213 protein-coding genes, 6 tRNA genes, 3 rRNA genes, 2 pseudogenes and 3 riboswitches (2 of these 227 only partly in view) are annotated in these 216,397 nt (G+C 62.3%); of the genes and pseudogenes, 141 read left to right on the top strand and 83 right to left on the bottom strand.

Translation table 11 applies throughout. The annotated features are described in order from the left end of the window. The 55 genes from HS968_RS22295 to bfr form a co-directional block, all read left to right on the top strand. A 16S ribosomal RNA gene (locus tag HS968_RS22295) occupies nt 1–124 on the top strand; it begins 1,413 nt to the left of the window's first position. Between the two features lie 85 nt (nt 125–209). Then, nucleotides 210–286 (top strand) — tRNA-Ile (locus HS968_RS22290). A gap of 20 nt (nt 287–306) precedes the next feature. Continuing rightward, a tRNA-Ala gene (locus HS968_RS22285) sits at nt 307–382 on the top strand. 253 nt (nt 383–635) lie between these two features. Beyond that, nucleotides 636–3,530 (top strand): 23S ribosomal RNA (locus HS968_RS22280). Nucleotides 3,531–3,671: 141 nt separating this feature from the next. Beyond that, a 5S ribosomal RNA gene (gene rrf, locus HS968_RS22275) occupies nt 3,672–3,787 on the top strand. Together the 16S, 23S and 5S rRNA genes with 2 tRNA genes alongside form the textbook arrangement of a ribosomal RNA operon. 457 nt (nt 3,788–4,244) lie before the next feature. Further along, nucleotides 4,245–5,210, top strand: a complete 966-nt coding sequence (birA, locus tag HS968_RS22270) for a bifunctional biotin--[acetyl-CoA-carboxylase] ligase/biotin operon repressor BirA (protein WP_179622718.1) — start codon at nt 4,245–4,247, stop codon at nt 5,208–5,210. Next, nucleotides 5,200–5,949 carry a pantothenate kinase gene (locus tag HS968_RS22265; protein ID WP_179622717.1) on the top strand — a complete coding sequence of 250 codons (750 nt, stop codon included), beginning with the start codon at nt 5,200–5,202 and terminating at the stop codon, nt 5,947–5,949. Before birA ends, HS968_RS22265 begins: the two co-directional genes overlap by 11 nt. 7 nt (nt 5,950–5,956) lie before the next feature. Then, a complete protein-coding gene (locus HS968_RS22260; protein WP_182368695.1) occupies nt 5,957–6,640 on the top strand; it encodes an SPOR domain-containing protein in 684 nt (227 codons plus the stop codon). Between the two features lie 145 nt (nt 6,641–6,785). Beyond that, nucleotides 6,786–6,870: transfer RNA gene (locus tag HS968_RS22255), tRNA-Tyr, on the top strand. A 24-nt stretch (nt 6,871–6,894) separates the two neighbouring features. Continuing rightward, nucleotides 6,895–6,968, top strand: a tRNA-Gly gene (locus HS968_RS22250). A gap of 26 nt (nt 6,969–6,994) precedes the next feature. Continuing rightward, nucleotides 6,995–7,070 (top strand) — tRNA-Thr (locus tag HS968_RS22245). 84 nt (nt 7,071–7,154) lie between these two features. Beyond that, the gene (gene tuf / locus HS968_RS22240) at nt 7,155–8,348 is read left to right on the top strand and encodes an elongation factor Tu (RefSeq protein WP_182368693.1); all 1,194 of its coding nucleotides are present in this window, start codon (nt 7,155–7,157) and stop codon (nt 8,346–8,348) included. A gap of 53 nt (nt 8,349–8,401) precedes the next feature. Next, nucleotides 8,402–8,477, top strand: a tRNA-Trp gene (locus HS968_RS22235). Nucleotides 8,478–8,519: 42 nt separating this feature from the next. After that, nucleotides 8,520–8,888, top strand: coding sequence for a preprotein translocase subunit SecE (gene secE, locus HS968_RS22230; protein ID WP_106738634.1), 369 nt, complete (start codon nt 8,520–8,522; stop codon nt 8,886–8,888). Nucleotides 8,889–8,897: 9 nt separating this feature from the next. Beyond that, on the top strand, nt 8,898–9,431 hold the full coding sequence (gene nusG / locus HS968_RS22225; protein WP_004373446.1) for a transcription termination/antitermination protein NusG: 534 nt from the start codon (nt 8,898–8,900) through the stop codon (nt 9,429–9,431). 118 nt (nt 9,432–9,549) lie between these two features. Beyond that, on the top strand, nt 9,550–9,981 hold the full coding sequence (rplK, locus tag HS968_RS22220; RefSeq protein WP_004373444.1) for a 50S ribosomal protein L11: 432 nt from the start codon (nt 9,550–9,552) through the stop codon (nt 9,979–9,981). Beyond that, the gene (gene rplA / locus HS968_RS22215; RefSeq protein ID WP_106738635.1) at nt 9,981–10,676 is read left to right on the top strand and encodes a 50S ribosomal protein L1; all 696 of its coding nucleotides are present in this window, start codon (nt 9,981–9,983) and stop codon (nt 10,674–10,676) included. The genes rplK and rplA overlap by 1 nt, the downstream gene beginning before the upstream one ends. Nucleotides 10,677–10,887: 211 nt before the next feature. Then, nucleotides 10,888–11,388 carry a 50S ribosomal protein L10 gene (gene rplJ, locus HS968_RS22210; protein WP_106738636.1) on the top strand — a complete coding sequence of 167 codons (501 nt, stop codon included), beginning with the start codon at nt 10,888–10,890 and terminating at the stop codon, nt 11,386–11,388. Between the two features lie 80 nt (nt 11,389–11,468). Then, nucleotides 11,469–11,837 carry a 50S ribosomal protein L7/L12 gene (rplL, locus tag HS968_RS22205; protein WP_106738637.1) on the top strand — a complete coding sequence of 123 codons (369 nt, stop codon included), beginning with the start codon at nt 11,469–11,471 and terminating at the stop codon, nt 11,835–11,837. A 221-nt stretch (nt 11,838–12,058) separates the two neighbouring features. Continuing rightward, nucleotides 12,059–16,132 carry a DNA-directed RNA polymerase subunit beta gene (gene rpoB, locus HS968_RS22200; RefSeq protein WP_179622714.1) on the top strand — a complete coding sequence of 1,358 codons (4,074 nt, stop codon included), beginning with the start codon at nt 12,059–12,061 and terminating at the stop codon, nt 16,130–16,132. 63 nt (nt 16,133–16,195) lie between these two features. Further along, nucleotides 16,196–20,395 (top strand): DNA-directed RNA polymerase subunit beta', encoded by a 4,200-nt coding sequence (rpoC, locus tag HS968_RS22195; protein WP_119694387.1) that lies wholly within the window; start codon nt 16,196–16,198, stop codon nt 20,393–20,395. 155 nt (nt 20,396–20,550) lie between these two features. Further along, nucleotides 20,551–20,922, top strand: coding sequence for a 30S ribosomal protein S12 (gene rpsL, locus HS968_RS22190; RefSeq protein WP_004373429.1), 372 nt, complete (start codon nt 20,551–20,553; stop codon nt 20,920–20,922). Nucleotides 20,923–21,024: 102 nt separating this feature from the next. After that, nucleotides 21,025–21,495: a 30S ribosomal protein S7 gene (rpsG, locus tag HS968_RS22185; RefSeq protein ID WP_009397350.1), complete on the top strand. Its 471-nt coding sequence runs from the start codon at nt 21,025–21,027 to the stop codon at nt 21,493–21,495. Between the two features lie 30 nt (nt 21,496–21,525). Then, a complete protein-coding gene (gene fusA / locus HS968_RS22180; RefSeq protein WP_182368694.1) occupies nt 21,526–23,673 on the top strand; it encodes an elongation factor G in 2,148 nt (715 codons plus the stop codon). A gap of 30 nt (nt 23,674–23,703) precedes the next feature. Further along, nucleotides 23,704–24,897, top strand: a complete 1,194-nt coding sequence (tuf, locus tag HS968_RS22175; RefSeq protein WP_182368693.1) for an elongation factor Tu — start codon at nt 23,704–23,706, stop codon at nt 24,895–24,897. A 155-nt stretch (nt 24,898–25,052) separates the two neighbouring features. Then, nucleotides 25,053–25,364, top strand: a complete 312-nt coding sequence (gene rpsJ, locus HS968_RS22170) for a 30S ribosomal protein S10 (RefSeq protein WP_003243886.1) — start codon at nt 25,053–25,055, stop codon at nt 25,362–25,364. Between the two features lie 83 nt (nt 25,365–25,447). Continuing rightward, entirely contained in the window at nt 25,448–26,077 is a 630-nt protein-coding gene (gene rplC, locus HS968_RS22165; protein WP_119694389.1) for a 50S ribosomal protein L3, read from the top strand. A 14-nt stretch (nt 26,078–26,091) separates the two neighbouring features. Beyond that, the gene (rplD, locus tag HS968_RS22160) at nt 26,092–26,694 is read left to right on the top strand and encodes a 50S ribosomal protein L4 (protein WP_119694390.1); all 603 of its coding nucleotides are present in this window, start codon (nt 26,092–26,094) and stop codon (nt 26,692–26,694) included. Beyond that, nucleotides 26,691–26,990, top strand: coding sequence for a 50S ribosomal protein L23 (rplW, locus tag HS968_RS22155; RefSeq protein ID WP_003463306.1), 300 nt, complete (start codon nt 26,691–26,693; stop codon nt 26,988–26,990). Before rplD ends, rplW begins: the two co-directional genes overlap by 4 nt. A 14-nt stretch (nt 26,991–27,004) precedes the next feature. After that, nucleotides 27,005–27,829, top strand: a complete 825-nt coding sequence (rplB, locus tag HS968_RS22150) for a 50S ribosomal protein L2 (protein WP_106738643.1) — start codon at nt 27,005–27,007, stop codon at nt 27,827–27,829. Between the two features lie 16 nt (nt 27,830–27,845). Continuing rightward, complete coding sequence (gene rpsS, locus HS968_RS22145) at nt 27,846–28,121, top strand: 30S ribosomal protein S19 (RefSeq protein WP_031303186.1); 276 nt, start codon at nt 27,846–27,848, stop codon at nt 28,119–28,121. An 11-nt stretch (nt 28,122–28,132) separates the two neighbouring features. After that, entirely contained in the window at nt 28,133–28,465 is a 333-nt protein-coding gene (gene rplV, locus HS968_RS22140) for a 50S ribosomal protein L22 (protein WP_003103908.1), read from the top strand. 13 nt (nt 28,466–28,478) lie between these two features. Then, nucleotides 28,479–29,165 (top strand): 30S ribosomal protein S3, encoded by a 687-nt coding sequence (rpsC, locus tag HS968_RS22135; RefSeq protein WP_003243898.1) that lies wholly within the window; start codon nt 28,479–28,481, stop codon nt 29,163–29,165. 12 nt (nt 29,166–29,177) lie between these two features. Further along, nucleotides 29,178–29,591, top strand: coding sequence for a 50S ribosomal protein L16 (gene rplP, locus HS968_RS22130; RefSeq protein WP_003243901.1), 414 nt, complete (start codon nt 29,178–29,180; stop codon nt 29,589–29,591). After that, a complete protein-coding gene (gene rpmC, locus HS968_RS22125; protein WP_106738644.1) occupies nt 29,591–29,782 on the top strand; it encodes a 50S ribosomal protein L29 in 192 nt (63 codons plus the stop codon). Before rplP ends, rpmC begins: the two co-directional genes overlap by 1 nt. 2 nt (nt 29,783–29,784) lie before the next feature. Then, complete coding sequence (gene rpsQ / locus HS968_RS22120; RefSeq protein ID WP_106738645.1) at nt 29,785–30,051, top strand: 30S ribosomal protein S17; 267 nt, start codon at nt 29,785–29,787, stop codon at nt 30,049–30,051. Between the two features lie 23 nt (nt 30,052–30,074). Continuing rightward, entirely contained in the window at nt 30,075–30,443 is a 369-nt protein-coding gene (gene rplN / locus HS968_RS22115) for a 50S ribosomal protein L14 (protein ID WP_003243907.1), read from the top strand. 11 nt (nt 30,444–30,454) lie between these two features. Then, nucleotides 30,455–30,769 (top strand): 50S ribosomal protein L24, encoded by a 315-nt coding sequence (rplX, locus tag HS968_RS22110; protein WP_106738646.1) that lies wholly within the window; start codon nt 30,455–30,457, stop codon nt 30,767–30,769. Between the two features lie 19 nt (nt 30,770–30,788). Then, a complete protein-coding gene (gene rplE / locus HS968_RS22105) occupies nt 30,789–31,328 on the top strand; it encodes a 50S ribosomal protein L5 (RefSeq protein ID WP_017675614.1) in 540 nt (179 codons plus the stop codon). Between the two features lie 15 nt (nt 31,329–31,343). Next, nucleotides 31,344–31,649: a 30S ribosomal protein S14 gene (gene rpsN / locus HS968_RS22100; protein ID WP_003463288.1), complete on the top strand. Its 306-nt coding sequence runs from the start codon at nt 31,344–31,346 to the stop codon at nt 31,647–31,649. A gap of 321 nt (nt 31,650–31,970) precedes the next feature. Further along, nucleotides 31,971–32,363, top strand: a complete 393-nt coding sequence (gene rpsH / locus HS968_RS22095; protein ID WP_003243915.1) for a 30S ribosomal protein S8 — start codon at nt 31,971–31,973, stop codon at nt 32,361–32,363. 12 nt (nt 32,364–32,375) lie between these two features. Then, complete coding sequence (rplF, locus tag HS968_RS22090) at nt 32,376–32,909, top strand: 50S ribosomal protein L6 (protein WP_017675613.1); 534 nt, start codon at nt 32,376–32,378, stop codon at nt 32,907–32,909. An 11-nt stretch (nt 32,910–32,920) separates the two neighbouring features. Then, entirely contained in the window at nt 32,921–33,271 is a 351-nt protein-coding gene (gene rplR, locus HS968_RS22085) for a 50S ribosomal protein L18 (RefSeq protein WP_017675612.1), read from the top strand. A 3-nt stretch (nt 33,272–33,274) separates the two neighbouring features. Continuing rightward, nucleotides 33,275–33,775, top strand: coding sequence for a 30S ribosomal protein S5 (rpsE, locus tag HS968_RS22080; RefSeq protein WP_003243920.1), 501 nt, complete (start codon nt 33,275–33,277; stop codon nt 33,773–33,775). Nucleotides 33,776–33,777: 2 nt separating this feature from the next. After that, on the top strand, nt 33,778–33,957 hold the full coding sequence (gene rpmD / locus HS968_RS22075; RefSeq protein WP_003243922.1) for a 50S ribosomal protein L30: 180 nt from the start codon (nt 33,778–33,780) through the stop codon (nt 33,955–33,957). A gap of 2 nt (nt 33,958–33,959) precedes the next feature. Further along, on the top strand, nt 33,960–34,391 hold the full coding sequence (gene rplO, locus HS968_RS22070) for a 50S ribosomal protein L15 (RefSeq protein WP_119694392.1): 432 nt from the start codon (nt 33,960–33,962) through the stop codon (nt 34,389–34,391). Further along, on the top strand, nt 34,392–35,720 hold the full coding sequence (secY, locus tag HS968_RS22065; protein ID WP_106738648.1) for a preprotein translocase subunit SecY: 1,329 nt from the start codon (nt 34,392–34,394) through the stop codon (nt 35,718–35,720). A 28-nt stretch (nt 35,721–35,748) separates the two neighbouring features. Next, entirely contained in the window at nt 35,749–35,865 is a 117-nt protein-coding gene (rpmJ, locus tag HS968_RS22060; RefSeq protein ID WP_002555468.1) for a 50S ribosomal protein L36, read from the top strand. Nucleotides 35,866–35,998: 133 nt separating this feature from the next. Then, entirely contained in the window at nt 35,999–36,355 is a 357-nt protein-coding gene (rpsM, locus tag HS968_RS22055) for a 30S ribosomal protein S13 (RefSeq protein ID WP_003463275.1), read from the top strand. 30 nt (nt 36,356–36,385) lie between these two features. After that, complete coding sequence (rpsK, locus tag HS968_RS22050; protein WP_003243933.1) at nt 36,386–36,775, top strand: 30S ribosomal protein S11; 390 nt, start codon at nt 36,386–36,388, stop codon at nt 36,773–36,775. Between the two features lie 17 nt (nt 36,776–36,792). Beyond that, a complete protein-coding gene (rpsD, locus tag HS968_RS22045) occupies nt 36,793–37,413 on the top strand; it encodes a 30S ribosomal protein S4 (RefSeq protein ID WP_017675608.1) in 621 nt (206 codons plus the stop codon). 22 nt (nt 37,414–37,435) lie between these two features. Then, a complete protein-coding gene (locus tag HS968_RS22040) occupies nt 37,436–38,437 on the top strand; it encodes a DNA-directed RNA polymerase subunit alpha (protein WP_106738649.1) in 1,002 nt (333 codons plus the stop codon). Between the two features lie 44 nt (nt 38,438–38,481). Continuing rightward, nucleotides 38,482–38,868, top strand: coding sequence for a 50S ribosomal protein L17 (gene rplQ, locus HS968_RS22035; protein WP_003243945.1), 387 nt, complete (start codon nt 38,482–38,484; stop codon nt 38,866–38,868). A gap of 248 nt (nt 38,869–39,116) precedes the next feature. After that, nucleotides 39,117–41,267 carry a catalase/peroxidase HPI gene (gene katG / locus HS968_RS22030; RefSeq protein ID WP_182368692.1) on the top strand — a complete coding sequence of 717 codons (2,151 nt, stop codon included), beginning with the start codon at nt 39,117–39,119 and terminating at the stop codon, nt 41,265–41,267. A gap of 133 nt (nt 41,268–41,400) precedes the next feature. After that, a complete protein-coding gene (gene bfr, locus HS968_RS22025; RefSeq protein ID WP_182368690.1) occupies nt 41,401–41,865 on the top strand; it encodes a bacterioferritin in 465 nt (154 codons plus the stop codon). Between the two features lie 74 nt (nt 41,866–41,939). On the opposite strand, the gene uvrA is transcribed toward bfr, so the two are convergent. Beyond that, nucleotides 41,940–44,774 (bottom strand): excinuclease ABC subunit UvrA, encoded by a 2,835-nt coding sequence (uvrA, locus tag HS968_RS22020; protein WP_182368689.1) that lies wholly within the window; start codon nt 44,772–44,774, stop codon nt 41,940–41,942. A gap of 192 nt (nt 44,775–44,966) precedes the next feature. On the opposite strand from uvrA, the gene HS968_RS22015 reads away from it, so the two are divergent. Both HS968_RS22015 and HS968_RS22010 read left to right on the top strand, forming a co-directional pair. Further along, nucleotides 44,967–46,352, top strand: a complete 1,386-nt coding sequence (locus HS968_RS22015; protein ID WP_182368688.1) for an MFS transporter — start codon at nt 44,967–44,969, stop codon at nt 46,350–46,352. 18 nt (nt 46,353–46,370) lie between these two features. After that, complete coding sequence (locus tag HS968_RS22010; protein WP_003463262.1) at nt 46,371–46,862, top strand: single-stranded DNA-binding protein; 492 nt, start codon at nt 46,371–46,373, stop codon at nt 46,860–46,862. A 60-nt stretch (nt 46,863–46,922) separates the two neighbouring features. On the opposite strand, the gene gstA is transcribed toward HS968_RS22010, so the two are convergent. Further along, nucleotides 46,923–47,528: a glutathione transferase GstA gene (gstA, locus tag HS968_RS22005; protein WP_182368687.1), complete on the bottom strand. Its 606-nt coding sequence runs from the start codon at nt 47,526–47,528 to the stop codon at nt 46,923–46,925. Between the two features lie 97 nt (nt 47,529–47,625). Between gstA and HS968_RS22000 the strand changes: the two genes are divergently transcribed. From HS968_RS22000 to HS968_RS21990, 3 genes are all read left to right on the top strand, one after another. After that, a complete protein-coding gene (locus tag HS968_RS22000) occupies nt 47,626–48,042 on the top strand; it encodes a winged helix-turn-helix transcriptional regulator (RefSeq protein WP_179622707.1) in 417 nt (138 codons plus the stop codon). A gap of 85 nt (nt 48,043–48,127) precedes the next feature. Beyond that, nucleotides 48,128–49,012 (top strand): sugar nucleotide-binding protein, encoded by an 885-nt coding sequence (locus tag HS968_RS21995; protein ID WP_182368686.1) that lies wholly within the window; start codon nt 48,128–48,130, stop codon nt 49,010–49,012. Continuing rightward, a complete protein-coding gene (locus HS968_RS21990) occupies nt 49,005–49,928 on the top strand; it encodes an NAD-dependent epimerase/dehydratase family protein (RefSeq protein WP_182368684.1) in 924 nt (307 codons plus the stop codon). The genes HS968_RS21995 and HS968_RS21990 overlap by 8 nt, the downstream gene beginning before the upstream one ends. A 72-nt stretch (nt 49,929–50,000) precedes the next feature. Here the strand turns inward: HS968_RS21990 and HS968_RS21985 are convergent, their stop codons facing one another. Next, on the bottom strand, nt 50,001–50,693 hold the full coding sequence (locus HS968_RS21985; protein ID WP_119694401.1) for an OmpW/AlkL family protein: 693 nt from the start codon (nt 50,691–50,693) through the stop codon (nt 50,001–50,003). A 185-nt stretch (nt 50,694–50,878) separates the two neighbouring features. Between HS968_RS21985 and HS968_RS21980 the strand changes: the two genes are divergently transcribed. The 6 genes from HS968_RS21980 to HS968_RS21955 are packed head-to-tail and all read left to right on the top strand — an operon-like array spanning nt 50,879 to nt 55,747. Further along, on the top strand, nt 50,879–51,652 hold the full coding sequence (locus HS968_RS21980; protein ID WP_182368683.1) for a DUF3450 domain-containing protein: 774 nt from the start codon (nt 50,879–50,881) through the stop codon (nt 51,650–51,652). Next, nucleotides 51,649–52,998, top strand: a complete 1,350-nt coding sequence (locus tag HS968_RS21975; RefSeq protein WP_182368682.1) for a MotA/TolQ/ExbB proton channel family protein — start codon at nt 51,649–51,651, stop codon at nt 52,996–52,998. Before HS968_RS21980 ends, HS968_RS21975 begins: the two co-directional genes overlap by 4 nt. Further along, nucleotides 52,991–53,542 carry a MotA/TolQ/ExbB proton channel family protein gene (locus tag HS968_RS21970; RefSeq protein WP_182368681.1) on the top strand — a complete coding sequence of 184 codons (552 nt, stop codon included), beginning with the start codon at nt 52,991–52,993 and terminating at the stop codon, nt 53,540–53,542. The genes HS968_RS21975 and HS968_RS21970 overlap by 8 nt, the downstream gene beginning before the upstream one ends. Before the next feature lie 11 nt (nt 53,543–53,553). Further along, nucleotides 53,554–53,964 carry an ExbD/TolR family protein gene (locus HS968_RS21965; RefSeq protein WP_119694405.1) on the top strand — a complete coding sequence of 137 codons (411 nt, stop codon included), beginning with the start codon at nt 53,554–53,556 and terminating at the stop codon, nt 53,962–53,964. Next, nucleotides 53,964–54,647, top strand: coding sequence for a TonB family protein (locus HS968_RS21960; RefSeq protein WP_182368679.1), 684 nt, complete (start codon nt 53,964–53,966; stop codon nt 54,645–54,647). The genes HS968_RS21965 and HS968_RS21960 overlap by 1 nt, the downstream gene beginning before the upstream one ends. A 2-nt stretch (nt 54,648–54,649) precedes the next feature. Further along, the gene (locus HS968_RS21955) at nt 54,650–55,747 is read left to right on the top strand and encodes a tetratricopeptide repeat protein (RefSeq protein WP_182368678.1); all 1,098 of its coding nucleotides are present in this window, start codon (nt 54,650–54,652) and stop codon (nt 55,745–55,747) included. A gap of 182 nt (nt 55,748–55,929) precedes the next feature. On the opposite strand, the gene HS968_RS21950 is transcribed toward HS968_RS21955, so the two are convergent. The 4 genes from HS968_RS21950 to HS968_RS21935 form a co-directional block, all read right to left on the bottom strand. Beyond that, nucleotides 55,930–56,451, bottom strand: coding sequence for a DUF3299 domain-containing protein (locus HS968_RS21950; RefSeq protein WP_106738664.1), 522 nt, complete (start codon nt 56,449–56,451; stop codon nt 55,930–55,932). Nucleotides 56,452–56,545: 94 nt separating this feature from the next. Then, nucleotides 56,546–57,811 carry an ABC transporter permease gene (locus tag HS968_RS21945; protein WP_119694408.1) on the bottom strand — a complete coding sequence of 422 codons (1,266 nt, stop codon included), beginning with the start codon at nt 57,809–57,811 and terminating at the stop codon, nt 56,546–56,548. Between the two features lies 1 nt (nt 57,812). Further along, nucleotides 57,813–58,520, bottom strand: a complete 708-nt coding sequence (locus tag HS968_RS21940) for an ABC transporter ATP-binding protein (protein WP_182368677.1) — start codon at nt 58,518–58,520, stop codon at nt 57,813–57,815. 204 nt (nt 58,521–58,724) lie between these two features. Beyond that, a complete protein-coding gene (locus HS968_RS21935) occupies nt 58,725–59,306 on the bottom strand; it encodes a DUF2796 domain-containing protein (protein ID WP_182368676.1) in 582 nt (193 codons plus the stop codon). A 114-nt stretch (nt 59,307–59,420) separates the two neighbouring features. Here HS968_RS21935 and HS968_RS21930 point away from each other — a divergent pair, with 114 nt between their 5' ends. Continuing rightward, on the top strand, nt 59,421–59,765 hold the full coding sequence (locus HS968_RS21930; RefSeq protein ID WP_182368674.1) for a hypothetical protein: 345 nt from the start codon (nt 59,421–59,423) through the stop codon (nt 59,763–59,765). Between the two features lie 257 nt (nt 59,766–60,022). Here the strand turns inward: HS968_RS21930 and trxA are convergent, their stop codons facing one another. The 3 genes from trxA to HS968_RS21915 form a co-directional block, all read right to left on the bottom strand. Next, entirely contained in the window at nt 60,023–60,895 is an 873-nt protein-coding gene (trxA, locus tag HS968_RS21925) for a thioredoxin (RefSeq protein ID WP_182368673.1), read from the bottom strand. An 84-nt stretch (nt 60,896–60,979) separates the two neighbouring features. Continuing rightward, on the bottom strand, nt 60,980–61,639 hold the full coding sequence (locus tag HS968_RS21920) for a class I SAM-dependent methyltransferase (RefSeq protein ID WP_179622697.1): 660 nt from the start codon (nt 61,637–61,639) through the stop codon (nt 60,980–60,982). Beyond that, the gene (locus HS968_RS21915; RefSeq protein WP_179622696.1) at nt 61,636–62,082 is read right to left on the bottom strand and encodes a YbaY family lipoprotein; all 447 of its coding nucleotides are present in this window, start codon (nt 62,080–62,082) and stop codon (nt 61,636–61,638) included. Before HS968_RS21915 ends, HS968_RS21920 begins: the two co-directional genes overlap by 4 nt. 239 nt (nt 62,083–62,321) lie before the next feature. On the opposite strand from HS968_RS21915, the gene nrdR reads away from it, so the two are divergent. The 13 genes from nrdR (at nt 62,322) to HS968_RS21850 (ending at nt 72,174) form a co-directional block, all read left to right on the top strand. Continuing rightward, a complete protein-coding gene (nrdR, locus tag HS968_RS21910) occupies nt 62,322–62,789 on the top strand; it encodes a transcriptional regulator NrdR (RefSeq protein WP_003243991.1) in 468 nt (155 codons plus the stop codon). Next, complete coding sequence (ribD, locus tag HS968_RS21905; RefSeq protein WP_179622695.1) at nt 62,786–63,901, top strand: bifunctional diaminohydroxyphosphoribosylaminopyrimidine deaminase/5-amino-6-(5-phosphoribosylamino)uracil reductase RibD; 1,116 nt, start codon at nt 62,786–62,788, stop codon at nt 63,899–63,901. Before nrdR ends, ribD begins: the two co-directional genes overlap by 4 nt. Nucleotides 63,902–64,092: 191 nt before the next feature. Then, nucleotides 64,093–64,247: riboswitch (FMN riboswitch) on the top strand. Between the two features lie 123 nt (nt 64,248–64,370). Continuing rightward, a complete protein-coding gene (locus HS968_RS21900; RefSeq protein ID WP_106738673.1) occupies nt 64,371–65,033 on the top strand; it encodes a riboflavin synthase in 663 nt (220 codons plus the stop codon). A 12-nt stretch (nt 65,034–65,045) separates the two neighbouring features. Then, the gene (ribBA, locus tag HS968_RS21895) at nt 65,046–66,125 is read left to right on the top strand and encodes a bifunctional 3,4-dihydroxy-2-butanone-4-phosphate synthase/GTP cyclohydrolase II (protein ID WP_119694417.1); all 1,080 of its coding nucleotides are present in this window, start codon (nt 65,046–65,048) and stop codon (nt 66,123–66,125) included. A 166-nt stretch (nt 66,126–66,291) separates the two neighbouring features. Beyond that, nucleotides 66,292–66,768, top strand: a complete 477-nt coding sequence (ribH, locus tag HS968_RS21890) for a 6,7-dimethyl-8-ribityllumazine synthase (RefSeq protein ID WP_012019761.1) — start codon at nt 66,292–66,294, stop codon at nt 66,766–66,768. Beyond that, entirely contained in the window at nt 66,765–67,244 is a 480-nt protein-coding gene (gene nusB / locus HS968_RS21885; protein WP_182368672.1) for a transcription antitermination factor NusB, read from the top strand. Before ribH ends, nusB begins: the two co-directional genes overlap by 4 nt. 90 nt (nt 67,245–67,334) lie before the next feature. Then, nucleotides 67,335–68,288, top strand: coding sequence for a thiamine-phosphate kinase (gene thiL / locus HS968_RS21880; RefSeq protein WP_182368671.1), 954 nt, complete (start codon nt 67,335–67,337; stop codon nt 68,286–68,288). A gap of 15 nt (nt 68,289–68,303) precedes the next feature. After that, on the top strand, nt 68,304–68,831 hold the full coding sequence (locus tag HS968_RS21875; RefSeq protein ID WP_119694629.1) for a phosphatidylglycerophosphatase A family protein: 528 nt from the start codon (nt 68,304–68,306) through the stop codon (nt 68,829–68,831). Between the two features lie 9 nt (nt 68,832–68,840). Beyond that, complete coding sequence (locus tag HS968_RS21870) at nt 68,841–69,575, top strand: substrate-binding periplasmic protein (protein ID WP_182368669.1); 735 nt, start codon at nt 68,841–68,843, stop codon at nt 69,573–69,575. An 18-nt stretch (nt 69,576–69,593) separates the two neighbouring features. Continuing rightward, nucleotides 69,594–70,238, top strand: coding sequence for a TIGR02281 family clan AA aspartic protease (locus HS968_RS21865; protein ID WP_182368668.1), 645 nt, complete (start codon nt 69,594–69,596; stop codon nt 70,236–70,238). Between the two features lie 111 nt (nt 70,239–70,349). Next, the gene (gene ribA / locus HS968_RS21860) at nt 70,350–70,970 is read left to right on the top strand and encodes a GTP cyclohydrolase II (RefSeq protein ID WP_182368667.1); all 621 of its coding nucleotides are present in this window, start codon (nt 70,350–70,352) and stop codon (nt 70,968–70,970) included. Continuing rightward, entirely contained in the window at nt 70,967–71,380 is a 414-nt protein-coding gene (locus HS968_RS21855) for an MFS transporter (protein ID WP_182368666.1), read from the top strand. The genes ribA and HS968_RS21855 overlap by 4 nt, the downstream gene beginning before the upstream one ends. Next, complete coding sequence (locus HS968_RS21850) at nt 71,380–72,174, top strand: cobalamin-binding protein (RefSeq protein WP_182368664.1); 795 nt, start codon at nt 71,380–71,382, stop codon at nt 72,172–72,174. The genes HS968_RS21855 and HS968_RS21850 overlap by 1 nt, the downstream gene beginning before the upstream one ends. Nucleotides 72,175–72,257: 83 nt before the next feature. On the opposite strand, the gene HS968_RS21845 is transcribed toward HS968_RS21850, so the two are convergent. The 7 genes from HS968_RS21845 to HS968_RS21815 form a co-directional block, all read right to left on the bottom strand. Continuing rightward, complete coding sequence (locus HS968_RS21845; protein WP_182368663.1) at nt 72,258–74,126, bottom strand: TonB-dependent receptor plug domain-containing protein; 1,869 nt, start codon at nt 74,124–74,126, stop codon at nt 72,258–72,260. Between the two features lie 85 nt (nt 74,127–74,211). After that, nucleotides 74,212–74,417: riboswitch (cobalamin riboswitch) on the bottom strand. 72 nt (nt 74,418–74,489) lie between these two features. Continuing rightward, nucleotides 74,490–76,385: a 1-deoxy-D-xylulose-5-phosphate synthase gene (gene dxs / locus HS968_RS21840; protein WP_182368662.1), complete on the bottom strand. Its 1,896-nt coding sequence runs from the start codon at nt 76,383–76,385 to the stop codon at nt 74,490–74,492. A gap of 82 nt (nt 76,386–76,467) precedes the next feature. Further along, nucleotides 76,468–77,418: an alpha/beta fold hydrolase gene (locus HS968_RS21835; RefSeq protein WP_182368661.1), complete on the bottom strand. Its 951-nt coding sequence runs from the start codon at nt 77,416–77,418 to the stop codon at nt 76,468–76,470. A 10-nt stretch (nt 77,419–77,428) separates the two neighbouring features. Continuing rightward, nucleotides 77,429–80,701 carry an acetyl-CoA carboxylase family protein gene (locus HS968_RS21830; RefSeq protein WP_182368660.1) on the bottom strand — a complete coding sequence of 1,091 codons (3,273 nt, stop codon included), beginning with the start codon at nt 80,699–80,701 and terminating at the stop codon, nt 77,429–77,431. Nucleotides 80,702–80,891: 190 nt separating this feature from the next. Next, complete coding sequence (locus HS968_RS21825) at nt 80,892–81,200, bottom strand: DUF2388 domain-containing protein (RefSeq protein ID WP_182368659.1); 309 nt, start codon at nt 81,198–81,200, stop codon at nt 80,892–80,894. A 7-nt stretch (nt 81,201–81,207) separates the two neighbouring features. Continuing rightward, a complete protein-coding gene (locus HS968_RS21820) occupies nt 81,208–82,095 on the bottom strand; it encodes a polyprenyl synthetase family protein (protein WP_182368658.1) in 888 nt (295 codons plus the stop codon). After that, nucleotides 82,092–82,334, bottom strand: coding sequence for an exodeoxyribonuclease VII small subunit (locus tag HS968_RS21815; RefSeq protein ID WP_074682510.1), 243 nt, complete (start codon nt 82,332–82,334; stop codon nt 82,092–82,094). Before HS968_RS21815 ends, HS968_RS21820 begins: the two co-directional genes overlap by 4 nt. A gap of 239 nt (nt 82,335–82,573) precedes the next feature. Between HS968_RS21815 and HS968_RS21810 the strand changes: the two genes are divergently transcribed. Beyond that, entirely contained in the window at nt 82,574–83,716 is a 1,143-nt protein-coding gene (locus tag HS968_RS21810) for an IS481 family transposase (RefSeq protein WP_182371612.1), read from the top strand. A 74-nt stretch (nt 83,717–83,790) separates the two neighbouring features. Here the strand turns inward: HS968_RS21810 and HS968_RS21805 are convergent, their stop codons facing one another. Beyond that, on the bottom strand, nt 83,791–84,558 hold the full coding sequence (locus HS968_RS21805; RefSeq protein ID WP_179572145.1) for a sulfite exporter TauE/SafE family protein: 768 nt from the start codon (nt 84,556–84,558) through the stop codon (nt 83,791–83,793). Nucleotides 84,559–84,705: 147 nt separating this feature from the next. On the opposite strand from HS968_RS21805, the gene pcaQ reads away from it, so the two are divergent. From pcaQ to HS968_RS21780, 5 genes are all read left to right on the top strand, one after another. Further along, nucleotides 84,706–85,638 (top strand): pca operon transcription factor PcaQ, encoded by a 933-nt coding sequence (pcaQ, locus tag HS968_RS21800; protein ID WP_182368657.1) that lies wholly within the window; start codon nt 84,706–84,708, stop codon nt 85,636–85,638. 127 nt (nt 85,639–85,765) lie between these two features. Then, nucleotides 85,766–86,485 carry a protocatechuate 3,4-dioxygenase subunit beta gene (pcaH, locus tag HS968_RS21795; protein WP_119694433.1) on the top strand — a complete coding sequence of 240 codons (720 nt, stop codon included), beginning with the start codon at nt 85,766–85,768 and terminating at the stop codon, nt 86,483–86,485. 154 nt (nt 86,486–86,639) lie between these two features. Continuing rightward, nucleotides 86,640–87,248 carry a protocatechuate 3,4-dioxygenase subunit alpha gene (gene pcaG / locus HS968_RS21790; RefSeq protein WP_182368656.1) on the top strand — a complete coding sequence of 203 codons (609 nt, stop codon included), beginning with the start codon at nt 86,640–86,642 and terminating at the stop codon, nt 87,246–87,248. Beyond that, nucleotides 87,238–88,260, top strand: a complete 1,023-nt coding sequence (gene zapE / locus HS968_RS21785) for a cell division protein ZapE (protein ID WP_238338873.1) — start codon at nt 87,238–87,240, stop codon at nt 88,258–88,260. The genes pcaG and zapE overlap by 11 nt, the downstream gene beginning before the upstream one ends. After that, entirely contained in the window at nt 88,254–89,201 is a 948-nt protein-coding gene (locus tag HS968_RS21780) for an AEC family transporter (RefSeq protein WP_119694436.1), read from the top strand. Before zapE ends, HS968_RS21780 begins: the two co-directional genes overlap by 7 nt. Nucleotides 89,202–89,209: 8 nt before the next feature. On the opposite strand, the gene HS968_RS21775 is transcribed toward HS968_RS21780, so the two are convergent. After that, nucleotides 89,210–89,806 (bottom strand): MarC family protein, encoded by a 597-nt coding sequence (locus HS968_RS21775; RefSeq protein WP_119694437.1) that lies wholly within the window; start codon nt 89,804–89,806, stop codon nt 89,210–89,212. Between the two features lie 42 nt (nt 89,807–89,848). Continuing rightward, nucleotides 89,849–92,635 carry a hybrid sensor histidine kinase/response regulator gene (locus tag HS968_RS21770; protein ID WP_182368655.1) on the bottom strand — a complete coding sequence of 929 codons (2,787 nt, stop codon included), beginning with the start codon at nt 92,633–92,635 and terminating at the stop codon, nt 89,849–89,851. A gap of 399 nt (nt 92,636–93,034) precedes the next feature. On the opposite strand from HS968_RS21770, the gene HS968_RS21765 reads away from it, so the two are divergent. Then, nucleotides 93,035–94,714: an MFS transporter gene (locus tag HS968_RS21765; protein ID WP_238338872.1), complete on the top strand. Its 1,680-nt coding sequence runs from the start codon at nt 93,035–93,037 to the stop codon at nt 94,712–94,714. Nucleotides 94,715–94,841: 127 nt separating this feature from the next. On the opposite strand, the gene purD is transcribed toward HS968_RS21765, so the two are convergent. The 12 genes from purD to HS968_RS21705 form a co-directional block, all read right to left on the bottom strand. Next, complete coding sequence (gene purD, locus HS968_RS21760) at nt 94,842–96,131, bottom strand: phosphoribosylamine--glycine ligase (RefSeq protein ID WP_182368654.1); 1,290 nt, start codon at nt 96,129–96,131, stop codon at nt 94,842–94,844. Nucleotides 96,132–96,345: 214 nt separating this feature from the next. Next, nucleotides 96,346–97,953, bottom strand: coding sequence for a bifunctional phosphoribosylaminoimidazolecarboxamide formyltransferase/IMP cyclohydrolase (gene purH / locus HS968_RS21755; protein ID WP_182368652.1), 1,608 nt, complete (start codon nt 97,951–97,953; stop codon nt 96,346–96,348). Between the two features lie 74 nt (nt 97,954–98,027). Further along, complete coding sequence (gene fis, locus HS968_RS21750; protein ID WP_106738727.1) at nt 98,028–98,348, bottom strand: DNA-binding transcriptional regulator Fis; 321 nt, start codon at nt 98,346–98,348, stop codon at nt 98,028–98,030. After that, entirely contained in the window at nt 98,345–99,343 is a 999-nt protein-coding gene (gene dusB / locus HS968_RS21745) for a tRNA dihydrouridine synthase DusB (RefSeq protein ID WP_182368651.1), read from the bottom strand. The genes fis and dusB overlap by 4 nt, the downstream gene beginning before the upstream one ends. A 218-nt stretch (nt 99,344–99,561) precedes the next feature. Further along, nucleotides 99,562–100,821: a DUF3426 domain-containing protein gene (locus HS968_RS21740; protein WP_182368650.1), complete on the bottom strand. Its 1,260-nt coding sequence runs from the start codon at nt 100,819–100,821 to the stop codon at nt 99,562–99,564. Nucleotides 100,822–100,874: 53 nt separating this feature from the next. Next, complete coding sequence (prmA, locus tag HS968_RS21735) at nt 100,875–101,753, bottom strand: 50S ribosomal protein L11 methyltransferase (RefSeq protein ID WP_182368649.1); 879 nt, start codon at nt 101,751–101,753, stop codon at nt 100,875–100,877. Between the two features lie 139 nt (nt 101,754–101,892). After that, entirely contained in the window at nt 101,893–103,248 is a 1,356-nt protein-coding gene (gene accC / locus HS968_RS21730) for an acetyl-CoA carboxylase biotin carboxylase subunit (RefSeq protein ID WP_182368648.1), read from the bottom strand. 17 nt (nt 103,249–103,265) lie between these two features. Next, nucleotides 103,266–103,727 carry an acetyl-CoA carboxylase biotin carboxyl carrier protein gene (gene accB / locus HS968_RS21725; RefSeq protein WP_179623822.1) on the bottom strand — a complete coding sequence of 154 codons (462 nt, stop codon included), beginning with the start codon at nt 103,725–103,727 and terminating at the stop codon, nt 103,266–103,268. Nucleotides 103,728–103,749: 22 nt separating this feature from the next. Further along, a complete protein-coding gene (gene aroQ, locus HS968_RS21720; RefSeq protein WP_106738733.1) occupies nt 103,750–104,199 on the bottom strand; it encodes a type II 3-dehydroquinate dehydratase in 450 nt (149 codons plus the stop codon). A gap of 121 nt (nt 104,200–104,320) precedes the next feature. After that, nucleotides 104,321–106,114 carry a protein-disulfide reductase DsbD gene (gene dsbD / locus HS968_RS21715; RefSeq protein ID WP_182368647.1) on the bottom strand — a complete coding sequence of 598 codons (1,794 nt, stop codon included), beginning with the start codon at nt 106,112–106,114 and terminating at the stop codon, nt 104,321–104,323. Between the two features lie 167 nt (nt 106,115–106,281). Then, complete coding sequence (locus tag HS968_RS26835; protein ID WP_407681668.1) at nt 106,282–107,325, bottom strand: methyl-accepting chemotaxis protein; 1,044 nt, start codon at nt 107,323–107,325, stop codon at nt 106,282–106,284. Between the two features lie 1,022 nt (nt 107,326–108,347). Continuing rightward, complete coding sequence (locus tag HS968_RS21705; protein ID WP_106732585.1) at nt 108,348–109,961, bottom strand: response regulator; 1,614 nt, start codon at nt 109,959–109,961, stop codon at nt 108,348–108,350. A gap of 258 nt (nt 109,962–110,219) precedes the next feature. Between HS968_RS21705 and HS968_RS21700 the strand changes: the two genes are divergently transcribed. The 7 genes from HS968_RS21700 (at nt 110,220) to HS968_RS21670 (ending at nt 116,371) form a co-directional block, all read left to right on the top strand. Next, nucleotides 110,220–111,272, top strand: a complete 1,053-nt coding sequence (locus tag HS968_RS21700; protein WP_182368645.1) for a DUF2333 family protein — start codon at nt 110,220–110,222, stop codon at nt 111,270–111,272. Beyond that, nucleotides 111,272–111,820 (top strand): NUDIX hydrolase, encoded by a 549-nt coding sequence (locus tag HS968_RS21695; protein ID WP_182368644.1) that lies wholly within the window; start codon nt 111,272–111,274, stop codon nt 111,818–111,820. Before HS968_RS21700 ends, HS968_RS21695 begins: the two co-directional genes overlap by 1 nt. A 368-nt stretch (nt 111,821–112,188) precedes the next feature. Continuing rightward, nucleotides 112,189–112,560 (top strand): translation initiation factor Sui1, encoded by a 372-nt coding sequence (locus tag HS968_RS21690; protein WP_182368641.1) that lies wholly within the window; start codon nt 112,189–112,191, stop codon nt 112,558–112,560. A 121-nt stretch (nt 112,561–112,681) separates the two neighbouring features. Further along, nucleotides 112,682–114,595: an arginine decarboxylase gene (gene speA / locus HS968_RS21685; protein ID WP_119694457.1), complete on the top strand. Its 1,914-nt coding sequence runs from the start codon at nt 112,682–112,684 to the stop codon at nt 114,593–114,595. A gap of 282 nt (nt 114,596–114,877) precedes the next feature. Continuing rightward, nucleotides 114,878–115,318, top strand: coding sequence for a GNAT family N-acetyltransferase (locus tag HS968_RS21680; protein WP_119694458.1), 441 nt, complete (start codon nt 114,878–114,880; stop codon nt 115,316–115,318). 1 nt (nt 115,319) lies between these two features. Continuing rightward, nucleotides 115,320–115,943 (top strand): FMN-dependent NADH-azoreductase, encoded by a 624-nt coding sequence (locus tag HS968_RS21675; RefSeq protein WP_182368640.1) that lies wholly within the window; start codon nt 115,320–115,322, stop codon nt 115,941–115,943. Continuing rightward, entirely contained in the window at nt 115,940–116,371 is a 432-nt protein-coding gene (locus HS968_RS21670) for a carboxymuconolactone decarboxylase family protein (protein WP_119694460.1), read from the top strand. The genes HS968_RS21675 and HS968_RS21670 overlap by 4 nt, the downstream gene beginning before the upstream one ends. Before the next feature lie 3 nt (nt 116,372–116,374). On the opposite strand, the gene HS968_RS21665 is transcribed toward HS968_RS21670, so the two are convergent. From HS968_RS21665 to HS968_RS21655, 3 genes are read right to left on the bottom strand one after another with little or no spacing between them, the layout of a single operon-like run. Beyond that, nucleotides 116,375–116,836: a DUF2214 family protein gene (locus HS968_RS21665; protein WP_182368639.1), complete on the bottom strand. Its 462-nt coding sequence runs from the start codon at nt 116,834–116,836 to the stop codon at nt 116,375–116,377. Nucleotides 116,837–116,857: 21 nt separating this feature from the next. Beyond that, nucleotides 116,858–117,886 carry a sensor domain-containing diguanylate cyclase gene (locus HS968_RS21660; RefSeq protein WP_182368637.1) on the bottom strand — a complete coding sequence of 343 codons (1,029 nt, stop codon included), beginning with the start codon at nt 117,884–117,886 and terminating at the stop codon, nt 116,858–116,860. Further along, nucleotides 117,861–119,246: an MATE family efflux transporter gene (locus tag HS968_RS21655; protein WP_179623831.1), complete on the bottom strand. Its 1,386-nt coding sequence runs from the start codon at nt 119,244–119,246 to the stop codon at nt 117,861–117,863. Before HS968_RS21655 ends, HS968_RS21660 begins: the two co-directional genes overlap by 26 nt. A gap of 146 nt (nt 119,247–119,392) precedes the next feature. Between HS968_RS21655 and HS968_RS21650 the strand changes: the two genes are divergently transcribed. The 5 genes and pseudogenes from HS968_RS21650 to HS968_RS26825 all read left to right on the top strand — a co-directional run bounded on the left by HS968_RS21650 (nt 119,393) and on the right by HS968_RS26825 (nt 129,327). After that, entirely contained in the window at nt 119,393–124,291 is a 4,899-nt protein-coding gene (locus HS968_RS21650) for an alpha-2-macroglobulin (RefSeq protein WP_182368636.1), read from the top strand. 155 nt (nt 124,292–124,446) lie between these two features. After that, on the top strand, nt 124,447–124,791 hold the full coding sequence (locus HS968_RS21645; protein WP_182368635.1) for an endonuclease domain-containing protein: 345 nt from the start codon (nt 124,447–124,449) through the stop codon (nt 124,789–124,791). Between the two features lie 81 nt (nt 124,792–124,872). Continuing rightward, nucleotides 124,873–127,194 carry a peptidoglycan glycosyltransferase PbpC gene (gene pbpC / locus HS968_RS21640; protein ID WP_182368634.1) on the top strand — a complete coding sequence of 774 codons (2,322 nt, stop codon included), beginning with the start codon at nt 124,873–124,875 and terminating at the stop codon, nt 127,192–127,194. A 201-nt stretch (nt 127,195–127,395) separates the two neighbouring features. After that, nucleotides 127,396–128,409: pseudogene (locus HS968_RS26830) on the top strand (cache domain-containing protein); the annotation flags it as partial. A gap of 180 nt (nt 128,410–128,589) precedes the next feature. Then, a complete protein-coding gene (locus HS968_RS26825; RefSeq protein WP_407681667.1) occupies nt 128,590–129,327 on the top strand; it encodes a methyl-accepting chemotaxis protein in 738 nt (245 codons plus the stop codon). 114 nt (nt 129,328–129,441) lie between these two features. Here the strand turns inward: HS968_RS26825 and HS968_RS21630 are convergent, their stop codons facing one another. The 11 genes from HS968_RS21630 to HS968_RS21580 form a co-directional block, all read right to left on the bottom strand. Further along, nucleotides 129,442–130,569, bottom strand: coding sequence for a GGDEF domain-containing protein (locus tag HS968_RS21630; protein WP_182368631.1), 1,128 nt, complete (start codon nt 130,567–130,569; stop codon nt 129,442–129,444). A gap of 161 nt (nt 130,570–130,730) precedes the next feature. After that, a complete protein-coding gene (locus tag HS968_RS21625; protein ID WP_119694469.1) occupies nt 130,731–131,180 on the bottom strand; it encodes a DMT family transporter in 450 nt (149 codons plus the stop codon). A gap of 191 nt (nt 131,181–131,371) precedes the next feature. Next, a complete protein-coding gene (locus HS968_RS21620; protein WP_182368630.1) occupies nt 131,372–132,160 on the bottom strand; it encodes an HpcH/HpaI aldolase family protein in 789 nt (262 codons plus the stop codon). Between the two features lie 10 nt (nt 132,161–132,170). Beyond that, on the bottom strand, nt 132,171–132,974 hold the full coding sequence (locus HS968_RS21615) for a carbon-nitrogen hydrolase family protein (protein ID WP_182368628.1): 804 nt from the start codon (nt 132,972–132,974) through the stop codon (nt 132,171–132,173). Nucleotides 132,975–133,064: 90 nt separating this feature from the next. Further along, nucleotides 133,065–134,060, bottom strand: a complete 996-nt coding sequence (locus HS968_RS21610; RefSeq protein ID WP_182368627.1) for a TRAP transporter substrate-binding protein — start codon at nt 134,058–134,060, stop codon at nt 133,065–133,067. Nucleotides 134,061–134,100: 40 nt separating this feature from the next. Continuing rightward, entirely contained in the window at nt 134,101–135,384 is a 1,284-nt protein-coding gene (locus tag HS968_RS21605; RefSeq protein ID WP_106738754.1) for a TRAP transporter large permease subunit, read from the bottom strand. Beyond that, on the bottom strand, nt 135,384–135,923 hold the full coding sequence (locus HS968_RS21600) for a TRAP transporter small permease (RefSeq protein ID WP_182368626.1): 540 nt from the start codon (nt 135,921–135,923) through the stop codon (nt 135,384–135,386). The genes HS968_RS21605 and HS968_RS21600 overlap by 1 nt, the downstream gene beginning before the upstream one ends. A gap of 556 nt (nt 135,924–136,479) precedes the next feature. Further along, nucleotides 136,480–137,760, bottom strand: a complete 1,281-nt coding sequence (locus HS968_RS21595; protein ID WP_182368625.1) for a TRAP transporter large permease — start codon at nt 137,758–137,760, stop codon at nt 136,480–136,482. Further along, a complete protein-coding gene (locus HS968_RS21590) occupies nt 137,761–138,354 on the bottom strand; it encodes a TRAP transporter small permease subunit (protein WP_182368623.1) in 594 nt (197 codons plus the stop codon). 14 nt (nt 138,355–138,368) lie between these two features. Next, nucleotides 138,369–139,430: a TRAP transporter substrate-binding protein gene (locus HS968_RS21585; protein WP_182368622.1), complete on the bottom strand. Its 1,062-nt coding sequence runs from the start codon at nt 139,428–139,430 to the stop codon at nt 138,369–138,371. 131 nt (nt 139,431–139,561) lie between these two features. After that, nucleotides 139,562–140,230 carry an RraA family protein gene (locus HS968_RS21580; protein WP_074936223.1) on the bottom strand — a complete coding sequence of 223 codons (669 nt, stop codon included), beginning with the start codon at nt 140,228–140,230 and terminating at the stop codon, nt 139,562–139,564. Between the two features lie 106 nt (nt 140,231–140,336). Between HS968_RS21580 and HS968_RS21575 the strand changes: the two genes are divergently transcribed. Beyond that, the gene (locus tag HS968_RS21575; protein ID WP_182368621.1) at nt 140,337–141,278 is read left to right on the top strand and encodes a LysR family transcriptional regulator; all 942 of its coding nucleotides are present in this window, start codon (nt 140,337–140,339) and stop codon (nt 141,276–141,278) included. Nucleotides 141,279–141,284: 6 nt separating this feature from the next. Here the strand turns inward: HS968_RS21575 and HS968_RS21570 are convergent, their stop codons facing one another. The 6 genes from HS968_RS21570 to HS968_RS21545 form a co-directional block, all read right to left on the bottom strand. Continuing rightward, a complete protein-coding gene (locus HS968_RS21570; protein ID WP_182368620.1) occupies nt 141,285–141,767 on the bottom strand; it encodes a GNAT family N-acetyltransferase in 483 nt (160 codons plus the stop codon). 16 nt (nt 141,768–141,783) lie between these two features. Beyond that, on the bottom strand, nt 141,784–142,341 hold the full coding sequence (locus tag HS968_RS21565; protein ID WP_394337071.1) for a DUF4136 domain-containing protein: 558 nt from the start codon (nt 142,339–142,341) through the stop codon (nt 141,784–141,786). Nucleotides 142,342–142,370: 29 nt separating this feature from the next. After that, the gene (locus tag HS968_RS21560; protein WP_182368619.1) at nt 142,371–142,970 is read right to left on the bottom strand and encodes a DUF4136 domain-containing protein; all 600 of its coding nucleotides are present in this window, start codon (nt 142,968–142,970) and stop codon (nt 142,371–142,373) included. Between the two features lie 86 nt (nt 142,971–143,056). Then, nucleotides 143,057–143,806: a methyltransferase gene (locus HS968_RS21555; RefSeq protein ID WP_182368617.1), complete on the bottom strand. Its 750-nt coding sequence runs from the start codon at nt 143,804–143,806 to the stop codon at nt 143,057–143,059. Next, nucleotides 143,803–144,108: a nucleotide pyrophosphohydrolase gene (locus HS968_RS21550; protein ID WP_182368616.1), complete on the bottom strand. Its 306-nt coding sequence runs from the start codon at nt 144,106–144,108 to the stop codon at nt 143,803–143,805. The genes HS968_RS21555 and HS968_RS21550 overlap by 4 nt, the downstream gene beginning before the upstream one ends. Nucleotides 144,109–144,308: 200 nt before the next feature. After that, nucleotides 144,309–145,166 carry a MaoC family dehydratase gene (locus HS968_RS21545; protein ID WP_182368615.1) on the bottom strand — a complete coding sequence of 286 codons (858 nt, stop codon included), beginning with the start codon at nt 145,164–145,166 and terminating at the stop codon, nt 144,309–144,311. Nucleotides 145,167–145,345: 179 nt separating this feature from the next. On the opposite strand from HS968_RS21545, the gene HS968_RS21540 reads away from it, so the two are divergent. Beyond that, nucleotides 145,346–146,338, top strand: a complete 993-nt coding sequence (locus HS968_RS21540) for an AraC family transcriptional regulator (RefSeq protein ID WP_182368614.1) — start codon at nt 145,346–145,348, stop codon at nt 146,336–146,338. A gap of 125 nt (nt 146,339–146,463) precedes the next feature. Here HS968_RS21540 and HS968_RS21535 read toward each other — a convergent pair whose 3' ends face one another. Then, on the bottom strand, nt 146,464–147,753 hold the full coding sequence (locus tag HS968_RS21535) for an NCS2 family permease (RefSeq protein ID WP_182368613.1): 1,290 nt from the start codon (nt 147,751–147,753) through the stop codon (nt 146,464–146,466). Between the two features lie 177 nt (nt 147,754–147,930). Between HS968_RS21535 and HS968_RS21530 the strand changes: the two genes are divergently transcribed. Then, nucleotides 147,931–148,482, top strand: coding sequence for a DJ-1 family glyoxalase III (locus tag HS968_RS21530; protein ID WP_182368612.1), 552 nt, complete (start codon nt 147,931–147,933; stop codon nt 148,480–148,482). 90 nt (nt 148,483–148,572) lie between these two features. Here the strand turns inward: HS968_RS21530 and ada are convergent, their stop codons facing one another. After that, complete coding sequence (gene ada / locus HS968_RS21525; RefSeq protein WP_182368611.1) at nt 148,573–149,595, bottom strand: bifunctional DNA-binding transcriptional regulator/O6-methylguanine-DNA methyltransferase Ada; 1,023 nt, start codon at nt 149,593–149,595, stop codon at nt 148,573–148,575. A gap of 173 nt (nt 149,596–149,768) precedes the next feature. Here ada and HS968_RS21520 point away from each other — a divergent pair, with 173 nt between their 5' ends. Next, complete coding sequence (locus HS968_RS21520; RefSeq protein WP_182368610.1) at nt 149,769–150,941, top strand: HD-GYP domain-containing protein; 1,173 nt, start codon at nt 149,769–149,771, stop codon at nt 150,939–150,941. A 151-nt stretch (nt 150,942–151,092) separates the two neighbouring features. Here HS968_RS21520 and HS968_RS21515 read toward each other — a convergent pair whose 3' ends face one another. From HS968_RS21515 to HS968_RS21485, 7 genes are all read right to left on the bottom strand, one after another. Then, a complete protein-coding gene (locus tag HS968_RS21515; protein WP_182368609.1) occupies nt 151,093–152,061 on the bottom strand; it encodes a peptide ABC transporter ATP-binding protein in 969 nt (322 codons plus the stop codon). Then, entirely contained in the window at nt 152,061–153,038 is a 978-nt protein-coding gene (locus tag HS968_RS21510) for an ABC transporter ATP-binding protein (RefSeq protein WP_182368608.1), read from the bottom strand. Before HS968_RS21510 ends, HS968_RS21515 begins: the two co-directional genes overlap by 1 nt. 66 nt (nt 153,039–153,104) lie before the next feature. Further along, nucleotides 153,105–154,007 carry an ABC transporter permease subunit gene (locus HS968_RS21505; protein ID WP_119694490.1) on the bottom strand — a complete coding sequence of 301 codons (903 nt, stop codon included), beginning with the start codon at nt 154,005–154,007 and terminating at the stop codon, nt 153,105–153,107. A gap of 117 nt (nt 154,008–154,124) precedes the next feature. After that, nucleotides 154,125–155,135: an ABC transporter permease subunit gene (locus tag HS968_RS21500; protein WP_119694491.1), complete on the bottom strand. Its 1,011-nt coding sequence runs from the start codon at nt 155,133–155,135 to the stop codon at nt 154,125–154,127. A 145-nt stretch (nt 155,136–155,280) separates the two neighbouring features. Beyond that, nucleotides 155,281–156,870, bottom strand: coding sequence for an ABC transporter substrate-binding protein (locus tag HS968_RS21495; RefSeq protein ID WP_182368606.1), 1,590 nt, complete (start codon nt 156,868–156,870; stop codon nt 155,281–155,283). A 54-nt stretch (nt 156,871–156,924) separates the two neighbouring features. Further along, nucleotides 156,925–158,523: an ABC transporter substrate-binding protein gene (locus tag HS968_RS21490; RefSeq protein ID WP_182368605.1), complete on the bottom strand. Its 1,599-nt coding sequence runs from the start codon at nt 158,521–158,523 to the stop codon at nt 156,925–156,927. Nucleotides 158,524–158,744: 221 nt separating this feature from the next. After that, nucleotides 158,745–159,458 carry an SIMPL domain-containing protein gene (locus HS968_RS21485; RefSeq protein ID WP_182368604.1) on the bottom strand — a complete coding sequence of 238 codons (714 nt, stop codon included), beginning with the start codon at nt 159,456–159,458 and terminating at the stop codon, nt 158,745–158,747. Nucleotides 159,459–159,655: 197 nt separating this feature from the next. Between HS968_RS21485 and HS968_RS21480 the strand changes: the two genes are divergently transcribed. The 3 genes from HS968_RS21480 (at nt 159,656) to HS968_RS21470 (ending at nt 162,708) form a co-directional block, all read left to right on the top strand. Further along, on the top strand, nt 159,656–160,909 hold the full coding sequence (locus HS968_RS21480; protein WP_119694494.1) for an ATP-binding protein: 1,254 nt from the start codon (nt 159,656–159,658) through the stop codon (nt 160,907–160,909). 15 nt (nt 160,910–160,924) lie between these two features. Then, on the top strand, nt 160,925–161,485 hold the full coding sequence (locus HS968_RS21475; RefSeq protein ID WP_106737153.1) for a response regulator transcription factor: 561 nt from the start codon (nt 160,925–160,927) through the stop codon (nt 161,483–161,485). Between the two features lie 281 nt (nt 161,486–161,766). Beyond that, complete coding sequence (locus HS968_RS21470) at nt 161,767–162,708, top strand: AEC family transporter (RefSeq protein ID WP_182368603.1); 942 nt, start codon at nt 161,767–161,769, stop codon at nt 162,706–162,708. Between the two features lie 60 nt (nt 162,709–162,768). Here HS968_RS21470 and HS968_RS21465 read toward each other — a convergent pair whose 3' ends face one another. The 5 genes from HS968_RS21465 to gatC form a co-directional block, all read right to left on the bottom strand. Then, nucleotides 162,769–163,146 (bottom strand): carboxymuconolactone decarboxylase family protein, encoded by a 378-nt coding sequence (locus tag HS968_RS21465; protein WP_119694496.1) that lies wholly within the window; start codon nt 163,144–163,146, stop codon nt 162,769–162,771. 18 nt (nt 163,147–163,164) lie between these two features. Further along, nucleotides 163,165–163,590: a septal ring lytic transglycosylase RlpA family protein gene (locus HS968_RS21460; protein WP_119694497.1), complete on the bottom strand. Its 426-nt coding sequence runs from the start codon at nt 163,588–163,590 to the stop codon at nt 163,165–163,167. A 72-nt stretch (nt 163,591–163,662) separates the two neighbouring features. Then, a complete protein-coding gene (gatB, locus tag HS968_RS21455) occupies nt 163,663–165,111 on the bottom strand; it encodes an Asp-tRNA(Asn)/Glu-tRNA(Gln) amidotransferase subunit GatB (RefSeq protein WP_182368602.1) in 1,449 nt (482 codons plus the stop codon). A 110-nt stretch (nt 165,112–165,221) separates the two neighbouring features. After that, nucleotides 165,222–166,673, bottom strand: a complete 1,452-nt coding sequence (gene gatA, locus HS968_RS21450) for an Asp-tRNA(Asn)/Glu-tRNA(Gln) amidotransferase subunit GatA (protein ID WP_182368600.1) — start codon at nt 166,671–166,673, stop codon at nt 165,222–165,224. A gap of 16 nt (nt 166,674–166,689) precedes the next feature. Next, nucleotides 166,690–166,977 (bottom strand): Asp-tRNA(Asn)/Glu-tRNA(Gln) amidotransferase subunit GatC, encoded by a 288-nt coding sequence (gene gatC / locus HS968_RS21445; RefSeq protein WP_182368599.1) that lies wholly within the window; start codon nt 166,975–166,977, stop codon nt 166,690–166,692. A gap of 238 nt (nt 166,978–167,215) precedes the next feature. Between gatC and mreB the strand changes: the two genes are divergently transcribed. From mreB to HS968_RS21400, 9 genes are all read left to right on the top strand, one after another. Next, on the top strand, nt 167,216–168,253 hold the full coding sequence (gene mreB, locus HS968_RS21440) for a rod shape-determining protein MreB (RefSeq protein WP_013714086.1): 1,038 nt from the start codon (nt 167,216–167,218) through the stop codon (nt 168,251–168,253). Between the two features lie 200 nt (nt 168,254–168,453). Continuing rightward, nucleotides 168,454–169,386 (top strand): rod shape-determining protein MreC, encoded by a 933-nt coding sequence (gene mreC / locus HS968_RS21435; RefSeq protein WP_238338976.1) that lies wholly within the window; start codon nt 168,454–168,456, stop codon nt 169,384–169,386. After that, entirely contained in the window at nt 169,386–169,874 is a 489-nt protein-coding gene (mreD, locus tag HS968_RS21430) for a rod shape-determining protein MreD (protein ID WP_119694501.1), read from the top strand. The genes mreC and mreD overlap by 1 nt, the downstream gene beginning before the upstream one ends. A 52-nt stretch (nt 169,875–169,926) precedes the next feature. Beyond that, a complete protein-coding gene (locus HS968_RS21425; protein ID WP_182368598.1) occupies nt 169,927–170,523 on the top strand; it encodes a Maf family protein in 597 nt (198 codons plus the stop codon). Nucleotides 170,524–170,570: 47 nt separating this feature from the next. Then, nucleotides 170,571–172,028, top strand: coding sequence for a ribonuclease G (gene rng / locus HS968_RS21420; RefSeq protein WP_182368597.1), 1,458 nt, complete (start codon nt 170,571–170,573; stop codon nt 172,026–172,028). A 17-nt stretch (nt 172,029–172,045) separates the two neighbouring features. Then, on the top strand, nt 172,046–175,867 hold the full coding sequence (locus HS968_RS21415) for a YhdP family protein (protein WP_182368595.1): 3,822 nt from the start codon (nt 172,046–172,048) through the stop codon (nt 175,865–175,867). A gap of 48 nt (nt 175,868–175,915) precedes the next feature. Further along, entirely contained in the window at nt 175,916–176,764 is an 849-nt protein-coding gene (locus HS968_RS21410) for a carbon-nitrogen hydrolase family protein (protein ID WP_182368594.1), read from the top strand. Nucleotides 176,765–176,766: 2 nt separating this feature from the next. Beyond that, nucleotides 176,767–178,209, top strand: a complete 1,443-nt coding sequence (tldD, locus tag HS968_RS21405; protein ID WP_106737140.1) for a metalloprotease TldD — start codon at nt 176,767–176,769, stop codon at nt 178,207–178,209. Next, nucleotides 178,209–178,400: a hypothetical protein gene (locus HS968_RS21400; protein ID WP_179622583.1), complete on the top strand. Its 192-nt coding sequence runs from the start codon at nt 178,209–178,211 to the stop codon at nt 178,398–178,400. The genes tldD and HS968_RS21400 overlap by 1 nt, the downstream gene beginning before the upstream one ends. A 30-nt stretch (nt 178,401–178,430) precedes the next feature. Here HS968_RS21400 and yjgA read toward each other — a convergent pair whose 3' ends face one another. Then, nucleotides 178,431–178,949, bottom strand: coding sequence for a ribosome biogenesis factor YjgA (gene yjgA, locus HS968_RS21395; protein WP_182368593.1), 519 nt, complete (start codon nt 178,947–178,949; stop codon nt 178,431–178,433). A 115-nt stretch (nt 178,950–179,064) separates the two neighbouring features. Here yjgA and pmbA point away from each other — a divergent pair, with 115 nt between their 5' ends. The 6 genes from pmbA (at nt 179,065) to HS968_RS21365 (ending at nt 184,459) form a co-directional block, all read left to right on the top strand. Beyond that, complete coding sequence (pmbA, locus tag HS968_RS21390; RefSeq protein ID WP_182368592.1) at nt 179,065–180,411, top strand: metalloprotease PmbA; 1,347 nt, start codon at nt 179,065–179,067, stop codon at nt 180,409–180,411. A 158-nt stretch (nt 180,412–180,569) separates the two neighbouring features. Next, nucleotides 180,570–180,962 (top strand): FagA protein, encoded by a 393-nt coding sequence (locus HS968_RS26450; RefSeq protein WP_238338871.1) that lies wholly within the window; start codon nt 180,570–180,572, stop codon nt 180,960–180,962. Then, complete coding sequence (locus tag HS968_RS21380) at nt 180,955–182,331, top strand: class II fumarate hydratase (RefSeq protein WP_182368590.1); 1,377 nt, start codon at nt 180,955–180,957, stop codon at nt 182,329–182,331. Before HS968_RS26450 ends, HS968_RS21380 begins: the two co-directional genes overlap by 8 nt. 128 nt (nt 182,332–182,459) lie before the next feature. After that, nucleotides 182,460–182,912 (top strand): hypothetical protein, encoded by a 453-nt coding sequence (locus tag HS968_RS21375; RefSeq protein ID WP_238338870.1) that lies wholly within the window; start codon nt 182,460–182,462, stop codon nt 182,910–182,912. 12 nt (nt 182,913–182,924) lie between these two features. Beyond that, on the top strand, nt 182,925–183,536 hold the full coding sequence (locus HS968_RS21370; protein WP_179622580.1) for a superoxide dismutase: 612 nt from the start codon (nt 182,925–182,927) through the stop codon (nt 183,534–183,536). A gap of 20 nt (nt 183,537–183,556) precedes the next feature. Then, a complete protein-coding gene (locus HS968_RS21365) occupies nt 183,557–184,459 on the top strand; it encodes a ZIP family metal transporter (protein WP_182368589.1) in 903 nt (300 codons plus the stop codon). A gap of 179 nt (nt 184,460–184,638) precedes the next feature. Here HS968_RS21365 and HS968_RS21360 read toward each other — a convergent pair whose 3' ends face one another. From HS968_RS21360 to HS968_RS21315, 10 genes are all read right to left on the bottom strand, one after another. Continuing rightward, nucleotides 184,639–184,911 carry an HPr family phosphocarrier protein gene (locus tag HS968_RS21360; protein ID WP_119694510.1) on the bottom strand — a complete coding sequence of 91 codons (273 nt, stop codon included), beginning with the start codon at nt 184,909–184,911 and terminating at the stop codon, nt 184,639–184,641. A 15-nt stretch (nt 184,912–184,926) separates the two neighbouring features. Then, nucleotides 184,927–185,784 carry an RNase adapter RapZ gene (rapZ, locus tag HS968_RS21355; protein ID WP_106737132.1) on the bottom strand — a complete coding sequence of 286 codons (858 nt, stop codon included), beginning with the start codon at nt 185,782–185,784 and terminating at the stop codon, nt 184,927–184,929. 2 nt (nt 185,785–185,786) lie between these two features. Beyond that, entirely contained in the window at nt 185,787–186,251 is a 465-nt protein-coding gene (ptsN, locus tag HS968_RS21350; protein ID WP_182368588.1) for a PTS IIA-like nitrogen regulatory protein PtsN, read from the bottom strand. Between the two features lie 12 nt (nt 186,252–186,263). After that, nucleotides 186,264–186,572 (bottom strand): ribosome hibernation-promoting factor, HPF/YfiA family, encoded by a 309-nt coding sequence (hpf, locus tag HS968_RS21345; protein ID WP_106737130.1) that lies wholly within the window; start codon nt 186,570–186,572, stop codon nt 186,264–186,266. A 93-nt stretch (nt 186,573–186,665) separates the two neighbouring features. Further along, nucleotides 186,666–188,162 (bottom strand): RNA polymerase factor sigma-54, encoded by a 1,497-nt coding sequence (locus HS968_RS21340; RefSeq protein ID WP_179622578.1) that lies wholly within the window; start codon nt 188,160–188,162, stop codon nt 186,666–186,668. Nucleotides 188,163–188,298: 136 nt separating this feature from the next. Beyond that, nucleotides 188,299–189,024, bottom strand: a complete 726-nt coding sequence (gene lptB, locus HS968_RS21335; RefSeq protein ID WP_119694513.1) for an LPS export ABC transporter ATP-binding protein — start codon at nt 189,022–189,024, stop codon at nt 188,299–188,301. Beyond that, nucleotides 189,024–189,563 (bottom strand): lipopolysaccharide transport periplasmic protein LptA, encoded by a 540-nt coding sequence (lptA, locus tag HS968_RS21330; protein WP_119694514.1) that lies wholly within the window; start codon nt 189,561–189,563, stop codon nt 189,024–189,026. Before lptA ends, lptB begins: the two co-directional genes overlap by 1 nt. Further along, the gene (lptC, locus tag HS968_RS21325) at nt 189,550–190,116 is read right to left on the bottom strand and encodes an LPS export ABC transporter periplasmic protein LptC (RefSeq protein WP_182368587.1); all 567 of its coding nucleotides are present in this window, start codon (nt 190,114–190,116) and stop codon (nt 189,550–189,552) included. The genes lptA and lptC overlap by 14 nt, the downstream gene beginning before the upstream one ends. Nucleotides 190,117–190,124: 8 nt before the next feature. Then, nucleotides 190,125–190,646 (bottom strand): KdsC family phosphatase, encoded by a 522-nt coding sequence (locus tag HS968_RS21320; protein WP_106737125.1) that lies wholly within the window; start codon nt 190,644–190,646, stop codon nt 190,125–190,127. Beyond that, the gene (locus HS968_RS21315) at nt 190,646–191,620 is read right to left on the bottom strand and encodes a KpsF/GutQ family sugar-phosphate isomerase (RefSeq protein WP_182368585.1); all 975 of its coding nucleotides are present in this window, start codon (nt 191,618–191,620) and stop codon (nt 190,646–190,648) included. Before HS968_RS21315 ends, HS968_RS21320 begins: the two co-directional genes overlap by 1 nt. Before the next feature lie 242 nt (nt 191,621–191,862). On the opposite strand from HS968_RS21315, the gene HS968_RS21310 reads away from it, so the two are divergent. The 10 genes from HS968_RS21310 to hisC all read left to right on the top strand — a co-directional run bounded on the left by HS968_RS21310 (nt 191,863) and on the right by hisC (nt 199,926). Then, on the top strand, nt 191,863–192,672 hold the full coding sequence (locus tag HS968_RS21310) for an ATP-binding cassette domain-containing protein (RefSeq protein WP_119694517.1): 810 nt from the start codon (nt 191,863–191,865) through the stop codon (nt 192,670–192,672). Continuing rightward, nucleotides 192,672–193,469 carry a lipid asymmetry maintenance ABC transporter permease subunit MlaE gene (mlaE, locus tag HS968_RS21305; protein ID WP_182368584.1) on the top strand — a complete coding sequence of 266 codons (798 nt, stop codon included), beginning with the start codon at nt 192,672–192,674 and terminating at the stop codon, nt 193,467–193,469. The genes HS968_RS21310 and mlaE overlap by 1 nt, the downstream gene beginning before the upstream one ends. Next, nucleotides 193,469–193,939 (top strand): outer membrane lipid asymmetry maintenance protein MlaD, encoded by a 471-nt coding sequence (gene mlaD, locus HS968_RS21300; RefSeq protein ID WP_119694519.1) that lies wholly within the window; start codon nt 193,469–193,471, stop codon nt 193,937–193,939. The genes mlaE and mlaD overlap by 1 nt, the downstream gene beginning before the upstream one ends. 14 nt (nt 193,940–193,953) lie before the next feature. Further along, nucleotides 193,954–194,586 (top strand): MlaC/ttg2D family ABC transporter substrate-binding protein, encoded by a 633-nt coding sequence (locus HS968_RS21295; protein ID WP_182368583.1) that lies wholly within the window; start codon nt 193,954–193,956, stop codon nt 194,584–194,586. Next, on the top strand, nt 194,583–194,891 hold the full coding sequence (locus HS968_RS21290; protein WP_182368582.1) for an STAS domain-containing protein: 309 nt from the start codon (nt 194,583–194,585) through the stop codon (nt 194,889–194,891). The genes HS968_RS21295 and HS968_RS21290 overlap by 4 nt, the downstream gene beginning before the upstream one ends. Nucleotides 194,892–195,136: 245 nt before the next feature. Beyond that, entirely contained in the window at nt 195,137–195,376 is a 240-nt protein-coding gene (locus HS968_RS21285; RefSeq protein WP_003459267.1) for a BolA family protein, read from the top strand. 22 nt (nt 195,377–195,398) lie between these two features. Continuing rightward, the gene (murA, locus tag HS968_RS21280; protein WP_119694522.1) at nt 195,399–196,664 is read left to right on the top strand and encodes a UDP-N-acetylglucosamine 1-carboxyvinyltransferase; all 1,266 of its coding nucleotides are present in this window, start codon (nt 195,399–195,401) and stop codon (nt 196,662–196,664) included. Nucleotides 196,665–196,727: 63 nt separating this feature from the next. Next, nucleotides 196,728–197,363, top strand: a complete 636-nt coding sequence (hisG, locus tag HS968_RS21275; RefSeq protein WP_182368581.1) for an ATP phosphoribosyltransferase — start codon at nt 196,728–196,730, stop codon at nt 197,361–197,363. A 123-nt stretch (nt 197,364–197,486) separates the two neighbouring features. Further along, nucleotides 197,487–198,794, top strand: a complete 1,308-nt coding sequence (gene hisD, locus HS968_RS21270) for a histidinol dehydrogenase (RefSeq protein WP_179622573.1) — start codon at nt 197,487–197,489, stop codon at nt 198,792–198,794. Between the two features lie 79 nt (nt 198,795–198,873). Continuing rightward, nucleotides 198,874–199,926, top strand: a complete 1,053-nt coding sequence (gene hisC / locus HS968_RS21265) for a histidinol-phosphate transaminase (protein ID WP_182368580.1) — start codon at nt 198,874–198,876, stop codon at nt 199,924–199,926. 69 nt (nt 199,927–199,995) lie between these two features. Here hisC and algW read toward each other — a convergent pair whose 3' ends face one another. Then, nucleotides 199,996–201,138: a Do family serine endopeptidase AlgW gene (gene algW / locus HS968_RS21260; RefSeq protein WP_182368579.1), complete on the bottom strand. Its 1,143-nt coding sequence runs from the start codon at nt 201,136–201,138 to the stop codon at nt 199,996–199,998. 110 nt (nt 201,139–201,248) lie between these two features. Here algW and HS968_RS21255 point away from each other — a divergent pair, with 110 nt between their 5' ends. The 3 genes from HS968_RS21255 (at nt 201,249) to cysN (ending at nt 205,183) form a co-directional block, all read left to right on the top strand. Further along, nucleotides 201,249–202,007, top strand: coding sequence for a Nif3-like dinuclear metal center hexameric protein (locus HS968_RS21255; RefSeq protein ID WP_182368578.1), 759 nt, complete (start codon nt 201,249–201,251; stop codon nt 202,005–202,007). A 350-nt stretch (nt 202,008–202,357) separates the two neighbouring features. Next, nucleotides 202,358–203,275, top strand: a complete 918-nt coding sequence (cysD, locus tag HS968_RS21250) for a sulfate adenylyltransferase subunit CysD (protein WP_106737112.1) — start codon at nt 202,358–202,360, stop codon at nt 203,273–203,275. A 12-nt stretch (nt 203,276–203,287) separates the two neighbouring features. After that, a complete protein-coding gene (gene cysN / locus HS968_RS21245) occupies nt 203,288–205,183 on the top strand; it encodes a sulfate adenylyltransferase subunit CysN (protein WP_182368577.1) in 1,896 nt (631 codons plus the stop codon). 97 nt (nt 205,184–205,280) lie between these two features. On the opposite strand, the gene lipA is transcribed toward cysN, so the two are convergent. The 3 genes and pseudogenes from lipA to arfA form a co-directional block, all read right to left on the bottom strand. Further along, complete coding sequence (gene lipA / locus HS968_RS21240) at nt 205,281–206,333, bottom strand: lipoyl synthase (protein WP_182368576.1); 1,053 nt, start codon at nt 206,331–206,333, stop codon at nt 205,281–205,283. A 155-nt stretch (nt 206,334–206,488) separates the two neighbouring features. Beyond that, entirely contained in the window at nt 206,489–207,745 is a 1,257-nt protein-coding gene (locus tag HS968_RS21235) for a lytic murein transglycosylase (protein WP_182368575.1), read from the bottom strand. Between the two features lie 80 nt (nt 207,746–207,825). Continuing rightward, nucleotides 207,826–207,972 (bottom strand): annotated as a pseudogene (gene arfA / locus HS968_RS21230) (alternative ribosome rescue factor ArfA); the annotation flags it as partial. 242 nt (nt 207,973–208,214) lie between these two features. Here arfA and HS968_RS21225 point away from each other — a divergent pair. From HS968_RS21225 to HS968_RS21210, 4 genes are all read left to right on the top strand, one after another. After that, nucleotides 208,215–208,856: a TetR/AcrR family transcriptional regulator gene (locus tag HS968_RS21225; protein WP_182368573.1), complete on the top strand. Its 642-nt coding sequence runs from the start codon at nt 208,215–208,217 to the stop codon at nt 208,854–208,856. Continuing rightward, nucleotides 208,853–210,502, top strand: coding sequence for an acyl-CoA dehydrogenase family protein (locus HS968_RS21220; RefSeq protein WP_182368572.1), 1,650 nt, complete (start codon nt 208,853–208,855; stop codon nt 210,500–210,502). The genes HS968_RS21225 and HS968_RS21220 overlap by 4 nt, the downstream gene beginning before the upstream one ends. A gap of 13 nt (nt 210,503–210,515) precedes the next feature. Next, nucleotides 210,516–210,947 carry a PaaI family thioesterase gene (locus tag HS968_RS21215; RefSeq protein WP_182368571.1) on the top strand — a complete coding sequence of 144 codons (432 nt, stop codon included), beginning with the start codon at nt 210,516–210,518 and terminating at the stop codon, nt 210,945–210,947. A 52-nt stretch (nt 210,948–210,999) separates the two neighbouring features. Beyond that, a riboswitch (cobalamin riboswitch) is annotated at nt 211,000–211,202 on the top strand. A 52-nt stretch (nt 211,203–211,254) separates the two neighbouring features. After that, nucleotides 211,255–211,935 carry an energy-coupling factor ABC transporter permease gene (locus HS968_RS21210; RefSeq protein ID WP_182368569.1) on the top strand — a complete coding sequence of 227 codons (681 nt, stop codon included), beginning with the start codon at nt 211,255–211,257 and terminating at the stop codon, nt 211,933–211,935. Between the two features lie 9 nt (nt 211,936–211,944). Here the strand turns inward: HS968_RS21210 and HS968_RS21205 are convergent, their stop codons facing one another. Continuing rightward, the gene (locus tag HS968_RS21205) at nt 211,945–212,664 is read right to left on the bottom strand and encodes a hypothetical protein (protein WP_182368568.1); all 720 of its coding nucleotides are present in this window, start codon (nt 212,662–212,664) and stop codon (nt 211,945–211,947) included. A gap of 67 nt (nt 212,665–212,731) precedes the next feature. Here HS968_RS21205 and amn point away from each other — a divergent pair, with 67 nt between their 5' ends. Both amn and HS968_RS21195 read left to right on the top strand, forming a co-directional pair. After that, nucleotides 212,732–214,264: an AMP nucleosidase gene (gene amn, locus HS968_RS21200; RefSeq protein ID WP_182368567.1), complete on the top strand. Its 1,533-nt coding sequence runs from the start codon at nt 212,732–212,734 to the stop codon at nt 214,262–214,264. Nucleotides 214,265–214,367: 103 nt separating this feature from the next. Then, entirely contained in the window at nt 214,368–215,177 is an 810-nt protein-coding gene (locus HS968_RS21195) for a hypothetical protein (protein WP_182368566.1), read from the top strand. Nucleotide 215,178: 1 nt separating this feature from the next. On the opposite strand, the gene HS968_RS21190 is transcribed toward HS968_RS21195, so the two are convergent. Further along, nucleotides 215,179–216,150 (bottom strand): threonine dehydratase, encoded by a 972-nt coding sequence (locus tag HS968_RS21190; protein ID WP_119694538.1) that lies wholly within the window; start codon nt 216,148–216,150, stop codon nt 215,179–215,181. 80 nt (nt 216,151–216,230) lie between these two features. Between HS968_RS21190 and HS968_RS21185 the strand changes: the two genes are divergently transcribed. Next, nucleotides 216,231–216,397: the start of an aminotransferase-like domain-containing protein gene (locus tag HS968_RS21185; RefSeq protein WP_182368565.1), read on the top strand. It continues 1,174 nt past the right edge of the window; the window shows 167 of its 1,341 coding nt (coding positions 1–167); the start codon lies at nt 216,231–216,233; the stop codon falls past the right edge of the window.

The raw sequence follows: 216,397 nt of genomic DNA, 5'->3' as shown, positions 1-216,397 counted from the left end.
GTGGGTTGCTCCAGAAGTAGCTAGTCTAACCTTCGGGGGGACGGTTACCACGGAGTGATTCATGACTGGGGTGAAGTCGTAACAAGGTAGCCGTAGGGGAACCTGCGGCTGGATCACCTCCTTAATCGAAGACTTCAGCTTTCTCATAAGCTCCCACACGAATTGCTTGATTCATTGTAGAAGACGATGCTGTAACGCGACCCTGTTATAGGTCTGTAGCTCAGTTGGTTAGAGCGCACCCCTGATAAGGGTGAGGTCGGCAGTTCAAATCTGCCCAGACCTACCAATTCAGGTGCAGATGCTTACGGGGCCATAGCTCAGCTGGGAGAGCGCCTGCCTTGCACGCAGGAGGTCAGCGGTTCGATCCCGCTTGGCTCCACCACTTACAGTTTGATCGTAGTGAAAGAGTTCAGAAATGAGCATTCCTGCTGAGGCAGAAGAGTGTTGATTTCTGGTCTTTTGACCAGTCGAAACATCGTTCTTTAAAAATTTGGGTATGTGATAGAAGTGACTGATTAATTGCTTTCACTGGCAATTGATCTGGTCAAGGTAAAATTTGTAGTTCTCAAGACGCAAATTTTCGGCGAATGTCGTCTTCACGATTGAGACAGTAACCAGATTGCTTGGGGTTATATGGTCAAGTGAAGAAGCGCATACGGTGGATGCCTTGGCAGTCAGAGGCGATGAAAGACGTGGTAGCCTGCGATAAGCTCCGGTTAGGTGGCAAACAACCGTTATGACCCGGAGATCTCTGAATGGGGGAACCCAGCCAGCATAAGCTGGTTATCTTGTACTGAATCCATAGGTGCAAGAGGCGAACCAGGGGAACTGAAACATCTAAGTACCCTGAGGAATAGAAATCAACCGAGATTCCCTAAGTAGTGGCGAGCGAACGGGGACTAGCCCTTAAGTTGATTTGAGATTAGTGGAAGGTTCTGGAAAGTTCCGCCGTAGTGGGTGATAGCCCCGTACACGAAAATCTCTTATCAATGAAATCGAGTAGGACGGAGCACGAGAAACTTTGTCTGAACATGGGGGGACCATCCTCCAAGGCTAAATACTACTGACTGACCGATAGTGAACCAGTACCGTGAGGGAAAGGCGAAAAGAACCCCGGAGAGGGGAGTGAAATAGAACCTGAAACCGTATGCGTACAAGCAGTGGGAGCCTACTTTGTTGGGTGACTGCGTACCTTTTGTATAATGGGTCAGCGACTTATATTCAGTGGCGAGCTTAACCGAATAGGGGAGGCGTAGCGAAAGCGAGTCTTAATAGGGCGCTTTAGTCGCTGGGTATAGACCCGAAACCGGGCGATCTATCCATGGGCAGGTTGAAGGTTAGGTAACACTGACTGGAGGACCGAACCGACTACCGTTGAAAAGTTAGCGGATGACCTGTGGATCGGAGTGAAAGGCTAATCAAGCTCGGAGATAGCTGGTTCTCCTCGAAAGCTATTTAGGTAGCGCCTCGTGTATCACTGCTGGGGGTAGAGCACTGTTTCGGCTAGGGGGTCATCCCGACTTACCAAACCGATGCAAACTCCGAATACCAGCAAGTGTCAGCACGGGAGACACACGGCGGGTGCTAACGTCCGTCGTGAAAAGGGAAACAACCCAGACCGTCAGCTAAGGTCCCAAAGTTATGGTTAAGTGGGAAACGATGTGGGAAGGCTTAGACAGCTAGGAGGTTGGCTTAGAAGCAGCCACCCTTTAAAGAAAGCGTAATAGCTCACTAGTCGAGTCGGCCTGCGCGGAAGATGTAACGGGGCTCAAACCATACACCGAAGCTACGGGTTCATCCTTTGGATGAGCGGTAGAGGAGCGTTCTGTAAGCCTGTGAAGGTGAGTTGAGAAGCTTGCTGGAGGTATCAGAAGTGCGAATGCTGACATGAGTAACGACAATGCGAGTGAAAAACTCGCACGCCGAAAGACCAAGGTTTCCTGCGCAACGTTAATCGACGCAGGGTTAGTCGGCCCCTAAGGCGAGGCAGAAATGCGTAGTCGATGGGAAACGGGTTAATATTCCCGTACTTCTAGTTACTGCGATGGAGGGACGGAGAAGGCTAGGCCAGCACGGCGTTGGTTGTCCGTGTTTAAGGTGGTAGGCTGATTTCTTAGGTAAATCCGGGAGATCAAGGCCGAGAGCTGATGACGAGCGTTCTTTTAGAATGCGAAGTGGTTGATGCCATGCTTCCAGGAAAAGCTTCTAAGCTTCAGGTAACTAGGAACCGTACCCCAAACCGACACAGGTGGTTAGGTAGAGAATACCAAGGCGCTTGAGAGAACTCGGGTGAAGGAACTAGGCAAAATGGCACCGTAACTTCGGGAGAAGGTGCGCCGGTGAGGGTGAAGTATTTACTACGTAAGCCCATGCCGGTCGAAGATACCAGGCCGCTGCGACTGTTTATTAAAAACACAGCACTCTGCAAACACGAAAGTGGACGTATAGGGTGTGACGCCTGCCCGGTGCCGGAAGGTTAATTGATGGGGTTAGCGCAAGCGAAGCTCTTGATCGAAGCCCCGGTAAACGGCGGCCGTAACTATAACGGTCCTAAGGTAGCGAAATTCCTTGTCGGGTAAGTTCCGACCTGCACGAATGGCGTAACGATGGCGGCGCTGTCTCCACCCGAGACTCAGTGAAATTGAAATCGCTGTGAAGATGCAGTGTATCCGCGGCTAGACGGAAAGACCCCGTGAACCTTTACTATAGCTTTGCACTGGACTTTGAGCTTGCTTGTGTAGGATAGGTGGGAGGCTTTGAAGTGGGGACGCCAGTTCTCATGGAGCCATCCTTGAAATACCACCCTGGCAACCTTGAGGTTCTAACTCTGGTCCGTTATCCGGATCGAGGACAGTGTATGGTGGGTAGTTTGACTGGGGCGGTCTCCTCCCAAAGAGTAACGGAGGAGTACGAAGGTGCGCTCAGACCGGTCGGAAATCGGTCGTAGAGTATAAAGGCAAAAGCGCGCTTGACTGCGAGACAGACACGTCGAGCAGGTACGAAAGTAGGTCTTAGTGATCCGGTGGTTCTGTATGGAAGGGCCATCGCTCAACGGATAAAAGGTACTCCGGGGATAACAGGCTGATACCGCCCAAGAGTTCATATCGACGGCGGTGTTTGGCACCTCGATGTCGGCTCATCACATCCTGGGGCTGAAGCCGGTCCCAAGGGTATGGCTGTTCGCCATTTAAAGTGGTACGCGAGCTGGGTTTAGAACGTCGTGAGACAGTTCGGTCCCTATCTGCCGTGGACGTTTGAGATTTGAGAGGGGCTGACCTTAGTACGAGAGGACCGGGTTGGACGAACCTCTGGTGTTCCGGTTGTCACGCCAGTGGCATTGCCGGGTAGCTATGTTCGGAAAAGATAACCGCTGAAAGCATCTAAGCGGGAAACTTGCCTCAAGATGAGATCTCACTGGAGCCTTGAGCTCCCTAAAGGGCCGTCGAAGACTACGACGTTGATAGGTTGGGTGTGTAAGCGCTGTGAGGCGTTGAGCTAACCAATACTAATTGCCCGTGAGGCTTGACCATATAACACCCAAACAATCTGCCCTCAAAGCAGAGGGTGTCGATGGTGAAGTCGACAGAAAGCCGAAAGTTTGCAAGAACTACAAATTACGAATCACATACCCAATTCGCTGTAGCGGCTAACCCCGAGACAGCAACAAATTGCTTGACGACCATAGAGCGTTGGAACCACCTGATCCCATCCCGAACTCAGTAGTGAAACGACGCATCGCCGATGGTAGTGTGGTGCTTCACCATGTGAGAGTAGGTCATCGTCAAGCTCCTATACGAACGCCCTGATCAGGTAACTGATCAGGGCGTTCACTTTTGCGTCAAGAAAACAATGATGTGGCGGTGAGAGTCCCGGAGTGCCGGCCGCCGGAGCGCCGGCCGGATCATCCTCAAACTCCCATACGAAACCCCAGATCGCCTAGCGGTCTGGGGTTTCTTCTTTGCGGCAAAGAAAACAACGAGTGCGTGGGGCGTGTGCTGCGTGCACCGCCAAGGACGCCGACAGGTCGGTGCGCGTGGCGCACCCTACGGGACCGTACCGTAACGAAAAGGCCACCTGACGGTGGCCTTTTGTGTTTTTCAGAACAGGGTTAGTCGCCGCGGTATTCGCCTGCGATGGGGTGGCCGAGGAGCGCCTGAGTGAATGACTAATCCGAAACTTGTGTTTTCTATGCAAGTAGTGGGCTCGTCGTTATCATGCCAGCCTTGTTCTAAGCGGGGCCTGGCATGCTGGCATTGTTGAAACTTCTGCAGGACGGTCGATTCCATTCTGGCGAAGCCCTTGGGGCTGTGCTGGGAGTTAGTCGTAGTGCCGTCTGGAAGCAGCTACAAGGTCTGGAGAGCGAGCTCGGGATCGAGGTGTTCAAGGTTCCAGGGCGTGGCTATCGGCTTGCGGCGCCTATGACGCTGCTGGATGCCGAGCAGATTCGGCTTAACTCGGGTCTGGTGGATTGGCCTGTATTTGTCGAATCAAGTCTCGACTCTACCAATGCTGAGATATTTCGACGTCTCGATGCTGGCGTTCGTGCGCCTTTTGTTCTGCTCGCCGAGCGTCAAACGGCAGGGCGGGGGCGGCGGGGACGCGCATGGTCGAGTCCATTTGCAGAGAACCTTTATTGCAGTGTCGTAGTGCGTGTCGATGGCGGCATGAGCCAGGTCGAGGCGCTAAGCCTTACTGTCGGTTTGGCTGTAGCTCGTGCGTTACAGGCTTGTGGTCTCTCGGCGGCGGGTTTGAAGTGGCCGAATGACGTTCTGGTCGATGGTCACAAGATATCCGGAATCTTGCTGGAGCTCGCTGGTGATCCGGCGGATGTCTGCCATGTCGTGGTCGGCGTGGGTATCAATGTGAACATGCTGGTCGATGCCTCGGCTGTGATCGATCAGCCATGGACGTCTGTACGCCAGTGCTTGGGTAAGCCTATGGATCGTAATCAGTTGGCTGGCGAGCTATTGCGTCAACTGCGTACCTATTTCGCCACTCATTGGCGGGATGGCTTTGCAGGGGTGCGCGAAGAGTGGGAAGCGCTGCACGTTTGGCGTGGAAAACCCGTTGCATTGACGGCGGGGCAGGGCGCGACCTTGGGTGTCGTACTTGGTGTGGATCAGCGAGGGGCTATTCGCCTTGAGGTCGATGGTTGTGAGCGCTCTTTCAGTGGTGGTGAGTTGAGCTTGAGGTTGCGCAATGATTCTTGAGCTCGATTGCGGGAATAGCTTTATCAAGTGGCGCGTTATTTCCAGCGATGGTCGTGAGCGTGCGCTATCGGGCGTCGTCGACTCCGACTCTCGCCTGTTCGAGGCGCTTGCCGCTTCTCCTGCGCTGTCGATTACTCACTGTCGATTGGTAAGCGTGCGTAGCGATGTGGAAACCGAGCAACTGATAGATCGTTTGCGCGGGTCTTTGGGGGTGGAGGCGGTCTCTGCTCAGTCGGCCAGTCAGGTCGGTGCGGTTCGTAATGGTTACGATGACTTTCAGCGCCTGGGTTTGGATCGTTGGCTGGCGGTGCTGGGTGCTTATCATCTGGGGCAGCGGGCTTGCTTGGTGGTGGATCTGGGAACGGCAGTGACAGCTGACTTCGTTTCCGCTGATGGTGCTCATCTTGGTGGCTTTATTTGCCCGGGGCTTCCGCTGATGCGCGACCAGTTGAGTACGCATACTCGGCGTATTCGCTACGACCGCCAGGTTGCGTTGGCTGCTCTGCAGGAGCTTGAGCCAGGGCGCTCCACTGCGGAGGCTGTAGAGCGTGGCTGCGTATTGATGCTCAGAGGCTTCGTCGAGCAGCAGCTGCTTCAGGCGCGCGCACGCTTTGCTGATGGATTCGAGGTGTTCTTGACTGGGGGCGATGCCGATCTGGTACGGGATGTTGCTCCTGGTGCTCAGGTCGTTCCGGATCTGGTCTTTGTTGGGCTGGCAATTGCCTGTCCGTTAGGGTGAGGTGAGCATGCGTTGGATCCTGCTACTGCTCATATTGCTGAATGCCTTTTATTACGTATGGCATCAGCAGCAAGCTCCTCTGCGTGCCAAGGAGGTCGAGCCGGCGACCGCTTACCAGGCTGCGCGAAAGGATATCCGTTTGTTGAGCGAGGCTGAGTCGCCGCGTGTGCGTGCGCCCTCGTCCGTTCCTGTCGAGAGTTCTGCTCCTGAGGCTGCTGTGTGTCTTTTCCTTGGGAGCTTCGATGGGCAGACGCAGGCAGAGGTAGTAGAGCAGCGCCTGCTGAGCCTGGATATACGGGCCGATGTGCGCAGTATTGATGCGGCGGCGGGAGTCGAGTACTGGGTTTATCTTCCGCCGCTCGCATCCCGGCAAGCCTCGTTGCGGCAGTTGCGTGAGTTGCAAGCTCGACGTATCGACAGCTACATCATTACTCAGGGAGAGCTGGCCAACGGTATTTCGCTTGGTATTTTCCCGCGGAGCGATTCGGCAGGGAGTGTCATGCAACGTCTGCGAGAGGTCGGTTATGAGCCGCAGATGCGTGAGCTGTCACGCGCACATCGCAGTTTCTGGGTACGTGTGTCGCCGGAAAGCAGGCGATTGGCTGATGAATATCTGCTCGGAAAACTGGCGGGTGATTTCGCCGGGCTGCAGCATCAATTAATGCCTTGTGAAGGCGTTGCATTGCCTTAGTAGTTTGCATAGAATGGCGCCCGCTTCGCAGGGTGGTCAAAGTTTGTTCCCTGCAAAGATGTTGTCAAAGTAGCTAACCTCACGATTTTAAATGAGAAAATGCTTGACAGCAGGGTGGCAGATCTAGAAAATGCCGCCTCACTTTGGAGGGGTTCCCGAGCGGCCAAAGGGATCAGACTGTAAATCTGACGTCATCGACTTCGAAGGTTCGAATCCTTCCCCCTCCACCAGATTCGGCGTGAGCTGCAAGCTCCGCGGGTATAGTTCAGTGGTAGAACCTCAGCCTTCCAAGCTGATGATGCGGGTTCGATTCCCGCTACCCGCTCCAGTTTGTTGTTTGTGCAAAAGAGTTTGGCTCATGTAGCTCAGTTGGTAGAGCACACCCTTGGTAAGGGTGAGGTCAGCGGTTCAAATCCGCTCATGAGCTCCATCTAATGAAGGCAGATATGAAAGTATCTGCCTTTGTTTTAATGGCGGCATGGCTTGCTCAATTCTTCGTTAGGAGACGGTCAAGATGGCTAAAGAGAAATTCGAACGTAACAAACCGCACGTCAACGTAGGCACCATCGGTCACGTTGACCACGGTAAAACCACTCTGACCGCTGCTCTGACCCGCGTCTGCTCCGAAGTTTTCGGTTCGGCCAAGGTCGACTTCGACAAGATCGATAGCGCTCCGGAAGAGAAGGCTCGTGGTATCACCATCAACACTGCACACGTAGAGTACGATTCCAATATTCGTCACTACGCGCACGTTGACTGCCCGGGTCACGCCGACTACGTGAAGAACATGATCACCGGTGCTGCCCAGATGGACGGCGCGATCCTGGTCTGCTCGGCTGCCGACGGCCCGATGCCGCAAACCCGTGAGCACATCCTGCTGTCCCGTCAGGTAGGCGTTCCGTACATCGTTGTCTTCCTGAACAAGGCTGACATGGTTGACGACGCTGAGCTGCTGGAGCTGGTCGAGATGGAAGTTCGCGACCTGCTGAGCACCTACGATTTCCCGGGTGACGACACTCCGATCATCATCGGCTCCGCGCTGATGGCTCTGAACGGTGAAGACGACAACGAGCTGGGCACCACTGCCGTCAAGAAGCTGGTTGAGACTCTGGACAGCTACATTCCTGAGCCGGTTCGTGCTATCGACCGTCCGTTCCTGATGCCGATCGAAGACGTGTTCTCGATCTCCGGTCGCGGTACTGTAGTTACCGGTCGTGTAGAGCGCGGTATCGTCAGGATCCAGGAAGAAATCGAAATCGTTGGTCTGCGTCCGACCACCAAAACCACCTGCACCGGCGTTGAGATGTTCCGCAAGCTGCTGGACGAAGGTCGTGCTGGTGAGAACTGCGGCGTGCTGCTGCGCGGCACCAAGCGTGATGAAGTCGAGCGTGGTCAGGTTCTGGCCAAGCCGGGCACCATCAAGCCGCACACCAAGTTCGAAGCTGAAGTGTACGTTCTGTCCAAAGAAGAAGGTGGTCGTCACACCCCGTTCTTCAAAGGCTACCGTCCTCAGTTCTACTTCCGTACCACTGACGTGACCGGTTCGTGCGAACTGCCGGAAGGCGTTGAGATGGTAATGCCGGGCGACAACATCAAAATGGTTGTCACCCTGATCAAGCCGATCGCCATGGAAGACGGCCTGCGCTTCGCAATTCGCGAAGGTGGTCGTACCGTTGGTGCTGGCGTGGTTGCCAAGATCGTCGAGTAATCGGTTGATCTGTTCCTCTCAGGCCGGCATAATGGTCGGCCTGATTTTGCTTTAGGTCAGTAGCTCAATTGGCAGAGCGGCGGTCTCCAAAACCGCAGGTTGGGGGTTCGATTCCCTCCTGACCTGCCATTTTCTAACGAATCTGGCGTGTCTTTCACAGGATCCTCTCGAATGAATGTTAAGGCTGAAGCCAAAGACTCTCGCTTTGATCTGGTTAAGTGGCTGATTGTCGCTGCCCTGGTTGTGGTGGGTGTGGTCGGTAATCAGTACTTCTCCGCTGAGTCGATTCTTTATCGCGTTCTCGGTCTGGTCGTATTGGCTGCTGTTGCAGGTGTGGTTGCCCTGCAGACGGCGCGTGGTCAGGCTTTCGCGGTGCTGCTGAAAGAGGCGCGCGTCGAGATTCGTAAGGTTGTTTGGCCGACCCGCCAGGAAACTACTCAGACTACGTTGATCGTGGTCGCTGTGGTTCTGGTGATGGCGCTGCTGTTGTGGGGTCTTGATTCCCTGCTCGGTTTGCTTGTTTCCCTGATTGTTGGTTAAGGGTGTCTCGTGGCTAAGCGTTGGTACGTCGTGCATGCATACTCGGGTTACGAGAAGCATGTCATGCGCTCGCTGATCGAGCGCGTCAAGCTGGCTGGTATGGAAGATGACTTTGGCGAGATTCTCGTTCCTACTGAAGAAGTGGTCGAGATGCGCAATGGTCAGAAGCGCAAGAGTGAGCGCAAGTTCTTCCCCGGTTACGTCCTGGTGCAGATGGAGATGAACGAGGCAACTTGGCACTTGATCAAGGATACGCCGCGGGTCATGGGCTTCATTGGTGGTACGGCAGACAAGCCGGCGCCAATCACTGAGAAAGAAGCCGAAGCCATCCTGCGTCGTGTCGCCGATAGCGGCGACAAGCCCAAGCCGAAGACGCTGTTCGAGCCGGGCGAAATGGTTCGTGTTGTTGATGGCCCGTTCGCCGATTTCGGTGGTGTGGTCGAAGAAGTGAATTACGAGAAGAGCCGTATCCAGGTTGCTGTGACCATCTTCGGTCGCTCAACCCCGGTCGAGCTGGAGTTCAGTCAGGTCGAGAAGGCATAACTGACATAAGCATCCCTGACCCCGCAGCCGCAGGCTGCGGGGTTTTGTCGTCACTGGGATAAATGCGTAAGTAACCCGGGGAGCCGTCAGGCGTTCGAACCCGAAATTGGAGTAGCTAATGGCTAAGAAAATTCAGGCTTATATCAAGCTTCAGGTTAAAGCCGGTCAGGCAAACCCGTCGCCGCCCGTTGGTCCTGCACTGGGTCAGCACGGTGTTAACATCATGGAATTCTGCAAGGCGTTCAACGCCAAGACTCAGGGCATGGAACCTGGTCTGCCGACTCCTGTGATTATCACCGTTTACAGCGACCGTAGCTTCACCTTTGAAACCAAGAGCACCCCGGCATCGGTACTGCTGAAGAAGGCCGCAGGCCTGACCAGCGGTTCCGCTCGTCCGAACACCGTCAAAGTTGGCACCGTTACCCGTGCTCAGCTGGAAGAGATCGCCAAGACCAAACAGGCTGATCTGACTGCCGCTGACCTGGATGCGGCCGTGCGTACCATCGCCGGCTCCGCGCGTAGCATGGGCCTGAACGTGGAGGGTGTGTAATGGCTAAGTTGACCAAGCGCCAAAAGGCCATCGCGGCCAAGGTTGAAGCCGGTAAGGCTTACTCCTTCGAAGAAGCTGCCGGCCTGCTGGCTGAGCTGTCCGCTGTCAAGTTCACCGAGTCTTTCGACATCGCTGTGAACTTGGGCGTCGATCCGCGTAAATCCGACCAGGTCGTTCGTGGCGCTACCGTTCTGCCGAATGGCACCGGTAAAAGCGTTCGCGTTGCCGTGTTCACTCAAGGCCCGGGCGCTGAAGCTGCCCTGGCTGCCGGTGCAGACAAAGTCGGCATGGACGATCTGGCTGCCGAAATGAAGGCTGGCGACCTGAACTATGACGTGGTCATCGCTTCCCCGGATGCCATGCGTGTCGTCGGTCAGCTGGGTCAGGTTCTCGGCCCGCGCGGCCTGATGCCGAACCCGAAAGTCGGTACCGTTACTCCGGACGTCGCCACCGCTGTCAAGAACGCCAAGGCTGGTCAGGTACGTTTCCGTACCGACAAGAACGGCATCATCCACACCTCCGTTGGCAAGGTCGGCTTCGAAGCCGCTGCGCTGAAGCAGAACGTGGAAGCCCTGCTGTCCGACCTGAAGCGTCTGAAGCCGTCGACTTCGAAAGGTATCTACGTCAAGCGCGTGACCCTGAGCACCACCATGGGTCCTGGTCTGATCATCGATCAGGCTTCGCTCGAAGCGTAATGAAGTTCGGCTGGTGGCCTGCGCCGCCAGCCATGAAAGATTGGGGTCCCTGCCTGGCGGGGGCTATCCAAGACCGTAGGTGACTAGCGTTTTAAATGTCAGGTTCGACTGATGGCCTACGCAGATGGTGCTCCCGATTCGTTACCGAATCAGACACCAAAACGCCGCCGAGCTTCGGCCCGGCGAAACGGTAAAAACCAGGAGTAAACCCGTGGCAATTAAACTCGAAGACAAGAAGGCCATCGTCGCTGAAGTCAACGAGGCTGCCAAAGCCGGTCTGTCCGCTGTCGTGGCTGATGCCCGTGGCGTGACTGTCGGCGCAATGACCGGACTCCGTAAAGAGGCCCGAGCGGCTGGTGTGTACGTGAAAGTCGTGCGCAACACCCTGCTCAAGCGCGCTGTTGAAGGCACTCAGTTCGACGTGCTCAACGACGTGTTCAAAGGCCCGACCCTGATCGCGTTCTCCAACGAACATCCGGGCGCTGCTGCTCGTATCTTCAAGGAATTCGCCAAGGGTCAGGACAAGTTCGAGATCAAGGCAGCTGCGTTCGAGGGCAAGTTCCTCGCAGCAAACCAGATCGACGTACTGGCAACTCTGCCGACCCGTGATGAGGGCATCGCGCAGCTGATGAGCGTTATTCAAGGCGCCACCAGCAAGCTCGCCCGCACCCTGGCAGCTATTCGCGACCAGAAAGAAGCTGCTGCTGCCTAAGGCGGCGTGAGCACTTTCGAAATCAAACGTTTAATTTGATGGTCGCGTAGGCCGTCACCCTAATACAGGAATTGATAGTCATGTCTCTGACTAACGAGCAAATCATCGAAGCGATCGGCCAGAAATCCGTTGTGGAAATCGTTGAGCTGATCAAAGCGATGGAAGAAACCTTCGGCGTTACCGCTGCTGCTGCTGTTGCCGCTGGCCCAGCTGTTGCCGCTGCCGCTGCTGAAGAGCAGACCGAGTTCACCATCGTCCTGGCTGAAGCTGGCGACAAGAAAGTGAACGTGATCAAAGCCGTTCGCGAGCTGACCGGTCTGGGTCTGAAAGAAGCCAAGGCTGTTGTTGACGGCGCCCCGGGCGTGGTCAAAGAAGGCGTTTCGAAAGAAGAAGCCGAAGCTGCCAAGAAGGCACTGGAAGAAGCTGGCGCCAAGGTCGAGCTCAAGTAAGTTCGTACCTTGCGTCTACAGCCCGAGCGATTCGCGTAAGGCTGATGGCTGGTGGCTTATGCCACCGGCCTTTTTCCGTTCTAGGTTGGCTGTTCGTCAGCCGACCTGGAGCAGGAAAAACCCGTCCGTCGAGACGGTCGCAAACCGAGGGTTTGCACGATTTTCTGGTCATCGCCGCCGGCGCTGGCCAAACAAGCAGGTGACCAAGCTGGGGAACGCTGATGGCTTACTCATACACTGAGAAAAAACGTATCCGCAAGGACTTTAGCAAGTTGCCGGATGTCATGGATGTGCCTTACCTCCTGGCCATCCAGCTGGATTCGTACCGCGAATTCCTGCAGCAAGGGGTGAGCAAGGAACAGTTCCGCGACATCGGCCTGCACGCGGCCTTCAAGTCGGTATTCCCGATCATCAGCTACTCCGGCAACGCCGCCCTGGAGTATGTCGGCTATCGCCTGGGCGAGCCGGCGTTCGACGTCAAGGAGTGCGTCCTGCGTGGCGTGACCTTCGCCGTGCCGCTGCGCGTGAAAGTGCGCCTGATCATTTTCGACAAAGAGTCGTCGAACAAAGCGATCAAGGACATCAAAGAGCAAGAAGTGTACATGGGCGAAATTCCGCTCATGACCGAGAACGGTACCTTCGTCATCAACGGTACCGAGCGCGTCATCGTGTCCCAGCTGCACCGTTCGCCAGGCGTGTTCTTCGACCACGACCGTGGCAAGACTCACAGCTCGGGCAAGCTGCTGTACTCCGCTCGCATCATTCCTTACCGCGGTTCCTGGTTGGACTTCGAGTTCGATCCGAAGGACGCGGTATTCGTGCGTATCGACCGTCGCCGCAAACTGCCGGCTTCCGTCCTGCTGCGCGCGTTGGGTTATAGCACTGAAGAAGTGCTGGATGCCTTCTATGACACCAACGTCTTCCACGTGAAGGGCGAGAGCCTGAACCTGGAGCTGGTTCCGCAGCGTCTGCGCGGTGAAGTCGCCGTGCTCGACATCAAGGATGGCAGCGGCAAGGTCATCGTCGAACAGGGGCGTCGTATCACTGCCCGTCACATCAATCAGCTGGACAAGGCTGGTATCAAAGAGCTGGAAGTTCCGCTCGACTACGTCATTGGCCGCACCACTGCCAAGGCGATCGTGCACCCGGCTACCGGCGAAATCATCGCCGAGTGCAACACCGAGCTGACCGCCGACCTGCTGGTCAAGATGGCCAAGGCTCAGGTCGTTCGTTTCGAGACCCTGTACACCAACGACATCGATTGTGGTCCGTTCATCAGCGACACGCTGAAGATCGACAGCACCACCAATCAGTTGGAAGCGCTGGTCGAGATCTACCGCATGATGCGTCCTGGCGAGCCTCCAACCAAGGACGCTGCCGAGACCCTGTTCAACAACCTGTTCTTCAGTGCCGAGCGCTACGACCTGTCCGCCGTGGGCCGCATGAAGTTCAACCGCCGTATCGGTCGCACCGAGATCGAAGGTTCGGGCGTGCTGAGCAAGGAAGACATCGTTGCCGTACTGAAGACCCTGGTCGACATCCGTAACGGTAAAGGCATCGTCGACGACATCGACCACCTGGGTAACCGTCGCGTACGTTGCGTTGGCGAGATGGCCGAGAACCAGTTCCGTGTAGGTCTGGTGCGCGTCGAGCGTGCGGTCAAAGAGCGTCTGTCGATGGCTGAAAGCGAAGGCCTGATGCCGCAAGACCTGATCAACGCCAAGCCGGTTGCGGCGGCGGTGAAGGAGTTCTTCGGTTCCAGCCAGCTTTCGCAGTTCATGGACCAGAACAACCCGCTCTCCGAGATCACCCACAAGCGCCGTGTTTCCGCACTCGGCCCAGGCGGTCTGACCCGTGAGCGCGCCGGCTTCGAAGTCCGCGACGTACACCCGACTCACTACGGCCGTGTGTGCCCGATCGAAACGCCAGAAGGCCCGAACATCGGTCTGATCAACTCGCTGGCGGCCTATGCCCGCACCAACCAGTACGGCTTCCTGGAAAGCCCGTACCGTGTGGTCAAGGAAGGTCAGGTCACCGACGAGATCGTGTTCCTGTCCGCCATCGAAGAAGCCGACCACGTGATCGCTCAGGCGTCCGCGACCCTGAACGACAAAGGTCAGCTGATCGACGAACTGGTTGCCGTGCGTCACCTCAACGAATTCACCGTCAAGGCGCCGGAAGACGTCACCCTGATGGACGTTTCGCCGAAGCAGGTAGTCTCGGTTGCCGCCTCGCTGATTCCGTTCCTCGAGCACGACGACGCCAACCGTGCACTGATGGGGTCGAACATGCAGCGTCAGGCTGTACCGACTCTGCGTGCCGACAAGCCGCTGGTGGGTACCGGCATGGAGCGCAACGTCGCCCGTGACTCCGGTGTCTGCGTCGTGGCTCGTCGTGGTGGTGTGATCGACTCCGTCGACGCCAGCCGTATCGTGGTTCGCGTCAATGATGACGAAGTCGAAACTGGCGAAGCCGGTGTCGACATCTACAACCTGACCAAATACACCCGCTCCAACCAGAACACCTGCATCAACCAGCGTCCGCTGGTGCGCAAGGGTGACAAGGTTGCGCGCAGCGACATCATGGCTGACGGCCCGTCCACCGATATGGGTGAACTGGCGCTGGGTCAGAACATGCGCGTTGCGTTCATGCCGTGGAACGGCTTCAACTTCGAAGACTCCATCTGCCTGTCCGAGCGTGTGGTTCAGGAAGACCGCTTCACCACCATCCACATTCAGGAACTGACCTGTGTGGCGCGTGACACCAAGCTCGGCCCAGAGGAAATCTCCTCCGACATCCCGAACGTTGGCGAAGCTGCTCTGAACAAGCTGGACGAAGCCGGTATCGTCTACGTCGGCGCCGAAGTCGGCCCGGGCGACATCCTGGTCGGTAAGGTCACTCCGAAAGGCGAGACCCAGCTGACCCCGGAAGAGAAGCTGCTGCGTGCGATCTTCGGTGAGAAGGCGTCCGACGTTAAGGACACTTCCCTGCGTGTGCCGACCGGCACCAAGGGCACCGTCATCGACGTGCAGGTCTTCACCCGTGATGGCGTCGAGCGCGATAGCCGTGCCCTGTCGATCGAGAAGATGCAACTGGACGAGATCCGCAAGGATCTGAACGAAGAGTTCCGCATCGTCGAAGGTGCGACCTTCGAGCGTCTGCGTTCCGCTCTGGTCGGCGCGATCGCCGAAGGCGGCGCTGGCCTGAAGAAAGGCACCGCGATCACCGACGAGTTCCTCGACGGTCTCGAGCGTGGCCAGTGGTTCAAACTGCGCATGGCCGACGACGCCCTGAACGAGCAGTTGGAGAAGGCCCAGGCCTACATCTCCGACCGCCGTCAGCTGCTCGACGACAAGTTCGAAGACAAGAAGCGCAAGCTGCAGCAGGGCGATGACCTGGCTCCGGGCGTACTGAAGATCGTCAAGGTCTACCTGGCCATCCGCCGTCGCATCCAGCCGGGTGACAAGATGGCCGGTCGTCACGGTAACAAGGGTGTCGTTTCGGTGATCATGCCGGTCGAAGACATGCCGCACGACGCCAACGGTACTCCGGTCGACATCGTGTTGAACCCGCTGGGCGTTCCGTCGCGTATGAACGTCGGTCAGATTCTCGAAACCCACCTGGGCCTCGCGGCCAAGGGCCTGGGCGAGAAGATCAACCGCATGCTCGAAGAGCAGCGCAAGATCGCCGAACTGCGCAAGTTCCTTGCTGAGATCTACAACGAGATCGGTGGCCGTCAGGAAAACCTCGACGAGTTCTCCGATACCGAGATCCTCGAGCTGGCGAATAACCTCAAGGGTGGTGTACCGATGGCAACTGCCGTGTTCGACGGCGCCAAGGAAACCGAGATCAAGGCCATGCTGAAGCTGGCTGATCTGCCTGAGAGTGGCCAGATGCGTCTGTTCGACGGTCGTACCGGTAACCAGTTCGAGCGTCCGACCACCGTCGGCTACATGTACATGCTCAAACTGAACCACCTGGTGGACGACAAGATGCACGCCCGTTCCACTGGTTCCTACAGCCTGGTTACCCAGCAGCCGCTGGGTGGTAAGGCGCAGTTCGGTGGTCAGCGTTTCGGGGAGATGGAGGTCTGGGCACTGGAAGCCTATGGCGCCGCCTACACCCTGCAGGAAATGCTGACCGTGAAGTCGGACGACGTGAACGGCCGTACCAAGATGTACAAGAACATCGTGGATGGCGATCACCGTATGGAGCCGGGCATGCCCGAGTCCTTCAACGTACTGATCAAAGAGATCCGTTCGCTCGGCATCGATATCGATCTGGAAACCGAATAACACGACGTGAATCGGCAGCGGGGCTAGTCCAGCTCGCTGCCCGCTCCGCCAGGAGGAAAGGCCTTGAAAGACCTACTGAATTTGCTGAAAAACCAGGGTCAGATCGAAGAGTTCGACGCCATCCGTATCGGATTGGCCTCGCCTGAGATGATCCGTTCGTGGTCGTTCGGTGAAGTTAAAAAGCCGGAAACCATCAACTACCGTACCTTCAAGCCAGAGCGCGACGGCCTGTTCTGCGCCAAGATCTTTGGCCCGGTCAAGGACTACGAGTGCCTGTGCGGCAAGTACAAGCGCCTCAAGCACCGCGGTGTGATCTGCGAGAAGTGCGGCGTTGAAGTTGCTCTGGCCAAGGTTCGTCGTGAGCGCATGGCGCACATCGAACTCGCCTCGCCAGTCGCCCACATCTGGTTCCTGAAGTCGCTGCCGTCCCGTATCGGCCTGCTGATGGACATGACCCTGCGTGATATCGAACGCGTGCTCTATTTCGAGAGCTACGTGGTGATCGATCCTGGCATGACCACCCTCGAGAAGGGCCAGCTTCTGAACGACGAGCAGTACTTCGAAGCGCTGGAAGAGTTCGGTGATGACTTCGACGCGCGCATGGGCGCCGAGGCCGTTCGCGAGCTGCTGCACGCCATTGACCTGGATCACGAGATCGGCCGCCTGCGTGAAGAGATTCCGCAGACCAACTCCGAGACCAAGATCAAGAAGCTGTCCAAACGCCTGAAGCTGATGGAAGCCTTCAAGGACTCCGGCAACCTGCCGGAGTGGATGGTGCTGACCGTTCTGCCGGTTCTGCCGCCGGATCTGCGTCCGCTGGTGCCGCTCGATGGTGGCCGTTTCGCCACTTCCGATCTGAACGACCTGTATCGCCGCGTCATCAACCGTAACAACCGTCTGAAGCGCCTGCTTGATCTGTCGGCGCCGGACATCATCGTGCGCAACGAAAAGCGCATGCTGCAGGAAGCGGTTGATGCCCTGCTCGACAACGGCCGTCGCGGTCGCGCCATCACTGGCTCGAACAAGCGTCCGCTGAAGTCGCTGGCTGACATGATCAAAGGTAAGCAAGGTCGCTTCCGTCAGAACCTGCTCGGTAAGCGCGTGGACTACTCCGGTCGTTCCGTGATTACTGTGGGCCCGACCCTGCGCCTGCACCAGTGCGGCCTGCCGAAGAAGATGGCTCTCGAGCTGTTCAAACCGTTCATTTTCGGCAAGCTGGAAATGCGTGGTCTGGCGACCACCATCAAGGCCGCCAAGAAGATGGTCGAGCGCGAGCTGCCGGAGGTTTGGGACGTTCTCGCTGAAGTGATCCGCGAACACCCCGTCCTGCTCAACCGTGCACCGACCCTGCACCGTCTGGGTATCCAGGCGTTCGAGCCGGTACTGATCGAAGGTAAAGCCATCCAGCTGCACCCGCTGGTCTGCGCCGCGTACAACGCCGACTTCGACGGTGACCAGATGGCCGTACACGTGCCGCTGACCCTGGAAGCCCAGCTCGAAGCGCGCGCACTGATGATGTCGACCAACAACATCCTGTCGCCCGCCAACGGTGAGCCAATCATCGTGCCGTCGCAGGACGTTGTATTGGGTCTGTACTACATGACCCGTGAAGCGGTGAACGCCAAGGGTGAAGGTCGCGTATTCGCCGACCTGCAGGAAGTCGACCGCGTATTCCGCGCCGGCGAAGCGTCCCTGCACGCCCGTGTGAAAGTGCGTATCAACGAAACCATCAAAGAGAAAGATGGTTCGATCACCAAGAATACCCGCATCGTCGACACCACCGTTGGCCGTGCGCTGCTGTTCCAGATCGTACCGGCTGGCCTGTCCTACGACGTGGTCAACCAGTCGATGAAGAAGAAGGCGATCTCCAAGCTGATCAACCAGTGCTACCGCACCGTGGGTCTGAAGGACACCGTCATCTTCGCCGACCAGCTGATGTACACCGGTTTCGCCTACTCGACCATCTCCGGTGTGTCGATCGGCGTGAACGACTTCGTCATCCCGGATGAGAAGGCGCGCATCATCGACGCCGCTACCGAGGAAGTGAAGGAAATTGAATCGCAGTACGCCTCCGGTCTGGTCACCCAGGGCGAGAAGTACAACAAGGTGATCGACCTCTGGTCGAAGGCCAACGACGAAGTTTCCAAGGCGATGATGGCCAACCTCTCGAAAGAGCCGGTTGTCGATCGCGAAGGCAAGACCGTCGAGCAGGAGTCCTTCAACTCCATGTACATGATGGCGGACTCTGGTGCTCGTGGTAGTGCCGCCCAGATCCGTCAGCTGGCCGGTATGCGTGGTCTGATGGCCAAGCCGGACGGCTCCATCATCGAGACGCCGATCACCGCGAACTTCCGCGAAGGTCTGTCGGTTCTGCAGTACTTCATCTCCACCCACGGTGCTCGTAAAGGCCTGGCGGATACCGCACTGAAGACCGCGAACTCCGGTTACCTGACCCGTCGTCTGGTCGACGTGGCGCAGGATCTGGTGGTGACCGAGATCGACTGCGGCACCGAGCACGGTCTGCTGATGACTCCGCACATCGAAGGCGGCGACGTCGTCGAGCCGTTGGGTGAGCGCGTACTGGGTCGTGTCATCGCCAAGGACGTGTTCAAGCCGGGCACCGAAGACGTCATCGTTCCGGCCGGCACCCTGATCGACGAGCAGTGGGTCGAGTTCATCGAGCTGAACAGCGTCGACGAAGTCGTCGTGCGTTCGCCGATCACCTGTGAAACCCGCTATGGCATCTGCGCCAAGTGCTACGGTCGCGATCTGGCCCGTGGTCACCGCGTCAACATCGGTGAAGCGGTCGGCGTTATCGCTGCCCAGTCCATCGGTGAGCCGGGTACCCAGCTCACCATGCGTACCTTCCACATCGGTGGTGCCGCCAGCCGTACTTCGGCTGCCGACAGCGTCCAGGTGAAGAACGGCGGTGCGATCCGTCTGCACAACCTCAAGCACGTCGAGCGCGTGGACGGCAATCTGGTAGCGGTTTCCCGCTCCGGCGAGCTGGCTGTGGCTGACGAGTTCGGTCGTGAGCGCGAGCGCTACAAGCTGCCGTACGGCGCCGTGATTTCGGTGAAGGAAGGCGACAAGGTCGACGCTGGCGCCATCGTCGCCAAGTGGGATCCGCACACCCACCCGATCGTGACCGAAATGAAGGGTACCGTGACCTTCGTCGGCATGGAGGAGGGCATCACCATCAAGCGCCAGACCGACGAACTGACCGGTCTGACCAACATCGAGGTTCTCGATCCGAAGGATCGTCCGGCTGCTGGCAAGGACATTCGTCCGGCCATCAAGATGGTCGACGCCAACGGCAAGGAACTGCTGCTGCCGGGTACCGACGTTCCCGCTCAGTACTTCCTGCCTGCCAACGCCCTGGTCGGCGTGGCGGATGGTGCGCAGATCGCGGTTGGTGACGTTATCGCCCGTATCCCGCAGGAAACCTCGAAGACTCGCGACATCACCGGTGGTCTGCCGCGCGTTGCCGACCTGTTCGAAGCTCGTCGTCCGAAAGAAGCTTCGATCCTGGCGGAAATCAGCGGCACCATCTCGTTCGGCAAGGAGACCAAGGGCAAGCGCCGTCTGGTCATCACGCCGACCGATGGTAGCGATCCGTACGAGGAGCTGATTCCTAAGTGGCGTCACCTGAACGTCTTCGAAGGCGAACAAGTGAACCGCGGTGAAGTCATCTCCGACGGCCCGAGCGATCCGCACGATATCCTGCGTCTGCTGGGTGTGAGCGCGCTGGCCAAGTACATCGTCAACGAGATCCAGGACGTTTACCGTCTGCAGGGCGTGAAGATCAACGACAAGCACATCGAGACCATCCTGCGGCAGATGCTGCGTAAGGTCGAAGTGAGTGAGTCGGGCGATTCGTCCTTCATCAAAGGCGATCAGATGGAGCTCACCCAGGTTCTGGGCGAGAACGAGCGTCTGGCCGAAGAGGACAAGTTCGTCGCCAAGTACACTCGTGTACTGCTGGGTATCACCAAGGCCTCGCTGTCCACCGAGTCGTTCATCTCCGCGGCTTCCTTCCAGGAAACTACCCGCGTACTGACCGAAGCGGCGGTAACCGGCAAGCGCGACTACCTGCGCGGTCTGAAAGAAAACGTGGTCGTGGGTCGTCTGATCCCGGCTGGTACCGGCCTGGCCTACCACAGCGAACGCAAGCGTCGTCGTGAAGCCGACAAGCCGGTACGTGTCAGCGCCAGTGAAGTGGAAGCCGCACTGACCGAAGCGCTGAACTCCAGCGGAAATTGAGTCGAAGCCTCGCTAGTTCGCTAGCGGGGCTTTGCCTTGACTGGGGGCGCGGGTCTCTTTAGACTCATGCACCCCTAAATTTGGCAGGGCTTGGCTCTGCCAAATTTATTTGTGTGTAGGTAAATAGCGTCGAAAGACAACAGTGGAGCTAGTAGATGGCAACTATCAACCAGCTGGTACGTCAGCCGCGTAAGCGCATCGTCGAGAAATCCGACGTGCCTGCGCTGCAGAACTGCCCGCAGCGTCGTGGCGTGTGCACCCGCGTGTACACCACCACGCCGAAGAAACCTAACTCGGCACTGCGTAAAGTGTGCCGCGTGCGTCTGACCAATGGTTACGAAGTTTCTTCGTACATCGGTGGTGAAGGCCACAACCTGCAAGAGCACAGCGTCGTGCTGATCCGTGGCGGTCGTGTAAAGGACCTTCCGGGTGTGCGCTACCACACCGTGCGTGGTTCGCTGGATACCTCCGGCGTCAAAGACCGTAAGCAAGGTCGTTCCAAGTACGGTACCAAGCGTCCGAAATAAGGCTGCTTGAATCTTTATATTTAGTTGAGTCGATAAGAGTAAGGTCGGGCGCGGTTTTGCCGTCAGTCCCGGGCTAACCTGAAGACCGTTTGAGGGCTTATCATGCCAAGACGTCGTGTAGCAGCAAAGCGTGAGATTCTGGACGATCCGAAGTACGGAAGTCAGATTCTCGCCAAATTCATGAACCACGTGATGGAAAGCGGCAAGAAGGCCGTGGCCGAGCGCATCGTTTACGGTGCTCTGGACACTGTCAAAGCACGCAAGAACAGCGATCCCCTGGAAATCTTCGAGAAAGCTCTCGACGCCATCGCTCCGCTGGTCGAAGTCAAGTCCCGCCGTGTAGGCGGTGCTACCTACCAGGTTCCGGTCGAAGTTCGTCCGTCCCGTCGTAACGCCCTGGCTATGCGCTGGCTGGTGGACTTCGCGCGCAAGCGCGGTGAGAAGTCCATGGCTCTGCGTCTGGCTGGTGAGCTGTTGGATGCTGCTGAAGGCAAAGGCGCTGCTGTCAAGAAGCGTGAAGACGTGCACCGTATGGCTGAGGCCAACAAAGCTTTCTCGCACTACCGCTTCTAATTCCGGCTCCACTAACCTTGCGAGGGCTTTATGGCTCGTAATACAGCAATTAACCGCTACCGTAACATCGGTATCTGTGCTCACGTTGACGCGGGCAAGACCACCACTACCGAGCGGATCCTGTTCTACACAGGCCTGAGCCACAAGATGGGCGAGGTGCATGATGGCGCCGCGACCACCGACTGGATGGTTCAGGAGCAGGAGCGTGGTATTACCATTACTTCTGCTGCCATCACCACCTTCTGGAAAGGTTCGGTTGGTCAGTACGACAACTACCGCGTAAACGTCATCGATACCCCCGGTCACGTTGACTTCACCATCGAAGTAGAGCGCTCGCTGCGCGTACTCGATGGTGCTGTCGTTGTGTTCTGTGGTACTTCGGGCGTTGAGCCGCAGTCTGAAACCGTATGGCGTCAGGCCAACAAGTACGGTGTTCCGCGTATCGTCTACGTGAACAAGATGGATCGTGCTGGTGCCAATTTCCTGCGTGTCGTCGGTCAGATCAAGAACCGCCTGGGTCACACCCCGGTTCCAATTCAGATCGCTATCGGTTCGGAAGAGAACTTCGAAGGTCAGGTTGATCTGATCAAGATGAAGGCCATCTACTGGAACGAAGACGACAAGGGTACTACCTATCGTGAGGAAGAAATTCCTGCCGAGCTGGTAGACCTGGCCAACGAGTGGCGCTCCAACATGGTCGAGGCTGCTGCCGAAGCCAATGAAGAGCTGATGAACAAGTACCTCGAAGAGGGCGACCTCTCCGTCGAGGAAATCAAGGCTGGTCTGCGCCTGCGCACTCTGGCTAGCGAGATCGTTCCGGCTGTCTGTGGTTCGTCCTTCAAGAACAAGGGCGTTCCGCTGGTTCTCGATGCCGTTATCGACTTTCTGCCTGCTCCGACCGAGATCCCTGCGATCAAGGGTATTCACCCGGATCTGGCCGACAAGCCGAAAGATCAGATCGAAGAGGCTGACTACGACGAGCGTCACGCTGACGACAACGAGCCGTTCTCGGCTCTGGCGTTCAAGATCGCGACTGACCCGTTCGTGGGTACGCTGACCTTCGTCCGCGTTTACTCGGGCGTTCTGGAGTCTGGCCAGTCGGTCATCAACTCCGTGAAGGGCAAGAAAGAGCGCGTTGGTCGTATGGTGCAGATGCACGCCAACCAGCGTGAAGAGATCAAGGAAGTGCGCGCTGGCGACATCGCTGCTCTGATCGGCATGAAGGACGTCACCACTGGTGAAACCCTGTGCGATCCAGAGAAGCCGATCATCCTCGAGCGTATGGACTTCCCGGAGCCGGTCATCTCGGTAGCAGTAGAGCCGAAGACCAAGGCCGACCAGGAGAAGATGGGTATCGCACTGGGCAAACTCGCTCAGGAAGACCCGTCGTTCCGCGTCAAGACCGACGAAGAAACTGGTCAGACCATCATCTCCGGTATGGGTGAGCTGCACCTGGACATCCTCGTTGACCGCATGAAGCGCGAGTTCAACGTCGAAGCCAACATCGGTAAGCCGCAGGTTTCCTACCGTGAAACCATCACCAAGGACGCTGTCGAGATCGAAGGCAAGTTCGTTCGTCAGTCCGGTGGTCGCGGTCAGTTCGGTCACTGCTGGATTCGCTTCTCGACTCCGGACGTGGACGACAAGGGCAACATCACCGAGGGTCTGGTGTTCACCAACGAAGTTGTTGGTGGTGTGGTTCCGAAGGAATACATCCCGGCGATCCAGAAGGGTATCGAAGAGCAGATGAAGAACGGCGTCGTTGCCGGCTATCCGCTGATCGGCCTGAAGGCGACCGTATTCGATGGTTCCTACCACGACGTCGACTCCAACGAGATGGCGTTCAAAATCGCTGCCTCCATGGCGACCAAGCAACTGGCCCAGAAGGGTGGCGGTAAGGTGCTTGAGCCGATTATGAAGGTAGAAGTGGTGACTCCTGAGGACTACATGGGTGACGTGATGGGCGACCTGAACCGTCGTCGTGGTCTGATCCAGGGTATGGAAGATTCGGTGTCCGGTAAGGTTATCCGTGCCGAAGTTCCGCTGGGCGAGATGTTTGGGTACGCTACCGACGTTCGCTCCATGTCCCAGGGTCGCGCCAGCTACTCCATGGAATTCTCCAAGTACGCAGAGGCTCCGGCGAACATCGTCGAAGCACTGGTTAAAAAACAAGGCTAATCCCGCCCTTTAAGTAAGAGGTTTACTGTCGTGGCTAAGGAAAAATTCGAACGTAACAAACCGCACGTCAACGTAGGCACCATCGGTCACGTTGACCACGGTAAAACCACTCTGACCGCTGCTCTGACCCGCGTCTGCTCCGAAGTTTTCGGTTCGGCCAAGGTCGATTTCGACAAGATCGATAGCGCTCCGGAAGAGAAGGCTCGTGGTATCACCATCAACACTGCACACGTAGAGTACGATTCCAACATTCGTCACTACGCGCACGTTGACTGCCCGGGTCACGCCGACTACGTGAAGAACATGATCACCGGTGCTGCCCAGATGGACGGCGCGATCCTGGTCTGCTCGGCTGCCGACGGCCCGATGCCGCAAACCCGTGAGCACATCCTGCTGTCCCGTCAGGTAGGCGTTCCGTACATCGTTGTCTTCCTGAACAAGGCTGACATGGTTGACGACGCTGAGCTGCTGGAGCTGGTCGAGATGGAAGTTCGCGACCTGCTGAGCACCTACGATTTCCCGGGTGACGACACTCCGATCATCATCGGCTCCGCGCTGATGGCTCTGAACGGTGAAGACGACAACGAGCTGGGCACCACTGCCGTCAAGAAGCTGGTTGAGACTCTGGACAGCTACATTCCTGAGCCGGTTCGTGCTATCGACCGTCCGTTCCTGATGCCGATCGAAGACGTGTTCTCGATCTCCGGTCGCGGTACTGTAGTTACCGGTCGTGTAGAGCGCGGTATCGTCAGGATCCAGGAAGAAATCGAAATCGTTGGTCTGCGTCCGACCACCAAAACCACCTGCACCGGCGTTGAGATGTTCCGCAAGCTGCTGGACGAAGGTCGTGCTGGTGAGAACTGCGGCGTGCTGCTGCGCGGCACCAAGCGTGATGAAGTCGAGCGTGGTCAGGTTCTGGCCAAGCCGGGCACCATCAAGCCGCACACCAAGTTCGAAGCTGAAGTGTACGTTCTGTCCAAAGAAGAAGGTGGTCGTCACACCCCGTTCTTCAAAGGCTACCGTCCTCAGTTCTACTTCCGTACCACTGACGTGACCGGTTCGTGCGAACTGCCGGAAGGCGTTGAGATGGTAATGCCGGGCGACAACATCAAAATGGTTGTCACCCTGATCAAGCCGATCGCCATGGAAGACGGCCTGCGCTTCGCAATTCGCGAAGGTGGTCGTACCGTTGGTGCTGGCGTGGTTGCCAAGATCGTCGAGTAATCGAAGATCCGCGGTAGAGAAAAGGGCCCTTCGGGGCCCTTTTCTTTTGAACTGGTTAAAAGTTGACACCCCCAGGGGGCATCCGTACAATTGCGCCTCCCTTGAGCGGGCGTAGTCCGTCTGTGGGGATTAGCAGCTTGGAATCTGAGGTCAAAATGCAAAACCAACAAATCCGTATTCGGTTGAAGGCTTTTGACCATCGCCTGATCGATCAATCTACCCAGGAAATCGTGGAAACCGCGAAACGTACTGGTGCTCAGGTGCGTGGTCCGATTCCTCTGCCTACTCGTAAGGAGCGGTACACCGTTCTGATCTCTCCGCACGTCAACAAAGACGCGCGCGATCAGTACGAAATCCGCACTCATAAGCGTGTTCTGGACATCGTCCAGCCGACGGATAAAACCGTTGACGCGCTGATGAAGCTCGACCTTGCGGCAGGCGTGGAAGTGCAGATCAGCCTCGGCTAAAACCTGGCGGTTTTAGTCGTGTAACGCTCTGAAATGGGCGGCCATAGCGGGTGAAAGCCCCGTACACTCATGAGGTTTACAACATGACTATTGGTGTAGTCGGTCGTAAGTGCGGCATGACCCGCATTTTCACCGAAGAAGGTGTCTCCATTCCGGTTACGGTCATCGAGATCGAGCCGAATCGCGTCACCCAGTTCAAAAACGAGGAGTCGGATGGCTATCGTGCAGTGCAGGTCACTGTCGGTGAGCGTCGTGCCTCCCGTGTCAGCAAGGCTCAAGCTGGCCACTTCGCCAAGGCGAACGTCGCGGCAGGTCGTACCGTTCTGGAGTTCCGTCTTGAAGAAGGCGAGTACCAGGCTGGCGATCTGATCAACGCTGAAATTTTCCAAGCTGGTCAACTGGTCGACGTGACCGGTCAGTCCAAAGGTAAAGGCTTCGCCGGTACCATCAAGCGTTGGAACTTCCGCGGCCAAGACAACACTCACGGCAACTCCGTGTCCCACCGTGTTCCGGGTTCCATTGGCCAGTGCCAGACCCCGGGTCGCGTATTCAAGGGCAAGAAGATGTCCGGTCATCTGGGTGCTGAGCGCGTGACCGTGCAGTCCCTGGAAGTCGTGCGCGTAGACGCCGAGCGTAACCTGCTGCTGGTCAAGGGTGCCGTTCCTGGCGCTACTGGCGGCGACGTTATCGTTCGTCCGGCTGCCAAGGCGTAAGGGGAGTATCTGAGATGCAATTGAATGTAAATGGCGCTCAGGCGATCGAAGTGTCCGAAGCGACCTTCGGTGGCGAGTTCAACGAGACTCTGGTTCACCAAGCAGTCGTGGCCTACATGGCTGGCGGCCGTCAGGGCACCAAAGGTCAGAAGTCCCGTTCCGACGTTTCCGGTGGCGGCAAGCGCCCATGGCGTCAGAAGGGCACTGGTCGTGCTCGTGCGGGTACTACCCGTGGTCCGATCTGGCGTGGCGGTGGTGTGACCTTCGCAGCGTCCACCCGCAATCATGACCAAAAGCTGAACAAGAAGATGTATCGCGCAGCCCTGCGCTCCATCCTTGCTGAGCTGGTTCGTACTGATCGTCTGGTCGTAGTCGAAGACTTCGCTGTTGATGCACCGAAGACCAAGACTCTGCTGGCCAAACTCAATGGCCTGGGCCTGAACGACGTGCTGATCGTTTCCGACGCCGTTGATCAGAACCTGTACCTGGCTGCCCGCAACCTGCCGCACGTCGACGTACGTGACGTTCAGGGTTCCGATCCGGTCAGCCTGATCGCGTACGAAAAGGTGCTGGTCACCGTTTCGGCCGTGAAGAAATTCGAGGAGCTGCTGGGATGAACCAGGAACGCGTATTCAAAGTGCTGCTTGGCCCGCACATCTCCGAGAAGGCCACGGTTCTGGCTGACAAACAAGGTCAGTTCGTTTTCAAAGTCGCTACCGATGCGACCAAGCTGGAAATCAAGAAGGCTGTCGAAGGCCTGTTCGGCGTGAAGGTTGAGCGCGTGACTACTCAGAACGTTCTGGGTAAGAGCAAGCGCACCGCTCGCGGTCTGGGCAAGCGTAACGACTGGAAGAAGGCGGTTATCTCCCTTCAGCCGGGCCAAGAACTCGATTTCACCAGCAGTGCTGAGTAAGGAAGGGGTGCATCATGGCAATCGTTAAGTGCAAACCGACTTCCGCTGGCCGCCGTTTTGTGGTCAAGGTGGTCAATCAGGAGCTGCACAAAGGCGCTCCGTACGCTCCGCTGCTCGAGAAAAAATCGAAGTCCGGTGGTCGTAACAACAATGGCCGTATTACCACCCGTCATATCGGTGGTGGTCACAAGCAGCATTACCGTCTGGTCGACTTCCGTCGCAACGACAAGGATGGCATCCCTGCCACCGTCGAGCGCGTGGAATACGATCCGAACCGTACTGCTCACATCGCTCTGCTGAAATACGCTGACGGCGAGCGCCGCTACATCATCGCCCCGAAAGGCGTTGTGGCTGGCGATCAACTGGTAGCCGGTAACATGGCACCGATCAAGCCGGGCAACAGCCTGCAACTGCGCAACATTCCGGTGGGTTCGACCGTTCACGGTATCGAGCTGAAGCCGGGTAAAGGTGCTCAGATCGCTCGTTCCGCTGGTGCTTCCGCTCAGCTGATCGCTCGTGAAGGTGCCTATGTGACTCTGCGTCTGCGCTCCGGCGAAATGCGCAAAGTCCTGTCCGAGTGCCGTGCGACCCTGGGTGAAGTCTCGAACTCCGAGCACAGCCTGCGTTCGCTGGGTAAGGCCGGTGCCAAGCGCTGGCGCGGTGTTCGTCCGACTGTTCGTGGTGTTGCCATGAACCCGGTTGATCACCCGCACGGTGGTGGTGAGGGTCGTACCTCCGGTGGTCGTCATCCGGTGTCGCCATGGGGCTTCCCGACCAAGGGCGCGAAGACCCGTGCTAACAAGCGCACCGACAACATGATCGTCCGTCGTCGCAAGTAAATAGAGGGATACGACAGTGCCACGTTCTCTGAAAAAAGGTCCTTTTATCGATCTTCACCTACTGAAGAAGGTCGAAGCGGCGGTGGAAAAGAACGATCGCAAGCCGGTTAAAACCTGGTCGCGTCGTTCCATGATCCTGCCGCAGATGGTCGGTCTGACCATCGCTGTGCATAACGGTCGTCAACATGTCCCGGTTCTCGTGAACGAAGACATGGTCGGCCACAAACTGGGCGAATTTGCCGGCACCCGTACCTATCGTGGTCACGTGGCCGACAAGAAAGCCAAGCGTTAAGGGGTAAGGAAATGGAAGTAGCCGCTAAGTTGTCGGGCGCTCGCATCTCCGCCCAGAAAGCCCGCTTGGTCGCCGACCAGATCCGCGGGAAGAAGGTGGGCGAAGCGCTCAACCTCCTGGCTTTCAGCAGTAAGAAAGCCGCCGAGATCATGAAGAAAGTGCTGGAGTCGGCCGTTGCCAACGCCGAGCACAACGAAGGCGCAGACGTTGATGACCTGAAGGTCAGCACCGTTTTCGTCAACGAAGGGCGTTCGCTTAAGCGCATCATGCCGCGTGCCAAAGGCCGTGCTGATCGCATCGTCAAGCGGTCTTGCCATATCACTGTCAAGGTTGCGGACAAGTAACGGAGTCGATCAGATGGGTCAGAAAGTACATCCCGTTGGCATCCGCCTGGGAATCGTCAAGGATCACACTTCGGTCTGGTATGCAGATGGTCGCAATTACGCCGACTACCTGAACGCCGACCTGAAGGTTCGTGCATACCTGCAAGACAAACTAAAAAGCGCGTCCGTTAGCCGTATCGACATCGCTCGTCCGGCTCAAACCGCACGCATCACCATCCACACCGCTCGTCCCGGTATCGTGATCGGCAAGAAAGGTGAAGATGTTGAGAAGCTGCGTCAGGACCTGACCAAGCAAATGGGTGTGCCGGTGCACATCAACATCGAAGAGATCCGCAAGCCGGAGCTCGACGGTATGCTGGTTGCACAGAGCGTAGCTCAGCAGCTGGAGCGTCGCGTTATGTTCCGTCGCGCCATGAAGCGCGCCGTACAGAACGCCATGCGCATTGGTGCCAAGGGCATCAAGATCCAGGTGAGTGGTCGTCTCGGTGGCGCTGAAATCGCCCGTACCGAGTGGTATCGCGAAGGTCGTGTGCCGCTGCACACCCTGCGTGCAGATATCGATTACGCCACCTACGAAGCGCACACCACTTACGGTGTGATCGGCGTCAAGGTTTGGATCTTCAAGGGTGAGGTCATTGGTGGCCGCACTGAAGAGCTGAAGCCGCAAGCGCCCGCTCCTCGTAAAGCTGCTAAGAAATAAGGAGTACGCATCATGTTGCAACCAAAGCGTACGAAGTTCCGCAAGCAGATGACCGGCCACAACCGTGGTCTGGCTCAGCGCGGTAGCAAGGTCAGCTTCGGCGAGTTCGCGCTGAAGTCCGTAGCCCGCGGTCGTCTCACCGCCCGTCAAATCGAGTCCGCTCGTCGTGCTCTGACTCGTCACGTAAAACGTGGCGGCAAGATCTGGATTCGCGTATTCCCGGACAAGCCGGTTACCAAGAAGCCTCTCGAAGTGCGGATGGGTAAAGGTAAGGGTGGCGTCGAATATTGGGTAGCCCAGATCCAGCCAGGCAAAGTCCTGTACGAGATCGAAGGCGTTTCCGAAGAGCTGGCGCGTGAGGCTTTCGCCCTGGCTGCTGCAAAGCTGCCGCTCGCCACCACCTTTGTTAAGCGGACGGTGATGTGATGAAAGCGACCGAACTTCGTGAAAAATCTGCGCAGCAACTGAACGAGCAACTACTCGGTCTGCTGCGTGACCAGTTCAATCTGCGTATGCAGAAGGCAACTGGCCAGTTGGGGCAGTCTCACCTGCTCTCGCAAGTTAAGCGCGACATCGCTCGTGTGAAAACTGTGCTCAACCAGCAGGCAGGTAAGTGATCATGGCTGAAGCCGAAAAAACAGTCCGTACGCTGACCGGCCGTGTTGTCAGCGACAAGATGGACAAGACCATCACCGTTCTGATCGAGCGCCGTGTAAAGCACCCGATCTACGGTAAATACGTCAAGCGTTCGACCAAACTGCACGCTCACGACGAATCCAACCAGTGCAAGATCGGCGACAAGGTTTCCATTCGCGAAACCCGTCCGCAGTCCAAGACCAAGTCCTGGGCTCTGGTTGAAGTCGTCGAACGCGCCGTTGAAGTCTAAGGGCTAGGGGTCGGAGAAATTTTATGATTCAGACTCAATCCATGCTCGATGTGGCTGACAACAGTGGTGCACGTCGTGTTATGTGCATCAAGGTGCTGGGCGGCTCTCATCGTCGCTACGCCGGCATCGGCGACATCATCAAGGTCACCGTCAAGGAAGCAATTCCGCGCGGCAAAGTGAAGAAAGGTCAGGTCATGACCGCAGTGGTCGTTCGTACCCGTCACGGTGTTCGCCGTGCTGACGGTTCGATCATCCGCTTCGACGGCAACGCTGCTGTTCTGCTGAACAACAAGCAAGAGCCGATCGGTACCCGTATCTTCGGGCCAGTGACCCGTGAACTGCGTTCCGAGAAGTTCATGAAGATCGTCTCGCTCGCCCCTGAAGTGCTTTAAGGAGATCCGACATGCAAAAGATTCGTCGTGACGACGAGATCATCGTGATCGCCGGTAAAGACAAAGGTAAGCGCGGTAAGGTGCTCAAGGTTCTCGCTGACGACCGTCTGGTCGTCGGTGGCATCAACCTGGTGAAGCGTCATACCAAGCCGAACCCGATGTCGGGCGTTCAAGGCGGTATCGTCGAGAAAGAAGCGCCTCTGCACGCTTCCAACGTTGCCATTTTCAACACTGAAACCAACAAGGCTGACCGCGTTGGCTTCAAGGTCGAAGACGGCAAGAAAATTCGTGTCTTCAAGTCCACCCAGAAGCCGGTTGGCGCTTGAGAATCCGTAGGTAAATACCATGGCACGACTGAAAGAGATTTACCGGAAGGAAATCGCGCCCAAGCTGAAGGAAGAACTGAAGCTGGCGAACGTGATGGAAGTTCCGCGCATCACCAAGATCACCCTGAACATGGGCCTGGGCGAAGCGATCGGTGACAAGAAGATCATCGAAAACGCTGTTGCCGACCTCGAGAAGATCACCGGTCAGAAAGTCGTTGTGACCCATGCCCGCAAATCGATCGCTGGTTTCAAGGTTCGTGAAGGTTGGCCGATTGGCGTCAAGGTCACTCTGCGTCGCGAGCGTATGTACGAGTTCCTGGATCGTCTGCTGTCCATCTCCCTGCCGCGCGTGCGTGACTTCCGCGGCCTGAATGCCAAGTCCTTCGATGGCCGTGGCAACTACAGCATGGGCGTGAAAGAGCAGATCATCTTCCCGGAAATCGATTACGACAAGATCGATGCGCTGCGTGGTCTGGACATCACCCTGACTACCACTGCCCGTAACGATGATGAAGGCCGCGCTCTGCTGCGTGCTTTCAACTTCCCGTTCCGCAACTGATCGGAGTCCTGGACAATGGCCAAGACAAGCATGAAGAACCGCGAGCTGAAGCGTCAGCAAACGGTTGCCAAGTACGCCAAGAAGCGTGCTGAGCTGAAAGCTACCATCGCTAACCCGAACACCAGTCCGGAAGCGCGTTGGGAAGCCCAGGTCGCTCTGCAGAAGCAACCGCGTGACGCCAGTGCCTCGCGCCTGCGTAACCGTTGCCGCATCACTGGCCGTCCGCACGGTGTATACCGTAAGTTCGGTCTGTCGCGTAACAAGCTGCGTGAAGCAGCTATGCGCGGTGACGTACCGGGCCTGGTGAAAGCCAGCTGGTAAGCAGCGAAAAAAGACAAAGCCGGCCTTGAGCCGGCTTTGTCTTTGGTGGTCTGCTGCGCGTCGGCCTGGCAGCGTTGCAAGTAGGTTCGGATTGCTCATTTACTAAAGTAAACTCCGCATCCTCACCTCCTTGCGCCTCGCCAGGTTCTAGCTCGCAAGACTCCCAGCACAATATTGAAGCAAGCCCCTTTTGGGTCTTGCTTCATTTTTGATCGGTCTCTAGAATGTCCGGCTCTCCTGAGCCTGGTATTCGCGTGCCGAGCTTTTGGATGATCCCACAGCCTTGATGGCTGTTCTTTTTGTATCAGGAGCGTCTAGCCCATGAGTATGCAGGACCCGTTAGCGGACATGCTAACTCGTATCCGTAATGCCCAGATGGCTGAAAAGTCCGTCGTAAGCATGCCTTCTTCCACTCTGAAGGTAGCCGTAGCCAAAGTTCTGAAAGACGAAGGTTACATTGCGGGTTATGAAGTCAATGGTGAAGCCAAGCCACAACTGTCCATCGAGCTGAAGTACTTCGAAGGCCGTCCGGTCATCGAGGAAGTCAAGCGCGTGAGCCGTCCTGGCCTTCGTCAATACAAATCCGTCGATGACCTGCCGAAGGTTCGCGGCGGTCTCGGTGTTTCCATCGTCTCCACCAACAAAGGTGTGATGACGGATCGCGCTGCGCGCGCTGCCGGTGTCGGCGGCGAAGTGCTCTGCACCGTGTTCTAAGGGGGGATAAGCATGTCTCGCGTTGCTAAGAACCCCGTTGTGCTGCCTGCCGGTGTCGAGATCAAACTCGCCGGTCAGCAGCTCTCGGTTAAGGGTGCCAAGGGCGCTCTGGAACTGAACGTTCACTCGTCCGTGGAAGTGATCCAGGAAGGTAGCGAACTGCGCTTCGCCGCTCGTAATGGCGACCAGCAGAACCGTGCCATGGCCGGTACTACTCGCGCTCTGGTGAACAACATGGTCATCGGTGTCAGCCAAGGCTTCGAGCGTAAGCTGCAACTGGTCGGCGTGGGCTACAAAGCTCAAGCCAAAGGTCAGGTGCTGAACCTCGCACTGGGCTTCTCCCACCCGATCGACTACGAACTGCCGGAAGGCGTCGTGGCCGAAACCCCGAACCAGACCGAAATCCTGATCAAGGGTATCGACAAGCAACTGGTGGGTCAGGTGGCTGCGGAAATCCGTGACTTCCGTCGTCCTGAGCCCTACAAGGGCAAAGGCGTTCGTTACGCGGATGAAGTTGTCCGTCGTAAAGAAGCCAAGAAGAAGTAAGGGGCTGAGAAATGACCGACAAAAAAGTTACTCGTCTGCGTCGCGCTCGCAAAGCACGCCTGAAAATGCACGAGCTCGAAGCCGTGCGTCTGTGCGTGTATCGCTCTTCGCAGCACATCTATGCCCAGGTCATCTCGGCCGACGGCAGCAAGGTTCTGGCCAGCGCCTCTACCTTGGACAAAGCACTGCGTGATGGCGCCACCGGCAACGTCGACGCGGCCAAGAAAGTTGGTGCGCTGGTTGCTGAGCGTGCGAAAGCCGCTGGTGTGACCCAGGTGGCATTCGACCGTTCTGGCTTCAAGTACCACGGCCGCGTCAAGGCGCTGGCTGATGCTGCTCGTGAAGGCGGGCTGGAGTTCTAAGTTATGGCAAATAACGACCAAAAGCGCGACGAAGGCTACATCGAGAAGCTGGTTCAGGTTAACCGCGTTGCCAAGACCGTAAAGGGTGGCCGTATCTTCACCTTCACCGCGCTGACCGTAGTTGGCGATGGTAAGGGTCGTGTCGGCTTCGGCCGCGGCAAGTCCCGTGAAGTGCCTGCTGCCATCCAGAAAGCGATGGAAGCTGCTCGTCGCAACATGATCCAGGTGGATCTGAACGGCACCACTCTGCAATACCCGATCAAGTCCGCTCATGGCGCCTCCAAGGTGTACATGCAGCCGGCTTCGGAAGGTACCGGTATCATCGCCGGCGGCGCCATGCGTGCCGTTCTGGAAGTGGCTGGTGTACAGAACGTTCTGGCCAAGTGCTACGGCTCGACCAACCCGGTGAACGTGGTTCATGCCACCTTCAAGGGTCTGAAGACCATGCAGTCTCCAGAATCCGTTGCGGCCAAGCGTGGCAAGAGCGTCGAGGAGATTCTCTAACCATGGCTAACACCGTCAAAGTGACTCTGATCAAGAGCACCAATGGCCGCCTGGCCAATCACAAAGCTTGCGTCAAGGGCCTGGGCCTGCGTCGCATCGGTCACACCGTAGAGGTTCTGGATACTCCGGAAAACCGCGGCATGATCAACAAGGCTTACTACCTGCTGAAGGTGGAGGGTTAATCATGCAACTGAACGATCTGCGTTCCGCGCCGGGTGCCCGTCGCGAGAAGCACCGTCCGGGCCGTGGCATCGGTAGCGGTCTGGGTAAGACTGGTGGCCGTGGCCACAAAGGTCAGACCTCCCGCTCCGGTGGCTCCATTGCTCCGGGCTTCGAGGGTGGTCAGCAGCCGCTGCACCGCCGTCTGCCGAAGTTTGGCTTCGTTTCCCTGAAGGCGATGGATCGTGCGGAAATTCGCACCTCCGAGCTGAACAAGGTTGAAGGCGTTGTCACTCTGCAGTCTCTGAAGGATGCCAATCTGGTTGGCCAACACGTACAGCGCGTAAAAGTCATGCTGTCCGGTGAGGTCACCCGTGCGGTCACCCTGAAAGGTATCGCCGTCACCAAAGGTGCGCGTGCGGCTATCGAAGCAGCTGGCGGTAAGTTCGAGGACTAAATGGCTAAGCAAGGTGCTCTCTCAGCGCTGGCAGGTGGCGGGTTGTCCGAACTCTGGGCTCGTCTGCGTTTCCTGTTCCTGGCGATCATCGTCTACCGGATAGGTGCGCACATCCCGGTTCCTGGCATCAACCCAGACCGACTGGCGGATCTGTTCCGGCAGAATGAGGGGACCATTCTTAGCTTGTTCAACATGTTTTCCGGCGGCGCGCTGGAGCGGATGAGCATCTTTGCACTGGGGATCATGCCGTACATCTCGGCATCGATCATCATGCAGCTGATGACCGCCGTCAGCCCGCAGCTGGAGCAGTTGAAGAAGGAAGGTGAGGCTGGTCGTCGCAAGATCAGCCAATACACCCGCTACGGCACTCTCATCCTGGCTTTCGTTCAGGCTATCGGCATGTCCGCTGGTCTGGCGAGTCAGGGTGTGGCGTTCTCGGGCGATTTCGGCTTCCACTTCGTAGCGGTTACCACTTTTGTGGCAGGCGCGATGTTCATGATGTGGCTGGGCGAGCAGATCACCGAGCGTGGTGTCGGCAACGGTATCTCGATGCTGATTTTCGCGGGCATCGTCGCCGGTCTGCCGTCGGCAATCGGGCAGTCTTTCGAGTCTGCTCGTCAGGGCGATATCAACATCTTCGCTCTGATCGCCATCGGCCTGCTGGCAGTAGCGATCATCGCTTTCGTGGTGTTCATCGAGCGTGGTCAGCGCCGCATTGCGGTGCACTACGCCAAGCGTCAGCAGGGCCGTAAGGTCTTCGCTGCGCAGACCAGCCACCTGCCGCTGAAGGTGAACATGGCGGGCGTAATCCCGGCCATTTTCGCCAGCAGTCTGCTGTTGTTCCCGGCTTCGCTGGGTGCCTGGTTCGGTCAGTCCGAAGGTCTGGGCTGGCTGCAGGACATTTCGCAGGCGATCGCTCCTGGTCAGCCGTTGAATATTCTGCTGTTTAGTGCAGGGATCATTTTCTTCTGCTTCTTCTACACAGCGTTGATGTTCAACCCGAAAGACGTAGCGGAAAACCTGAAGAAGTCCGGTGCCTTTATTCCGGGTATCCGTCCGGGCGAGCAGTCGGCGCGCTATATCGATGGCGTTCTGACCCGTTTGACCATGTTCGGTGCTCTGTACATGACGGCCGTGTGCCTGCTTCCCCAGTTCCTGGTGGTCGCGGCCAACGTTCCGTTCTACCTTGGCGGGACCTCGTTGCTGATCGTGGTCGTGGTTGTCATGGACTTCATGTCCCAAGTGCAATCGCACCTCGTGTCTCACCAGTACGATTCCCTGATGAAGAAAGCCAACCTGAAGGGCTATGGCAGCGGCATGCTCCGCTGATCCACCCGTAAGGTTCGAGGAGTTGGTAATGAAAGTTCGTGCATCGGTGAAAAAGCTGTGCCGTAACTGCAAAATTATCCGTCGCGAAGGTGTCGTGCGGGTGATCTGCAGCGCAGAGCCGCGTCACAAACAGCGCCAAGGCTGAGTGTGAACCACGCGTGATAAGCCCGGCAGCTAGTGCGCTGTCGGGTTGATTATTTGTTTTTACAGCGTTAATATCTCGCGCCCTATTTCTTGGCTTCCGGGGCGTAGGTAGCTGTCAATTGGAGTTCCACTGAATGGCCCGTATTGCAGGCGTTAACATTCCGGATAACAAGCACACTGTTATCTCGCTGACCTACATCTTCGGTGTTGGTCGCACTACCGCACAGAAAATCTGTGCCGCTACCGGTGTAAACCCGGCAGCAAAAATCAAGGATCTGACTGACGAGCAGATCGAGCAACTGCGTGGCGAAGTAGCCAAGGTGAATACCGAAGGCGACCTGCGTCGTGAAGTGAATATGAAGATCAAACGCTTGATGGATCTGGGTTGCTACCGCGGCCTGCGTCATCGTAAAGGTCTGCCGGTTCGCGGTCAGCGTACCAAGACCAACGCTCGCACCCGTAAGGGCCCGCGTAAGCCGATCCGCAAGTAATCGCATTCGCGAATCGACAGGAATTTAGTCATGGCAAAACCTGCTGCTCGTACTCGTAAAAAAGTCAAAAAGACAGTGGTGGACGGCATCGCCCACATCCACGCGTCTTTCAACAACACTATCGTGACCATCACTGACCGTCAGGGTAACGCCCTGTCCTGGGCTACTTCCGGTGGTTCGGGCTTCCGCGGTTCGCGTAAGTCCACTCCGTTCGCTGCTCAGATCGCCGCCGAGCGCGCTGGTCAGGCTGCACTGGAATACGGTCTGAAGAACCTCGACGTTAACGTCAAAGGTCCAGGCCCAGGTCGCGAATCCGCCGTGCGTGCTCTGAACGCCTGCGGCTACAAAATCGCCAGCATCACCGACGTGACGCCAATCCCGCACAACGGGTGCCGTCCGCCGAAGAAGCGTCGCGTGTAATCAGGAGACAGTGAGAAATGGCTCGTTACATTGGTCCCAAGTGCAAACTGTCTCGTCGTGAAGGCACCGATCTCTTTCTGAAGAGTGGTGTTCGCGCGCTTGAATCTAAGTGCAACATCGAAGCAGCCCCGGGTATCCACGGCCAGCGCCGTGGCCGTCAGTCCGACTACGGCACCCAGCTGCGTGAGAAGCAAAAAGTTCGTCGTATCTACGGCGTACTGGAGCGTCAATTCAGCGGTTACTACAAGCAAGCTGCCAGCCAGAAAGGCGCCACCGGCGAAAATCTGCTGCAACTGCTGGAGTGCCGTCTGGACAACGTGGTTTACCGTATGGGTTTTGGCGCTACTCGTGCCGAGTCCCGTCAGCTGGTTTCGCACAAAGCGATCAGCGTCAACGGTCAGACCGTAAACGTACCGTCCTACCAAGTTAAGGCTGGCGACGTCGTTGCTGTTCGCGAGAAATCGCGCAATCAGCTGCGAATCGCTCAGGCTCTCGAGCTCTGCGCCCAGCGTGGCCGTGTTGAGTGGGTAGAAGTAGACGCCGAGAAGAAGTCTGGTGTGTTCAAGAACGTACCGGCTCGTGGCGATCTGTCCGCTGACATCAACGAGAGCCTGATTGTCGAGCTCTACTCCAAGTAAGGGCTAGAAAATAGGTGCATCCATGCAGATTTCGGTAAATGAGTTCCTGACCCCCCGTCACATCGATGTGCAGGAGGTCAGTTCGACCCGCGCCAAGATCACCCTCGAGCCTCTCGAGCGTGGTTTCGGCCATACCCTGGGCAACGCGCTGCGTCGCATCCTGTTGTCCTCCATGCCTGGCTGTGCAGTAGTCGAGGCCGAGATCGACGGCGTACTCCACGAGTACTCCGCGATCGAAGGTGTGCAGGAAGATGTCATCGAGATCCTGCTCAACCTGAAAGGTCTGGCTATCAAACTGCACGGCCGTGACGAAGTGACCCTGACTCTGTCCAAGAAGGGCCCGGGCGTTGTTACCGCTGCCGATATTCAGCTGGATCACGATGTCGAAATCGTCAATGGCGACCACGTCATTGCCAACCTGGCCGCTAACGGCGCCCTGAACATGAAGCTCGTCGTAGCTCGTGGTCGTGGTTACGAGCCGGCCGACGCTCGCCAGAGCGACGAAGATGAAAGCCGCAGCATTGGTCGCTTGCAGCTGGATGCTTCGTTCAGCCCTGTGCGTCGGGTTGCTTACGTGGTGGAAAACGCCCGTGTCGAGCAGCGCACCAACCTGGACAAGCTGGTTATCGATCTGGAAACCAACGGTACCCTGGATCCTGAAGAGGCCATTCGTCGTGCCGCGACCATCCTGCAACAGCAGCTGGCCGCGTTCGTCGACCTCAAAGGTGACAGCGAGCCTGTGGTGATCGAGCAGGAAGACGAGATCGATCCGATCCTGCTGCGTCCTGTTGATGACCTGGAACTGACCGTACGTTCGGCCAACTGCCTGAAGGCAGAGAACATCTACTACATCGGCGATCTGATTCAGCGCACCGAAGTAGAGCTGCTCAAAACCCCGAACCTGGGCAAGAAATCCCTGACCGAAATCAAGGATGTTCTGGCTTCTCGCGGTCTGTCCCTCGGTATGCGCCTCGACAACTGGCCGCCGGCAAGTCTGAAGAAAGACGATAAGGCTACTGCCTGATCGTCATCATCACCGAACGAACAAGTTTGGTAAGGAATTGAACCATGCGTCATCGTAAAAGTGGCCGTCACCTCAGCCGCACCAGCGCTCACCGCAAGGCCATGTTCCAGAACATGGCGGTCTCGCTGTTCGAGCACGAGCTGATCAAAACTACCCTGCCGAAAGCCAAGGAACTGCGTCGCGTTGCCGAGCCGCTGATCACCCTGGCCAAGGAAGACAGCGTTGCCAACCGTCGTCTGGCCTTCGACCGTACTCGTTCGAAAGCCATCGTTGGCAAACTGTTCAACGATCTGGGCAAGCGCTACGCCACCCGTAACGGCGGCTACCTGCGCATCCTCAAGTGCGGTTTCCGCGCTGGCGACAACGCTCCGATGGCTTACGTTGAACTGGTCGACCGTCCGGTCGGCGGTTCGGTAGAAGCTGCCGAGTAAGTTGCTGGTTGTACAAAAAACCGGGCCTAGTGCCCGGTTTTTTGTTGCCTGAAATTATTACGTTGGGCGTACGTACAGGGCGCTGCTGGCGGTTTGTGGGGCGTGCGCAGGGTGTTTGGAGCATGAAAGAAAATAACTATCGCGCCGTTACGCTTCATGAATTGGTTCGCCTGACGAAGCGGGTCTAGGCTTGTCCCATCGTTGGTCGCACACGCTGCGACCGACCCGATGAGGAGAAGGAGAGAACCATGTCGAACCAAGGTAAGTGTCCATTCAATCACGTCGCTGGTGGTGGCACGACCAACAAAGATTGGTGGCCGAATCAGCTGCGTGTGGACTTGCTGAATCAGCACTCTGATCGATCTAACCCCCTGGGCGAGCAATTCAACTACGCCGAAGCCTTCAAGAAACTCGACTACAAGGCGCTGAAAGCCGATCTGGTGCGGTTGATGACCGATAGCCAGGATTGGTGGCCTGCCGACTTCGGCCACTACGGCCCGCAGTTCATCCGCATGGCCTGGCACTCCGCCGGTACCTATCGCACCACTGATGGCCGTGGCGGCGGTGGCCGTGGCCAGCAGCGCTTCGCTCCGCTGAACTCCTGGCCGGACAACGTCAACATCGACAAGTCGCGTCGCCTGCTGTGGCCGATCAAGCAGAAATATGGCCAGTCCATTTCCTGGGCCGACCTGTACATCCTTGCTGGTAACGTTGCGCTGGAGTCCATGGGCTTCCGTACCTTCGGTTTCGGTGCGGGGCGTGAAGACGTGTGGGAGCCGGATCAGGACGTCAACTGGGGCGCCGAAGTAGCCTGGCTGGGGGTCGATCCCAAGCGCGTCAACGACGAGCGTGAACTCACCGCTCCGTTCGGCGCTACCCACATGGGCCTGATCTACGTAAACCCCGAGGGCCCGAATGCCAGTGGCGATTACCTGGCGGCTGCCAAGGACATTCGCGCCACCTTCTATCGCATGGCCATGGATGACGAAGAGATTGTCGCCCTGATTGCCGGCGGGCATACCTTCGGTAAGTGCCACGGCGCTGCGCCGGAGTCGCACAAAGGGCCGGAGCCAGAAGCAGCACCAATAGAAGCGCAGGGCCTGGGCTGGATGAGCAACTTCGGCAGTGGCTCCGGCAAGGATACCGTCTCCAGCGGCCTCGAGGTCACCTGGACGAAGACCCCAGCCCTGTGGAGCAACAACTTCTTCGAGAACCTGTTCAAGTTCGAGTGGGAGCTGACCAAGTCGCCTGCAGGTGCCAAGCAGTGGGTGGCCAAGGATGCGCCGGAGATCATTCCGGATGCGCATGTACCGGGGAAATTCCACAAGCCGACCATGCTCACCACTGACCTGACCCTGCGCTTCGATCCGGAGTTCGGCAAGATTTCCAAGCGCTTCTATGAAGACCCGCAGGCCTTCGCCGATGCCTTCGCGCGTGCCTGGTACAAGCTGACTCACCGTGACATGGGGCCCAAGGCTCGTTACCTCGGCCCGGAAGTGCCGAGCGAGGATCTGATCTGGCAAGATCCGCTGCCTGCTGCCGTGCACAGCCCGACGGCTGCCGATATCGCTGATCTGAAGGCGAAGATCGCGGCGTCCGGGCTTTCGGTCGGGGATCTGGTGTCCGTGGCCTGGGCCTCTGCGTCGACCTTCCGGGGGGGCGACAAGCGTGGCGGTGCCAATGGTGCGCGTCTGGCACTGGCGCCGCAGAAGGACTGGGCGGTCAATCAGCGCGCCATCCAGGTGTTGCCGAAGCTCGTGGCCATCCAGCAGGCGTCCGGCAAGGCATCGCTGGCGGATGTGATCGTGCTGGCCGGTAATGTTGGCGTCGAACTGGCCGCCAAGGCTGCCGGTGTGGTGGTGGATGTGCCATTCGCAGCCGGTCGCGTCGATGCGCGTCAGGATCAGACCGATGTCGAGTCCTTCGATGTGCTGGAGCCGGCTGCCGATGGTTTCCGTAACTACAGCAAGGGCAACCTGGGCGTGCCCACCGAGGCGATGCTGGTGGACAAGGCGCAACTGCTGACCCTGACCGCACCTGAGCTGACCGCGTTGGTCGGTGGTTTGCGTGTACTGGGTGCCAACCACGACGGCAGCCAGCATGGCGTGTTCACCGACAAGGTGGGCGTGCTGTCCAACGACTTCTTCGTCAACCTGCTGGACATGGGCACCGTATGGAAGGCCACCGATAGCAGCAGCGAAGTATTCGAAGGGCGTACACGCAAGGATGGCCAGGTGAAATACACCGCCACCCGCAACGATCTGGTATTTGGCTCCAACTCGGTATTGCGTGCCTACGCCGAGGTCTATGCCAGTGCCGATGGCAAGGAGAAACTGGTCAAGGACTTCGTCGCCGCCTGGGTCAAGGTGATGAATCTGGATCGTTTCGATCTGGCCTGAATCGCTAAATAGCAGCTTGCTGCGTCAGTAAACCGCAACGCCTCCCTCGTGGAGGCGTTGTGCTTTTGCTTGACCGAAGCCCCTGCCAAGCGGAGCATTGCACTCTGTTCAGGCATGCAACAAGGAATACGGCATGAAAGGCCATACCGAAGTCATCGACTATCTCAAGCATCTGCTCAAGGGAGAGCTGGCCGCTCGTGACCAGTACTTCATTCATTCGCGGTTGTACGAGGATTGGGGCTTCAGCAAACTCTACGAGCGCATCAACCACGAGATGGAAGAGGAAACCCAGCACGCCGACGCGTTGCTCAAGCGGATCATCTTCCTCGAAGGCGTACCGGACATGGCGCCGAATCCTTTCTCCTTCGGTCAGAGCGTGCCCGAAGCGTTGAAACTGGATCTGGCCCTGGAATACGAAGTGCGCGCTGCCCTGAGCAAGGGTATAGAACTGTGCGAGAAGCATCAGGATTACCAGACCCGCGACATCCTCTTGCTGCAGCTCAAGGACACCGAGGAAGACCATGCCTACTGGCTGGAGATCCAGCTGCAGCTGATCGACAAGCTGGGTTTGGAGAAGTACCTGCAAAGCCAGATGTGATGTTTGGTGCGCATGGCGCGACCCTACGAGTCGTCCATCATGAAAGAGCCCCTCTGATACGGGGCTCTTTCGTTTCAGGCGCGGTCGCGTTCCAGCAGTGGTTTGAGGAAGTGCCCGGTATGCGAGGCCGGGTTGGCTGCAACATCCTCTGGTGTGCCGGTGGCGATGATCATGCCGCCCTTGGAGCCGCCTTCCGGGCCGAGATCCACCAACCAGTCGGCTGTCTTGATCACATCCAGGTTGTGTTCGATCACCACCACGGTATTGCCGTGGTCGCGCAGACGGTGCAGTACATCGAGCAACTGCTGGATGTCGGCGAAGTGCAAGCCGGTGGTCGGTTCGTCGAGGATGTACAGGGTCTTGCCGGTGTCGCGCTTGCTCAACTCGCGGCTCAACTTGACCCGCTGCGCCTCGCCGCCGGACAGGGTGGTCGCGCTCTGGCCCAGCTTGATGTAGGACAGGCCTACGTCGATCAGCGTCTGCAGCTTGCGGGCGATGGCTGGCACGGCATCGAAGAAGGCACGAGCCTCCTCGATGGTCATATCGAGCACCTCGGTGATGCTCTTGCCCTTGTATTTAACTTCCAGGGTTTCGCGGTTGTAGCGCTTGCCCTTGCACACGTCGCAGGGCACGTAGATGTCCGGCAGGAAGTGCATCTCCACCTTGATCACGCCATCGCCCTGGCAGGCCTCGCAGCGCCCGCCCTTGACGTTGAAGCTGAAACGGCCCGGGCCGTAACCACGCGAGCGTGATTCCGGAACCCCGGCGAACAGTTCGCGGATCGGAGTGAACAGACCGGTATAGGTGGCCGGGTTGGAACGCGGGGTACGCCCGATCGGGCTCTGGTCGATATCGACCACCTTGTCCAGGTGCTGCAGGCCGTCGAAGGAATCGTGCGCAGCGGCCTCCAGTGTGGTCGCTCCGTTCAGTGCCGTGGCGGTCAGCGGGAACAGGGTGTTGTTGATCAGCGTCGATTTGCCCGAACCGGACACCCCGGTGACGCAGGTGAGCAGGCCTACCGGAATTTCCAGATCGACGTTGCGCAGGTTGTTGCCTCGTGCGCCTTTGAGTTTGAGCAGTTTTTTCTTGTCGCGCGGGGTGCGCTGCGCCGGATAGCGGATCTTCTCGCGGCCGGACAAGTATTTGCCGGTCAGCGAGTCGGGGTGATTCATCACCTCGTCCGGTGTGCCTTCGGCGACGATCTGGCCACCATGCACGCCGGCGCCCGGGCCGATGTCGACGACATAGTCGGCCATACGGATGGCGTCTTCGTCGTGCTCGACCACGATCACCGTGTTGCCCAGGTTGCGCAGGTGGTTGAGGGTGCCCAACAGACGCTCGTTGTCGCGCTGGTGCAGGCCGATGGACGGCTCGTCGAGGATGTACATCACGCCCACCAGGCCGGCGCCGATCTGGCTGGCCAGGCGGATGCGCTGCGCTTCTCCGCCGGATAGGGTGTCGGCGCTGCGATCCAGCGTCAGGTAGTCGAGGCCGACGTTGACCAGAAACTGCAGGCGCTCGCGGATTTCCTTGAGGATCTTTTCGGCGATCTCGCCGCGGCGGCCGGTCAGGTGCAGGCTGGCGACATAGTCGCAGGCGTCGCCGACCGGTAGGCCGGTGACGGCCGGCAGCGTCTTCTCGCCGACCCAGACATGACGCGCCTCGCGACGCAGACGAGTGCCGCGGCAGTCAGGGCAGGGTTGGGTGCTGAGGAACTTGGCCAGCTCTTCGCGCACGCTGGTCGACTCGGTCTCGCGGTAACGGCGTTCGAGGTTGGGGATGATGCCCTCGAAGGGATGCGAGCGTTTGACGATGTCGCCACGGTCGTTGAGGTACTTGAAGTCGACGCTCTGCGTACCGCTGCCGAACAGGATGACCTTCTGGTGCTCGGCGGCCAGATCGTCGAAAGGCTCTTCCAGGCTGAACCCGTAGTGCGCGGCCAGCGAGCCGAGCATCTGGAAGTAATAGACGTTACGCCTGTCCCAGCCGCGTATAGCGCCTTCGGCCAGGGTCAGTTCGCCATTGACCAGGCGCTTGACGTCGAAGAACTGCTTCACGCCCAGGCCGTCGCAGGTCGGGCAGGCGCCAGCCGGGTTGTTGAAGGAGAACAGCTTGGGTTCCAGCTCGCTGATCGAGTGACCACAGTGCGGACAGGCGAAGCGTGCGGAGAAGATGATTTCCTCACCTTCCTCGTCGTCCATGGGGGCGATCAGCGCGATGCCGTCGGCCAGGCCAAGAGCGGTCTCGAAGGATTCGGCCAGACGCTGCTGCAGATCTTCGCGAACCTTGAAGCGATCCACCACCACGTCGATGGAATGCTTCTTCTGTTTATCCAGCTTGGGCAGCTCGTCCAGTTCGAACAGCTTGCCGTTGACCCGTGCCCGCACGAAGCCTTGAGCGCGCAGCTCTTCGAACACCGAGAGATGCTCGCCTTTGCGCTCGCGGATCACCGGCGCCAGCAGCATCAGCTTGCGGCCTTCCGGCAGGGCCAGTACCTGGTCGACCATCTGGCTGACGGTCTGCGCTTCGAGCGGTACGTCATGATCCGGGCAACGCGGAATACCCACGCGGGCATAGAGCAGGCGCAGGTAGTCGTAGATCTCGGTGATGGTGCCGACGGTCGAGCGCGGGTTGTGCGAGGTCGACTTCTGTTCGATGGAGATCGCTGGCGAGAGCCCCTCGATGGTGTCGACGTCGGGCTTTTCCATCATCGACAGGAACTGCCGGGCGTAGGCCGACAGCGATTCCACGTAACGGCGCTGGCCTTCCGCGTACAGGGTGTCGAAAGCCAGCGAGGACTTGCCGGAGCCGGACAGGCCGGTGATCACGATCAGTTTGTCGCGCGGCAGGGTCAGGTCGATGTTCTTGAGGTTGTGGGTACGAGCCCCACGGATCAGGATTTTGTCCACTTAGGGAACCTCTGAAAGCTGTCTGCGTCGCCAGGGCCGCATTGAATGCAAGCGGCCTGCAACGGGGCTCGCCGGGCGGGCGGAAAACGGTCGAGTATAGGGCCAGGGGGCACCCTGCGGCAAAGTGTGTGCCTGTGCCGCAGGCGCGCCGGCTGCTAGAATCGCCGGCTGATTTTCCACGGGATTTGTTCCATGCACGATCCACACAGTGAACGCATGAGTGGCGGCGAAGCACGCGCGGCTGGCGGGCTTGCCTTGGTGTTCGCATTCCGCATGCTCGGCATGTTCATGGTGCTGCCAGTGCTGGCCACCTACGGCATGGATCTGGCTGGAAGTACCCCGGCGTTGATCGGTCTGGCCATCGGTGCCTATGGTTTGACTCAGGCGGTGCTGCAGATTCCCTTCGGCATACTCAGCGATCGTATTGGCCGACGGCCGGTGATCTATGTCGGCCTGTTGGTCTTCTCGGCCGGCAGCGTGCTGGCTGCCAATGCCGACTCGATCTGGGGGGTGATCGCCGGACGCGTGTTGCAGGGCGCTGGCGCGATTTCCGCTGCGGTGATGGCGCTGCTGTCGGATCTGACCCGCGAACAGCATCGCACCAAAGCCATGGCCATGATCGGCATGAGCATCGGCCTGTCGTTCGCCGTGGCCATGGTCGTCGGCCCGCTCCTGACTCGTGCCTTCGGCCTGTCCGGGTTGTTCTGGGCGACGGCGGCGATGGCGCTGTTGGGGATTCTCATCGTCGCAGGCGTGGTGCCGAAAAATGCCGGCCCGTTGCAGCACCGCGAGTCGGGCGTGGCGGCGCAGGCGCTGTGGCCGACCCTGAGGAATGCCGACCTGCTGCGGTTGGACTTCGCCATCCTGGCGCTGCATGCGGTGCTCATGGCCAGTTTCGTCGCGTTGCCGCTGGCACTGGTGGAGCAGGGTGGTCTGGCCAAGGAGGAGCACTGGTGGGTCTATCTCACCGCCTTGTTGATCGGTTTCTTCGGCATGGTGCCGTTCATCATCTACGGCGAGAAAAAGCGCCAGATGAAGCGTGTGCTGCTCGGCGCGGTGGCGGTGCTGCTGGTTTGCGAGCTGTATTTCGCGTTGCTGGGTAGTGGCCTGCGTGCTCTGGTGGTCGGTATCGTGGTGTTTTTCACCGCCTTCAATCTGCTGGAGGCGTCGCTACCGTCGCTGGTCAGCAAGGTCGCCCCGGCTGGCGGCAAGGGCACGGCGATGGGCGTGTATTCCACCAGTCAGTTCCTCGGCGCTGCACTGGGCGGCATTCTGGGCGGCTGGCTGTATCAGCACACCGGTCTGATCGGGGTGTTCATCGGCTGCGCCGTGCTCTGTGCAATTTGGCTGGTCATTGCTGTTACTATGCGCGAACCGCCGTATGTGACCAGTTTGCGCCTGCCGCTCGACGCTGCGGCACTGGCCGAGGTCGGACTGGTCGAACGCCTCAAGGCTACGCCGGGAGTGGCGGATGCCGTGGTGGTGGTCGATGAAGCGGCCATCTATATCAAAGTGGACACCCAACAAGTGGACCGCACGTCAGTGGAGCGCCTGATCGCATCGGCGCCGGCGACGTGAGGAGCCTAGGAGAACGTTATGGCCCGTGGGGTTAACAAAGTCATTCTGGTCGGTACCTGTGGTCAGGATCCGGAAACACGCTACCTGCCCAGCGGCAACGCAGTGACCAACCTGAGCCTGGCCACCAGCGAGCAGTGGACCGACAAGCAGACCGGGCAGAAGGTCGAGAAGACCGAATGGCACCGTGTCGCCCTGTTCGGCAAGGTTGCCGAGATCGCTGGCGAGTACCTGCGCAAGGGTTCGCAGGTGTACATCGAAGGCAAGCTGCAGACCCGTGAGTGGGAAAAAGACGGCATCAAGCGTTACACCACCGAGATCATCGTCGACATGCAGGGCACCATGCAGTTGCTCGGCGGTCGTCCGAGTGGCGATGAGGGCGGTGCTCCGCGTCAATCGCGCCCGGCCCCGCAACGCGAGCCGCAACAGGCTCCGCGTCAGGAGCGCCCGGCTCCGCAGCAGGCCCAGCCAGCGCCTGACTACGACAGCTTCGACGACGATATTCCGTTCTGAGAACGTAGTGTCGCGCTGAGACGAAAACCCCGAGCTATGCTCGGGGTTTTTCTTTGTGCCTCAGATCAGACCTTCGGCCTTGAGTGCTTCGATCACCTTGGGGCGGGCGCCGATGCGGGTGCGGTAAGCCTGCAAGTTTGGCCAGGCATCCAGCGAGAAACCGACGAGATTGGCCCAGCCCAGTACGGTGAACAGATAGCCATCGGTAACGGTGAAACGGTCGCCGAGCAGGAACTCCCGCTCGCCCAGTTGCGTGGCCAACCAATCCAGGCGTTTGCTCAGCAGGGCCTGAGCGGCGGCCTTCCAGTCCGCGCTCTGGGCTGGGTTGAACAGGCTGCCGAAGGGTTTGTGCAACTCGGTGGAAATGAAGCTCAACCAGCTTTGCAGCTCATAGCGCGCCTCGCTGCCATTGGCTGGCGCCAGGCCGCTCTCGGGTTTGAGGTCGGCGATGTACTGGACGATGGCGGCGCCCTCGGTCAGCACCTTGCCATTGTCCAGTACCAGGGCGGGCACATAGCCCTTGCTGTTGATCGCAGTGAAGTCGGCACCCGATTCGGTGATTTTGGTCTTGAGGTCGACCGCTTCCAGTTCGAAGGTCAGGCCTGCCTCTAGCAGAGCGATATGAGGCGAGAGCGAACAGGCGCCGGCTTTGTAATACAGCTTCATGGGGGGATTCCTTGGTGGAGGGAACGCGTAAAAGAGCTTACTCTGCGCATTCTTTTCGGCAAGTACCTACCTTTTGGTAAGTTTTGGAGCGGCTTCTATGACCGACGAATCCCGGCTGGGCAATGTATTCAGCGGTGTTTGCCCGGCACGTCACGTTCTCGCGGTGATCGCTGACAAGTGGTCGCTGCTGCTGATTCATGCTCTGGCTCACGGCGGCACCCTGCGTACTGCCGAGCTGCGCCGTCGGGTCGACGGCATTTCGGAAAAGATGCTGATCCAGACGATTCGTCGGTTGGAGCGCTTTGGGCTGGTATCGAGGCAGGCCTATGCCGAGGTGCCGCCGCGGGTGGAGTACTCGCTGACGGCCCTGGGGCATTCCTTGAGCGAACCGATTCGGACACTCGATCACTGGGTGGAAAGCCATGTCGCCGAGATCGTCCGGGCGCAGGGCGCCTTCGATCAGGAGGCCGAGCGCATTGCTGCCGATGCCGGGCAATGCGCGATTGCGGGGTGACGGCACAGGGTAAAACCAGCAGAATATCCGCCATTACGGCCGCCACACCGGCAGGCAGAAAAAATCTGGAGTCACCCGAGCCACCATGCGAATGCGCCTGATGCTGCTGGGCGGCGGTAGTGCCCTGGGGCAAGCGCTGATCCGTCTTGGCGCCGAGGAGGACATCGGCTTCCTCGCACCACGCCCGCCGGAAAGCGGCTGGGATGCGGCGAGCCTGACCGAGTTGCTCGACGACACCCGCCCGGATGCACTGATCAACCTGGCTTATTACTTCGACTGGTTTCAGGCCGAGTCGGTGACCGCGTCGCGCCTGTCTACGCAAGAGCGCGCTGTCGAGCGCCTGGCCGAACTCTGCCAGCATCACCAGATCGTGCTGGTGCAGCCGTCGAGCTACCGCGTGTTCGACGGTTCGCGCGCCACGGCCTATAGCGAGAAGGAAGAACCCGTACCGCTGGGCCTGCGCGGCCAGGCGCTCTGGCGTCTGGAGCAGAGCGTACGGGCGATCTGCCCGCGGCATGTGCTGCTGCGTTTCGGCTGGTTGCTCGATGACAGTCGCGAAGGCTTGCTCGGGCGTTTCCTGCTGCGTGCCGAACGTGGCGAGACGCTGCACCTGGCCGACGACCGACGGGGTAATCCAACCCCGGTCGATGATGCTGCGCGGGTGATCCTCGCCGTGCTCAAGCAACTCGACTGCGCTTCACCGCTGTGGGGCACCTATCACTATGGTGGGCACGAAGCGAGCACATCACTGAGCCTGGGCCAGGCTGTGCTCAGCGAGGCACGCCACTATCGCAGCAACCTGATCGAGGATGTCGTGCCGCAAGCGCACGCTGCCCGTCCGGATGCAGCGGACGAGCCGCAGCACGCGGTACTGGCCTGCAAGAAAATCCTTCACACTTTCGGCATCAAGCCGCGCGCCTGGCGCTCCGGTTTGCCAGCGCTTCTGGATCGTTATTACCGTCATGGCTGAAATACTCGTAACCGGCGGTGCCGGCTTCATTGGTTCGCATCTGGTCGATGCGCTGCTGGCCGCAGGGCAGCGCGTACGCGTGCTGGACAATCTGTCCATGGGCAAGCGCAATAACCTGCCGCTGGATAACCCGGCCCTGCAGTTCATCGAGGGGGATGTCGCCGATGCGCAGTTGGTCGCGCAGGCGGTAGCCGGTTGCGATGCGGTGGTTCACCTGGCTGCGGTGGCCTCCGTGCAGGCGTCCGTCGATGACCCGGTGGCGACCCACCAGAGCAATTTCATCGGTACGCTCAACGTCTGCGAGGCGATGCGCCTGCATGGCGTGCGGCGAGTGGTCTACGCCTCCAGTGCTGCCATCTATGGCAACAATGGCGAAGGCGTGGCCATCGATGAGGACACAGCCAAATCCCCGCTTACGCCCTATGCTGCCGACAAGCTGGCGAGTGAGCATTATCTGGATTTCTATCGTCGCCAGCATGGCCTGGAACCGGCCGTGTTTCGCTTCTTCAACATCTTCGGCCCACGCCAGGATCCGTCTTCGCCATATTCCGGCGTGATAAGCATCTTTACCCAGCGTGCGCAGCAGGGGCTGCCGATCAGCGTATTCGGTGATGGCGAACAGACCCGCGACTTCTTCTACGTGGGCGATCTGGTCGAGTTGCTGATGCAGGCTCTGGGTGCCGGGCAGGTGGAACCGCTGCCGGTCAACGTCGGTTGGAACCAGGCTGTCAGCCTCAACCAGTTGCTGGCGGAAATCGGCACCCTGTGTGGTGCACTCCCGCAGGTGACGCATCTGCCGGCGCGGGCTGGCGATATTCGCCATTCGCGTGCCGACAATACTCGACTGCAGGCGCAGTACCAGCTGCCGGCGCAGACGCCGCTACGTGACGGGCTCGCTCGCTTGCTCGGTTTGTAAACCGATGCTGGGGGTGATGTCCCTGAACGCAAAGAAGCCGGCAGATGCCGGCTTCTCTCATTGTGCGCTGGCTTAGAACTTGTAGCCCAGGCCAACCATGTAGACGAACGGATCGACGTCTACGTCGACCTTGGCGCGTACGCCGAGGGCGTTGTTGTCGACATAGGCGGTGGTGTCGATGTCGATGTAGCGTACCTGGGCGTTGACCATCAGGTTGTCGGTCAGCATGTAGTCAGCACCGACCTGCCAGGCCAGGCCCCAGGAGTTCTTCGCGCGGAAGTTGTCGAAGCCGTTGGCACTGGCGGCGCTGCCGACGTGCTCGTCGAAGATCCAGGTGTAGTTGATGCCGGCGCCGACATAGGGCTGGAATGCCGACTTGGAGTCGAGCGGGTAGTACACCAGGCTCAGGGTCGGCGGCAGGTGCTTGAGCGAGCCCAGCTTTCCGTTGGCCGCGCCGAGGATGGTGCCTTTGATCTTCACGTCGTGCTCGAAGGGCGTTGCGGCCAGCAGTTCGATACCGAGGTTGTCGGTCAGCATGTAGGCGAAGTTCAGGCCCAGCTGGGTGTCACTGCTCATGGTCGCCTTGCCGCCCAGATCGGCGCCGGCCAAGCCGCCGCGGTCGACCTTGACGCTGGAGGAGTCGGCCTCGGGGTTTACGGTGATCGCACCGGCGCGGACGAGAATGTCGCCGGCCTGGTGGGCCTGGGCAACGGGGGCAGCGATGGCCAGGGCCAACAGGGAAGCGGTGAACAGGGACTTGTACATAGCGAACTCCAGTCGAGTCGAGTGTCTTGGCTGGAATCAATGCTAAGCCACGCAACGATTTACTTTTTGACCTGGCTCAATAGTTCGGCTGGCTGATACGAGATGTTTCACGCGTGCCCTGGTGAAGTTCGTAGATGATAATCTTTCTCTTTTTGAAGCTGCCGTCTGTCGAGGATCCTCTGCGCATGAATCGCTTCCCACTCCGTTCCCTGGTCGCGGCCCTGGCCCTTGCCAGCGGTTCGCTGGCTGCCGCACCGCTGGATGATGCGCTGGATGAAAGCCAGCGCCTGGCTGCCGAGGCCAAGGCTTCCCAGGGCCGTGTCGAGCAACTGGACGATGCCAGTCGTGAGATGCTCAACGAGTACCGTAGCGCGCTCCAGCAGGCTGAGGCGCTGAAAGGTTATAACAGTCAATTACTTGATTTGGTGGCGGCCCAGCGCGATGAGCTGGCTGGCTACCAGAGGCAGCTCGATGGCATCGAGCGCACCCAGGAGGCAGTGAGCCCGCAGATGGTCAGGATGGTCGAGGTGCTTGGCCAGTTCATTGCCGCTGATCTGCCGTTCCTGCCCGAAGAGCGTGAGGATCGCCTGGCGCAGTTGCAGGATCTGTTGCCGCGCGCCGATGTCAGCCTGGCTGACAAGTACCGCCGCATCCTCGAGGCCTACCAGATCGAGAGCGACTACGGCCGCACCCTGGAAGCCTGGCGCGGTGAGCTGAAGCAGGCCGATGGCGCCTCGCGTAGCGTGGAATTCCTGCGCCTGGGGCGCAGCATGCTCTATTACCAGGCCCTGGATGGCCACGAGAGCGGCTGGTGGAACCCGCAGGCCCAGGCCTGGCAGGCGCTCGAAGGTAGCGCCCGGCGCCCGTTGAGCCAGGCCATCGCCATCGCCCGCCAGCAACAGGCTCCCGCACTGTTGAACCTGCCGATCAAGACGCTGGCCAAGGAGTCTGCACAATGACTCGTCGTGTTATCGCCGCCTTGGTGCTCAGCCTGCTGCCCAACATGGCTGCTGTCGCTGAAACCCTCAGTCCCGATCAGCTGTTGCAACGTATCCGCAGTGAGCGGGCCGCCGAAGTCAGTGCCATGCAGGCGCGCGAGCAGGCGTTTCTTGCCAAGCGCAGTGAACAAGCCGAACTGCTGGCTGCCGCGCGTGCCTCGCTCGCCGAGCAGAAGGCCGAGGCCGAACGTCTGAAGGCCGATTTCGATCGTCAGGAAGCTGAACTGGCCGAGCAGGAAAAGCTGCTGGCGCAACGTGTCGGTCATCTCGGCGAACTGTTCGGTGTGGTGCGCCAGAGTGCCGGTGACACCCTCAGCCAGTGGCAGGACAGCCTGCTCAATGCGCAATACCCCGAGCGCCTCAAGCAACTCAAGGCGCTGGCCGAGAGCCGCAGCTTGCCGTCGGCCGAAGACCTCGATGGCTTCTGGATGCTGCTGCTCGAAGATCTGGCCGCCAGTGGTCGTGTCGAGCGCGTGCCGTTGCCGGTGGTCGCCGCCGACGGTCTTCGCAGTGAGCAGCAGGTGCTGCGCGTCGGTGCTTTTGCCGTGTACGGCGAGGATGCCTTCCTGCGTTACGACGCCGATGCAGGCGAGCTGATCGCGCCGCTGCGCCAGCCTTCCGGTATGGGCCAGGTCAAGGATTACCTCAGTAGCAGTGCGGCGTTGGCGCCACTGCCGGTCGACCCCAGTCGCGGCACCCTGCTGGCGCAGTTGCAGCAGCAACCGAGCCTGTGGGATCGCCAGCAGCAGGGCGGCCTGGTCGGTTGGGTGATCGTTGCGCTGGGCGCCGTGGGCCTGCTGCTGGCAGCCTGGCGCATGTTCTACCTGAGCCGTGTGGCACGTGGAATCAAGGCGCAGATGCATGATCTCGGCACTCCGCGTGACGACAACCCGCTGGGGCGGGTGATCGGCGTGTTGGGGCCGAAGCCGCAGTTGTCCGATCTGGAAACCCTGGAGCTGAAGCTGGATGAGGCGATCCTGCTGGAAACCCCGCCATTGGAGAAAGGCCACGGCCTGATCAAGCTGATGGCCGCTGTCGCGCCGTTGCTCGGCCTGCTGGGAACCGTGACCGGGATGATCATCACCTTCCAGGCCATCACCCAGGGCGGCGCCGGCGATTCGCGGCTGATGGCCGACGGTATCTCGCAGGCGCTGGTGACCACCGTGCAGGGGTTGATCGTGGCCATCCCGATGCTGTTCCTGCACGCCTTGCTGAGCAGCCGCAGCAAGGGTCTGATCCAGCTTCTGGAGCAGCAGAGCGCCGGTCTCGTCGCCTTGCACCTGTCAGGGACGCCGCGTCGTGACTGATTTCTACGCATCCTGGTTGCGTGCAGTCGACAGCGGCTATGCGCTGCTCGACTTCATGACCACCGGCGGTGTGGTGATGTGGGCCCTGGCCATCCTTTGCGTGCTGTTCTGGACGCTGATGTTCGAGCGTTTCTGGTTCCTGCGGCGGATCTTCCCGCGCTGGGTGCGCGAGCGTCGCGAAGCCTGGCAGCAGGTGCTCGGCGATGACGTGGTGGGCAGTTGGCAGCGCGCAGTCCGCGACGCCTGGCTGGCGCAGGCGCGCCAGCAACTCGCTGCTCCGCTGCGTTTGGGCAAGACCCTGGTCGCGCTGTGTCCACTGTTTGGCCTGCTCGGCACCGTGACTGGCATGGTTGCGGTATTCGACGTGCTGGCCATGAGTGGCAATGGCGACCCACGCGGCATGGCTGCCGGCGTATGGAAGGCGATCCTGCCGACCATGGCCGGCATGGTGCTGGCGATCACTGGATTGTTCAGCCTGGCGCGTCTCGAACGAGACTCGCGCCGGGCTCTGGAGCGGCTGGCCGATCAGCTGCGGCATGACTGAGAGTCTTTGAAATGAGAATGCGCCGTCATCACCAGCCTGAAGACGACACCGGCATCGACCTTACGCCGATGCTCGACGTGGTCTTCATCATGCTGATCTTCTTCATCGTCACCAGCTCCTTCATCAAGGAGGCTGGTGTCGAAGTACAACGCCCGCAGGCGGAAACCGCCAGCCCGCAGGACAAGGGCAACATCCTCATCGCCGTCACCGCCGATGGCCAGGTGTGGCTGGACAAGAAACCGGTGGACGTGCGCAGCGTGCGTGCGCATGTCGAACGCATGCGTGTGGAGCAACCGGATGGCGCGGTGGTGGTGCAGGCCGATCAGGATGCACGTACCGGTCTGGTGGTGCAGGTGATGGATCAAGCGCGCCTCGCCGGGGTGCGTGATGTGGCACTGGCTGCCACCAGCGGAGCCAACTGATGCGTCTGGCGCTGTCCTTCATCGCTGCCTGCCTGATGGCGCTGGGGTTGTTCGCCCTGATGCTGTACATGGTCACGCCGCCACGTTCGACGCTCGATCAGGAGCCGGTCAGCGTGGCCAGCTTCGTACGCATGGATGGCAATTCCAGCGAGACCGCCAGTCGCAATCGTCAGCAGGCGCCGCAGCCACCGCAACCACAGACGCCGCAAACCCCGACGCCGCCCACACCGATGTCGGCAACGCCTGATGCGCAACTGCCAGCGCTGGATATCCAGTTGCCAAGCCTGGCCGGTGGTATCGCCGTCAATGCCGCGCCAGCACCCAGCCTGGCGGGTCTTGCGCCAGGCGCGGCAGCGCCGAGTACGCCGAGCGAGGCTGCCGACACGGGCGGGCAGATGGGCGGCATGGAGAGCGAAGTGATGCCGCTCAACGACGTGCGCCCGGAGTATCCGCGGCATGCCCTGCAGCGTGGCATCGAAGGTTTCGTCAAACTGGCTTTCACCATCAACCGAGCCGGCAATGTGGAGAATATCCGTGTGCTGGAGGCCAATCCGCGCAACGTGTTCGAGCGCGAGGCCCGTCGTGCGGCCGCTCGCTGGCGTTTCGCGCCGCGCACCGAGGGCGGCCTGGCGGTTGATCGCGAGGCAGTGAAAACTCTCTACTTCCGTCTGGAAAGGGGCTGACCATGTATCGCTGGTTATTGCTCGTGATGCTCGGTACGGCGGCTGTGCCCGGGATGGCCCAGCAGACCATCGACCCGGCCGTGTTTCGTGCCCTGAACGCTGCGCAAAGTGCGCAGCAGCAGGGTGACTACGCCGCTGCGCGCAAGGCGCTGGAGGGCGCCGCCGCACAGAGCGGCAGTCTCGAGGAGGCGCTGGTCTGGCGTAGCCAGGCCTATGTGGCCTGGTCAGCCGGTCACAATGCGCAGGCCATCGACTGGCTGGACAAGGCTGTGCGCAGCGGCAAATTGGACGAGGACATGCTCGCTGGCGAGCGACTCAACCTGGCCAAGCTCAACCTCGGTGAGCGTCGCTACGCCAGGGTGGTCGAGCTGCTGGCGCCGAATCAGGGGCAGGCGTCCGAAGATGTGCTGCAGATGCTGGTGCAGGCCTACCGGGGCATGAACCAGCCAGCCAGGGCGCTGCCGCTGGCCGAGCGTTACCTGCAGGCCAACCCGAATGCCGCGGATATCTGGCTGCAATTTCTGGTGGGCACCAATGCCGATCTCAAACGCTATGCCCAGGCCGAACGCTGGCAGCGTCAGCTACTGGCGCGCACGCCGGACGATGCCAAAGGCTGGCGCCAACTGGCCGCTCTGCAGCAGATGGCCGGCAGCAACGACAAGGCCCTGGCTACGTTGCGCGCGGCCCACACCAAGGGGCTGCGTTTCAGCGAGTCGGAGCTGGATAACCTGGTGCTGCTGGCTGGCGCCGCCGATCAGCCTTGGCAGGGTGCCAAGCTGCTCGCGGGCTTGATCGACAATGGGCTGCTGAGCAGCACCCCGGCGCGTCAGGAGCACCTGGGGTTGTTCTGGTGGCAGGCGCGTGATCGGGCTGCTGCGGTACGGGTGTTGCGTCCACTGGCCGAGCGCAGTGGCAATGGTAAGCACTGGTTGTACGTCGCTCAGCTGGAGCTGGAGCAGGCGCGCTGGCAGGCCGGGCTGGATGCTCTGGTTCAGGCCGAGCGTGTCGGGGCTGACCGTTCCAAGGTGCGCTCGTGGCGGCAATGGGCGGAAAGCGAATTGCGCTTCGAGCGAGAGAAGCGTGTCGCCAGCCGCAATTGAGTCGTTCGTCGGTGCGCGCGGCGCCCCTACGCGGGGTCGCATCTGTAGGGGGCGCCGCGCGCATCAAGTAAAAAGCCAGACCTCAGGGTCTGGCTTTTTCATGGGCGGTGTACCGATCGATGTGGCGTTAGCCGCGAAGCTTTTCGCGGCTGAAGCCGCTCCTACGGGTGTTTCGGTTGGGCTCAGCTATTGGGCATTTCGTAGGCGTAGATCTTGTTCGCTTCCATCTGGTAGCCGACTTCTGCCAGCTCGCTGCTGACATGTTCGACCTTCAGTGGCCCTTCGATCCAGAACGGCTGGTACAGTGCATCGAGCAGCACGCCCAGCTCGCTGGTGACGTGGACGATCTGATTCGAGGGCGGCGGTGGCACGTGGATGCAGGCGCCGAAGTAGGGCACCAGGAGAAACTCGATTACCCGGCCTTCCTCGGTCACGTCCAGCGGCACGATATAGCCGGGCAGCTTGACCTGCTGGCCGTCCAGTTCCTTGACCACGGGCGCTGCCGGCGATTGCTGCATGGCCGCCGGGCCGGACTCGGCCAGTGCGTCGGCCAATTGCGACAGGTCATGGATCGGCGCCGCATCCATCTGCTGGGGCGGAGCGTCGGCCGGTACCAGTTCGGACCAGTTGAGTTCGCGCACATCGGCGGCGGCCAGCGGCAATGCCAGGGTCAGCAGCAGGGTGGCGAGCAGGGGGCGGGACATGGGAAACCTCTTGGCGAAAACGCCGGTCGAGTGTAACAGGCGCTCTTGCCGGAATGCTCGGGTAGGGCGCACGGCGCACCCTACCCGAACGCGTTCACAGCCGGATCGACAAACCGTCTGCCAGCGACTGACGGTAGGCCCGCCAGGCCGGCACGCTGCCCATCAGCAGGGCGGCTCCGAGGATGGCGCCGAGCAGTTTCCATTCGTAGCTCGATGGTGCACTCAGGGCCAGGTACAGGCCGTAGTTGGCCTGGACGAAGCCCTGACTGCCAGCGATGCCTGCATAGAGCAAGGCCAGCCCCAGCGCCACGCCAGCCAGTGCCAGGGTGAACGCCTCCAGCACCAGCAGACTGGCGATATGCCAGGGGCGTGCACCTACCGAGCGGAGGATGGCCATCTCCCGGCGGCGTTCGTTGAGGCTGGTGAGGATAGCCGTGAGCATGCCGATCAGGCCGGTGAGCACGACGAACAGCGAGACCACGAACAGCGCCTGCTCGGCGGTGCCCATCAGGCTCCACAACTCCTGCAGGGCCACGCCGGGCAGGATCGCCAGCAACGGTTCGCCGCGGAACTCGTTGATCTCGCGTTGCAGGCTGAAGGTGGCGATCTTGCTATTCAGGCCAAGCATGAAGGCGGTGATCTGCTTGGGCTGCAGATCCATGCTGCGCGCCTGCTCCGCGCTGACCTGCGCCGCGCCGCGTGCTGGCATGCCGTTCTGCCAGTCGATATGCAGCGCCTCCATGCCCGCCAGGGAGATGTGCAGCGTGCGGTCGACCGGCGTGCCGGTGCGTTCGAGGATGCCGACCACGGTGAAGGGCTTGTCGTCGTGCTTGACCAGGCTGATGGTGGCGACGCCGTGGGCCAGGACGATCTTCTCGCCCAGACCATAGCCCAGTGCCTGGGCAACCTCTGCGCCGAGCACCACTTCGAAGGGATCGTCGGCGAAGGCGCGGCCCTGTGCCAGCTGCAACGCCTGGCTGCGCGCATAGCGGTAATGCTCGAAATAGGCGGTGCTGGTGCCCATCACCCGGTAGCCGCGGTGCGAGTCACCCAGGGAAATGGGGATGGCCCACTTCACCTGACGGTGTTCGGCGAAGTGCTCGAAGCTGTCCCAGCGGATGTTGTTGGTGGCATTGCCGATACGAAACACCGAATACAGCAGCAGGTTCACGCTGCCCGAGCGGGCGCCGACGATCAGGTCGGTGCCGCTGATGGTGTTGGCGAAGCTGGCACGGGCTTCGGTACGGACGCGCTCGACGGCCAACAGCAGGCACACCGACAAAGCGATGGCGAATACCGTGAGCAGCGCGGTGAAACGGCGGTTGGCCAGGCTGGCCAGGGCGATGCGGATCAGATGCATCTCAGGCCTCCTGTGGACGCGTGGCGCGGTTGAGTTCGGCCAGCGACAGGTTGCGGTCGAACAGCAGTGCGAGGCTCTGGTCGTGGCTGACGAACAGCAGGCTGGCGCCAGCGGCGCGGCATTCGGCGAAGAGCAATTGCAGGAAGGCCTCACGGGCGTCGAAGTCCAGCGCCGAAGTGGGCTCATCGGCGATCACCAGCTCCGGCTGGCCGATCAAGGCGCGGGCGGCGGCGACGCGTTGTTGCTGGCCGATCGACAGTTCATCGGCACGGCGGCCGAGCAGTTCGGCGCGCAGGCCCAGGTGGTCGAGCAGCGCGGCGGCCGCGGCGTCGATGCTGCCATGGCGCTGGCGTGCACGTTCGGCGCGCGAACGGGAGAAGCGGCACGGCAGCTCGACGTTCTCGCGCACGGAAAGGAATGGCAGCAGATTGAACTGCTGGAAGATGTAGCCCGTGTGGTCGACGCGAAAGCGGTCGCGTGCACCGGCCGAGAGCTTGCCGAGGTCTTCGCCAAGCAGGCGGATATGGCCGCGCTGGGCTTTCTGTACGCCGCCAAGCAGGCCTAGCAGGGTGGTCTTGCCGCTGCCGCTGGGGCCCTTGAGAAACAGAGTTTCGCCGCGCGCCAGGGTGAAGTGGGGGATATCCAGCAACTGCGCCTGGCCAGGCCAGGCGAAGCCGAGATCGGCGAGTTCGATCAGAGGTTGGGTCATGGTTTCTTCGAATCGTCGTTCATGAAAAGCCGAGCATGGTGGCCTGATTGTCTGAGCCGAGCCCGCAGTGGTATCCATGCCTCCGGAGCAGGCTTTGCAGGAGGCGCTATAGCGGCGAGCTCTCTCGCGGCTGAAGCGTGTCGCCACCTGACCCTCCCACAAGGTTGGTGTGATGGATGCCAGAGTGTCATCCACTCTACGGCATCAGAAAGACAGGCGTGGCTGGGCCGGAGTCAGTTCAACGCCCTGCTGACCGCTTGGGCCGATCAGTTGTACCTGAATCTTCTCGGTGGCGGGGAAGCGTTTGAACAGCTCGCCCAGATCCAACTGTTTCAATTCATTGGCATTGGCGCATTCGAAGCGGTAATGCGCCTGGATATCGCTGTGTTCGCCTTCATGGGGATGATGGTCGTGGTCGTGGTCGTGGTCGTGGTCGGCGTCGCCGAACAACGGGCTCTCCAGTTCGACTTCGGTAGCCTTGCAGTCACCGCTGGCCAGCGCGAAGAGTTGCAGCGGTTGTTCCAGCTCCTTCTTGGCCGCAGCGACCTTGGCTTTGTCCGCATCGCTCTTGGCGGCATGCTCGAAGCCCACCAGGTTCATTGCCGGGCTCTCCAGCTGCAGTTCCAGCAGCTTGCCATCCAGTGCCACGTTGAGGCTGGCGACACCGTGTTCGTGAGCACCGAGGCTGTCGTGGGCATGGTCATGATCGTGATCATGGCTGTGTTCGTGGGCCTGGGCGGCCAGCGGTAGGAGGGCAAAGGGCAGGGCGAGCAGCAGATGGCGCATGGGGATCTCCGGCATGGGGGCTGACTTAATCGTTACGTTATAACAATTTTTATGCTGAGCTGGCCAGCGTGTCGGAGGCATGGGAGCATTCATCCATCGAATTGGAGGCTGGACATGGTGCGTATACGTGGGCGGATCGGCGATTGGCCGGTGGATCTGACGCTGGAGCTGGATGCCGAGGATTGGGCACAACTGGCCGAGCACGTCGCGGTGACTCCGGCTGCTGTTCCGCCCGTAGCAGTGCCGGCAGCCGATAGCAGTGACCGACTGTGGCAGACCACACTGCAACTGGTGCGCGATGCCGGTTCGGTCGAGGGGCCGCGGTTGTTGGCGCAACTGGCCGCATTGGCTGGCGGTGAGGCAGCGGGCAAGCGCCTGTTGGTGCGCCTGCGCCACTGCTCGCAGATCCGTATGGAAACCGGCGCGGATGCGCCGATCTATCACTGGGTGACGGAGTAAGCAGATTTGGTATGGCCCGGCGGACTGTTCGCTAGCGCTACGAGCGGCCGGCGTTCCGGTTCGCCCTACGTGCTGGCAGGAGTAGCGGCTCAGGTCAGTAGGGTGCGCTGTGCGCACCGACACATCAGCGCTGTCATCGCCGGTGCGCACGGCGCACCCTACAAAGGCCGTTCTTCCGTAGGCTGCGCCGCGCGCACCGAGTAAGTCAGGAGAGCCCGGTGGTGCGCATGGCGTAACGGTGAGCGGGGTAACCCGGGTCAGTAGATCGCCTGATACAGCTTGCGACGATAGGCAGTGACCAGCGGGTGGTCGCCGCCGAGCAGATCGAACACCTGCAGCAGGGTCTTGTGTGGCAGGCCTTCGCCGTAGCTGCGGTTACGCACGAACAACTTGAGCAGGCCGTCCAGCGCGGCTTCGTACTGCTGGCGCGCCAGTTGTTGCACGGCCAGCTGATACACCGCCTCGTCGTCACCGGCATCCTGGGCCAGACGGCTTTTCAGCGTGGCGACGTCGGGCAGGTCGGCGGCCTGGTGCAGGAAGGTCAGCTGCGCCTTGGCGCCAGCCAGCGCCTGTTTGTGTTCATCGCCCTTGACCGCATTCAGCACGGTCTCGGCTTCGGCCAGTTCGCCGCGCTCGGCCAGGCAGCGCGCGTAGAGAATCAACGCTGCAGCGTTCTCGTTGTTTTCCGTCAGCACCTGCTTGAGTAGCGCCTCGCTATCGGCGAAGCGACCTTCGGCGAACAGCGCCTGGGCCGCTTCCATCGGGTCGGCGGCGGCCGGTGCCGGTTCGGCGACGTGCGGCTTGAGCATTTCGCGAATTGCCGCTTCCGGCTGGGCACCGGCGAAACCGTCCACCGGTTGACCGTCCTTGAACAGCACCACGGTGGGCAGGCTGCGGATACCGAAGCGCATGACGATGTCCTGCTCGATATCGCAGTTGACCTTGGCCAGCAGCAGCTCGCCGGCATATTCCTCGGTGATCTTCGCCAGCATCGGCATCAGCGCCTTGCACGGCGCGCACCAGTCGGCCCAGAAGTCGACCAGTACCGGTTTGTGGAAGGAGTTCTCGACTACCAGTTGCTCGAAGTTGGCGGCACCGGATACGTCGAAGATATAGGGGGAGTCGCTCATGGTCGGTCTCGAAAGGCTGGGCAATGGACTATTAATGCGGGCGGTCGGCTCGCGATACAAGGGGCGGCGCGGATCGTGCCCGGCTCATGTCGGTCGTTGCGCATGATACAGGCTGACCTGACGGAATTCGGCAGGCTCGGCCAGATCCGGCCAGGTGCAGCCTTCCAGCAGCCCCAGGCGCTGGTAGAGCGGATGTTGAAAATCCTTCACCCGCGAATCGGCCACCAGCGCCTGGCGCCCGCGGCTGAGGAAGTGATCGAGTAGCGGCAGGTTGGCGCGGTCGTAGAGCACGTCGGCGACCAGAATCAGGTCGTAGCGATCCGCTTCGGCGAAGAAATCTTCCGAGTAGTTCAGGGTCACGCCGTTGAGCTCGGCATTGGCGCGACTGGCGGCCAGCGCCAGTGGATCGAGGTCGCAGGCCACCACTTCTGTCGCACCCGCCTTGGCGGCCGCGATGGCGGCGACCCCGGAGCCGGCGCCGAAATCCAGTACGCGTTTGCCGCGCACCCACTCGGGATGCTCGGCCAGCCAGCGTGCCAGCACCAGGCCGCTGGCCCAGCAGAAACTCCAGTAGGGGGGCTCTTCGAGAATGCGTCGGGTCTCTTCGGGGTCGAAGGCGCGATCCATGTTGCTGGCGTCAATCAGCCACAAGGCGATATCGGTTCCCGGTAGCGTTTCGGCCACCAGTCGGGCATCGCCGAGCAGTTCGGCGAGCGCAGCCTGCAGGGCGGCGGGTGCGATCATGGGGCGGCTACCAGGCTCAGCTCACCGAGCGCCTGATTGCTCTGGCTGGCAATGGTGCGTGGAATCAGGCGCTGCACCAGGCGGCCGGAATGACTGACGCGGGCGCGCAATTCGAGGCGTTGGCCGGCTTGCAGCGCGGTGGGCTCGAAATGCAGTTCGAAGGGCAGCGCCTCTCCGTCGCCACGTAGCTGCTGGCTACCGAGCGAGCGGCCAGGCCGGCCGCGTGCATCGACGACAAGCAGCGCCAGCTCCACTTCTGCACCGGCTGCAACGCCGAGCAACTGGCCGCTCACTGCTGGCAGGTGGCTGGCTTGCGACTGCGGTTCGAGCATCGGCTTGGGCGCCGTTGGCGGTGCATCGACTGGGGGCGGTGCCGGGTCGCTGGCGCAGGCGACCAGCAGGCCGCTCAGCAGGATGGGCAGGAAATGAAGTCGCTGGGTCATGGATTCGTTCGCTCTTGGGACGGCGTCGTATGGCGCAATTCTGCGCGTAACTCATCAGGCCGGGCCAGTTTTTGCGTGTTGCCGGGTGATTCGCCGCGCTTCGCCGCACTGTTAACCCGCGCCAACCGATGCCCAGGCCGCACCGCTCGAAAACGCTAACGGCCGCTCAAGCCTCTGGCTTGTCTTGCTGTCGCTATGCGCTACCATGGCGCCTTTGCCGCCATTCGTCAGCCCCTGCCATGCATTGTCCGTTCTGCGCTGCCAACGACACCAAGGTCATCGATTCCCGTCTGGTCGCCGAAGGTGACCAGGTTCGCCGTCGCCGCGAATGCGTGGCCTGCGGTGAGCGCTTCACCACCTTCGAAACCGCCGAACTGGTGATGCCGCGCCTGATCAAGCAGGACGGCAGCCGCCAGCCATTCGACGAAGAGAAGTTGCGTGCCGGCATGCAGCGCGCGCTGGAAAAACGCCCGGTGAGCGTCGAGCGTCTGGAAGAGGCCATCGCCCGCATCAAGCAGCAACTGCGCGCCACCGGTGAGCGTGAGGTGAAGTCGCTGGTGCTCGGCGAGCTGGTGATGACCGAGCTGAGCAAGCTCGACGAAGTGGCCTACATCCGTTTCGCCTCGGTTTACCGGCGCTTTCAGGATCTCAACGAGTTCCGCGAGGAAATCGAACGTCTGGCGCGCGAGCCGTCGAAAAGCCGATGAGCGAACGCGACCCCTTCTTCATGGCGCGCGCCCTCAAGCTGGCGCGTAAAGGCCTGTACTCCACCCATCCCAACCCTCGTGTCGGTTGCGTGATCGTGCAGGATGGACGCATCGTTGGTGAAGGCTGGCATGCCCGTGCCGGCGAGCCACATGCCGAGGTGCACGCGCTGCGCCAGGCCGGCGACAAAGCGCGTGGCGCGACCGCCTACGTCACCCTGGAACCTTGCAGCCATCACGGTCGCACGCCGCCTTGCGCCGATGCCCTGGTTGCGGCGGGCGTCAGCCGGGTGGTCGCGGCGATGCAGGATCCCAACCCGCAAGTGGCTGGCAGCGGCTTGCTGCGTCTGGCCCAGGCCGGTATCGAGGTCGCCAGTGGCGTACTCGAGGATGAGGCGCGAGCGCTCAACGCCGGCTTCATCAAACGCATGGAGAAGGGCCTGCCGTTCGTGCGGGTGAAGCTGGCGATGAGCCTGGATGGGCGCACCGCCATGGCCAGTGGCGAAAGCCAGTGGATCACCGGGCCGGCAGCACGCTCCGCAGTGCAGCGCTTGCGTGCGCAGGCCAGCGTGGTGCTCAGCGGTGCCGATACGGTGCTGGCAGATGACGCGCGGCTGACCGTGCGTGCTGACGAGCTGGGCCTGGGGGCGGAGATGACGGCACTGGCGCAGCGTCGTCCGCCTCTGCGTGTGCTGGTCGATGGCCGCCTGCGGGTGCCGTTGAGCAAGACCTTCTTCCAGGTCGGCCCGGCCCTGGTGGCTACGTGCGCCGCTGCTGCCGCCCGTGATCGCTACCAGGAGGACGGCCACGAGTTGCTCGCTGTGCCGGGCAGCAACGGTCATGTCGATCTGCGCAAGCTGCTGCTGGAGCTGGCTTCGCGGGGTGTCAACGAAGTGCTGGTGGAAGCCGGGCCGCGTCTGGCTGGCGCCTTCGCCCGTGCCGGGCTGGTGGACGAGTACCGTATCTTCGTCGCGCCCAAGCTGCTCGGCTCCAGTGCCCGGCCGCTGCTCGAGTTGCCGCTCAATCGCATGGCCGAGGCGCCGGAGTTGCAGATCGTCGATATTCGCGCCGTCGGCGACGACTGGCAGATCACAGCGGTACCCAAGGTCAAGTAGGGGGCCCTGTGCGCGCCGCGGCCACTGCGGTTCTACCTATATCCCCCTTGTTCAGTGGCAACGACTACAGCGGGCACAGCCGCTGCTCTGGTAAATCAGTGGTTAACCCTGGTGCGCATGGCGCACCCTACGCCCCATGCGCCGCGATGATAAATGTGGTAAAACGCCACGCGGCTATTTTCATGTGGCCGCAACGTTCTCAGGGCGGGGTGTGATTCCCCACCGGCGGTAATGGTCTTCAAGGCCTAGCCCGCGAGCGCTCGCCACGGCTCCTGCCGCGCGAGGTCTAGCAGACCCGGTGAGATTCCGGGGCCGACGGTATAGTCCGGATAAAGAGAGAGCGGGATTCCCTCCTCGGGCGCCTCGAGCGTGCCCGTGAAATCCCTATCGATCGGCATTGCCCTGTTTTTGACCAAAACAGGAGTTCATCCATGCTGTGCATTATCTTCAAGCAAGATTCGGAGGGCGCATGTTCACCGGCATAATCGAAGCCATCGGCAGTATCCGCGCCATGACGCCCAAGGGCGGTGACGTTCGTGTCTACGTGGCAACCGGCAAGCTCGACCTGGGTGACGTCAAGCTCGGCGACAGTATCGCGGTCAACGGCATCTGCCTGACCGCCGTGGAGCTGCCCGGCGACGGCTTCTGGGCCGATGTCAGTCGCGAGACGCTGGCGCGTACCGCCTTCATCGACCTCAAACCCGGCAGCGCCGTCAATCTGGAAAAGGCCCTGACGCCGACCAGTCGCCTCGGCGGCCATCTGGTCAGCGGTCACGTCGACGGCGTCGGCGAGATCGTCTCGCGCGCCGATAACGCCCGCGCCGTGCAGTTCAAGGTGCGCGCGCCGCGTGAGCTGGCCAAATACATCGCCCATAAGGGTTCGATCACCGTCGACGGCACCAGTCTGACCGTCAACGCGGTCGATGGCGCCGAATTCGAGCTGACCATCGTGCCGCATACCCTGGCCGAGACCATCATGGTCGACTACCAGGCCGGGCGTAAGGTCAACCTCGAGGTCGACCTGCTGGCACGTTACCTGGAGCGCCTGCTGCTCGGTGACAAGGCCGCAGAACCCAAGGCCTCGGGCCTGACCGAAAGCTTTCTCGCCGAACACGGCTACCTGAAGAATTGAGGAGACGCCCCGATGGCGCTCAATACCGCTGAAGAACTGATCGAAGACATCCGCGCCGGCAAGATGGTCATCCTCATGGATGACGAGGATCGCGAGAACGAAGGCGACATCATCATCGCCTCCGAATGCGTCACCGCCGAGCACATCAACTTCATGGCCCGTTTCGCCCGTGGCCTGATCTGCATGCCGATGACCCGCGAGCGCTGCGAGCTGCTCAAGCTGCCGCTGATGGCGCCGCGCAACGGTTCCGGCTTTGGCACCAAGTTCACCGTCTCCATCGAGGCGGCCGAAGGCGTGACCACCGGCATCTCCGCCGCCGACCGCGCCCGCACCGTGCAGGCTGCCGTGGCGCGTAATGCGGTGGCTGAGGATATCGTCAGCCCCGGCCATATCTTCCCGCTGATGGCCCAGCCTGGCGGCGTGCTGGCGCGTGCCGGCCACACCGAGGCAGCTTGCGACCTGGCGCGTATGGGGGGCTTCGAGCCGAGCGGGGTGATCTGCGAGATCATGAACGACGACGGCACCATGGCGCGTCGCCCGGAGCTGGAGAAGTTCGCTGAAGAGCACGGTCTGAAGATCGGCACCATTGCCGACCTGATCCACTATCGGCTGATTCATGAACGTACCGTCGAGCGCGTCAGCGAGCAGCCGCTGGATACCGAGCTGGGCCAGTTCAACCTGGTGACCTATCGCGATGGCGTTGAGAACACCGCGCACATGGCGCTGACCCTGGGCACCATCTGCTCCGAAGAGCCGACTCTGGTGCGTGTGCACAACATGGATCCCCTGCGCGACCTGTTCCTGGTCAATCAGCCGGGGCGCTGGAGCATGCGTGCGGCGATGGCCGAGGTGGCCAAGGCTGGTAGCGGCGTGGTGCTGCTGCTCGGCAACCCGCTGACTGGTCCCGAGCTGTTGGCGCTGATCGGTCGCCAACAGCCGGCCAATCCGGCGACCTACAGCACCGTGGGCGCTGGTTCGCAGATCCTGCGTGACCTCGGCGTGCGCAAGATGCGCCTGATGAGCTCGCCGATGAAGTTCAACGCGATATCCGGCTTCGATCTCGAGGTTGTAGAATACCTGCCGGCTGATTAAAAGCGGCCCGAAGGGCGGGAGAGGGTGTTGTGGCCAGTGCCGAACCCTCTCCCCCGGTCCCTCTCCCATAAATGGGAGAGGGGAGCAAAGCCCGCTCCCAAGGGAGCACGAATTTTATTTTCGGGGCGCACGACGCCCCGGCTCTTTAACCCATGTGAGACCCGTCATGACCCTGAAGACCATCGAAGGTACCTTCATCGCCCCGAAGGGCAAATACGCCCTGGTGGTAGGCCGTTTCAACAGCTTCGTCGTCGAGAGCCTGGTCAGTGGCGCCATCGACGCCCTGGTTCGCCACGGTGTTAGCGAAAGCGACATCACCATCATCCGTGCGCCGGGCGCCTTCGAGATTCCGCTGGTTACCCAGAAGGTCGCTCAGCGTGGCGAGTATGCGGCGATCATCGCCCTCGGCGCGGTCATCCGTGGCGGCACCCCGCACTTCGAATACGTTGCCGGCGAGTGCACCAAGGGCCTGGCCCAGGTTTCCATGGAATACGGCGTACCGGTTGCCTTCGGCGTACTGACCGTCGACTCCATCGAGCAAGCCATCGAGCGTTCCGGCACCAAGGCGGGTAACAAGGGTGCCGAAGCTGCGCTGTCTGCCCTGGAAATGGTCAGCCTGCTGGCGCAGTTGGAGGCCAAGTGAGCAACTCCGGTAACGGCCAGCCGGCCAAGAAGGGCCCCAGCAGCAAGATTCTCGCGCGCCGCGAGGCCCGTACCCTGGCCATGCAGGCCCTGTATTCCTGGCACATCGCCGGTCAGCCGCTGAACGAGATCGAAGCGCAGTTTCGTGTCGACAACGATTTCAGCAAGGTCGATGGTGCTTACTTCCACGAGATCCTGCACGGTGTGCCGCGGCAGAAGACCGAGCTGGACGAGTCCTTCACGCCCTTGCTCGATCGCCCTCTGGAGGAGATCGACCCGGTCGAGCTGGCCATCCTGCGTCTGTCCACCTATGAGCTGAAAAACCGCGTCGACGTCCCCTACAAGGTGGTGATCAACGAGGGTATCGAGCTGGCCAAGGTGTTCGGTGCCACCGACGGTCACAAGTTCGTCAACGGCATTCTGGACAAGCTCGCGCCCAAGCTGCGTGCGGCCGAAGTCAACGCCAACAAGCGTTGAGGCCTTTCTGCATGCTCGATTTACGATCTCGCGAGCTGGAGCCCTGTCTCTTTTATGCAGGGCCGACACGCAGCAGATTGTCACTTGCCCATGGGTGAGTTCGAGCTGATCCGCCGATACTTCGCCGCTGCGCCCTGTGCCCAGGGTGGCGACGGCGTGGTTCGCGGTATCGGCGATGACTGCGCGTTACTGGCGGTGCCGGCAGGCGAGCAGCTGGCGGTGTCCACCGACACGCTGGTCACCGGAGTGCATTTCCCCGAATCCTGCGATGCCTTTCTTCTCGGTCAGCGTGCGCTGGCTGTCTCCGCCAGTGATCTGGCTGCCATGGGCGCTACGCCGTTGGCCTTTACCCTCGCTCTGACCTTGCCGAGTGCCAGTGAAACCTGGTTGGCCGAGTTCGCCCGTGGCCTGCAGCTGATGGCGCAGAATTGCTCGCTGGCGCTGGTCGGCGGTGATACCACGCGCGGCCCGCTGAGCCTGACGCTGACCGTGTTCGGGCGCGTGCCTGCCGGGCAGGCGCTGTTGCGTAGTGGCGCGCGGGTTGGTGATCTGCTCTGCGTCGGTGGCGAGCTCGGCGACGCGGCGGGTGCCCTGCCGCTGGTATTGGGGCAGCGCGAAGCTGCTGCCGATATCAGCGAAGCGCTGCTGGCACGCTACTGGTTGCCGCAACCACAGCTGGCCCTGGGCCAGGCCTTGCGCGGGCGGGCCACGGCAGCGCTGGACATTTCCGATGGCCTGCTCGCCGACTGCGGGCATATCGCCCATTCCTCGCAGGTAGCCCTGCAGATCGAGCTGGAGCGGATACCGCTGTCCGCACCGTTGCGAGCGTTCGCCGGTGAGGATCAGGCGCGGCTCTGCGCGCTCGGTGGTGGCGACGACTACCGCCTGGCCTTTACCCTACCGCCAGCGTTACTCCCCGAACTCCAGGGTGACTGGCCTGAGGTGCGGGTCATCGGCAGGGTGCTGGCGGGCAGTGGCGTGCAGTTGCTCGATGCGAGCGGCCAGCTTATCGATCCGCCTCGTGGCGGCTATCAACACTTCTGACAGGACGGAATGCGCGTGACCGATCACCCCAACCAGGTTCCCGCCGAATACGTACCGCCCTCGGTATGGCGCAACCCCTGGCATTTCATCGCCTTTGGTTTCGGCTCCGGTACCTTGCCCAAGGCGCCCGGTACCTGGGGTTCGCTGGTGGCGCTGCCGTTCGTGCCGCTGTGGCAGATGCTGCCCGACTGGGGGTACTGGCTGATGCTCGGCGTGACCATGCTGTTCGGCTTCTGGCTGTGCGGCAAGGTCGCCGACGACCTGCGCGTGCACGATCACGAAGGCATCGTTTGGGACGAGATGGTCGGTATGTGGATCACCCTGTGGCTGGTGCCCGAGGGCTGGGTCTGGTTGCTGCTAGGCTTCCTCATGTTTCGTCTGTTCGACATCGTCAAACCCTGGCCGATTCGCTGGATCGACCGCCATGTGCATGGCGGCGTCGGCATCATGCTCGATGACATCCTTGCTGGGGTCTTTGCCTGGCTGGCCATGCAGGGTGTGGTCTGGGGGTGGGCCAGATATGGAGCTGGGCTGGGGTTCTAAGGAGCAGGCATGCGGATGATACGTTGGTGCCTCGCCGTGTTCTGGATGTGGAGCGCATTCGCGGGCGCACAGATTCAGGGGCAGCTGCCGGGCGAGATACGCCTGGCCAGCGAGGTCTGGGAGGGCTACACCGAGGCCGATGGTACAGGCCTGGGGTGGGACGTCATGCGCAAGGTGTTCGAGCCGGCGGGCGTCAGCCTGAGTATCCACAGCGTGCCCTATACGCGTGCGGTCGGCCTGGTTCAACGTGATGAGGCCGATGCCTGGGTGGGCTCCTACCGCGACGAGGTCGAGGGCAACGTGCTCTACCCGACGCACCCCTACGATATGGATCAGATTGTCGCGCTTAGCCTCAAGGACAAGCCGGTGCCGACATTGGACAGCCTGAGCCAGTATCGGCTGGTCTGGGTGCGTGGCTACGGCTACGAGGAATATCTGCCGAATGTGCGCGACTACCGGGAAGTGCAGCGACGCAGCGGTATTCTCGGCATGCTCGACCTGGGCCATGCGGATTTCTATATCGATGCCCGCCCCGAGGTCGACTACGTGCTGAGCCTGGCCGACAAGCCGCAGCAGTATCGATCCACGGAGCTGATGCAGTTGCCGCTGTATCTCGGTTTCGCCGATACGCCGCGTGGTCGTGCACTGGCCGAGCTCTATGATCGACGCATGGCGGCGTTGATCGTCAGTGGCGAGCTGCGGCCGGTCTTCGCCCGCTGGCACCAACCTTACCCCTTCGATTGAGCCGGGAGACTGCCTTTCATGCTGCTTCGTCACTGTCTTGCCGGCCTGTTGCTGTTGTCTGCGTGCTTGGCCTGGGCCGCTTCGCAGGTACAGGTGGTCGGCCTTTTTCCCGGTGCGGCGGTGATCAACGTCGATGGTCAGCGCAAGCTGGTGCGCGTCGGCGATAGCGGCCCGGGTGGCGTGCAGGTGGTCAGCGTCGACAAGCAGGGGGCGGTACTGCGCGTCGACGGTGTCGAGCGCGTCTATCCGCTCAGCCGCGAATACAGTGCCGGTTTCGCCGAGCCGCAGAGGAAGCGTTTGAGTATCGCCAAGGGTATTGGCGGTCACTATTGGGTGGCCGGTTCGGTCAATGGCCAGACCGTGCAGTTCCTGGTCGACACTGGTGCCACGTCGGTGGCGCTCAACGATGCTCATGCCAAGCGCCTGGGGATCGATTACCGAGTCAGTGGCAGACCGTTGCAGGTCAACACCGCCAACGGTGTTGCCCGCGGCTGGCGGGTGATGCTTGACCGGGTCAAGATCGGCGACCTCGAGGTGCTCGGTGTCGAAGCTGTGGTGCTCGAAGGTGGCGCGCCGCACGAGGCGCTGCTCGGAATGAGCTTCCTGAGCCGGGTGGGTTGGCGCGAGGAGCAGGGGATGTTGGTGCTCGAATCCAAGCTCTGAAACTGCCATTGACCGTTTCGATACTGATGATCGGCAATTCTGACTGACTTGCCTGCGGGGGCTGCTGATACAATGCCGGCCCTGTTTCGTACTCATTGCTAGGAGTATCCGGTGTCCGTCGTGTTCGTCGCCGCCTCCCAACTGCCCACGCCCTTCGGTGTGTTTACCATGCACGGTTTCCTCGATGAGGCCACTGGCAAGGAACATGTCGCCCTGACCTTCGGCAACGTCGCCGACGGTGCTCCGGTGCTGGGGCGTCTGCATTCCGAATGCCTGACCGGCGACGCCCTGTTCAGCCTGCGCTGCGACTGCGGCGCGCAATTGCAGGCGGCGTTGCAGGCCATCGCCAACGAAGGCCGTGGCGTGCTGCTGTACCTGCGCCAGGAAGGCCGTGGCATCGGCTTGCTGAACAAGATCCGCGCCTATGAGCTGCAGGACGGTGGTGCCGATACCGTGGAAGCCAACGAGCGCCTGGGGTTCGGTGCCGACCAGCGTGACTACGCCATCTGCCTGCCGATGCTCGAACACCTGGGTATCCACAGCCTCAAGCTGATGACCAACAACCCGCGCAAGGTCAAAGCCCTCGGTGATATGGGCATCACCGTGGATCATCGTGTGCCACTGCAGATCGCGCATAACCCCTACAACAAGCGTTATCTCGCCACCAAGGCCGGTAAGCTCGGTCACATGCTGGGCAACCAGCATCAGGGCGAGGCCGAGGAACGCCTGTGACCCGCGGTCAGGTGAAACGCCGGCTGGCGCTGCTCTGGTGGCGTCACCTGGCTGTGGCCCTGGCGCCGCTGCTGGTCTTCAACCTGCTATTCGGCGGTGGCGGCCACACGGTCATGAGCATGCCGATGTTCATTGCCGGCCTGGCCTCGATGTTCGTCAGCCTGCCGCTGTTCTCCGCCTACAAACACGCCCTGATCGCCACCCAGCAAGCTCTCGACAGTGACGAGGAACCCGCCGCCTGGCTGGAGCTGGATCGCGTGCGCCTGCGTGCATTGCTCGGTGCGGCGCTACCGGCCTGGATCGCTGCCTTGGCGGTGCTGGCCGGCCTCGAAGCGATTCCCCTGGTATTGCTGGCGCTGTCGTCCATCGTGTTGCACAGCCTCTACCGCATTCCCCGCCAGTTGGGTTGATGCGCGCGCTGCTCTTCGCGCTTTGCCTGCTGGCGTTGCCGCTGTCAGCAGCGGAGCGGGTAATCAGCCTGGCGCCTTCGCTCAGCGAAATCATGCTCGACCTGGATGCCGCCGACCTGCTGGTCGGCGTGCTCGAAGGGGATGAGCGTCCCGCCAAGCTGGCGCACCTGCCTACGGTCGGCCGCTATGGTCAGCTGGAGTTCGAACGCCTGCTGCAGTTGGCGCCAGATCTGATCCTGATCGCCCCGGGCAGCGTGCCGCCGGCGCAGCAGGCGCAGTTGCAGCGTTTCGGTATTCCCTTGTTGATCGTCGAACCGCGTCGTCTCGATCAGCTTGGCGATGCGTTCGTCAGCATTGCCGGACGTATCGGCCGTGCGGAGCAGGGCGAGCGGCTGGCAAGCGAGTTTCGTACCGAGCTGGACGCGCTGCGCCAGCGCTACCGGCGTGAGCAGCCCCTGACGGTGTTCTACCAGATCTGGCACCAGCCGCTGTACACCATCGGTGGCGAGCAACTGATCGGTGATGCCTTGCAGGTGTGCGGGGCGCGTAACCTGTTCGCTGATTTGCCACAGCCGGCACCGCAGGTCAGCGTCGAGGCCGTGCTGGCACGTGACCCGGACGTGATTCTCGGCGGCAGCAATGCCGAGCTGAGCGCCTGGCAAGCCTGGCCGCAGCTACATGCAGTACGTATGGGCCAGGTTTGGGCTGTGCCGGACAAGGGCCTGGAGCGGCCCAGTCGGCAGATGCTGGGAGCCATCGAGCAGTTGTGTGAGCGGATGGCTGGGGCGCGGTAGTGTGTCCAGACTGTGCGCGCGGCGTACCCTGCAGGACGGCGTACTGCTTTGCGAGTACGCCCTACGAGCTGATCGACATGACTTTAGAACTCCGGTGTCCAGGTGACGCTAAGCAGGCCGGAGCGGCCTTCTTCGCGGTAGTCGTGGTACTCGGCAGGAAAGCCAACGCCGTACTGGGCACGGCTGTAGTCCTTGTCCAGCAGGTTGTCGATCTTCGCTGAGACCAGAATCTCTGTCGTGGCCTGCCAACTGCCGCGCAAGCCCAGCAGCCCGTAGCCAGCCAGTTCCCGTTGGTTGCCGACATCGTCATAGCTGCTGCTGACGGTTTGCCAGGTCGTGCCAACAGTGAAGGCGCCGAAGGCGCGGTCGAGATCCACGCTGAGGGTACGGCGCGCACGGCGATTCAGGGTATGACCGCTGTCGGCGTCGCGTGGGTCGATCAGGCTCAGACCCAGTGCGGCCTGCCAGTCGCCCAGGCGTTGTTCCAGGCTTGCTTCGAAGCCGTTTACCCGTGCGCTATCGAGGTTCTGCATGACCCAGTTGCCGTCGGCGACGATGGCATTGCGGATCTTGCTGCGATAGAGCGAGGCTTCCAGGAGGGTGCTGTCAGTCAGTTGACTGCGCCATTGCAGCTCGTAGCTTTTCGACTCTTCCGGTTTGAGATCGGGGTTGGCGCCCCAGCCCATGGGGGCGTAGATATCCTGGAAGCTGGGCGCGCGGAATGCTTCGGCGTAGGACAGGATGAGGTCGTTGTTCGGGTTCAGGTGCCAGGTCAATGCGGCGTTGTAGGTGCTATTACCGCCAAACTGTTGGTTCTTGTCATGCCGAGCGCCCAGCTCGGTGGAGACGTTCTCGCCACGGTAGTGGTGCTGGAGGAACAGTCCGCGATTCCAGCGTGAAGCCCGGGTGTAGGCGTTGTTGCTGTGCAGGGTGTCTTCGAGCCAGTCGACACCGAGCAGTAGCTGGTTGTGTTCGCCCAGGGACAGGGTGTTCAGCCAGGATGCCGAGTCGCGGTAGGTGTAGTTGTGGCGGGTGTTGTCGGTATCGTCGGCGCGGGTCTTGTAACGGTTCTCGCTGTGGCCGAGTTCCAGACGACTTTTCCATTGTTCGGCCAGGCGCGCATCAGCGTAGAACGACTGGCTGCTGATACGGAAGTCACTGTAGGGGTGCAGACCAAAGAGTGGCTCGTTGTCGAACTCGACCTCGCCGCTTTGCTCCAGCAGGCTCAGACCGAGCTGCAGATCGTCGTTGAGGTCGTGGGCGAGGTTCAGGCTCAGGCCGTTCTTGCGGTAGGCATCGTGATCGTTGTCGTAGGTCGAGGCGTGGGTGCTGCGGTCGATACCGTGGGTATCCGAGGAGCTGCTACTGAGATTGAAACGGGTACTTTCGTTGGCTAGGGCCAGGCTGGCCGCACGTTCCCAGGTACCACGGCTGCCGTAGCCCAGACTAAGACTGGCCTGGCGTTGTCCAGCACTGGCGCGGCGGGTGAAAATTTGTACGACACCGCCGATGGCGTCGGCGCCGTAGAGGGTTGCCCGCGAGCCGCGCAGGACTTCCACCCGTTCGATCTGGTGGATGCTGAGGTGTTCGAGGAAATGGCTGCCGCTGGACGCATCGGAAATCCGTTGACCGTCGACTAGTACGACGTTCTGTGCTGTCTTGGTGCCGCGGATGAACAGGCTGGAGAGGCTGCCACGGCCGCCGGAACTGGTGACCTGTACGCCGGGTACACGGTTCAGTAGGTCGATGACGCTGGAGGGTTGCAGGCGTTCGATGTCTTCGCGGGTGAACACGCTGGTAGCGACACTGCTTTTGCTGCGCAGCTGTACTTCGCGGTTGGCGCTGATGACCGTGTCGGACAGTTTCAGTGCCTGATCGAGCGAAGGGACGGTTTCAGCGAGTGCGGCGCAGGGCGCCAGAGTAATGGCCAGGGCTAGACGGGATAGTTTCATTCTCTTTCCTCAAAGGTCGGCAGACGTTCGAGGAGGGCAGGAGCAAGCGCGCAGGGCGGCGCTTGACCGTGCTGCCCTCCGCAACACCAGTCGCACCGCCTTGGCCGGTCTCCGGGCTCTCGACCCACGTCCGCCTTCCCAGGTTGCCCCAGTGGCCGTTTGGACGTGGCGCAAGCTCAGCGCTTGCAGTCGATTACCGTTGCGGGGGCAGCGCCGGGATTGCTCATGACGAGCGCACCGACTTCCCGTTTCACGCCGCTTGCGCAGCGCACCCAGGCGGAACATGAAGTGGGCGAACCTTAGTGCGCGCAGCTATGAATGACAAGCAAGCCTGGCTCATCCGGCGATGAGCCAGGCTCATGCTCAGGCCTGCAGCAGGCTCAGGCGTTGACGCACCGCGCGTTCGATGCCGGCTTCGTCGAGACCGCACTCGGCAAGCATCTGGCTCGGTTTGGCGTGCTCGACGTAGTAGTCCGGTAGACCCAGGTGCAGCATCGGCACCTGGCGGTTCTCGGCGGCGAAGAATTCGCTGACCGCGCTGCCGGCACCGCCCATCACCGCGTTTTCCTCGATGGTCACCAGCAGTTCGTGGTTGCCGGCCAGCTCGCGCAGCAGTGCTTCGTCCAGCGGTTTGACGAAGCGCATGTCGACCACCGTGGCGTCCAGCGTTTCGCCTACGCGCAGGGCTTCGGCCAGTTGCACGCCGAAGGCCAGCAGGGCGACGCCATTGCCCTGGCGGCGTACCACGGCCTTGCCGATCTCCAGCGGTTCGAGGCCTGCATCGAGCGGCGCATTGGGGCCGCTGCCGCGCGGGTAGCGCACCGCTGCCGGGCCGTCGAACAGGTGGCCGGTAGTGAGCATGCGGCGCATCTCGTTCTCGTCGCTCGGCGTCATCACCAGCATGCCGGGGATGCAGCGCAGGTAGGAGAGGTCGAAGCTGCCGGCGTGGGTCGGGCCGTCTTCGCCAACCAGGCCGGCGCGGTCGATGGCGAACAGCACGTCGAGGTGCTGCACGGCGACGTCGTGGATCAGCTGGTCATAGGCGCGCTGGAGGAAGGTTGAGTAGATCGCCACCACCGGCTTGGCACCTTCGCAGGCCATGCCGGCGGCGAGGGTGACGGCATGCTGCTCGGCAATCGCCACGTCGAAGTAACGCTCGGGGAAGCGCTCGCTGAACGCCACCAGATCCGAGCCTTCCTTCATTGCCGGAGTGATACCGACCAGGCGCGCGTCCTGCTCGGCCATGTCGCACAGCCACTGGCCGAACACGTTGGAGTATTTCGGGCCGGAAGGCTTCTTCGGTGCCGCGACTGGCGTGACCGGTTCCAGCTTGGTGATGGCGTGGTAGCCGATGGGGTCGACCTCGGCGGGTGCGAAGCCCTTGCCCTTCTTGGTCACCACATGCAGGAACTGCGGGCCGTCGAGGTCGCGCATGTTGCGCAGGGTGGCGAGCAGGGTGGGCAGGTCGTGGCCGTCGATGGGGCCGACGTAGTTCCAGCCCAGCTCCTCGAACAGGGTGCCGGGTACCAGCATGCCCTTGGCGTGTTCCTCGACCTTGCGTGCGATTTCCCAGGCGCCAGGCAGGCGCGAGAGGATCTTCTTGCTGCCCTCGCGCATGCTGGCGTAGGTGCGGCTGGAGATGATCTTGGCCAGGTAGTTGGACAGCCCGCCGACATTCTTGGAGATCGACATGTCGTTGTCGTTGAGGATCACCAGCATATTGGCGCCGACGTCGGTGGCGTGGTTCAGCGCCTCGAAGGCCATGCCGGCGGTCAGTGCGCCGTCGCCGATCACCGCCACGCTCTTGCGCTTCTCGCCCTTCAGGCGGGCGGCGATGGCCATGCCAAGGGCCGCGCTGATGCTGGTGCTGGAGTGGCCGACGCCGAAGGTGTCGTACTCGCTCTCGCTACGGCGCGGGAAGGCGGCCAGGCCGTCCTTCTGGCGCAGGCTGCCCATGCGCTCGCGACGACCGGTGAGAATCTTGTGCGGGTAGGCCTGGTGGCCGACGTCCCACACCAGGCGGTCATCGGGGGTGTCGAAGACGTAGTGCAGGGCGATGGTCAGCTCGATCACGCCGAGGCCGGCACCGAAGTGCCCGCCGCTCTGGCCAACGCTGTAGAGCAGGTATTGGCGCAGTTCGTCAGCGAGGGTTTCCAGGTCCGCTTCGGCCAGGCGGCGCAGTTCGTCCGGCGTGTTGGCGCTGTCGAGCAGCGGCGTCAACGGGCGCTCGCGGGGGATCTCGTGGAAAGTGGTCGGCATCAGGCGAATCGTTATAGGTGTAAAAGATGCGGCAGTTTACCTGATGCCAGGAAAACAGCCCAATCTGCTGACCACATCGGCGTTACCGGTAGTTGCGTGCGAGGAAATCCAGCAGCAGGGCGCTGACCCGTGCGCCGCATTCGGCCTGCAGCCAGTGGCCTGCTCCGGCCAGGTCGTGGCGTTCCAGGTGCGGCACCTTGTCGCCCATGCGTTTCAGCGTTGGCGCCTCGAAGCGGCCCACCGGGTCGTTCTCGCCGAGCAAGAACAGCGTTGGCTGCATCACCTGCAGCCCGGCCAGATGCTCGGTGCGCTGCCAGTTGCGTTCGAAGTTGCGGTACCAGTTCAGCGCGCCGCGAAAACCGTGGCGCTCGAAGGTGCGCAGGTAGTGGGCGAACATCGCCTCGCTGCACCAGGTCGGCAGTGGCAGGTCATCAGGCATGCCATCGAACAGCCGCGCACCAGCCGGTTTGTCCGCTGCCAACAGGGCATCTCCGAGGCCGCCAAGCAGCAGACGCAGGCTGCGGCCGATATCTTCGTCCAGCTCGGCTTCGGCCAGCCCCGGTTGCTGGAAATACAGGATGTAGTGGAAGCGCCCGGCGTAGGCCTCGCGCATCATCTCGATGGCCGGGCGTTTGGGTCGGCCGCCGAAGGGCACCGACAGCGCGCCGAGCGCCTTAACCCGCTCGGGCTCCAGCAACGCCAGGTGCCAGGCCACCGGTGCGCCCCAGTCGTGGCCGACCACCGCCACCTTGTGCTGACCGAGCATGTCCATGGCGGCCTGGATATCGCCACAGAGGGTGAGCAGGTCATAGGCCGCCGGATCGGCCGGCGCGCTGCTGGCGCCATAGCCGCGCATCTCCGGGGCGAACACCCGGTAGCCGGCGGCGGCCAGCGCCTCGATCTGCGGGTGCCAGGCGTACCAGCATTCGGGAAAACCATGCAGCAGCCACACTGGCTTGCCGTGCTCGGCGCCGGCGCTGTACAGGCTGAGTTCGATGCCGTTGACGGCGAGCAGGCGGTGATCGATATGCATGGAGATGTCCTTACCAGGTGTCGATGAAGGGACGTTTCTTGCCGTCGCGCCGGGGCGGACGCGGCGCCGCATTGAGGCCGCGCAGCAGCCAGGCACGGCTGTCGGCGGGGTCGATCACGGCGTCGATCTCAAGATAGCTGGCCATGTTCAGCGCCTTGCCATTTTCGTAGGCCTTGGCCACCAGCTTGTCGAGCAGCGCCTGGCGTGCTGCCTCGTCCGGCTGTGCCGCCAGCTCCTTGGCGAAGCCCAGGCGCACCGCGCCCTCCAGCCCCATGGCGCCGAATTCGCCACTGGGCCAGGCGGCGGTGAACAGCGGCGAATGGAAGCTGCCGGCCGCCATGGCCTGGGCGCCGAGGCCGTAGCCCTTGCGCAGCACCAGGGTGAAGAACGGCACCGTGAGGCTGGCGGCAGTGACGAACAGGCGCGAGACGTGGCGCACCGTGGCCTGTTGCTCGGCTTGCGGGCCGACCATGAAGCCGGGGGTGTCGCACAGCGAGATGATGGGCAGGTCATGCGCCTCGCACAGTTGCAGGAAGCGTGCGGCCTTGTCGCCGGCCACGGCATCGATGGCGCCACCCAGGTGCGCGGGGTTGTTGGCGATCAGGCCGAACGGTTTGCCTTCGATGCGGATCAGCGCGGTGATCAGGCCGGGAGCGAACTGGCGGCGCAGTTCCAGCACGCTGCCGTTGTCGGCGAGTAGTTCGATCACCTGGCGGATGTCGTATACGCGCAGGCGGTTTTCCGGGATCACATGGCGCAGCTCGCGGGCATCGCTGCACTGCCAGTCGCTGAGCGGGCCCTGGAAATAACCCAGGTATTGCTTGGCCACGGCGACCGCTTCGGCCTCGTTTTCGACCAGCACGTCGATCACCCCGTTGGGGCCTTGCACACTGGTCGGGCCGACCTGCTCGGGGGTGAAACTGCCCAGGCCGCCACCTTCGATCATCGCCGGGCCAGCCATACCGATGCTCGCATTGCGGGTGGCGATGATCACGTCACAGCAGCCGAGCAGCGCGGCGTTGCCGGCGAAGCAGCGGCCGGAGACCACGCCCACCGTCGGCACCAGGCCGGAGAGCTTGGCCATGGCAACGAAGGTGTGGCAGTCCAGCCCGGCCACGCCGACGAAATCGGTATCGCCCGGTCGGCCGCCGCCGCCTTCGGCGAACAGCACCACCGGCAGGCGCCATTGCTCGGCCAGGGCCAGCATGCGGTCGGTCTTCTTGTGGTTCATCACGCCCTGGGTGCCGGCGAATACCGTGTAGTCATAGGCGATGGCCATGCAGCGCGCGGCCTCGGTTCCGAAGCTCATGGCGTTCACCGTGCCGATGCCGGCGACCAGGCCGTCGGCCGGGCTCAGTTCCAGCAGCTCCTCGGGCGAACGTCGGCGGCGCTGGGCGGCCAGGGCCATGGCGCCGTATTCGATAAAGCTGTCTGCATCGAGCAGGTCGGCGAGGTTTTCCCGCACCGTGCGTTGGCCGGTCTTGCGCCTTTTCGCCACGGCTTCGGGGCGGCGTGCATCGGTCAGGCGCGCATGGCGCTCGAGCACTTCGGCCAGATCGGCGCGGATATGCGCCAGGTCGACCGCCTGCTCGCCGTGCTCGGCGAGGCCATCCACCTCGGCCGGCTGCAGGAACGCCAGCGCCTGGCCCTCGCCGATGGCGTCACCGGGTGCCACGGCCAGCGCGCGGACGATGCCGCTGTGCTCGGCCTTGACCTCGAATTCCATCTTCATCGCTTCCAGCACGGCGATGCGCTGGCCGGCGGCTACGGCATCGCCCTCGGCTACCTCCAGGCTGACCAGCACACCAGCGCTGGGGGCGCTCAGGGCCAGTGTGCCAGGCGGCGCGTCGACAGTGGCCTTGGCGCTGTGCAACGCGGCGTCAGCAGCGAAGTAGCGATGTGGATGGGCCTGCTCACGGGCGGCCAGCAAAGCGTCCAGATGGCGCTCGACGTAGGTGGTGTCGACCCGATTGGCGATCACCTCGTCGCGCTGCAACAGGTTCTGCAGCAGATGCAGGTTGCTCGCCACACCATCGAGGCGAAACTCGCACAGCCCCCGGTAGGCACGGCGCAGGGCGCTGGGGTAGTCGTTGGCGCTGGCGATCAGCTTGGCGATCAGTGAATCGTAGGCCGGGCTGACGGCGTAACCAGCATAACCGCAGCCATCCACGCGCAGACCGGGAGCGGAGGGCGGCTGGTAGGCCGTGAGCACGCCGGCGGCCGGGCGCGCCGTACCGTCGGCGAGCAGGGTTTCCAGATTCAGGCGCACCTGCACGGCATAGCCGTTGGTCGCGGGGGGTGTGAGCAGCTTCAGTTCGGCCAGGCTGCTGCCGGCGACCAGGTGCAGTTGCGTGTGCAGCAGGTCGACGCCGGTGACCTGCTCGGTGACGGTGTGCTCCACCTGCACGCGCGGGTTGGCTTCCATGAAGTAGAAGCGCCCCGGCTGGTCGAGGTCGAGCAGAAACTCGAAGGTGCCGATGCCGCGATACTGCACCTCGGCCGCCAGGCGCAGGGCGCTGGCGATGATCGCGTCACGAGTGGCTGCATCCAGATCGGGGCTGGGCGCGATCTCCACCAGCTTCTGGTGGCGGCGTTGCAGGCTGCAGTCGCGCTCCCACAGGTGGCTGACCGCGCCGCTGCCGTCACCGAGCACCTGCACTTCGATATGTCGGGCGCGGCGCACACGCTTTTCCACGTACAGCGCGCCACTGCCGAAGGCGCCCTGGGCCTCGGAGGAGCAGCGGGCGAAAGCCTCGGCCAGTTGCGCCGGATCATCCACCGCGCGCATGCCGCGCCCGCCGCCGCCGGCCAGGGCCTTGAGCATCACGCTGCGGTGTTCGGCGAGAAAGGCGCTTGCCTGCTCCAGCGTCACTGGCCGGTTGATGCCGGGCACCAGCGGTACCTCGCAGCGCTCGGCGAGATCGCGGGCGGCGGCCTTGTCGCCGAACAGTTGCAGCGTCTCGGGCGTCGGGCCGACGAAGGTCAGTCCGGCGTCCTGACAACGGCGGGCGAATTCGGCGTTCTCGGCGAGAAAACCGTAGCCGGGGTGGATGGCCGTGCAGCCCTGTTCACGGGCGATGGCGATAAGCTGATCCATGTCCAGATAGGCGGCGACACCGCGACCGACCAGCGCCACGGCCAGGTCGGCCTTGCGCGTGTGCAGGCAGGCGCTGTCGTCCTCGGCGAATACCGCGACGCTGCGGATGCCGAGGTCGGCGCAGGCCTGGGCGATGCGAATGGCGATCTCGCCACGGTTGGCGATCAGCAGGGCGGGGAAGGGCATGGCGGCTCCGGACGTCTTGTCGTTATAGAGCCATCTTAGGTGGCTGGGCGCGCGGGTAAAGCAAGCCTTATGCGGCGATCATGCGGTCATAGATGACAATGATGGAGCAGGCCGGCCATCGCGGCTGAAGCCGCTCCCACAAGAGCGGCCTAGCTGCATCGCCTAGGTTTTCAGGGGCGCCCGAGCCGATTCAGCGCAACGAGGCGATGGCCAGTGCGACCTGCATGTCGCTGCTATCTGCATCTGGCTGGTCGCGGCGGTACTGCCGCAGCGCGCTTTCCAGCCGTGCGCCACGAATGTCGCCGGCCGAGGCGACGTAGGCCAGGGCATCTTCACGGGCGCTCTGGTAGGGCTGCAGTGTATTGCTGGTGGAGGCGGTGATGCCGGCGGTACTGAGGCTGCTGCCCACGGTGAAGTGGTCGGTCGAGTTGCCTTGCCCGTCCATGCCCCAGGCATGGCTGGCGCTGAGCAGGACGAGCAAGGCGAGGGCTCGCTTCATGGATTGATCAGCTGCGCCGCTCGACGATGTAGCGGGCCAGCTCGCGCAGCGGTTCGGCGCTGTTGCCGAACGGGCGCAGCACGTGCAGGGCCTGGTCGCGCAGTTCCAGGGCGTAGTCCTTGGCAGCGTCGAGGCCGAGCAGGGCGGGGTAGGTGGGTTTGTCGTGGGCTTCGTCCTTGCCCTGGGTCTTGCCCAGGGTGGCGGTGTCGCTCTCCACGTCGAGGATGTCGTCCTGAACCTGGAAGGCCAGGCCGATGGCGCGGGCGTATTGCAGCAGGGCCTTGCGCGCCAGTTCGTCGGTGCTGCCGCTGGCCAGGGCACCGAGCGCCACGCTGGCCTCGATCAAGGCGCCGGTCTTGTGCCGGTGCATGACTTCCAGCGCTTGCTGGTCGAGTTGCAGACCGACTGAGCCGAGGTCGATGGCCTGGCCGCCGACCATGCCGGCAGGGCCTGCCGCACGGCTCAGCAGTTCGATCATCTGCAGGCGGACTTCCGCATCCTGCGGGTTGCGGCGGCGGTCGGCGAGTACCTCGAACGCCAGGCTTTGCAGCGCATCGCCAGCGAGGATTGCGCTGGCTTCGTCGAAGGCCTTGTGCGTGGTCGGCTGGCCACGGCGCAGGTCGTCGTCGTCCATCGCCGGCAGGTCGTCATGCACCAGCGAATAGGCATGAATCAGTTCTACTGCGCAGGCTGCACCGTCGGCACGCTCGAGATCACCTTCGAGGGTTTCGCAGGCGGCGTAGACCAGCAGCGGGCGTACGCGCTTGCCGCCATTCATGACGCTGTAGCGCATGGCCTGGTAGAGCCGTTCGAGTTCTGTGCGCGGTGCTTGGAACAGCTGTTCCAGGGCGGTATCGACGCGGGTCTGGCAGCGCTTCTGGTACGCCGCAATCATGCGGGTTCGTCCGTGTCGAAGGGCGCTGCCTGCAATTCACCGTCGCGCTCCAGCAGAATCTGCACCTTCTGCTCGGCCTGAGCCAGTGCTGCCTGGCATTCACGGGTCAGGCCGATGCCCTGCTCGAAGGCAGTCAGGGAGTCTTCCAGCGACAGCTCGCCGCTCTCCAGGCGCTCGACCAGAGTCTGTAACTCGGCGAGGGAGTGTTCGAAGTCGGGAGCGGCTTTCTTGCGGGCCATGGTGCGGGTTCTCGCTGATTCTGGAACGGGCGCGACACTAGCAGAGCCGCGCCACTCGGGCAAATCAGCAGGCCCGGGAATGTGCTTCGGGGTTGGGCCCTGCGTAGGGTGCGCTGTGCGCACCAACAAAACCGCGATGGTACACACAGTGTTCAGCCGGGGGACATAGGTAACGGGTGTCGGGAGACATAGGTAACGCATTTAGGCTTACGGTGTTCATCGAATTGGGAGATCGAATGATGCCGTGGCTGGAGCGAAGCACTATGTCGATAAGGCGAGAGTTTGTTCTGCTGGCGGGGCAGCCCCAAAGTAATGTGCGGGAGCTCTGTCGGCGGTATGGCATCAGTCCCAGAACTGGCTACAAGTGGCTGGCTCGGTACCGTGAGCAAGGCGATGCAGGCTTGCAGGATCGATCTCGGCGTCCTCTGAGCAGTCCAGGGCGTAGCGATCCGAAGCTGGAACAAACGGTGGTGCAATTGCACCACCGCTATCCCTATTGGGGCGCTCGCAAACTGCGAAGCTTGTTGATGACTGCAGCTATTGATCCGCCTCACCACAGCACCATCGACGCAATCCTCAAGCGCTACGATTGCCACGTCCTCTACCACAATGAACAGTCGCAAGCGCCGGCTAACCGCCGTTTCGAGCATCCCAACCCGAACGACCTCTGGCAGATCGACTTCAAGGGTAACGTCCCCCTCAATGATCGCCGTTCGCCTTGTTGTCATCCCTTGACCCTGCTGGACGATCACTCGCGCTTTTCGCTCTGCTTGCAAGCCTGCCAGGGAGAGCGACTGGAACTGGTCAAACCACATCTGATCGAGGTTTTCCGTCAGTACGGCTTGCCGCTGCGTATCACCGCCGACAATGGGCCGCCTTGGGGTTCGAATATTGCCGGTGGGCTATCGAAGCTGGAGGTTTGGCTGATGCGGCTGGGGATCGAAGTCAGCCATAGCCGACCTCATCATCCACAGACTCAGGGCAAGCTGGAGCGCTTCCACCAGACACTCAAACGCGAAGTGCTGCATCGCGCGTTCAGCGACTTGCAGCATTGTCAGCAAGTGATGAGCCGTTGGCGAGACGAGTACAACCATTACCGTCCGCATGAAGCACTTGATCAACGGCCGCCCATAGAGCGCTATCGGCCAAGTCCACGAAACTACCCGGAGCAACTGCCAGCCATCGAATATGAACCGGGAGATCACGTTGTAAACGTACGTCAGACCGGGCAGGTGTATTTCAAAGGGCTCAACGTCTTCGTAAGCGGAGGTCTGTATGGAGAGAAGGTCGCCATACGCTCAACCGCTGAAGAGGGTGTCTACGATGTGGTATTCATCCGCAAAACGCTGCGTCAAATAGACCTGAGGCAACGGGCAACATGATCATCAACCTGTTACCCATGTCTCCCGACAGGTGTTTACCATGTCCCCCGGCTGAACACACCACACCCTACGGCCTATCCCAGATAGGTGCTCCAGAAGTAGTACAGGGTCATCGTGCTGCCGACCAGGATAACGAAGCTGCGCAGCAGCGCAGGTGGCAGTTTTTCGCCCAGTGCGCCGCCGACATAGCCGCCGATGGTGGCGCCGGTGAGCAGGATGGCCAGCTCGTACCAGCTGACCCGGCCAGCGATGATGAACGTCAGCGTGGCGATGCTGTAGATCACAGCGGAGATCAGGTTCTTCAGGGCGTTGGCGCGGGCCAGCGGGTGGCCTTCGATGGAGAACGCGGCGAGCTGCAGGATGCCCATGCCGGCACCGAAGTAGCCGCCGTAGATCGACACGCCAATGTGTGCGCCCAGCGACAGTGGCGTGTGCGGCGGGTGCTCGAACACTTTGCGGCGTGCGGCCAGCCAACGACCCAGCCAGGGGCTGGCAGCGAACAGTGCGGTGGCCGCGAGCAGCAGCCAGGGAATCAGTACGCGGAACACATCATCGCCCCCGGCCAGCAGCAACAGGCCGCCGAGCAGGCCGCCGGCCAGGCCGGCCAGCAACAGCGGAATCAGGTAGCGGCCCAGTGGTCGTAGCGACGCTCGCGCAGCCCAGGCACCAGCCAGGCTGGCCGGCCACAACGCCACGGCGTTGGTGGCGTTGGCGGTAACCGGTGGCAGGCCGGCAGCGAGCAGCGCAGGGAAGGAGAAGAAGGTGCCGCCGCCAGCCAGGGCATTCATGCCCCCAGCGGCGAAACCGGCGAGGGCCAACAGCAGCAGATCAGGCACGGACATGGGGCATGGCTCGCACAAAAAAGGTGCAGCATAGAGCTGGCTTCTCGGTCAGCCAAGTCCTACCAAAGTGGCGAACCTGCCAATTGCTGTCTGTGCCGTGTCTGTGCTTTGCGGCATCATCGCGGCATCTGCTCACCGGTGCCTGCGATGAACATCGACACCCGAATCAAATTCCGCCACTTGCTGTGCTTTCTCGAAATCGCTCGTCAACGCAGCTTCGCCAAGGCAGCCGATGCGCTGGCGGTCAGCCAGCCGGCGATTTCCAAGACGCTCAAGGAGCTGGAAGAAATCCTAGCCGCCAGTCTGTTCGAGCGCGGCAAGAGCGGTGTCAGCCTGACGGCTGCCGGTGTGGCCTTCATGCGTTACGCCGGCCCTTGCGTGCAGGCGTTGCGCGATGGGGTGAACAGCCTGCGTGAAGGCGAGCACGAGGCCGGGCAGGTGCGCGTTGGCGTGCTCTCGACGGTGGAAAGCCTGCTGATTCCCGAGGTGGTGCGGCGCCTGCATGAGCGCCATTCGGCGCTGGTGGTCAGCGTCGCCACCGGGCCGGGAGCCTACTTGCTGAGCCAGTTGCGCGTCGGCGAGCTGGATCTGGTGATCGGCCGCATGACCGACAGTCCGGATATCCAAGGCCTGACCTTCGAGCATCTGTACAGCGAATCGATGACCCTGGTGGTGCGCCCCGATCATCCGTTGCTTGCCGCTGGTGATGAAGCGCTGGGGCAGCTGGGCGATTACCCGCTGGTATTGCCGACAGCGGGCACCACCATTCGCAAACACGCAGACAGTCTGTTCGTGCAATGCGGGGTAACGCCTTCGCGCCAGCGCCTGGAGACCCTGTCGCCGGCACTCAGCCGACGCTACGTGCTGTGTAGCGACGCGCTATGGGTCGCGCCGCAGGACTCGGTGTGCCTGGACGTGCAGCGTGGCGAGCTGGCCGAACTGCAGTTGCATGTGCGCGAGCCCGGTGGCTCGGTGGGCATCTGCCGCAATGGCGCTCTCAGCTTGCCGCTCGCCGCAGAGCGCTTCTGCGATGTGCTGCGCGAGGTGGCGCAGGCCTACCGCGAGGGCGCTTTTCCATAACCATTTGGTTATGTGTTGGCGGCGTCTTTTCAATGTTCATCCAGGCAGGTTTGGCCGAGACTGCGCCAACTCCCTGGGGAACCTGCACCCTGGGAAAACTCCACAATAGCCATAACAGGAGTGCAGCATGCCTGCCGAGGACAACCGTCGCTTTGCCATTCGCGACCGCAACTGGCATCCGAAAGCCTTCACCCCCGACTACAAGACATCCATCGCCCGCTCGCCTCGTCAGGCGTTGGTGAGTATCCCGCAGTCGATTTCCGAGACCACCGGCCCGGACTTCTCGCACCTGAAGTTCGCCGAGCACGACAATGATCTGCTGCTCAATTTCAACAACGGTGGGCTGCCCATCGGTGAGCGCATCATCGTCTCCGGTCGGGTGATGGATCAGTACGGCAAGCCGATTCCGCATACCCTGGTGGAAATGTGGCAGGCCAACGCCGGTGGCCGCTACCGGCACAAGAACGACCGCTACCTGGCGCCGCTCGATCCCAACTTCGGCGGTGTCGGCCGTGCGCTGACCGACAGCGAAGGCCGCTACATCTTCCGCACCATCAAGCCCGGGCCCTATCCGTGGCGCAACAACCCCAACGACTGGCGCCCAGCGCACATCCACTTCTCGCTCAATGGCCCGTCGATTTCCACGCGTCTGATCACCCAGCTGTATTTCGAAGGTGATCCGCTGATCCCGCTGTGCCCGATCGTCAAGTCGATCGCCAACCCGGACGCTGTGCAGACGCTGATTGCCAAACTCGACATGAGCACGGCCAATCCGATGGATTGCCTGGCCTACCGCTTCGATATCGTGCTGCGTGGCCAGCGGAAAACCCATTTCGAAAACAACTGATGAGCCGCCCAGGATCTGCTGCGCGTCGGCTAGACGGCGTTAAAAACGGCTTCGGAATGCTCATTTACTACTCGTAAACTGCGCTTCCTCAGCCCTTTTTGCCTTGTCTGGCTCTAGCTCGCGAGATCCTGAGCAGGCTCATAGGAGGAAGACCATGCCTGTTGAACTACTGCCGGAAACCCCCTCGCAGACCGCCGGCCCCTACGTGCATATCGGCCTGGCTCTTGCCGCTGCCGGTAACCCGACCCGCGAACAGGAAATCTGGAACCAGATGGCTCGCCCTGAAGCTCCGGGCGAGCACATCGTGCTGGTCGGCCACGTCTATGACGGCAATGGCCACCTGGTGCGCGACGCCTTCCTCGAACTGTGGCAAGCCGACCATCAGGGCCATTACGACGAGGACTACGACCAGAGCAAGGCCTTCAATGGCTTCGGTCGTACTGCCACCACCTTCGATGCTGGCAGCGAGTGGTTCGCCTACACGGTCAAGCCCGGTGTGGTGAACAATGCCGCTGGCGTGCCGATGGCGCCGCATATCAACGTCGCCCTGTTCGCCCGTGGCATCAACATCCACCTCAATACCCGCTTGTATTTCGAGGACGAAGCCGAAGCCAACGGCAAGGATCCGGTACTCAACCTGATCGAGCAGCCGCAACGCCGAGAGACGCTGATCGCCAAGCGTTGCGAAGTGGATGGCAAACCGGCCTATCGATTCGATATCCACATCCAGGGAGAGGCTGAGACGGTCTTCTTTGACTTCTGAGTTGCATGCACAGGCCGTGCGTCTGATCGAGGCGCGCGGCCTGCATCTGGATGACTCGCAGCAACGGATGCTCGCTCGCCTGGCCGGCTGGCTGCAGGCGCGCATTCGGCCGTCTGCCTGGCGACGCCGGCCTGCTGCCGGGGCCTACCTCTGGGGTGGCGTCGGACGTGGTAAGAGCTTGCTGCTGGCGGCGCTGTTCGAGGCCGCAGCAGTGGCCAGCAAGCGCCGCGTACATGTTCACGCGTTGCTGCAGGAAGTGCAGCAACGCATGCTGGCGTTTGCCGGCCATGCCGATCCGCTACAGCGGGTGGCCGACGAACTGACCAGCGAAGCCCGCCTGCTTTACCTCGACGAATTTCACGTTCATGACATTGGTGATGCGATCCTGCTTGGGCGACTGTTGCAGCCGCTGATCGAGCGCGACTGCATCCTGCTGTTCAGTTCCAACTATGCGCCGGCGCAGTTGTGTCCCAATCCGCTGTATCACAGTCGCTTCAAGCCCTTCGCTGATCTGTTGCAACGGCGGTGCCTGGTACTGCAGATGGACGCTGGCCCCGACTATCGCGCCTGCAGTTCGCGGCACTGGGGGCGCTATATGAAAGGCCCGGCGGCTCTGCTGGAGGCGCGTCTGGCGCATGTGCCGGCCACTTCGCAGTTGCTTCTACAGCGCCGCGCTCTGACACTGCGCGGCATGGATAGGCGAACGGTTTGGCTGGATTTTTCAGCACTCTGCCGGCAGCCATTGGCCAGCGGCGACTACCTGCAGCTATGCCAGCGTTTTGCGCATATCGCCATCGGCGATCTGCCGCCGCTTAAGTACTGTTCACTGGATGAGCAACAGCGTCTGGTCAACTTCATCGACATCGCTTACGACAGTGGTTGTGAGCTCTGGCTGCAAAGCGAGAGCGCGCTCGATGTGCTGTGCGCAGGTGTCTCGCACGGCGATTTTTCCCGTACTCGCAGTCGTCTCGCGCAACTGCGCCAAGAACAAGTGGAGAGCCTGGCATGCTAGCGGTTCTGAGCATTACCGCACCGATCTTCATCCTTATCGGTCTGGGCTTTTTCTCGGCCCGAATCGCTCTGGTCAATCGTGAACAGGTGCGCGGTATGGGCACCTTCGTCATCTACTTCGCCTTGCCCTCGCTGGTATTCAAGGCATTGGCCGAGCGCAGTTTGAGCGAGGTGCTCAACTGGCCGTATCTGCTGGCCTTTGCGTTGGCATCGCTGAGCCTCTTCGGTATCGGTTTGCTGGTAGCACGGCGCTTGCGCGGGCTTGGGTTGTCGCACAGTGCCATCCTGGCAATGGGCATGTCGGTGTCCAACAGCGGTTTCGTCGGCTACCCCATCGCGGTCATGGTGATCGGGCCAACGGCGGCGCTGGCCATGGCGTTGGGCATGCTGGTGGAGAACCTGGTGATGATTCCTCTGGCACTGGCCATCGCCGAAGCCGGCCGGCAGGGTGGGCAGGGCTGGACGGTCGCGCGCGAAACGGCGCTGCGCCTGCTGCGCAATCCGCTGATCATCGCCATCGTGCTGGGCCTGCTGATGTCGATGCTGGAACTGCACCTGCCGACGGTTCCTGCTCGGGTCATCGACATGCTGGCCGCCGCCTCTGCACCGGTGGCGCTGTTCGTCATCGGCGCCACGCTCAACGGCATGAAGACCGGCGGCATGGCGGCGGATCTGGCGCAGACCTCCATCGGCAAACTGATCCTGCATCCGCTGCTGATGTTCGTCGCATTGAGCCTGGTGCCGGGTATCGATCCGATGCTGATGGTCGCCGGCGTGCTGTTCACCAGTGCACCGATGATGAGCGTGTTCCCCATCCTCGGTCAGCGCTTCGGCCTTGAAGAACGCTGCGCCGCCGCCCTGGTGGGCTGCACGGTGCTGGCCTTCTTCAGCGTCAGCGCGCTACTGGTGCTGCTGCGCTGGCAGGGACTGCTGCCGGGCTGAGAGTCCGTTTACAGCGCCAGGTAGTTCTTCACCCCGGTGAAGATGATCTGCGCCGCCAGGGCGCAGACGAACAGGCCCATCAAGCGGCTGACGATCTGCAGGCCCTGGTCGCCGAGCAGGCGCTCGAACTGGTTGGACAGGTACAGCACGATGCCGACGGTGAGGCTGGCGAGGAAGATCGCCGCCACGGCCACCAGTTTGTCGTCCCAGTGCGGCTGGCTGGCGCCCATCAGCAGCAGGGCACCGATGGTGCCGGGGCCGACAGTGATGGGAATGGTCAGCGGTACGATGGTGACGTCCTGCTGCACGTTGTCGCTCTGCACCGCCGACTTGCCCTGGGCCATACCGAGTGCGGAGATGAACAGTACCGAGCCTGCGCCGATGCGGAACGCATCGATGGTGATGCCGAACAGGGTGAAGATGTGCTTGCCGAACAGGTACAGCAGCACGCTGGCGATCAGCGTCGCCAGTGCTACCTTCCAGGCCAGGCGTTTGCGTTCCTTGAGGGTGTAGCCGCGACTGAGGCCGATGAAGCAGGACAGGACGAAGAAGGGGCTATAGAGCACCAGCATCTTCAGGTAGAGGCTGAACATATCGGACGCCATGGCGGCAGGCTCGCAGGAAGGCAGAAAAAGACTAGAAGACCATCAATGTGGCAGGGCGTCACGCTGGCGGCGCAGTTCGCGCTCGGCGATCCAGTGTTCGATCAGCTCGCGCAGCTGTGACAGCTCCACCGGTTTGGACATATGCCCGTCCATGCCGACTGCGCGGGCACGCTCTTTATGTTCGCTGAGAATATGCGCGGTCAGGGCCACCACGGGGGTGCGTGGGCGCTTCTCGGTGGCCTCCCAGGCGCGCAGTTGCTCGGTGGCAGAGAAACCGTCGAGCACCGGCATTTCGCAGTCCATCAGCACCAGGTCGTAGTGCTGCGCTTTCATCGCGTTGAGGGCTTCCTCGCCATTGCTGGCGGTATCGGGCTGCAGGTTGAGCTTGCCGAGCATGCCGCGAATCACTTTGGTGGAGATGCTGTTGTCTTCGGCGACCAGGATGCGGAAGTCGACCGGGACGTTCAGTGGCGTGCTGACTGGCGTCGGCGCGGCCTGCGCTGGCGTATCGTTGGGGCGCTGCGCCAGTTCGTCGGCGAGGGTGGTCTTGAGCGTATAGCCGGCTACCGGTTTGGCCAGGATGCGCTTGATCCCGGCGTTGCGCGCGATCACCTTGCTCGGCGCGTTGCTGATACCGGTAAGCATGATGATCAGGATGTCGTGGTTGAGGCTCGGGTCTTCCTTGATCTTCGCCGCCAGTTGCATGCCGGTCATGCCGGGCATGTCCTGATCGAGCAGCACGGCATCGAAGTATTCGCGCATGTGCGCCTTGGTGCGCAGCAGGGCCAGGGCTTCCTTGCCGGACGGCACTGCGCTGACCTGCAAGCCCCAGGCATTGCACTGCTGCACCAGTACCTTGCGGCAGGTGTCGTTGTCGTCCACCACCAGCAGGCGGGCGCCCTGCAGTGGGCTGTCGAGATCGGCTTCCGGTTGTTCCAGGCGTGCGGCGTCCAATGGCAGGGTCAGCCACAAGGTGGTGCCCTGGTTGCCACTGCCTTGAATACCGAATTCGCCACCCATCAGGCGTACCAGTTGGCGCGCGATGATCAGGCCGAGGCGTCCGCCCAGGCGGGTGGCAGCGAGGAAGTCGCGGCTCTGCAGTTCGGCGGTGAGCAGCGCGTCGCGCTCTTCCGGCGGCAGTGGGCGGCCGCTGTCTTGCACGGCAATGCGCAGGCGATGCTGATCGCTGCTGCTGTCGAGTGCGGCGACCAACAGAATCTCGCCTTCGGTGGTCTGTTTGAAGGCATTGTCGAGCAGGCTCAGCAGCGCCTGGCGCAGGCGCGTCGGGTCGCCGCTGATGACCCGTGGCACCTGCGGCTGGATGAAACTGATCAGTTCCACCTTCTGCTGCTCGGCCTTGGCGCGGAAGATGTCCAGGCAGTCCTCGATCAGCGCGCCGAGATCGAACTGCACGTCGTCCAGCTCGATCTGCCCGGATTCCAGCTTGGAGATGTCGAGAATCTCGTTGATCAGGGTGAGCAGCTCGTTGCCCGAGCTGTGGATGGTCTGCACGTAGTCGCGCTGCTTGGCCGACAGCGGCGTGCCTAGCAGCAGTTCGGTCATGCCCAGTACGCCATTCATAGGGGTGCGAATTTCGTGGCTGATCTTGGCCAGGAACTCGGCCTTGGCCCGCAGCTCGGCGCTGCTGGCGGCCATCGCGGTGCGTTCGTGCAGGGTATCGCGCTGGATCTGCCGTTGACGCTCGGTGAGCGACACGCTGAGGATCAGGCCGGCCAGAGTGGCGACGCTGAATACGCCGAGCACCAGCCAGCCCGGGTTGAGCTGGTCGAAACCCAGCAGCACCGGCACGAAGAAGCCGAAACCGAGGTTGAATACCAGCATGCCAACGGCCACCAGTCGCGCAGGCTGATACCCGGCGCGCCAGTGCAGGCTGGATACCAACAGCAGATTCAGGGTGCTCAGCGCCACCAGCAGGTAGACCAGCGAGCTGAACCAGAACAGTCCGGTAATGCTGATGCACAGGCCATAGGCCAGCAGCAGCAGGGCGTTGCCTTGGAGCAGGCGATTGAGAGGGCTGTGCTGGGCTGGTGTATCCCGTACGAAGCTCAGGCCGAAGGCCAGGCCGCTGAAGGCGGCGAACAGGGCTGATAGATCCGCGATCAGCGATTGGTTGTAGCCAAGGCTCGGCAACCACTGAGCAAAGATGCCGAGGTTGGCGGACGAGCAGATCGCCAGGCCGATGTTCACGCCGGCCAGCCACAGGCCACTGGCGCTACGGCTGTAGAGGAAGCGGATGAGGTTGTACAGGGTCAACAGCAGCAGCGCGCCGAACAGCATGCCATAGAGGTAGGCGGGTTTTTCCAGGCTGACCACTTCGGTCTGATCCATCACCTTGAACCAGGTCATCAGCGGATGGTTCGAGGTGAGGCGGACGTAGGCCACGCGTGACTGGCCGTCGTTGGGCAGCGGCATCAGGTAGAAGCGCGATGGCAGCGGTCGCGACTCCAGCGGCATGGCTTCGCCCGTGTGCAGGTTCTGCTCCAGCTGGCCGTCTCGCAGCAGGTAGTAGTCGAGGTACTGCACCCGCGGGGAGAACACCCAGAGCCAGGTGGGTTGCTGATTGGCCGGCAGTTCGGCGCGCAGCCAGACGGCGTGCTGGCTGGGGGGGAAGGTGAAGGATTGTTTGCTGAGCGGTTTGAACTGCTGGCGCTGGGCGCGTATCTCTTCCAGGCCGAGGCGCGCGCTGGCATCGATCAGGTAGGACCAGTTCGCCGTCGTGACTGCCTTGTCCGCCGCTGTGGCCGGGAAAGCGAGGCCGATCAGCAGTAGGCTGGCGAGTAATCCGATGGCAGTCCTGAGCCGGTGCACGGGCAAATCCTTCTAAGTGAGTCGCCGGATTATAGCCAAGCATATGCTTGGGGAATATGGCGTAGGTGGCCATTTTGCTGGGCCAAGTCGCACGGGATGATGGCGCCGGTTCGCTGTCGGGGCTGAGCTTGACGCGTCCCTGCGCGCTCAAGCAGGCGAGGCCGATCTCTGTCAACTCACGAAGCAATGCGCCACGTTACGGTAGCGTGCCTGTCATTGGCTGCAGGCCAGAGAATTCGGTGGCTAGAGGCATTTTCAGGAAAATGCGCGCATTAGACTAATGTCTAGTGCTGCCTTCGCCATAGGCGTCTAGCCTTGCCAATCAGAACAATCACAAGAAAGACGTCCGGGCACAGGGCGATCGGCGCTCCAGGCCTCAACGACGTCATGGAGGCAGCCATGAGTGTAGATTCAGCAGTAGAGGGTGGACATGAAGCAGCGAGGCCGATGACCAAGGAGGAGCGCAAAGTCATCCTCGCCTCGTCCCTGGGTACGGTCTTCGAGTGGTACGACTTCTATCTGTACGGTTCACTCTCCGCGATCATCGCGGTGCAGTTCTTCTCCGGCGTCAACCCAACCGCAGCATTCATCTTCGCGCTCATGGCATTCGCCGCCGGTTTCGCGGTGCGCCCATTCGGTGCGATCTTCTTCGGCCGCCTGGGGGATCTGGTTGGCCGCAAGTACACCTTTCTCATCACCATCCTGATCATGGGCCTGTCGACGTTCATCGTCGGCATCCTGCCTACCTATGCGCAGTGGGGCATCGCGGCGCCGATCATCCTCATCATTCTCCGGCTGTTCCAGGGGCTGGCGCTGGGTGGGGAGTACGGCGGGGCGGCGACCTACGTGGCCGAGCACGCGCCACATGGCCGGCGTGGCTTCTATACCTCGTGGATCCAGACCACCGCGACGCTGGGGCTGTTCCTGTCGCTGCTGGTGATTCTCGGCACCCGCACCTGGCTCGGTGAAGAGGCCTTCGCCGCCTGGGGGTGGCGCATCCCGTTCCTGCTGTCCATCGTACTGCTCGGGGTGTCGGTGTGGATTCGCCTGACCCTCAGTGAAAGCCCGGCCTTCAAGAAAATGAAGGAAGAGGGCAAGACCTCCAAGGCACCGCTGACCGAAGCCTTCGGTCGCTGGGAAAACGCCAAGGTCGCGCTGATCGCCCTGTTCGGCGGCACTGCCGGCCAGGCAGTGGTCTGGTACACCGGCCAGTTCTACGCGTTGTTCTTCCTTACGCAGACGCTGAAGGTGGACGGCGCGACGGCGAACATCCTGATCGCTCTGTCGTTGCTGATCGGTACGCCGTTCTTCATCATCTTTGGCTGGCTGTCGGACAAGATCGGGCGCAAACCGATCATCCTCGGCGGCTGCCTGGTCGCGGCACTGACCTACTTCCCGCTGTTCGCCCTGATCACTCACTACGCCAACCCGGCGCTGGAGCAGGCCCAGGCCAACTCGCCGGTTGTCGTCGTGGCTGATCCGAACGCCTGCTCGTTCCAGTTCAACCCGGTCGGTACTGCCAAGTTCGTGGCGTCTTGCGACATCGCCAAGGGCTTCCTGGCGCGTAACTCGGTGAACTACTCCAACGAAGCAGCTCCGGCCGGTACCGTGGCGAGCATTCGCATCGGCGACCAGACCATCGCTTCGTTCGAAGGGGCGGGCATGCCGGCCGATCAGTTCAAGGCCCAGTCCGATGCCTTCAACGCCAGCATGACCGACGCTATCCGCGCGGCCGGCTATCCGGCCAAGGCCGATCCGGAACAGATCAACAAACCGATGCTGGTCGTACTGCTGACGGTGCTGGTGCTGTTCGTGACCATGGTCTACGGACCGATTGCCGCCTTGCTGGTCGAGTTGTTCCCGACGCGTATCCGCTACACGGCGATGTCCTTGCCGTACCACATCGGTAATGGCTGGTTCGGGGGTTTCCTGCCGACCACTGCATTCGCGATGGTGGCGGCGACGGGGGATATCTATTACGGCTTGTGGTACCCGATCATCGTGGCGGTGATGACCTTCTTCATCGGCCTGTTCCTGATGCCGGAAACCAAGGATCGAGACCTACGCAACTGGCACTGACCGCCAACTGAAACGAAAAGGCCCCGCATCTGCGGGGCCTTTTCTTTGGCGGTTGTAGCCCGGATGTAATCCGGGGCACTCGCGCATTCTGTCCCGGATTGCATCCGGGCTACGTAACGAGGTTCTATCAGCCCTCGCCGCGCTCGCGAGCGATAGCCCGATAGCCGATATCGTTGCGGTGGAACATGCCGTTCCAGCGAATCTTCTCGGCCAGGCGGTAGGCCTGCTGCTGGGCATCGGCGACGCTGGCGCCGATGGCGGTGGCGCACAGTACGCGGCCGCCGGCGGTGACGATCTGGCCGTCCTTCAGCGCGGTACCGGCGTGGAATACCTTGCCGTCGAGCTTGGCGGCTTCATCCAGGCCTTCGATCACATCGCCCTTGGCGTAGTCACCCGGGTAGCCACCGGCTGCCAGAACCACGCCCACGGTCGGACGCGGATCCCAGGTCGCTTCGACCTTGTCCAGCGCCTTGGCCAGCGCGGCCTCGACCAGCAGTACCAGCGAACTCTCCAGGCGCACCATGATTGGCTGGGTTTCCGGGTCGCCGAAGCGGCAGTTGAACTCGATGACTTTCGGTGCGCCCGACTTGTCGATCATCAGACCGGCATAAAGGAAGCCGGTATAGACGTTGCCTTCGGCCGCCATGCCACGCACGGTCGGGTAGATGACTTCGTCCATCACCCGTTTGTGTACTTCGGCGGTGACTACCGGAGCAGGCGAATAGGCGCCCATGCCGCCGGTGTTCGGGCCGCTGTCGGCATCGCCAACGCGCTTGTGATCCTGGCTGGTGGCCATCGGCAATACGTTTTCGCCGTCGACCATGACGATGAAGCTGGCTTCTTCGCCGTCGAGGAACTCTTCGATCACCACGCGCGAACCTGCTTCGCCAAAGGCGTTGCCAGCGAGCATGTCGCGCACGGCGGCTTCGGCTTCGGCCAAGGTCATGGCGACGATCACGCCTTTGCCGGCGGCCAGGCCGTCGGCCTTGATCACGATCGGCGCGCCTTTCTCACGCAGGTAGGCCAGGGCCGGCTCGACCTCGGTGAAGTTCTGGTAGTCGGCCGTCGGGATGTTCTGTCGGGCCAGGAAATCCTTGGTGAAGGCCTTGGAGCCTTCCAGCTGGGCGGCGGCGGCGGTCGGGCCGAAGATGTCCAGCTGGCGCGAACGGAACAGGTCGACCACGCCTTTGACCAGCGGCGCTTCCGGGCCGACGATGGTCAGTTGCACATTCTTTTCGGCGAAATCGGCCAGTGCCTGGATATCCAGGACGTCGATGGCGACGTTTTCACACTTGGCTTCGGTAGCGGTGCCAGCGTTGCCAGGAGCGATGAAGACTTTCTCGACGCGTTTGTCCTGCGCCACTTTCCAGGCCAGGGCGTGTTCACGACCGCCGCTGCCGATGATCAATACGTTCATGGGATTCTCCTGAGCGTAGCCCGGATGCAATCCGGGGCTTTCAAGTGGGAGCGCTCCCGGATTTCATCCGGGCTACGTTCTACGAATTCGAGGGCGCGATGAAGCCGGTAGAGGCTAGGCGCCCCGGGTTTCGACAAGCGGAGTTGCCTATTGGCAATGAGCATTGGCGGAACCCGGAGCAACGACGCAGATGCCGGTTTCAGTGCGGCCGATTTTAGTGCCTGAAGTGGCGCATGCCGGTGAACACCATGGCGATACCGGCTTCGTCGGCAGCAGCGATCACTTCGTTGTCGCGCATCGAACCACCTGGCTGGATCACCGCGGTGATGCCGGCTTTGGCGGCGTTGTCGATGCCGTCGCGGAACGGGAAGAACGCATCCGAGGCCATGACCGCGCCGGGTACCGGCAGGCCAGCGTGCTCGGCCTTGATCGCGGCGATGCGCGCGGAGTTGACACGGCTCATCTGGCCGGCGCCGACGCCAACGGTCTGACGGTTTTTGGCGTAGACGATGGCATTGGATTTGACGAACTTGGCTACTTTCCAGGCGAAGATCAGGTCGTGAATTTCCTGCTCGCTCGGCGCGCGCTGGGTAACGATCTTCAGGTCTTCGGCCTTGATCATGCCGATGTCGCGGCTCTGTACCAGCAGGCCGCCATTGACGCGTTTGAAGTCCCAGCCGGCAGCGCGTTCGGCTGGCCACTGGCCGCACTCGAGCAGGCGCACATTGGCTTTGGCAGCGACCACGTCACGGGCGGCGGCGCTGATGCTCGGGGCGATGATCACTTCGACGAACTGACGCTCGACGATGGCCTTGGCGGTCTCTGCGTCCAGCTCGCGGTTGAAGGCGATGATGCCGCCGAAGGCGGACTCGGTGTCGGTGGCGTAGGCCAGGTCGTAGGCCTTGCGGATGCCGCCTTCGTCTTCCGGTACCACGGCCACGCCACAGGGGTTGGCGTGCTTGACGATGACGCAGGCGGGCTTGACGAAGCTCTTCACGCATTCCAGCGCCGCGTCGGTGTCGGCGACGTTGTTGAACGACAGTTCCTTGCCCTGCAGCTGCACGGCGGTGGACACGCTGGCTTCGCCTTTCTTCGCCTCGACGTAGAACGCCGCGTTCTGGTGCGGGTTTTCGCCGTAGCGCATTTCCTGCGCCTTGATGAACTGGCTGTTGAAGGTGCGCGGGAAGGCGCCGCGGCCTTCGGTGGACAGGGTGCCCGCTGCCTGGTCGATGGTGCCCAGGTAGTTGGCGATCATGCCGTCGTAGGCCGCGGTGTGCTCGAAGGCCTTCAGCGCCAGGTCGAAGCGCTGGGCATAGGTCAGGCCGCCGGCTTTCAGGGCTTCGACGATGCTGGCGTAGTCGCCGGTGTTGACCACGATGGCGACGTCCTTGTGGTTCTTCGCGGCAGAGCGAACCATGGTCGGGCCGCCGATATCGATGTTCTCGATGGCATCGGCCAGGTCGCAGTCAGGCTTGGCGACGGTGGCTTCGAAGGGGTACAGGTTGACCGCCACCAGGTCGATCGGCTTGATGCCATGCTCGTCCATCACCGCGCCGTCGATGGCACGGCGGCCGAGGATGCCGCCGTGGATTTTCGGGTGCAGGGTCTTCACGCGGCCATCCATCATTTCCGGGAAGCCGGTGTAGTCGGCGACTTCGACTGCTGCCACGCCGTTGTCCTTGAGCAGCTTGTAGGTGCCGCCGGTGGAGAGAATCTCGACACCGAGGGCAGCCAGTTCGCGGGCGAACTCAAGGATACCGGTCTTGTCGGAAACGCTGATCAGCGCGCGGCGGACGGGAAGGCGGGTGGTCTGGTCGGTCATTTCAGCATCCATCAGAGCGGGAATATCAGCAAAAAAGGCGGCTCATGTGGGCCGCCCTTTTCGGGAGTTCAGGTTTACAGCAGGTCGTACTGCTTGAGCTTCTTGCGCAGGGTGCCACGGTTCAGGCCGAGCAGCTCGGAAGCCTTGGTCTGGTTGCCCTTCACGTAGTTCATGACGCTTTCCAGCAGCGGGGCTTCCACTTCGGTCAGCACCAGGTTGTACACGTCGGTGACGTCAGCGCCCTCAAGATGGGCGAAATAGTTGTGCAGCGCCTTTTCCACGGCGCCACGCAGGGTCTGACCCTCCTCGCTCGGCGTGTTCAGGTGCTGTTTCAGGCTGGTGTTGTCACTCACGGGTGCAATTCCACTCACTAAGGTCTCAGTCATCAACGTCATGCGGCCACCTCGTTTCCATCGTTGTGCCGTTCGTGGAAGAACTCACGAACGTGGGCGCACTGGGCGTCCGTACTGTCCAGACGGTTGAATTGGGCGCGAAACTCCCTGGCGCCAGGCAGGGTTGCCAGATACCAGCCGACATGCTTGCGGGCAATGCGTACGCCCATCAAATCGCCATAGAAGGCGTGCAGTGCGGCCAGGTGCTCTAGCAGAATGCGTTCCACCTCGAGCAGTGCGGGTGCCGGCAGATTCTCGCCGGTGCGCAGGTAGTGCTCGATCTCACGGAAGATCCACGGCCGCCCTTGGGCGGCGCGGCCGATCAGCAGGGCGTCGGCGCCAGTGGCGTCGAGCACGGCCTTGGCCTTGCGTGGGGAATCGATGTCGCCATTGGCGAACACCGGAATCGATATTGCCTGTTTGATGGCGGCAATCGTGTCGTACTCGGCTTCGCCGGTGTAAAGGTCGGCGCGGGTGCGGCCATGTACGGAAAGTGCGGCAATCCCGGCGTCTTCGGCGATTTTCGCCACGGTGATGCCGTTCTTGTTCTGCCGATCCCAGCCGGTGCGGATCTTCAGGGTGACCGGTACGTCGACTGCGCCGACCACTGCATCGAGGATTTCGCGTACCAGCGGCTCGTCGCGCAGCAGGGCGGAGCCGGCAGCCTTGTTGCAGACCTTCTTGGCTGGGCAGCCCATGTTGATGTCGATGATCTGCGCGCCCAGCTCGACGTTCTTGCGCGCCGCATCGGCCATCATCTGCGGGTCGCCCCCGGCGATCTGTACCGAGCGCGGCTCGGGATCGCCAGCATGCAACAGGCGCAGGCTGGACTTGCGGCTATTCCACAGGCGCACATCGCTGGTGACCATCTCCGATACCACCAGGCCGGCACCGAGACGGCGGCACAACTGGCGGAACGGGCGATCAGTGACGCCGGCCATAGGGGCCAGAATCAACCGATTGGGCAATGTGTAGGGGCCAATACGTGGGGCCGACATGGGGCGTCCCTGCTTGTTGGTTCGCAGTTGAGACAAAGGGCGATCAACACCAGGCCTCCACTGTGTCCTCAGGGGAAACGATGGTGGGTCGGTGCTCGCGAAAGGGTGGGCATGATACCCGCTCTGGATGACCGGATAAAGGTCGTTTTGAACAAATTCTGAACAGCTATGGGCTTATCGCCAGTAGTTAGATCAGCGGTCGTTTCGCTGTCTGCGCTTCACTCGGGAGAGTGGAAGCTGAGGCTGTAGTTCACCGCACGGGTGCCCGGGTCGAGGATGTCCAGGGAGATGTGGATCGGCGTCTGCGGCGGCATTTCGCTTTGTCCGGCAAGCTCACCAGCCAGGTATTCACTGGGTTTGAAGCGTCGGCTGGCGATCAGTTGGCCACCGAGGTCGGCGAAGCGCATTTCCAGCAGTGGGAAGGGTTGGGCGAAGGGCGCGCGGTTGTAGAGGATGGCGTCGACGATCAGCGCACCGGAGAACTCCGGATGGCTGCGCACCACCAGGTTGCTGCTGCGGATCTGGCTGATATCGACCTTCGATGGCAGTTCGCAGCCGATGCTTGGGCACAGCTGCTCGAACCAGGGGCGATAACGATCCTGGCGGGCCAGTTCGTCGAAATTGTAGGCCGCGTACTGTGCCAGCAGGCCGCCAGCTGCGAGCAGGTTGAGAAGGCTCCAGGCGAACCAGCGTCCCCAGGGGCGGGCTGGTGTTGGGCGCCAGTCCAGCTGCAGCGGTTCGTCGTCCAGCTCGAACAGGCGCGTCTCGCGCAGGTTCGGTTCGCTACGAGGGCTTTTGACGGCTTCACGATCACCCTGGCGTTCAGGTTCCTGATCGTCTTCGTCGTCCTGCTCGGGACTCAGGTTACCGAGACGTGGTTCGTTCGGTTCATCAAGGTCGTCGGCGACGGACAGCGTCTGGGTCGCTGCCGGTGCGGTTGTGGACGCGAGATCGACACTCGGAGCAGGTGTTTGCTTGGTGTCGCTGTCGTCGTTCGGTTGCAGTTCGAAACTGCTGCGTTTGGCCGGCTCGTCGCGCAGCAGGGCTTCGGCCCAGGCCTCGTCGTGCGCTTCGTCATCGGCAGGCAGGGCGTTGTTGTCGAAGCGCTCGGCTGGGTGTGGGGCGCGTTCCAGGGCGAGGAACTGCTGTGACAGCTGCTGCTCCTGCTCCTCCAGCCTGGCCAGTTCCTCGTCCAGGTCGAGGCTGTCCAGATCAAGGTCGTCGTGAATCCACAGGGTTTCGTCGGCGTGCTTGGCTGCCGGCTTTGCGCTGGGCGACTGTGTGAGAGCTGATGTGGGCGCGGTTGTGACCACGGCAGGGCGATTGGTGGCGGCTGCGCCGAACAGCTGTTCAGCGGCATTGAACACGTGCAGGCAAGCCCCGCAGCGCACGGCGCCATGCGCAGCAGCCAGTTGCGCCTGGCTGACGCGGAAGCTGGTGCGGCAATGGGGGCACTGGGTGACGTGGTTTTCGCTCATGCGCGGTTCCGGAAAATCCAAGCGGCTAGTCTAACGTAACGGCTGCGCGGGATTCAGCGCTTGATACCGCTGATACGAACCCAGCCGTCCTTGATGGCAGTCGGGTCGAGCTCGAAATCATCGGCATAGGCCGCGCGTACCTCATCGGCCTGCTCGGCGAGAATGCCGGACAGCGCCAGACGTCCACCGCCTTTGACCAGCGCGGTGATCTGAGGTGCCAGGGAAACCAGCGGGCCGGCGAGAATGTTGGCGACGACCACGTCAGCCGGCTGTTGCGGCAGGTCGGCGGGTAGATAAACCGGAAAGCGTGCCGGGTCGATGCCATTGCGCGAGGCGTTGTCGCGCGAGGCTTCCAGGGCTTGCGGGTCGATATCGGTACCGACTGCCTGCGGGGCGCCGAGCAGCAGCGCGGCGATGGCGAGGATACCGGAGCCGCAACCGAAGTCGATCACGCTGCAGTCGCTCAGTGTCTGGCCGTCGAGCCATTCCAGGCACAGCGCGGTGGTCGGGTGGGTGCCGGTGCCGAAGGCCAGGCCCGGATCGAGCAGCAGGTTGACCGCCTCCGGTTCAGGCGCGGCGTGCCAGCTCGGCACGATCCACAGGCGTTGGCCGAAGCGCATCGGCTGGAAGTTGTCCATCCAGCTGCGCTCCCAGTCCTGATCTTCGATGCGTTCGATCTGGTGCTCTGGCAGCGCACCGCCACAGAGCAGTTGCAGGTGGGCGATCAGCGCGGTTTCGTCGGTATCGGCTTCGAACAGGGCGAGCAGATGGGTGTTTGACCACAGCGGTGTGGTGCCCAAATCCGGCTCGAAGATCGGCTGATCTTCGGCATCCATGAAGGTTACCGATACGGCGCCCACTTCCAGCAGCGCATCCTCATAGGTTTCTGCCTGCTCGGGAGTGATGGCGAGACGGACTTGTAACCAGGGCATGGCAAACCTCATGAACGGTGCGTGGGGCGTTTGGCCGCGCAGCTTACTTGAACGGATGGCCGGCCGGCCAGTTCGGCTATCGGCCGGAAACGACAAGGGCCGCCCGAGGGCAGCCCTTGTTGATGCACTGGGCCTAAGCTCAGTGCTTATCCATACCCAGTTTCTTTTCCAGGTAATGGATATTCACGCCACCTTTGACGAAACCCTTGTCGCGGGTCAGGTCGCGATGCAGCGGGACGTTGGTCTTGATGCCATCGACCACGATCTCGTCCAGGGCATTGCGCATGCGGGCCATGGCCTCGTCACGATCCTTGCCGAAGGTGATCAGCTTGCCGATCAGCGAGTCGTAGTGCGGTGGGACGCTGTAGCCGCTGTACAGGTGCGAGTCGACGCGAACGCCATTGCCGCCCGGAGCATGGAAGTGCTTGACCTTGCCTGGGCTGGGCATGAAGTTGTCCGGGTCTTCGGCGTTGATCCGGCACTCTACGGAGTGGCCGAGGATCTTCACATCTTCCTGCTTGATGGACAGCTTGTTGCCAGCAGCGATGCTGAGCATCTCCTTGAGGATGTCGATGCCGGTGACCATTTCGGTAACCGGGTGCTCCACCTGAACGCGGGTGTTCATTTCGATGAAGTAGAAACGACCATCTTCGTAGAGGAACTCGAAGGTGCCGGCGCCGCGGTAACCGATCTCAATGCAGGCATCGACGCAGCGCTTGAGCACTTCGGCGCGGGCTTTTTCGTCGATCAGCGGGGCCGGAGCCTCTTCGATCACCTTCTGGTGACGACGCTGCAGCGAGCAGTCGCGGTCGTACAGGTGAATCGCGTTGCCCTGGCCGTCGGACAGCACCTGGACTTCCACGTGACGCGGGTTGCCGAGGAATTTCTCCAGATAGACCATCGGGTTGCCGAACGCGGCACCGGCTTCGGTGCGGGTCAGCTTGGCCGACTTGATCAGGTCTTCTTCCTTGTGTACCACGCGCATGCCGCGACCACCGCCGCCGCCAGCGGCCTTGATGATCACCGGGTAGCCGACTTCACGGGCGATGCGCAGGGCTTCTTCCTCGTCTTCCGGCAGCGGGCCGTCGGAGCCCGGTACCACCGGTACGCCGGACTTGATCATGGCGTTCTTGGCCGACACCTTGTCGCCCATCAGGCGGATCACGCTGGCGGTCGGGCCGATGAAGGCGAAACCGGAGTTCTCCACCTGTTCGGCGAAGTCGGCGTTTTCCGCGAGGAAGCCGTAACCCGGGTGAATACCGGTGGCGCCGGTCAGTTCGGCGGCACTGATGATTGCCGGGATGTTCAGGTAGGACTGCGAACCAGGCGCCGGACCAATGCAGACGGACTCGTCGGCCAGGCCCAGGTGCATCAGCTCACGGTCGGCGGTGGAGTGCACGGCCACCGTCTTGATGCCCAGTTCCTTGCAGGCGCGCAGGATGCGCAGGGCGATTTCGCCACGGTTGGCGATCAGGACTTTTTCCAGCTTCTGCATTGCAGGCTCCCCGTGCATCAAACGATGGTGAACAGGGGTTGGTCGTACTCAACCGGCTGGCCGTTTTCCACCAGGATGGATTCGATCACACCGCTGGCTTCGGCCTCGATGTGGTTCATCATCTTCATCGCTTCGACGATGCACAGGATGTCGCCTTTCTTCACGGTCTGGCCGACTTCGACGAAGTTGGCCGAGGTCGGCGAAGCGGCGCGGTAGAAGGTGCCGACCATCGGCGAACGGGCTACGGTGCCGTTCAGTTTCGGTGCGGCGGCCGGAGCGGCTTCGGCGCTCGGAGCGGCTGCGGCCACGGGCGCGGCTACCGGAGCGGGGGCCTGGGCGTAGATGGGCTGCGCAGCATAGGCCGGCTGCTTGCTGTGACGGCTGATACGTACGGACTCTTCGCCCTCTTTGATCTCCAGCTCGTCGATACCGGATTCTTCCAGCAGCTCGATCAGTTTCTTGACTTTACGGATATCCATAGCGGTTCCACTCCCGGTGAGGTCAGGGTCGTTTAGCTTCAAGTTGTTCTAGCGCGGCTTCCAAGGCCAGGCGGTAACCGCTGGCGCCGAGGCCGCAGATCACCCCTACCGCAACGTCGGAGAAGTAGGAATGATGGCGAAAAGGTTCACGCTTGTGCACGTTGGAGAGGTGCACTTCGATGAATGGGATGCTCACTGCCAGCAATGCGTCACGTAATGCGACGCTGGTATGGGTAAAAGCGGCAGGATTGATCAGGATAAAGTCGACCCCTTCGCCTTTTGCGGCGTGAATGCGGTCGATCAACTCGTACTCGGCATTGCTCTGCAGGTACATCAGGTGATGGCCTGCCTCGCGCGCTTGCTGTTCCAGGTTCTGGTTGATTTCGGCGAGGGTGGTGGCGCCGTACTTGTCGGGCTCACGGGTGCCCAGCAGGTTGAGATTGGGGCCGTGCAGCACCAATAGAGTGGCCATGGTCGCATTCCTTGTTGTTCGAGCTGCGCCGGACTATGCCGCAGCTCGTCGATGTCAGCAATAGCCGACACGATGTCTGCCGTTTACGGCAAGAATATGACTATGTTGCCGGTTTCGGTCGCTACCGACGGAGGGCGGCCTGATCGAGTCGCGTCGAGAAGGCGGCGGCATCGATCTCGCCTACGACACGCAGATCGTTCAGTTCGTCACCGTTACCGGCGAACAGCTGGATGGCCGGTGGCCCGAACAGGTTGTAACGATCCAGCAGAGCACGCTGGGCAGTGTTGCTTTCGGTGATGTCGAAACGGATCAGCCGCCAGCCGCCCAGCTTGCCGCCTACCTCGGCATTGCCGAACACTTCGCGCTCGATGACTTTGCAACTGATGCACCAGTCGGCATACCAGTCCAGCAGCAGCGGTTGATTGGCGGCTTTGGCTTCGGCCAGGGCGGCGTCCAGTTCGGCTGGGCTGCTCAGCGTTTGCCAGGCGCCACTCTTGCTGCTGGCTGCACTGCCGGGGGCTGCGCTTGCAAGCTGAGCCAGGGGGCGCAGTGGATCGGTCGCGCCCTGCAGCGCGCCGACGCCGGCGGCCAGCGCGTAGACCAGCAGCGCCAGGCCTGCGATCTGTCCAAGCTTCTGCCGATGCGTTTTCGGGCCGAATTCCAGTGCGCCGAGGAACACTGCCACGCCACCTGCCAGCAATCCCCACAGGGCCAGGCTCAGGCTGCCGGGCAGCACGCGTTCGAGCAACCATACCGACACCGCCAGCAACAGCACGCCGAAAGCGTTGCGCACGGTGACCATCCAGGTGCCGCTCTTCGGCAGCAAGGCACCGCCGCCAACGGCGAACAGCACCAGCGGTGTGCCCATGCCGAGGCCCAGGGCCAGCAACTTGAGACCGCCCCCCAAGGCATCGCCGCTGGCGCTGATATAGAGCAGGGCGCCGGCCAGTGGTGCCGAAACGCAGGGGCTGACCAGCAGGCTGGAGAGCACGCCAAGCAGGGCTGCATTGATATGCGAGCCGCCATGGGTCTTGCCGGCCAGGCGGTCGAGCGGTTCGCTGATGAAGCGGGGCAGACGCAGTTCGAACAGGCCGAACATGGCCAGGGCGAAGGCGGCAAAGAAGGCCGCGAAAGGCACCAGCACCCAGGGCGATTGCAACCGCGCCTGCAGGTTGAGGCCTGCGCCGAACAGTCCCATCAGGGTGCCGAGGATGGCGAAGCAGGCCGCCATCGGCAGCACGTAGGCCAGTGACAGGGTCAAGCCGCGCATGCCGCCGAGTTGGCCGCGCAGCACCACGCCGGAGAGGATCGGCAGCATCGGTAGCACGCAGGGGGTGAAGGTCAGGGCCAGGCCGCCTAGGAAGAACAGCATCAGTTCTTTCCAGTTCCAGGACGTTGCTACGCTCGTCACGGCCGTCAGTGCACCACCGGAGGAGGCAGCCGGCATGTCACCAATCTCGATAAATTCGGTTTCCGGCGGGTAGCACAGCCCCTTGTCGGCGCAGCCCTGGTAGCCGACCTGCAGGCGCAGCGGGCGGTTGTCCGGGTTGTCCAGTGGCAGGCGAATGTCCAGTACGCCGTAGTACACCTCGACATCGCCGAAGAACTCATCGTGCTTGGCTTCACCGGCAGGCAGCTCGGCTTCGCCGAGTACGAGGTCGGTCGGCTCGACGCTGAAATTGAAACGATGGCGATAGAGGTAGTAGCCCTCGGCTGCGACGAAGCGCAGGGTCACGGCCTCGGCGTCGCTGCTCACCAGGCTCAGCTTGAAGGCTTCGCGCACCGGCAGGAAGTCGCTGCTGTTGTTCAGCGGCGCGCCAATGGGGGAGGCCGCCGGGCGGTCGAACAGATTGGCGCTGGCCGGCAGGCTCAGGCAAAGCAGCAAGAGGGGAAGCAGCAGACGGCGCAGTGACATCGGGGCGACTATCTCGGCGAAAAGGTGGCGGCATGATAGCTGAAAGCGCCCATGCACATTTCGTCAGCCTGGTCGGGCTGTCGATTTTCCGGGATGGACGGCCCTTGGAGGAAAAGGCATGGAGCGAGTTCCCTGCTGCGCCAGACCTGCGCGGCTATGCCGCAGGTTCAGACGCGAAACGCTTGTACCGCGCTGTGCAGTTGCGAGCCGAGTTGCAACAGCTGCTCGCCCTGAACGCGGCCTTGGCCGATGCGCTGCAGGTTCTCGTCGCCGAGTTGATGGATGCGTTCGCCATGCTCGCGAATCTCGCTGACGGCATCGCTCTGCTGGGCGGTAGCCTCGGCGATACGAGCGGACATGTTGGCGATGGTGCGAATCGCCGTGACGATCTCGTCCAGGGCACCATCGGCCGCCTCGGCTTTGCCGGCAGTGGCTTCGGCGTGCTCGACCTGGGCGCGCATTGCCTGCACGGACTGATGTGCGGCCTGTTGCAGGCGGCCGATGACATTCTGGATTTCCGCGGTGGCATTGCCGGTGCGTTGTGACAGTGAGCGTACCTCGTCGGCCACCACGGCGAAGCCTCGGCCAGCTTCGCCTGCCCGAGCGGCCTCGATGGCGGCATTGAGCGCAAGCAGGTTGGTCTGTTCGGCGATGCCGCGAATTACCGTGAGTACGCCGCCGATGGTGGCGGTCTCGTCGGCCAGACGTTCGATGGCCTGGGCATTGTCCTGCACCTCACCAACCAGCGCATGCAGCCCTTCCAGGCTCTGGCCGATGACCTGCTGGCCTTGCTCCAGGGCGCGGTCGGCATCTCGGCTGGCGCCTGCACTCTGGCTGGCATCCTGAGCCACCTGGCCGATGGTAGCCTCCAGCTCGCCCAGTGCATCGCGGATCAGTGCAGTATCGCCAGCCTGGCGCTCGGCGCCGGCATGCAGGCCGGTGCTGAGTTCGGCCAATGCCCGGCTGGAGCCGGCGACCTGTTCGGCATGGCCGCGGATACTGGCGACCAGCTCGACCAGATAGCGACGCAGGTGGTTGAGCGAATCCTCGATATCGCGCAGCTCGCGGGTGCGGGAATTGATCGTGATCGGCGCGGCGAAGTCGCCACTGGCCCAGTTCGACAGTGCGGGAACCAGATTGCCCAGCACCTGCGACAGGCGTCGCTGGATGCGGTCGATGACCAGCGCAATCAGCAGAATCAGGCCGATCATCAGGCCTTGAATCAGCCGTACCTCGCCCTGGATGCGGGCGTATTCGCCTTTGACCAGCGGCTCCAGTTCGGCCAGCGCCCGTTGCAGCTGTGCGACGCGCTGGCCGGTGGTCACGGCCAGTTGCTGGCGCTGCTCGACCAGTTCATGGGTGCGTTGCAGTTCACCTGGATAGCGGCGAACCAGGGTGTTCAGCTCGCGCTTGAGGTCGATACCGCGATCCTGGGTCTGCTGATCCTGCTGCGCTGAGTCCAGTCCGAGCATGGCGGCGAAACCGAGGTCGGCGGTGCTGTCGTCCTGCTGCACGCCGAGCAGGGGCAGGCTGTCGAGGGTTTCCACCAATTGCGTGAGCGTCTTCAGTTCGCGCTCGACGTCGCCAAGCAGTTCCGGGCGGCCCTGGCTGATGAAGCGTTCCCGCGCATGCGCCAGGCGCAGCAGGCGCGAGCCAGCGTCGAGCAGTGGCTTGCGGTAGCGTGCAGCCTGCTCGCCGCTGGCGTTGTCGGCGTATTGGGTCAGTTGTTCGAGGGCTGCGAGCATTTCCCGTTCGGCCTGTAGCAGCAGTCCCTGAGGGTCGCCGGCCAGCTTGCCGGCGGCCAGCAACTGAGTGGCGCTGAAATCGCGCAGCTGTTCCAGGCTTGGGCGCAGTTCGTCGGCCAGTTGCTGCGGCAGTGCGTCGAGGGATTGCTCGAAGGCGTCGATGGCCTGGCTGGCCGCACTGTGTTGCACGGCATTACCGCTGGCGAGGTAGGCCTGGATGTTGTTGGCGACGTCATGCTGGAACTGCTGCGACAGCGCGAGGTAACGCTCCATCAGCTGCACCGGTTGCTGCAGGGCGCGCTGCGACCACCACAAGGTTGCTGCCAGGGCGATGCAGACGGTAACCAGCAGCAGGGTGTTGAGGTTGGTGAGCAGCTTGAGACGCATGGCAGGCTCGATCGACGACTGAACGATGCGCTCGAGGTTATTGCGTTTCGGTTACAGCCTGATGACGCAGTGAGCTGCGTCACATTCCGACAGGGTAGCTATCAGTCGCCGCGGTACAGTTCCACCCGGTTGCGGCCTCCGTGCTTGGCCTTGTATAGCGCCTCGTCGGCGTGCTTGGACAGCGTATTGCCGTCCAGGCCTGGTTGCAGCATGGCGATACCGCAACTGAAAGTGCAGGACAGATCCTGCGGTTGGGCCGGGTAGTGGATCTCGGCGAAGCGCTGGCGGATTTCTTCCAGCACCTTGAGCGCCGATTGCTCGTCGGTATCCGGCAGCACCACGGCAAACTCCTCGCCACCGTAACGGCCGATGTGATCGGTCTTGCGCAGGCGTTGCTTGAGAAATAGCGCCAGGCTCTTGATCACGCGGTCGCCCATGGGGTGGCCATAGGTGTCGTTGACCTTCTTGAAGTGGTCGATGTCGAGCATCGCGAAGGCCAGTGGCTGCTCTTCGCGGCGCGCCCGGTAGCAGGCGTCGTCAAGCAGTTGCAGGGTGTGGGTGTGGTTGTACAGACCGGTGAGGCTGTCACGCACCATGCGCGCCTTGAGGTTGCGCGCACGGGCTGCGCGGTTGCGCACGGTGGCGATCAGATGGCGCGGCTTGATCGGTTTGGTGAGGAAGTCGTCGCCGCCTTCGCTCATGGCATCGAGCTGCTTGTCGAGGTCGTCCTCGGCTGACAGATAGATGATCGGCACGCTGACGTAGCGGTCGTTGTGGCGGATCACCTTGGCCAGCTCGGCGCCGTTGCACTCGGGCATGTACATGTCGAGGATGATCAGATCCGGCTGGAACTCGGCCAGCGCATCCATCGCCTTGATCGGCTCGGTCAGGGTATGGGTGAGGATGCCGGCGCTGTTGAGCACACGCTCGGTGTGCGTGGCCTGGGCCTTGGAGTCGTCGACGATCAGCACCTTGTACGGGTCGTATTGGGCGACGTGGGTCAGCACCTCGATGCGTTCGAGCAGGCTGGAGGCGTCCAGTGATCCGGTGAAGAACTCCTGGCCGCCTGCGCGCACCGCGGCAAGACGGGTCGGGGTATCGGTGTCGCAATGGCTGAAGAACAGCAGGGGAATCTTCTGCTCCAGCCCTTGTTGTACCGATTCGGCCAGTTCCAGGCCGGCTCCGGCGAAGTCGACATCCATGACGATGGCTGCCGGATGGCGTTCGGCGATGGCGGCGCGGAATGCCTGGGCATCGTCCAGTGATTGAGCCGCCAGGCCGAAGAATTCCAGTTGCTGGGCCAGGCGCTCGGCGCGCTGGGTATCCTGCAGAGCCAGGTAGACCGGTTTGCGCAGCGGCGGCAGGAACGTCTGTTCGAAGGCATCGCTATGGCGCAGGCCGGTACGCGAAAGACGTTGCATGGCCTGATTGAGCCGGGCGATCAGGGTACTGTTGAGACGCCCGCGATTTTCCACGACGTCGTCGAGGCTGGCACCGATGTTTTGCGCCAATTGCGCATGCTCGATCTGCTCGAAGCGCTCGGCGTAGCGCAGCAGGCGCAGGTTGGCCTCGGTCAGCTCGGCCATGCCGGCGTCATTCCACTCGCTGCGTTGCAGGCGTTGCCAGACTTCCAGCACCTGGCGCGCCTGATGAATCACGCGCTGAGCGAAGTGATGCTTGAGGCGATCGCGACTGGGATCCAGATGCTCGGTCATGGGCCGACTTCTATAGGTGGTTAAGTCAGTGGTGGCTTGATGCTATCACTTGCTGATGGCGCTGGCATTGCCGTCGATCAATTGACGTCGGTATTTCTGTCGAATAGGCGACAGAAATGTAGTTTTCCCGTACCAACGGTAAGTTTGCCCCTGTGCTCTGCGTTTTGCTGCAGGCTTGCCTTATAGTGCGGAATAGGTCGCAACCCGTTGGCCGGGTTGTGGTCGAACACTCGAATTCGCTTAAAAAAGGACACTGCCATGCTGGACTGGAAGAATCGTGCGACGAACTCGCAAGGCAGCACCGAGAAGGCCGCAGGAGGTAACCGCAGTGGCGGTAGCCTGATCGCTCGTGCGCTGGGCGGCTTGATCGGTGTCTATCTGCTGATCGCCCTGGTGGTCGGTTGGTACTGGAGTCAGGAGCCGGCCTCGTTCCAGGTTCAACAGCACGCCCAGAGCGCCGCGCAGCAGGCGCAGCGGCAGATGGTGACCGGTTATACCACCGTGGAAACCCTCAAGCAGGTCGCCAGCACGCTGCTGGACAAGCCGGGCGGCTACCTGTCCAACGACCTCGCCCCACCCGGTCTGTGGCTGGACAACATGCCGAGCTGGGAGTACGGCGTTCTGGTGCAGGTGCGTGATTTCTCTCGTGCGCTGCGCAAGGATTTCGCCCGTTCGCAGTCGCAGTCCACGGAAAATCCCGATCTGGCCCGGGCCGAGCCGCGCTTCCATTTCGACAACAAGAGCTGGGCGCTGCCGGCGTCCGAGTCCGAGTATCGCGAGGGCATCAAGTCGCTGGATCGCTATCTGGCTGACCTGAGCGAGAAGAACGCGCAGTTCTATGCCCGTGCCGACAATCTCAACAACTGGCTGGGCGATGCCGGCACCCGTCTCGGCTCGTTGTCGCAGCGTCTGTCCGCCAGCGTCGGCCAAGTGCGCCTGAACGAGAACCTGCAGGTGGGCAACGACGCCGAAGAGTCCGGCCTGGTAGGGCGAGATGGTGTGTACGAGACGCCCTGGCTGCAGATCGACAACGTGTTCTACGAAGCACGTGGTCAGGCCTGGGCGCTGGCTCACCTGCTGCGCGCGATCGAGGTCGATTTCGCCGACGTGCTGGCGAAGAAGAACGCCACCGTCAGCGTGCGCCAGATCATCCGCGAGCTGGAGGCTGCCCAGGCCACCCTGTGGAGCCCGATGATCCTCAACGGCAGTGGCTACGGCATTCTCGCCAACCACTCGCTGGTGATGGCCAACTACATCTCGCGCGCCAACGCGGGCCTGATCGACCTGCGTCAACTGCTGAGCCAGGGGTGATGGCAGCGATCTCGGCGGCGGAGGCGGCGCATCGCGCTGCCTCCGATAGCGAGCGGGTCGCCTGGGTCGATGAGCATGACCAGCCGTTGGGTGGCGTCTCCCGGGCCGAGTTGCGCGAGCGGCGTCTGATCGGTCGCGGTACCTATATCCTCCTGTTCAACTCGGCTGGGTTGTTGTGCGTACACCGGCGAACCCTGAGCAAGGCGCTGTATCCCGGTTATTGGGACGTGGCGGCGGGCGGTATGGTGCTGGAGGGCGAGGATTACGCGTTGTCGGCCCAGCGTGAGCTGGCCGAGGAGTTGGGCATCGTCGATGCGACGCTGGTCGAGCATGCGCACTTTCTCTATGACGCGCCGGAAAGCCGTCTGTGGTGCATGGCCTATTCGGCGGTGTCCGATGCGCCGTTGGTGTTGCAGCCGGAGGAGGTGCTGGAGGCGCGCTTCATCAGCATCGAACAGGCGCTGGAGGAAACTCACCGTCTGCCGTATTGCCCGGATTCATTGGCAGCGTTGGAACGCTATATGAACAGGCCGCGTGCGGCCAACTGATATCCCTCTCCCATTTATGGGAGAGGGTGCCCGAAGGGCGGGAGAGGGTGGTTGTGTCGGCTCCTGTGTTTCGTCGAGTTCGTAGGGTGCGCTGTGCGCACCGAAGCTCCGTCTCAGACGTAAAGGCGGTGCGCACGGCGCACCCTACGGTGTAGAGCATTGCGAGCATGCCGTGTCCGATAGGCAGCAGCGTCGCCAAAGTGCCGCACAATGACGCAAATATAGACTTAGCAAGCCTGGTCTTTGCCGTTAAACTGCGCGGCCTTTTCGGCGGACGTCTGTCCGCTTGCGCTGCCCCTGCCTGAGTGGGGCTTCGCGGCTGAACCCGTTCAGCCAGTCGCTATCCTGACCCCTACGAGGACAAGCCGGTGGTCAAGAAAGCCTCTTCATTTGCCGCGTTGAGCGGTCTCGTCTATTCCACCGATGGCGGTCGTCATTGCCCGGATTGCAATCAGCCGGTGGATGCCTGCATCTGCAAACAGACACGCATTCCCGACGGCGATGGCATTGCCCGCGTACGCCGTGAAACCAAGGGCCGTGGCGGCAAGACCGTCACCACCGTCAGCGGCGTGCCGCTGGCCGAAGAGCCGCTCAAGGAGCTGGCCAGTGCGCTGAAGAAGCGCTGCGGCACCGGTGGCGCGCTCAAGGATGGCGTGATCGAGATCCAGGGCGACCATGTCGATCTGTTGTTGGCCGAGCTGAGCAAACGCGGTTTTACCGCGAAGAAGTCCGGCGGCTGAAGCGCCCTTTTCTAAACTTCGATGACGCTCGTACGGTCAACCGCCGAGCAAACGTCATCTTGCTTCCTTAATTTTTAAACTGGCCGCCAGTAAGGTCAGGCTTTTCTCATGGGAGAACCCGATGTCCGCACGACGCACCCGCAAAGACGACGGCAGCCAATGGACCGTAGCCGATAGCCGCAGTGTCTACGGCATTCGCCACTGGGGCGCCGGCTATTTCTCGATCAACGACGCCGGGCGTATCGAGGTGCGTCCCAACGGGCCGGACAGCCAACCCATCGATCTCTATCAGCAGGTCGACGAACTGCGTCAGAGCGGCCTGTCGCTGCCGCTGCTGGTGCGCTTCCCGGACATTCTGCAAGATCGCGTGCGCCGCCTGACCGGTGCCTTCGACGCCAGCATCGAGCGCCTGGAATACCAGAGCCGCTACACCGCGTTGTACCCGATCAAGGTCAACCAGCAGGAAGCGGTGATCGAGAACATCATCGCCACGCAGAACGTCTCCATCGGCCTCGAGGCCGGCTCCAAGCCCGAGTTGCTGGCCGTGCTGGCGCTGGCGCCGAAGGGCGGCACCATCGTCTGCAACGGCTACAAGGATCGCGAGTTCATCCGCCTGGCGTTGATGGGGCAGAAGCTTGGCCACAATGTGTTCATCGTCATCGAGAAGGAATCGGAAGTCGCCCTGGTGATCGAGGAGGCAGCCGAGCTCAAGGTTGCGCCGCAGATCGGCCTGCGCGTACGTCTGTCCTCGCTGGCGTCCTCCAAGTGGGCCGACACCGGTGGCGAGAAGTCCAAGTTCGGCCTGTCCGCCGCGCAGATTCTCTCGGTGGTCGAGCGCTTCCGCGCCGCCGGGCTGGATCAGGGCATTCGCTTGCTGCACTTCCATATGGGGTCGCAGATCGCCAACATCGCCGATTACCGCAAGGGTTTCCGCGAGGCCATCCGCTATTACGGCGAGCTGCGTGCCATGGGATTGCCGGTCGATCACATCGACGTCGGTGGTGGCCTCGGCGTGGACTACGACGGCACCCATTCGCGCAACGCCAGCTCGATCAACTACGACATGCAGGACTACGCCGACGCTGTGGTCGACATGCTCAAGGAGTTCTGCGACCGCCAGGAAATCCCCCATCCGCACATCTTCTCCGAGAGCGGCCGGGCGATGACCGCGCACCATGCCGTGCTGCTGGTGCAGGTGACCGATGTCGAGCGCCACAACGACAAGGTGCCGGAGATCGACGCCAGCGTCGAACAGCCGGAAATCCTCCAGGTGCTGATCGAGCTGCTCGACGACAGCGACCCGGAAATGGTCGCCGAAACCTACTGGCGCGCCACCCACTACATCGAAGAAGTGGCCGCGCAGTATTCGGCCGGCAAACTCAGCCTGGCGCAGAAGGCGCTGGCCGAGCAGTGCTACTTCGCCATCTGCCGTCGCCTGCACAACCAGCTCAAGGCCCGTCAGCGTTCGCATCGTGCGGTGCTCGACGAACTCAACGACAAGCTCGCCGACAAGTACATCTGCAACTTCTCGGTGTTCCAGAGCCTGCCGGATACCTGGGCCATCGGCCAGATCCTGCCGATTCTGCCGTTGTCGCGCCTGGACGAAGAGCCGCTGCGCCGTGCCGTGCTGCAGGATCTGACCTGCGACTCCGATGGCAAGATCCGTCAGTACGTCGATGAGCAGTCGATCGAGACCAGCCTGCCGGTACATGAGATTCGCGAGGGCGAGGATTACGTGCTGGGCATCTTCCTGGTCGGTGCGTACCAGGAAATCCTCGGTGACATGCACAACCTGTTCGGCGACACCGACTCGGTGAACATCTACCAGGCCGCCGATGGCAGCGTGGTGCATGCCGGTATCGAGACCCACGACACCATCGAGGACATGTTGCGCTACGTGCACCTGTCTCCCGAGGAGCTGATGACCCACTACCGCGACAAGGTGGCCAGCGCCAAGATCAGTGCGCGTGAGCGTACGCAGTTCCTCGATGCGCTGCGTCTGGGCCTGACCCGCTCGTCCTACCTGGCTCCCTGAGCATTCGCTAATCGCTGTCGCCAGCCGCCGAGTCAGGTGCAATGCCTGCTTGGCGCTGGCGATGATGTTGCGCCAACTGCAATCCGCTACTACGTCCAATCCGACTCCCTAAGAGCAACTATCCCCGACTTTTTTCGGTAGTAGGGGACAGTCGTTTCCCTGCTCGGCATGCCCGCTGTAGGCGGGGGGATGCTAAGTGTCCTAGTCGATTCGAAAGTTTTTGGCTCTGTTGGCTATGCCAGTCTCTGCCTAGAGTGACGGCATCTTCGATGGAGACCCGCCATGACCCCAACCACTGATTGCCGCTACGACTGGCTCGGCGACCCGCATGAGTTGCGCGCCTGCTTCCCGCTGATGCGTGTCTTGCGCCCGCATCTGAGCGATGCCGATGACTTCCTTCAGCGCCTGCAGCGTCAGGCGGAGCAAGGCTATCGTCTGCTGGCGGCACGTGCTGGTGACGAGGTGCTGGGGCTCGCCGGCTGTCGCCTGCAGGAAAATCTGCTGCATGGGCGTTTCTTCTATGTCGATGACCTGATCACGCGTGAGGATCTGCGCAGCCAGGGCATCGGTGAGCGGCTATTGGCCGAGGCTCGTGCAGAAGCGTTGCGTCTGGGCTGTGCCAACCTCGTGCTGGATACGGCGTTGAGCAATGCACGCGGGCAGCGCTTCTACTACCGTCAGGGCTTGCTGGGCATTGGCATGCACTTTCGTGAGGGGCTTTGAGATGCAGCGAATTCTGTTATTGGAGTGCGGCCCCTACGGACGGCAGAGTCGCGGTAGTCGTCTGGCTCAGGAACTGGTCGAGCGTCTGCGCGAGCGTCACCCTCAGGCGCAGCTCGTGGAGCGCGATCTGGCGAGCGAACCGTTGCCGGCCTTGCATGCGGCCTATGCCGATGCGCTGGTTGCGCAGGCACCTGGGGATGACCCGGCGTTGAGGTTGTCCGAGCAACTGATCGGTGAGCTGGAAAACAGCGACTGCCTGGTGATCGCCACGCCGATGCACAACTTCACGGTGCCGGCAGCACTGAAGCTATGGATCGACTATGTGCTGCGCATCGGTCGCAGCTTTGCCGCTACCGAGTCAGGCAAGGTCGGATTGCTAGCGGATCGGCCGACCTTCGTGGTGGTGAGTTCGGGCGGCTTCTACCGTGGCGAGCAGGCACGCCAGCCGGATTTTCTCACGCCTTATCTGCGTCACGTGTTGAGCACCATCGGCATTCATGACCTGGAGTTCGTTCATCTCCAGGGCCTGGTGCGTGGTCAGGAACACGCCGAGACGATGCTGGCGCAGGCGCGTGAACAGCTGGCGTTCAATCCCTATCTTGCCGCTCAAGGAGAGTATTCATGAGTACCTTGCGTCAACCCTATTACGAACTGTCCGCCGAGGCGATGCAGGGGCTGATCAGCACCAAAGCGGCGCTGGAGCGCGGCCCGCTGGGCAAGCGATTGGTCGAACTCGTCTATCTGCGCATTTCGCAGATCAATGGCTGTGCCTATTGCCTGGAGAAACACAGCCACTCCCTGCGTGAAGAGGGTGTGCCGCAGATCATGCTCGACAGCCTGGCCGGCTGGCGCGTCAGCCGTCACTTCGAGCCGCGTGAAAGAGCAGCGCTGGCCTGGGCCGAGTCGCTGAGCGATATCGCCAACAGCCACGCGGCGGACAGTGACTACCAGCCGCTGGAAGCACACTTCAGCGCCAGGGAAATCTCCGACCTGACCATCGCCGTGGCCTTGATGAGCGGGCTCAACCGTCTGGCCATCGGCATGCGCCTGTAACCGCTAGCCCGCTGCGATCACCCCATAACCGCGCGCCATCAGCGCGGCCAGCAGCGGGATTACCAGTAGCAGCAGAAGCTCCAGGCGGATGCTCCAGGTCACCAGTTTCATCTGCCGGAAGCTCGGTGTGGGTATCTGGCCGGCTCGCACGGCGTTGCGCCAGTTGAAGAATACGTAGGTCGGCAGAATCGACAGCAGCGCCGCCAGGATGAACAGCCCGACCTTGGCGTGGAACAGGCTGTTGCCCATGTAGTAGGCAGTGCCCTTGCCGAACCACAGCACTCGGGCTGCACCGGTCAGCAGCACCAGACCGGCGCAGATGCCGTAGGCGATATCGGTGACCATCAGGCTGCGCGCACGGCTGAGATCCAGCGGCGCTTTGAACAGCACGTGTTCGATGCTGAGCAGGGCGAACAGGGCGAAGATCGACAGGTAATGCAGGTAGGCGACGATAGCGGCGGCCATGAGGATGCTCTCGGGTGTGGGTCAGTCTGCCAGCTCGCTGCGGTTACGCCCGCCGTGCTTGGCTCGATAAAGTGCCTGATCGGCTCGTTTCAGCGCTGCGCTGCTGCTTTCGCCGGGGGCGAGCAGCGTGCAGCCGAGGCTGGCAGTCTGCTGCAGCTTTGCATGTTCGAGTTCGATTGGGCGTTCGGCAATCGCCAGGCGAATACGCTCGGCAATCTGCAGCAGCTCGGAGCCGTCGTGCACCAGGGTGAGGATCACGAATTCCTCGCCGCCATTGCGCGTGACCACATCCTGCGGTCTGACGGCCGCGCTCATGCGCCGCGCACTTTCCCAGAGCACGTGATCACCGCCGTCGTGGCCATGCTGATCGTTGACCTTCTTGAAGTGATCCAGATCGCAGTAGATCAGTCCCAGGCGCAGGTTGCTGCGCTCGGCCGCCGCCTGTTCCAGTGGCAGGAAATGCAGCAGGCCGGCGCGGTTCCACAGTTGCGTCAGCGGGTCGAGCATACCCTTGCGTTGTTCGCGGCTTAACTCATCGCGCAGCTCTTCAGCCTGCCGTGAGCTGTGCTGCAGATGCAGGTAGCCCTCGGTGAGGTAAGCCAGGTCGCGCAGTTGGCACTTCTCGCGCTCACCCAGTTGGCGTGCTTCGGGATCGGCCAGGCAAAAGGTGCCCAACGGTATACCGTCGGCATCATGCAGTGGCCAACCGGCATAGAAGCGTGCGCCGGGATTGAGCAGGGCCAGTTCGCTGCCGGCGAAGCGCACGTCGATGTGACTGTCGTCGATGAACAGCGGTTCATCCTGTAGCACCGCATGCGAGCAGTAGGACAGGCTGCGCGGCGTCTCGGCCACATCCAGCCCCTGGCGGCTCTTGAACCACTGGCGATCGCGGTCGACCAGGGTGATCAGCGCGGTTCTCACACCGAACAGGTCGTGAGCCAGGCGGGTCAGGGCATCCAGATAGGGATCGGCGGGGGTATCGAGTAGCTCCAGGCTGTCCAGTGCCTGTTGGCGCTGAGCTTCGTTAACGGGCAGCGGGACGCTGAGCATGGGCGATCTCTCCTGATACTGACGGTGGGAACCACAGGTCGCGACGACTCAGTTTCCAAGCATAGCCAGCCAACACCAGACTTCGCAGCCCCATGAAGGCGAGAAATGCCAACCACAACCCATGGTTGCCCATGTCTTGCAGCATCCAGGCCAGCGGTAACGCCAGGATCAGGGCGATGAGCATGGCATCGCGCATCTCGCGGGCACGGGTGGCGCCGATGAACAGACCGTCGAGCAGGTAGCTCCACACGGCCAGCAATGGCAATACGGCCAGGTAGGGCAGGAAGCTCACGGCCAGCTCGCGCACGTCGGCAATGTCGGTGAGCATGCTGACGAACCAGTGCCCGCCGAGCAGGAAGAACAACGCGAAACCGACGCTGGCCAGCAGTGACCAGGTCCCGGCGACCAGCAGCGAGCGGCGCAGCGCGTCGCGGTCGCGTGCGCCCAGGGCATGGCCACACAGCGCTTCCACCGCATGCGCCAGGCCATCCAGGGCATAGGCGGCGAGGGTCAGGCCATTGAGCAGCAGTGCATTGGCGGCCACCGTGGCATCGCCCAGGCGCGTGCCTTGTACGGTGATCAGAAAGAACACCAGTTGCAGCGCCAGGGTACGGATGAAGATGTCGCGGTTGACCATCAGCAGCGGCCGCCAGTTGACCCAGCGCTTGAGCGCACGCGGATCGAGCTGGCCGGGGTGCTCACGCAAGGCATAACGGGTCAGCCACAGGCCGAGCAGGGCGCCGCTCCATTCGGCGATCACTGCCGCCCAGGCCACACCGGTCACGCCCCATTCGAAGCCGAAGACGAACAGCAAATCGAGGCTGACGTTGATCAGGTTGATGGTCAGCAGCATGGCCAACGGGCCGCGTGCGCTTTGCGTGCCCAGCAACCAGCCGATCAGGGCGTAGCTGGCCAGGGTTGCCGGCAAGCCGAACAGGCGGATCTGGAAGAACTCGCGGGCCAGGCTGTCCAGTTCGGCCGAGGGCTGCATCAGGCTCAGCGCGGCGCCGCTGAGCGGCAGGGCAAGCAGGCCGAGCAGCAACGCCAGCAACACGCCGAGGCTCAGGCCCTGCAACAAGACCTGGCGCAATGCACCTCCGTCGCCACGGCCGGCGGCCTGCGCGGCAAAACCGGTGCTGCCCATGCGCAGAAAGCCCATGGCCCAGGTCAGCAAGGTATAGAGGCTGCCGCCAACCGCCACTGCGGCCAGTTGATGGGCGTGCGGCAAATGGCCGACCACGGCGGTATCGACCAGCGCCACCATCGGCACCGACAGGTTGGAGAGGATCATTGGTGCAGCCAGCGCCCAGACCTTCCGCTGGGTCGGCGTGTGGCGCCAGGCTTCGAACAGGGCGTGCATGTGGGGCTTCCATTCCAGCAAAACGCCGATTATAGGCACGTGGCGGAGTGTGCGCAGCTTGGCGGAATTCGTCGCTTCGTCTCGTCTGCGCTTTGGCGTCTCGGCTATAGTATCGGCCTTCGCGCCCCTACTCTCCGGAGCCCGCAATGCCGAACAAAGGACTGCTTCTGGCCCTCGCACTCGCGCTACTCAGCGCCTGCGATTCTTCTCAACCCCCTGCCACGGTGACCAGTGCCCAGCCTGCTGCACAACAGCAACAGGCAGCCAAGCCTGCGGTCGACCGTGATGCTCTGGCCAAACGCTATGCCGGCCGCGAGCTGGAAGTGGTGGACGTGTCCGAAGTGCAGCTCGATGGTGCCAGCGCACTGTCGGTGACCTTCTCCATTCCGCTGGATCCCGACCAGCGTTTCGCCGAGCGTCTGCACCTGGTCGACAGCAAGGACGGCAAGGTCGATGGCGCCTGGGAGCTGACCGACAACCTCAGTGAACTGCGCCTGCGTCATCTGGAACCGCAGCGCAAGCTGGTGCTGACCATCGATGCCGGCTTGAAGTCGATCAATGGTGGCAAGCTGGCTGCCGAGCATGTCACCCGCTTCGAAACCCGCGATCTCCTCGCCAGTGTTGGCTTCGCCAGCCGCGGCTCGCTGCTGCCGACTCGCCTGGCCGAAGGCCTGCCGGTGATCGCGCTGAACGTCGACAAGGTCAACGTCGAGTTCTTCCGCATCAAGCCCGAGGCGTTGCCAGGTTTCCTCTCCCGCTGGGGTCGTGCCAGCAACCTCGATACCTGGGAATCTCGCGAGCTGCTGCCGATGGCCGATCTGGTCTATGGCGGTCGTTTCGATCTCAACCCGGCGCGCAACACCCGTGAAACCCTGCTGCTGCCCATCGCTGGTCTGGAGCCATTCAAGCAGCCGGGCGTGTACCTGGCGGTGATGCGTGAGGCCGGCAGCTACGGTTATTCGCAGCCGGCGACGCTGTTTTCCCTGAGTGACATCGGTTTGTCTGCACACCGCTACCGTGATCGTCTCGACGTCTTCACCCAGGCGCTGGAAGGCGGCAAGGCGCAGTCCGGCGTGCAACTGGAACTGCTCGACGGCGACGGCGCATTGCTGGCCGAAGGCAAGACCGATTCTGATGGGCATGCGCAACTGCCGCTGCCGGAAAAGGCCCAGGTGCTGCTGGCCAAACAGGATGAACAGACCAGCTTGCTGCGCCTGAACGCGCCGGGGTTGGATCTGGCCGAATTCGACATCACCGGGCCGAAGGCGCATGCGCTGCAGTTCTTCGTGTTCGGCCCGCGTGACCTGTATCGCCCAGGCGAGACCGTGTTGCTCAACGGCCTGCTGCGTGATGCCGATGGCAAGCCGGTCAAGGCTCAGCCAGTCAGCGTTGAAGTGCGTCGTCCGGACGAGCAGGTCAGCCGCAAGTTCGTCTGGAACGCCGATGACGACGGTCTCTATCAGTACCAGCTGCAACTGGCTGAAGAAGCGCCGACGGGGCGCTGGCAATTGCTGCTCGACCTCGGCGACGGCAGCCCGCAAGTTTATGAATTCCTCGTCGAGGACTTCCTGCCCGAGCGCCTGGCGCTGGAGATCAAGGGCCAGGATCAGCCTTACGCCCCCAGCGACAATCCACAGTTCAGCGTCAACGGGCGCTACCTCTATGGTGCGCCGGCCGTTGGCAATCGTCTGTCCGGACAGCTCTACGTGCGTCCGCTGCGCGAAGCGGTGGCGAGCCTGCCGGGGTATCAGTTCGGTGACATTACCGAAGCCGATCTGAGCCAGGATCAGGAGCTCGACGAGCAGAATCTCGACGATCAGGGCCGCGCCGTGCTCAGCCCGGAAAACCGCTGGAGCGACGCCCGCTCGCCGCTGCGCCTGATCCTCCAGGCCAGCCTGCAGGAGTCCGGTGGCCGGCCGATCACCCGGCGTATCGTGCAGCCGGTCTGGCCGGCCGAGCGCCTGCCGGGTGTGCGCGGTCTGTTCGAGGGCGAGGAGGTCGATGCCGACAGCCTGGCCGAATTCGAGATTCTGGTAGCCGACGCTGCCGGCAACAAACTGGCTGCCGATAACCTCAATGTGCGCCTGGTGCGCGAGCGCCGCGACTACTTCTGGACCTTCTCCGACGGTGAAGGCTGGCGCCACAACTACAACGAGAAATTCCTCACCCTCAGTGACGAGCCGCTGAAGGTCGCCGCTGGCGGCACTGCCAAGGTCAGTTTCCCGGTGGAGTGGGGCCCGTATCGGGTCGAGGTGGTCGACGGCCAGACCGGCCTGGTCAGCAGCTTGCGCTTCTGGGCCGGCTACCGCTGGCAGGACAACGCCGACGGCGGCGCCGTGCGTCCCGATCAGGTCAAGCTGGCATTGGACAAGCCCGCCTATGCGGCGGGTGATGTAGCCAAGATCACCGTCACCCCGCCGGCTGCCGGCAACGGCTACCTGCTGGTCGAATCCAGCGACGGCCCGTTGTGGTGGCAGGAAATCAGCGTGCCGGCAGAAGGCAAGACCTTCGAGCTGCCCATCGACGAGAAATGGGCGCGTCACGACCTCTATCTCAGTGCCCTGGTGATTCGTCCTGGCGAGCGCAAGGCGCAGGTCACGCCCAAGCGTGCTGTCGGCCTGCTGCATCTGCCGCTGGAGCGCGCGCCGCGCAAACTGCAAGTGAGCCTGGACGCGCCGGAGAAGATGCGGCCGAAGCAGGCGCTGAAGGTCAAGGTCAGTGCGCGCAATGCCGATGGCAGCATCCCCGAGCAAGTGCGCGTGCTGATCGCTGCGGTCGACGTGGGCATTCTCAACATCACCAGCTATGCCACGCCCGATCCGTTCGCCAACTTCTTCGGCCGCAAAGGCTATGGCGCGGATCAACTGGATATCTATGGGCAGCTGATCGAGGCCCAGGGGCGCGTCGCCAGCCTGGCCTTCGGTGGTGACGCCGGCCTGGCGGCCGGTGGCAAGCGTCCGGATACCAGCGTGCTGATCGTCGCGTTGCAGAGCGATGCGCTGAAGCTTGATGACAAGGGTGAGGGCGAAGTCAGCCTGGATATCCCTGACTTCAATGGCGAGCTGCGCCTGATGGCGCAGGCCTGGAGCGACGAGCGCTTCGGTGTGGCCGAGGCCAAGACCGTAGTGGCCGCGCCGCTGATCGCCGAACTGTCGATGCCGCGCTTCCTCGCCGGCGGCGATGAAACCACCCTGGCACTGGATCTGACCAACCTGTCCGGCAGCGAGCAGAAGCTGGATGTGCAACTGGGCGTTGAGGGTCAGTTGCGTCTGCTCGGCAAGGGCGATTCGCCGATCAACCTCAAGGATGGTGAACGCACTACCCTGCGCATTCCGGTACGGGCCGAGGGTGGCCTGGGCCAGGGGCGTATCCATGTCGAGGTGCAGGGCCTGGCCTTGCCGAACGAGGAAATCGGCGATTTCAGCCGCGAATGGACGCTGGGTGTACGCCCGGCCTATCCGGCGCAGCTGCAGCACTTCCGCGCGGTACTCAACGATGGTGAGCCGTGGAGCATGCCGCCGGGCACCCTGAATCAGTTCGAACCCGCTGGTTTGGAAGCCGTGCTGGCGCTGTCCAGCCGTCCACCGCTCAACCTCGGCGAGCAGATTCGCGCACTCAAGGCCTATCCCTACGGTTGCCTGGAACAGACCACCAGCGGTCTGTATCCATCGCTCTACGCCGATGCTGCCAGCCTCAAACGCCTCGGCCTGGAAGGCGAGCCGGACGAGCAGCGGCGGCGCAGCATCGAGTTGGGTGTCGAGCGTCTGCTTGGCATGCAGCGCCACAACGGTGGTTTCGGTCTGTGGAGCGCCGAGAGCGAAGAGGAATACTGGCTGACCGCCTATGTTACTGACTTCCTCCTGCGCGCTCGCGAACAGGGCTTCGGCGTACCGGCCGAGGCGCTGAAGAAAGCCAACGACCGCCTGCTGCGCTACCTGCAGCAGAGCAGCCTGATCGAGGCCAACTACAGCCAGGACTACGCCCATACCCGCTTCGCCGTGCAGGCCTATGCTGGCTACGTTCTGGCGCGTAGCCAGCAGGCGCCGCTGGGGGCGTTGCGCAGTCTGTTCGACCGTCGTGCCGATGCCCGTTCCGGTCTGCCGCTGGTGCAACTGGCAGCTGCGCTGAAACTCATGGGCGATGCGCCGCGTGCCGAGCAGGCGCTGAACCAGGGGCTGATCCTGCCGCGTAACGACGAACGCTGGATGGCTGATTACGGCAGCTCGTTGCGTGATCAGGCGCTGATCCTGGCGCTGCTGGAAGAGCACGACCTTGCAGCCGGGCAGCGTGAGCAGCGTCTGTTCAATCTGGCCGACGAACTGGCTGGCCAGCGCTGGTTGTCGACGCAGGAGCGCAACGCGCTGTTCCTCGCCGGGCGTGGCATTCTGAGCAAACCCGAGCAGGCTTGGAGCGCCAAACTGGCCAGTGGAGCCTTCCAGTTCGAACTGAGCAACCAGCAGCCGGGTATCAAGCTGGAGCGTGCCGAACTGGCTGAACCGCTGAGCGTGGGCAATGTCGGCAGCGCCACCCTGTACCAGCAACTGACCCTCTCCGGTTATCCAAGCCAGGCACCGCGTGCCGGGGGCGAAAACCTCAGCATCGAGCGCGAATACCTCGGCATGGATGGCCGTCCGCTCGACCTGCAGCGCCTGGACAGTGGCGAGCTGGTGCTGGTGCACCTGGCCATACGCGCCAAGCAGCGTGTACCGGATGCCCTGGTAGTGGACTTGCTGCCGGCAGGCCTGGAGCTGGAGAACCAGAACCTGGCACAGAGCGCGGCGAGCCTCGACGATGCGGGCAGCAACGTCAAGGAATGGCGCCGCGCCATGCAGAACGCGCGGATCAAACACCAGGAATACCGTGGCGATCGCTACGTGGCTGCAGTGGATGTGGAGAGCTACGAGACCACCCATCTGCTGTACCTGGCCCGTGCGGTGACACCTGGCAGCTACCGCGTGCCGCCGCCTCATGTGGAGTCAATGTACCGGCCGAACTGGCAGGCGCTGGGTGAGACGCCGTCGTCGCTGGTGGTGAGGGAGCGGTAAGAGCGACCCTCTCCCCAGCCCTCTCCCATAAATGGGAGAGGGGGCCGAACGTGTGCACTTTCAGTCATGCGCTGAACTGCCCCCTCTCCCGCTTATTGGGGCATCCCTAGTGGATAGGGGCTGGGGGAGAGGGAAAAATGGTTCAAGGAGGAACCATGCCATTACTGGACAACGCCAAACGCCTGCGCCTCGAGATGACCGATGCCGAGCAGCGTCTCTGGTATTACCTCCGAGGCCATCGCTTCCTCGGCCTGAAGTTCAAACGGCAGAAACCCATTGGCCCCTATATCGTCGACTTCATCTGCACTGAGCGCTGGCTGGCCATCGAGCTGGACGGTGGTCAGCATCAGCAGCAGACGGAATACGATCGACAACGTGAGCGTTACCTGGAAAGCCGAGGCTATCGTGTGCTGCGTTTCTGGAATCATCAGGTGCTGGCTGAAACAGAGGCTGTACTTGAACAGATTCGTCTTGAAATCGGCGAGCAAGACGGGCCCTGAATTTTGCCGTGAGGCTTGGCAACACGCCGATCTGCTCCCCTCTCCCATTTATGGGAGAGGGGTTGGGGGAGAGGGGCTTGTATGCACCGTCTGACCCGCCGCTGGCTCCTCATTTTCCTGCTGCCGCTAGCCCTGCTCTGGCTAGCCGACCAACTTTTCCCGCTACCCCTGCCTGAGGACGATCTGGCCCGGGTGGTGTTGGCCGAAGACGGTACGCCGCTGTGGCGGTTCGCCGACCGCGATGGTGTTTGGCGTTATCCGGTGACGACGGACGAAGTTTCGCCCTATTACCTCGAGGCGTTGCTGACCTATGAGGATCGCTGGTTCCGCCAGCATCCGGGGGTGAATCCGCTGGCATTGGGGCGCGCCGCCTGGCAGAACCTCATGGGCGGGCGCGTGGTGTCCGGTGGCAGCACGCTGTCGATGCAGGTCGCGCGGCTGCTCGACCCGCACTCGCGCGATCTGCCCGGCAAGATCAAGCAGCTGTGGCGCACCGCGCAGTTGGAGTGGCACCTGTCCAAGGACGAAATTCTCGCTCTCTATCTCAACCGCGCTCCCTTCGGCGGTACCTTGCAAGGCGTGGCCGCCGCCAGTTGGAGTTACCTGGGCAAGCCACCTAGCCAGCTCACCCGTGCCGAAGCCGCGCTGCTTGCCGTGTTGCCGCAGGCGCCCAGCCGACTGCGGCCGGATCGTCATCCGCAGCGTGCACAGATGGCGCGCGACAAGGTGCTACGGCGCTTGGCCGAGTTTCAGGTGTGGCCGCAGGAGCAGGTGGATGAAGCGCTGGAGGAACCGGTATTCCTCGCCCCACGCCGCGAGCCGAGCCTGGCGCCGTTGTTGGCGCGGCGGCTGAATCGAGCCGGCAGCCCACCGCTGATCCGCACCACGCTCGATGCCAGCCTGCAGTTGCGCCTGGAGGATCTGCTGATGGGCTGGCGTGCACGCCTGCCCGAGCGCACCTCGGCAGCGATCCTGGTGGTCGAGCACGAGAGCATGGCGGTGCGCGCGTACCTGGGGTCGGTGGATATCAGCGATACCGCGCGTTTCGGTCATGTCGACATGGTGCGTGCCCTGCGCTCGCCGGGCTCGACGCTCAAGCCATTCCTCTATGGCATGGCTCTGGATGCCGGGCTGATCCATTCCGAGTCGCTGCTGCAGGACGTGCCTCGCCATTACGGCGATTATCGTCCCGGCAACTTCTCCGCCGGGTTCATCGGCCCGGTGTCGGCCAGCGAAGCACTGGCCACCTCGCTCAACCTGCCGGCCGTACAATTGCTCGAAGCCTACGGGCCGAAGCGTTTTGCCGGTGAGCTGCGCGGCGCGGGTCTGCCGATCCGCCTGCCGGCGCTGGCCGAGCCCAATCTGGCGATGATTCTGGGTGGCGGCGGCACTCGACTGGAGTCGCTGGTCGGCGGCTACAGCGCCTTCGCCCGCGGCGGACTGGCGGCACGACCGCGATTGCAGCCGACCGATGAACTGCGCGAACGGCGCCTGCTGTCGCCGGGATCGGCGTGGATCATCCGGCGTATCCTCAGCGGACAGGCGCGGCCGGATCGTGACTCGCGTGCGCAGTTGACGCAGCGGCCGAGCCTGGCCTGGAAAACCGGCACCAGCTATGGCTTTCGCGATGCCTGGGCCATCGGCGTCGGCCCGCGTCACCTGATCGGTATCTGGATCGGCCGGCCGGACGGCACGCCGGTGCCCGGCCAATTCGGCCTGGCTTCGGCGGCGCCTCTGCTGCTGCAGGTGCATGACCTGCTGGTAGGGCGTGACAGCCAACGGGGTGTGGCCGCACCTGAAGACCCACAGCCAGCGGAAGTGGGCGTGGCGGCGATCTGCTGGCCGCTGGGGCAGCAGCTGGATCGCAATGATCCCAATTGCCGTCGCCAGCGCTTCGCCTGGACGCTGGAGGGCACCACACCGCCGACTCTGCTGGCTGTGGATCAACCGTTGGGCAGTGGCTTGCGCGAGCGTTATTGGGTCAATGCGGCAGGCTTGCGGGTGGCACCCAACTGCGCAGGCGCAGAAGCCCGGGAGTTGGCGTTGTGGCCGGCCCCCTTGGAACCCTGGCTGCCAAGGCGTGAACGGCGTAGCGCACGTTTGCCGGCAGCCGATGCGCAATGCCCGCCGACGATGCAGGTGCAGGCAGCGCCGTTGTCCATCGTCGGGGTGCGCCAGGGCGATCGCCTGCGTCGGCCTCAGGGCAATGCCGAGCCGCTGCGCCTGAGCCTGTCGACGTTGGGCGGCAGTGGCCAGCGCTGGTGGTTCCTCGATGGCCGGCCGATTGGTGACAGTGATGTGGATGCGCCGTTCAGCTACGCCTTCGATAGTGGCCGCCACCAGTTGAGCGTGCTCGATGAAGCGGGCCAAACCGCCCGTCTGGAATTCAGCGTCCTGCAATAAGCCACTCCCTGCACGACGCCGGAGGTGGCTGCCGCTCTGCTCTGCGGGGTTGCCAGAGACCTGTGACACACCTTTCTGGGGTGGATAAAGCTTGGCCGTGAACCGCCGATATGAAATCTGGCGGTAACCAATTGCAATTTGTGTACATTGTTGTATCCAATTGTCTGGCCAAACTCCATACCACCATCAGGAGAAGCCTTCATGCGCCTCTGGCAACGCAGTATTCAGTGGCAGTTGATCCTCAGCATGGGCGCGGCCCTGCTTGCCAGTATTCTGATCGTCGTTGGCATCTACTCCGCGGTAGTCGACCGTCTGACCGAACGTTACCTGATCGAAGAGGCATTACCGGCGCGCGTGCTGGCTATCCGCAACGATCTGGAGCGGGTACTGACCGCACCGATCACCGCCAATGCCTCGATTGCCGAGAACAGCCTGGTGCAGGACTGGCTCGCCGCAGGCGAAGACGCCGCACGACGCGATGAATTTGCCCGCTACCTTGAAGGTGTGCGCGCTCAGCAGAACGCCATGACCACGTCCATCGTCGCCCTCGCCAGTGGCCACTACACCACTGGCGAGGGGCTGATGCGCACCCTCGACCGCAGTCAGGCGGAGAACCAGTGGTTCTATCGCCTGGTCGACAGCAGCCGCGACCGTGTGCTGGAAATCGATATCGACAAGACCACCCGCCTGCCTACGCTGTTCATCAACCAGCGCATCAAGCAGGGCGGCAAGACCCTCGGCGTGGCCGGCCTTGGCTACAACCTGGCGGACATGTCGAAGATGATCAGCGAGTTCCGCTTCGGTGAGCGCGGCCAGGTGTTTCTGGTCGATGCCCAGGGCAACGTCAAGGTACACCCGCGTTCCGAACTCAGTGGCAGCGGCCGGCTCGCCGAGTTGTTCGGTGCCGATGCCAGCCGCCAGGTGCTGGCTGGCGATAGCCGCGCGGTGCGTTTCGAGCGCGATGGTGAGACTTTCCTCGCCGTGGCGCAGAAGTTCGCCAGCATCGACTGGCTGCTGGTCAGTGAAGTGCCGGAGGCGGAGGTCTACGCGCAAGCGCGTCAGGCGCTGCTGATGACCAGCCTGATCGGCATCGCCGTGGCGCTGTTGTTCCTCGGTCTGGTCGTGCTGCTGGCGCGGGGCCTGGTGCGGCCTATCCGTCAGGTGACTCAGGCATTGGTGGAAATTGGCGGTGGTGGTGGCGACCTGACGCGGCGGTTGGATGAGTCGCGCGCCGATGAACTGGGCGACCTGGCACGTGGCTTCAACCGTTTTCTCGGCGGCCAGCGCGAGCTGATCGGCGAGGTGTTGGCGACCAGCGAACGCCTGCGTACGGCAGTCGGCCAGGTGGCGCGGGTGGTGGAAAATACCGCTGGGCGCGCTGGCCAGCAGCGGGAAATGACCGACATGGTGGCCACGGCCGTGCACGAGATGGGCCTGACCGTGCAGGAAATCGCGCGTAATGCCAGCAACGCCGCACAGTCCTCGCACGCGGCGCGTGATGAAGCGCAGAGCGCGCGCCAGGTGGTCGGCCAGTCCATTGCCCATATCGAACGGATGTCCGCCGATATCGGCAGTGCTGCCGAAGCGGTGAGCGAGCTGGCCGCACAGGTGGCGTCCATCGACCAGGTGCTGGCGGTGATCCGCGGCATTTCCGAGCAGACCAACCTGCTCGCGCTCAATGCGGCCATCGAGGCGGCGCGTGCCGGTGAGATGGGCCGAGGCTTCGCCGTGGTGGCCGACGAGGTGCGTACGCTGGCCAGTCGCACCCAGGCGTCCACCGATGAAATCCAGCAGATGATCCTGCGCCTCAAGCAGGGCGCGGAAACTGCGGTCAGCTCCATGCACGCCGGTCAGTCGGCGACCAGCACGGGCGTCGAGTCCAGTCAGCGTACAGGGCAGTCGCTCGGGGCGATCACCGAGCAGGTCGAGCGCATCAGCGACATGAATACCCAGGTGGCTGCTGCGACCGAAGAGCAGAGTTCGGTGACCGAGGAGATCAACCGCAACGTACAGGGCATTGCCGACCTGGCGCACGCCACGGCGGGTGAGGTGCGCGCCTGTCGTGAGGATTGCCAGACCCTCAGCCGCCTAGCCGATGACCTGGCGGGGCAGATGGGCAAGTTTCGTCTCTAGTCGGGATTCTGTCCTGGTAGGGTGCGCCGCGCGCACCGGCACGTCGGCTGCGATAAGCGGTGCGCACGGCGCACCCTACCCAAACCCCGCGCGCGATCTTAAGTCAGCGAGGCATCAGTGATCGGCTGCGACCAGGCGGTTGCGGCCTTCGCGCTTGGCGCGGTACAGCGCACTGTCGACGCGCTTGAAGAACGCATCGGCATCGCTGTCGTAGCGGCTGTCGAAACTGCCGATACCCAGGCTGGTGGTCAGTTCCAGGCGTTGATCGGCCAGCAACAGGCCTTCGGCTTCCAGTTCCTGACGAAAGCGCTCCGCCAGATCCCAGGCCTGGGCCTGCGTCGTGCCGGGTAGCAGCACGCCGAACTCCTCGCCGCCCAGGCGCAGCAGCGCGTCGCCGTCACGGCGAAAGACCCGGCGCATCCGTTCTGCGAAGGCGCTCAGGCAGGCGTCGCCACCGGCATGGCCGTGTTCATCGTTGACCTTCTTGAAGAAATCGATATCCAGCAGCACCAGCGACAGTGGTTCGCCCTTGCGCTGCGCACTGGCCACCAGGCTGGGGAACAGGTTGTTGAACTGATAGCGATTGCCCAGCTGAGTCAGGCTGTCGGTGCGGCTGAGCAGGTCGAGTTGGCGCTGCTGATCTAGCAGCTTCAGCTCCAGGGCCAGTGTGGAGCGGTATTCCCGGTGGTTACGACCGAGTACCAGCACCAGATAGGCCAGGTAGAAGATCAGGGTGATCAGCAACGCATGGCGGTTTTGCCAGTCCAGCGCCATGACCGCCAATCCGGGTAGATAGAGCAGCGCCAGTGCCAGCAGAGCCCGCTGGCGGCGCATGGCGAAATTGAAGGTCATCGCCGTGCCGAAGGCGATGGTGGACAGCGTGGCGATGAGCTCCGAATCGTTGTACTCGTCGCGGTACAGCACCAGCGCGTGAGTCTGCCCCCAGCACAGGGCGGTGAGCAGGATCAGTCCCCAATGATGGTTGAGCCAGCGCTGCAGTTGCTGAGGCGTCTCCAGGCCGTCGGGCCGATGCAGCAGGCGTGCAGCCAACAGCGCCGTGAACAGCGCCGTGCCGAGCAGACCGGTGACGATGAGGCTGCCGGGCGCTGTGCTGAAGATCCAGGTGAGCAGCCAGGCAAGCAGGTAGAAGAAGCCCCCCAGTCGTGTGCGGATGCGGGTGTCATCCACCTCACGCCACAGGGCAAAGGTGGTGGGCTGGCGCGGTACTTCGGCGTCGGTCATCTTGTACGGCCTGGCATCCACCGCCGACCAGCCTCGGGCCGTCGCAGGTAGCGTCAGAACCTTCTCCGGGAGGCTTTTGTGATCACAAAGACTGCTGCTCCGAGCATAGCGCCTTTGTGAGCGGGTGAGCTATCGCTTTGCCAGTATTTACCTGCCGTTGGTCAGCCGCGGCGGATCAACCAGATGCCGGCGACGATCAGCGCCAGGCCGGCGACCTTACCGAGGGTGATGGGCGCCTCGCGAAACCCGGCCCAGCCGAAATGATCGAGGGTGATGGCCATGGCCAGTTGTCCGGCGATCACCAGCACCATGAACAGCAGTGCGCCGACCCGTGGCCCGGCGAAGGCGGCGGTGGCGATGAAGAAAGCGCCGAGCAGGCCACCGCTCCAGTGCCACCAGGTCAGCTCCTTGAGTGCAGCGAAACCGGGCATTTCACGTTGGCTGAGGGTCATCAGCAGCAACGCCAGGCTGCCAACGGCAAAGGAAATCAGCGCGGCGGCGAGGACACTGGACAGGTGACGGGCGAGTTGGCCGTTGATGCCGGCCTGCAGAGGCAGCACCGCGCCGGCCAGGAAGGGCAGGGCCAGCAGCCAGCCACTGACTTGATTCATGGGAGGACTCCGGAGGTGGAAATCGGGGGAGGGTAGCAGCTTCGCGATTGTCCTCTTTGCGGAGGTGAAGGGCAAAACGCAGGGCATCCTTGCCCCGCAGATTCTATGGCTCGGCCTCCGTGCGAACCGCCTCCTGCAAGTCACGCTGCCAGGGCTGAACCTATAACCCCGTGGCGCTTGCAGGCGGGTTGCTACTGGCCGATTTCCTGGCGCACGTTGGCAATGCGCTGCCCTGCCTGGTTGAGCCAGGACAGATCACTGCCCATCAGCAGCATGTCGCTGCCCATCTCGATCAGGCGCTTGACGGTTTCAGCGTCGGCCGGGAAGCACGGCACCATCACCTGGATATTGCGGGCGTGGCATTTCTCGATCAGCAGCTCCAGGCGCTCACGCACCTCGGGGTTGCCCAGACGGTAATCCACCGGCAACTGGCGTGACAGCGAGTAGTCGGCTGGGCCGAAGTGCACGGCGTCGATGCCCTCGACATCGAGAATCGCGTCGATGTTGTCGAAGAACTCGTAGCTCTCGGCCATCGGCACGATCACGGTGCGGTCGTTCTCCGCCTGGGTGTAACGGCCCCAGTCGAAGTTCGGCCCGGCATAGTTCGCCGAACGCACCGAGCTATCGCCGCCACGGCGGCCCATCGGTGGGAACTTGCTGCTGCGGATGATGTTGCGCATCTGCTCGGCGTTGTGCACCTGCGGGATGATCACGCCGCTGGCGCCCATTTCCAGGGCCTTGCGGATGTCCCAGTCGAGGGTGCCACGCACGCGCACCAGGCTGTGGATATTCGCGCACTTGGCCGCCAGGAGCAGTTTCTCCATGTCGCGGTCGACGCCGAGCGAAGTGTGCTCGGCATCGATGAAGACGAAGTCCAGGCCCCAGTTGCCGGCCACTTCGATGGGCATCGAGGCGGTGCTGTAGATGTTCATGCCGAAGGTGTTGCCGCGCGCCATCAGCTGTTTGAGCGTGGTGTTCATGGGCGTGACCTCAGATGCGGTAGGTATCGGGCAGGCGATCCTTGAACGGGTGGATCTCGAACACGCCGGGTTCGCGGATCAGCGACTTGTTACGGGCTTTCTCCAGGTCGATCTCGGCGCTGTACACGCCATCTTCCAGGCCGGCGCGCACCAGGGTCTTGCCGGACGGTTCGATGATGTGGCTCATGCCGATGAACTGCATGCCGTCATCCAGATCGTTGCGATTCGGGGCGACGAAATAAACGATGTTCTCTGCGGCACGCACGGTGCTGAACAGATCCGGCAGCATGCGCGCCTGCTCTGGCCAGGCGGCTGGCAGCACGACGATGTCGGCGCCTTCCAGGGCCAGGGTGCGTACCACTTCTGGGAAGCGGATTTCGTAGCAGATGGCCAGGCCGATACGGCCGATGTCGGTGTCGAACACTGGTGGCGTCCAGTCGTCCGGGGTGTCGGTGAAACGGTCGCCGATCATGAACGGCAGGTGGCGCTTGCGATGCAGGCCGACAATACCTTGTGGGCCGATCAGCGCGGCGGTGTTGAACACGGTTTCCGGATTGCGTTCATAGAACCCAACGACGATGTAGGCGCCGGTTTGCGCGCTCACCGCCAGCAGCGGTGCCAGGGCGTCGAGCTCGATGGCGCCTCGCTCCAGATCCTCGCGGCTATTGAACGAGCCGCCGGTCAGCAGGCACTCGGGGAAAGCGATCAGACGCGAGCCTTCGGCAGCGGCCTGGCGCGATACTTCGGCGACCTTGTCGATGGTTTCGAGGGGGTTGCCCGCTACGGGATGAATCTGCGCAACCGAAATCTTCATGGTGTTCCTCATTCACTGGCAGAGTGCGCCCGACGGGGCGCACCGTTATACGTTCGGCCAGGCGCTCGTAATGAGCCCCCGGCTGACTCATTATTGTTGTACGTCCATGGCCTGGTAGACCTTCTGCACCAGCTCCGGGTTGATCTGGGCGGCGTACTTGTCCACTACCGGCTTGATCTTTTCCTGGATGCGCGCGACTTCTTCGTCTGACAACGAGTTGACCTGCATGCCCGAGGCTTCCAGCTCGGCGATGGCTTTGCTGTCGGCTTCGCGGGAGATGCGTCGTTGTTCCAGGCGCACTTCCATGGCCACGTCGGTGAGCAGCTTCTTCTCATCGTCGTTGAGCTTGTCCCAGAAGCCCTTGCCGATCAGCACGATCTGCGGGTTGTAGTTGTGGTGGGTGAGGCTCAGGTACTTCTGCACTTCGTTGAACTTGGAGGCGAGGATCAGCGCCGCCGGGTTTTCCTGGCCGTCGACGGTGCCGGTCTCCAGTGCGGTGTGCACCTCGGTGAAGGGCAGTGGCGTCGGGTTGGCGCCCAGGGCCGACCACACGTCGAGGAACAGCGGCGACTGCTGCGCCCGAACCTTGAGCCCGGCGATGTCTTCCATCTTCTCTACCGGGCGTTTGTTGTTGGTCAGGTTACGTACCCCCAGCTCCCAGAACGCCAGGCCGACCAGGTCGTGCTGCGGTAGCTGGTCGGTAAGCATCTTGCCCACTTCGCCGTCGAGCATGGCGTCGACCTTGGCGGTGTCGGTGTAGAGGAATGGGAAGTCGAGAATGCCGAAGTCGGTGACATGGTTGAGCATCAGCCCGGCGTTCCAGGTCATCATCTCGACCACGCCGCCCTGCAGCGAGGACAGTACCTGCACGTCCCCCCCGAGCACGCCGTTGGGGAAGGTACGCACCTTGATCTTGCCGCCGCTGCGTTCGGCGACTTTCTCGGCGAACAGCTCCATGCCGATGGCCGGTGGTGTGCCCTTGGGGCTGGTGGCCGCGAACTTGATGGTGCGCGCGTTGTACTCGGCGGCGAAGGTCATGCTGCTGGCCAGCAGCAGGGTAGCGAGGAGCGTCAGTTGCTTTTTCATGGTGGAGCCCTTCTTGTTGGCTGTTGTTATTCGGTGAGCGTTATTTGGCGAACCATTGCGCGGGGACGGTGACCAGTTCAGGGAAGGCCACCAGCAGGAACAGCACGATGATTTCGGCGATCAGGAACGGGAACGTGCCCTTGAGCAGCGCCTCGTAGCGCATTCGCCCGATGCCGCAGACCACGTTGAGCACGGTGCCCACGGGTGGGGTGATCAGGCCGATCGAGCAATTGATCATGAACAGCACGCCGAAATAGATCGGGTCGATGTCGGCGGCGGTGACTACAGGCACCAGGATCGGCGCGAGCAGCAGTACGGTCGGCGTCAGATCCATGACCATGGAGATCGCCAGGATCAGCAGCATCAGCACCAGGATCAGCAGTTTCGGGTTGTCCATCACTGGCTGGATCAGGTCGATGATCTGCCCGGGGATATCGGCGATGGTGATCATCCAGGCCGGGATCGAGGCGGCGGCCACCAGGAACATCACGGCGGCGGTGGTCTTGCCGGCGTTGAGCAGTACCTCGTTGAGTTTCTTCAGGTCCAGCTCGCGGTAGATCAAGGTCGACACCAGCAGTGCGTAGACGCTGGCCACGGCCCCGGCTTCGGTCGGGGTGACCACGCCGAAGCGCAGGCCGACGACGATGATCACCGGCAGCATCAGCGCCCAGATGCTGTCGACGAAGGCTTTCAGGCGCGCCTTGCCGGAGGCCTTCGGGCTCAGCTCGACATCGGTATCGCGACGCGACACCAGCCACCAGGCCACGCACAGCGCCACGGCGATCATCAGGCCCGGGGCGATGCCGGCGAGGAACAGCTTGGTGATCGACAGGCCGGAGGCCACGCCGAGCACCACGAAGCCGATGCTCGGCGGAATGATCGAGCCCAGCACGGAAACCGAGGCGATCAGGCCGCCGGAGCGATTCTTGTTGTAGCCGGCGATGACCATCATCGGCAGCAGCAGGGCGGTCAGCGAGGCGGCGTCGGCCAGTGCCGAACCCGACAGGCTCGACAGCAGCACGCCGGCGAAGATCGCCACGTAGCCCAGGCCGCCACGCAGGTGGCCGACCATGGCGATGGCCAGGTTGATGATGCGTTTGGACAGTCCGCCGTTGTTCATCACTTCGCCTGCGATGATGAACAGCGGGATCGCCAGCAGTGGGAAGCTGCCGGCAGAGTTGATGATGTTCTGCGCGATGATCTGCCCATCGAACAGGCCCAGCAGCCACATCAGCGCTACGCCGCAGAGGATCAGCGCGTAGGCGATGGGGGTGCCGATGAGAATGGCGGCCATCAGCACGCCAACGAAGACGGTGAGGGCCATTACTTGAGTACCCCGGATTCTTGAGTGGGAGCCAGCGTTGCCGGGTTGTCACTGATCTGCTGGGTATAGGTACCGGCCGGTTTGCGCAGGCTATCCAGCAGTTGCACGGTGATCAGGCCGAAACTGAGTACCGAGAACACCAGCCCGGCGCCGTAGAACAGCGCCATGGATACGCCGGTGGACGGCGCGCCGACATGTAGGTTGATCAGCGTCTGTTTCCAGCTGCCCTGCAGGAACAGCCAGGTGACGTAGAGCATCAGCACCTGGCTGAGTACCAGCATGCCCTTGGCAACTTTGGGTGACACTCGGCTGGTCAGCATGTCGACGCCGATATGGCCGTTTTCATGCAGCATCAGCTGTGCGCCAGCGAATACCAGCCAGACGAACGCCAGACGGGAGATTTCTTCACTGAAGAACAGGCCCGAGTTGAAGCCGTAGCGCAGTACCACGTTGAGGAAGATCAATACGGTGATGCAAACGAGAGTGCTGCAGATCAGCACTTTCAAGGTGCTGAAATAAAGATTGAGGATGGTTTTCACGGTGTTCTCTCCAGCGGGGCGGCAGTTGAGAGAAATAAGAAAGTTGCGAGCCTGTTGTTTTCGGAACCTATTAAAGTTCGCGATCCGGCATCTTCGGCCGTAGGGTCGTCATTGGGCATATGTCACCTTTATTGTTATTGGTCATACGTTGTCGTATGAGGTGTGACGATTTTTTTCTGAATGCGCGATGCTGTCACGCAGAGTCGGATTCAATGTTTTTATTAGGCTGATAAAAGCAGGAGGGGGTGGCGGATATGCACTTTTATTGTGAGCGCGCCAAGCGATTACCTGGCTTTCAGGCGTGCTGATTTAGCGGTAGGCAGGACTTTGAGAGAGATTCAGGCAGGCGCGTGCAGGAGCGCACTGCCACGCCGGGAGCGCGGCAGTGTTTGGGCATCAACCAGGATATTGACTGAGTGATGTGGGGGCAAAAGTCCTTTTGCATGGCGGGTTCTGGTTGGGGAACTTTCGGTTGTTTGCGTATTTCCGTTTTGTCGTGTTGCTTCGTTTGTGATAGTTGCTTTGTTTGATGCTGTTATTTATGAGTTTCTTTGTCTCAGGCGAACTGTGGTAGCCACAGTGCCAGTTGCGGGAAGAATATAAGTAGGGCGATAAGCAGCAAGAGCACGAAGCAAAATGGCAGTGCGCCGTACACCACATCCATGAAGTTGCCTTTACCACGGATACTGTGCACCACGAACAGGTTCATGCCGAATGGCGGCGTTATCTGCCCCATCTCGCAGAGCACGATCAGAATCACCCCGAACCACAACGGATCGAAGCCCAGCGCAACGATCACCGGCACCACCAGCGGTGCGGTGGTGATCAGCATCGCCAGGGTGTCCATGAAACAGCCGAGCACGATGTAGAACAGGATGATCGCCAGCAGCGTGGCCATCGGTGACAACTGCAGGTCGGTGACGAAGGCGACCAGCGACGAGGTCAACCCGATGGACGACAGCACGAAGTTGAGGAAGAACGCCGCCAGGGTGATGAAGATGATCATGCCGCTGGTGCGCATGGTCGATTCGAACGCCTGACCCAGCGTCTGCCAGGTGAAGGCACGGCGCCACAGGCCCAGACCGAAGGCGGCGAGCACGCCGAGGGCGGCCGATTCACTGGCAGTGGCAAAGCCGCTGTAGATGGCGCCGACCACCAGCACGAAGATCGCCAGCGGCGGCAGCAGGTCGGGCACGCTGGCCAGGCGCTCGGCCCAGCTGGCGTGCTGACGATGGCCCCCCAGTTCGGGGCGTATCAGGCAGGCCAGCACGATCATCGCCACGAACATGAAGCACAGCAGGATGCCGGGAATGGTCGCCGCCAGGTACAGCTTGGGCACCGACAGGTTGGCGATCAGGGCGAACAGAATCATGTTGATCGACGGCGGAATCAGGATACCCAGGGTGCCGCCGGCGGCGATGGAACCGAGGAACAGCGGCGCCGGGTAGCCCTTGCGCTCCTGTTCCGGCAGCGCCAGGGTGGAGATGGTCGCGGCGGTGGCAACGCTGGAGCCGCTGGTGGCGGAGAACAGCGCCGAAGCACCTATATTGGAATTCATCAGGCCGCCCGGCAGCCACGATAGCCACTTGTCCGCCGCACCATACATGCGCCCGGCCACGCCGGAGCAGACCAGCAGCTCGCCCATCAGGATGTACAGCGGAATGGCCACCAGGAGGAACTCGGCGCTGGTGCTCCAGGCGATTTCGCCGAGCGCACTGGTCAGCGGCAAGGTCGAGTAGAACTCGGCCAGCGACATGCCGAGCAGGCCGACGCTGACTGCTGCCGCCACGCTGAAGGCGAGCAGGCCGAGGAGCACGAGTAGGGTGAAGAGCAGCATCTAGCGCGCCCCTTTGTCAGTGTCGAAACGGCTGGTAGGGACTTCCTCGCGGATTTCCTCCTCTACCGAGTGGATGCCGATCAGTGCACTGACCGCTGTCAGGCGTTGCTGGCGTATTTGCACCAGGCTGCTCCAGCCCAGCATCACAATGGTCACGGCGAAGAACAGGTAGCCGGCGAACCATAGCGACTGTGGTATCCACAGCGGTACCTGCAGCGGCGTGGTGGATACGGAGCGGTAATGAATCGAATCCAGCAGCACCTGACTGCTGTGCCACAGTAGCGCGCCGACGAACACCGCCATGCCGAGCAGGGCCAGCAGATCGAGGCCGACCCTGGGTTTCAGCGGCAGGCGCGAGTAGAGGATGTCGACGCGAATGTGCGAGCGCTTGAGCAGGGCGATGGGGAATGCCCAACTGCTGACGATGGCCAGCACGTAACCGGCGATCTCGTCGGCGCCGCCCATGGAAATGCCGAACAGCTTGCGCAGGATCAGGTCGAGGCTGATCAACAAGGCGCAGGCCAGCAGGGTGATGCCGCCTACCCATGCGCTGGCTCGAGCGATCAGGTGAATGGGCGTTAGTTGCCTGTGCATGGGCTTTCTCCCGCTTAGCTGCCGTTGGTGCTCAGATGGGTGCCGATGGTCTTGCCGACCGTGGCGTTCCAACGCTCCACGCAATCCGTGCCGCAGCGTTTACCCCAGGTTTCGGCGATCTTCATCACGGTCTCGTGCAGGCGCTGCCGTTCCTCGACGCTCGGCGCATTGGCCTGCATCTGCGCGGGACGATGGATTTGGCAGTCGCCGACACCCGTGTTGCAGGCCAGGGCGTAGTGGTTCTCGCGCGCGGTTTCCTGCCACAGGGCGTCCTCCAGCACTTGCGCCTGCTCCAGCAGCAACTGCTGGGTCGCCGCTGGCAATTGCGCCCAGCGCTTGAGACCAATGCCGTAGAAACCAAGCGACCAGTCCACCGGCAGGTTGTAGAGGTGATTGGCCACCTCGTACCACTTGGCGGCGTTGCCCGAGCCGATGCCGGTCACCGCGCAGTCGATGACGCCGGTCTGCATGGCAGTGACCACTTCGGCGAAGGGCAGGGTGATCGGCGAGGCGCCCAGTGCGTTGACCAGGTCGGCCATGTTGCGCCCGCGTACGCGCACCTTGCGGCCGCGCAGGTCGTCGAGCGACTCGACGGCATCACGGCAGAAGAACACCTGGGCGGTATAGGGCACGGTGGCCAGCAGCTTGACGCCATGGCGCTCCGCCATGCGCTGCTGCAGCACCGGTTTGTAGGCATTGGCGATGCTGCGGGCGGTGTCGATGTCGGCGGCCATGCCGGGCAGGTCGATGCCCTCGAAGGCGGGGTCGTCACCGGCGACGAAGGCGAACACGCCCATGCCGACTTCAACCGCGCCGGAGCGCAACAGGCGCACCATCTCCGGGCCCTTGAGGCCGGTTTCCGAGAGACCACGCAGGCGGGCAGTGATTCTGCCGCCGGAACTGGCTGGCAGTGTCTGGCTCCAGAAAGGTCGCTCGACCGTGCGGAAGCTGTAGTTGTGGCTACCGCCACCGATGACATTGAGCTGGAGCGTTGGGTATTCCTCGGCCGGGCTGCTGGCGGCGAACGCACAGCCAAGCACGGCGAGAACCACTCCGTGGAGCAACTGCAGTTTCATGGTAGTCCTTTTGTTATTTTTGGAGCTACGAGGCAGAAACCTGACGATGTCCTTGGCCAGTATTGTTTTTGTGTTGTCTGGCCTGACAGGTGTTGCGGCGCCAGTGGCGCGGTATTCGTGTTACGGGTGCGTCAGCGCGGCTGGATGGCGGCATCGATGACGGCGCGCGAGCCTACGATATCGGGGAATTTCTCGCCATTGGCGAGTCGCGCCAGGGTGTGTTTTTCGTTGTTCTGAAACTCGATGGCGCGCTGCGCCAGCGGCAGGGCCAGCGCCTTGGGCAGGATGACGATGCCGTTCTCGTCGGCGATCACCGCATCGCCTGGATGCACCACGACGCCGCCACATTGCACCGGGGTGCAGAACTCGCCTTCCTCGCCTTTCACCCGCGTGGTGATAGCGCTGGCGCCCCACGACCAGATCGGTACGCCGTGATCGCGCAGCTCACCTAGGTCGGTGACGTAGCCATCGATGACGATGCCGGCGATGCCGGCCTGCTTGGCCGCGTAGGCCATCGCGCCACCCATGGCGGCGGTCACGCTCTCGCCGCAGCGGTCGACGATCAGGAAGTCGCCAGGTCTGGCGCAGCCCATCGCGTAATGTAAGATGCCGCCGTCCGCGCCGGGCATCTTCACCGTCACGGCTGTGCCGACGCAGCGCAGATTCTTGAAGTGCGCGCGGATGCGCGGGTTCAATATGCCGGTGGTGATGAAGTGGCCGATGGTGGCCGGTTCGGCACCGGCAAGCACGTCCAGCGCGTTCTGCTCGATCGGTTCTGGCAAGGCTTCGATGATGTACATGCGTTGTTCTTGTCCGCTTCATCCGAGAGGTTGAGCCGGATGCTAACAAGCCTGTTTTTATGGCGATAATAAAAACGGGCGACCCGAACAGAGGGCGATTTTTATCATGCGTATTACCCTGATGCAGATCGAAGCCTTCTACTGGACGGCACGGCTAGGAGGGGTTCATGCTGCCTCGCGCCACCTGCATCTGACCCAGCCGGCCATCTCTTCACGCATCCGTGAAATGGAGTCGCTGCTCGACGTCAAGTTGTTCGACCGCAGCAAGCAGCGCATGACCCTCACCCCTGATGGTCATATCGCCCTGCGCCACGCTGAGCTGGTGCTGAACAACAGCACCAAGCTGGAACAGTTCGCCGCCAAGCAGAAACAGCACCGACGCCTGCGCCTGGGCGCCGACGAGTGTTCGGCGATGGTCGGTTTGACCGCTGTCATCGCCGAGATCAAGGCGCATTTCCCGGAGATCACCCTGGAAATCACCATCGATGTCGGCGCGGTGCTCAACCGCAAGCTCAACGATCACGAGCTGGATCTGGCGCTGCTGACCAACCCGGCGACCCGTGAGGACGTCACTGATATCTTCATCGGTTGGATGACCTTCCAGTGGGTTGCTTCGCCGCAGTTCGACATCACTGCCAACCCGTTTTTACCCGAGCACGCCAGTGGCCATCCGATTGTCACTCACTCGGCACCATCGACTTTGTACTCGGTGGTCGAGAGCTGGTTGAAGAGCGGTAACGCCAGCTCGGAAGCCTTCCACACCAGCAACTCCCTGGGGCTGATGGCCAAGCTGGTCTCCGCCGGCCACGCCATTGGTATCCTGCCGGTGCCGCTGATCCGCGAGATGCTGGCGCTCAACCTGCTGCGCACGTTGCCGTGCGAGCCACCGATTGCGCCGGCGCGTTTCTGTGTGTCCTACATGACGGAAACGCCGGACATGCAGCTCGATGCGCTGGTATCCATTGCCCGGCAGACGCTGTTTCGCCTGCATTTTCTGGAAAACATGGAAGAACCGGAGCCGGCGCCGCCCTTGCTCATTGAGGACTGAGCGCGGTTACAGGGGCTTTTCCAACTGCACCAGGGCTACGCGGCTGCCATCCGGGGCGCGGCGTTCGACGATACCGACGGTGCGGTAGCCCATGCGCGTGTAGAGCAGCAGGCCGCCAGCGTTGGCATTGAAGCAGGAGACCTTCATCAGCGGGGCCTTGTAGCGATCGCGTGCGATCGTTTCCATGGTTTCGACCAGAAACTGAGCCACGCCCTGGCTACGTGCCCAGGGCGCCACCATCAGGTTACCCAGGGCGCAGAACTCGCCGTGCTGCCACTGGTAGAAGTTGGCGAAACCGGCGACCTTGCCGGCGCTCTCCACCACGGTGCTTTCGCGGCGTTCAGCCATGGCAGCGGCAAGCTGGCCAACGTTCAGGGGCCAGATGGCCTTGGGGTAGCAGAAGAACAGTTCATCGACGTTCTGCGGGAAACCGACCACGTCGCCGAGGTCGGCGGCGGTGGCCGGGCGGTGTTGCAGTGGGGAGTTCAAACGGTGCGATCCTTGATCAGCGGGGTGGATACTGCGAGAGAACCTGGCTGACGGTTTCGCGGATCGCCCGCTCACGTTCGGCTGGGGTTGGTGGCTGGCTGCGCATGATCTGTTCGCCGCTGCCGCGCCAGACCAGTTTGCCATCCTTGGCGTCGTAGAGATCGATCTGCAGGGTCGCGACCTTGTAGTCCACCCGGCGCGTTTCGGTGAAGGCCGGGCCACCCCAGTAGCCGCCCCAGTAACCTCCCCAGCCACCACCGTATTGGGTGGTGATCTGATCCTGGCGCTCGTCGACGATCAGTACGCTCTGTACCTTCAGGTCGCCCTTGCCATCGGTTGCCTGGCGCAGGCCACGCTGGTCGAGTTGTTCGGCGACCGCCTGGCTGATACGGGCTTCGGTGATGTCGCTCTTGAGACGTGCATCGTCTGGCTGGTAGGCGAGCTTGTCGTCCATCCAGCTCCAGGTGCGGTAGGCGGCAAAATCACGGCTGGGGTCGAAGTCGCGCTCCAGGCTGACGCTGGCACAACCACTCAGCAGCAAGGTGAGGAACAGGTAGGGCAGGGCACGCATGATGGGCTCCAGTGGCAGTGAACGCGGCGGGATCAATAGGGAGGGTAGCCGTCCAACGCTGCGCGTATGGCGACTCGTATGGCGTCAGCCTGGGCTGACTGATCCTTGCCGGCGACAGCTTCGCCGCTGCCGGACCAGACCACCTGGCGGTCTCGTGGGTCGATCAGGTCGATGCGTACCACGGCCACCTTCTGTTCATAGGTGCGCACCACCGGCACGCCACCCCAGGCGCCGTAACGGCGATCCCAGTGGCTACCGGCGCCATAGTAGCCGCCGATGTTGTCCTGATACTGACGCAGACGGGTTTCCTGGCTGATCCGGGCGCTGACCAGCAGATCGCCGGGGCCATTGAGAGCGGGGCGCAAGCCGTACTGGTCGAGGCCGGCGCTAACGCTATCGGCCAGCTGTTCACCCCCGGCCCAGGACGCGCCGCTGGGCGGGCGTCCGCCTTCCCAGCTCCAGCTGCGATAACGGCCATAGTCACGTGGCGCTGCCGGGTAGGCGCTGCGGTCGAAGGTGCTGGCCGCAGCGGCGGGGGCCGGTGGTATCGGCAGCGATTCGGCCTGGTAGGGGTTCTGGCTCTGACAGGCCGCCAGCAGTGGCAGAGTGAGTAAGGCGATGGCGGTGCGCATGGTCGTCTCCGTGGTCGCGCGCGACATTCCCGATAGGCTCAGGCTACGCCGGACTGCAGGCTTCGTCCAACGTGCCCGCAGCGCTTTCAGCGTGGCCGGCAGATCCAGTGCAGGTAGCGGCCGAGCCCCGCGAAGCTGGGATGGCGACGGTGAGCCAGCTCCATCTCCAGCAAGTCGATCAGTTCGGCCTTGGCCTGGAATTCATGCGGCATGTAATCGTGGAATACGCGCACGCCGCTACGGCTTTCGACCTGCCAGTACGCGTCTAGTTGCGTGCCTAGTTCGCGTGGGTCGACCGGCTGCTGTGGAGTCAGGCTCTGCTTCTCGCCGGCGAATTGTTCCTTGCGCAGTTTGCGAAAGTGCCCCTTGAGCAGGTTGCGGTAGATCAGTGCGTCCTTGTTGTAGAAGGCCAGCGACAGCCAGCCGTCCTGCGTTGTCAGCTGGTGCAGTACCGGCAGGATCGCGGCCGGCTCGGCCAGCCATTCCAGCACCGCGTGACAGAGCACCAGATCGAAGGGCTGCTGCAGTTTACCGAGCAGTTCTTGCCAGGGCGCTTGGATGAAGGTGGCGCTCTGGCCTGCTTCGGCGAAGCGTTGGCGTGCCCCTTCTAGCATCGGTGCGGCGGGTTCGGTCAGCGTTACGTGGTGGCCGCGCTGGGCCAGCCACAGGCTCATATGGCCAAGGCCGGCACCGACATCGAGCACGCGCAGCGGGCGATCCGGCAGCGCTTCGGCCAGGTCTGCCTGCAGCACGGCGAGGCGGATGGCGCCTTTGGCGCCGCCATAGATCTTCTCGGCGAAACGGGTCGCCAGTTCATCGAAATGGCGGTCGCTCATTTGAGGAAACGTCGTTCGTTGTCGGCGAGTTTGTCGAGCACCGCCTGGTTCATGTCGATGCCCAGCTCACTGCACAGCTGCACGAGATACAGCACCACGTCGGCCACTTCCTGCCCGGCGTGGGCGAGCTGATCCGGAGGCAACTGGCGGGACTGCTCTTCGCTCAGCCACTGGAAAATCTCCACCAGCTCGGCCATTTCCACGCTGGCGGCCATGGCCAGATTCTTCGGGCTCTGGTAACGACGCCAGTCGTTGTGATCGCGAATGGCATGCATGCGGGCGGTGAGTTCGGCGATGTTCATGGTGCGGCTCCTTTCGAGCCGCATAGCTTCGGCGCGAACGAGGCGCGCTGCAAGCTGCCGAGTGGTTTTGTCTGCGAGTAGGAGCGGCTTCAGCCGCGATCCATTTCGCGGCTGAAGCGGAATGCCGCCCAGTGCGTAGCCGGATGCAAGCCGGGGCGGTGCCTGCCGATGCCCTGTCCCCGAATTGCATCCGGACTAGGTCAGATGTCCAGCGGCTGCCAGCTACCGGCCATATGCGGCGTGTCGTTCTCGCCGATCAGGCGAAACTGCCCGCTCGCTGCTGGCTCGCTGGCCTGCAGGGCGACATGGGTCGGCAGCAGTACCGGTTTCTGGAAGCGCACCTCCACCTCGTAACCCGCCTGTGGCAGATGCGCGTGCAGCGCCGCAAGGCTGCGCGCCTTGTTCCACAAGCCATGGGCGATGGCGCGGGGGAAGCCGAACAGGCGTGCGGTCACGGCGTACAGGTGAATGGGGTTGTAATCGCCAGCCACGCGAGCATAACGGCGGCCGGTATTGGCGGGGGCTGCCCAGTCGGCCAATGGCATCAGTTGCAGTGGCTGCTGTTCGGCACGTGGTTGTGGCTGGCCGTCGAGGCGCAGGGCACGGCAGAGGATGCGACTGTCACCTTCCCAGAGCAGGCCGAGCTGATCTTCCAGGCGAGTGATCAGGCTGAAGGTGGCGCCCTTGTCGTGGGGTTGCAGGTCGACCACCTGTACGCTGATCTGGAAGGGCCCCAAGCCGCCGAGCGGGCGCAACACGCGGATACGATTTTCCAGGTGCACCAGGCCCAGCAGCGGGAAGGGAAAACGGCGGTCGGTGAGCAGTTTCATCTGCAGGCCGAAGGCCAGGATGTGTGGATAGACCGGAGGCAGGTAGGCACTGTCGGCGATGGCGCAGATTTGCCGATAGCGTTGCAGATGCCTGGGATCGACCTCCACCCGGCAGCGCAGGCCCAGGTTCGGCAGCTGGCGGCCGGTCACCTTGCGCCGCAGCGCCGCGCGCAGGAACAGGCCGGGCAGGGCCGGCGGGGCATTGAGGTCGAGCCATTCGGTGGCCATGAAACACTCCTCGGTAAAAAATCGATGACAGCAGCTTAGCGTCCGCGCCTGTGCATGCATTGGCTGTATTGCCTGGCTCCGTGGCAGGCCAGTCAATCCGTCTGCCGCGCCGGTTTGCGCGCGGTAGCCCGCAGCCCCTAAGATGGCGCGGTTCACGAATAACAACAACAGCGGAAAACATGCGTGATCTGACCGACGATGTGGCGCTGATGCGCCCGGTAATCGATGCCTTGCGTGCCAGCGGCGCCGACCCTGACCGTGTGCTGGCGCGTGTTGGCCTGCCGCCTGGCGGGCTGCCTGCTGGCCGCTTTCCCCATGCCGCCCAGGCAGCGTTCTGGAAGGCCGCCAGTGAAGAATGCGGCGAGGAGCATGTCGGGCTGTTTCTGGCCCAGCACCTGCCAGCCTTCCATGGCCTGCTGCTGGAATATCTGTTTCTCTCCAGCGAGACCTTTGGCGCTGGCCTGCGCCATGCCTTGCGCTACGTGCGCCTGCTCTCCGATACGCTCAATGCGCGGCTGGATGTCGACGGTGAGCGCGCGGTGCTCTCGCTGGGGCTGTCGCCCGGCACGCCACGGCATTTTCCCGAAATGCTGGCGGGTGCGGTGATTCGCCTGTTCTCGGCGCTGACCGAAGATGAGTTCACGCCGCTGGAAGTGCAGTTCATGCACGAAGAGGGCGCCTCGGCGGAACGCTACCAGGCCGTTTATGGCTGCCCAGGGCGCCTCGGTGCCGACGCTTATGTGCTGGTGTTCGATGCTGCTGTGCTGGACAAGCCGTCGCGACATGCTGCGCCGGAGTTGCTGCGCATGCACGAGTCGCTGGCACGGCGGCAGCTGGCCGAGGTCGAACGGCTGGATCTGGTGCGCCAGGTGCGTGAGCTGATCGCCGAGCTGCTGGTCGATGGCGGTGCGACGCTGGAGCAGGTTGCGGGTCGTCTCAACATGCCGGCACGGCGCCTGCGTGAACGCCTGGCCATGGCCGGCGTGCGCTTCAATGATCTGATCACCGACTACCGTTGCCGCCTGGCCAAGGAGCTGCTGCTCAAGACCGACGAGCGCATCGAGGTGATCGTCGAGCGCACCGGCTTCTCCGAGCCGAGCACCTTTTACCGCGCGTTCAAGCGCTGGGTCGGGGAAACGCCGGTGGAGTTTCGCAAACGCGGGAAGACCTGAATTCGTAGGGGCACGCCGTGCGCCTCGAGTCCATCATCTTGCTTCGGCTGCGCGGCGCGCCCTACTTCAAGCGTTTAACAACGGTGTAGGGTGGCCTTCAGCCCACCAATGGCCAGCGCTGGCCCTCAGAACAGCGACAGCTTGATCACGCAGAACACGGCCAGCGCTACCAGCATGCCGTTCAGCTCACGGGCACGACCGGCCAGGGTCTTGGCCGCTACCCAGGTGATGAAGCCGAAGGCGATACCGGTGGCGATGGAGTAGGTCAGCGGCATGGCCAGCGCGGTGACTACCACCGGCGCAGCGACGGTGATGTCGCTCCACTCGATCTCGGCCATGCCCGAGGCCATCAGCACGGCGACGAACAGCAGCGCCGGAGCGGTGGCGAAGGCCGGTACGCTGCCGGCCAGCGGCGCGAAGAACAGGGCGAAGAGAAACAGCACGGCGACCACGATGGCGGTCAGGCCGGTGCGCCCGCCGGCACTGACGCCCGCCGCCGACTCGATGTAGCTGGTGGTGGTGCTGGTGCCCAGCAGCGAGCCGCCCAGAGCAGCGGTGCTGTCGGCGATCAGCGCACGGCCCATCTTCGGCAGGTGGCCGTCCTTGCGCATCAGGCCGGCCTTCTTGGCCACGGCGATGAGGGTGCCGGAGTTGTCGAACAAGTCGACGAACAGAAAGGCGAAGATCACGCTGATCAGGCCCACGTCCAGCGCGCCGGCGATATCCAGTTGCATGAAGGTCGGTGCCAGCGACGGTGGCATCGACACCACGCCGCCGAATTCGCTGACGCCGAGCAGGATGCTCAGGCCGGTCACCACCAGGATGCTGATCAGCACGGCACCGGTGATGCGCAGCGCTTCCATGCCGATGATCAGGAAGAAGCCGAGGATCGCCAACAGCGCCTGCGGGCTGCCCAGGTCACCCATGCCGACCATGGTGGCCGGGTTGGCGACGACGATACCGGCGTTCTGCAGGGCGATCAGTGCGAGGAACAGGCCGATACCAGCGGCGATGGCCGAGCGTAGCTCCAGCGGGATGCTGTTGATGATCCACTCGCGAATCTTGAAGATCGACAGCAGGAAGAACAGGCACGCCGAGAGGAATACTGCACCCAGGGCCACCTGCCAGGTGTGGCCCATGCCCAGCACCACGGTGTAGGTGAAGAAGGCGTTCAGACCCATGCCCGGTGCCAGGGCGATCGGGTAGTTGGCGATCATGCCCATCACCGCCGAGCCGAACGCGGCGGCCAGGCAGGTGGCGACGAACACCGCGCCCTTGTCCATGCCGGTTTCGCTGAGGATGCTCGGGTTGACGAAGAGGATGTAGGCCATGGTCAGGAAAGTAGTGACCCCGGCCAGCACCTCGGTGCGCACATTGGTGTTGTGGGCTTGGAGTTGGAACAGTCTTTCCAGCATGGCGGGGCTCCCCAGAGGCGCAAACGGCGCCGGCAATGTTCAGCAAAGCACATCTGTCCGAATCGGCAGATAAAGTGCTGGATTCTGCGAAAGGGGCGCATCATAGCAGCAAGATTTTGCCTGGTGAATTTATGACCTTATGGTCAGTTTCAGTCCGTTTCAGAAAGGATTTCAGACATGAGTAAACGTGCCCTGATTGCCGTGGCCGACGGCAGTGAAGACCTCGAATGCGTGACCTTGATCGACGTGCTGCGCCGTGCGGAAATCGAGGTGGTGTTGGCCAGTGTCGAGGATCGCCGGATGATCACCTGTGCCCGCGGTACCCGGCTGACTGCCGATGCCATGTTGCTCGATGTTCTGGCGCAGGATTTCGACCTCATCGTATTGCCCGGCGGCATGCCGGGTGCACAGCGCCTGGCTGATTTCGAACCGCTGGCCGAGCGGGTACGCAAACAGGCCAAGGCCGGTGAACTGTTCGCCGCCATCTGCGCCGCGCCAGCGGTCGCGTTGCAGCACTACGGCGTGCTGCGGCAGCGACGGATGGCCTGTTATCCGAGCTTCAGTGATCGGCTCAGTGGTTGCAGCTTCGTCGATGAGCCTGTGGTGGTGGACGGCAATTGCATCACCAGCCAGGGGCCGGGCACGGCTCTGGCTTTTGCGCTGACGCTGGTGGAGCAACTGGTGGGGCGCAGCACGCGCAACGAAGTGGCCAAGGCGATGTTGGTGTAGGGCGGCGAGCAGGGGAGCGATTGGTGCGCACGGCGCACCCTACCCGTGTGCCCGTAGGGTGCGCCGTGCGCACCGGACAACCGCGATGGCTTATGACTGTTCCTGCTCCAGCAACTGCCGCTTGCGAGCCAGCCCCCAGCGGTAGCCGCTGAGGCTTCCATCACTGGCGACCACCCGGTGGCACGGCAACAGCAGGCCGATGGCGTTACTGGCGCAGGCGCGGGCAATCGCGCGGGGATGGCTGTCCAACTGCCCGGCCAGTTGTGCGTAGCTGCGGGTTTCGCCTCTGGGAATGCCCTGCAAGGCTTGCCACACGCGTTGCTGGAAGGCGGTACCTCGAATATCCAGCGGCAGATGCGCGGCCCGCTCCGGTTCCTCCAGTTGCGCCAGTACCTGCTCCAGCGAGGCTCGCAGGCCTTCTTCATCCTCCTCCAACCGGGCGGCGGCGAAGCGCTGCTGCAACTCCTCACGCAGGGCTGCCGGCTCATCGCCGAACAGCAGGGCGCAGATGCCTTGGTCGCTGGTGGCCAGCAACACCTGGCCGAGCGGGCAGGGGGCGATGGCATAGCGCAGGTGTTCGCCGGCGCCACGCTGGCGGCGTTGGCCGGGGCTCATCGCCTGGGGCTTTTCATACAGCGCGCGGGTGCCGGAGTAGCCGGCGGCCAGGGCCGCATCGAGCACGCTGTCGGCTTGCAGCAGGTGATCGTCCAGGCGCCGGCGTCGCTCGGCGGCGGCCCAGGCGTTGGGCGTCATTCCGGTACGGGCCTTGAAAGCGCGTGCCAGGTGGGAAGGGGAGAGGCCGATACGGGCGGCCAGTTGCGGCAAAGTCAGGCGCACCTCGCCACGTAGCAGCTCGCAGGCTGCGGCGACCAGCGCGTCGAGTTGCTGCGCCGGGCTTTGTCCTTGTGGCGAGCAGCGTTTGCACGGGCGAAAACCAGCGGCTTCGGCACTGGCGGCATCGTGGTGAAAGCTGACGTTGTCACGCCGCGGTCGCCGGGCCGGGCAGCTCGGCCGGCAATAGATGCCGGTGCTGCGTACGGCGAAGACGAAAAGACCGTCCTGCGCGGCATCGCGTTCGCACACAGCCTGCCAGCAGCGTTCATGGTCGAGCATCGGTTGCATGCCTCCGAGCGGGATTCTGCTGACGATTGTCGGCTGCGCTCGTCGCCCTGCCAATCCGCATTGCACTTTCAAAGCGCTGGCGCGGTCAGTTGTAAGGCAGTGTGAGCGCAAATGCAGTCCAGCGCCTTTAATGATCTACAGGCGGGCAGCCAAGGGAGATCGCCATGCGGGGAATGCTCGACAGACCGGAACAGGAACTGATTCTGGTGGTGGATGACGCCGTGGATGCTCGCCAACGCCTGGGTGCGTTGCTGGTCGACCGCTATCAGGTCAAGCTGGTTGGCAGTGACGAGGCGCTGCATGCAGCAAGGCGCAAGCCGCAGCCCGACCTGATCCTGCTTGGCTGGCAGGATGACTACGCGCTTTGTCGCCAGCTCAAGATCGATGCGCGTACCCGGCATATCCCGCTGATCCTGGTGACGGCCAGGAGCGAGGTCGCCGACGAACAACTGGGTTTCGATCTTGGCGCTGCCGATTACATTACCAAGCCGGTTAGCCCGCCCATCGTCCTTGCCCGGGTCAAGGCGCAGTTGCAGCTCAAGGTGGCTACCGACTACCTGCGCGACAAGAGCGAGTACCTGGAACTCGAGGTCAAGCGCCGCATTCGCGACATCCAGAACCTGCAGGATGTCACCATCGAGGCCATGGCCAGCCTGGCGGTGATGCGCGACAACCCTTGCAGCCGTCGTCTCGTGCGTACCGAGCGCTACATGACCTGCCTGGCGGCGGCGTTGGCGCGTCAGCAGCCGGCCTTGTCGGATGCACTGAACGAGGAGCGCATCGCCCAGCTGGGCAAGTCAGCCATGCTGCATGTGATCGACCGGCTGACCTTGCCCGACCGCGTGCTGCTCAACCACGGTGAACCGGATGAGGACGATCTGCGCCTGCTCAAGGAGGGAGTGATCGCTGGGCGCGATGCGCTGGAGCGGGCCGAGCGCCGGCTGGGCAGCATCACCGACTTTCTTTCCGACGCCAAGGACATCGTCTATGGCCAGCACGAGCGCTGGGATGGCAAGGGCTACCCGCAAGGCCTGCATGGCGAGCAGATTCCATTGTCGGCGCGGCTGATGGCGCTGGTCGGCGACTTCGAGGCACTGACCTGTCCACACCCTTATCTGCCGCCAGTGAGCCTGGATCAGGCAGTGGCGCAGATCAGCGCGGCCAGTGGTACACGCTTCGACCCGATGGTGGTGCTGGCCTTCGTGGAGGCGACGCCGGAGTTTCTGCACATCGCGCAAACCCTTGCCGACGATGCCGCTGCGGTCGGTGTCGAGCTGCAGCGACTGGAGGACTCGTTGGCCGAAAGCATCGAGCTGACGTTGCCGTCGGTACCTTGAGGCGATTTTGCGGCACCCGACGAGTCGCTGGTGTCACGATACGCAGTACATGTCGGCAAGTGCCCTGGGTAGGGGGCGCCGTGCGCACCGGGAATACTGCGATGCTTACCAGTGCGCACGACCTGGGTGCCCCACAACACCCTACGAGAAGTCACTCTAGGCGCTCCACATGATGGCAGGCCACCTGCCGTGCAGCGATCAGCCGCAGCTCGGGGCGTTCTTCCCGGCAGCGTTGATCGGCATACGGGCAGCGTTTGTGGAAGGCGCAGCCCGACGGCGGGTCGAGCGGATTGGGTAGCTCACCGCTGACACGCACTCGCGGTTTGTCCGGATCGGGATGGATGGTCGGCGTCGCTGACAACAACACCTGCGTATAAGGATGCAGCGGGCGCTCATAGAGCACTTCGGCCGGGCCCATTTCCACCGGGCGACCGAGGTACATCACCAGCACGTCGTCGGCGACATGGCGCACCACCGCGAGGTTATGCGAGATGAACACGTAGCCGGTGCCGAACTGCTCCTGCAGATCCATGAACAGATTGAGCACTTGCGCCTGGATCGACACGTCCAGCGCCGAGGTCGGTTCGTCCGCCACCAGCACCTTGGGCTGCAGCATCATCGCGCGAGCCAGGGCGATGCGCTGGCGCTGGCCGCCAGAGAACATGTGCGGATAGCGGTGGTAATGCTCGGGACGCAGGCCGACCTGTTGCATCATCGCCTGCACCTTCTCGCGGCGTTCGGCCGCGCTCAGGCGGGTGTTGATCAGCAGCGGCTCGGCCAATTGGTCGCCGACCTTCTGCCGCGGGTTGAGTGAGGCATAGGGGTTCTGGAACACCATTTGTACGTCGCGGCGCAATTGCCGGCGCTCGGCTTTGCTGGCGCCGGTCACTTCACGCCCGGCGATCTGCAGGCTGCCGGAACTGGGCTGCTCGATCAGGGTCAGGGCACGAGCCAGGGTCGACTTGCCGCAGCCGGACTCGCCGACCACGGCCAAGGTCTTGCCGGCCTCCAGGTTGAAGGACACGCCGTTGAGCGCCTGCACCGTCGCTGCCGGTTTGAATAGGCCGCGCGAGACGTTGTAGTGACGGGTCAGCTCATGGGCCTCGAGTACGTTGCTCATCAGGCCACCTCCAGGGGAAAGAAGCAGCGCGCGGCGCCACGGGCATGTTCGTCCAGAGCTGGTCGTTGCTGGCGGCAGCGTTCCTGTACGTAAGGGCAGCGCGGTGACAGCAGGCAGCCCTGCGGGCGGTCGTAGCGGCCAGGCACGATGCCGGGCAGGGTGGCCAGGCGGCTGGCCCCTGAGCCGTGCTCAGCCAAGCTCCTTTCAGGAAGCGCCTTGAGCAAGGCCTCGGTATAGGGATGGCTGGGCGCATCGAACAGGGTCGGTACCTGGCCCAGCTCCACCGCCTGCCCGGCGTACATCACGCAGACGCGCTGAGCGGTTTCGGCGACCACCGCCAGGTCATGCGTGATCAGCACCAGGGCCATGCCCTGGTCGCGCTGCAGGTTCAGCAGCAACTCCATGATCTGCGCCTGGATGGTCACGTCCAGCGCCGTGGTCGGCTCGTCGGCGATCAGCAGCTTGGGCTCGGCAGCGATCGCCATGGCGATCGCCACGCGCTGGCTCATGCCACCGGAGAGTTGATGTGGATAGGCATCGAGGCGGCTGGCCGCGCCGGGAATCTCCACCCGCTCCAGCAGCTCGAGGGCACGTGCGCGGGCGGCCTTGCCTTTCAGGCCCATGTGCTGGCGCAGCACTTCCTCGATCTGGAAACCCACGGTGTAACTGGGATTGAGGGCGGTCATCGGATCCTGGAAAACCATGGCCAGATCCTTGCCGACGATATGCCGGCGCTGCCTGCCTTTCAGGCGCAACATGTCGGTGCCGTCGAACTGCAGGCAATCGGCATGGACGATGCCGGGAGCGTCGATCAGCCCCATCAGCGCCATCATGGTCACCGACTTGCCGGAGCCGGACTCACCGACGATGGCCAGCACCTCGCCCTTTTTCACCGAGAGGTCGAGGCCATCGACTACGGGTACGGCGTCGGCGCCGCCGAAGCGCACGGACAGATTGTGGATATCCAGCAGGCTCATGCGCAGGCCCTCGCAGGGAGGCGGTGCGCCGTGCGCACCGAATCGAAGTCGTGCATGCAGGCCTCCTCAGATGGCGTTCTTGAGTTTCGGGTCGAGCGCATCGCGCAGGCCATCACCCATCAGGTTGATCGCCAGCACGCTGAGCAGAATGGCCAGGCCGGGCAGAGTGACCACCCACCAGGCGCGCTCGATGTAGTCGCGAGCCGAGGCCAGCATGGTGCCCCACTCGGGCGTTGGTGGCTGCACACCGAGGCCGAGAAAACCCAGTGCGGCGGCGTCGAGAATCGCCGAGGAGAAGCTCAGGGTGGCCTGCACGATCAGCGGCGCCATGCAGTTGGGCAACACGGTGACGAACATCAGTCGCGGCAGGCTGGCGCCGGCCAGTTGCGCGGCAGTGACGTAGTCGCGATTCAGCTCGCCCATCACCGCAGCGCGAGTAAGGCGCACATAGGATGGCAGCGAGACGATGGCGATGGCGAAGATGGTGTTGATCAGCCCGGGGCCGAGAATGGCGACGATGGCCACGGCCAGCAGCAGCGAGGGCAGTGCCAGCATGATGTCCATCAGGCGCATGATGCCGGGGCCGAGCAGGCGCGGGAAAAAGCCGGCACAGAGTCCCAGCAGGATGCCGGGAACCAGCGACAACACCACCGAGGCCAGACCGATCAGCAGCGACAGTCGCGCGCCATGGATGATCCGCGAGAGCAGGTCACGGCCCAGCTCGTCGGTGCCAAGCAGGAATTGCCACTGGCCGCCTTCCAGCCATACCGGCGGGGTGAGCAGGAAGTCGCGGTATTGCTCGCTGGGATGGTGCGGGGCGATCCAGGGTGCGAACAGCGCGCAGAACACGATCAGCAGTATGAACGCCAGGCCGCAGACGGCGCCCTTGTTGTGCTTGAAGGCATGCCAGAACTCCTTCAGTGGCGAAGGGTAGAGCAGGCTCTGGTCGAGGCTGGTGGAGGTGGTCATCGGTATGTCGCCTCCAGGGTAGGGTGCGCCGTGCGCACCGATCGTTCGTCGCCAATGGTGGTGCGCATGGCCTGGGCGGCCCCGCGACACCCTACGGAGTGGTTCATGTCGCTCTCCTTAGCGCTGGTGGCGAATGCGTGGGTTGGCCAGGCCATAGAGAATGTCCACGATGAAGTTGACCAGGATCACCAGGCAGGCGATCAGCAGGATGCCGTTCTGCACCACCGGGTAGTCACGGGCGCCGATGGCCTCGATCAGCCACTTGCCGATGCCGGGCCAGGCGAAGATGGTTTCGGTCAGCACGGCGCCGCCGAGCAGGCTGCCGATCTGCAGACCGAACACGGTCAGTACCGGGATTAGCGCGTTGCGCAGGCCGTGGACGAACACCACCCGTGCCGGTGACAGCCCCTTGGCCCGCGCGGTGCGAATGTAGTCCTCGCGCAGCACTTCGAGCATGGCCGAGCGGGTCATGCGTGCGATCACTGCCAGGGGGATGGTGCCGAGCACGATGGCCGGCAGGATCAGGTGATGCAGGGCGTCGACGAAGGCGCCTGGCTCGTCGGAGAGCAGGGTATCGATGAGCATGAAGCCGGTGACGGGCGGGATATCGAAGAGCAGGTCATTGCGCCCGGACACCGGTGTCCAGCCCAGGCCGGTGGAAAAGAACATGATCAGCAGCAGGCCCCACCAGAAAATCGGCATGGAATAGCCGGTCAGCGAGATGCCCATTATCCCGTGATCGAACAGCGAACCACGTTTGAGCGCGGCGATGACGCCTGCGATGACGCCCAGCGTACCGGCGAACAGCAGGGCAGCCAGGGCCAGTTCGACGGTAGCCGGAAACAGGGTGATGAACTCGCTCCACACGCCGTCGTTGGAACGCAGAGACTTGCCCAGGTCGCCGGTGGCGAGCTGGCCGATGTAGTCGAGGTACTGGGCGTACAGCGGTTTGTTCAGGCCCAGGCGCTCCATGGCCTGGGCATGCAGTTCGGGGTCGACGCGGCGTTCGCCCATCATCACCTCCACCGGATCACCGGGGATCAGGCGGATCAGCGAGAAGGTTAGCAACGTGACGCCGAAAAAGGTGGGGATCAGCAGCCCCAGGCGTCGGGCGATGAATGACAGCATCAGGCGGTTCTACTCCATGGCTGGAAGCGGGCGCCGGACTGCGTGGCCTGGCGCTGTTGTAGTGATTGCGTAGCCCGGATGTAATCCGGGGATTGGTTGAAGGGCGTGGCAAAGAAGTCCCGGATTGCATCCGGGCTACGACGACTCATGGCACTTTAACCCTGGCGAAATTGTTCGAGCCCATGGGACTGAGGACGAAGCCTTCCACACCTTTACGCAGGGCGACGAACTGCTTCGGATGCGCCAAGGCGATCCAGGGAGCCTGCTCATGGAAGATCGCCAGGGCCTGACGATACAACGCGGCGCGCTTGCCCTGCTCGGGTTCCTGGCGTGCCTGGGTGATCAGCCTGTCGAAGCTTTCATCGCACCAGCCGGCCTGGTTCTCGCCACTTCTGGCGGCGGCGCAGGACAGGTTGGGGGTGAGGAAATTATCCGGGTCGCCGTTGTCGCCGGCCCAGCCCATGAACACCAGGTCGTGCTCGCCATTCTTGGCGCGCTTGATCAGTTCGCCCCATTCGAACACGCGGATGTCGCTTTGAATGCCGATGGCGGCGAGATCAGCCTGCAGCATCTGTGCGCCGATACCCGGGTTGGGATTGGTCGGGCCGCCGCCGGGGCGCGTCCAGATCGACAGCTTGAAACCATCGCCATGGCCCGCCTCGGCCAGCAACTGGCGGGCGCGCTCAGGGTCGTGAGGCCAGTCCTTCAGCGTGTCGTCATGCCCCCACAAGGTTGCCGGGTAGGGCGCAACGGCAGGTGTCGCGTTGCCTTCGCCGTATTGCGCGCGAATGTAGGCAGCCTTGTCGAACGCCAGGTTCAGGGCCTGGCGCACGCGCACGTCATCCAGCGGTGGGTGACGGGTGTTGATGCCGATATAGGCGGTCAGCAGCGAGTCCAGCTCCAGTACCTGCAGCTTCGTATCGGCCTTCAGGGCGGGAATGTCCACGGGACGCGGGAACAGGCTGATCTGGCAGTCGCCGGCCTTCAGGCGTTGCTGGCGCACGTTGGGCTCGGGGGTGATGGCCAGCACCAGGCGCTCGATTGCAGGCGGCTCGCCCCAGTAATCGGGGTTGCCGCGAAAGCGTACCTGGGCATCCTTGGTGTAGCGTTCGAAGACGAAGGGGCCGGTGCCGATGGGCTCTGCATTCAATCGTTCAGGCGTGTTCGCGGCAAGCAGGTGATCGGCGTACTCGGCGGAATAAATCGAGGCGAAGCCCATGGCCAGGTTGGCCAGGAAGGGCGCCTCGGGGTGTTTGAGAACGAAGCGCACGCGATGCTCGTCGAGTTTTTCCACGCGTTCGATCAACTGCGCCAGGCCCATTGACTCGGCATAGGGAAAGCCGCGCGGCGACAGTTTGTGCCAGGGGTGAGCCGGGTCGAGCTGGCGCTGGAAGCTCCACAGCACATCGTCGGCATTGAATTCTCTGCGTGGAGTGAAGCCCTTGTTGGCGTGGAACTTCACGCCCTGGCGCAGGGTGAAGGTGTAGCTCAGGCCGTCGTCGGCGATTTCCCAGCTCTTTGCCAGTGCGGGCACGATCTGAGTGCTGCCGGGGGCGAAGTCCACCAGGCGTTCGAACAGCGTCTCGGCGCTGGCGTCGGCCGTGGTCGCCGCCGTGTACTGAACGATGTCGAAGCCTTCCGGACTGGCCTCGGTGCAGACCACCAGATTGTTCGCGGCCTGCGCGTGCACGGTGAGCAGTGCGGCCAACAACAGGCCGCCTCGGAGAAAGGGCATGGGTAACTCCTGTCCAGGGTAGAGGCGGCGTGCCCTGGGCCACGCCGCCTGCCATCACTTGGCTATTCCTACACCATAGAAGGAGTTGAGTGCGAACGGACTGATGCGGAAGTCCTGCACTTCCTTGCGCATCGGCTGGTACACGGTGGAGTGTGCCAGCGGGGTGATCGGCACTTCGCGCTTGAGGATCACCTGTGCCTGCTTGTACAGCTCGGTGCGTTCGCCCACATCGGTGGTGCGCTTGGCGGCCTTGACCAGCTTGTCATAGTCCTCGTAGCACCATTTGGAGAAGTTGTTGCCGTCGACCGCATCGCAGCCGTAGAGGGTGCCAAGCCAGTTGTCCGGGTCGCCGTTGTCGCCGCTCCAGCCGATCAACATGGCATCGTGTTCGCCGGCTTTGGCGCGCTTGAGGTACTCGCCCCATTCGTAGCTGACGATGCGGGCCTTGATGCCGATCTTGGCCCAGTCGGCCTGCAGCATCTCGGCGATCAGTTTGGCGTTGGGGTTGTACGGCCGCTGCACCGGCATGGCCCAGAGCGTGATCTCGGTGCCTTCCTTGACGCCGGCTGCCTTGAGCAATTCCTTGGCCTTCTCCGGGTCGAAGGCCGGATCCTTGATGTCCTGGTTATACGACCATTGAGTCGGCGGCATGCCGTTTACGGCCAACTGGCCAGCCTTCTGATACACCGCATCGAGGATCGCCTGCTTGTTCACCGCCATGTCCAGCGCCTGGCGCACTTCCAGTTTGTCGAACGGCGGGTGAGTGACGTTGTAGGCGATGTAGCCGACGTTGAAACCGGCCTGCTCAGGCATCTGTAGCTTGGCGTCCTTCTGCAGCGCGTCGATATCGGCCGGGCGCGGGAACAGGGTGACGTGGCATTCGCCCGCGCGCAGCTTCTGCATGCGCACCGAGGCGTCGGTATTGATGGCGAAGATCAGGTTGTCGATCTTCACGTCCTCGGGTTTCCAGTAATCGGTATTGCCCTTGTAACGAATCACCGCGTCCTTCTGGTAGCGGCTGAAGACGAAGGGGCCGGTGCCGATGGGCTTCTGGTTGATATCGGCGGCCTTGCCGGCCTTGAGCAACTGGTCGGCATACTCGGCAGACTGGATCGAGGCAAAGCTCATCGCCAGGTTCTGCACGAAGGCGGCGTCCACCTCGTTGAGGGTGAAGCGCACGCTGTGATCGCCCAGCTTCTCCAGTTTGGCGATGTTGCTGTCCATGCCCATGTCGGTGAAGTAGGGGAACTCGGTGGGGTATGCCTTGCGGAACGGGTGATCCTTGTCGAGCATGCGCTCGAAGGTGAACAGCACGTCATCGGCGTTGAACTCGCGGCTGGGCTTGAAGTACTCGGTGGTGTGAAATTTCACCCCCGGTCGCAGTTTGAAGGTGTAGCTGAGGCCATCGTCGGAGACCTCCCAGCTTTCGGCCAGGCCGGGCTCGACCTTGGTGCCGCCCCGTTCGAACTGGGTCAGGCGGTTGAAGATGGTTTCCGCTGCGGCATCGAAATCGGTACCGGTGGTGTAAAGGCCTGGGTCGAAACCGGCGGGGCTGCCTTCGGAACAGAACACCAGGTTGGCGGCGCTGGCGAGAGGAGCGCTGGCGATCAGCCCAGCGGTAAGCAAAGCCTGGATAAGGGCGTTCTTGCGCATCATGACCTCTTCATTTTTGTGCTTTTTGTCGAGGAGCTCCTTATGGGAGCCTCCTGGCAAGCTATGCAGGGCATGTGCCTGAGGCAAGCGCGTTTTTGAGGTAAACAAGGTTAGCGCTACGGCGTTGTAAGCCGCTGTCGCATTTATGAAAATATGCAGGGAAAAGATGGCAAAACGCCGTTATCTGTCGACAACGGCGCTGCTTTGTTGCGGGGCGTGAATCAGGGCATTTGCACTTCGATGACGCCATCGGCGCTTACCGTGACCTGGCTGGTGCCGGCTTCGATTTCCGGTGTGGGCGCTGCATCCATCATCGCCATGCCTTTGGCCTCGAAGTTGCGCATGGCCATCTGCGGCTGAAAACCGCCGGTGTTCAGGCTCAGGCTGACCAGTTTGTAGCCCTTGCCACCCAGGGCTTCGGTCGCCAGTTGCGCGCGGGCCTTGAAGGCATTCACGGCGTCCTTGAGCATGGCGTCTTCGCGGGTCTTGCGGGTGTCGCCGGCGATGCTGAAATCCATACCGCCCATCTTCATCTTCTGCAGCAGTTCACCGGTCAGGGTGGACAGGCGGGCGAAGTCTGCACTCTCCAGGCGCACCTCGGCACGCTCGCGCCAGGCAGTGATCTTCTGACCCTTGTCGTCATACACCGGGTAGCTGTTGCGGCTACCCAGCTTGACCGCCACACCATTCACCTTACGAGCCTGCTCCAGGGTCTGGTTCAGGGTATTGGTGATCTCCGCGGCCAGCTTGGCCGGATCGCTGTTCTGCGATTCGGTGTAGAGGGTGACATGCATCAGGTCGTGGGCGACCTCCTGATTGACCTCGGCGCGCAGGGCAATCTGGTTGTAGCGCGCGTCGTCCGCCAACAGGCCAGTGCTGGCCAGGCTGGCGATGGTCAGGGCGAGGGCAGAGGCGATACGGGGCATGGTGCGCATGTGCAGTTCCTTTTCTGATGGCCTTGTGGCCGTTTCCCGAGGGTAGACGAAGCCTAGTGACCATTCGGGTTAAATGCGGTTCATCTTTTTATGGTCGGGCGTACAAACTCTAGTCATGCGGCTGTGCGTCCGGTTGACGCAGCGGCGGAAGGCCGCGTTCTGCTTGGTTATACTCGCCTCCAGCCTAGGGAGTCTTCATGCTCGAACCCGTGCAGTTATTGTCCGCCAGTCGCCAGAATCTCTGGCGGCTCACCCTGATTCGTATTCTCGTACTGGCAGCCCAGGCTGGCTCGGTGGGGCTCGCTTACAAGTCGGGCATATTGCCGCTGCCCTGGATGCAGTTATCGGTCACCCTCGGCATCTCCCTGCTGTTGTGCCTGGGCACGGCGTTGCGCCTGCGTGGCCCATGGCCGGTCACCGAAGTGGAGTACGCGGTGCAACTGGGTTGCGACCTGATCATCCACAGCGTGCTGTTGTACTACTCGGGTGGTTCGACCAACCCCTTCGTTTCCTACTATCTGGTGCCGCTGACCATCGCTGCGGCGACCCTGCCGTGGATGTTCACCATCGTCCTCTCCGGTATGGCACTGACTGGCTATACCCTGCTGCTGGTGTGGACGCACCCGATGGAGCTGCCCGCCGCGCGCGAGAGTTTGCTGGTCTATGGCATGTGGCTGAGTTTCGCTCTGGCCGCGTCGTTGATCACCTTCTTCGTCGCCAAAATGGCCGAAGAGCTGCGCCGCCAGGACGAGCTACGCGCCGAGCGTCGCGAGGAAAGCCTGCGTGATCAGCAGTTGTTGGCCGTGGCCACCCAGGCTGCCGGCGCCGCCCATGAGCTTGGCACGCCATTGGCGACCATGAGCGTGCTGCTCAAGGAGCTGCGTCAGGAATACAGTGACAAACCGGCTCTGCAGGACGACCTGGCGTTGCTGCAGGAGCAGGTCAAGCTGTGCAAGTACACCCTGCAGCAACTGGTGCGTGCTGCCGAGAACGATCGGCGTCAGGCGGTGGTGGAACAGTCCTGTGTCGAATGGCTGGAAACGACCTTGAATCGCTGGCACCTGATGCGTCCCGAAGCCAGCTATCGCTACCAGTGCCTGGGGCGCGGTACGCCGCCCAAGCTGATGCCGCCCGCCGATCTCACCCAGGCGCTGCTCAACTTGTTGAACAACGCTGCCGATGCCTGCCCGGACAAGCTCGACATTCGTCTGGACTGGGATCATCAGTGGGTGCGCCTGAGTATCCGTGATCATGGCGCTGGCGTGCCGCTGGCCATCGCTGAGCAGCTTGGCCGGCCGTTCTTCACCACCAAGGGCAAGGGTTTCGGCCTGGGGCTGTTCCTCAGCCAGGCCAGCGTGACCCGCGCCGGTGGTACGGTTAAGTTGTATAACCATGAAGAAGGCGGCACCCTCACCGAATTGAAGTTGCCGCGAGCCTATGGCGTGGCCTGAGAAGGAAAAACCAGCATGAGCGAAGAATCCCTGTTCGAAGGCGAGGAGCAGCCCCACCTGCTGCTGGTGGACGATGACCCGACCTTTACCCGCGTCATGGCTCGCGCCATGAGCCGCCGTGGTCTGCGCGTGTCCACTGCCTCCAGTGCCGAAGAAGGCCTGGCGCTGGCCAAGGAGGATCTGCCCGATTACGCGGTGGTGGATCTGAAGATGGAGGGCGACTCTGGCCTGGTGCTACTGCCCAAGCTGCTGGAGTTGGACGCCGAGATGCGAGTGGTGCTCCTTACCGGTTATTCCAGCATCGCCACTGCGGTTGAGGCGATCAAGCGCGGGGCCGCCAACTACCTGTGCAAACCGGCCGATGCCGATGATGTGCTGACTGCGTTGCTCTCCGAGCATGCCGACCTGGATAGCCTGGTGCCGGAAAACCCGATGTCGGTGGATCGCCTGCAGTGGGAGCATATTCAGCGGGTTCTGGCCGAGCACGAAGGTAATATCTCTGCGACAGCCCGCGCCCTGGGCATGCACCGCCGCACCTTGCAGCGCAAGTTGCAGAAGCGCCCGGTTCGCCGCTGAGCCTTTTAACTGCTCAACAAGTAGGGCGTACCGGGCGGCGATTCGGTTCACCCTACTTGCGTGAGTTCTCACGCTGTAGGGCGTACTCGCGAAGCAGTACGCCGTCGGTGTTGCACTGGAGAACTGTGATTTGGGCTACGAAGACTCGGTGGACTGTTCGCTACGCTACGAGCGGCCGGTGACCCGGTTCACCCTACACCCTCGAATCGCGCGTGATTGCCCATAGCCGGAAAATGCTTAGCCGGCTAACATAGGTTGTCAGACGACCTTTCGGTGCCGTGATGTTCGCCGTCATCCAGCAAACCCTCGCCATTACTGCACCCGTATTCGCCATGCTGTTTCTCGGTGTGGCGCTCAAGCGCCTGCACTGGATCGACAACGCCTTCATCGACACCGCTTCCAGTCTGGTGTTTCGCGGCACCATGCCGACCCTGCTGTTCATCGGCATCGTCAAGGCCGACCTGAGTACGGCGCTGCAACCCGAGTTGCTGCTGTTCTTCGTGATCGCCACGCTGGTGTGCTTTGCCATCGCCTGGGCATGGGCGATCTGGCGAGTGCCGCACGTCGACCGAGGTATCTACACCCAAGGCGCGTTTCGCGGTAACAACGGTATCGTCGGTCTGGCGCTGGCCACCAGCATGTACGGCGATTACGGCCTGTCGCTGGGCGCGGTGCTCGGTGGCGTGGTGATCCTCTGCTACAACGTGCTCTCGGCCATCGTCCTGGCCATCTACAGCCCGGGTGCCAAGACCGGTGTGCTGGCCATCAGCAAGAGCATCGTGACCAACCCGCTGATCATCGGGGTGCTGGCGGCGATTCCCTTCGCCTACTGGCAGATTCCGCTGCCGGCCTGGCTGATGACCTCTGGGCAGTATTTCGCGCAGATGACCCTGCCGCTGGCGCTGATCTGTATCGGCGGTACGCTCAGCCTCAACTCGTTGCGCCGCAGCAGTGGCGTCGCCGTCGGTTCCAGCCTGATGAAAATGGTCTGGCTGCCGTTGATCTCGACGCTGGGTGCCTGGTTGTGGGGCTTTCGTGATGCCGACCTGGCGATTCTCTTCCTCTATTTCGCCAGCCCGACGGCGGCGGCCAGCTTCGTCATGGCGCGTGCCGTCGGTGCCAACCATGAGCTGGCGGCGGCGATCATTGTGATCACCACGCTGGCGGCGGTGGTCACCACCAATATCGGTCTGCTGATCCTGCAGTGGGGCGGGTGGATCTAGGATCGGGCGTAGGGCGGCACTCGCCAGCGTGCTAATGGCCGGTCGTACCTGCCCTGCGTTTCATTTGCTCTGATATTCCTCGATGACTTCCTGGGCGGCGCGGAAGGCGTCGATGCTGGCTGGCACGCCGGCGTAAACAGCGCAGTGCAGCAGGGTTTCGCGGATTTCTTCGACGGTGCAGCCGTTGTTCAGTGCGCCACGCACATGGCCCTTTAGCTCCTGCGGGCACTTCAACGCGGTCAGTGCGGCCAGGGTGATCAGGCTGCGGGTCGCGCGCGGCAGGCCGCTGCGCGTCCACACGCCGCCCCAGGCATGCTCGTTGATGAAATCCTGTAGCGGCTGGGTGAATTCGGTGGCATTACCCTGGGCGCGGTCGACGAAGGCGTCGCCCATCACCTCGCGGCGGACTTTCAAACCCTGGTCATGTGTGTCGCTCATTGCGTTTGCATCCTCGTATCAATCCAGTGCTTCGATGCGTACCGGCACCACGCCGGCGCGTAGCATGTCCAGGCGCTCAGCGGCGGCGCGAGAGACATCAATGACGCGCCCGCGCACGAACGGGCCGCGGTCGTTGATGCGCACCACCACACTGCGCTCGTTGTTCAGATTGGTGACGCGCACTCGGGTGCCGAAGGGCAGGCTACGGTGTGCAGCGGTCAGCGCATTCTGGTTGAAGCGCTCGCCACTGGCGGTCTTCTGTCCATGATGGCGGTCGCCATAGTAGGACGCCTTGCCACTTTCGCTGGCGCCACTGCCACCGCCGCCAAAGGTAGAACAGCCGGTGAGCAGGGCGAGTGCGCCGAGCAGGGCGTATGTCTGTAGTCCGGAGGCTATCCGGGGTAGTGAGAATTCCCAGATTGCATCCGGGCTACGGGTGGCCATTGCAGGGTTCTCCTGATGGAAAGACGCCGGGCAAGCCCGGCGTCGTTTCTTAAGACAGCGAGACGGTTCGACTCAGCCTTCGAGCTTTTTCTTCAGCAGTTCGTTCACTTGCCCCGGGTTGGCCTTGCCTTTGGAGGCTTTCATGGCCTGACCGACGAAGAAGCCGAACATCTTGCCGCGCTTGGCTTCGTCGCTGGCGCGGTACTGCTCGACCTGCTCGGCATTGGCGGCCAGCACCTCATCGAGCATCGCCTCGATGGCGCCGGAATCGGTGACCTGCTTGAGGCCCTTCTTCTCGATCACTTCGTCAGCCGTCGCGCCTTCACCAGCCGCTAGGGCCTCGAAGACCATCTTGGCGATCTTGCCGCTGATGGTGTTGTCCTTGATGCGCAGGATCATGCCGCCCAGTTGCTCGGCGGACACTGGCGACTGCTCGATCTCCAGGCCTTCCTTGTTGAGCAGGCTGGACAGCTCGCCCATCACCCAGTTGGCCGACAGCTTGGCATCGCCGCAGGTCTTCTCGACGACTTCGAAGTAGTCGGCCAGCTCGCGGCTGGCGCTGAGCACGCTGGCGTCGTAGGTGGACAGGCCGAACTGACTCTCGAAGCGCTCACGCTTCTGCGGCGGCAGCTCGGGCAGGCCGGCACGCAGTTCCTCGAGGAAGCTGCGTTCGATCACCACCGGCAGCAGATCCGGGCAGGGGAAGTAACGGTAGTCGTTGGCTTCTTCCTTGCTGCGCATGGAGCGCGTCTGGTCCTTGTTGGGATCGTACAGGCGGGTTTCCTGCACCACTTTGCCGCCGTCTTCGATCAGCTCGATCTGGCGCTGCACTTCGCGGTTGATGGCTTTCTCGATGAAGCGGAACGAGTTGACGTTCTTGATCTCGGCGCGGGTGCCGAACTCGGCCTGGCCCTTCGGGCGTACCGAGACGTTGCAGTCGCAACGCAGCGAGCCTTCGGCCATGTTGCCGTCGCAGATGCCCAGGTAGCGGACGAGTGCGTGGATGGCCTTCACATAGGCCACCGCTTCCTTGGCTGAACGGATGTCCGGCTCGGAGACGATTTCCAGCAGCGGTGTGCCGGCGCGGTTCAGGTCGATGCCGCTCATGCCCTGGAAGTCTTCGTGCAGGCTCTTGCCGGCGTCCTCTTCCAGGTGCGCGCGGGTGATGCCGATGCGCTTGACGGTGCCGTCTTCCAGGGTGATGTCGAGGAAGCCCTTACCGACGATGGGGTGATCCATCTGGCTGGTCTGGTAGCCCTTCGGCAGATCCGGGTAGAAGTAGTTCTTGCGTGCGAAGACGTTACGCTCGGCGATCTCTGCATCGATGGCCAGGCCGAACTGGCAGGCCATGCGCACGGCCTCGGAGTTGAGCACCGGCAGGGTGCCGGGCATGCCGAGGTCGACCAGGCTGGCTTGGGTGTTCGGTTCGGCGCCGAAGGTGGTGGCGCTGGCCGAGAATATCTTCGATTGGGTGCTGAGCTGAGCGTGAATCTCGAGCCCGATTACGGTTTCCCATTGCATCTTTAGTGTTCCTCGATCCTGTATGGCGTGAGCAAGCCCTCTCCCGGCGCTACGCGCCACCCTCTCCCATGAATGGGAGAGGGGAAACGGCTGCATGGCTGCGCCATGGCTTAGAAGCCGCTCGGTGCTTGTTTGTGCCAGTCGCTGACCTGCTGGTACTGGTGTGCGACATTGAGCAGACGACCTTCCTGGAAGTAGTTGCCGAGCAACTGCACGCCCACCGGCAGGCCATCGACGAAGCCGGCCGGCATCGACAGGCCGGGGATGCCGGCCAGGTTGGCGGTGATGGTGTAGATGTCTTCCAGGTAGGCGGAAACCGGGTCGGCGTTCTTCTCGCCGAGTTTCCAGGCCAAGTTCGGCGTGGTTGGGCCGAGGATCACGTCGACGTCCTTGAAGGCGGCGACGAAGTCGTTCTTGATCAGCCGGCGGATCTGCTGGGCCTTGATGTAGTAGGCGTCGTAGTAACCGGCGGACAGCGCGTAGGTGCCGACCATGATGCGCCGCTTCACTTCGGCGCCGAAGCCTTCGCCACGCGAGCGCTTGTACAGATCCTGCAGGTCTTTCGGGTTCTCGCAGCGATAGCCGAAGCGCACGCCGTCGAAACGCGACAGGTTGGAGCTGGCCTCGGCCGGTGCGATCACGTAGTAGGCAGGAATGGCGTGCTGCATGTTCGGCAAGCTGATGTCCTTGACGCTGGCGCCGAGCTTCTTCAGCTCTTCGACCACGGCCAGCACCTTCTCGCCGATACGCGCGTCGAGGCCGGCACCGAAGTATTCCTTCGGCAGGCCGATGCGCAGGCCGGCCAGCGGCTGGGCGAGAGCGGCCAGGTAGTCATCGACCGGCTGATCGACGCTGGTCGAGTCTTTCTGATCGAAGCCGGCCATGGCACCCAGCAGCAGGGCGCAGTCTTCGGCTGTGCGGGCCAGCGGGCCGCCCTGATCGAGGCTGGAGGCATAGGCGATCATGCCCCAGCGCGAAACACGACCGTAGGTCGGTTTGATCCCGGTGAGGTTGGTCAGTGCGGCCGGCTGGCGGATCGAGCCGCCGGTGTCGGTGCCGGTGGCGGCCGGCAGCAGGCGTGCAGCGACCGCCGCTGCCGAGCCGCCCGAGGAGCCGCCAGGCACGCGGGTCAGATCCCAGGGGTTCTTGACCGGGCCGTAGTGGCTGGATTCGTTGGCCGAGCCCATGGCGAACTCGTCCATGTTCAGTTTGCCGAGCGTTACGGCACCAGCCGTGGCGAGTTTCTCGACCACGGTAGCGTCATAGGGTGCCTTGAAACCGGTGAGGATCTTCGAGCCGCAACTGGTCAGCACACCGTTGGTGCAGAACAGATCCTTGTGGGCGATCGGCGCGCCGAGCAGGGCGCCGTTCTCGCCGGCGGCGCGGCGGGCGTCGGCGGCCTTGGCCTGGCCGATGGCCAGGTCTTCGGTAACGGTGATGAAGCTGTTGAGCTGCGGGTCGAGCTGAGCGATACGCGCCAGCAGGTTGCGGGTCAGCTCTTCGGCGGAAAACTGCTTGGCGGCGAGGCCTTGGGCAATCTCGGCGAGGGTCAGTTGATGCATGGGAACCCTTTTCCTTTTATTCGATGACTTTCGGCACGAGGTACAGGCCGCTTTCCACGGCCGGGGCGATGGCCTGGTAGGCGTCGCGCTGGTTGCTCTCGGTAACCACGTCGGCGCGCAGGCGCTGGGTGGCTTCCAGCGGGTGAGCCAGGGGGTCGATGCCCTGGGTATCGACGGCCTGCATCTGGTCGATCAGGCCGAGGATGTTGTTCAGGGTTTCGGTGGTTTGCGGAATATCGCCTTCGTTCAGACCCAGGCGGGCCAGGTGGGCGATTTTTTCCACCTCGGAGCGTTCAAGCGCCATCGGGGTTCTCCAGTGGAAGAGTGAAAGGTGGGCTTCGGTATGCAGGTCGCAGGGAACAGATGTCGCGAGCAGGCGGTCAAAGGCCGCGATGTGCGGCTGCAAGGCCCGGAAAAACAGGCAATCTACCATATTGCCGCCTTGCTCAAAATCCCTGCCGTTGTTAGAGTTTGCCGCACTTTTTACCTGCGCGTTTTGCGCGCCTGGCCTTCACCCACGCGTTGCCTAGGGTCCCTTCCTAATGTTCAAGAAACTGCGTGGCATGTTTTCCAGCGATCTGTCGATCGACCTGGGCACTGCCAATACCCTTATTTATGTGCGCGAGCGCGGTATCGTCCTGAATGAGCCGTCCGTGGTCGCTATCCGTACCCACGGCAACCAGAAGAGCGTCGTGGCCGTCGGTACCGAAGCCAAACGCATGCTCGGTCGTACGCCGGGCAACATTTCTGCCATCCGCCCGATGAAGGATGGCGTCATCGCCGACTTCAGCGTCTGCGAGAAGATGCTGCAGTACTTCATCAACAAGGTTCACGAGAACAGCTTCCTGCAGCCATCGCCGCGTGTGCTGATCTGCGTGCCGTGCAAATCGACCCAGGTCGAGCGTCGCGCCATCCGCGAATCCGCTCTGGGCGCTGGGGCACGTGAAGTGTTCCTGATCGAAGAGCCGATGGCCGCAGCCATCGGTGCCGGCCTGCCGGTCGAGGAAGCCCGTGGTTCCATGGTCGTCGACATCGGCGGCGGCACCACCGAGATCGCCCTGATCTCCCTCAACGGTGTGGTCTATGCGGAATCCGTGCGTGTTGGCGGCGACCGTTTCGACGAAGCCATCATCACCTACGTGCGCCGCAACTACGGCTCGCTGATCGGTGAAGGCACCGCCGAGCGCATCAAGCAGGAAATCGGCACCGCCTACCCAGGTGGCGAGATCCGTGAAGTCGACGTACGTGGCCGTAACCTGGCCGAAGGCGTACCGCGCAGCTTCACCCTGAACTCCAATGAAGTGCTCGAGGCGCTGCAGGAATCCCTGGCGACCATCGTCCAGGCGGTCAAGAGCGCGCTGGAGCAATCGCCACCCGAGCTGGCCTCGGACATCGCCGAGCGCGGTCTGGTGCTGACCGGTGGTGGCGCGCTGCTGCGTGACCTGGACAAGCTGCTGAGCCAGGAAACCGGCCTGCCGGTGATCGTCGCCGAAGACCCGCTGACCTGCGTCGCCCGTGGCGGCGGCAAGGCGCTGGAAATGATGGATCGCCATGCGATGGATCTGCTCTCCACCGAGTAAGCCTTCCATTCGTGGCTCGCTGTCGTGCCGCCTCCGGGCGGCACGCGCATATTCGAGCATTGCAGTACACTCGGCCCAACCTTTGCCTGACCGGTTTGCCTTTCGCATGAATTCGCGCGCTTTCCGCCCTCGTGGCACACAAGGAGCCGGCCATTAAGCCGCTCTTCGCCAAAGGTCCCTCGCTGGGCATCCGCCTGCTGGTGCTGGCCGTGCTTTCGGCTGTGTTGATGGTGGTGGATGCGCGTTTCGATGCGCTCAAGTCGGCGCGCAGTCAGATGGGCCTGGTTCTGACCCCCTTCTATTGGCTGGCCGACCTGCCAGTGCGTGCCTGGGATGGTGCCACGCAGCAGATTTCCTCGCGCAGCGAGCTGATGGCCGAGAACGAGAAGCTCAAGGCCGAGGCGCTGCTGTTGCAGCGTCGCCTGCAGAAGCTGGCCACTCTCACTGAGCAGAACGTGCGCTTGCGCGAGTTGCTCAACTCGTCGGCGCTGGTGGATGAGGAAGTCCTGGTCGGCGAACTGATCGGCGTCGATCCCAATCCCTATACCCACCGCATTCTCATCGACAAGGGCGAGAAGGACGGTGTGTTCCTCGGTCAGCCGGTGCTCGATGCCCGTGGTCTGATGGGCCAGGTAGTCGAGATCATGCCTTACACCTCGCGGGTGCTGCTGCTGACCGATACCACCCACAGCATCCCGGTGCAGGTCAACCGTAATGGTCTGCGCGCCATTGCCGTCGGTACCGGCAACCCGGAACGCCTGGAGCTGCGTCACGTGGCTGATACGGCGGATATCAAGGAAGGCGATCTGCTGGTCAGCTCTGGCATGGGCCAGCGTTTCCCCGCGGGTTACCCGGTGGCCACGGTCAAGGAAGTGATCCACGACTCCGGCCAGCCTTTCGCCATCGTCCGTGCCGTACCGACCGCGGCGCTGAATCGCAGTCGTTATCTGCTACTGGTGTTTTCCGACCGGCGTACGCCGGAACAGCGCGCCAACGACTCGGCCGAGGCCCAGGAAGCGGCGGATCGCGAGGCTGAGCAGGTGCAGCAGGGCGAGCAGGCCCCAGGTTCCGCTCCTGCTCCCGCCGCGCCGGCAGTACCGTCCGAAGCGGCCCCCGTGCAGGAGGGTAACTGATGGTCGGCATACAACCGCGGAATGGCTGGGTGATCTGGCTGACCCTGGCCCTGGGGCTGCTGCTCAGTGTTTCGCCACTGCCCGAGTTCATGCAGATCGGCAGGCCGCTCTGGGTGGCGCTGGTGTTGACCTACTGGGTCTTGGCACTCCCGCATCGGGTCGGCATGACCACTGCCTGGGTTCTGGGGCTGGCGCAGGATGTGCTGTTCGGCACGCTGCTCGGGCAGCATGCATTGATTCTGACCCTGATCACCTTCCTGGTGCTGAGCCTGCATCAGCGTCTGCGCATGTTCCCCATGTGGCAGCAGAGCATGGTGCTGATGGTGGTGTTCGGCCTGGCTCAGCTGGTACAGCTGTGGCTCAATGCCCTGACCGGCAGTCGTCCGCCCACGCTGGCATTCGTCTTGCCGGCACTGGTCAGCGCACTGCTCTGGCCGTGGATCTGCGGCTTCCTGCGCGGGCTGCATCGCCGCCTGAACGTCAACTGAGGTCGGCCACGGGATACGCCGGGCCGAGACTCGTCCGATAGGGAGAATTCTCATGGCCACGCTTTTCCTGGCCTCCGCTTCGCCCCGTCGTCGTGAACTGCTGGCCCAGATCGCTGTGCCATGCGTCACGCAAATCGCTTCGATAGATGAAAGCCCCTTGCCTGACGAGCCCGCCGCAGCCTATGTAGAGCGTCTGGCGCTGGAAAAGGCGCGCGCCGGCCTGGCCGCGTTGAGCGATCCTGACGATGCGGTGGTGCTGGGGGCCGATACGGTGGTGGTGCTCGATGGTCGGATTCTCGGCAAACCACTGGATTTCGAGGATTTCTGCCGCACGCTGAACGGCCTTTCCGGTCGTAGTCATCAGGTGATGACGGCTGTGGCGTTGGTCAGCCGCGACGCCGAAGCCGCGCAGATCGTGTGCAGCGATGTCACCTTTCGGCCGTTGAGCGAGGCGGAAATCGCCGCCTACTGGGCCAGCGGAGAACCCTGCGACAAGGCGGGCGGTTATGGTATTCAAGGGCTGGCGGCGGTGTTCGTCAGCCGTATCGAGGGCAGCTATTCGGCGGTAGTCGGGCTGCCGTTGTGTGAAACGGCGCAGATGCTGGGCGACTTCGGCATTGCCTGCTGGCAACCGGAAACCGCGAACTAATTGAAATTGCCGCCCGCGGCTGGCAACGAATCCATCAGGACGGATGCATGAGCGAAGAGATTCTGATCAATATCACGCCGATGGAGTCGCGCGTGGCGGTGGTGGAAAACGGTGTGCTGCAGGAAGTGCACGTCGAGCGTACGCAAAAGCGCGGCATCGTCGGCAACATCTATAAAGGCAAGGTGGTGCGCGTACTGCCGGGCATGCAGGCGGCGTTCGTCGACATCGGCCTGGAGCGCGCCGCTTTCATCCATGCTTCGGAAATTTCCACCCGTGAAGGGGCTGCGGTCGAGCCGATCGGCGCTCTGGTGCACGAAGGGCAGAGCCTGGTGGTGCAGGTGACCAAGGATCCGATCGGCAGCAAGGGTGCGCGCCTGACCACGCAGTTGTCGATTCCTTCGCGTTACCTGGTGTACATGCCGCGTACCAGCCATGTCGGCATTTCCCTGAAGATCGAGGACGAGGCCGAGCGCGACCGCCTCAAGCAGGTGGTGGCCGATTGCGTGGCGGCCGAGGGGATCGAGGAAGCTGGCGGTTTCATTCTGCGCACTGCGGCCGAAGGTGCTGGCGCCGACGAGATTCTCATCGATATCCGCTATCTGCGCCGCCTGTGGGATCAGATCGCCGCGCAGATCCAGAACGCCAAAGCGCCGGTGGTGATCTACGAGGATCTGTCGCTGGCGCTGCGCACCCTGCGTGATCTGGTCAGCCTGCGCACCGAGAAGATTCGCGTGGATTCGCGGGAAACCTTTCAGAAAATCACGCAGTTCGTCGCCGAACTGATGCCGGAAATCGCCGACCGTCTGGAGCACTATCCGGGCGAGCGACCGATCTTCGACCTGTATGGCGTCGAGGATGAAATCCAGCGCGCGTTGGAGCGCAAGGTGCCGCTCAAGTCCGGCGGCTACCTGGTGGTCGATCCGGCCGAGGCGATGACCACCATCGACGTCAACACTGGTGCTTTCGTCGGCCACCGTACCCTCGAAGAAACCATCTTCAAGACCAACCTGGAGGCGGCCACGGCCATCGCCCGGCAGATGCGCCTGCGCAACCTGGGCGGGATCATCATCATCGACTTCATCGACATGGAAGACGAGGAGCATCAACGCCAGGTGCTGCGCACCCTGGAGAAGCAGCTCGAGCGCGACCATGCCAAGACCAACATCATCGGCATCACCGAGCTCGGTCTGGTACAGATGACCCGCAAGCGTACACGCGAGAGCCTCGAGCAGATTCTCTGCGAGCCGTGCAGCGCCTGCCAGGGACGCGGCAAGTTGAAAACCCCGGAAACCATCTGCTACGAGATCTTCCGCGAAATCCTGCGTGAGGCGCGCGCCTATCAGGCCGAGAGCTACCGCGTGCTGGCCAACCAGAAGGTGGTCGACCGCCTGCTCGATGAAGAGTCAGGGAACGTCGCCGATCTTGAAGCCTTCATCGGGCGAACCATCAAGTTCCAGGTGGAAAGCATGTATTCCCAGGAACAGTACGATGTGGTGCTGCTCTGAGTGCGGGAAGCCCTGAAGTGGGCGTGATCGGCCGCTTTACCCTGAGTCTGCTGCGCTGGGGCCTTGGGTGCTGCGCCGCGTTGCTGGTTCTGGCTGCGCTGTATGTCAGCCTGGGGCGTGAACTCGTACCGCTGGTCGCCGAATACCGGTTGGAGCTGGAGGATCGGGCCAGCGAGGCGCTGGGCATGCCGCTGCGCATCGGTCGCCTGGAGGGACGCTGGCAGGGCTTCGCGCCGCTGCTGGTGGCGCATGATGTGCAGCTCGGTGAGGAAGGCGAGGGCCTCAGCCTGGAGCGTGTGCAACTGATGCCGGACATGCTGGGCAGCCTGCTGCAATGGCAGCCTCGCATCGCCCATCTGCAATTCGACGGCCTGCAACTGAACCTGCAGGAAGACGAAGAGGGCGCCTGGCACCTGCAGGGCTTGCCGCAGCGCAACAGCCCCGAACTGGATGTTGCCAAGGTGCTGGAGCAGGCCCGCGTGCTGCACCAGGTCAGCCTGCTCGATAGCCGTGTCGTGCTGCAGCCGCATGACGGTGAACCGCTGCTGCTCAGCTACGTCAATCTGAGCCTGCGTTATGGCGCCAATAGTCAGCGCCTGGACGGCCGCCTGCTGCTGCCGGACGGCCAACCGGTGGCCCTGCGTCTGCGCACCCGGATGCAGCCACAGACCTGGCGTGAAGCCAAGTCGGAGCTGTACCTGAGCCTGCCGCAGAGCGATTGGGCTGCCTGGTTGCCACAACGTCTGATCGGCGATTGGCAGTTGCAGCGTCTGCAGGCCGGCGGCGAGCTTTGGCTCGAGGGGCAAGGGTTGGCCCTGCGCAAGGGCGCGCTGCGTCTGCATGCGCCCGAGCTGATTGGCGGTCAGGCCAAGCACGAGGTCGTGACGCTGAAGGATCTGGCTTTCAATGCCTATTTCAGCCAGGACGACCAGGGTGTACGCGCACAGATCGACTCCCTGGCGCTGACTCATGGTGAGCAGCGTATCGGGGAAGTGCACATGACCCTGGCGCAGAAGGATCGGGAGAGTGCCGACGAGCGTTGGGCGCTGACGGCCGATCGCCTCGATCTGGACGCCTGGGCACCGCTGGTTGAGGCCCTGGCGCCGATGCCGGAGCGTGCTCGTGAGGTTCTGGTGGCCTTGGCGCCAGTCGGCGCAGTGAGCAACCTGCTGCTCGACTATTACCCGCAGCGCGAAGGCGCCGAACGCCTGCAGTTCGCCGCCAACCTGGCCAAGGTGGGGATCCAGGCCTATCACGGTGCTCCGGCGGCGGAGAACGTCAGCGGCAGTGTGTCCGGCAATATGTTTCAGGGTGAGCTACGCCTGAATACCGAAGATTTTGCCCTGCATCTTGATCAGCTGTTCCCCGAACCCTGGCGCTACCGTCATGCTCAGGCGCGGCTGAGCTGGGCCTGGAACGAAGAGGGGCTGACCCTGGTCAGCCCCTACATGCGTCTGGATGGCGAAGAAGGGCAGATTGCCGGCGACATGCTGATCCGCCTGCTGCGCGATCCCGAGGCCGAGGACTACATGGATTTGCGCGTTGGCCTGCGCGATGGCGACGCGGCCTACACCGAGAAGTATCTGCCGAGCCGCTCGCCGGGTATGAGCGCCGAACTCGACCATTGGCTGAAGACCGCGATTCGTGCGGGTCAGGTCGAGGAGGGCTATTTCCAGTATCAGGGCTCGCTGAACAAGGGCGCGCCTCTCGGTGCGCGCAGCCTCAGCCTGTTCTTTCTGGTCAAGGACGCCGAGCTGGCCTTTCAGCCGGGTTGGCCGTCGCTGCGCGAGGGGCGTGGTGAGGTGCTGATCGAGGATGATGCCGTGCGGGTGCGTCTCAAACAGGGCCGCCTGCTGGATAGCCAGGTCAATGACGTTACCGCGACTATCCCTCTGCTGCACGATGGCAAACCGCCGCGACTGCAACTCGATGGCGAGGTGCAAAGCAGTCTCGGCGATGCCATCAAGCTGTTGCAGGAAGCGCCACTGGGCACTGGCGAGATCTTCGCCGGTTGGCAGGGTGAAGGCCCGCTGAGCGGGCACCTGCAGCTGGATATTCCGTTGCACAAAGGGCAGAAGCCGGGCGTCGTGGTGGATTTTGCCACCGAGGGCGCCAACCTCAAGCTGGCCAATCCTGATCTGCAATTGAGTCAGGTTCGAGGGGCGTTTCGTTTCGACAGTGCCGCCGGCCTGAGCGCTCCGGATGTGCGCGCGCAGGTGTTCGGTCGCCAGGTGCGCGGCAAGATCAGCGCCGAAGGTGCGCGTGGACGAGCGCGTACGTTGTTCGATCTGAACGGCCAGGTTCAGGTCGATACGCTCAGCCAGTGGCTGGGGGGGCCGCAGAGTTTGCCAGTCAGTGGGCTGTTGCCTTATCGCCTGCGTCTGACACTTGATGGTGATGACAGTCAGTTGCGCGTCGACTCCAACCTGAAGGGCGTCGCCATCGACCTGCCAGCACCCTTCGGCAAGGTGGCGACGCAGGAGCGTCAGGCCTATTGGCGCATGACGCTCTCCGGGCGTGAACGGCGTTACTGGGCCGACTATGGCGATGTGGCCAGCCTGAGTCTGGCAGCGCCTGCCGCGGCTCTGGCTGATGGGCGTGGCGAAGTGGTGCTGGGCGGCGGCGCAGCCGGTCTGCCACCCGGGCAGGGCCTGCGCGTACGCGGGCGCCTCGATGAACTGGACCTGGGCGCCTGGCAGCAGGCTGGCAAGAGTCACAAGGTCAGCGTCGATGCCGATAGCCAGCGTCTGTTCAGAGGTGGTCAGCTCGAGATCGGGCGCTTCCGCGGTTTTGGCCAGGAGGTCGAGCAGGTAAATGTGGGGCTGGCACGCGAAGGCCAGGCCTGGGCACTGCAGCTCGACAGCGCGCTGGCTGCCGGGCGGGTGGTGGTGGCCGACGCCGAGGGTGTGCCGATTCGTGTCGACCTGCAGCATGTACGGCTGCCTGCGCCTGATCCGGACGCCGAAAAGTCAGCCGATGCGCCCGATCCATTGGCTGATTTCGACCCCCGCCAGATTCCACCGCTGGATATTCGTATCGAGCGCGTGCAGCGCGGCGACAAGGTGCTCGGTGCCTGGTCGCTGAAAGTGCGCCCGGAGGCACAGGGCGTGCGTTTCGACGAGCTCGATCTCGACCTGCAAGGGCTCAGGATCGGTGGTTCTGCTGGCTGGTCTGGCGATCCTGGCAATACCCGCAGTTGGTACAAGGGGCGCTTGCAGGGCAAGGATCTGGGCGAGGTACTCAAGGCCTGGGGCTATGCGCCCAGCGTGACCAGCGAGAGCTTCCGCCTGGATGCCGACGGCAACTGGCCGGGGTCACCGGCGTGGTTCTCGCTGAAACGCTTCAGTGGCAATCTCGACCCTTCGCTGCGCAACGGTCAGTTCGTCGAGGTGCAGGGCTCGGCCCAGGCGCTGCGGGTGTTCGGGGTGCTCAACTTCAACTCCATCGGTCGCCGGCTGCGTCTGGACTTCTCCGACCTGCTGGGCAAGGGCCTGAGCTACGACCGGGTCAAGGGCAACCTGCAGGCCACCAATGGTTTGCTCGTCACCAATGAGCCGATCACCATGACCGGGCCTTCGAGCAACCTCGAGCTCAAGGGCAATCTCGATGTGCGCAACGAGCGGGTCGATGCCAAGTTGCTGGTTACTCTGCCAGTGACCAACAATCTGCCGCTGGCGGCGCTGATCGTCGGTGCTCCGGCCATCGGTGGTGCGCTGTTCGTCGTCGACAAGCTGCTCGGCGACAGGGTGGCGCGTTTTGCCAGCGTGCAATACGACGTCAAGGGCTCGATGCAGGATCCGGAGATCAGCTTCGACAAACCCTTCGAAAAACCGCAATGACCTGGCGACATGGCGTAGCCTGTGCAGAACGCTACCAATGAGGTGTCCATGAATCTCGCCGTCATTCAGATGGTCAGCCAGGATGATGTGCAGACCAATCTCAGGCTGGCTCGGCGCATGCTGGAGCGTGCCGCCCAGGGCGGTGCGCGCCTGGCTGTGCTGCCGGAAAACTTCGCCGCAATGGGCCGCCGTGACCTGGCGGCCATCGGCCGGGCCGAGGCGCTGGGCGAAGGGCCGATCCTGCCCTGGTTGAAACAGGCCGCGCGCGACCTCAGCTTATGGATAGTGGCGGGTACCTTGCCGCTGCCGCCTGACGATGATGCCGAGGGCAAGCCGCGGGCCTGTTCCTTGCTGATAGACGAGCAGGGTGAGCGTGCGGCGCGTTATGACAAGCTGCATCTGTTCGATGTGGACGTGAGCGACAATCGAGGTCGTTACCGGGAGTCCGATGATTTCGCGCATGGTGAGCGCGTGGTGGTGGCCGATACCCCGGTCGGGCGTTTGGGCCTGACGGTGTGCTACGACCTGCGTTTTCCCGAGTTGTACTCGGCGTTGCGCCAGGCGGGCGCCGAGCTGATCAGTGCGCCATCGGCCTTCACTGGCGTTACCGGCGCCGCGCACTGGCAGGTGTTGATTCGTGCCCGCGCCATCGAAACTCAGTGCTACCTGCTGGCGGCGGGTCAGGGCGGTGAACACCCAGGGCCACGGCAGACTTTCGGTCATTCGGCCATCGTCGATCCCTGGGGTGTGGTACTGGCCGAGCAGGATCAGGGCGAGACCGTTTTGCTGGCCTCGCGCGATGCTGCTGAGCAGACGGCGATTCGCCAACGTATGCCGGTGCAGCAGCACCGCCGATTCTTTCCATCGGACGTAACACGTCCGATCGTTGTGGAGTGACCATGAATACGATGTTGCAATCCGTCAGCGAGCATCTGCTCGCCCCCGGCAACCTGACGCTGGACAGTCTCGCTTCTGTTCTGGGCGAGGTCGCCGGGCCGGGAATCGATGCAGCCGATCTGTATTTCCAGAGCCAGGTTTCGGAGACCTGGGCGCTTGAAGACGGCATCGTCAAGGAAGGCAGCTTCAACCTCGACCAGGGCGTCGGTGTGCGTGCGCAGTCCGGTGAGAAGACTGGCTTCGCCTACAGCAACGCCATCAGCCTCGATGCGCTGGGCCAGGCCGCCCGCGCCGCACGCTCGATTTCCCGTGCTGGCCAGCAGGGCCGCGTGCAGGCCTTCGTCAGCCCGCAGGTGACCCAGCTGTATGCCGAAGGCAACCCGCTGGACGTCATGAGCCGTGCCGAGAAGGTCGAATTGCTGCAGCGCATCGACCGCGCCACGCGTGCCTTGGATCCGCGTATCAAACAGGTGACCGTGAGCCTGGCCGGGGTCTGGGATCGCATCCTGGTCGCCGCGCATGACGGTAGCCTGAGTGCCGACATCCGCCCGCTGGTGCGCTTCAACGTCAGCGTCATCGTCGAGCAGAACGGTCGTCGCGAGCGCGGTGGTCACGGCGGCGGTGGGCGAACCGACTACCGCTATTTCCTCGATGAGGACCGGGCCATGGGCTACGCCCGTGAGGCGCTGCGCCAGGCGTTGGTCAACCTGGAGGCCATCCCGGCACCGGCCGGCACGTTGCCGGTGGTGATGGGCGCCGGCTGGTCTGGCGTGCTGTTGCACGAAGCCGTTGGCCATGGTCTGGAGGGTGACTTCAACCGCAAGGGCAGCTCGGCCTACAGCGGCAAGGTGGGTGAGCGGGTCGCTTCCAGTCTATGCACCATCGTCGATGACGGCACTCTGGCTGGACGCCGCGGCTCGCTCAGCGTCGATGACGAAGGTACGCCGACCCAGTGCACCACGCTGATCGAGAATGGCGTGCTCAAGGGCTACATGCAGGACAAGCTCAATGCCCGTCTGATGGGCGTGGCCGCTACCGGTAACGGTCGTCGTGAGTCCTACGCGCACCTGCCGATGCCGCGCATGACCAACACCTACATGCTGGCCGGCGAGAGCGACCCGGAAGAGATCATTCGCTCGGTGAAGAAGGGCATCTACTGCGCCAATCTCGGTGGCGGCCAAGTCGATATCACCAGTGGCAAGTTCGTGTTCTCCACCAGCGAGGCCTACCTGATCGAGGACGGCAAGATCACTGCTCCGGTCAAGGGCGCGACCCTGATCGGCAATGGCCCGGAGGCGATGAGCAAAGTATCGATGGTCGGTAACGATCTGGCACTGGATAGTGGTGTCGGCACGTGCGGCAAGGACGGCCAGTCGGTACCGGTTGGCGTCGGTCAGCCGACGTTGAAGATCGATGCGATCACTGTCGGCGGTACAGGCGCCTGATGCTGGAGGCACTACTCAGCTTCGTGTTCGAAGTGGTGCTGTACGGCAAGGGCTACTGGACGTTACGGCTGGTGTCCGCGGGGCGGATCCAGCCAAAGCGCTGGAATGACAGCCTGGTCGCGCTGGTCGGTTTACTGGCCACGTTGGCCTGGTGCGTGCCACTGCTGCTGTGGCTGACAAGCTCGAGGTGAATACGTGGACGCATTCACCCCGAGCCGGTTTCAACGCAAGCCGCGCTGGATTTCGTCGAGCTCGCGGATGTACTTGAACACCTTGCGTGCAGCGGCTGGTGGTTTGTTGTGTGCCGCTTCGTGCTGAGCATGACGGATCAGCCCACGGAGATGCTGGCGGTCGGCGTCCGGGTAGAGCTCGACGAGGCTTTCCAGGGCGCTGTCGCCTTCGCTGATCAGGCGGTCACGCCAGCGCTCGAGGGCATGGAAGCGTTCGTTGTATTCGCGGGTGGAACTGTCTACCTGGTCGAGCATGGCAAGGATCGCGTCGACATCCTGTTCACGCATCAGCTTGCCGATGAACTGGATATGACGTTTGCGCGCGGCGTTGGCGGTATGTTTCGGCGCTTCGGTGAGGGCGCGGCGCAGGGCATCGGTCAGCGGCATCTTGGCCAGCAGATCCGCTTTGAGCGTGGTCAATCGCTCGCCGAGCTCCTGCAGGGCATGCAGTTCGCGTTTGACCTGGGATTTGCTCTTCTCCAGGGAGAAGTCGTCGTAGGAATCAGACATGGGGTGGGTCCAAAGGGAAACGCCGCCATGATAGCAGTAACCGTGACTGCCGGCCTGTGGGCGGGCAGTCGAGAGCGAGCCATTGGCGTTCGCGACAAGAGAATCGGGAGAGGTTATGAGTGAAGTAGAACGGATCGGGCCGCAGGCTTTGCCAGCGCTGCAGCAACAGGTCGAGGCGATTCTCGCCGAGGCTGCTCGTCAGGGCGCCAGCGCCTGTGAAGTGGCCGTTTCTGCTGGCCAGGGCCTGTCTACCACGGTGCGCCAGGGCGAGGTGGAAACCGTCGAGTTCAATCGCGACCAGGGCTTTGGCATCACCCTCTACGTGGGGCAGCGCAAGGGTTCGGCGAGTACTTCGGCGACGGGGGAAGCCGCCATTCGCGAGACGGTGGCGGCGGCGCTGGCCATTGCCAAGCATGCCAGCGAAGACGAGTGCGCGGGCCTGGCCGATGCTGCGCTGATGGCGCGCGAGTTGCCGGAGCTGGATCTCTATCACCCCTGGTCGATTACCCCGGAACAAGCCGTAGAACAGGCGCTGGCCTGTGAGGCGGCGGCATTCGCTGCTGATCAGCGAATCAAGAATGCCGATGGCACCAGCCTCAGTACGCACCAGGGCTGCCGCATCTATGGCAACAGCCACGGTTTCATCGGCGGCTACGCCAGCACCCGTCACAGCCTGAGTTGCGTGATGATCGCCGAGGGCGAAGGGCAGATGCAGCGTGACTACTGGTATGACGTCAATCGCCAGGGCGAATTGCTGGCCGATGCCGCGGACATCGGTCAGCGCGCGGCGGTGCGTGCGGTCAGCCGTCTCGGCGCGCGCCCGGTACCGACCTGCGAGGTTCCGGTACTGTTCGCTGCGGAGCTTGCCGGTGGGTTGTTCAGCCACCTGCTGGCGGCCATTTCCGGTGGCAACCTGTATCGCCATTCTTCCTTTCTCGAAGGTGCGCTTGGTCAGCGTCTGTTCCCTGAGTGGTTGAGCCTCGATGAGCGTCCGCATCTGCCGCGAGCTCTGGGCAGTGCAACCTTCGATGGCGACGGCCTGGCCACCTATGCCAAACCGTTCGTCGAGAAGGGCGAGCTGGTTTCCTACGTGCTTGGCACTTACTCCGGGCGCAAGCTGGGGCTGCCGAGCACGGCCAACTCCGGTGGTGTGCACAACCTATTCGTCACCCATGGCGACGAGGATCAGCAAGCGCTGATACGCCGAATGGGCCGTGGACTGCTGGTGACCGAACTGATGGGGCAGGGGCTGAATCTGGTGACTGGCGATTATTCGCGAGGGGCGGCTGGCTTCTGGATCGAGAACGGTGAAATCCAGTTCCCGGTGCAGGAGGTGACCATCGCCGGCAACCTGCGTGACATGTTCCGCCAGATCGTCGCAGTCGGCCGTGATCTGGAACGTCGCGGCAATATCTGCACCGGCTCGGTACTGATCGAGAAGATGACTGTCGCCGGGAGCTGAGTCCCGCTGAAATCAGGCAGGCATGGCCGTTCGGATCATGCTTGCCTGTCATCCCCAGAGGCTGTGAGTCTGCCTCTGTCTGAAAGTCCACATAGATTCTGTATTGATTATTTTTCTCAAAAGAGAATAAATATCATTTCATGATCAGGTGGACGTCCATGTTCTATCCCTTTTTCACTCCTTGCGTGAACTGCTGGCACTGGCAGGGCTTTCTCGTGCGCTGCGCACTGCGCCCTGATGAACCGCGCCTGCTCGAGTTTCACGAGTGGCACGCCCGGCAACTGGTCGATCGTGGCTTGCTGGATGCCTGGCGCGCATCGCGTATCACGCTCGAATTGTTGCTCGACACTGCCTGTGACCCGGCATTGCCCTGGCATTGGCGTGCCCTCTGCCTGGATCGCGCCTACCGACCTCTGCGAGTCATGCAGCAACAGGCACACGACCTTCCCCGTCAGCGCAGCCTGAACGTGCTGCTCAATCGCCTGGCGACGCTGCGCCTGGAACCCTCCCTCTCATTCAACGAACCGGCACAAGGACATCCCTATGAGTGACACCCGCATCGAACGCGACAGCATGGGCGAACTGGAGGTACCGGACGCGGCGCTGTATGGCGCGCAGACCCAGCGAGCGGTCAACAACTTCCCGGTATCCGGGCAGCGCATGCCGGCACCCTTCATCCGTGCGTTGATTCTGGCCAAAGCCGCTGCCGCCCGGGCCAACGTCGAACTGCAGCAGATCGAGCCGGCCATGGGCGATGCCATCGTCGGTGCCTGCCAGCAACTGCTCGACGGTGACTTCATGGCGCATTTCCCGGTCGACGTGTTCCAGACCGGCTCCGGTACCAGCTCCAACATGAACGCCAACGAGGTGATCGCCACGTTGGCCAGCCGCATTCTCGGTGGCCAGGTCAGCGCCAACGATCATGTCAATTGTGGGCAAAGCAGTAACGACATCATCCCTACCACTATCCATGCCAGTGCTGCCATCGAGTTGCATGAGCGTCTGCTGCCGGCACTCGGTCATCTGCTCAAGGTGTTGTGCGAGAAATCGCTGGAGGTGCAGCCTTACGTCAAGACCGGCCGTACCCACCTGATGGATGCCATGCCGGTACGCATGAGCCAGGTGCTGGACGGCTGGGGGCAGCAGATTCAGGCCAACATCGAGCACTTGCGTGCGCTACAGCCCAGCCTGCAGGCGCTGGCGCAGGGCGGTACCGCGGTTGGTACCGGGGTCAATGCCCATCCGCGTTTTGCCGAACAGTTCTGTCGGGAGTTGAGTGGTCTGAGCGGTGTGCCGTTCACCCCCGGCAGCAACTTCTTCGCGCTGATCGGCTCGCAGGACACTGCCGTTGCGGTCTCCGGGCAGCTCAAGACCACCGCTGTGTCGCTGATGAAGATAGCCAACGACCTGCGCTGGATGAACTCGGGGCCTTTGGCGGGGCTGGCGGAGATCGAGCTGGAAGCGCTGCAGCCTGGCTCGTCGATCATGCCGGGCAAGGTCAATCCGGTCATCCCCGAAGCGGCGGCCATGGTCGCTGCGCAGGTGATCGGCAACGACTCGACCATCGCCATCGCCGGGCAGTCCGGCAACTTCGAGCTGAACGTGATGCTGCCGCTGATCGCTGACAACCTGCTGTACAGCATGCAGCTGCTGACCAATGTCAGTCATCTACTGGCCGATCGCGCCATCGCCAGTTTCAAGGTCAACCAGCCCAAACTCAAGGAAGCGCTGGAGCGCAACCCGATCCTGGTCACGGCGCTTAACCCGATCATCGGCTATCTCAAGGCCGCCGAGATCGCCAAGCAGGCCTATCGCGAAGGGCGGCCGATCATCGAGGTGGCGCTGGAGCACACCGATCTGTCGCGGGCGCAGCTCGAGCAACTGCTGAATCCGGAAAAACTCACCGAAGGCGGCCTCTGAGCCGTTTTCCCTTCAGTTCCGGTCATGTCGCTGGGGCTTTGTCCATCTCGAACGCGCAATAGCAGGCGCTTTCGAGATGGTCTCGGCATGCCGCATGGCGTGGCTCGGTTCCTATCAGGAGGTCTGTCATGGAGCACTGGAAAACCATCATCGAAACGGGCAATCGCTGTTTCTCCGAGGGCGATTGGGTACAGGCTCGCGAGCTTTATCTGCAGGCGCTGGCGGAGGCGCAGGTAATGTTCGGGCGTTGGGCCGATCACAACATGGCGGTTGCCGCTTTCGTCATTTCGCACCACAACCTGGCCGACCTGCATCTGACGCTGGGGCAGCCGGAGGAGGCTGCGGAGAACCTCTGTGCAAGCCATGAGCGCCTTCTGCAGACCCTGGCCGACATGCAGCAGCCGCAGGCCCTGCGTGAAATTGCCCTGCATCACAGCCGTCGCACCTACCTGGAATTGCTGCAGTTCATCAGCGAGCACGGTGCCTTCCCGCGTACCGATCGTCTGCTTGGCGCTTCGCAGCGTCATGCCTGGCAGCACCCTGCGAACAATCAGGCCAGTCATGGCCGCCACTATCACTGAAGGAGAGCGTTCATGCCTCATAGCCTGCCAGCACTGCCATACGTATACGATGCTCTGGAGCCGCACATCGATGCGCAGACCATGGAAATCCACTACAGCAAGCATCATCAAACATATATCAACAACCTGAATGCAGCACTGGAGGGAACGCCCTACGTCGAGGTGCCGGTCGAGGAACTGCTCGGCCAGTTGAGCACCTTGCCGCAGAGCTTGCATGCGGCCCTGATCAACCAGGGGGGAGGGCACGCCAACCACAGCCTGTTCTGGACGGTGATGTCGCCCCACGGTGGCGGGCTTCCAGAGGGTGAACTGGCGGCAGCCATCGATGCCGAACTAGGTGGGTTCGCGGCTTTCAAGGATTTGTTCACCAAGGCTGCACTGACCCGCTTCGGCAGCGGCTGGGCCTGGCTCAGCGTGACGCCGGAGAAGAAGCTGGTAGTGGAAAGCAGTGCCAATCAGGACAGCCCGCTGATGCATGGCAATACGCCGATTCTCGGTCTCGACGTCTGGGAGCATGCCTACTACCTGCGTTATCAGAACCGCCGGCCGGAATACATCGGCGCGTTCTTCAATGTCATCGAATGGCGTGAAGTGGCGCGCCGATACCGACAGGCCCTGAGCTGAACAGGCGGATTGTGAACAGGATGCGAACCTTGCTGACTTCCTTGCCCGACCTCCATGGTCGGGTTTTTCGCTATCTGCTCGGTGGCACGATTCTGCTGTGTGGCGGCCTGTTGCTGCTCATCCAGGCGCTCGTCATGCTCGACCAGAACGCGCAGCCTGAACTGTTGCGGGCGCTGCGTGGTGGCCTGCTATGCGCAACCGGGACGGCACTCGGTGCCTTGCCGGTGTTGTTCATGGGCGAGTTGTCTGAGCGTTGGCGCGGCCGGTTGCTGGGCTTCGGCGGGGGCGTGATGCTCGCAGCGACAGTGTTTTCGCTGTTGGTACCGGCGCTTGAGGTCGCCAGCGAGCAGGGCTTCAGCCCCTGGAGCGCGGGCATGCTCGCCAGTATCGGTGTGTTGCTGGGAGCTGCGGCGCTGCTGGGGCTGGGCCGACTGCTGGCGCAGCGACAACGTCACGGCGAGTCTGATCGATCGCAGGACGGCCTGGCCTCCGGGGTTTTGCTGTTCGTCATTGCCATCATGTTGCACAACGTGCCCGAAGGCATGGCCGTTGGCGTAGCGGCAGGGGCGGGACTGAGTGGCGCCGATGGCCTGGCTATCGGCATCGCCCTGCAGGACGTACCGGAGGGGCTGATCGTCGCCCTGGTGCTGGCCAGCGCGGGAATGGGGCGGGGCAAGGCTGTTCTGATCGGTGCTGCGTCAGGATTGGTGGAACCGGTATTCGCCGTGCTCTGCGCCTGGTTGGTCGGCGTGTCGCACGTGCTGTTGCCATGGGGCTTGGCGCTGGCTGCTGGGGCCATGTTGTTCGCCGTGATCCACGAGATCATTCCCGAGGCTCATGCCAATGGGCACCGCGCCGATGCCAGTCTGGCTGTGGCGTTCGGCTTTTGTCTGATGATGGTGCTGGATACGGCCTTGGCCTGATAAAGCCGATGAAAGCGCTGGAAGCTAAAGGGCTACGAGCAGGTATGAACCGTAGGGTGGAATTCAGCCCACCAGGTCGCACCAGCACAATGCCACCAATTTGGTGGGCTGAAGCCCACCCTACGCCTTAAAAGCGGGAAGGCCGATAGACGCCGCTGGCTAAAAAGCTTCCAGCGGCTTTATTCCCCTTCGTCGAAGTAGTTTTCGATCAGCCCGACCAGTGCGTTCATCGCTTCCTGCTCCTGGGCACCTTCGGTATGCAGGTGCACGGCAGTGCCTTTGCCGGCGGCGAGCATCATGACCGCCATGATGCTCTTGCCGTCCACCAGGCTTTCCGGGGAGCGGCCGATGCGCACCTGGCATGGATAGGTGCTCGCAACGCCGACGAACTTGGCTGCCGCACGGGCATGCAGGCCGAGCTTGTTGATGATGGTGATTTCACGGGCTGGCATCGCGGCTGTGGTTCCTTAACTGAGGTCGCGGTGACGAACCTGGACGTTCTGCAATGACTGTTTCAGGGCTTCGCTCAGGCGGCTTGCCAGGTAGACCGAGCGGTGATGGCCTCCCGTGCAGCCAATGGCGATAGTCACGTAGGCACGGTTGCTGGCAGCGAAACGCGGCAGCCACTTGTCCAGATAGGCGTGGATATCCTGGTACATCTCCTCCACTTCCGGCTGCGCGGCGAGGTAGTCGATGACCGGTTGATCGAGCCCGGAAAAATCCCGCAACTCGGGTTTCCAGTAGGGGTTGGGCAGGCAGCGCGCATCGAATACCAGGTCGGCGTCCACCGGCATGCCGCGTTTGAAACCGAAGGATTCGACGAGAAAGGCGGTACCCGTCTGGGTCTGTCCGAGCAGGCGCAATTTCAACGTATCGCGCAGCTGGTAGAGGTTAAGGCGGGTAGTGTCGATCTTCAGGTCGGCACGATCGGTGATTGGCGCCAGCAACTGGCTCTCGTAGGCGATGGCTTCGGCCAATGAGCGATTGTCATTGGTCAGCGGGTGGCGACGGCGGGTTTCCGAGAAGCGCTTGAGCAGGGTTTCGTCTTCGGCATCCAGGTACAACACGTCGCAACGGATGTTGCGTTTGCGTACTTCATCGAGCAGCTCGGGAAAGCGGCGCAACTGGCTCAGCAGGTTGCGGGCATCGATGGAGACCGCTACCTGCGGCAGCAGCATGTCGCTGTGCGGGAGAAAACGTTCGGCCAGATCCGGCAGCAGGCCGGCAGGCAGGTTGTCGATGCAGTAAAAGCCATTGTCCTCGAGCACATCGAGGGCGGTGCTCTTGCCCGAGCCGGAGCGACCGCTGACGATGATCAGGCGCATGCTCATTGACCGTTCTGAATCTCGACTATCAGCCGGTAGAGCTCTTCACCGTTCGCCGCCTGACGCAGGCGTTCACGAACCTGCTGGCTTTCGAGCATGCCGGCGATCTGGCGTAGCAGTTCGAGGTGGGCGTCGGTTGCCGCCTGCGGTACCAGCAGGACGAACAGCAAGTCGACCGGTGCGCCGTCGATGGCGTCGAAGTCCACGGCCGCTTCCAGGTGCAGCACCGCGCTGATCGGTGCGCTGCATCCCTCCAGGCGACAATGGGGAATGGCGATGCCGTTGCCGAAGCCGGTGGAGCCAAGCTTTTCGCGGGCAATCAGGCTTTCGAAGATATCCTGGGCATCCAGGTCTGACAGGTCGCGCGCGATCAGGTTGGCGATCTGTTCGAGCACGCGCTTTTTGCTGCCGCCCGGCGCGTTCACCAAGGAACGGCCGGGGGTCAGGATGTTTTCAAGTCGGATCATGAAGGATGGATGTTAGCGGGCTGTGGCGCCTTGCAGGCGGTCGAGCTGCTTTTCCTTGTGCTTGATGAGTTGGCGGTCGAGCTTATCGGCCAGCAGGTCGATAGCTGCATACATGTCCGAGTGCTCGGCGTTGGCGACGACTTCGCCGCCAGCGATGTGCAGGGTGGCTTCGATCTTTTGCTTGAGTTTTTCGACCTCCATGGTCACCTGAACATTGGTGATCTTGTCGAAGTGACGTTCCAGTCGGCCGAGTTTCTCGCCGATATAGTCACGCAGGGCGTCGGTCACATCCAGCTGATGTCCACTGATGTTGACTTGCATACCGCTTTCTCCTTGTTGCCTTGTGTAAGAGACGGATTCCATGAGAATCCGCCACCGGAACACGTTGGCTTGGAGGCAGGTCGCCTCCTTGGCCTACATCAGTCGCTTGCGTTCGCTGGAGGGCGCTATACCGAGGGATTCACGGTATTTGGCAACCGTCCTGCGGGCGACTTGGATGCCTTGTGCCTCCAGTAAACCAGCGATCTTGCTGTCGCTCAACGGCTTTTTCGCGTTTTCTGCTGCAACCAGTTTTTTGATGATCGCGCGGATCGCGGTGGACGAGCATTCACCGCCTTCGGAGGTGCTGACGTGGCTGGAGAAGAAATATTTCAGCTCGTAAATACCACGCGGGGTATGCATGAATTTCTGCGTGGTAACGCGTGAAATGGTCGACTCGTGCATGCCTACCGCTTCGGCGATGTCATGCAGTACCAGCGGTTTCATCGCCTCGTCGCCGTAGTCGAGGAAGCCGCGCTGGTGCTCGACGATCTGCGTGGCGACCTTCATCAGGGTTTCGTTGCGGCTCTGCAGGCTCTTGATGAACCAGCGTGCTTCCTGCAACTGGTTGCGCATGAAGGTGTTGTCGGCGCTGGAGTCGGCGCGTTTGACGAAGCCGGCATACTGCGGGTTGACGCGCAGGCGTGGCATGGCTTCCTGATTCAGCTCAACCAGCCAGCGGTCGTTGTGCTTGCGCACGATGACGTCCGGCACGACGTATTCCGGTTCGCTGGATTCGATCTGCGAACCCGGGCGTGGGTTGAGGCGCTGGATCAGGTCGATGACCTGCTTGAGCTCGTCTTCCTTGAGCTTCATGCGCCGCAGCAACTGGGCATAGTCACGGCTGCCGAGCACTTCCAGGTAGTCGCTGACCACCCGCTGGGTTTCGTTCAGCCACGGGGTGTTGGCAGGCAGCTGGCGCAGTTGCAGCAGCAGGCACTCACGCAGGTCGCGGGCACCGATGCCCGCTGGCTCGAACTGCTGGATGCGGTGCAGCACCACTTCCACTTCGTCGAGTTCGATATCCAGCTCGGGGTCGAAGGATTCGGTGACTTCCTCGAGGGTTTCCTCCAGGTAGCCATCGTTGTTGATGCAGTCGATCAGGGTGGCAGCGATCAGCCGATCCTTGTCCGACATGGGCGCCAGGTTGAGTTGCCAGAGCAGGTGGCTTTGCAGGCTTTCACCGCTGGAGGTGCGGGTGGTGAAATCCCACTCATCGTCGTCATTGCTCGGCAGGCTGCTGGCGCTGGTCTGGTAAATGTCTTCCCAGGCGGTATCGACCGGCAACTCGTTGGGAATACGCTCGCCCCAATCGCCTTCTTCCAGGTTGTCCACTGTCGGAGCGGTTTCCTGGTAACTCTCTTCCTTGCTCTGGGTAGCGGGCGTTGCGCTTTCGGCGCCGTCGGCCATCGGGTCGCTATTGTCGAAGTCGTCGCCTTCTTCCTGGCGCTCGAGCATGGGGTTGGACTCCAGCGCCTCCTGGATTTCCTGTTGCAGATCCAGGGTGGACAGTTGGAGGAGGCGGATAGCCTGTTGCAGCTGAGGGGTCATCGTCAGCTGCTGGCCCATCTTGAGGACTAGCGATGGTTTCATTGCAGACCTTAATTTACCGGCGAGTTACGCCTTCCACATCAGGGCGCCGAAGCGCCGCCAGGAAGCAAATTATATGCCTGATGTTGTCGATTTTGCCTAGGGGTTGCCATATTTCTGTAGTGAAATACTCGCAGACCTACAGGCGGAACTCGTGCCCCAGGTAAACCTCTTTCACCGTCTGGTTGGCGAGGATGGTCTCGGCATCGCCTTCGGCGATCAGTTGACCGTCGTTGACGATGTAAGCCGTTTCGCAGATATCCAGGGTTTCGCGCACATTGTGATCGGTGATCAGGATGCCGATGCCCTTGGTCTTGAGGTGATGGATGATCTGCTTGATGTCGCCCACGGAGATCGGGTCGACACCTGCGAAGGGTTCGTCGAGCAGGATGAACTTGGGATTGGTCGCCAGGGCGCGGGCGATTTCCACACGGCGGCGTTCACCGCCGGACAGGCTCATGCCGAGGCTATCGGCAATGTGGTGGATGTGGAATTCCTGCAGCAGGCTTTCCAACTCCGCCTGACGGCCGGCGCGATCAAGATCCTTGCGCGTCTCGAGAATGGCCATGATGTTGTCGGCCACCGAGAGCTTGCGGAAGATCGAGGCTTCCTGAGGCAGATAACCGATACCGGCACGAGCGCGGCCGTGCATCGGTTGATGGCTGACGTCGAGGTCGTCGATCAGCACGCGGCCCTGATCGGCGCGCACCAGGCCGACGATCATGTAGAAGCATGTGGTCTTGCCGGCGCCGTTGGGGCCGAGCAGTCCGACGATCTGGCCGCTTTCGATGCTCAGGCTGACGTCACGCACGACCTGGCGGCTTTTGTAGCTTTTAGCCAGGTGTTGGGCTTTGAGTATGGCCATTACTGCTGCTGATCCGCGGGTTTGTTCTTCGGTTGGATGACCATGTCGATACGCGGGCGTGGCGTGGCGACATTGGTGCCGGTGGCGCGACCCGCGTTGACGATCTGGCGGCGGGTATCGTAGACGATCTTCTCGCCTTCGAAGGTATTGCCTTCCTGGATCACCTTGGCCTGGTCGATCAGCACGATGCGCTCGTTGCTGGCGAAGTACTGGATGGTACGGCCATAGGCCTTGACGATGTCCTTGTCCACGGCCGGCTTCTGCTCGTAGTAGGCGAGATTGCCCACCGAGGTGAAGACATCGATGTCACCGCTGTTGGTCTGGGTGATGGTCACGGTATCGCCGGTGATCTTCAGGGTGCCCTGAGTGATGATCACGTCGCCGCGATAGACCGCTACACCTTGCTTGTCATCCAGTTCGGCGCTGTCGGCCTGGATGCGGATCGGCTGGTCGCGATCCGATGGCAGAGCCCAGGCAGCCGCGCTTCCCAATGCGGCGCCGAGGCTGAGAATCAGGGGGAGGGTATTAACGAACCTCATGCTGGCCTCTTACGTTGGACGGCAGGATCATCCGGCCGTCATTCAAGTACGCTTTCATTCCTTGTGCCGTGGTCACCCCGTTGGCGGCCTCGATTCTAACGGCTTGCTCGGTCTGCGCATATTCCTTGTCAGGAATCACGGTCATGCGGCTGCTGGTGATGATCGTCGGGCGGCCCTTGGCGTCGGTGCGAGCGATGCGCACGTCGTCGATCAGTTCCACTTCGACGCCGCCAGGCGAAACTTCGGCGCGCTGGCTGGTGACCTTCCAGGGCAGCTCGGTGCCGCGGTACAGATCCAGTTTGGGCGTGTCGATCAGAGTAATGTCGGTGCTCTTGATGTGCTCGAGCTTGTCGGCGGTCATGCGGTAGTGCAGCTTGCCGTCATCCTGAAACTGCACGGTGTGCGCGCCGAGGACGTAGAAGTCCACGGCGTCGTCATCACTGGCCTGTTGAGTCTGTCGGGCGCTGTCGGGCGCGATGTTCCAGTAGCCGAGCGCCGCCACGGCGCCGGCGATCAGAACGAAGATCAGGGTATTGAGGGCTTTACGCAGCATGCTGTGCTCTACAGGTAGGCGGCTTGTGCCGCATCCAGCGTGCCCTGGGCACGCATGATCAGTTCGCAGAATTCCCGTGCCGCACCGTCACCGCCGCGCGCCTGGGTCACGCCATGGGCATGCTGACGGACGAAGCTGTCTGCGCTGGCCACGGCCATGCCCAATCCGACTCGGCGGATCACCGGAAGATCCGGCAGGTCGTCGCCGAGATAGGCCACCTGCTCATAGCTTAGGCCGAGTTCGGCAAGTAGGCCGTCGAGAACGACGAGCTTGTCTTCGCGGCCCTGGAACAGGTGCTGGATGCCGAGGTTGTTGGCGCGGCGCTCGACCACGGGGGTCTTGCGGCCGCTGATGATGGCGGTGCGCACGCCCGAGCCGATCAGCATCTTGATGCCATGGCCGTCGAGGGTGTTGAAGGTCTTGAACTCGCTGCCGTCTTCGAGAAAGTACAGGCGACCATCGGTGAGTACGCCATCGACGTCGAAGATCGCCAGTTTGACGGCGCGGGCGCGTTGCAGAAGGTCGTTCATCACATTACTCCTGCACGCAGCAGATCGCCGAGGTTGAAGGCACCGACGGGGTAATCGTCGGCGTCGACCACCACCAGCGCGCTGATCTTGTTGTCTTCCATGATCTTCAAGGCCTCGGCAGCGAGCATTTCGGCGCGAACGGTCTTGCCATGCGGGGTCATCACTTCGTCGATCTGTGCATGGCGTACATCGATGCCCTTGTCCAGTGCGCGGCGCAGGTCACCGTCGGTGAATATTCCGGCCAGGTGGCCGTCGTTTTCTATGACGGTGGTCATGCCCAGGCCTTTCTGGGTCATTTCCAGCAGTGCGTCCCGCAGGCTGGTTCCGCGTTTGACCTGGGGCAGGCTTTCACCGCTGTGCATGACGTTCTCAACCTTGAGCAGCAAGCGGCGGCCCAGCGCTCCGCCAGGGTGAGAGAAGGCGAAGTCTTCAGCGGTGAAGCCGCGGGCTTCCAGCAGGGCAATGGCCAGGGCATCGCCGAGAACCAGGCTGGCGGTCGTCGAGGATGTCGGGGCCAGGTTCAGCGGACAGGCTTCCTCGGAGACGCGAGCGTCAAGGTTGACCTCGGCGGCCTTGGCCAATGTCGACTCGGGGTTGCCGGTCATGCTGATCAGGCGGATTCCCAGGCGCTTGATCAACGGCAGCAGGGTGACGATTTCGGAAGTCGTGCCGGAGTTGGACAGGGCCAGGACGATGTCATCCTTGGTGATCATGCCCATGTCGCCGTGACTGGCCTCGGCGGGATGAACGAAAAAGGCCGTGGTACCGGTGCTGGCCAGCGTTGCGGCGATCTTGTTGCCGATATGGCCCGACTTACCCATGCCGACCACGACCACGCGCCCCTTGCAGCTTAGGATCAACTCGCATGCCTTGACGAAGTCCGCGTTGATACGGGGCAAAAGCTCCTGCACCGCTTCGATTTCGAGGCGGATGGTGCGTTGGGCGGAGGCAATCAGGTCGCGAGTCTGGTTCATTGAACTGAGCTGTTAGGCGAAAAAAGACGGGGATTATAACGAGAAAAGACAGCAGTGCTCACCTTTGCTGAGTCGCTCTAATGGCGAAGCTGTCGCAAGTCTGAACGCTGCGGTGGGCCGCTATTGGGCGCTATCTCCAGCAAATGCTATAGTCCGCGGCCATTTCGGCCCCTCTGACAGCTGCGTGTCCTCGCTTGTGGAGGCGGCGTCTGCCAGGAAGGCCTGATTTTCAAGGAGTTCAGATGAGCGCCGAGCACGAGTACGCGATCGAGTTGCAGGGCGTCAGCTTTCAGCGTGGCACGCGGGCGATCTTCGACAAGGTCGACATCCGCATTCCACGCGGCAAGGTGACCGGCATCATGGGGCCTTCCGGCTGCGGTAAGACCACCTTGCTGCGCCTGATCGCTGCCGAATTGCGGCCTTCGCAGGGCAACGTCCTGGTCAATGGTGTCAATCTGCCGCAATTGTCGCGCGATGCCCTGTTCGACATGCGCAAGCAGATGGGGGTGTTGTTCCAGAGTGGTGCGCTGTTCACCGATCTCGATGTGTTCGAGAACGTCGCCTTCCCCTTGCGCGTACACACTCAACTGCCTGAAGAAATGATTCGTGACATTGTCCTGCTCAAACTGCAGGCGGTGGGCTTGCGCGGCGCCATCGAACTGATGCCCGATGAATTGTCCGGCGGCATGAAGCGCCGTGTGGCATTGGCGCGAGCGATTGCCCTGGATCCGCAGATTCTGCTCTATGACGAGCCGTTCGTCGGCCAGGATCCGATTGCCATGGGGGTTCTGGTGCGCCTGATTCGCCTGCTCAACGACGCGTTGGGTATCACCAGCGTGGTGGTGTCCCATGACCTGGCGGAAACCGCCAGCATTGCCGACTACATCTATGTCGTCGGTGATGCGCAGGTGTTGGGGCAAGGCACGCCTGCCGAGTTGATGGAGTCGGATAACCCGCGCATTCGCCAGTTCATGAAAGGCATACCGGATGGCCCGGTGCCTTTCCATTTTCCAGCGCCGGACTATCGCGAAGATCTGTTGGGGAGAGGTTGATGCGCAGAATTTCACCGCTCGAACGGCTGCGTCTGTTCGGTCGTGCGGGTATCGATGTGGTGGCGACGCTGGGGCGCTCGGTGCTGTTTCTGATGGGCGCGCTGTTCGGGCGCAGTCGCGCTGGCAAGCCGCTGCAACTGTTGATTAAGCAGTTGTTCGCCGTCGGGGTCATGTCGCTGGCGATCATCGTCGTTTCCGGCATCTTCATCGGCATGGTGTTGGCGCTGCAGGGTTACAACATCCTAGTCAGTTACGGTTCCGAGCAGGCGGTCGGGCAGATGGTCGCCCTGACTCTGTTGCGTGAGCTGGGGCCGGTCGTCACCGCGCTGCTGTTCGCTGGACGTGCCGGCTCGGCGCTGACTGCCGAGATCGGCAACATGAAATCCACCGAGCAACTCTCGAGCCTGGAAATGATCGGTGTCGACCCGCTCAAATACATCGTCGCGCCACGCTTGTGGGCGGGGTTCATCTCGATGCCGCTGCTGTCGATGATTTTCTGCGTGGTCGGCATCTGGGGCGGTGCCATGGTCGCGGTGGACTGGCTGGGTGTCTACGAGGGCTCGTTCTGGGCCAATATGCAGAACAGTGTTTCCTTCTATGACGATGTGCTCAATGGCGTGATCAAGAGCATCGTCTTCGCTTTCGTGGTGACCTGGATCGCCGTGTTCCAGGGCTATGACTGCGAGCCCACGTCCGAGGGTATCAGTCGTGCGACCACGCGTACCGTGGTGTATGCCTCGCTGGCCGTGCTCGGCCTGGATTTCATTCTGACCGCTTTGATGTTTGGAGATTTCTGATGCAAAACCGCACGCTGGAGATTGGTGTCGGCCTGTTTCTCATGGCCGGAGTGCTGGCCCTGCTGCTGCTGGCCCTGCGCGTCAGTGGCCTGAGCGTCGGCAGCGCCGGTGACACGTACAAGGTCTACGCCTATTTCGACAACATCGCCGGGCTGACCGTGCGCTCCAAGGTGACCATGGCCGGGGTGACTATTGGCAAGGTTACTGCCATCGATCTGGATCGTGACAGTTACATGGGGCGGGTGACCCTGGAGCTCGATGGTAGCGTCAATAACCTGCCTGACGATTCCACTGCGTCGATTCTGACCGCAGGTCTGCTCGGCGAAAAATACATCGGCATCAGCGTTGGTGGTGACGAGGAGGTGCTCAAGGACGGCGGCACTATCCACGACACGCAGTCCTCGCTGGTGCTGGAAGACCTGATTGGCAAATTCCTGCTCAATTCGGTCAATAAAGATGAAGCCAATTGATGAGGGCTCCTGACATGTTCAAAACCGTGCGTAATTCCCTGCTGGCGCTCCTGGCTGCCATGCCATTGCTGGCCCTGGCTGCACCGAGTGCGCATGAGGTGGTGCAGCAGACCACCGACACCCTGCTGGCTGACCTCAAGGCCAACAAGGATCGCTACCGCAGCGATCCGAACGCTTTCTACCAGTCGCTCAATGACATTCTTGGTCCGGTGGTCGATGTCGACGGTATTTCCCGTGGTGTGATGACCGTGCGCTATTCGCGCCAGGCATCGCCGGAGCAGATGAGCCGCTTCCAGGAGAACTTCAAACGCAGCCTGATGCAGTTCTACGGCAACGCCCTGCTCGAGTACAACAACCAGGACATTCGCGTGCTGCCGGGCAGTGGCAAGGCGGAGGGCGATCGTACTTCGGTCGGCATGGAAATTCGTGACGGCAAGGGCGCCGTCTATCCGCTGTCCTACACCATGGTGTCGCTCGATGGCACCTGGAAGCTGCGTAACGTGGTGATCAACGGCATCAACATCGGCAAGCTGTTCCGTGACCAGTTCGCCCAGTCGATGCAGAGCAACCGCAACGACCTGGACAAGGTCATCGACACCTGGGCCGATACCGTGGCCAGGGCACGTCAGGCTCGGGGCGAGTCGTGAGCCAGGCGAGCATCACCGAGCGTGCACCTGGGCAATTGCAGCTCGCAGGTGTGCTGGACTACAGCACCGGCCCGTTGCTGCGTGAAAAGGGTGCGCGGCTGATTGCCACCAGCCCTGTGGCGCGCCTGGCGCTCGACTGTAGCGCTGTGGAGAAGTCCAGCAGCGTTGGTTTGGCGCTGCTGCTGGCGTTCACGCGTGATGCGCGCAAGGCCGGGCGTGAACTGTCGATCAGTGCGCTGCCCAAGGACATGCGCCAGATCGCTCAGGTCAGTGGCCTGCTGGACGTGTTGCCGCTGGAATCGTAGCAAGACCGAGGTGAGTAGGGCGTACTCGCGCAGCAGTCCGCCGCAGGTGTTCCAATGAGGCTTAGCGGGGGCGACTCCGGCATGGCGAGGTGGGCTGTTCGCCTCGCTCCTGAGTCTGCCCTGGCGTCGATTTTTTCTGGCGTTCCGTCAGCGCCGCTATGTGCGGGGTTCGCAGGCGGGGGGCTTTTTTGTATGATGGCCGACCCGCGGGCTCAGGTGCCCGAATGCGTCAGTCGAGGTCGAGCATGCAGGCTGCAGAAGTAAAAAGCCTCCTAGAGGAAAAACTCCCGAATACCCAGGTCGAAGTGGAAGGCGAAGGCTGCAACTTCCAGCTCAACCTGATCAGCGACGAGCTGGCCGCTCTCAGCCCGGTCAAGCGTCAGCAACAGATCTATGCCCACCTCAATGCCTGGATCGCCGATGGCAGCATCCACGCCGTGACCATGAAATTCTTCAGCCAGGCCGACTGGGCCGCGCGTTCCTGAGCCTGCGGGCAACGAGATTCCTATGGATAAACTGATCATTACCGGTGGCGCTCGCCTCGATGGCGAAATCCGCATTTCCGGGGCGAAAAACTCTGCCCTGCCGATTCTTGCAGCGACTCTGCTGGGCGATGCGCCTGTCACTATCTGCAACCTGCCGCACCTGCACGACATCACCACCATGATCGAGCTGTTCGGTCGTATGGGCATCGAGCCGGTTATCGACGAGAAACTGGCGGTGGAAGTCGATGCGCGTGCGATCAAGACCTTGGTCGCGCCTTACGAACTGGTCAAGACCATGCGCGCTTCGATCCTGGTGCTCGGCCCGATGGTCGCTCGCTTCGGTGAAGCCGAAGTGGCGCTGCCTGGCGGTTGCGCCATCGGTTCGCGCCCGGTCGACCTGCACATCCGTGGCCTTGAAGCCATGGGCGCGATCATCGATGTCGAAGGCGGCTACATAAAGGCCAAGGCGCCGGAAGGCGGCCTGCGCGGCGCGCACTTCTTCTTCGATGTGGTCAGTGTGACCGGCACCGAGAACATCATGATGGCCGCGGCCCTGGCGAAGGGGCGCTCCGTTCTGGAGAACGCCGCGCGTGAGCCCGAGGTTGTCGACCTGGCCAACTGCCTGATCGCCATGGGTGCGAAGATTCAGGGCGCTGGTACCGACACCATCATCATCGATGGCGTCGAGCGTCTGCACGGTGCTCGCTTCAACGTCATGCCGGATCGTATCGAGACCGGTACCTATCTGGTTGCCGCTGCCGTCACCGGTGGTCGGGTCAAGTTGAAGGACGTCGATCCGAGCACGCTGGAAGCCGTTCTGGTCAAGCTTCAGGAAGCGGGTGCTGAAATCACCACCGGCCCTGACTGGATCGAGCTGGACATGAAGGGCAAACGCCCCAAGGCCGTGAACCTGCGTACCGCTCCTTATCCTGCATTCCCCACCGACATGCAGGCGCAGTTCATCGCGCTGAACGCCATTGCCGAAGGCACTGGTACCATCATCGAAACGGTTTTCGAAAACCGTTTCATGCATGTCTATGAGATGCTGCGCATGGGCGCCAACATCCTGGTCGAGGGCAACACTGCCATCGTTACCGGGGTGGAGAAACTCAAGGGCGCTCCGGTCATGGCGACCGATCTGCGAGCCTCCGCCAGTCTGGTGCTGGCTGCACTGGTGGCTGATGGCGATACGCTGATCGACCGCATCTACCACATCGACCGTGGTTACGAGTGCATCGAGGAAAAACTGCAATTGCTGGGTGCCAAGATCCGTCGCGTTCCGGGTTAAGCCCTCATCGCCGTATGGCCGCTCCTGAGTCGGAGCGGCCACTTCCGTTCAAGGAACCGTTTCATGCTAACCATCGCCCTGTCCAAAGGCCGTATTCTCGATGACACCCTGCCGCTGTTGGCGGCGGCCGGTATCGAACCGACCGAAAATCCGGACAAGAGCCGCAAGCTGATCATCCCCACCACGCAGGATGACGTTCGCCTGCTGATCGTGCGCGCCACCGATGTGCCGACCTATGTCGAGCATGGTGCGGCCGACCTCGGTGTGGCCGGCAAGGACGTGCTGATGGAGTACGGTGGTCAGGGAATCTACGAACCGCTGGATCTGCAGATCGCCAAGTGCAAGCTGATGACTGCCGGCAAGGTCGGTGCGCCGGAGCCGAAAGGGCGTCTGCGCGTGGCCACCAAGTTCGTCAACGTCGCCAAGCGCTACTATGCCGAGCAGGGCCGTCAGGTCGACATCATCAAGCTGTACGGCTCGATGGAGCTGGCGCCGCTGGTGGGGCTGGCTGACAAGATCATCGACGTGGTCGATACCGGCAACACCCTGCGTGCCAACGGTCTTGAACCGCAGGAAATGATCGCTACGATCAGCTCGCGGCTGATCGTCAACAAGGCGTCGATGAAGATGCAGCACGCGCGCATCCAGGCGTTGATCGAAACTCTGCGTGGCGCCGTCGAGGCGCGACATTCGCACTGATACCTTTCGCGCGGCGAAATGCCGCGCGCGCCTATCCGTGTCATAGCCAAATTCTCAGGTGCCCGCACGGTGGGCTTGCTACTCTAGCGGCGCCTGAGATTCGCCATTACACGAGGCTTTGCCATGACCGCTCCCATCGCTGTTCGCCGACTCAACGCCGCTGACCAGGACTTCGCCCGACACCTGGATCATCTGCTGAGCTGGGAGAGTGTGTCTGACGATGGCGTCAACCAGCGTGTACTGGAAATCATCCAGGCCGTGCGTGAGCGTGGCGACGCCGCCCTGGTCGAATACACCCAGCGTTTCGATGCTCTTGAAGTCGCCAGCATGGCCGATCTGATCCTGCCGCGTGAGCGTCTGGAACTGGCCCTGACCCGCATCAGCGTCGAGCAACGCCAGGCGCTTGAAGTGGCGGCTGAGCGCGTGCGCAGCTACCACGAAAAGCAGAAACAGGATTCCTGGCGTTACACCGAAGCCGACGGCACCGTGCTGGGCCAGAAGGTCACCCCGCTGGATCGTGCCGGTCTGTATGTGCCGGGTGGCAAGGCCTCCTATCCGTCGTCGGTGCTGATGAATGCCATTCCGGCCAAGGTCGCCGGCGTGCCCGAGGTGGTGATGGTGGTGCCGACTCCGCGCGGCGAGATCAACGAAATCGTCCTCGCTGCCGCCGCTATCGCTGGTGTCGATCGCGTCTTCACCATCGGTGGTGCTCAAGCCGTCGCTGCGCTGGCCTATGGCACCGAGAGCGTGCCGCCGGTGGACAAGATCGTCGGCCCCGGCAACATCTATGTCGCCACCGCCAAACGCCACGTGTTCGGCAAGGTCGGCATCGACATGATTGCCGGGCCTTCCGAGATTCTTGTGGTCTGCGATGGCCAGACCGATCCGGACTGGATCGCCATGGATCTCTTCTCCCAGGCCGAGCACGACGAGGACGCTCAGTCGATCCTAGTCAGCCCTGATGCCGACTTCCTTGACCGCGTCGCTGAAAGCATCGCCAAGCTGCTGCCGACCATGGAACGTGCCGAGATCATCCGCACCTCGCTGGAAGGTCGTGGCGCGTTGATTCAGGTGGCCGATATGGCGCAGGCCATTGAAGTGGCCAACCGTATCGCCCCAGAACACCTGGAGCTGTCGGTGGCTGACCCGGAGGCCTGGCTGCCGCAGATTCGCCACGCCGGCGCGATCTTCATGGGCCGTTACACCGCAGAAGCCTTGGGCGACTACGTGGCTGGCCCGAATCACGTGCTGCCGACCTCTGGCACCGCGCGTTTTTCCTCGCCGCTGGGGGTTTATGACTTCCAGAAGCGCTCGTCGATCATCTTCTGCTCGCCGGATGGCGCGTCGGAGCTGGGCAAGAGCGCCTCGGTGCTGGCCCGTGGCGAGTCGCTGACCGCGCATGCGCGCAGCGCCGAGTACCGAATCAAGTGATGTAGGGCGCGTCACGCGCGCCTGTTGATTATCCGTGGTGCGCACAGCGCACCCTACGCATTCGAGGAGAGAAGGGCAGATGAGCAAATTCTGGAGCCCCTTCGTCAAAGACCTGGTGCCTTACGTACCAGGTGAGCAGCCCAAGCTGAGCAAGCTGGTCAAGCTCAACACCAATGAGAACCCCTATGGCCCGTCGCCGAAGGCCATCGCGGCCATGCAGGCCGAGCTGAGCGACAATCTGCGGTTGTACCCGGATCCCAACAGCGACCGTCTGAAGCAGGCGGTCGCTGACTATTACGGCGTACAGACCAGCCAGGTATTCGTCGGCAATGGCTCCGACGAGGTGCTGGCGCACGCTTTCCATGGTCTGTTCCAGCACGGCAAGCCGTTGCTGTTCCCGGACGTCACCTACAGCTTCTACCCGGTTTATTGCGGGCTTTACGGCATCGACTACGAGGCGCTGCCGCTGGATGATGACTTCCAGATTCGTGTCGAGGATTACGCGCGTCCGAATGCCGGCATCATCTTCCCCAACCCCAATGCGCCGACTGGCTGCCTGTTGCCGCTCGATGCCGTCGAGCGTCTGCTGCAGGGTAGCCCGGACTCCGTGGTGCTGGTGGATGAAGCCTACATCGACTTCGGTGGCCAGACGGCCATCAGCCTGGTCGACAAGTACCCGAATCTGCTGGTCACCCAGACCCTGTCCAAGTCGCGTTCGCTGGCTGGTCTGCGCGTCGGCATTGCGGTCGGTCATCCGGATCTGATCGAGGCGCTGGAGCGGATCAAGAACAGCTTCAACTCCTATCCGCTCGACCGCATGGCCATCGTTGGTGCGGCTGCGGCGTTCGAGGATCGTGATTACTTCGAGAAGACCTGCAAGCAGGTGATTGACAGTCGCGAGGTGGTGGTTGCCGGTTTGCAGGCTCTGGGGTTCGAGGTACTGCCCTCGGCGGCGAATTTCGTCTTCGCTCGTCATCCAGGCAAGGATGCGGCCACGCTGGCGGCGGGCTTGCGCGAGCAGGGCGTGATTGTGCGGCACTTCAAGCAGCAGCGCATCGCTCAGTTCCTGCGTATCACCATTGGTACGCCGGAGCAGAATCAGGCGCTGCTGGATGCATTGCAGGGGCTCTGACGCCCCACGACTGCTTGCAGCAGAACATAAAAAAGCCGGCGTAATGCCGGCTTTTTCGTTGCATGAAACTCAGTTGTCGTTGACTGGCGGGCGGATGCCGATTTCGGCGGTCAGCTGCAGCTGCTTGCCATTGCGCAGCACTTCGATGCGAATCTTGTCGCCTGGCTTGGTGCGTGCCACCTGGTTCATCGAGCGGCGGCCATCACTGGCGGGTTCGCCGTCGATGCTGAGGATCAGGTCGCCCGGTTGCAGTCCTGCACGCTGTGCCGGTCCGTCGCGGTAAACGCCGGCGACGACGATGCCTGGGCGGCCATCGAGGCCAAAGGACTCGGCCAGTTCGGGCGTCAGCGGTTGTACTTCGACGCCCAGGTAGCCGCGGATCACCTGGCCGTGCTCGATGATCGCCTGCATCACTTCCATCGCCAGTTTGACCGGGATGGCGAAACCGATGCCTTGCGAGCCCCCAGACTTGGAGAAAATCGCGGTATTGATCCCCACCAGGTTGCCGTGGGCATCGACCAGCGCGCCGCCAGAGTTTCCTGGGTTGATCGCGGCGTCGGTCTGGATGAAGTCTTCGTAGGTATTGAGGCCCAACTGGTTACGCCCGGTAGCGCTGATGATGCCCATGGTCACGGTCTGGCCGACGCCGAAGGGGTTGCCGATCGCCAGGGTGACGTCACCGATGCGTATGCTGTCGGAGCGGCCCAGGGTGATTGCCTGCAGATTCGGCAGGTCGATCTTCAGTACCGCCAGATCGGTCTCCGGGTCGTTGCCGATCACCCGGGCCAGGGTTTCGCGACCGTCTTTCAGTGCCACGACGATCTGGTCGGCGCCGCTGACCACGTGGTTGTTGGTCAGCAGGTAGCCTTCACGGCTCATCAGCACCGCCGAGCCAAGGCTCGACTCCATGCGCTGCTGGCGGGGCAGGTTGTCGCCGAAGAAGCGGCGGAAGGTCGGGTCTTCGAACAATGGGTGGGCGGGTTTGCTCACCAGCTTGGTGGTGTACAGGTTGGCGACGGCTGGCGACGCGGTGTCCACGGCCTCGGCATAGGACACCGGGCCTTCCTGCAAGCGACTGTAGATGGGGGCCTGCACCAGTTGCACTTCCTGCCGTGGCAGACCGACCCATTCGGGGTATTGCTGAATCAGCAACAGGGCCAGCAGCACGCCGACCAGCAAGGGCCAACCGAGAAAACGCAGTGCCTGGGGCATCGAGACAATCCTGAGGGTTGCGAGGGCCAAAGGTGACCCTTAAGGTGGCGCATTATAGTGAGGTGCTCGCCAATAAGGCAGCGGCCCGCAACAGCTTGAGAGGAATCTTCATGGCCATTGCCCTGACCACATTAGTGGGAGAAGCTGACGCTTTTCTGAACGCGTCGCGCATCAGTGATTACTGCCCGAATGGGCTGCAGGTCGAAGGCCGTCCGCAGGTGAGTCGAATTGTCAGTGGTGTCACGGCGAGCCAGGAACTGATCGAAGCAGCCATCGAGGCCGAAGCCGATGTTCTGCTGGTTCATCACGGCTATTTCTGGAAGGGTGAAAACCCCTGCGTTACCGGTATGAAGCAGCGTCGGCTCAAGGCGTTGCTGGCCAATGAGATCAGTCTGCTGGCCTATCATCTGCCGCTGGACGTGCATCCCGAAGTGGGCAACAACGTGCAGCTGGCGCGTCAGCTCGGTATCGTCGTCGAAGGGCCGCTGGAGCCGGAGAATCCGCGCACCGTGGGCCTGGTGGGTTCGCTGGAAGAACCAATGAGTGCGCAGGATTTTGCTCGCCATGTGCAGCAGGTGCTAGGGCGTGAACCCTTGTTGATCGAAGGCGAGGGGCTGATTCGCCGTGTCGGCTGGTGCACGGGGGGCGGGCAGGGCTATATCGATACGGCTGTCGCTGCTGGCGTTGATCTGTACCTGACTGGCGAGGCTTCCGAGCAGACCTTCCACAGTGCACGCGAGAACGGTCTGAGCTTCATCGCCGCTGGTCACCACGCTACCGAGCGTTACGGTGTGCAGGCGTTGGGCGATTATCTGGCGCGCCGCTTCGCGCTGGAACACCTTTTTATCGACTGCCCAAATCCGGTCTGAGAACCTGCTCACGATCTGCTGCGTGTCGGTTCTACTGCGTTAAAAGCAGGCTCGGATCGCTCATTTATAACTCGTAAAGTCGAGCGCGACCCCGAGCGCTCCTCGCCTGTTTGACTCGCCGGCGCTCGCCCTTCGGGCCAGCCTTTGGCTGTTACTCCCGCTGGTCGTTGCGCCCTGTATAGCTCTAGCTCGAGAGATCGTGAACAGGTTCTGAACAGGGCTTTCCTCCAGGCATAAAGCTAGATCGTTTCGATCTAAGTGCCGCCCTGAATAGAAGAGAGCGCTGTGCTAGAGTGCGCGCTCGTCCAAGGCCCGTCGGCCTGAATAATATCGTTATCCCGTGAGTAGCCATGCTCGACAAACTGACGCACTTGAAACAGCTCGAGGCGGAAAGTATCCACATCATTCGTGAAGTGGCCGCCGAATTCGACAACCCGGTGATGCTCTATTCCATCGGTAAGGATTCCGCCGTGATGCTGCATCTGGCACGCAAGGCGTTCTTTCCCGGCAAGCTGCCGTTTCCGGTGATGCACGTCGACACGCGCTGGAAGTTCCAGGAGATGTACAGCTTTCGCGACAAGATGGTCAGCGAGATGGGCCTGGATCTGATCACCCACATCAACCCCGATGGTGTGGCGCAGGACATGAACCCCTTCACCTACGGCAGTGCCAAGCACACCGACGTGATGAAGACCGAAGGCCTCAAGCAGGCGCTGGACAAATACGGCTTCGACGCCGCCTTCGGTGGTGCGCGTCGCGACGAAGAGAAGTCGCGCGCCAAAGAGCGTGTCTACTCCTTCCGTGACAGCAAGCACCGCTGGGATCCGAAGAATCAGCGTCCCGAGCTGTGGAACGTGTACAACGGCAAGGTGAAGAAGGGTGAGTCGATTCGCGTCTTCCCGCTGTCGAACTGGACCGAGCTGGATATCTGGCAGTACATCTACCTGGAACAGATTCCAATCGTGCCGCTGTACTTCGCCGCCGAGCGTGAAGTGATCGAGAAGAACGGCACGCTGATCATGATCGACGACGAGCGCATCCTCGAACACCTGTCCGATGAAGAGAAAGCACGCATCACCAAGAAGATGGTGCGTTTCCGCACCCTGGGCTGCTACCCGCTGACCGGCGCGGTGGAGTCCACGGCTGCCACCTTGCCGGACATCATCCAGGAAATGCTCCTGACCCGTACTTCCGAACGCCAGGGCCGCGTGATCGATCACGACGCCGCCGGGTCGATGGAAGAAAAGAAACGTCAGGGCTATTTCTAAGGATCGCGCACCATGAGTCATCAATCCGATTTGATCAGCGAGGACATCCTCGCGTACCTGGCCCAGCACGAACGTAAAGAGCTGCTGCGCTTTCTCACCTGCGGCAACGTCGACGACGGCAAGAGCACGCTGATCGGCCGTTTGCTGCACGACTCCAAGATGATCTACGAAGATCACCTGGAGGCTATCACCAAGGATTCCAAGAAGGTCGGCACCACCGGTGACGAAGTGGATCTAGCGCTGCTGGTCGACGGTCTGCAGGCCGAGCGCGAGCAAGGCATCACCATCGACGTGGCCTACCGCTACTTCTCCACCGCCAAACGCAAGTTCATCATCGCCGACACCCCCGGCCATGAGCAGTACACGCGCAACATGGCCACTGGTGCTTCGACCTGCGACCTGGCGATCATCCTCATCGATGCGCGTTACGGTGTGCAGACCCAGACTCGCCGACACAGCTTCATTGCCTCCTTGCTGGGCATCAAGCACATCGTCGTCGCCATCAACAAGATGGATCTGAAGAACTTCGATCAGGCCGTTTTCGAGCAGATCAAGGCTGAATACCTGGCGTTCGCCGAGAAGATCAACCTGCGTCCGACCACCCTAGAGTTCGTGCCGATGTCAGCGCTCAAGGGTGACAACGTGGTCAACAAGTCCGAGCGCTCGCCCTGGTACACCGGCCAGTCGCTGATGGAGATCCTCGAGACAGTCGAGGTTTCCGGTGATCGCAATTTCGATGACCTGCGCTTCCCGGTGCAGTACGTCAATCGGCCGAACCTCAACTTCCGTGGCTTCGCCGGCACTCTGGCCAGCGGTATCGTGCGCAAGGGCGATGAAGTCGTGGCACTGCCCTCGGGCAAGAGCAGTCGGGTCAAGTCCATCGTCACTTTCGAAGGCGAACTGGAGCAGGCCGGCCCGGGTCAGGCGGTCACCCTGACCCTTGAGGACGAGATCGATGTGTCGCGTGGCGACATGCTGGTTCATGCCGACAACCGTCCGCAGGTCACCGATGGTTTCGAAGCGATGCTGGTGTGGATGGGCGAAGAGCCGATGCTGCCGGGCAAGAAGTACGACATCAAGCGCGCTACCAGCTACGTGCCTGGTTCGATCCCCAGCATCGTTCACCGCGTGGATGTGAATACTCTGGAGCAGGGCGCCGCCAGTGAGCTGAAACTCAACGAGATCGGTCGGGTCAAGGTCGCGCTGGATGCATCGATCGCACTGGATGGCTATGAATACAACCGCACCACGGGTGCCTTCATCGTTATCGATCGCCTGACCAATGGCACCGTCGGTGCGGGCATGATCATCGCCGATCCGGTCACTCATGGCGGCGGTCAGCATGGTCGCCTGGCTCATGTGTCCACCGAGGAGCGCTCCCTGCGTTTTGGCCAGCAGCCGGCTACCGTGCTGTTCTCCGGCCTGTCCGGTGCGGGCAAGAGCACTCTGGCTTATGCCGTCGAGCGCAAGCTGTTCGACATGGGCCGCGCCGTGTACGTGCTCGATGGCCAGAACCTGCGCCACGACCTGAACAAAGGGCTGCCGCAGGATCGTGCCGGGCGTACCGAGAACTGGCGTCGTGCCGCCCATGTGGCGCGTCAGTTCAACGAAGCCGGCTTGCTGACTCTGGCCGCGTTCGTCGCTCCAGATGCCGAGGGACGCGAGCAGGCCAAGGCGTTGATCGGTAACGAGCGTCTGATCACTGTCTACGTGCAGGCTTCGCCGCAGATCTGCGCCGAGCGCGATCCGCAGGGTTTGTATGCCGCCGGTGGCGACAACATTCCTGGTGAAGGTTTCCCCTATGATGTGCCGCTGGACGCCGATCTGGTGATCGATACCCAGTCGCAGTCGGTCGAAGAGGGCGTGAAGGCGGTGCTGGATCTGCTGCGTCAGCGCGGCGCGATCTGAGTTACTGCAATGCCGTTCTCGCCAGCCAGGTCTGGTGATAACGGCGAACGAAAAAACGGGGCATATAGCCCCGTTTTTTTGTGCCTGACGGTGAGGGTCAGTTCAGATTCAGCGCCGGGATCAGGCTGCTGTTGATGTCCTGGCCAGGCACCGGTACCGGGGCTGCAAGGCCCAGGTTGTTCTTCTCGAACACGCGGTCAGCACGGTAGCTTGAGCGCACCAGCGGGCCCGCCGCGACCTCCATGAAACCCTTTTCCAGGCCGATGTCGCGCAAGCGGTTGAACTCTTCCGGGCTGACCCAGCGCTGCACCTTCAGGTGGTTACGCGTTGGTTGCAGGTATTGGCCGAGGGTGAGGATGTCCACACCGATGGCGCGCAGGTCATCCATGGTTTCCAGGATTTCCTCGTCTGTTTCACCCAGGCCCAGCATCAAGCTGGTCTTGGTCAGCACCTGCGGGCGGTGGCGCTTGGCGTGGGCCAGCACGTTCAGCGTCTTTTCGTAGCCGGCGCGTGGATCACGCACGACATGGGTCAGGCGCTTAACGGTTTCGACGTTCTGTGCGAAGACTTCGAGGCCAGAGTCCACCACGCGCTCGATAGCTTGATGATCGCCGTCGAAGTCGGGCGTCAGGGCCTCGACCACTACCTGCGGCGTGTTTTCCTTGATCGCTCGTACGCAGGCTGCATAGTGGCCCGCGCCGCCGTCCTCGAGGTCGTCGCGATCCACCGAGGTCAGCACGATATAGCGCAGCGCCATCAGCTCCACCGACTTGGCGGTGTTCTGCGGCTCTTCCAGATCCAGCCAGCCATTGGGGTTGCCGGTGTCCACGGCGCAGAAACGGCATGCACGGGTGCACACCGAACCCATCAGCATGATGGTGGCCGTGCCGTTGGACCAGCACTCGCCCATGTTCGGGCAATGCGATTCCTGGCACACGGTGCTCAGGCGATGTTCGCCGACGTTGCGTTTGACTGCTTCGAAGCGGCTGCCGCCAGGGGCTTTTACCCGCAGCCACTTGGGCTTGGGTTCGAAGACCTGGGGTTCGGCCGAGGCACGGCGCTTCTGGCCGTCCTTGATCGCAGTGATGCCCTGAGCAGTGCGAAATTTTTCGCCGCTGGCAACGGTTTTAGGCGAGGACGTGTCTGACATCGGAAATCTGGACTCCGGTAGAGGCTCCATTGGCGGGGGCTTGTGGCCGCCCGGCAGTCTATCACAGAAGGTGTATGCAGGCGCCGGGGCCGCTTGTCGACAAAGCTGGCCCCCAGGGTGCCGCGGTGCGCGCGGCGCAGCCTACGGCAGAGCGGTCAGCGGCCGCGCAGCTGCTGCAGCAGTTGTTGGGTGGGGTAGCCGTCCGCCGGCCAGTTCAGCTGCAATTGCAGGGCGCGAATGGCCTTGCGTGTGTTGGCGCCGATGATGCCGTCGGCAGGGCCGGGATCGAAACCATTCACGGTCAGCAGCTCCTGCAGCTCGATACGCTCGCTGCGGCCTAATTGGTGCTCGTCACGTGGCCAGCTTCCCTGAACTGTCGTTGGGCGCACCAGGTTGTCGGCGAGCAGACCGATGGCCAGGGCATAGGAGGTGGAGTTGTTGTACTTGAGGATGCTGCGGAAGTTGTCCAGCAAGAGGAATGCCGGGCCGCGGTGACCGGCAGGCAGCGACAGGTTGGCGCGAGCATTGGCGGCGGCACCGGTAGGCGACAGCGGACGCACGCCAAGCTCGGCCCATTCGGTCAGGGTGCGGCGTTGCTCCGGGTCGGCCAGAGAGTAGTCGAAGCCTGCCGGTAGACGTACTTCGAAACCCCAGGGTTGGCCGCGCTGCCAGCCCGAGGATTGCAGGTAATGAGCGGCAGAGGCCAGGGCATCGCTGGAGGAACTCCACAGGTCGCGCTTGCCATCGCCATCGAAATCGACGGCGTGCTGGTTGTAGGTGGTGGGCATGAACTGGGTCTGGCCCATGGCGCCGGCCCAGGAACCGATCATGCGATCGCTGGGGATGTCACCATGCTGCAGAATCTGCAGGGCGGCCAGCAGCTGGGTGCGCCAGAAGGCCTGACGACGGCCTTCGAAAGCCAGCGTGGACAGCGAACGGATCACACTGTGGCTGCCAATGTTGCTGCCGAAGTTGCTTTCCAGGCCCCAGATCGCCACCAGTATGCGGGCTTCTACCCCGTACTGTTGCTCGATGCGCTGTAGCACGCTGTTGTGCTGCGCCAGCAGAACACGCCCGCGGCCGATACGGCTGGAGGACACGGCGCCATCAAGGTATTCCCACACCGGTCGGGTGAATTCTGGTTGGCTACTGTCGGCCTTGAGTACGGCCGGGTCAGGGCTGATGCCGGCAAATGCTCGGTCGAACACGGCAGCATCGATGCCATTGGCCAGCGCTTCATTGCGCAATGCTTGCTGCCATTCGGAGAAGCTTGGCGCTGGAGCCGTGGGCGTCGTCTGCGTGACGGCGGGGCTGGGTGTCGCCGGCAGGCTTTCAGCGGGAGCCTGAGCGCAGGCTGCCAGCAGGAGGATAGGGAGCAGGGCCAGAGTGCGGCGAGGTAGCTGAGGTGGCATGTCTATCTCAAAGCGTTTAGCAGGTCGCTACCTTAGCATGCCCGTGCTGTAGACAGGGCTATCAGCGTGTTTACGTGGCCCATAAAGCAAGAAGCCTCCCAATTGTGGGAGGCTTCGCGGCGGTAACTGCCTTTGCCTTTCTGCGGTCGCTCCTGGCGGGAACGGAACAGTGGCTGGGCGACGATGGATTTGGCCTTGTTCGGCCGCTTTGCGGCTTTCTTGCTCATACGGTGATCCTCGGTTGAGCCTGCTCCCATGCAGGCGCGGGGACTATGCGCCGCTGTACAGAAAATGTCCAGATGCTAGGGAGACGCTTCAAAGCTTGAGCCCTGACAAATGACAGATACATCTGGCTTTGAGGCAATCGCACGCTCTCGGCGCTTCTTCGGCCGCAGTTTTGGCCGGATCGTCCCTTTAGTGATGGTCTGAATCCTGATTCACTAAATACGGGTGAATCAGGATTCAGACCATGGCCTACCGCATCACCGAAGCTCGACTCGACCGTGACCAGGCGCTGCGCGAGCGTATCCTTGCTTGCGCCTTGCAGCGCGTCAGCGCGGGTGGTTTCGCGGCGCTGACGATGCAGGCACTGGCCGAGGATGTCGGCATCGCTACTGGCAGCCTGTACCGCCACTTTCGCAGCAAGGGTGAACTGGCCGCCGAAGTCTTCGCCGCCGCCAGCCAGCGGGAGGTCGACGCTCTGGCCATGGCATTGCGCGGCTCTGGTAGTGCTGCCGAGCGTCTGCGTACTGGCCTGGAGCAGTTCGCCGCCCGCGCCTGGCATAGCCGCCGCCTGGCCTTCGCCTTGATCGCCGAACCGGTCGACCCGGAGGTCGATGAGCAGCGCCTGCTCTATCGCGAAGCCTATGCCGAGTTGTTCATCGAGCTTCTGGAAGAAGGTGTCCGCGCCGGCGAATTTCGGGTCGAGCAGATCGGCCTGGTTGCGGCCTGTCTGGTGGGGGCAATCGCTGAATCCCTCATCGGGCCGCTGTCGCCGCCCGCTCGTGCCGCTCGTGAAGCGGGCCAACCCACCTTGGAGCTGGCGCAGGTCAGCGCCAGCCTTGCCACTTTCTGCCTGCGCGCCGTCGGCGCCGAGGAGCCTTCGCGATGAAACCTAGCCTGCATGCCGAAACCCATGAGGTGTTCAACCAGGTGCCGAGCCTGGACGGCGCCAACCTCTATCGCCTCGATCTACCGTTGCAGGAATGGATTCGTCGCTACGACGGTGGTTGGGCGGACGAGCGCCTGAGCGCTTATGGCGCACTGGCCGGCGGTGCATTGATGCAGGCCGGCTTTCTCGCCAACGAGAACAAGCCGGTGTTCAAGAGCCATGACCGCTATGGCAACCGCATCGATCTGGTGGAGTTTCACCCGGCCTATCACGAGTTGATGCGCACGGCCGTCGAGCATGGTCTGCCGTCACTGCCCTGGACAGACCCACGCGCTGGCGCGCATGTCGCCCGTGCCGGCTTGACCTATATGCACAGCCAGGCCGAAGCAGCGAGCGGCTGCCCATTGACCATGACCTTCGCCGCCGTGCCGGCCATTCGCTTGCAGCCCAACGTCGCCGAGCAATGGCTGCCGAAGATCCTCGCGACCGAGTACGACCCGCGCAACTTGCCGATGGAACAGAAGGCTGGTGTCACCATTGGCATGGCCATGACCGAGAAGCAGGGCGGCACCGACGTGCGCGCCAACACCACCCGCGCTTATCCCATCGGTCTCGGCGGGCCGGGGCAGGGTTACGAGCTGGTCGGCCATAAATGGTTCTGCTCGGCGCCGATGTGCGATGCCTTCCTCACCCTGGCTTACACCGACAAGGGCTTGTCGTGCTTCCTGCTGCCGCGTCATCGCCCGGACGGCACGCGCAACCAGTTCTATATCCAGCGCCTGAAGAACAAGCTGGGCAACTGGGCCAACGCCTCCAGCGAGGTGGAATACCGTGGCGCCTTCGCCTGGATGCTCGGCGAGGAAGGGCGCGGCGTGCCGACCATCATCGAGATGGTGGCCATGACCCGCTTCGACTGCATGGTCGGCTCCAGTAGCCTGATGCGCCAGGCCCTGACCCAGGCCGCGCACCACTGCGCACACCGTCAGGTGGGCGGCAAGCGGCTCGCCGACCAGCCGCTGATGCAGAACGTACTCGCCGATCTGGCGCTGGAAAGCGAAGCCGCGCTGGCGCTGTGCATGCGCATGGGGCGTGCGCTCGACCAGCAGCATGACGAGCAGGAAGACAAGTTCGCCCGCCTGGTCACTGCCGTGGGCAAGTACTGGATCTGCAAACGCGCGCCGGAAATGATCTACGAGGCGAGCGAGTGCATGGGCGGCGCCGGTTACGTCGAGGAAACCATCCTGCCGCGTCTGTATCGCGAAGCGCCGGTCAACTCGATCTGGGAAGGTTCGGGTAACGTGCAGTGTTTGGACGTGCTACGCGCTTTGTCCAAGGAACCGGGCGTACTCGATGCGCTGTTCGCCGAGCTGGGCGATGGCCATGGCGATGCTCGTCTGAAGGCACATATTCAGCGTCTGAAAGCCGATTTTGCCGATACCGCCGATATCCAGTACCGCGCGCGCCAGCTCACCGAGGATATGGCCGTGGCGCTGCAGGCCAAGCTGCTGCTGGAGGCGGGCAACGCCACCGTCTCCGATGCCTTTATCGCCAGCCGCCTGGAGGGCCGTGGCCGGGTCTACGGCACCTTGCCGCGTGGTGTCGACGTCGAGGCACTGCTGGCACGCAGCACGCCTCACCTGGCCTGATCGGAGGTTCGCCATGCACGCCCATCCGCGTTATCGGGAGTTGGTCGAGCGAGGCTTCGCCGATGCCAACTTCATCAATGACCTGGGCATTCGCGCCACCGACTGCGGCCCGGGTTGGGTCGAGGCGGAGCTGGATATCCAGCTCCGCCACCTGCAGCAGAACGGTTTCATCCATGCTGGTGTGCAGACCACTCTGGCCGATCATGCTGCCGGTGCCGCCGCTGCGACGCTGGTGGCCGAGGGGCAGACGGTGCTGACCCTGGAGTTCAAGGTCAACCTGCTGCGTCCGGCGCGCAGTGCACGCCTGTTCTGCCGCGCCGAAGTACTCAAGGCCGGGCGCCAGGCCACGGTGGTCGAGGCCGAGGTGTTCGGCGAGGAGGGCGGCCAGAAGCGCCTGTACAGCAAGGCTTCGGTGACCATGGCGGTGGTGACGTTGCCGGCCTGAACGAGGGCTGAAAGCGGATTGTCTGGCACGCTGTTTTTTAGCAGGGCAGGCGAGTAATCTTGCGCTCGATGGTTCTGCGTGCACGCATGTGGCGCGGATGAAAAGGGAACAGGGTGCGGCGAATCTCGCCAATGCCCTGGCTGCCCCCGCAACTGTAAGCGGCGAACGATGCCCTCATGCCACTGACTCCGGTCGGGAAGGCGGGCGGAGTGCCAAGCCGTGAGCCAGGAGACCTGCCATCGACAACGGGCGTTTCGCCCAACCTTCATCCGAATCGTCGCGCGGTGGGCGCGAACAAGGAACTCGCATGCATATCGAACCCGGTGTCGTCGAAGGCGCCAAGATCCTCCTCAGCTACGCAACGGCCGTCACCGCTTTCGGTCTGACCGCCAAACTCGCCCTGGACAGCGTACGCAACAACGGCGGTGTCGCCGCCCTGGTGTTGCGCAGCCTGCTGACCACCGCCCTGGTGTTCTGCTTCTTCGAAGTCTTCCCGCATCACCCGGTGGGTGTTTCCGAGGTGCATCTGATCCTCGGTTCTACCCTGTTGTTGCTGTTCGGTGCCGGTGCAGCAGCCATCGGTCTGGCGGCTGGTTTGCTGCTGCAGGGGCTGCTATTCGCTCAGTTCGACCTGCCGCAGTACGGCATGAACGTCACCACGCTGCTTATCCCGTTGTGGGGCATCAGCCTGCTGGCCAAGCGCATCGTTGCGCCGGGTACCGCCTACGTCGATCTTTCCTACAAGCAGGCACTGGCGCTGTCGACTGCCTACCAGGGTGGCATCGTCGCTTGGGTCGCGTTCTGGGCCTTCTACGGTCACGGTTTCTCCAGCGAAAACCTGGCAGCCGTGGGCAGCTTCGGCCTGGCCTACATGAGCGTGATCCTGATCGAGCCGCTTATCGACCTGGGCGTGCTGGCCGGTGCCAAGGCGTTGTCGCGCTTCAGCCAGGGGCCGCTGTTCAACGTGCGCCTGCACCAGGCAGCCTGACCCAGTCGCTTAGCGGCGGCGCTGCCAGATCATCTTGCCGGTATTGCTCTCGGTGACCAGGTACTGGTCGCTGAAGCGGTAGTAGGCGGCGGGTTGATAATCGGCGGCGCCTGCCAGGCGCACCATCAGCATGCCGTCCTGGCTGCGCCAGTGGCCGCTGTACTGCACCTCGCCAGGGCTGTCGTAGCTCCAGTCGCTGCCGCCGCCGGCCGAGCGGCTCCACTGCGTGACGCTGCCATCGGCGTTCAACTGCAGGGTTATCACGGTGTTGAACGAGGCGAAATTGGCGCCGCCGCTATTGATGATCTTCTCGTGTACCCAAGTGCCGACCAGTGCCGAATCCTGAACGCCTGCTGCGGACGGCATTGCTGCTGCTTCGCGCTGGAATAGCGCCTGACGTTCCAGTACCTCGCCATTGCGTGGGTTGCGAGCTGCAATGCTGGTGTTGAGCATGGCGTTGGCATAGGTGGCGTTCATGTTGGCCAGCAGCAGGCCGGACTGTGGATCGCTGATCTCGGCGCGCAGCACCTGTCCATCGTAGTGGCCCTTCAGATTCAGGCGTAGGGTCTGATTCTCAACGTATTGCCCCTCAATCTGATTGCCCTGCTGGCGCAGAATCAGCACGGTCGGCTGGCCGTCTAGCGTGGCCTGGTAGTGACCGTCCAGCTCACCAGCCTGAACGCTGAAGCAGGAAACGACGGCCAGCAGCAGAAGGATTGGACGAAGCATGGTAATGACCTCCGACGAGTAGCTCCAAGTCTAGTCTCGGCCGTCGGGTGGTGAGTCCTGTCGCGCTATGTTTTCGTCACCGTATGCAGGCAAGATAGGCGCGTACGTTCAGTCAGGAAGATGCACAGTGAAAGCCTGCTCAGATGATTTCATCGTTGCCCTCACTCCCGAAGAGGCGGTCGATCGCCTCGCCGCGTTGCACCAGGAGGCCACTGGCGCCCTGGGCCACGCGCTCAAGCGCTACCTCAAGGAACGCATCCGTCCCGATGCCAGCGAGCACTGCCTGTTCCGCTACCCCGAATTGCGCCTGACCTACCTGTGCCAGGGCGAGGTGCCGACCACCGTGCGCGCCTACGCCAAGGTGCAGGTACCGGGCACCTACGCCATCACCGTGACCCAGCCGGCGGCCTTCCGTAAATACCTGCTGGAGCAGCTACGCCCGCTGATGAACGACTTCACCCTGCGTGTGGAAGTCGGCCGCAGCCAGCAGAACATTCCTTACCCGTACGTGGTCGAGGGCGGCGATGAGCTGGCCGGCAGTGGCGTGACCGCCGCCGAGCTGGCGCGCGTATTCCCCAGCACCGACCTGTCCGCCGCCACCGACGGCACCGCCGATGGCCTGTACGACTGGGAGAACATCGATCCGCTGCCGCTGGCACTGTTCGACGCGGCGCGTACCGACTTCTCGCTCAAGCGCATCCAGCACTACACCGGCAGCGACTGGCGCCATGTGCAGCCGTGGATCCTGCTGACCAACTATCACCGCTATGTCGATCAGTTCATCCGCCACGGCTTGGACATGCTGGTGGGCGACTCGCGCTTCACCCGTATGGTGCTGCCGGGCAACGTGGTGGTCGAGCGCGGCATGGCCGAAGGCGAGATGCAGGCGATCATCGAGAACGTGGTCTGGCACCGCTACCAGATGCCGGCCTACCACCTGCAGGCCGAGGACGGCCACGGTGTCACCCTGGTCAATATCGGTGTCGGCCCATCCAACGCCAAGAACATCACCGACCACCTCGCCGTGCTGCGTCCGCATTGCTGGTTGATGATCGGCCATTGCGGCGGCCTGCGTCAGTCGCAGACCATCGGCGACTACGTGCTGGCCCACGCCTATATGCGCCGCGACGGCATTCTCGACCGCGTGCTGCCGCCGCATATCCCGCTGCCGGCGCTGGCCGAAGTACAGCAGGCGCTACAGGAGGCCGCCAAACTGGTCACCGGCGAGCAGGGCGACGAGTTGAAGAAGCGCCTGCGCACCGGCACCGTGTTGACCTACGACGACCGCAACTGGGAGCTGCGCTGGGCCCAGGAGCGGCCGTTGATCAACCTGTCGCGTGCGGTGGCGGTGGACATGGAAAGCGGCACCATCGCCGCGCAAGGCTATCGCCTGCGGGTGCCCTACGGCACGCTGCTGTGCGTGTCGGACAAACCGCTGCACAGCGAGATCAAGCTGCCCGGCGCGGCCGGTGCTTTCTACGAGCGCGCTGTGACCCAGCACCTGCATATCGGCATCGCCGCGCTGGAGCTGATGCGCAGCCAGCTCAACTCGCTGCACTCGCGTAAGTTGCGCAGCTTCGATGAGCCGCCGTTCCGCTGATAAGCAGGGCGTGGCCTGACGCACAGTCCGGTCACGCCTTGGCGTTACCCCGCGGCATTCTGGTTTACACTCGCGCCCGTCATGGATGAACGAGGCGATACACATGGAACAGGCACGTCTGCTGCTCACGGCGCTGTGGGAACCCTTCAGCTTTTTCAGTCTTTTCCTCTACACCGGCCTGGCCCTCAGTCTCGGTGTTGTGGCTGGCCTGCTGCTGACCGTCAAGCTGCACCGATTGGGCTGGCTGGCACGTAACAACCGCTGGCACCACTGGCTGCTCAAACTCTACTTTCTACTGTTGCCGCTGGCAGGAGGTTTCCTCGGCTTTCAGGGTGGACTGTTGTATGGCAGCCAGCAGCAGATCAATCGCCATCTCGATAGCTATGCGCCCTTGGTGCAGGAACTGGCCGACGATATCTGGAGCGACTTTCAGGCCTATGTCGAGGCGCAGGAGGCGCAAGGGTTATTGGCGGTGCAGGATGTCAGCGTGCAGGCGCTGCTCAATCAGTTGGCGCTGGATTACCTGCGCAGCGAGCGGCTGCTGGAGGCTGCCGAGCGTGCCGAGGCATCGACCACCGAGCGTATCGCCTTCGACCTGCTCGACCGACTGCGTGCCAGTTTGCTGGGCAAGGCGATTGGCGAGATGGCTGTAGAGAAAACCGCCCGTTACAGCGGCTTCAACGAGAAGGTGCTGAATCAGGTGCTGGATGCCCGTATCGAGCAGCTGTTTCGCGCCGAGTTTCTGCTGGGGCTGCTCAAGCAGCAGATCGGTCACGTCTTCAAGCCGCTTTATATCGCGCTGCTGATCCAACTCGGACTCTTACTGGCGCTGATCGCGGCAGAGTGGGGCGTGTCGCGCTGGTTACGGCAGACGCCTGGACGTTTGCCTGCCGAGCCTCTGCCGCAAGCCTGAGTCAGGCCGCGACCGGCGCCTCGTCACGCAGCAGTTCGGCCAGCGCTGCGCGGTCGATGTTAGCGCCGCTGAGTACCACGGCCACGCGCTGGCCGGCATTGAGTTCACGCTCCTGCATCAGCGCAGCCAACGCGGCTGCGCCGGCACCTTCGGCGAGGTTGTGGGTGTCCTCGTGATAGGTGCGGATGGCGGCGCGAATTTCCTCATCGTCGACTCGCACGATGCGCGATACGCCGGCGCGGATCATGTCCAGCGCCAATTCCTGCGGCTGGCGGCAGGCCATGCCGTCGGCCAGCGTATCGGCGCGTTCGGTCTGCACCAGGCGGCCCTGCTCGAAACTCCGCGAATAGGCGTCGGCGCCGCTGGCGACCACGCCGACGATCTCGGTGTCGAGACCAAGCAGGTCGCGGGTGCGGATCATCCCGCAGATGCCCGAGCCGAGGCCGATGGGCACATACACCCGGCGCAGGTTCGGTACCGCCTCCAGCAGTTCCAGGGCGTAGGTGGCCACGCCGCGCACCAGATCCTCGTGTAGTGACGGCACCCAGTGCAGACCGTCGCGTTCGGCGATGCGCGCGGCTTCGGCGCGGGCTTCGTCGAAGTCGCGGCCATGTTCGATCACCTCGGCACCGAGGGCGCGCATCGCTGCGTTCTTCTCGCGAGCGTTGCCATGCGGCACCAGGATGCGAATCGCCAGGCCGGCCGCGCGTGCCGCCAGTGCCAGGCTCTGGCCGTGGTTGCCGCGGGTCGCTGTGACCAACCCGCATACCTGCGGTTCGCGACGCAGCAGGGCGTCGATATAGACCAGCCCGCCGCGCACCTTGAAGGCAGCGGTCGGGGCGTGATTCTCGTGCTTGACCCAGACCTCGCAGCTCAGGCGCTGGGCAAGCAACGGCCAGGCCAGTTGCGGCGTGGGCGCCATGTGGCGGTGAACCAGTTCAGCGCTCTGGCGCAGTTGGGCGAGGTCGAACATGACAGGCACTCCGAGTGGTGTTGACCTGGATGCTAGTGCGGTACATTGTATGGGTAAATCTTTATATTGCATGGCAAGCAATGTGGCTTCCTGACCTTCAAGACAGCGCCTTACCGACATACCTGGCATTGGTCGAAGCCATTGCCTCGGCCATCGGACGTGGTGAACTCAAGCCCGGCGAGCGCCTGCCGCCGCAGCGACGCCTGGCCTGGACGCTGGGCATCAACCCGAGCACGGTGATGCTCGC

The organism is Pseudomonas berkeleyensis, from assembly GCF_014109765.1.
In the GTDB taxonomy this organism is placed as follows: domain Bacteria; phylum Pseudomonadota; class Gammaproteobacteria; order Pseudomonadales; family Pseudomonadaceae; genus Aquipseudomonas; species Aquipseudomonas berkeleyensis.
Note: the sequence above shows the minus strand (reverse complement) of the source record. Positions and strands in the feature narration are given on the sequence as shown.

Excerpts from the sequence above, each read along its gene's own strand:
- ribH (WP_012019761.1), top strand. The coding sequence starts at position 66,292 with ATGACCCTGAAGACCATCGAAGGTACCTTCATCGCCCCGAAGGGCAAA.
- HS968_RS21545 (WP_182368615.1), bottom strand. The coding sequence starts at position 145,166 with ATGGCCACCGAATGGCTCGACCTCAATGCCCCGCCGGCCCTGCCCGGC.
- thiL (WP_182368671.1), top strand. The coding sequence starts at position 67,335 with ATGGGTGAGTTCGAGCTGATCCGCCGATACTTCGCCGCTGCGCCCTGT.
- HS968_RS21965 (WP_119694405.1), top strand. The coding sequence starts at position 53,554 with ATGAGAATGCGCCGTCATCACCAGCCTGAAGACGACACCGGCATCGAC.
- rplB (WP_106738643.1), top strand. The coding sequence starts at position 27,005 with ATGGCAATCGTTAAGTGCAAACCGACTTCCGCTGGCCGCCGTTTTGTG.
- HS968_RS21900 (WP_106738673.1), top strand. The coding sequence starts at position 64,371 with ATGTTCACCGGCATAATCGAAGCCATCGGCAGTATCCGCGCCATGACG.
- HS968_RS21550 (WP_182368616.1), bottom strand. The coding sequence starts at position 144,108 with ATGAACATCGCCGAACTCACCGCCCGCATGCATGCCATTCGCGATCAC.
- HS968_RS21500 (WP_119694491.1), bottom strand. The coding sequence starts at position 155,135 with ATGCTGTCATTCATCGCCCGACGCCTGGGGCTGCTGATCCCCACCTTT.
- HS968_RS21700 (WP_182368645.1), top strand. The coding sequence starts at position 110,220 with ATGCTGGACTGGAAGAATCGTGCGACGAACTCGCAAGGCAGCACCGAG.
- HS968_RS21695 (WP_182368644.1), top strand. The coding sequence starts at position 111,272 with ATGGCAGCGATCTCGGCGGCGGAGGCGGCGCATCGCGCTGCCTCCGAT.
- HS968_RS21295 (WP_182368583.1), top strand. The coding sequence starts at position 193,954 with ATGTTCAAAACCGTGCGTAATTCCCTGCTGGCGCTCCTGGCTGCCATG.
- HS968_RS21510 (WP_182368608.1), bottom strand. The coding sequence starts at position 153,038 with ATGAGCCTGCTGGATATCCACAATCTGTCCGTGCGCTTCGGCGGCGCC.
- rpoB (WP_179622714.1), top strand. The coding sequence starts at position 12,059 with ATGGCTTACTCATACACTGAGAAAAAACGTATCCGCAAGGACTTTAGC.
- gstA (WP_182368687.1), bottom strand. The coding sequence starts at position 47,528 with ATGAAGCTGTATTACAAAGCCGGCGCCTGTTCGCTCTCGCCTCATATC.
- HS968_RS21990 (WP_182368684.1), top strand. The coding sequence starts at position 49,005 with ATGGCTGAAATACTCGTAACCGGCGGTGCCGGCTTCATTGGTTCGCAT.
- aroQ (WP_106738733.1), bottom strand. The coding sequence starts at position 104,199 with ATGGCCACTCTATTGGTGCTGCACGGCCCCAATCTCAACCTGCTGGGC.
- HS968_RS22265 (WP_179622717.1), top strand. The coding sequence starts at position 5,200 with ATGATTCTTGAGCTCGATTGCGGGAATAGCTTTATCAAGTGGCGCGTT.
- HS968_RS21960 (WP_182368679.1), top strand. The coding sequence starts at position 53,964 with ATGCGTCTGGCGCTGTCCTTCATCGCTGCCTGCCTGATGGCGCTGGGG.
- HS968_RS21660 (WP_182368637.1), bottom strand. The coding sequence starts at position 117,886 with ATGCTCAGCGTCCCGCTGCCCGTTAACGAAGCTCAGCGCCAACAGGCA.
- pcaQ (WP_182368657.1), top strand. The coding sequence starts at position 84,706 with ATGAACATCGACACCCGAATCAAATTCCGCCACTTGCTGTGCTTTCTC.
- HS968_RS21560 (WP_182368619.1), bottom strand. The coding sequence starts at position 142,970 with ATGCGCACCGCCATCGCCTTACTCACTCTGCCACTGCTGGCGGCCTGT.
- cysD (WP_106737112.1), top strand. The coding sequence starts at position 202,358 with ATGCTCGACAAACTGACGCACTTGAAACAGCTCGAGGCGGAAAGTATC.
- dsbD (WP_182368647.1), bottom strand. The coding sequence starts at position 106,114 with ATGTCACTGCGCCGTCTGCTGCTTCCCCTCTTGCTGCTTTGCCTGAGC.
- HS968_RS21630 (WP_182368631.1), bottom strand. The coding sequence starts at position 130,569 with ATGACCGACGCCGAAGTACCGCGCCAGCCCACCACCTTTGCCCTGTGG.
- HS968_RS21765 (WP_238338872.1), top strand. The coding sequence starts at position 93,035 with ATGAGTGTAGATTCAGCAGTAGAGGGTGGACATGAAGCAGCGAGGCCG.
- purH (WP_182368652.1), bottom strand. The coding sequence starts at position 97,953 with ATGACCGACCAGACCACCCGCCTTCCCGTCCGCCGCGCGCTGATCAGC.
- rplE (WP_017675614.1), top strand. The coding sequence starts at position 30,789 with ATGGCACGACTGAAAGAGATTTACCGGAAGGAAATCGCGCCCAAGCTG.
- rplC (WP_119694389.1), top strand. The coding sequence starts at position 25,448 with ATGACTATTGGTGTAGTCGGTCGTAAGTGCGGCATGACCCGCATTTTC.
- bfr (WP_182368690.1), top strand. The coding sequence starts at position 41,401 with ATGAAAGGCCATACCGAAGTCATCGACTATCTCAAGCATCTGCTCAAG.
- HS968_RS21820 (WP_182368658.1), bottom strand. The coding sequence starts at position 82,095 with ATGATTGCGGCGTACCAGAAGCGCTGCCAGACCCGCGTCGATACCGCC.
- rpsK (WP_003243933.1), top strand. The coding sequence starts at position 36,386 with ATGGCAAAACCTGCTGCTCGTACTCGTAAAAAAGTCAAAAAGACAGTG.
- HS968_RS21575 (WP_182368621.1), top strand. The coding sequence starts at position 140,337 with ATGCGTATTACCCTGATGCAGATCGAAGCCTTCTACTGGACGGCACGG.
- rpmJ (WP_002555468.1), top strand. The coding sequence starts at position 35,749 with ATGAAAGTTCGTGCATCGGTGAAAAAGCTGTGCCGTAACTGCAAAATT.
- HS968_RS21410 (WP_182368594.1), top strand. The coding sequence starts at position 175,916 with ATGAATCTCGCCGTCATTCAGATGGTCAGCCAGGATGATGTGCAGACC.
- HS968_RS21380 (WP_182368590.1), top strand. The coding sequence starts at position 180,955 with ATGAGTGACACCCGCATCGAACGCGACAGCATGGGCGAACTGGAGGTA.
- prmA (WP_182368649.1), bottom strand. The coding sequence starts at position 101,753 with ATGCCCTGGTTACAAGTCCGTCTCGCCATCACTCCCGAGCAGGCAGAA.
- HS968_RS26450 (WP_238338871.1), top strand. The coding sequence starts at position 180,570 with ATGTTCTATCCCTTTTTCACTCCTTGCGTGAACTGCTGGCACTGGCAG.
- murA (WP_119694522.1), top strand. The coding sequence starts at position 195,399 with ATGGATAAACTGATCATTACCGGTGGCGCTCGCCTCGATGGCGAAATC.
- accB (WP_179623822.1), bottom strand. The coding sequence starts at position 103,727 with ATGGATATCCGTAAAGTCAAGAAACTGATCGAGCTGCTGGAAGAATCC.
- HS968_RS21670 (WP_119694460.1), top strand. The coding sequence starts at position 115,940 with ATGAGTACCTTGCGTCAACCCTATTACGAACTGTCCGCCGAGGCGATG.
- HS968_RS21515 (WP_182368609.1), bottom strand. The coding sequence starts at position 152,061 with ATGAGCAACGTACTCGAGGCCCATGAGCTGACCCGTCACTACAACGTC.
- hisD (WP_179622573.1), top strand. The coding sequence starts at position 197,487 with ATGACCGCTCCCATCGCTGTTCGCCGACTCAACGCCGCTGACCAGGAC.
- pmbA (WP_182368592.1), top strand. The coding sequence starts at position 179,065 with ATGAGTGAAGTAGAACGGATCGGGCCGCAGGCTTTGCCAGCGCTGCAG.
- mreB (WP_013714086.1), top strand. The coding sequence starts at position 167,216 with ATGTTCAAGAAACTGCGTGGCATGTTTTCCAGCGATCTGTCGATCGAC.
- HS968_RS21370 (WP_179622580.1), top strand. The coding sequence starts at position 182,925 with ATGCCTCATAGCCTGCCAGCACTGCCATACGTATACGATGCTCTGGAG.
- HS968_RS21740 (WP_182368650.1), bottom strand. The coding sequence starts at position 100,821 with ATGAGCGAAAACCACGTCACCCAGTGCCCCCATTGCCGCACCAGCTTC.
- rplN (WP_003243907.1), top strand. The coding sequence starts at position 30,075 with ATGATTCAGACTCAATCCATGCTCGATGTGGCTGACAACAGTGGTGCA.
- HS968_RS21940 (WP_182368677.1), bottom strand. The coding sequence starts at position 58,520 with ATGACCCAACCTCTGATCGAACTCGCCGATCTCGGCTTCGCCTGGCCT.
- HS968_RS21780 (WP_119694436.1), top strand. The coding sequence starts at position 88,254 with ATGCTAGCGGTTCTGAGCATTACCGCACCGATCTTCATCCTTATCGGT.
- HS968_RS21620 (WP_182368630.1), bottom strand. The coding sequence starts at position 132,160 with ATGAACACCACGCTCAAACAGCTGATGGCGCGCGGCAACACCTTCGGC.
- HS968_RS21930 (WP_182368674.1), top strand. The coding sequence starts at position 59,421 with ATGGTGCGTATACGTGGGCGGATCGGCGATTGGCCGGTGGATCTGACG.
- HS968_RS22040 (WP_106738649.1), top strand. The coding sequence starts at position 37,436 with ATGCAGATTTCGGTAAATGAGTTCCTGACCCCCCGTCACATCGATGTG.
- rpmD (WP_003243922.1), top strand. The coding sequence starts at position 33,778 with ATGGCTAACACCGTCAAAGTGACTCTGATCAAGAGCACCAATGGCCGC.
- rapZ (WP_106737132.1), bottom strand. The coding sequence starts at position 185,784 with ATGCGCCTGATCATCGTCAGCGGTCGCTCCGGCTCGGGCAAGAGCACC.
- mreD (WP_119694501.1), top strand. The coding sequence starts at position 169,386 with ATGGTCGGCATACAACCGCGGAATGGCTGGGTGATCTGGCTGACCCTG.
- HS968_RS21555 (WP_182368617.1), bottom strand. The coding sequence starts at position 143,806 with ATGAGCGACCGCCATTTCGATGAACTGGCGACCCGTTTCGCCGAGAAG.
- rpsJ (WP_003243886.1), top strand. The coding sequence starts at position 25,053 with ATGCAAAACCAACAAATCCGTATTCGGTTGAAGGCTTTTGACCATCGC.
- HS968_RS21650 (WP_182368636.1), top strand. The coding sequence starts at position 119,393 with ATGCCGAACAAAGGACTGCTTCTGGCCCTCGCACTCGCGCTACTCAGC.
- HS968_RS21955 (WP_182368678.1), top strand. The coding sequence starts at position 54,650 with ATGTATCGCTGGTTATTGCTCGTGATGCTCGGTACGGCGGCTGTGCCC.
- rplR (WP_017675612.1), top strand. The coding sequence starts at position 32,921 with ATGACCGACAAAAAAGTTACTCGTCTGCGTCGCGCTCGCAAAGCACGC.
- trxA (WP_182368673.1), bottom strand. The coding sequence starts at position 60,895 with ATGAGCGACTCCCCCTATATCTTCGACGTATCCGGTGCCGCCAACTTC.
- HS968_RS22010 (WP_003463262.1), top strand. The coding sequence starts at position 46,371 with ATGGCCCGTGGGGTTAACAAAGTCATTCTGGTCGGTACCTGTGGTCAG.
- tuf (WP_182368693.1), top strand. The coding sequence starts at position 7,155 with ATGGCTAAAGAGAAATTCGAACGTAACAAACCGCACGTCAACGTAGGC.
- HS968_RS21210 (WP_182368569.1), top strand. The coding sequence starts at position 211,255 with ATGCATATCGAACCCGGTGTCGTCGAAGGCGCCAAGATCCTCCTCAGC.
- HS968_RS21530 (WP_182368612.1), top strand. The coding sequence starts at position 147,931 with ATGAGTAAACGTGCCCTGATTGCCGTGGCCGACGGCAGTGAAGACCTC.
- ribD (WP_179622695.1), top strand. The coding sequence starts at position 62,786 with ATGAGCGAACGCGACCCCTTCTTCATGGCGCGCGCCCTCAAGCTGGCG.
- rpsC (WP_003243898.1), top strand. The coding sequence starts at position 28,479 with ATGGGTCAGAAAGTACATCCCGTTGGCATCCGCCTGGGAATCGTCAAG.
- lptB (WP_119694513.1), bottom strand. The coding sequence starts at position 189,024 with ATGGCCATACTCAAAGCCCAACACCTGGCTAAAAGCTACAAAAGCCGC.
- HS968_RS21495 (WP_182368606.1), bottom strand. The coding sequence starts at position 156,870 with ATGCCCTTTCTCCGAGGCGGCCTGTTGTTGGCCGCACTGCTCACCGTG.
- rplX (WP_106738646.1), top strand. The coding sequence starts at position 30,455 with ATGCAAAAGATTCGTCGTGACGACGAGATCATCGTGATCGCCGGTAAA.
- HS968_RS21360 (WP_119694510.1), bottom strand. The coding sequence starts at position 184,911 with ATGCCAGCCCGTGAAATCACCATCATCAACAAGCTCGGCCTGCATGCC.
- accC (WP_182368648.1), bottom strand. The coding sequence starts at position 103,248 with ATGCAGAAGCTGGAAAAAGTCCTGATCGCCAACCGTGGCGAAATCGCC.
- mlaD (WP_119694519.1), top strand. The coding sequence starts at position 193,469 with ATGCAAAACCGCACGCTGGAGATTGGTGTCGGCCTGTTTCTCATGGCC.
- dxs (WP_182368662.1), bottom strand. The coding sequence starts at position 76,385 with ATGCCGACCACTTTCCACGAGATCCCCCGCGAGCGCCCGTTGACGCCG.
- lptA (WP_119694514.1), bottom strand. The coding sequence starts at position 189,563 with ATGAGGTTCGTTAATACCCTCCCCCTGATTCTCAGCCTCGGCGCCGCA.
- HS968_RS21460 (WP_119694497.1), bottom strand. The coding sequence starts at position 163,590 with ATGGCCACCCGTAGCCCGGATGCAATCTGGGAATTCTCACTACCCCGG.
- lptC (WP_182368587.1), bottom strand. The coding sequence starts at position 190,116 with ATGCTGCGTAAAGCCCTCAATACCCTGATCTTCGTTCTGATCGCCGGC.
- rplL (WP_106738637.1), top strand. The coding sequence starts at position 11,469 with ATGTCTCTGACTAACGAGCAAATCATCGAAGCGATCGGCCAGAAATCC.
- HS968_RS21595 (WP_182368625.1), bottom strand. The coding sequence starts at position 137,760 with ATGCTGCTCTTCACCCTACTCGTGCTCCTCGGCCTGCTCGCCTTCAGC.
- HS968_RS21920 (WP_179622697.1), bottom strand. The coding sequence starts at position 61,639 with ATGATCGCACCCGCCGCCCTGCAGGCTGCGCTCGCCGAACTGCTCGGC.
- HS968_RS21465 (WP_119694496.1), bottom strand. The coding sequence starts at position 163,146 with ATGAGCGACACACATGACCAGGGTTTGAAAGTCCGCCGCGAGGTGATG.
- HS968_RS21235 (WP_182368575.1), bottom strand. The coding sequence starts at position 207,745 with ATGCCACCTCAGCTACCTCGCCGCACTCTGGCCCTGCTCCCTATCCTC.
- gatC (WP_182368599.1), bottom strand. The coding sequence starts at position 166,977 with ATGGCGCTTGAACGCTCCGAGGTGGAAAAAATCGCCCACCTGGCCCGC.
- HS968_RS21935 (WP_182368676.1), bottom strand. The coding sequence starts at position 59,306 with ATGCGCCATCTGCTGCTCGCCCTGCCCTTTGCCCTCCTACCGCTGGCC.
- HS968_RS21835 (WP_182368661.1), bottom strand. The coding sequence starts at position 77,418 with ATGCATATCGATCACCGCCTGCTCGCCGTCAACGGCATCGAACTCAGC.
- HS968_RS21870 (WP_182368669.1), top strand. The coding sequence starts at position 68,841 with ATGCGGATGATACGTTGGTGCCTCGCCGTGTTCTGGATGTGGAGCGCA.
- dusB (WP_182368651.1), bottom strand. The coding sequence starts at position 99,343 with ATGTCGGCCCCACGTATTGGCCCCTACACATTGCCCAATCGGTTGATT.
- rpsM (WP_003463275.1), top strand. The coding sequence starts at position 35,999 with ATGGCCCGTATTGCAGGCGTTAACATTCCGGATAACAAGCACACTGTT.
- HS968_RS21775 (WP_119694437.1), bottom strand. The coding sequence starts at position 89,806 with ATGGCGTCCGATATGTTCAGCCTCTACCTGAAGATGCTGGTGCTCTAT.
- HS968_RS21375 (WP_238338870.1), top strand. The coding sequence starts at position 182,460 with ATGGAGCACTGGAAAACCATCATCGAAACGGGCAATCGCTGTTTCTCC.
- HS968_RS21615 (WP_182368628.1), bottom strand. The coding sequence starts at position 132,974 with ATGAAGATTTCGGTTGCGCAGATTCATCCCGTAGCGGGCAACCCCCTC.
- rplA (WP_106738635.1), top strand. The coding sequence starts at position 9,981 with ATGGCTAAGTTGACCAAGCGCCAAAAGGCCATCGCGGCCAAGGTTGAA.
- nrdR (WP_003243991.1), top strand. The coding sequence starts at position 62,322 with ATGCATTGTCCGTTCTGCGCTGCCAACGACACCAAGGTCATCGATTCC.
- HS968_RS21850 (WP_182368664.1), top strand. The coding sequence starts at position 71,380 with ATGCGCGCGCTGCTCTTCGCGCTTTGCCTGCTGGCGTTGCCGCTGTCA.
- HS968_RS21320 (WP_106737125.1), bottom strand. The coding sequence starts at position 190,646 with ATGAACGACCTTCTGCAACGCGCCCGCGCCGTCAAACTGGCGATCTTC.
- HS968_RS26825 (WP_407681667.1), top strand. The coding sequence starts at position 128,590 with ATGACCGACATGGTGGCCACGGCCGTGCACGAGATGGGCCTGACCGTG.
- ribBA (WP_119694417.1), top strand. The coding sequence starts at position 65,046 with ATGGCGCTCAATACCGCTGAAGAACTGATCGAAGACATCCGCGCCGGC.
- rpsG (WP_009397350.1), top strand. The coding sequence starts at position 21,025 with ATGCCAAGACGTCGTGTAGCAGCAAAGCGTGAGATTCTGGACGATCCG.
- rplF (WP_017675613.1), top strand. The coding sequence starts at position 32,376 with ATGTCTCGCGTTGCTAAGAACCCCGTTGTGCTGCCTGCCGGTGTCGAG.
- HS968_RS21365 (WP_182368589.1), top strand. The coding sequence starts at position 183,557 with ATGCGAACCTTGCTGACTTCCTTGCCCGACCTCCATGGTCGGGTTTTT.
- mlaE (WP_182368584.1), top strand. The coding sequence starts at position 192,672 with ATGCGCAGAATTTCACCGCTCGAACGGCTGCGTCTGTTCGGTCGTGCG.
- HS968_RS21675 (WP_182368640.1), top strand. The coding sequence starts at position 115,320 with ATGCAGCGAATTCTGTTATTGGAGTGCGGCCCCTACGGACGGCAGAGT.
- HS968_RS21340 (WP_179622578.1), bottom strand. The coding sequence starts at position 188,162 with ATGAAACCATCGCTAGTCCTCAAGATGGGCCAGCAGCTGACGATGACC.
- HS968_RS21950 (WP_106738664.1), bottom strand. The coding sequence starts at position 56,451 with ATGTCCCGCCCCCTGCTCGCCACCCTGCTGCTGACCCTGGCATTGCCG.
- rplP (WP_003243901.1), top strand. The coding sequence starts at position 29,178 with ATGTTGCAACCAAAGCGTACGAAGTTCCGCAAGCAGATGACCGGCCAC.
- HS968_RS21980 (WP_182368683.1), top strand. The coding sequence starts at position 50,879 with ATGAATCGCTTCCCACTCCGTTCCCTGGTCGCGGCCCTGGCCCTTGCC.
- speA (WP_119694457.1), top strand. The coding sequence starts at position 112,682 with ATGTCCGCACGACGCACCCGCAAAGACGACGGCAGCCAATGGACCGTA.
- fusA (WP_182368694.1), top strand. The coding sequence starts at position 21,526 with ATGGCTCGTAATACAGCAATTAACCGCTACCGTAACATCGGTATCTGT.
- ptsN (WP_182368588.1), bottom strand. The coding sequence starts at position 186,251 with ATGATCCGACTTGAAAACATCCTGACCCCCGGCCGTTCCTTGGTGAAC.
- HS968_RS21400 (WP_179622583.1), top strand. The coding sequence starts at position 178,209 with ATGCTGGAGGCACTACTCAGCTTCGTGTTCGAAGTGGTGCTGTACGGC.
- rpmC (WP_106738644.1), top strand. The coding sequence starts at position 29,591 with ATGAAAGCGACCGAACTTCGTGAAAAATCTGCGCAGCAACTGAACGAG.
- katG (WP_182368692.1), top strand. The coding sequence starts at position 39,117 with ATGTCGAACCAAGGTAAGTGTCCATTCAATCACGTCGCTGGTGGTGGC.
- HS968_RS21195 (WP_182368566.1), top strand. The coding sequence starts at position 214,368 with ATGGAACAGGCACGTCTGCTGCTCACGGCGCTGTGGGAACCCTTCAGC.
- HS968_RS21625 (WP_119694469.1), bottom strand. The coding sequence starts at position 131,180 with ATGAATCAAGTCAGTGGCTGGCTGCTGGCCCTGCCCTTCCTGGCCGGC.
- HS968_RS21540 (WP_182368614.1), top strand. The coding sequence starts at position 145,346 with ATGCGTGATCTGACCGACGATGTGGCGCTGATGCGCCCGGTAATCGAT.
- HS968_RS21815 (WP_074682510.1), bottom strand. The coding sequence starts at position 82,334 with ATGGCCCGCAAGAAAGCCGCTCCCGACTTCGAACACTCCCTCGCCGAG.
- HS968_RS21680 (WP_119694458.1), top strand. The coding sequence starts at position 114,878 with ATGACCCCAACCACTGATTGCCGCTACGACTGGCTCGGCGACCCGCAT.
- HS968_RS21665 (WP_182368639.1), bottom strand. The coding sequence starts at position 116,836 with ATGGCCGCCGCTATCGTCGCCTACCTGCATTACCTGTCGATCTTCGCC.
- HS968_RS21945 (WP_119694408.1), bottom strand. The coding sequence starts at position 57,811 with ATGCATCTGATCCGCATCGCCCTGGCCAGCCTGGCCAACCGCCGTTTC.
- HS968_RS21220 (WP_182368572.1), top strand. The coding sequence starts at position 208,853 with ATGAAACCTAGCCTGCATGCCGAAACCCATGAGGTGTTCAACCAGGTG.
- rplQ (WP_003243945.1), top strand. The coding sequence starts at position 38,482 with ATGCGTCATCGTAAAAGTGGCCGTCACCTCAGCCGCACCAGCGCTCAC.
- rpsN (WP_003463288.1), top strand. The coding sequence starts at position 31,344 with ATGGCCAAGACAAGCATGAAGAACCGCGAGCTGAAGCGTCAGCAAACG.
- ada (WP_182368611.1), bottom strand. The coding sequence starts at position 149,595 with ATGCTCGACCATGAACGCTGCTGGCAGGCTGTGTGCGAACGCGATGCC.
- HS968_RS21490 (WP_182368605.1), bottom strand. The coding sequence starts at position 158,523 with ATGCGCAAGAACGCCCTTATCCAGGCTTTGCTTACCGCTGGGCTGATC.
- HS968_RS21475 (WP_106737153.1), top strand. The coding sequence starts at position 160,925 with ATGAGCGAAGAATCCCTGTTCGAAGGCGAGGAGCAGCCCCACCTGCTG.
- rplV (WP_003103908.1), top strand. The coding sequence starts at position 28,133 with ATGGAAGTAGCCGCTAAGTTGTCGGGCGCTCGCATCTCCGCCCAGAAA.
- cysN (WP_182368577.1), top strand. The coding sequence starts at position 203,288 with ATGAGTCATCAATCCGATTTGATCAGCGAGGACATCCTCGCGTACCTG.
- HS968_RS21865 (WP_182368668.1), top strand. The coding sequence starts at position 69,594 with ATGCTGCTTCGTCACTGTCTTGCCGGCCTGTTGCTGTTGTCTGCGTGC.
- HS968_RS22015 (WP_182368688.1), top strand. The coding sequence starts at position 44,967 with ATGCACGATCCACACAGTGAACGCATGAGTGGCGGCGAAGCACGCGCG.
- gatA (WP_182368600.1), bottom strand. The coding sequence starts at position 166,673 with ATGCATCAACTGACCCTCGCCGAGATTGCCCAAGGCCTCGCCGCCAAG.
- rpsQ (WP_106738645.1), top strand. The coding sequence starts at position 29,785 with ATGGCTGAAGCCGAAAAAACAGTCCGTACGCTGACCGGCCGTGTTGTC.
- HS968_RS21205 (WP_182368568.1), bottom strand. The coding sequence starts at position 212,664 with ATGCTTCGTCCAATCCTTCTGCTGCTGGCCGTCGTTTCCTGCTTCAGC.
- HS968_RS21255 (WP_182368578.1), top strand. The coding sequence starts at position 201,249 with ATGGCCATTGCCCTGACCACATTAGTGGGAGAAGCTGACGCTTTTCTG.
- HS968_RS21645 (WP_182368635.1), top strand. The coding sequence starts at position 124,447 with ATGCCATTACTGGACAACGCCAAACGCCTGCGCCTCGAGATGACCGAT.
- pcaH (WP_119694433.1), top strand. The coding sequence starts at position 85,766 with ATGCCTGCCGAGGACAACCGTCGCTTTGCCATTCGCGACCGCAACTGG.
- HS968_RS21505 (WP_119694490.1), bottom strand. The coding sequence starts at position 154,007 with ATGACCACCTCCACCAGCCTCGACCAGAGCCTGCTCTACCCTTCGCCA.
- HS968_RS26835 (WP_407681668.1), bottom strand. The coding sequence starts at position 107,325 with ATGATCGGCCTGATTCTGCTGATTGCGCTGGTCATCGACCGCATCCAG.
- secE (WP_106738634.1), top strand. The coding sequence starts at position 8,520 with ATGAATGTTAAGGCTGAAGCCAAAGACTCTCGCTTTGATCTGGTTAAG.
- HS968_RS21480 (WP_119694494.1), top strand. The coding sequence starts at position 159,656 with ATGCTCGAACCCGTGCAGTTATTGTCCGCCAGTCGCCAGAATCTCTGG.
- HS968_RS21585 (WP_182368622.1), bottom strand. The coding sequence starts at position 139,430 with ATGAAACTGCAGTTGCTCCACGGAGTGGTTCTCGCCGTGCTTGGCTGT.
- HS968_RS21580 (WP_074936223.1), bottom strand. The coding sequence starts at position 140,230 with ATGTACATCATCGAAGCCTTGCCAGAACCGATCGAGCAGAACGCGCTG.
- hisG (WP_182368581.1), top strand. The coding sequence starts at position 196,728 with ATGCTAACCATCGCCCTGTCCAAAGGCCGTATTCTCGATGACACCCTG.
- amn (WP_182368567.1), top strand. The coding sequence starts at position 212,732 with ATGTTTTCGTCACCGTATGCAGGCAAGATAGGCGCGTACGTTCAGTCA.
- rplW (WP_003463306.1), top strand. The coding sequence starts at position 26,691 with ATGAACCAGGAACGCGTATTCAAAGTGCTGCTTGGCCCGCACATCTCC.
- HS968_RS21830 (WP_182368660.1), bottom strand. The coding sequence starts at position 80,701 with ATGCCCTTCCCCGCCCTGCTGATCGCCAACCGTGGCGAGATCGCCATT.
- rplD (WP_119694390.1), top strand. The coding sequence starts at position 26,092 with ATGCAATTGAATGTAAATGGCGCTCAGGCGATCGAAGTGTCCGAAGCG.
- HS968_RS21605 (WP_106738754.1), bottom strand. The coding sequence starts at position 135,384 with ATGGCCCTCACCGTCTTCGTTGGCGTGCTGATGGCCGCCATTCTCATC.
- HS968_RS21535 (WP_182368613.1), bottom strand. The coding sequence starts at position 147,753 with ATGCTGGAAAGACTGTTCCAACTCCAAGCCCACAACACCAATGTGCGC.
- HS968_RS21610 (WP_182368627.1), bottom strand. The coding sequence starts at position 134,060 with ATGAAAAAGCAACTGACGCTCCTCGCTACCCTGCTGCTGGCCAGCAGC.
- purD (WP_182368654.1), bottom strand. The coding sequence starts at position 96,131 with ATGAACGTATTGATCATCGGCAGCGGCGGTCGTGAACACGCCCTGGCC.
- pcaG (WP_182368656.1), top strand. The coding sequence starts at position 86,640 with ATGCCTGTTGAACTACTGCCGGAAACCCCCTCGCAGACCGCCGGCCCC.
- rpsE (WP_003243920.1), top strand. The coding sequence starts at position 33,275 with ATGGCAAATAACGACCAAAAGCGCGACGAAGGCTACATCGAGAAGCTG.
- HS968_RS21315 (WP_182368585.1), bottom strand. The coding sequence starts at position 191,620 with ATGAACCAGACTCGCGACCTGATTGCCTCCGCCCAACGCACCATCCGC.
- pbpC (WP_182368634.1), top strand. The coding sequence starts at position 124,873 with ATGCACCGTCTGACCCGCCGCTGGCTCCTCATTTTCCTGCTGCCGCTA.
- HS968_RS21470 (WP_182368603.1), top strand. The coding sequence starts at position 161,767 with ATGTTCGCCGTCATCCAGCAAACCCTCGCCATTACTGCACCCGTATTC.
- HS968_RS21845 (WP_182368663.1), bottom strand. The coding sequence starts at position 74,126 with ATGAAACTATCCCGTCTAGCCCTGGCCATTACTCTGGCGCCCTGCGCC.
- HS968_RS21190 (WP_119694538.1), bottom strand. The coding sequence starts at position 216,150 with ATGTTCGACCTCGCCCAACTGCGCCAGAGCGCTGAACTGGTTCACCGC.
- HS968_RS21215 (WP_182368571.1), top strand. The coding sequence starts at position 210,516 with ATGCACGCCCATCCGCGTTATCGGGAGTTGGTCGAGCGAGGCTTCGCC.
- hpf (WP_106737130.1), bottom strand. The coding sequence starts at position 186,572 with ATGCAAGTCAACATCAGTGGACATCAGCTGGATGTGACCGACGCCCTG.
- HS968_RS21285 (WP_003459267.1), top strand. The coding sequence starts at position 195,137 with ATGCAGGCTGCAGAAGTAAAAAGCCTCCTAGAGGAAAAACTCCCGAAT.
- HS968_RS21425 (WP_182368598.1), top strand. The coding sequence starts at position 169,927 with ATGGCCACGCTTTTCCTGGCCTCCGCTTCGCCCCGTCGTCGTGAACTG.
- tldD (WP_106737140.1), top strand. The coding sequence starts at position 176,767 with ATGAATACGATGTTGCAATCCGTCAGCGAGCATCTGCTCGCCCCCGGC.
- HS968_RS21310 (WP_119694517.1), top strand. The coding sequence starts at position 191,863 with ATGAGCGCCGAGCACGAGTACGCGATCGAGTTGCAGGGCGTCAGCTTT.
- HS968_RS21810 (WP_182371612.1), top strand. The coding sequence starts at position 82,574 with ATGCCGTGGCTGGAGCGAAGCACTATGTCGATAAGGCGAGAGTTTGTT.
- HS968_RS21825 (WP_182368659.1), bottom strand. The coding sequence starts at position 81,200 with ATGAAGCGAGCCCTCGCCTTGCTCGTCCTGCTCAGCGCCAGCCATGCC.
- HS968_RS21805 (WP_179572145.1), bottom strand. The coding sequence starts at position 84,558 with ATGTCCGTGCCTGATCTGCTGCTGTTGGCCCTCGCCGGTTTCGCCGCT.
- rng (WP_182368597.1), top strand. The coding sequence starts at position 170,571 with ATGAGCGAAGAGATTCTGATCAATATCACGCCGATGGAGTCGCGCGTG.
- HS968_RS21975 (WP_182368682.1), top strand. The coding sequence starts at position 51,649 with ATGACTCGTCGTGTTATCGCCGCCTTGGTGCTCAGCCTGCTGCCCAAC.
- HS968_RS21655 (WP_179623831.1), bottom strand. The coding sequence starts at position 119,246 with ATGCACGCCCTGTTCGAAGCCTGGCGCCACACGCCGACCCAGCGGAAG.
- rplO (WP_119694392.1), top strand. The coding sequence starts at position 33,960 with ATGCAACTGAACGATCTGCGTTCCGCGCCGGGTGCCCGTCGCGAGAAG.
- HS968_RS22260 (WP_182368695.1), top strand. The coding sequence starts at position 5,957 with ATGCGTTGGATCCTGCTACTGCTCATATTGCTGAATGCCTTTTATTAC.
- hisC (WP_182368580.1), top strand. The coding sequence starts at position 198,874 with ATGAGCAAATTCTGGAGCCCCTTCGTCAAAGACCTGGTGCCTTACGTA.
- rpsL (WP_004373429.1), top strand. The coding sequence starts at position 20,551 with ATGGCAACTATCAACCAGCTGGTACGTCAGCCGCGTAAGCGCATCGTC.
- HS968_RS22000 (WP_179622707.1), top strand. The coding sequence starts at position 47,626 with ATGACCGACGAATCCCGGCTGGGCAATGTATTCAGCGGTGTTTGCCCG.
- HS968_RS21485 (WP_182368604.1), bottom strand. The coding sequence starts at position 159,458 with ATGCGCACCATGCCCCGTATCGCCTCTGCCCTCGCCCTGACCATCGCC.
- fis (WP_106738727.1), bottom strand. The coding sequence starts at position 98,348 with ATGACGTTGATGACTGAGACCTTAGTGAGTGGAATTGCACCCGTGAGT.
- HS968_RS21915 (WP_179622696.1), bottom strand. The coding sequence starts at position 62,082 with ATGACCCAGCGACTTCATTTCCTGCCCATCCTGCTGAGCGGCCTGCTG.
- HS968_RS21705 (WP_106732585.1), bottom strand. The coding sequence starts at position 109,961 with ATGACCGAGCATCTGGATCCCAGTCGCGATCGCCTCAAGCATCACTTC.
- HS968_RS21590 (WP_182368623.1), bottom strand. The coding sequence starts at position 138,354 with ATGCACAGGCAACTAACGCCCATTCACCTGATCGCTCGAGCCAGCGCA.
- lipA (WP_182368576.1), bottom strand. The coding sequence starts at position 206,333 with ATGTCAGACACGTCCTCGCCTAAAACCGTTGCCAGCGGCGAAAAATTT.
- HS968_RS21995 (WP_182368686.1), top strand. The coding sequence starts at position 48,128 with ATGCGAATGCGCCTGATGCTGCTGGGCGGCGGTAGTGCCCTGGGGCAA.
- HS968_RS21520 (WP_182368610.1), top strand. The coding sequence starts at position 149,769 with ATGCGGGGAATGCTCGACAGACCGGAACAGGAACTGATTCTGGTGGTG.
- yjgA (WP_182368593.1), bottom strand. The coding sequence starts at position 178,949 with ATGTCTGATTCCTACGACGACTTCTCCCTGGAGAAGAGCAAATCCCAG.
- secY (WP_106738648.1), top strand. The coding sequence starts at position 34,392 with ATGGCTAAGCAAGGTGCTCTCTCAGCGCTGGCAGGTGGCGGGTTGTCC.
- birA (WP_179622718.1), top strand. The coding sequence starts at position 4,245 with ATGCTGGCATTGTTGAAACTTCTGCAGGACGGTCGATTCCATTCTGGC.
- rplK (WP_004373444.1), top strand. The coding sequence starts at position 9,550 with ATGGCTAAGAAAATTCAGGCTTATATCAAGCTTCAGGTTAAAGCCGGT.
- HS968_RS21985 (WP_119694401.1), bottom strand. The coding sequence starts at position 50,693 with ATGTACAAGTCCCTGTTCACCGCTTCCCTGTTGGCCCTGGCCATCGCT.
- rpsH (WP_003243915.1), top strand. The coding sequence starts at position 31,971 with ATGAGTATGCAGGACCCGTTAGCGGACATGCTAACTCGTATCCGTAAT.
- gatB (WP_182368602.1), bottom strand. The coding sequence starts at position 165,111 with ATGCAATGGGAAACCGTAATCGGGCTCGAGATTCACGCTCAGCTCAGC.
- algW (WP_182368579.1), bottom strand. The coding sequence starts at position 201,138 with ATGCCCCAGGCACTGCGTTTTCTCGGTTGGCCCTTGCTGGTCGGCGTG.
- HS968_RS21225 (WP_182368573.1), top strand. The coding sequence starts at position 208,215 with ATGGCCTACCGCATCACCGAAGCTCGACTCGACCGTGACCAGGCGCTG.
- rpsD (WP_017675608.1), top strand. The coding sequence starts at position 36,793 with ATGGCTCGTTACATTGGTCCCAAGTGCAAACTGTCTCGTCGTGAAGGC.